Origin of the sequence: Brevibacillus humidisoli (assembly GCF_020923435.1) — a bacterium.
Taxonomy (GTDB): Bacteria; Bacillota; Bacilli; order Brevibacillales; family Brevibacillaceae; genus Brevibacillus_E; species Brevibacillus_E humidisoli.
Genome location: NZ_CP087263.1, coordinates 976,975 through 1,206,710, shown reverse-complemented (window position 1 = coordinate 1,206,710; position 229,736 = coordinate 976,975). Strand labels below are relative to the sequence as shown.

The window sequence follows — 229,736 nt, the reverse complement described above, 5'->3', positions numbered from 1 at the left end:
ACACCACTCCCCTTGGTGTAGTCTGGCTCCTCTCACACACAAAGGATTTTTTTGTGGAGAATCGTTTTGCTGTTTAAGGAGAACGTTAAGCAGCAGGAGGGATGGAGATGTTTTATCACGTAAAAGAACTACAGTATACGGCTAAACCAGACAAACCTGATCCCGTCTATGCGAAAAAACTACAAGAGATTCTTGGCGGGCAATTTGGCGAGATCACGGTTATGATGCAGTACCTGTTCCAAGGATGGAACTGTCGAGGAGAACAAAAATATCGCGATATGCTTCTGGACATAGGGACCGAAGAAATGGCACACGTGGAAATGCTGGCCACCATGATCGCACAACTGTTAGATGGTGCTCCTGCAAGAGATCAGGATGAGGCGGCGAAAAACCCTATTGTTGAAGCAGTATTGGGCGGGATAAATCCACAGCATGTCATCGTATCCGGTTTGGGAGCTACTCCAACAGACAGCGTCGGATACCCATGGAACTCACGCTACACGATTGCAAGCGGCAACCTGCTAGCCGATTTCAGGGCCAATCTAAACGCTGAGTCGCAGGGTCGGCTGCAGGTGGTTCGTTTGTATGAGTCAACTACCGACCCTGGTGTAAGAGATATGCTCTCCTTCTTGATCGCTCGCGATACCATGCATCAAAATCAGTGGATGGCTGCTATTGAGGAACTGGAGCAGAACCAAAAAGCAATCGTCCCCAGCACTTTCCCACAAGATTTGGAAAAGCAAGAGGTTTCGTATTCGTTTATGAACTTCTCACAAGGCGAAGAGAGCAAAGCAGGCCGCTGGGCAAGCGGGCCGTCGATGGATGGACAGGCTGCTTTCGAGTATGTGGAAATACCTAAACCCATGGGACAGAACCCGATGTTGACGCAAGCGCCCGCTTACATCCATAACTCTCCAGTTCCCGGCACAACAGCTCCTAGAAAAGAAGCAGCCACTTACACCGTTCAGTAAACAGTTGAGGGCCTTGTTGTAGAATAGAAAACTGAAACTTTTAGGCGACCGTCGGTCGCCTTACGCATTTCTGTTCCCCCTCATCAAACCGTACGTGAGGTTTTCCCTGATACGGCGAAAATCCAAATGGCATCCAAGATGTGCACTCCAAGTTCTACACACCCGGCTTGCTGGGCACGCGGGAAAGCAAAAACTGCCCCCTTTGGGAGGCAGTTTCTCATTAGGTGCTTTTCGTCACCTGAACGTTTTAGGACTTACAGCTTTACAACGTTTTCAGCTTGCGGTCCACGATTTCCTTGAACTACGTCAAACTGTACGCGCTGTCCTTCGTCCAACGACTTGAACCCTTCACCTTGAATAGCAGTATAGTGAACGAAAACGTCACTTCCGCCTTCTACTTCAATAAACCCAAAACCCTTTTCTGCATTGAACCATTTTACTGTACCATTTTGCATGTACGCAACCTCCTGATAAATATGCTTCATGCATATATTGACCAAACAAAAATTCACATATTCCAAAGAGTATCATTAAGCTAAAGTGATAACTCTTTGGAATATGTGAATCGCTTAGCTCAATATATACAATATGGTGATTATACCACCTTTTTATTAAGGATGCAACCTCTCATACGGCGACAACCGCAGAAAAGATTGGGGATGGCAGCTACACCCCATATTGTACAGGCTCAAGCGTTCCTCGGGAACGCTTTTTTACGTCGGAAACTGATGCCGTTCAGCTATTCCACTTTCTGGCGAAAATCGAGTGGAGTGAACATAAAAAACGGGGAACAATAACAGCGAGGTGATTAGAACATGGCTGACCTACTCCCAACGTTTCCGTACACCATCCAAGTACTAATGATTTTGACCGCTGGGGTCATTTTGCTGCGGCTCTCCGGCAAACGCTCCATCGCTCAGCTAACCGTACCTGAGGCAGTCCTGATGATTGCCATCGGTACCTTGATGATTCAACCAGTCGCATCAAAAAGTGTATGGGTCGCCATATACGGCGGCTTCATGTTAGTTGTGGGAATGGTTTCGCTATCTTATCTACAGATCGTATTTCCACGGCTTCGCAAATGGATCTACGGCGTGCCATCCGTGTTGGTAACGAACGGGCAAATTGATGTTGCTGAGATGAAGCGAGCCAAAATGACGATAGATCAGCTGGAAATGCGACTTCGACAACTTCAGATCGGCAATATTGCAGACGTAAAAATGGCCGTTTTGGAGCCAAGTGGATATCTTTCCGTCGTTCAAACAGAGGCGAAGAAGGCTGCCCAGAAAGAAGATATACAGAACGTCCTGAACAAACTGGAACAGTTGGAGCAAAACATTCGAACCCTGCAAAGAAAAAAATAGAGGGGTATACATTCCCGCTCAAAAATAGCGCGCTCCAGTCCAGTGAACAACTGACCAGCCCAAAGCAGGACGGATTGTTTCAGGAAGCACAACTGGAGGACCAACGCGATCAGAACATCACCACGCCGTAACCTGCTCCGGTTCGGTGATCGAGACTCGCTCTAAGCACAACGCGAGAACACATTCACCCGCAGTCTGGAAAGGAGAGAGCCTTGATGGAAAAGCGAAAAACCGTTAACAGATCAACGATTATATGGATCATTGTCGGCATGATTGCCCTGATCGCCTTGTCCACGATCATTACGGTTTGGCCCCAATGATCACGAAATCCTGAATGATCAGCGTAGGGCGGGCATGCTCACCCTGTCACAGACCTGACTATGCAACGTTCACATCGACTATCATCGCCAGGTCAATCCAGATAGACTGTTCATCGTTAACCAGCTTTATCACCTTGTATGCCGTATCTACATCCTTTACCCAGCCCCACATCTCACGGATCCGACCGCGTCCTTTTTCGACCGGCTCCCACCAGCGAACGGTTACGCCGTAGTCATATTGGACCGAGTCGTAAATCCGATAGTTGATTTCAGCGACCTTCTCTTCCGCTAGCATGGGTTGCGAAACCAACATCTCATCCTGCGATTGTTCCATGTATATGTCCCGGTTCGCTGTTAAAACCAAACGCGTCACTCCAAACAGGTTGTTTTTCTGGCTGACTGACTTCATCTAAATATCTCCTTTCATGATCAAGCAGTATCCATCTAGCGGGATATTCCTGCTGCCATATGTAAAACAGCCACCTTATTTGTAGAAAAGGTATCCAGACTCTCCACCCAACAAGAACTTATGTTCCCATTATACCCGATACTCCGATTGAATCCACCCTGTTTTTTTACTTGTACCACCAGTCCATTTCCTTCACAGACAAAAAAAATGACCCTTTTCAGGGTCCAAGTTAAGGAGATGGAGGGAATTCCCATGTCAATTATTCTAACACAATTAAATAAATTGTCAACACAAAATAAAAAAAACGAATTTATGTTACTTTATATTACACATATAAGTCATAGGTATCGAACGCGCTCCGTTTGTAATCCCACATTTTTCTGCTATTGCCCCACACCTGTGGTCCCCTTAGAATAGCATCGCTCTATCATCCTTGAACATACACTTGCCATTCAGGGCGCATCTACTTCTGTTATCAGTCTATTCATCCTCAAAAGCTGTCACATATAATACTCGTAAATATATTCTGAGAGGGCGGGAAGGTAATTGAACTTTAGCGTCATTGTGCCCGCATACAACCGTTCCTTGCCGTTGATGTTAACGTTAGCTTCGTTCGAAACTCAATGTTATCCAAGAGATAAGTTTGAAATAATCGTGGTTAACGATGGTTCAACGGATGATACACAGGAAAGGTTGATGCAGTATGAGGCACCTTATCGACTCGTCACGATTACAACGAACCAGAAGAACGGAAGAGCAGCAGCACGCAACATTGGAGTCGCGGCAGCCAGGTCACCTTACGTCATCTTTTGTGATTGTGACTTTTTGGTTACCCCCCAGTTTCTAACTGTACACTCTCAATACCATAAGAAATCCCCAAATAGTGTGATATCCGCTGCCCCCCAATGTTGGAAAAGTGTCTATACTCACCTCTACCCCGATTTCTCCGATCAGGAGAAAGATACGATCCGCCAGCTTCTCAATTCGTGCGGTTTATGGGACGATCCGTATTGGGATGCCAACACATCCGTAGAAATGGTGACACCTGATGACATCCGGCAGAACACGGACATCTTGGAGAAGATCGCGGCTCCTTGGGACGTGGCTGACCGCATCAAAAGGGAATATCTCAAAACAGATGTCGCTCCATGGCTGTTGTCGGCTACCCGCTGTTTGTCGATGCCTAAAAAATTGTTTCATAAAGCGAACGGTTTCGATCCGCATTTTGATCAGTACGATCTGGAAGATTGGGAACTTGGATACCGACTCCATAAGCACGGTTACCGCTTCGTCAGTATCGACAAGGTGATTGGCTACCGACAGGAGCATCCCGCATCGTCCGGAGTCGATGCAAATTTGGAGCATTTAAGGAAAGTTTATCGACTGCACGGTTTTCACGATCCAGAGCTTTCATTGTTTGCAGTCTGTCCCCCTTGGGAAAAGATAAACACCTATAAAAACATGTTGCGGATACTCAACAAGTTTAGCCGTTACAAACGCCCTTCCTATCAGAGGATGGCAAAATCAATGAAACAACTCTTCGCGCACACTGCCGCAGAATTCAACAGCAACCCTCATTCACCTTGGTATCATTATCTCTCGAGAACCCTTGGTTCCGCTTGTATAGAAGCAGAGAAGTTTTTGCTGCAGAAATCAACCAAATATCGCTATAGGGGAATCCTGGTTATCATGAGGAAAACATATCAAAACATCCAAAGTCTCGCCCCCAATCGTGATTAAATGCTGAAGAAGGGGTTATGAAGTATCCCCTTCTAAACCCTTCTAAAGAAGCCTCGAAGCGTGTCCCGCTCCGAGGCTGTTTCACTAGGATGCGATCACGTAAAAGGGCGTGGTTAGACGACCGTATTCCCCATCGTCGTATCACCCTGACTAAGTAATAAGCCACCGCCAACCGCCACATTCTGCAACACTTTTGAATGGTTCGATTCGTTGGTGCGAATGGCATTGGTGAGCGAAAACCCGGAATTGGAATAAACGGAATTTCTGGCTACAACAGCGTTTGACGTTGCCTGTAAATAGATGCCAATTCCTCCGTCGCTGTTCCTGTCAAAAGATATGTTATTGCCGATCACCTGCGGCCGCACTCCCTCTTTGATCAAGACTGCGGTAATTGACTTGGTTTCCGCTATGTCGTTGTCGGAAATCAGCACTCTTTTTCCACTGCGGCCTTCCCCGTAGATAGCGAATTTTTTCGCTCCCACGATTCGGTTTCCTTTGATCGCCACATTGCTGTTTTTGTCAAAGGAGATGTCGTATAAGGACGCCAATGGACCCTCGTATTCTCTCAAGTCGATCAGGTTCCCCATTACCGATACATCCGAATCCTCAACCTTGATCCCTCCTCTGCACTTGCTAATCAAGTTGGAGGCGACCAGATTGCAGGTAATCGCAGGTTCTTCATCGGGATCGCTGGGTTTCACAGGGGATTGGAACACTTCGATGGCGTACCCGTTGACAGCAAACGCTTTGTTGTTCACCAAACTCACATTTTTGGAATGTCCGATCCTATAGGCGCTAACTTCGCAATGATGGACGGCATTGCCGGAGACCAGGACGTTCTCCGCTAGATAGGCTTGAATCCCCAATCTTCCATCGGATATGGTATTGCCCGCCACGACAACATCTTTACCCGATGCTTGTATGCCTTTAACGAAGCCTTTGACCACATTTCCGGTGATCGTCACGTTATTTCCCACCAATCCATTGGATACCCCTTCACACCTGATCGCTTCAACCTTTGCGTCAGTGCAAATAATCACGTTGTTGGCGATTACCGTATCGGTTCCGAATCCGTAGGAAATCGTGTGATCAGAGAAGTTGCCTTCGATCACGACGCCGTATCCATTGTAATTGGACATCGAATGTTCTCGATTCCCGCGAAACGTGTTGTTTTTGATCACGACATTTACCGGCACTTCGAAGTCAATGTCGCCCTCTCCGTACCCTTCAATGTCAATGCCGAATCCGGGACCGATGGTGGTATCAACACCCGCGTTGCGAATCACGTTGTTCTCAATGACCACCCCGTCGCAAGCATTAATCGAAATGTTGTTCCGTCTCGCTCCATCCAACGTGCATCTTTGGATGGTTACTTTTTTCGGCGGGGTATACGGTTTGGTGCCAACACCGATCATCCCTTGCGCATTCACAAAAATGCAATCTCCGGTAAAATCTCTGATGCTGACGTTGTAGGTTGTGATATTCCGTCCACCGTGGACATTAATCCCGAGCCCCACTCATGAGTCGGTCTCGTCTGATCGCTGTAATCATGTTCGTATCGTTCACCCGTCAGCATGCCACCTCGAATCATCACATTTTCCACATCGTCCAGGTAGATGCAGGAATAGCCGAGCGCCGCATTGGGTTCGACCTTCAATTCCGTTTCCGGACTCATCAGAAGCTTCATGTTGGAAGGGACCTTCACTCCCCCTCCGTTTTCAGGCTTTGAAGACGTTTTGGAAACAGCGTCGATCAGGTATTTTCCTTTGGGAGTAAAAACTTCGCTGTAGCCCTCCGACTTGGCGTATTGGATTGCCGCATTCAGTCCGTCAGTGGTCGCTTTTGCATGGGTCCCATCCGTATAAATCCCCCATGCAGCAGGGTCAATCATGTAGCAGGTTGTCATATCCATTCCTATCTCCTCCATTTACCTTGCTTTGTCTCCCGTTTTGATCGCTTCTTTTCCCTAGTCATCGCTGCATCCCGACTAAATAGAAAGAGCATCTTGTCAACTGACAAGTCCTCCCAGCGTTTCAATTCCATCCACGAAGAATTTTTCTACCATCGCTTTGATTTCGTTGCTTATAGAAGGGTCTTGAAGCAGACGAAGCAATCCGCCGACGTCTTGCAGGATACCGTCCGCTTTCAGTGTGATTGGCATGTTGTGGACCGTTAGCGCTATTGGCTGCCGCTGCTTCTCTTGTACCCTGGTCGGGGAGACCACTGGGACACTGGCAGGTTTTACTCCTGGTTGCCCTGCCTGTCTGTTCTCCTCCATCTTCTTTTTCATTTCAGTCCAGATTCGTTGACCGATTGGCGCCAGCGCTGTACCGACCATACCAAGTCTCGTTTTCGATGCCATCTCTTGCAATGTGTTTCCGACATCCTTGAGAATCTCTGCTGGTGGTCTTGGTGGTTTAGGAGGTTTAGGAGGTTCAACACCGAACCAAGCCTTCACTTTCTCGTAAATCGCTTGGCTCTTCTCGTAGATCGCTTCGCCACCAAACGCGCCGATGGTTCCCCCGACGATCCCGCCAACTGCAGTGCCAATCACCGGTACGACAGAGCCAATCGCTGCACCGGCTGCCGCTCCCCCCCAGGCTCCAAGTGATCCGGCCCCTAGTTTTCCGACAGCGTCCAGTTTGTCTTCGGCTGTAAAAAGTCCCGCTGCTCCGAGCAAACTGCCGATACCAGGGATTCCCCGAAGCATCTTGCCGGCTGCCGGAAGTGCTTTTCGACCCATCCCTGTTATTCCATCCCAGGCCTGTTTCACAACGGATAGCAGTGTGTCCTTTCTTGGCAGCAGTCCGCCAAGCCCTCCCTTCAATCGTTCCAGCCATCCCTTTCTCTTCGGTTCTCTCGATTCCCCGCCGCCGCCTAATGTCCTGCGAATGGTTTGCGAGGATAAATTCCGTCGGACAGAGGCGTTTCCTTTCTTAGAGCTGCCATCTTTAGATCGGCCACCCTTAGACTCGTTGCGCTTCCGTCTTTTTTTCTTGCTGCCTGTTGAGTCTTCCCAACAGCAGCAAAATGACTGCAGTTTGTCGTTATCGGGGTTTCCCCCGCCGATCTTGCGTCTCACCCGTTCCTGCAGGGTTCCCTCCCAGCCAAACTTCCCGTTAACCCGATCCTTCATTCCCATCCATGCACCGATTACAACATCTTTGAGCATTCCCATCGCCATTTTCACCCCTGCGACAGCAGCTCCTAAGGCGAGCAGCGCAGGAACGGGCGGCAAATTATTGAGAAACTGATTGAAGTTGCGGACTGCATTAGCGGCTGCGCTGACGGCAGGAGAAAGATCCTTGGCGAGAACCATGCCTAGCCCGATAAACTGGTTATTGAGTTGTGTCTGTGCCTCCAAGATGCCGGACAGAGGATCTGCCTGTTTTACTGTCTGGAAGGATTGGTCCAATTGTCCTTCCACCATGGCACCACTGCCGGTCGGATTACCAGTGATCATTTCCTGGGCCTGCTTTTGTACGGAAGTGAGCATTTGACTGTGCGGACCCGCGGCGTAGGCTTGATTAGCCAGTGCGTCTCCAATGCCTTTCACACTCGCATTTGGCGAGGCATTCTTAATTGCGATTTGCGCATTCAGGTACTGAACGGCACTGCCCAAGTCGGGACGAATCCTATGCAGCTGTAGAGCCTGGCGAGCCATCGTGAGCCCATTCTCGGGATCGGCAAGCAAAGCTTTGTTTACGAGATCGTAAACCTGAGCCCGGTCAACCCTGGGATTCATTACTGTCAGCTCATCGACTGCCTGCTGGATCTGGCTCTGCTGTTCATCAGTAAACCCCTGAGCAGCTAACCTGGCCAGGGCCTGGCTCTCTGCGGACAATGGTCCGAACCACCCCTTGCTGCTGCCTGTTGGCAGTTGCGCCATCTGCAGACTAGACGGTGGTTGGCTAACAGTCGCTTGGACAGGCACCATCTGTGCCGATATCTTGGTACTGCCCAATTCCTGCAGTTCCTGGCGAATGGCTGCGATCTCCCGTCTTGCCTGAACGGCATCTACCGTGACGTCTGGTCGAGCATTTGCCGCGTGTAAGCGGTGCAGTGCCTGACCCAATCGGGTTACGTCTTGCTGCATCCGGCGCAGACTGCGGTGAAAAGACTGCTCTCCCTGATCGACCGCCTGCCGAATGGCATGGAATTGCTTGGTTAGTTCTCTTGTCCCATCAACGAGCAGGAGCACTTCTTTTGTGACTTGTTTCAAGCTCTTTACGACCTCCCGCAGCTCAGGTGCCAACTGGTTCTGTGCAATGATCCGAACCACCGCTCCAGCATCCATATCCATCGTCACCTCCCTTTCCTTTTTATAAAATTGGCTAGTCATCCATCCTAATGGCGAAAGCATTTGATCGCCTTAGCGAATACAAACGTTCCAAAAAAAGAGAAGGGAGAAGGCTATCCGCCAGCCTTCTCCATCTCTTCTTCCTCTATACTTTGACAAGCAATGATAAACAGTTTTTGCATATGGCGGTCTACCTCGTATTCCAGCAGGTCGCACGGCCGTCCGCGGCCATTGAGGAAAGCGCGACAGAGATGGGATGATTCTCCGTCGATACGAATCAGTTTTTTAGTTCTTCAACCACCTGATCTTCCGTCTGCACTTCGCTGTTGACGCGGTTTACCGCTTCCAGCAGCAGGTTGTAGCCCTGCGGATCGTCATTAAACAGACGGGCCGGCATCTCAAACTTGTCTTTCGCCTTGTATGCTTTCAGCAGTTCGCTGTGATGCCAGGGAAAAGCGTGTTCGGTCGCCTTTACGATACGCGCATCGTTGTAGCGGAAAAAATCGAACCGTCCATCTGCTTCTTCGGCCAGGCGGTAACACTGCCGATTCTGCAGAAACGTCAGTTCGCGTACTTCCCACTCCTCGTCATGGATGAGAACCGTTTCCGTCCTGCGCTGTCCCGTTTCATTTGACTTTGCCAAGTATTTTTCCAGTTTCCCCATACTCTCGCTCCTATTCTGCGTACTCCGGCAGTTTTTCCAGGAAATCAGGCACCTTGTTGCTGCGTCCCTTGATCTCGTAGGTTGCGTTGTCGCTGCCCTCCGCCTTCGCCTCCCACAGCGTGATCTCTTCCGGGCTGAGATAAATGTCGGAGAGGCGGACCAGTTCACTGTTGCCCGCTTCTTTGTCCACCGTCTCACCGATCAGCATCGGCAGTACCGGTGTTTTGCCTTTGCTCAATTGCTCAACACAGTAATATTTCAATTCTGCGTTGGCTGAGGTTATCCGCAGCGTCACCTCGACAAACCAGTCGTTTACTGTCTGGACCGCCCCTTTTTGCAGGCGGTGAACCTCGCCGTAATTGGTCTTAAACACAAAGCGTCCTTCCAGCGTGCCTTCAATCACGTCGCCGCTGTCATTGTAGATCTGGCAGTTTTTTAGTTTAATATCTCGCTGCATCGTCTACAGCACCTCCCATTCGATATCGAAGTACTCAATCGCATCAAGCGGTTTGGCCGACAAGAGAAATCCGCGCCGGTCACCGCTGCCGTTCTTCTTGTCCGCGAAGCTCCAGCCTGCGTCAATCGCTCCCTGCTGTTCCCGCACTTCCAGATACGCCTTTACCGCCCCGACAAAGGTGGCCGCTCCAATATCGTTGTTGTCCAGTTTTCCTTTGTACTTTTTCCCGACCGTTTGGATATCGTTGACGATCTGATCCAGCGTCATCGCAACGCGAATCTTGCCAAAGTCCTCGCGCTCACCAGGACCCAGCGTCGATAAGGTATTGACCGCACTTTCGATCAGGTAGACGTCCCCGTCGCGAACGGCAATCAGTGTCCCTGTCGAGAGAGCTTGCAGGATCTCAGTATGTCCCCAATCCTTTTTCGCCTTTTTTAACGGAACGACTACCGCCGTCAGCGATTGGTCGGCCGGGGCAGCCGCAATCATACCGGCAGTCCAGGCAGCCCACTCCAGACTGCTGTACTCTGTTCCATTTTGGTGGGTGCCGGAGATTGCGCAGTTGACGACGTAGCGGGCATTCATCGCCAGCGAGCGATCCGTATGAGCGGTCATCATCGTATCGGAAGCCGCGTCACCACCGATCACCAGCGTGCTCAATTTCTTGTTCTGCGTACGTCGATCCTGCATGAACTGCTTTGCCGCAAACTGCACAGCAGCATCGGCAAATGGGAGGTAAAAGGCATCGTAGTCTACTCCCGCCGTAGCCGTAAACAATACAGTCGCATCAGCAGCAGTAAGTGGCGCAGTACCCGTCGTGCCGCCGGCCAGTTGGGTCTCGGCAACGTCTGCAATTGCGGTCTCTCCCAGTTTTGTCACCCGGATGTAAATCGACAGAGCCGTCTTGCTGACCAGCTCATCCGCATCGGCAAAGGAGTATTTCTCCGTGCTGACCGGTCCTTTGACCACCAGTTCTTTTTTACCTGGTTCGGCCGTTGAATCTGCAATCGAGATCGAGATGTCGTTTCCACGCAATCCCGGGTAGCGAGCCTGGATGGTAATCGCTCCATCCTGCATATAGCTGGCGGCAGTCGCGTTGCCGTTTGTGATGCGGTATCCGAGGATCGTAGCACCGCTTTCTGCAGCCAGTTCAATCACATCCACCTCACCGTACGTTTCAGCAATTCGCTCTTCGTAGCCTGTCATGCGCACAACCGCGTCAGGCTCTCCCCACTCCGCCTGGTACGGAACCAGCACAACGCCGCTTTTGGGCAGCACACGTTCCTGTGCTTTCGCGATCATCTCAATGGTCACACCTGGTCTTTCACGTTGAATGGTCATTACTTGCCACCGCCTTTGTATTCTTTTAACTTTTGTCTGACCACTGTTTCACTCAGCAGTTTATCGTCACTTTCAGCAAAAAGGGCACCAGCAATCTCAAAGCGTTCTGCTTTCAGACTGGCGGCGCCCGTATCGATCCACTCTCGTTTGCTGCGTTCGATCTCCATCCGCTTTTTTACTGGTTGTTTCTTGCGCGTCAACGATGCCAAACCTCCTCTGTTTCAAAAACGTGAATTTTTTCTGTTGCTTCCTTCGGAATAGCGGCCGTATAGGTGAAGCGAAAGGTGATCTCAGTCCGGTCGCTGTCTTTGGAGCGCACGCGAAACGAATCCCTCTCAATCTCGATGTAGCGCCCGTCCGTCTGACCACGATAGGCGAACTGTTTGCTTTGCAGCAGGCTGCGGATCGGTTCAGCGGGGATCGCGGTGTAGACGCTGTTCACTTCTTCATGAAGCAGAATCACAGTGGTATCGACGAGCACGTTGTGAGATGTTAAGGTATGTCCTGTTTCACCCAGTTCCTTGATCTGCACAAAAGCATAGGGAGGAGAGATGCTTTCAGCCTCCCACTCCTGGAGATTGAGCAAGATGGGCAGGTTGGGGTAGGCTTCATGCACCAGATCGACGATCACCGATAGGTCTTGTTCCATCAGATGTCCCCCCGTTTCTTGCGGATTGCGGTCACTGCCAGAAAAAGTCGTGTGCGCTGCACATTCTTGACGAGAAACGACTCTCGAAAGCCGGGCAGTCTCAAACGGTCGTTTGGGCGTATGTCCTCTTCTGGTGCAAAACCGATAAAGGCCTTGTACTCCCATTCGACCGGATTGGTCCCGGTATGCTCCCAAACACTCTCCACCTCGCGAATCGATCCGTACACCTCTCGTGCCGACAGCGCAGAGAAGCCAATCACATTGCGATCACCCACCAGTTCCTCCCGCCGAAAGACCTCAATCGGAACGCTCATCCGCCACCTCATGACGACATCGCCTGCGTCGTACCGCCATCCGTCTGTTGATCCACATAGGTCATCCACTGACGAAGCAGAGAATCGATCAAGGGAAAACCAGTCGTTACCGCTTCCCTGTTGATCGTGTACGAGTACCCGAGGTCACCTTCTGATACAATGCCTCGTGCATCTAAACCTAGAGACTCGTCATTGTCGGTCAAGGCCATTGATTCTACAAGGCGGAAATGAATCATCGCCAGACGGCTGTCTCCTTCGACAAATGGCCGCGCGGCAAACAGCTCGATCCGCAGCTTCGCCTCGTCGATTAAGTACTGCAGCCGATCCGTCGTCTTCTCCGCTGCGACTCTCGTACTGCTCCACTGCTTCACCTGCTCTGGTGTCAGCATGGGACAACTCCTCCTTTCCCTCTCTTTTCAATTGTGCTGCTGATGGTAAACATCTCATGTCTACCGCACAGGGAGCGAGGAGCATAGCTTTTCCACCTCGCAAGATCAGTTCCCTGTACGCTGTACATGAAAAAAGCCACCCGGTGGCCGGATGGCTTTCTCTCTCATCTTGCTTGACCCCATTATAACCTGTTGGCTCGACTGTTCGCAAAAACCGTTCAAAGTGTCCAATCTGTCCAAAGTGTCAATCACCTGATTCGTTCTGCTCCCCGTACATCGACCACGCCATTTTCCCGATCAAGCTGCGTTTGATCTCGTAGTAGCGCTGCCGACTCACCCCCAGTTGACGGGCGATGTAATTGTTTTTCTCCCCATCCATCAATCCATCCAGCACGGTCCTTTCCCGCTCATCTGCGATTTCTTCAGCTGCCTGTTCGATACGGTCCACTGTTTCTTTCAGTTTCATCAATCGTTTCCACTTCCGCTCCCGATGGACCACTTCATTCTGGGTTTTGTTGGCCGTCAGTCCTTTCCCTTTCGGTTGGCAGCCATCAATGCCGTAGGCACTGACCAGACCTTGGCCGACATTTCCCAGATACTCCTCGATGCGGCCGATCTCCCGTACCATGAAGCGGTAATCCCGCAGCTCTTCTTCTGTTCGCTGCACCCATTCGAGAGCAGGCCGCAGCTGATCCGTCACAGATACAGATACGTCCTTCGCACGAGCCGAAGCGCGCTTCACGGGGTATCGTTTCCATTCCTCACACTCTTCGATATAGCCCACACTTTTCCCGAAGACACTACAGATGCTTCTCGATCCCCATTGGGTGCCCGGACAGTTGGCGCATACGCTTTCGATAAGATGCTGCTTTTCCATACCTTTCCCGCCCTTCTCTATTCCTTTACACACTGCGGTCTCATACACATCAGGCGAAGTCCCTCGCTTCGGCCCCAAACACAGCGGTGGCACTTCTTGGGAAGCTGCTGTTGAGCCGTCTTCTCGTACCGTGTGAAAAACTTCACTCGCTTGGCTGCCCGGTTATCATTCATCTTGCCTATACCACTCTCACAATCCACGCTATCTCCTCCCGTCACATATCTCCCTGCCACAACAAATGCTGCTGCAGCCGTAGCCGATCGCTTCCTTGTTGGCAGTCAAAGTTTTTTCCTTGCATCACCAGCGCGCGTCAGTCGATTTCGCGAATCCGAAAGGAAAAAAAGGGCGTCAGAACAACACCCCTATCGGGTGCTGGTTCCGACGCCCTCCGCTTTTCGGTCAGGCTATCTGGAGATTTTGTAACGCTTGCGCTTCGTCTCTTCCGTGTCCAACAGCTTGTGATCCTGGGTAATGATCGTATACCTGTGGAATGCTTCCAACTTGTAGTTTTCAACCAGTTGGCCATCTTCGAAGATGATCACTCTTACCCCTTTTTCTTGCGGGATTTCCAGGATCGCTTCTTTCTGTGTAATGATCTCCATCTGCGCCCCTCCTCTGGACCAATCAACGTTATCGGCACTGTCGATCACAATGTGTGACTAACACTCTTTTTATTATAGTCACATTTCGTGATCATGCAAGCAATAAAATCCCTCTCTATTCGACACGTTTAGACGACTCCACCTATTGCGTATTCTTTGCTATTCAATACAGCATGCTTGATGACCATAGGAAAATATATCTTCTTAGAAAAGCATTTACCAATCACATATTGTGAGGTATAATAAAGAAGCGAGGTGGTTTTGGTGAGCACATTTGGTGAACGAGTCGCCAAACTGAGAACGGAAAAGAAAATGTCTCAGGCAGAGCTGGCTTCCCACTTGCAGCTTGCCAAAAGTACACTTGCCATGTACGAAACAGATAAACGAGAGCCAGGCTTTGAAACAATCCAACGAATTGCTGATTTTTTCCAAGTCACCACTGATTACCTGCTGCTGGGCAGGGAATCGACACGCAGCGAGGAAATGTCACCCCGCAACCAATTGGAACACATCTTCTTTTACGAATTGGACAAGTTGAGCGATGAAGACAAGCATAAAGCTTTGGAGCATATCAAGTACTTGCGCTATTTAGCCGAAAAAGAACAAAACCAGAAATAACAACGAGACACGCGCCGATTTGCAACGAGATGCGTGTCTTTTTTCTCATCCAAATAACGAACATACATTCCTTTTTCCGAGGCAGGTGTTCCTATGCTTCTTTTCTATCGTCCTACTGCACTGGAAGCGTGGGTTGTCCAGTTTTACCGTCGACTGCGGATTGAACAGCCGGAAGATTTAGCCGAAACTGAGATCGCCCACAGCTTAAACATTTACCTCAGCTATAGAGATGTGCCTTCTCTCTCATATGAAATGGGCCGGTTTAAGAGCATTACCATTGACTCCCGGATGCCCTCGCAGGTGCAGCGTGAACACTTTTTCCACGAATTGTGCCATCTGCTGCGGCATGCCGGGCGACAGAGCATGATGCCGGCTGCTTTTCGCGAGCTGCAGGAGCGGGACGCGCACCATTTTACCCGCTACGCAGCGCTTCCGTTGCATATGCTGCTCTCATTCGACTTCCGCGATCCGGGCATCATTGAAAATCTGACGGAACGTTTCCGGGTGACACCTGAACTCTGCCAGAAGCGCCTGGAAAAGATTCGGCACAGCCTGCAGTGTGGAAACTGCGGCTCTATGTCCTGATCACACTTGTCGATGGCGGGAGCGGAGGGTCTCCATCTCTTGTACCAATTCTAATGAGCCACCCACCTTATATTTCCAATCAGAAACACTGGCTGCTCGCCCCGCCCAACGAAAAACCGACCTCCTGCATGGAGGCCGGTTTTTCTACTGGAAATCCTAGTTATCGCCTGCTTGTACGGTCGGGAAGCCGAAGCCGGCAGCAATATCGTCACCTGCTCCTGCGCTATCGCCGCCCTGAATGTCATTTGCCTGTGCCCGTTGTTGCAGTTCTGCCCGAACCTGATCATTGCTCCACGACGGATGGGTTGCCCAGATTTTAGCAGCCAGTCCGGAGATATGCGGAGTGGCCATCGAGGTGCCGCTAATCGATCTGTAACCTCCGTTGTTCCACGTCGATTCGATGGCAGCTCCCGGTGCCGCTACCTCCACATCTCGATCCTGAATCACGTAGTCACCAGCAGTATCCGGATTGCCGCGAGAAGAGAAGTAAACCACGCGGTAGTTGCCGTTTTCCTGTACATTTTCCAGAGCAGCGACGCCAACAGCCTCCTTCAGGCCGCCTGGATAACCGATCGTATCCGGGTCCGGACCGGAATTACCTGCTGCTGCTACCACCAGTGCTCCATTTTGCGTCGCGTATTCGACCGCATTGGAGATCAGCGAACTTTCGGTTGCAGAACCAAGCGACATGGAAATGACCACGTTTTCCCCTTGGCTGTTGGCTTGATCCGCCGCGTACCGAATGGCGTAGGCGATGTCATCCGCGTACCCGCTGCCGCTGTCGCTCAGCACTTTATACGCCCATAGCTTGGCTTCCGGAGCGACCCCGTAAATCCCGCTACCGTTGCCGCCGTTAGCCAAGACCGAACCAGCCACATGCGTACCATGTCCGTGACCGTCATTGCAACCATTGACTACCGGTGACCACCAGGAAGTAAAGTTGTAGCACTGCTCCACATTGGCGGAGAGGTCTGGATGGTTCGTATAGACGCCGGTATCGAGCACGGCGACACGGATGCCAGCCCCGCCGCTGGTAGCTTGAATCGACGGATCCTGGTAGATCGCTTCGATGCCCCACGGCGTAGAATCAGATGGAACAGCCAACACCTTGCTGCGTTTTCCTTTCTCGTATTCGGCGATTGACAGAGTTTCTACCAATGAGACGTTCAACGACGAAGCTTTTTGCAACTCTTTCAGTTGCTCTTTGGTCACATCCGTGGTAAAGCCCAGCTTCCCAAAGTCATGCCGCTGGCCAAACTTTTGGGCAAAAACCGATTTTGCGCTGAGTTCCTCCGCTTGAATCAAGACGCGAACCTTGTCCGAATTCTTATCCTTGTTAGCCTCTTCGCTCACAGCCCCTGCACTACCAGAAAAGACGGAGAGCACCAACGCCGCTGACAGAACGACACCACCGAACAGTTTTTTCCTTTTCAACTCATTCACTTCCTTTACTAGAAAATATTGGGTACCCTTACTACTATAATAGAATAGAAGGAAAGATCTTTCAATTTAAAAAATTCCATTTTATGTGGGAATTTAGAAAATAATCCCAAAGTCATACCATGCCGACATGTAGATAGGTGAAATTAGGAAACTTGTACTAACGAGGAGCAGCTCTCCACTTTCCGGCCAAGGTCACGCCTCAGCCGAGTCATGCGAAATAGAAAAGGGAGACCTTCACATGGTCCCCCTTGTCGGATCCAAGCTACCGTTAAAAAGCACCCATCGAAGATTTGCTCGTCAACGGGTTGTTCTTACCGAGCTTCTCGAATCTTATGAAACTCATTTCCTTACATATGGGCGTCCGGTGCCTTATCCGATACCAGATCAAGAACGACGTTATGTTCAAGCAGCGCCTTCAGTCCACAGAGCACGATCGTATATCCTCCCATAGCGTCAATGGCTTGTTTTACGATCTCATCTCCATTTCCCGCAAATCCTGTATTCGTAATTGTGACAAAGGTTTGGTTATCGGTGCGGGGAGTAAATGTCCACTCCACTATAGTGTTGTCTGATGATTTAATCCGAATCAGCTTGTTTGGCTGGATTTCTTCTACATAGACGTTATCCCAAACTCCGTACATCTCCCAATCCCAGCGGACATGCTTGCCTGCTTCCAACCTTCCGCTGCTTTTGGTGAACCAGAATTTTGTCGTTATAGCCGGATCGGTAAAAGCCTCAAACACCTCTTTTACCGGTTTTCGTATAAGCATTTCTGCTTGCACGACCGGTACCTGATTCAACATTGTCATCCACCATCACTCCTTTTGGTTCGATCATATCATGTGGTACAAGGTTACGGTATCTTACCGATTGCTCATCACTCTCTTGAAAGTCGTTTCACACGAAATTCTTGACAGATCACTACGATCCAAATACGGAGAAATCGTTGTGCTAAGGTCCGTCTCGACCACATTTTGTTCTTTATTCAACTGTGGGAACAAAAAAAGTCAGCACCTCTGTTCACAAGGTGCTGATTTGTTTTCTCGTCGTCCATGCATTTATGTTTTATTCAGGGATGTAAGGCAAATCCAACACGGTTGGGATGTTAATGACGTGTGTTTCCGTATAAGAGAGAATCCCTTCCACACCGTATTCCCGGCCAACCCCGGACTGTTTCACTCCACCAAACGGAAAGCGTACATCCAGCCCCTGCACTGCAGCTGTGTTGATCATTGTCGTCCCCGCTTCGATCCGACGAGCGATACGCACAGCATCTTCTTCGTTGCCCCAGACAGAGCTTGTCAGACCGTAGATGCTTTCATTATGCAGCGCAATGACCTGTTCCTCATCATCGAACGTCAAAATAGGAACTGTCGGACCAAACTGCTCTTCCACAACGATAGGGTCGTTATAATCACAGCCCAAGACCAGCGTCGGCTGCATGAAATTACCTTGATCGAAGATCTCTGGATCGATGATTGTGCCAAGCTTGATCACCTCGGCACCGCGACTTTCTGCATCGTCAACCAGACTCTGCACATACTTTACTTGACCCGCATTGTTTACAGGTCCTATGGTTACATTCGGATTAAACGGGTTGCCGACACGAATCCACTTATTAGCCGCTTCGATATATTTTTCTACAAACTGATCATAGATCGACCGGTGTACATATACGCGTTTGGCAATCATACAGATCTGGCCTGCGGTTAAAAAGTTTGAAATGACCAGACGCCGCATAGCCCGTTCGTCATTCACATCAAAACTCTTAAGAATAATCGCGGCATCATTTCCGCCTAATTCCAACGTCAACTTCTTGATCGTTTCCGAAGCGGCCTTCATAATACTTTTAGCAGTTTTGGTTCCGCCAGTGAATGCGATTTTGGCTACTTTTGGATTCGATGTTAGCTCTACACCTACCTCCGCTTCTCCATGTACAAGATTCAGCACCCCAGGAGGGAACTCAGAGGAGATCATTTCCGCGACCTTGCTGACCGTAAGAGGGGCAAAAGGACTTGGCTTGAGCACCATCGTATTGCCAGCCAGAAGTGCGGGAGCAATTTTTATCGTAGAAAGAGAGATAGGGTAATTCCAAGGAGTGATCGCAGAAACGACACCGATCGGGTCATAGGTAATGATGGTTTTCCCCTTCTCGTGCTCTTTTACTGTTTGTTGAAGCACCTCTTTCGCGTTATCACATGCGAACTCCATCCACATCAGTGATACGGCAAACTCTCCTTCTGAATCATAAAGCGGCTTGCCGTGCTCTCTCGATAGCAGACGAGATAATTCGGGAATGGCAGATTTTATCTTTTCAATCGCTCGGCGCATACGCTCGATTCTTTCTTCAACCGGTACCCATTTCCACTTGCCAAAAGCTTCATACGCCGCTTCAATTGCCGCAACTGTCTCTTCTTTTGTGTTAAAGGGCGCATAGCCGACGATTTCTTTTCCATTTGACGGATTTTCTCGAGGAATCCTTTTTTCTGTCAGTACCTTCTCACCATTAATGATGGAATGAACGATGATAGGTTCAGTTGTAGTTGTCACAGGTAACCGTCCTTTAGCAGAGATGATTTGGTAATTGTATGGTTTGTAAACAGTAGCAAATTCATGCATGCCAATCTCTGATGATGGGAGTTGGCATAATTTATTTCGCACAGGATACCATACTTGTGGAAGGAGGTGGGTCGCTGGTGGCAGAAAACCGTTTGGCCATTCATGAAGCGATGGATGTATCTGAATTGCTTAATTTCAAAAGTGTTTGTTTAACCAGATCAACCGTCTCTCAAACGCTGGTTTCTGACGAGACTCTCAAGCAACTTCTCCAACAGGACGTCCAAAATACTCAGCGGCATATCCAGGAGCTGCAAACACAACTATCCCAAGGAATGAATGTAGATTCGAGGTGAAACAGTTGAACACAGTGGTAGAAAACTTAACTGGTATGAATGTGATGACAGATCAGGTTATTGCTACGGATCTTTTGTTCGCTGCAAAGAGCGGCATTCGCAATTATGCAGTGGCCATCACTGAAACAGCTTCTCCGGAAGTGCGGGCAACGCTTCGCAAGCATTTGGAAGACGGGATCGCCTACCATGAAAAAGTGACAAATTACATGGTGGAAAAAGGATGGTACCACCCCTACAATCCGCAGCAACAGTTGGATTTGGTCTTAAAGAGCGCGGACACAGCACTCCATGTCTCTCGCCAATAGGTAACTCAACGGAAACAAAAAGCCCTCCAGCGTAACCTGTTAAAGGAGGGCCACTTTTTTTGTCATGAGAAGATATGGATTTGCGGCAAACTCCCCTATAGGGAGCCGCCAAGATTTGTTCTGGATGATATGACCGTTGCGTTTTCCCTACACCATTACTGCAGCAACATTTGGCTTCATTAAGAAATGTAGATATTCTTTTCAGGATCATGATCTGTTTGAAGCGGCTCTCCCGGCGCCTGAACTGGGATTTGTGAGCTATACGTTTGCTGTTCCAACTGGTGGCTCAATGCCATCAGGTCAGCGTTTAACTGATGCAAATGTTCACTTACCTGAGCTTGCTTCCGATACGCTTGCAGGGTTTGACTGGCGTAAGCGTTCATTGTTTGCTGTTGGACTGCAGGGGCGTTCTCGAATTGAGGCTTGGTATCCCCTAGAGAAGACCTGTACAAGCTGGCAAGCTGTCCAGATGATTCTTCCAGCCACTCGTCCAGATTTTCAAGCTCCTGCCTGATCTGGGTAATCTGCTTTCGAATCGTTTCAATCTGTTGATGATTCATACTTGTATTTGGGTTGGCAAGCTTTTGTGTAACAGCTTGTACAGACTGAGCGATGTTTTGTACTTGATTGGGATCTGCCATGTTGCCGGACAATTGGTTAAAAGCCTGAGCCGATTGATCCAATCGAACGAGCAATTCATTCACTTGTTGGTTTGACATATGCTCCTCCCTTCCCCACCGTTATAGTTTTTATTATGAACCTTTGCAAGCATTCCTATCCGATTGAGCTTGCAACCTATCTCATGCAACGCTATGGCCGCACTCATAGCTCAGTCCCCTTCTCCTCGTTGAACTCATCAATTCTGTTTCAGGTGGGGGCTTCCATTCTTTGCATGGAAAACACGGGCTTGTGGAAGAGTAAAACAGCAACCATCTGTAATGGAAGGAGCAATTTACCCATATGCAACAAGCAACCTTTCAAATCGGTCCCCACAAAATGTTTGCTCGTATCGCCGGGAACGGGAATGAAGACGTCGTTTTTTTACATGGCATTCCAACAAATTCGCTGCTTTGGATGCAAATCATTCCTTCCTTATCCGCAAAATACCGGGTTATTGCACCAGACCTGCTGGGCTATGGCCAATCTGGAAGAGCAGCAGCCAAAGAGTTAGACCTTCCCAAACAAGCAAAATATGTCATTGGAATACTTGATCAATTGGGTGTTCAATCTGCACACATCGTCGGACACGATCTGGGAGGGGGAATCGCGCAGATTTTGGCCGTTCGTTATCCTGAAAGAGTAAAGAGCATGGTTGTAGTAGACGGGGTCTGCTTTAGCAACTGGCCGCTGCCTCCCGTTGTCGCTTTGCGATATCCTACCGCACCAGAGTTTGAGCCGACACCCCAGTTTATTGAACGAATGCTGCGAGTGGGTACTTATCACCAGGATCTGGTAACACCCCAATGGGTTGAAGCTTTTGTTTTTCCTTTCTCCCATCCGGGGGGTGCTGATGAATTACAACAGGCATCTCTGGCTCTTGAGCATCATCAAACGGAAGAACTTGTCCCCTATTTGCCAAGCATTCGGGTCCCGGTAACCTTAATGTGGGGGCAGCATGACCGTTTCCTTCCCGCATACTGGGGAGCCCGTCTGCAGGAGGTGATCCCACATTCGCATTTTCGAGTACTCCCCCAATGTGGTCACTACTCCATGATCGACAATCCGCTTTTATTCTCCCAGGAGCTGTTGCAGCATCTGCAAAGAAGCGCACCTGTTGTGGGACAAAACGTTTACGTCGGACAGTAAGAAAGTGATGCATGTTTATCCATGCATCACTTTCTTACTGTCATCAAAAAAACGCAGGCTGATTGGTAGTTCTAACCGGCTTGGCTACCTCAATACTCCTTGCGCCCCGTTATCGTTTCACAATTCTTCCCCTCCAATACGTGCTCGCTCTACCCTTCCAGCAGTAGATTTTCAGGATCTTCCAGCAGTTCTTTTACCTTAACGAGAAAGCTCACCGCTTCCTTTCCGTCCACGATGCGGTGATCGTAGGAGAGGGCTACGTACATCATCGGACGATTCTCCATCCTGTCTTTGTCAACAGCTACCGGGCGTGTTTGAATCTTGTGCATGCCCAGGATGCCGACCTGTGGGGTGTTCAGGATGGGCGTGGACAGCAGTGAGCCGAAGATCCCCCCGTTCGTGATCGAAAACGTTCCGTCCTGCAGGTCGGACAGACTGAGGGTATTGTCTCTGGCCTTTTCCGCAAGGGTGAGAATCTCCCGTTCAATCTCGGCAAAAGAGAGGCTGTCGCCGTTGCGGACAACGGGTACTACCAGCCCCTTGTCGGTGGAAACGGCAATTCCGATGTCGTAATATCGCTTGAGCAGGATCTCGTCGCCTTGAATCTCAGCGTTTAGCATGGGAAACGCCTTTAAAGCGCCAATCACTGCTTTGGTAAAAAAGGACATAAACCCGAGCCGTACACCGTGTTGTTTTGTGAATGCATCCTGACGACGGCGGCGGAGATCGAGAATCGCAGTCATGTCCACTTCATTGAAGGTCGTAAGCATCGCTGCCGTCCGCTGTGCTTCGACCAACCTTTTTGCGATCGTCTGTCTGCGCCTTGACATGCGGAGACGCTCCACAGGTTTGTCGGGGGCAATAGCTGGCTCGGATGCCTCGACATGCGTACGATCGTTGTCTGGCCGTGCTGCATGTTCAAGGCGAACGGTCTCAGTGCCCGCTGGTACATCCTGTGGTGATGGTATTGTTTTGGCCGAAGAGTGAGCCATGATATCCTCTACGGCGACCCTGCCCAAAGGATCCCGTGTTTGCACTTGTCCCAAGTCTATCCCCAGCTGTCTGGCCAGCTTTCTCGCGGCAGGGGTAGCAGTCGGCCTGTTGCGGGAATCTCGCTCACCAGGCTCGTCGCGACCAGGTTTTTCTTCCGTCTCCCGTTCATCCGCTGGTACTGCAGCGGACGACACAGCGGGTTGATCGGCGGATTGGTCAGCCCCCTCAGGCTGCTGTGACTCGGCACTTTCCTTTAGTATTGCAATGACCTGTCCTACTTCAACGTTGTCTCCCGCTTGGCTCAGGATCTTCTCTGCCACCCCGTCGTGCTCCGCGTTGATCTCTACGTTTACCTTGTCCGTTTCCAACTCAACCAGGAGTTGCCCCTGACTTACGCGATCGCCTTCTGATATGAACCACTGGGAGATGGTTCCTTCCGTAATGGATTCTGCAAGCTCCGGTACTTTAATTTCGATCACGGGTGTCGCCTCCTTCGTTGGGCAGTTTTGAACCGATGGGATGCAGGGCTTCCTGGAGAATACGGTTTTGTTCTATCTTGTGCAGATCCGGTTGACCCTCGGCTGGACTGGACCGCCGAGGGCGGCCGATATAGCGAACAGCCACCTGCTCAGGGGCGATGTTTCTCAGCCTCGGTTCCAAATACGTCCAGGCACCCATGTTGCGCGGCTCTTCCTGTACCCAGACGATTTCCCTTAATCGTTTGCAGCGGCCCACCACTGTCTTTATTTCTTCCTCTGGAAAGGGGTACAGCTGTTCTACGCGCATCAGATGCAGCCCGTAGGGAAGCGCCCCGCGATTTCGTCTGGACTCTAGCTCCTCCTCAAGATCAATCGCGATTTTGCCGCTGCACAGAACCAGCCGCTCAGCCTGGTCTGCTTGCTCCTTCGGCTTCGACTGTTCGATTACGGCAGCAAATGTTCCTTCGCTCAAAGCTGAACCGGGGGAAGCGACACGCTGGTTGCGCAGCAAACTTTTCGGCGTCATGATGATGAGCGGGCGAGCCTCATGTTTCCCTACAATCGCCGCCTGCCTGCGCAAAATATGGAAGTATTGCGCTGCGCTCGACATGTTGGCCACTATCCAGTTGTTTTCCGCAGCCAACTGCAGGAACCGTTCCGGACGGGCGTTGGAATGCTCGGGTCCCTGTCCTTCATATCCGTGGGGCAGAAGCAGGACAAGATTCGATTTTTGCCCCCATTTGGCCCTGCCCGCGGCAAGGAAGGTGTCGATCATGACCTGCGCGGCATTGACGAAATCACCGTATTGTGCTTCCCATAGAACCAGTGTATTTTGCGCGAACACGTCATATCCATATTCAAAGCCCAAAACGGACGCTTCCGACAACGGACTGTTGTAAATGGCAAACGACGCCCGCGCCTGGGGAAGGACTTGCAAAGGGGCAAACCGTTCTCCGGTCTTGCTGTCATGCAGAATCAGATGGCGCTGGGCAAAAGTGCCTCGTTCCGTATCCTGGCCGGTGATGCGAATCGGTGTTCCGTCGGCCAGGATACTGGCAAAAGCAAGCGTCTCCGCCAAAGCCCAGTCCACTTTCCCCCCTTCCTCCAACGCTTCCGCCCGACGCTTTAAAACGCGCTCCAGTTTGGGATTGATCGTAAACCCCTCCGGCCATTTCAGCAAATGTTGATTGATCTCACGGAGAACATCAAGTGAAACGGCCGTGTGTACGTCAGGCAGCCCATAGACGACCTCATCCGGGGGCAACGGGCGTTCCGCTGCATGCACCATCCCGTCTTGATCAGACTCCCGTCCGGTCTCCAACTGCTTCTTCAGCTCTTCATACTCCCTATGCAGACGGTCTTGTACCATTTTTTCCATCTCTTCGACTTGTGCCGAAGTGATTAACCCTTCCGATTGCAATCTCTGGTCATACTGACGGCGGACTCCTGGGTGGGTGCCAACCTTGGCATATAGCTGAGGCTGTGTGACCGCCGGGTCATCCATCTCATTGTGTCCGAGCCGTCGGTAACCGATTAAGTCGATTAGAAAATCCTTGTGGAATCGCTTGCGGTATTCGATGGCAAGACGAGCGGCCTGCAGGCACGCCTCCGGATCATCGGCATTGACGTGAACAATCGGGATTTCGAAACCTTTTGCTAGATCGCTGGCGTAAATGGTGGAGCGGGAATCCCCGCTGTCCGTAGTGAATCCCAGCTGATTGTTGGCGATGATGTGAATGGTGCCCCCCGTATGATAGCCGCGAAGCCGGCTTAGATTAAAGGTCTCCGCCACTATCCCTTCGCCGGGAAATGCGGCATCGCCGTGGATTAACACGGCGAACGCCCGTGTCACGTCTTGTTTGGGCAGGCCGGCCGACTGTCGTTGCTCCTGAGCGGCGCGCGTAAATCCCACCACGACGGGGTTGACAAACTCCAGGTGGCTGGGATTATTCGCCAAGGTGATCCGCGCACGGATCGCATCCGTCTTTTCGATCTGCCGATCCGCCCCCGGGTGATATTTCACATCACCGGTCCAGCCGTAATTGATCCCCATTGACCCTTCGGATGGCACCAGTTCTTTATTCGGCGTTTGCAGAAATTCGGAGAAAATGGTTTTGTACGGTTTCCCCAGCACGTGGGCCAAAACGTTTAGCCGGCCGCGATGAGCCATCCCGATCAGGATGTTGGATGCCCCGCCATCTACCCCCTGGCGAATCAACTCATCAAGCATGGGTACCAACATATCCAGTCCCTCGATAGAAAACCGCTTTTGCCCTACAAAAGTGCGGTGGAGAAACCGTTCAAAGCCTTCCACCTCTGTGAGCCGTTTCAGCAGCGCCACACGTTGTTCCGTTGATGGCCTACGAATCACTTCTCCCGATTCCACCATCCTGTACAACCAGTTTCGCTCTTCGACGTTGTAGACGTGAGAGAATTGAAAAGCCAACGTATCGGTGTATACGCCCCGCAGGTAACGGACCGCATCCTTTGCCGTACGAACATGGCGCGGCGCGTCCGGCCAAATATACTCAGCTGAAATGGCCTCCAGATCATGTTCGCTGAGCTGGTATTCGTCCGGATCCAAGAGGGCGATGCGAACATCTTCTTTTTCCGAAAACGTATTGATCTTGGCGGCCAAATGGCCATATGTACGAATATTCTGCACCAGCTTTTCAGTCTCTACCGCTTTTTTTAGAAGAGAGATCTGATCTGTCAACCGAGGCGAGACGCTACTATACTCGGCAGACATGCCTTCGCCAAGAGATAGTGGCGGAGGCCCCCACTGATCAAACAGCTCCCTCAGCGACTCTTCAATGGAGTAGGGGTTATTGGCGTACTGCTCGTATTTTTCAACAATATAGCCAAGATTGGTACCGTAAAATTTCTGCCACGGTAATTCTCTCCCATTGTTTTGATCGTCCATTGAGCACACCCCCGGCCGTTTTCAGGTATAATGTGTCCCTTTTGGCAGTATATGAAACAGAAATCCTATAGTTAAAAATTCCCTGATCGCCGCTGGATGGCCCCTCGTTTTGGAACAAAAAACCAGCACCTCTTTTTCAAAGGTACTGGTCCTATTTCTCGCTCATCATATCGCTGCCTACCCTCAACAATCATACTCGTACGGATTCACATACGGATCGTACAGCCAGCGAAACAACGTTCCTGTCCTCAGCGCCTCCGGCAACGGAAACTGGTCGATATACGGGTCCGGCGGGTATGGCTTCACCGGCGGCAGATTGACCGGCGGGTAGCCGCGCCGCACCTCCGGCGGCCAATGGCGGCCTCTTCTGCCAAGCGCGCGATTCTCCTCCGGACTACCTCCCTTGTAGGAATTGCCCATCTCGCCACTCCTTCCTTAAAAGAACTTTAAAAGAACTTTCGCGTATTGTAATGCTCCTCCACAATGTAGAGAGCCTCACGGAAACGCTGGGAGTGCACCACTTCACGCTCGCGCAGGTATTTCAGCACGTCGATCACATCAGGATCATCCGTCAGGTTGATCAACCACTGGTAGGTGGCTCGCGCTTTCTCCTCGGCGGCAATATCTTCAGCGAGATCCGCAATCGGATCCCCCTTAGCCTGGATGTATGAAGCGGTCCAGGGGTTGCCGTTGGCATCTGTATAGAACAAGGCCTTGTCGTGATCGGCGTAATGAGCACCCAACCCGGCTGCTCGCATCTGCTCTGGTGTGGCGTCTTTCACCAGTTTATACACGAGTGTGGCAATCACCTCGAGGTGGCCCAGTTCTTCGGTACCAATATCGGTCAGGAGTGCCTTGGCCCGTTCGTTTGGCATCGTGTAACGCTGGTTGAGATAACGAAGGGCAGCCGATAATTCGCCGTCGGGCCCGCCGTACTGCGTAATTAGAAACTTAGCCATTTGCAGGTCTGGCTTGCTGACGCGGACGGGTATTTCCAGCTTTTTCTCATAAATCCACATACCGTTTCACCTCAGTATTCGATTTCCCATGGCCAGGGCGTACTCGTCCACACCCATCTGTTCGGTGATCCGGAAAAGCCGTACTGCATCAGCGGTCCGTACTGCATTTCAAACCGGTGCTTCAATCGGTGCAACTCTTCAGACAGAACATTGTATTGGTGGACAGCTCGCTGGTCAGCCGGGTTCATGTCCAGATAAAGCTGCAGTTCCACCAGGCCGAACTGCACTTCCTGCAATTTGCATAGGGTATCGTGATCCATCCATTTCCCCTCCTGGTCGTCATTACGCTATAGCCTATGCAAGTAGGCAGATGACCGTCCCTGATCTTGCTGCCCATTTTTTTCGCGTGCTTGCATCCACCAGATCGCCTTATGCCAGATTGGTTGTAGAGACAGGTGGTTTGACTGCACCAGCCTGCTTCTTCCTCATCTCATACAGCTTTCGTCCTCTGGCAAAGCAGAGCAGGCTAGCCAGGGAAATCAAGGCCAGGACGAGAAACATCGTCGTACCGCCAAACGCTGACAGCAACATGCCGCCCAACCAGGGGCCGAGGAAGTTGCCCAATTCGCTAAATCCTTGTGCACCATAGTATGTGCCGCGCATGCCGGGCGGTGTGATTTGATCGATTTGGGCGTATTCGGCTGGGACCAGCAAAATTTCTCCCAGCGTAAATACAAACATCGCCACAATAAAAGAGATCCACCCTTGTGCAAAGGCAAAAACCACTGCTCCAGCGGAAAGCAGCAGACTGCCCATCACCATTCTGCGAAATAACGAAAAACGTTCTGACCAGCGTGTCAGCCATACCTGGATCAGCAGGACGGTCAAACCGTTCACACTCATCAGCAAACCAAACAGTTTCACGCCATCGACAAAGTCTTTTTGCAAGTACTGGGAGAGCGGTACGGACACTTCACCATGCACCGTCATCAGCATCACTCCCCCTAAGACGAACATCAATAGGGCTCCGTCATTGCGGACAACGCTCCAGACATGTGCGACGGAAAGGGGTTCATCATCTGCTGTCGACTCTGCCGACTCTCTTCCCGACAGATAACGGCTAAACAGCAGCGGCAGCACCAGAGCATACAGCAAAAAAATAGCTGCCGTGAGGAAAAACGTCAAAGCGCTTCCGCTAATCCCAAGAAAAGCACCGACAACCGGGCCGATGGAATAGCCCAGGTTTATCGCCAGATAGCGATTGGAAAAGACGCGAAATCGCTTCTCCTCTGGTGTCAGATCGCCCATCAATGCTTTGGAAATGGTCGCAAAGAACGAAGCGGCCAACCCTCTGACGATGCTTAGCAGCAACAGCATAATCGTGCTTCGGGCGTACACAAAGCCGCCAAAAACGATGAACAGCACCAGGAGCGAGAGAATCATCAGTCGTTTACGGCCAAAAAAGTCAGACAGCGTGCCGCCGACAAAGCCGCCAATCGTTCCAGCGAGTGGTCCTGCCCCAATAATCAGACCGATCAGCGCATAGTCCAACTCTGTCTGTTCCGCGAGATAAATCGCTAAAAACGGCATACTCATCGAGCTGGTCAAGCTGATGAAAACCGTTCCCGCCAACAAAACCTGGACGATCGGATGATAAGCACTCAGATACTGCCGGATCTTACTCACCAGTACTCACCTGCCTGTTGACCAGTCGCCGAAGACCTGCGTATACCGTCTCCACAAATTGTTCACGCAAACTGTAGTAGGCGGGAGTGGTATCACCTACGTAGTGACTGCGGATCATCCCTGCCCGACGAAGCGATGTGATATGGTGGTGAACCGTGCTTTTGGCCAATCCAACCTGCTGATGGATCTCGATCAGGGTACGTGGCTTTTCAGCCAAAAAATGAAGAATCCGCAATCGTTTCTCATCGGCAAGGCACTGTGCCAGTGGCAGCAATTCGCCCACCGGGTCATGAAGCGGCTCTGGGCTGATCGGGTATAGGCAAGTCGCCATCCCGCGAAAGAAATCGAGAATGGTAGAAGGCGCACAGTGATATTGGGGAATCAGAATCACCTGACGAAGCTCAGCTACTGGTTCGATCCGCATGCCATCGGTTAGCTGCTCCACCAGGTCGATTGGCTGTTGCTCCTGTACCAATGCAGTGGTCCTGACAGCCTCCTGCTCCAAGCGGCTCAGCAGCTCGGCAGGCAGGTGGCGGAAGTAATGCTGGTTCCATTCTGACAGCAGATACAGACTGCGATCGCGAATGTCTCCCAGATCTAAAGGAATCGAACGGACCCACGGCACCAGCCTCTCGTAAATCTCCCCCGGCGGAAGCTGCTCCAGCCAGGCAAGGAATCCTTCCACACTCTGCTTGTGGGGACATTGGGAGATGAGCAGAACCATCCGGTGAAGAACCTCCCAGCGCTCATCCTCCAGTTGGCGAGCATATGCAGCGGGAAGTCTTCGCCTCGTCTCTTCCTTCCAGGCGGTTCCCAAATCGGTCCACTTGATGTTTCGGTGATAGCTGTACACGTAAAAGCTGACTAACAGTTCGTAAGCGGGTGAGCATTCGACCTTAATAGAATATTTCGTATTCATTCGATCACCATCGAATATAAATTTTGTTTGATCATATTCTAATGGTGAAGATCATAACTTGTCAACGTAAAATCTATTGTCATCTCGCACTGAGACCTTAGGGGAAACAGCAATCGCCGGAAATAAAAAAAGCTCTTCCCCACACGTGGCAGGAAGAAGAGCTCGCTTCGCTTCTGTATGATTATTTCTCTTTTGTCTTGCTTACGACATGATGACCAATGGACAACCCTTTGGCTTTTAACTCGTCAGCACTCATGATGCAGAACGTCTCGTCTTTGCACGGCATCGGCATCAATCCTCCCAACGGGCTCATCATCTTACCATTGGTTTCGGTTTCGATGACAACGTACAAACCTTTGTTCTCCAACTGCTCAAGAAACTCAGTCCATCGTTTGGGCGTCATCACTCCCGCGTGTTTGGTGAAGATTTTGCCCATTTCTTGTGCTAACATGTAGAGTCCCCTTTTCACACGATGCAATGTGGCTGCAAGATTTCTTCGTCTATCCTACGCGATGGCTCCCTTCCCACGCAAAAGTCATTTCGCGATGCATTTGGCTAAAATCAGCTGATTTTTTTGGTTTTGGAAGATCATATTCCATTTACCGCATCGCCCTTCCTTTTTTGACTTTATGCTTGCTCACTTGCCACTTGCATTTCAACTTCTCACGTCACTATCGGTAGGTAAGCGCCTGCTTTCCCAGCGCTTCCCAGCTCTTTATCATCGCTCCACGCTCTACCGGCTGATTCTTCCCTCCCCGAAGCGGGTCGTTGACGTATACATAGGTCGGGTCATAGCCGACGATCAAGACGGCATGTTCGTCAAACGGAGCGACGATCTTTTTCCCGTCCTTGTACCAACTTTCCCACTCTGTGGGCAGTCTGAAATCGCCAGTCGTCCAGACGACGACAGGTCTTCCTTTTCGCACGCTTTGCAACACGCGATCAAACGACTGCCCGGTCAAGTTGACCGTCCGTTCTCCCATATAGTGACGCAGCAGTTTCTCCAGCGGTTTGTGGTATACGGCAAAACCTTTCCGTTTTCCGGTCATATCACCGACAAACCCCTGATTAGGGTCGCCCCACTGGCGAATGTCTCCTTTCTGCTGCACGAGCGGTTCCTCGTCTTTGGACACCTGACTGGCAAGCGTCATCTTGTCAACATCATAGCCTGCGTATCTGAGGAGCATGGTCAAACTGGTTATCTCACACCCGTACTTCAATTCCGGGTTTTGTTTGATCAGCGGCACGTCAAGCATGCGACGATCAGGTACTTTCTCCTGCTGACTCACCTGTCGCTGTGGTGAAGCCGACTTGATCGGTTCTGCCACCTGCACCGGGCTCTCTGGGCTCTGCGTGAGCTGTGTGGTAATCGGCTGCCGTTCTGCTGCAGGAGGCTGCGAAGCAGAACATCCCACCACCGTCAAGATGCACAGAAACGTGACGGTGACGATCCCGCGTTTTGGCGAGAACACTCTTCTCACGATGCGTACTCCTTTTTACTCACATCCTCCCCTAATCTATCTGCCGCTATGTGTCTGGAACCTGGGAAGTTTTCACCCACCACCCCCAACATCAAGCAGGTGATCGACAGAAATCCACTCCGTTCCTTGATCTGTTCTCAGCTTGATCCGCCGTGTCACCTGTTCCATGTGGAGAATCACTCCCCGCACTTGCCGCGGCCCACGCCGATCGTAACAGGTGACCTCCACTTCCTGCTTCTCTTGAAATGCCTGCCACAGTCGACTGGCAAGTTCTGCCCGCTGGTGTTCATCTAGTTGCGGAGGAACGTAAAAGACCTGCTCCTGCTTCATCTGGAGATAGATCTCCCGGTGCTCCGGCAGAACAAACCGGCTGGCCGCAAACAAATTCTCCTTTTTGGACACCGCCTTACGCCCCATTCCGCTCTCCTCCTCGTTCCATCAGCCAGATGCGAATCCGCTCTTCGCATTCGGCTCTGATCCATTCGACCGAGTACACCGCTTCCTGTTGATAACCCCCGATGATCAATTGGATCCGGTAGACCTGATCAAGCCGCTCGCTGTTCAACAAGAAGCAGCCTTGCTCGCGCAAGCGGCGTCGCAGCTGATAATGGCGCCGTTCCGCCCAATGGGACAGTTCCTCAAGCGGTGCCTGGTACGACAGCTTGAGCGCCCTCGCCTGCAGCACCGTCAAATCGACCATGACCGCCTTGAATAAAACGCCAAAGATGACACACTCCTGCAGCGTCTCCCGCCAACCGTCCGGCTGCATCCGGGATACGCTGCCCTGTTGGCCGCCGTTCTCCTCTCGTCTGCCTTCTCCATCCAGTCCCAGCAGCCTGCGCTTGTTCATTTGTAGTGGCCTCCGATCTTGCGCGCCCGCTCGCGTGCCTGCCCGGAGTCAAGCAGTGAGATGGCCCGCAGCACGGCAGCATTTCCATAACGGGCGCGAATGCCGTCGATCGCAGCAGCCAGCGCCCGCTGCCGCTGTTTGTCTTCAAACAGGCTGAGCTGATACGTATCATCCTCGATGAGTTGACTGAGGTTGACCCCAATGCTTCGGACCGGTGTGTGCCGCCAGTGCCGCTCAAACAAATGGCCCACCGCCTGAAACAACGTCATTGCGTCATGCGTTGGCTCGAACAGCTTCATCTGCCGCCAAAAGCCGGTGGCTGTATCAAAGTCGGCCCCACGGCAGCCAACAGAGACGACCGATCCCATCAAGTTCTTGCTGCGCGCCCGCCGACACACTTCTTCGCACAGCTCCAGCAGGATCACTTTGATATCAGCCGCCGTGTGGTAATCACGCGGCAGCGTCATATGGTGGCCGATCCCTTTTTGCAGTTCGTGCGTTCGAGGAGAAACCGGCGAATCGTCAAGCCCGTGAGCGGTTCGCCACAGGATCTCTCCGTTGACGCCCCAACGGCGGGTCAGGACGGCAGGAGAAAGCTTAGCCACTTGTCCGATCGTATACACGCCAATCCGGTGGAAATGCCGCTTCATCCGGGAACCGACTCCAAACAACTTCTCCACCGGCAGCGGCCAAAGCGTCTCAGCCAGATCCGAGCGCTTCAGCCAGAACACTCCCTGTGACTGCTTCTTAGCGAAGTTGTCGCAGGCCATTTTCGCCAACACTTTGTTTTCGCCAATCCCAATCCGGCAGACAATCCCCGTCTCCAGCCGGACTCGCTCCCGAATCTGTTCGGCAATCGTCAGCGGATCGCCAAACAGTGCCGCACTGCCGGTCACATCGAGAAACTGCTCATCGATCGAATACGGCTCTACCAGGTCTGTGAAGGACTCAAAAATGCGGGTGATCTGCAGCGATACGCGAATGTACGTCTCCATTCGCGGCTTGACCACGACCAACTGACGACATTTCTGCTGTGCCTGCCAGAGGGCTTCTGCGGTGGTCACGCCATATGCCTTGGCAAGCGGGCAGGCGGCCAACACGACACCGCTGCGCCGTTCGGGATCACCAGCAACAACGATCGGTTTGTCGCGAATCGTCGGGTCAGCCGCCTTTTCCACACTGGCGAAAAAGCTTTGCATGTCGGCAAGAAAGATGATTCGGCTTTTCATGATGCCACCCCCTCATAATAGGAACACCTGTTCTTATTGTATGCTCATTATAAGGGGAATATACGTTCGATCTCAACTGGTAAAAAAATCATCTTGCAGACGCAGCGATCCCATCAGACACCTGCTGTGGATTACCCTTCCGGATCATAGCGGGCGATCATATGGCGGGCTTGCTCATAGATTTTATGCCGCAGGGAAGATGGCTCCAGCACCAGCGCCTGCCCTCCCCAACTGAGAATCCAGGAGAGTACTTCATCCTCATCGCGTACGCGCAGCGTCACCTCCAGTCCCTGCTCCGTCTCTTTCTCGGTTTCCCAAAAAAACGGGCGCGATTCCCGAACGTAAGCGGCCATCGCGGCAGGAAACTGTACGCGAACGATCAGATTGCGGTTTTGCTCCGGCTGATACTGCTGAATGGAAAACTCCTCCGGACGGCGGAACCTCTCCGGCAGTACATCCAGACGGCGAATGCGATCGAGCCGAAACTGTCTTACGCCTTTTCTCAGGTGGCAGTAGCCGATCAAGTACAAGGCCCCGTGTACGTTGACCATGCCGTAGGGGTCAACCCGACGCGGCTCGATAGGCGGAATGCGATCCAGCCGCTGCCGCTTCTGATAGTGAAGTTCCAGTCGGGAGCTCTCCAATACCGCCCTCCTGATCATTTGCAGCTGCTCCTCCTGCTGCTTGTTCTGCTGCTTGCGATGATAGCTCGGATCAAGCGCGAGAAAGCGCATACTGTCTCTCAGGTGCTGTACCCGCTGGCGCAGCGAATGCGGCAAAATGGCCTCAATCTTCTTACTGGCTGCCTGCGCGGTTTGCTATGGGGAGTGAGGCCAGAAGCAAACGAAAAGGTAGAAATCAGCTTTGAGGTAGAGGCAATCGAGTCTGTTTATGCCAGATGGCAGGAAAAAGGAGTTGCGCTGAGCACAGAACTGATCGATTTTCCATTGGGTCGAAAGTTTATGGCGCGAGACCCTGAAGGGCAAACGTTAGTTGTCTATGAGGTAAAGAAGTGAGGGAGGTTGGCGTGAAACAGTTTACAAAGCAAGGTACACTATACCCGGCAGCTCCCTATGATTTCAACAAATCGGCTGCATTCCTACAAGGCTTTTCTCCGACAAAAGGCGAGCAGGCGACCGGAAGCAGCGAGATCGTCAAAGCGATCAAGTGGCAGGGACAAGTATTCGCTTTTTCTCTGCGTTCGACAGGTACCCTCGAACACCCTCGGCTCGTCTACACACTGTTTTCCACAGAGGCCATCACAGATAGTCAGCAGCGGGAGCTTGAGGAAAAAATCCGTTTTGTGTTTAGTCTCGACGATGAACTGCGTCCGTTTTATCAGTTGGGGAGCAAAGATCCGGTGTTTCAGCCGATCGTGGAGCGGCTGTACGGCTATCACCAGGTAAAGTTTTTGACACCGTTTGAAAACGCCTGTTGGGCTGTTCTCTCCCAACGGGTGCCGATGCCCGCAGCGAAAAGCGTCAAACAGGAGCTGTCCAGACGTTATGGCGGCAACGTAACGATCCATAACCAGCCGTATCCGGCTTTTCCCGAACCGGCCGACCTGCTGGCGGCAGACAGAGAGGAGATGCTAACGATCGTCGGTCAGCAAAAAAAGCAGGAATATCTGCTGGCTATGAGCGAAGCCTTTCAGCATGTAGGCGACGATTTCCTGCAGAGGGGCGACTACCAGCAGGTACGCCGCTTCTTGCTGGGGATCAAAGGAATCGGCGAATGGTCGGCGTCGTTCATTCTAATCCGAGGTTTAGGCAGAATGGAAGAACTCCCCACTGGTGAAGGCGCGCTAGAGCGAGTATATTCTCGATTGTACCGCAGACCGGCAGGAACAGGATGGCCCGATTACGGTCTGTGGCGGGGGTATTGGGCTCACTATCTACGGGCGAGCGAACTGTTTCGGTAATCGTGTGTATAACAGACGAGCGGCTGAGGTGTGTTCAGCCGCTTGTTGTGGCAAAAGCTTTCTTTTTGGCAAAACGTTTCGTTTTCTTTTTACTGCTTGCCCCATCTATTTACCCAATCAGGGTCTAAATCCAACTGGTCCAACACCCTGCCCACTGTATGGTTGACGATATCGTCAATTGATTTCGGCTGGTTGTAAAAGGCGGGCACGGGCGGGAAAACCATGGCCCCGGCCAGTATGACCGTTTCCATGTTTCTGACGTGGACGAGATTGAGTGGTGACTCACGTGTGAGCAGGATCAACTTCTTACGCTCTTTGAGCATCACATCAGCCGCTCGCGCAATCAGATCGGAAGCGAGCCCGGTTGCTATCCCTGCCAGGGTTTTCATACTGCAAGGGGCGATGACCATCCCATCTACCCGAAACGACCCGGACGAGATGGCAGCGGCCTGATTTTTTACACTGTACGAAACCGCAGCCATCTTCTTTACTTCCGGCAGGGTATACGATGTTTCCATCTGGATCGTCTTCTCCCCCCACTCGCTGATGATCAGATGAGTCTCTACACCTGCTTCGTTAAGTGCTTCCAGTAGACGAACCCCATAAATCGCGCCGGAACCGCCCGTAATGCCAACGATGATTTTTTTGTCCATCTGGTCCACCTGTCAATCCTCAGAGAAGCTGCGATCGTCTGCGAGCCGACTCTCAATATGTTGGTCGAAGTGGTACCCCTCCATACTGGGGATCCGCGTCACTTCATAATCCTCTGGCTCGGCACCTAGCGGAACCGTACAATCAAATCCCAGTTTGGAGCTTACCCCGTCATCGGCCGAGGGATCCAGTTTGGAACCAAGCGCACCGTGGACCACGACCAGGTCTCGTTCCGCCTGAAAGCGAGTCGCCACACACCATTCCACCTGATCCATGTCAAAAATATCGATCTCTTCATCGACCACGATTACTTTTTTCACATCATAATGGCCGGCAAAAGCAGCGAAAATCACATTTTTCGCTTCCCCTTCATTTCTCTTTTTCATGGAGACCACCAGATGGAACCTGCATTTGCCGCCCATCGTCAGATGTACGTTGCGAACAGTAGGAACTGTGTTGCGCAGCGCACGAAGCAGGCTGGCCTCACGCGGAATGGCTCCCAGCAGCAAGTTTTCATCCGAGCCAGCCAGGCAAGCTTGATAGATCGGTTTCTCCCGATGGGTGACACAGTGAATCTCGATCACTTCTTTGTTGCTTTTCGGTCCGTAATAGGCGGGAAACTCGCCAAACGGGCCTTCCGGTTCGCGAACGTGGGGAAGGATCTTGCCTTCCAATACAATCTCGGCATAAGCCGGCACATCGATGTTGACCGTCTTGCAGCGCACGACGGGAACGGCTTCCCCTCGCAGCCCGCCCGCGATCTCCAATTCGTCCTGGCCGAGCGGCGCGATCGCCTGGGACGCCAGCATCAATATCGGGTCCACTCCCAACACAATGGCAATCTCGAGCGGCTCCCCTTTCTCCTCCATTTTTTTAAAGGCAGCAAATGTGTGACGAGGCAGAATCAGCGCACCCAACCGGTTTTTGCCGGACACCTGCAAACGATGAATGGACACGTTTTGTTTCCCTGTTTCCGGGTCCCGGACGATCGCTAATCCTGCAGTGATGTAGGGACCGGAATCCTTCTCCTGATGCAGACAGATGGGGAACATCTTCATCAAGTCGATATCCTCGGTTACCACGTGTTGCTGAACAGGCGCTGCTTCACTTTTCACCATCTCAGACGGGATCGGATGATCGATGGCATGCAAAAACTTGTCGATCATCTCATCCGTCCGACAGCCCAGCGCTTCCGCAAAATGTTGACGTGTACTGGCGATGCCGGAGACGACAGGTATGGTGTACCCATCTACATCAGGGAAATACACCGGTCTGCTGCCGTCAAGATGCTTGGTATACGCTGCGATCTCATATCGGGTGGAAACCGGTTTGGTCACAACAGCCAATTCCTCTTTGTTATGCAAATAACGCAGCCATGCGCGAAGAGATTGAAAAGGTGCCGACAAGAAAAACGCCTCCATTCCTATTCCTCTGTCTTTGAGAGAAAAGCTTTGACGCTAATCGAAAACTTCCCGTGACTATAAAGACTCAACGGCAATCCGCTCTCCCTTTTTCTTCTCTTTCCATAGGAAAGCAAGCAGGACGATAAAGAGCAGAATCCCGATGATATCGGTTATCTGGCCGCGCACGATCATGGCCAGCCCTGTCGCCGCCAACAGTACTCGCTGCAGCATCTCGACCTTAACCAATAAGAAGCCGATGATTGCGCCGGACATGGCGATAAGACCCAACAGTGTCTTGATTGTCATCCAGATGATCTCCAGTGGATCTCCCACCAGAACCAGGGCTGGATTGAACACAAAAGAGAGCGGAATCAAAAATCCGGGTATGCACAAGAAAAAGGCGAGGTAACCGGTGCGATTGGCATCACATTGGGCGATGCTTGCCGCGCTGTAGGCTGCCAACGCAACAGGAGGCGTCACCATCGACAAGCACGCGAGATACAGGATGAACAGGTGGCTTGCGATGGGCTCAAACCCGAGACTTTGCAGGGAAGGAGCGAGCAAGACCGCGCCCATGATATAGGCAGAGGTGGTTGGCATCCCCATGCCAAGTATGATGCATCCCAGACAAACCAGCAGAACGGAAAGCAGCGGTATGCCGAACGAGTAGTTCACAATCATGCTGCTGAACTTCAAGCCCAGTCCGGAATGAATGATCACACCCACGACGATGCCAGCCACGGCACACGGGATAGCTACCTGGATCGCCTGTTTAGCGCCATCGACCAGTGCGTCCAAAATGTCTGTCACACTCATCCGTGTCGCCTTTCTCAAAAAACTGACCGCCACGATCGTCACGATCGACCAGAAGGCTGACAACTGCAGGGTTTTTCCGGAGAAAATCAGGATGATCAGGATAGCCAACGGCAGCAGCAAATGAAGGCGGCCTAGCAGCTTTTCCTTTGTCTGCTCAGCCGCTTTATCGCTTGTGTTGTCCGGACTAGCTTGCAGATTTTTTTTGCCTGCTTCCAGATGTACCATCACGTAAAGCGACACAAAGTACAGGACGGCAGGGATAAGCGCCGCCAGAGCAACATCCACATACGGGATGCCAACCGTATCGGCCATGATGAAGGCGGCCGCCCCCATAATCGGCGGCAGGATTTGTCCCCCTGTGGAGGCAAGCGCTTCAATGGATGCCGCAAAGGTTGGTGTGTAGCCAGCCCGCTTCATCAGAGGAATCGTGAATACCCCTGTACTGACGACGTTGCCGATCGCACTGCCGCTGATCGTGCCCATACCGCCGCTGCCGAGAATCGCCGCTTTGGCAGGCCCTCCTTTCGACCGTTTCGTCATTTTGAAGGCAAGATCGATGAACAGTTTCCCCCCGCCCGATCGGTCCAGAAACGCGGCAAACAAGACGAAGTAAAAGACGTAATCAACCGACACACCGATCGGAACGCCCAGGATTCCTTCTAACGAGAAATACATGATCTCAACCATCCGCTTGAGGGAAATACCCGTATGCGCTAATGGTCCGGGGAAATACGCCCCTGCAAACGCGTAAAAGAGAAAAAATACCGCTAAAATGGTCATCGCTTTTCCCACTGTACGCCGGGATGCTTCTAGGATCAGCAGCGTGATCGAAATGCAGACGGCATAGTCCATCGCCGTTAGTTCGCTGACGAACTGAATGCGGGAGACAAGTCTGTCCGCTTCAAAGTAGATGTATAGGCCAGATGCTATAGAAACCAAGGCAAACAGATAGTCGAGTTGTCGAACCAACCCGTTTTTCGCATTCTCTCCTCGCCGCACTAGCAGAAATGTTAGAGCAAGTGCGAAGGCGACGTGAATGGAGCGTTGCAGCTGGGCTGTCAAGGGACCGACCGCTGCAAGGTACAATTGGAATAAAGCCCATATGATCGCAACCAGCGGTACCCATCGCAAGTATTTTCTAGCCATTATTTCGCCTCCCGGCCAAAACATGGGATGTCTTTCAGAGTGGAGCACATCATGTCGAACGTTTGCGTCCTGCCCGCCCGGACAGGACGCAAACGATTCGTTTGGTCATTCTTTCAGGATGCCTGCTTCACGGTAGTAACGCTCTGCGCCAGGGTGCAGCGGGACGCCGAGCAACTCCGGGTTGGCCGCTTCCTGCGGATCAAAATCGTTTACTGATTTATGCCCGTTCACCAGCGCCTCCTTGTTCTCGTTCACCGCTTTCGTGAGCTGATAGACCAGTTCTTCGTCCATATCTTTATGCGTGATGTAGCTTACGACAAAGCCGACCGTATCGACTTCCTGTTCCTGCCCTTTAAACTGCCCGCCGGGGAATCCGATGTTCTTATAGCCGTACTGTTTAAACCACTCGCGGACCTCATCCTCAATTCCCATCACCGCAATGTCTGTCTGCAAGGCGATCTCCGTAATCACCGGATGTGCCTTGCTCATCGCCAGCACGTGCAGGTCGGCCGTTCCGTTTTGGAATGCCGTTTTGATCACATCGTTGGAGGTGAGTTCGACAGAACCGCCAAAACTCTTGACGGTGTCGTAGTCCAATCCGTATGCATCCAGAACCATTCTGGTGTTGTACTCCGCCAGCGAACCGACTGGATTGGTGATGATACGCACAGGGATCTTCTTTTCTTTGATGTCTGCGATCGAGTCGATTCCATGTTCCTTTAAAAAGTCGGTCCTGGCGATAATGCCAACGTAATACTGGTTGATCCCACCAACCAATGCGCGGATGTCAGGATACTTCTTGTCGTATGCGACCACACCATCGCTTGCCCACTTGTTGGCAATGTTAAAGCTGACCGCAAAATCGGCTTCTTTTTGCGCCACCAATTCAATGTTCCCGATACCACCAGCAAATGGCAGAACTTCCAAGTTGATATTGGAACCATTGTTTTTCAGCACTTCAGCCAACGCTGCGGTAAACATGTACCAGGAGGTTTGTGTGTTATTGGACGCCACTTTTAGGTGGATCGGTCCACCATTGTCAGCGGGTTGTCCGGTCGAAGGCGAGCCCCCGGCATCGGAAGCTGGGCTGCCGCAACCAGCCGCTATCCATACAAAGCAAAGGAGAAGTGACGCCCATACCATCCAGCGGTAAGTGATGTTCTGTTTCATGTTGATTGCCCCCTTGTGACAAAAATGAAGAGTCGTTCTTCTTTCTCGGAACGGTTCGATGCCCGTTCATGGATCCAACCTGTAAAGATGCGCGACGTGCTATCCTGCACCGCCGACCTGGCTAATCTTGCTCCGCATCTTTTAAGTGTTTGATCTGATAAGAAAGCTGGATGGAGCGATTGTTCCGCTCGTCAAGCAGTTCAGCACGGAAGGATTCGCCGAACTGGAACTGTCCCTCTACCAGCGGCAGCGTACCACAGAATAGAGCGATGCCCGGAGCTGCATAACCTCGCTCCCGGACGATTGCGAGCAGCTCATCCGGGTTGAGGAAGGCCCCTAGCTTTCCGGATTGATACAACCGTTCCTCGCCGTCCACTGTTACCCAACTTCGCATCTCTATCTCGTCCCAACGATCACTGATCGAATCAAGCAGCCACACTTCTTTGGCAATCGGCTTGCCGCAGGCCTGCTTCGATTTTTGGATCGAGACCGCCTCTAGAACCCGATCGGTATGGTCACTGCCAAGACCTATGTACCATCTGCCATCAACGTCCAACAGAACAGCTTCTGCCTCGCCGCTGCTGTCGTTTCGAACAACCGTAATCTCCTCTGCGGTTTGCAGCAGTTCAGGCGATACGTCGTAGATCATCGGAACCCGCCTGGGAGCAGGCACGCCTAGTTCTCGCAACTCATCAATGTGCTGCTTCACCGCCGCTTGGTCTTTTGCCGTATAGCCAGCGATAACGAGCCTTTGTGGAGACCAGCGGATTGTCGCATCCCAAGTAAAAAGCTGCATAAAACACCTACTCTCTCATCTGATTGATCGACTCCAGAACGCGTATGACGTTGGGCCCACAAACATATCCTGCATGACACGAAGATCCTAACATGCCCGGTTTATGCGTGTTGCTACTCCCCCTTCCGACACCTACGGCGATATCTGCGGATCGGCTGTTTGATTCGCTCTTCTGACAGTGTCCTGACTGCAATGGTTTCAGCGCCGACTGAAAATGCTTGGCCGAAAACGGATTACACATTCAGAATAAAGAATATTGTGTTGTGTATACACAATACGATGTGAAAAAAAGAGAGTTGCGTAGGGCAGGGCCATGGGCAGCACCCTCCTGCAAACGGTCTCCATTTCCTTCTTCGGTGATCGCAGATTCTCTTGAAGCCCTTGCGGATCAGGAATGACCCCTCTCTTTATGTATACACAGTACTACATACATAATACTAAGGTCAAGGATAATTTCAGAACATTCATAATAAACGGCAGATTGGCAACTACCCTTCTATTGCGAATGTTTCATCGGCCGACTGCATACTGGGAGCACGACATAAAATACGCTGCCTGGACACCCGACAACCGTCCCTGCACGTGAAACGAAGCGCCGCACAACATCGTATAACGGATATGGAGCAAATACGACAAGAAGGAAGGGCGATGATGAGACAACGACTTTTATTCCTGATTCTGCCTGTTGTGGCATTACTGACGGCCTGCTCACTCTCAACATCTGATACTTCACCTCCACCATCCCAGACCGGACCTGATCCCAACTCAGCCCCATCCGCTGCATCAGGTGACCCAATCAACTTGTCGTCCTCGGGATCCGAACCATTGGCACAGATTCCGTTTGACTACGCCGCGATGAAAGAGCCCGTCCTGATCCAATGGGAAAAAGATCCCCGGATTCATTCACCGATTCAGAGCGTTGTGGCAGACACTCCGCAGCACTTTTTCCTTTTTTTCCGCGAACCGATGGATCGTTCGTCTGTGGAGGACGCACTCAAGCGGCAGGCGGCAGAACACTTCCATCCACTGATCCCGACATTTGCGTATCAGTGGGCCTCGGATCGTCAATTGCGGCTAACCGTAGAGATCCCCAAAGCAGCAGAACCTGACATTGGCTCTCGCTCCTATCTGCTCAGTGTAAATGGAGCGATTACGAAAAGCGGAACCGTACTGCAGGAACCGCCTTCTCTAGTGGCTGTTGTCTACACCCCTTCTCAACTGTGGAAGGTGTCAACAGACGGAGAGGAAAAGATCCAACTTCGTGCTTTTGATCTTTCTTATCCCACTGCTTCGTTTATCGGTCCCGATAAACGTTACCTGCTGCTGAGCCGATATAAAGAGTACTGCGAGTGTGACGCACGACTGGAGCGGTTGTATGCTCTGTACGACACGGAGCAGAACGAGCTGATTCCCTATCCGATTCCGCTGCAAACCCACTATCTGGGCGAAGGAACGTTCACAGCCGATACACGCGGCTTCTTTTACGCCAAGTCAACTGCTGATGTCACGGTACCAACCAGTGACACGACAGTGAATGTACAGGTAGACGGTTATGTGCACGGTGCCAACTTCAGCCGGGACCACTCCCACCTGATCATGGCTGTCGGAGCAAAAGAACAAAGAAAAGATTTCGATCTGCTGATTTACGATCTGAAGACGCAAAACGTCCTTCGGTTGCCGAATGCGATCAAAGGAGAAGAGCCACGCAGTGCACTGGACGATGCGGAGATCGGCATTGCTTTTTGGGACGACGGTGATTCCGTCCATTTTGCCGCCGTAGACGGGGAAACATATCAAGAACGACGTTACCAGTATTCCTGGCAGACGCAAAAGATCACTGACTGGAGTCCACCCGTACAGCCCCAGGACTGGTCCGGATTCTCCTCCTCCAGTGACGGCCTGTACCGGTTGTACCCCAACGCCGGGCTGTACAAAGGCAAACAGCTTGTGGAGGGAGAGCGGATATACGACGGCGTCTGGCTGGACGGAACGCACACCATCCTCTACAAACAATTCGTGCAGTCGACAGACAACCGGCCTCATACAGTCAGCATCCAATCGTTTGATGCGGATACGGGAGAACAGCGGACGCTCATCGAAGGACTGCACCACTATACGCAATTGGTTGGCACCAGTGCGGACGGCAAATGGTTCTATCTGATGACAGTGGAACCACTCGATGCAGCAGGCGATTCGAATACGGCAAAAAAATAGTGCAACACAAACAGGTTGTCAGGACATCCCGACAACCTGTCTTTTTATGAAATCATCGTAAGCCGATCTTGGACTCCCGCTCCCTATATTGATTTGTTAATCCAGCACCGTCCCCTCCAGAATCCCCTCTCGTCTCAACAGATTGCGCAGCGCCTCAAATTCTGGACCTCGCCAAAAGTGATCGCTTGCGACCAATGATGCCGCTTCCTGCCGGGCTACTTCCAACGCCTTGTAATCGGTGGTCAGGTCAGCTACTTTAAACTCCGGCAGGCCGCTCTGCTTGGTGCCAAAGAAGTCACCCGGTCCGCGCAGCTCCAGATCGCGCTGTGACAGCTCAAAACCGTCATTGGTCTCACACATCACCCGCATCCGTTCGCGACCTACTTCTGTTTTCGGATCGGCAATCAGTACGCAGTACGACTGGTCTGCCCCCCGCCCAACCCGTCCCCGCAGTTGGTGCAGTTGGGCCAGGCCGAACCGCTCGGCATCGTAGACGACCATATACGTAGCGTTGGGGACATTGACGCCTACCTCAACAACGGTTGTGGAAACCAGCACCTGAAGCTCCCCAGAAGCAAATCGCTGCATCACATCGTCCTTCTCTTTGGCAGGCAATCGCCCATGCATCAGTCCAACGCGGTACTGGCGGAAGTAGGTTGTCAGCTGTGCGTGGACGTCTATCGCGTTTTGTACGTCCAACTTGTCGGACTCTTCGATCAAGGGACAGATCACATAAGCCTGACGGCCTCTATCCAGTTCACGCCGCATCTGTTCCAAGACTAGGTGGAACTGCTCATGCTTGGCCCAGCTTGTCTCCACTGGTTTGCGTCCTGCAGGGAGTTCGTCAATCGTCGAGACATCCATGTCGCCAAAAGCGGTAATCGCTAGTGTGCGGGGAATCGGTGTCGCCGTCATAAACAGTACGTCGGGGGAAAACCCCTTGCTGCGTAAAATCCGCCGCTGCTCTACACCGAAGCGGTGCTGCTCATCGGTGATCACCAGCCCCAAGCGGCGAAAATAGACATCCTCTTGAATCAACGCATGGGTCCCGACTGCCACGTCAATCAGTCCCATTTGCAGCCCATCGATCACGTCACGCCGCTGCTTGGCTGTCAGCGAACCGCTCAGCAGGGCAACCTGTATGCCGCACGGTTCCAGCAGAGAACGGAGGGACTGCAGGTGCTGTTCGGCCAGTATCTCCGTCGGCACCATTAACGCACCTTGAAATCCTGCTTTAACACTTGCCAACAAGGCGATGGCCGCCACTACCGTTTTGCCGGACCCTACATCTCCCTGCAGCAGCCGGTTCATCGCATAGTTGGCTTGCATGTCGTCGAGAATCTCCTTGATGACCCGTTTTTGCGCCCCGGTCAGCGAAAACGGCAGAGAGCGGATAAAGCTGCGCACCTCTTCCATCGGAATCTGCTGAGCCACTCCCTCCGTCTGCTGGCGGGTGATCCGACGATACGCCTGGATTTTGAGCTGGAACAAAAAAAGTTCCTCAAACATGATCCGCCTTCTTGCCTGTCGCCCCTCCTCCAGATCGCCGGGCGCGTGGATGGCACGGATTGCCTGTGCACGCGGCATCAGCCGGTAGCGCTCCACCAGTTCTGACGGCAGGGTCTCGGTGACGTGATCACCATATTGAGTCAGTGCCTGGTCGATCAGCTTGCGCAGAAAAGCAAGCGAGACACTCCCAGACAGCGGGTATACAGCGGCCAGGTCGGATCGCTTGCGGGCACGTGGTGAATCGGCATCCATTAATTCTGATACGATGATCTGCAGTTTGTGCTTGTCCCATTTTCCGGTCACGACAACCTGCTTTCCAGGAGAGAGATGTTTTTTTACAAAAGGCTGGTTAAACCAGACACCTGTCACCGCGACCCGGTCGATCACCAGACGGACCGTCAACCGGGATTTTTTTTTGCCGTAGAAACGAACGGAGGGCTCACTGTAGACCGTCGCCACAAGCGTAACCCTCTCCCCGTCCTTCACTTCGCTTAGGTCGCGTATCCGGTAATCTTCGTAACGGACCGGAAAATACTCCAGCAAATCCTGGATCGTCTCGATACCTAATGCTTTCAGATCATTCGCCCGCTCCTCGCCCACCCCGTACAGGCAAGTTACGGACGACGCCAACACTTCGTTCATCGTTTACTGATTTAACGGCACTCCAAAGATTTTGGCCTCGATCTGGCGACCAGTCTGTGTCGCGGCCAGACCGCCTTGTGCCGTCTCTTTGAGTGCAGTCGGCATCGTACAGCCAATGCGATACATCGCCAGAATCACTTCGTCCGTCGGGATAACACTTTTAATCCCGGCCAGAGCCATATCGGCCGCAACGGTGGCAATCGCCGCCCCCATCGCATTCCGCTTGACACACGGCACTTCTACCAGTCCGGCAACGGGGTCGCACACCAGACCAAGCATATTTTTCAAAGCAATCGCCACAGCCTGCGCCGACTGCTCTGGGGTTCCTCCAGCCATCTCCACAATCGCTGCCGCCGCCATCGCTGTGGCTGACCCAACCTCCGCCTGACAGCCGCCCGCTGCCCCGGAGATAAATGCGTTGTTGGCAATACAGTAGCCGATCGCTCCCGCTGTGAACAGGAAGTTTACCATCTCTTCCCGGGTGGGATTCAGCTTTTTTGACACAGCAAACAGCGTACCTGGCACAATGCCGCATGCTCCAGCCGTTGGCGTAGCGACGATCGTGCCCATCGCCGCGTTTACCTCATTGACGGCAGTAGACATACTGACAGCGTTCAGCAGCGTCTCACCGGAGAGATAGGGCTTTTCCTGCATATAGGTTTGCAGCCGTTTGGCATCTCCGCCGGTCAGCCCGCTGTGTGAGCGGATATCTTCCGTCAAACCGCGCTGGACCGCTTTTTCCATCACATCCAGGTTGTTGTACATCTGATTCATGATCTCTTCTCGTGTGCGCTGGGACACTTTCATCTCGGCTTCTATCATCACGTGCGAAATCGGCTTTCCCTGTGACTCAGCCAGTTCGACCAGTTCTGCCACATTGCGAAACATGGAGCCCACTCCTTTGAGAGGTTGTGTTTGTTTGGTACTAGGTTGGCAGCAGTACGGATACACCCCGGATGTGGGGGATCTGCTCAATCTCTTCGACTGCCCCCTCACCAACCTCCGAATCCACTTCGATCACCATCAGCGCCTCGTCGCCGCGGTCACGGCGCGACACTTCCATGTGCCCGATGTTGATCTCGTACTTGGTCAGGATATTGGAGACGGCGGCAATCATCCCATAACGATCTTCGTGCAGCACCATCAAGGTATGGGCATTGCCCGACAACTTGAGTGGAAACCCATTGATCTCGGTTATCTCTATCTTACCCCCGCCGATGGAAACACCCGCAACTTCCAGGCTGCCCTGATCATCGCTTAGTTGAATCCGCGAGGTGTTGGGGTGATCCGTCATCTCGTCAGATGTGCGCAATATTACTTCAATCCCGCGTTCCTTGGCAATCTCAAAGGAATCCTTCATCCGCAGGTCGTACGTATCAAAGTCGAGAATACCGGCAACAGTTGCCACATCGGAACCATGCCCCTTGTACGTCTTGGCAAACGAACCGTAAAAGGTAATGACGGCCCTCTTCGGCTCCCTGCCAAATACGGTCCTGGCAACCCGGCCGATCCGCGCTGCCCCTGCTGTATGCGAACTGGACGGTCCAACCATGACCGGTCCGATAATGTCAAATACACTCTTGTACTTCATGTATACTCTCCTCCCGTCTCGATTCGGGAAACGATTAGATCAGAGATAATCAAGGTCATACTCTATTGTATCGCAATCCCCGTTGGAAGCGCTACACCCAATCACGAAGGCGGCAATCCCCCAAACGCAAAAACGCGCATGACTCACATGGAGTATGCGCGTACGCAATCAAGAAATCATATTTTCTTCCTACCCCTGCCTTCAGACTACCGGTCTTTCACGATCAGGCAGCCAATGGTGCCAGGTCCGGCGTGCGTCCCGATTACAGGGCCGATCTCCGCGACAAACGATTCCGTGACTGGAAGCTCACCTTTGATCTGCTCCAGCAAATCTTCTGCAACCGTCCGCGAATCGGCATGAACAACTGCTACTTTGACCGGTTGATCCTGCGCGTACGCCCTTAACTCCTCCTTGATGCGGGCGATGGCCTTTTTGCTTCCCCGAACACGTTCAAACGGCGTCACGACACCAGTCGGATCCAGCGTGAGGATCGGCTTGATATTCAACAAGGAGCCCAGCAGCGCCGAAGCTTTGCCAATCCGTCCCCCTTTTTGCAAGTATTCCAGGGTATCCACCATGAAGTACACCTGGATGTCATGCAGCAGCCGTTCGATCAGGTCAAGCACCTGCTGCTTGCTTTTCCCCTCCCGGACAGCCCGGGCCGCTTCCACCACAACAAGCCCGTGAACGAACGATGCCTTCTTGGAATCAATCAGCGTAATGTCAATCGGATCATCCAACATCGATTTGCCGATGACCGCTGATTGGTAGGTACCGGACAGCGCAGCAGATAAAAAGATGCCAATAATCTGCACTTCGGAACCGTGTTTCGCTGCAATCTTTTGGTATGTATCGGCGAATTCAGCCGGTGATGGCTGCGACGTGGTCGGCATCACCTCAGACTGCTTCAATCGCTTGTAAAAGTCCCCCGCCTGGATGGTTACACTGTCCAAAAAACTTTCGGAACCAAACAACACCTTGAGCGGCACCATTTCGATATCAAGCGACTGACGCATGGAGGCATCAATGTCGGCCGCACTGTCTGTCAAGATTACGATAGGCTTCATGCCTGCACCTCTTTCAACAACGTTTATTCGACTGAGATGATGAACGGATAGAGAGGTTGTCCGCCGGGCAGTACTTCCACTTCCACATCGGGGTGAGCATCTGCCAACGTCTGTTGCAGTGTGTTGGCCTGTTCTTCCGTAACATCCTCACCGAACAAGATCGTCACGATCTCTGTCACCTCGTCGACAAGCTGTTCCAGCAGCTGCTCGGCACTTCTCATCATATCAGACTCCGCGGTGACAATCGTTCCGTCAGCGATGCCGATGTAGTCGCCTTCCTTGATCTGTACATCGCCCATTTGGGTGTCGCGCACCGCATGTGTCACCAGACCTGTCTTCACTTGTTTGCCAGCTTCGGTCATCGCCTCTACGTTGCTCTCCAGATCGGCTCCACCGTTAAAGGCGACCAGTGCCGCCATCCCCTGCGGGACGCTTTTTGTCGGGACGACACCTGCGGGAACTTCTGAAAGCACCGCCGCTTGCTGAGCAGCCATCACAATGTTGCTGTTATTGGGCAAAAGGATTACTTGCTCGGCGTTGCATTCCGAAATCGCTTTCAACAAATCTTCCGTACTGGGGTTCATCGTTTGTCCGCCTTCCACCACGACGTGCACCCCAAGGCTCCGGAAAATCTCGGCAATCCCGCCCCCGGCGGCTACGGCGACAATGCCGTATGGCTGCAACTCCTGCGCCTCTTGTGACACTCCGGCAGTTGGCGCAGAAACGGCTTCATCTTCTACCTGGGTTGCCGTTTTTTGCTTTTCCGTCTGATTGGCATCGTCTTGAACGATGGCGGCATGCTGCTCGCGCATGTTGTCGATTTTGATCCGATGCAGACTGCCAAACTGCTGGGCGTAATTCAACACCTCACCTGGATTTTCGGCGTGGATGTGCACTTTGACCACTTCATCGTCCGTCACTACCAAGAGGGAGTCGCCCATTCCATCCAGTTTGGTGCGGAACAGCGACTCTACGAACGGTTTCTTGTTCGCTTCCGTGCTGCGGGTCAACCAAACCATAAACTCGGTGCAGTAGCCAAAGGTGATATCCTCCGTCTTCAGATGAGCCTGGGCACGATGCTGTTCAGCGACGATCTGCTCCATCTCGCCTGCGATGGCAGGCGGACTGGGCTGCTTTTCCCACGTCGGGGCTGTCTCTCCTTTTAATGTACGGAGAAATCCTTCATAAATAAAAACAAGGCCTTGGCCTCCGGAATCGACCACACCGACTTCTTTTAAAATAGGCAGCATGTCAGGTGTGCGTGCGAGGGTTTCCTGTGCCTGTTCATACGTCTGTTCCATCACCTTGGTCACGTCGTCCGTTATGCGAGCGGTGCGGACCGCCATCTCCGCCGCTTCCCGCGCAACCGTCAAAATGGTTCCCTCAACCGGTTTCATAACTGCTTGATACGCCGTGTCGACACCTGCTTTCAACGCATCGGCAAATTGTCGGGCGTTAATCTCACGCTTGCCGCTGACCGCTTTGTAGAAGCCGCGAAACAATTGGGAGAGAATCACCCCGGAATTGCCTCGCGCTCCCATCAGCAGCCCCCTGGCAAACGCAGAGGCGGCTTCGCCAATCTCCTCCCGCTCTTTGCGGGCAAGCTCGTCCACACCAGAACTAATGGTGAGATTCATGTTGGTGCCCGTGTCGCCATCCGGCACGGGGAATACGTTGAGCGAGTCAACGGTATGTACATGATGTTTCAGCTGGCCGGCGCCCTGGTAGACCATCTGGCTGAACAGTTCGCCACCGAGAAGCTTATGTATCACTCACGTTCCTCCTTACGTGTCCCTATCTGTACGGACTCCCTGCACAAAGATATTGATCGTGGTAGCCTCGATACCAACGGTTTGTTCCAATGTATAGCGAACGCGCCGCTGCACGTTGCCAGCCACTTCAGAGATCTTCGTTCCATAGCTGACAATGATATGCATGTCCAGGCTGACTTCGTCACCTTCACTGCGAACGACAATCCCCTTGCTCAGGTTTTCCAGCCGCAGCAATTCGGCGATGCCATCCTTGAACGCTTTGCGCGATGCCATACCAACTAGTCCAAACACTTCCATCGCCGCACCTCCGGCGATTCGTGCGATTACTTCTTCCGTGACATCAATCTTACCCAGAGGAGTACTGATTTCCACTGCCATGCAAGGACCCTCCTTTTGGAAGCCATTGGATATAAAAAGTGCAGATCTCTTGTACCACCTGTACGTACAAGAACGGAACATGGCACAATCTGCTGTTTACAGTGCCTTCCTACAATTTTACTACATGCTGTACTGGAATGTGAAGTGATTTCGCCATGTACGGCCAACGATACCTTATTGTGTCAAGTCTTGCAATTGACACAGCGATGTGCTACTATATTCAAGTGTTTGTACGGTACAGATCATACCATTCGTCTCACGATGCTTCAAGGGAGGTGGAAACTGATGGCACGCAGATGTTATGTTACTGGCAAGTCCGCGAAAGCTGGCAACGCACGCTCTCACTCCATGCGCGCTTCTCGCCGCAAATGGGGTGTTAATGTACAAAAAGTGCGCATTCTCGTTGACGGTAAACCGAAACGTGTATATGTAAGCACAAAAGCGCTGAAGTCCGGTTTGGTGACTCGCGTATAAATAAGTGGATCAAACCATTGTGATATTGTCGTAAAAAAAGCACCCGTGCAGGTGCTTTTTTATTTTTACCTTCTTCCGCCCGGAAGGCTGCCCCATTCTACTCACTTCTTTTTGTTGAACGCCTCAATCACCGCGCGGATCATGCCGCCCAGGAATTTTGGCAGCTTGATCGTATAAAATCGCATACGAACCCCTCCTTATGAGTTACTTGTGATGAAAGAGAAACCAACCAGCCGCTATCAGTGCAATTCCTGTGGCGGTATACCAGACCCACTGAGGCGCTGTGCTGAGGAGAATGGTTAGCCCTCCGACGGCAAGAATGATTCCAAGTACTCGTTTAAGGGCGAACCCTTGTCGCATTCGAAAGGAACGAAATCCCATGTCATACCGCACCTCCCTTAAGGGCAAACCGAAATCATTGTTATTACATCATATTCCGTACCATTACAAACATGAGCCCTGTTCAACGGAGAAATACGAAAAAGAGGGTATGACAACGACTACCATTACCTGATCAGTATATGCCCCCAGAAGCGAATCGTTCCTGCGACCAAGGTCACAACCGACATAAACTTACACCCGGTTCGGATATCTTTCTGCAGCGGACAATGAAGCGAAGGGCTCCCTGTTTTGGGAGCCCTTCGTCGGTTGGTATGGAATTCGTTCGGTTTGCACTAGCCGCGAATCGCTGCGATTGCTTGCGCTCGATCCGCCTGGTTAAATACTGCGGAACCTGCCACCAGTACGCTTGCTCCTGCTTGTTGGCACAGTCTTGCCGTATCCGGATTGACACCGCCATCAACCTCGATCTCGACGTGGGTCAGCCCACGCTCCTCAAGCAGTTGACGAAGGGAGCGGATCTTGGGCAGGACACTGTGAATAAAGCGTTGTCCACCAAATCCAGGGTTGACCGTCATGAACAGGACCATGTCAACATCTTCAAGAATCGATTCAATCGTTACCAGTGGTGTAGCCGGGTTGAGGACGACACCTGCCTTAGCCCCTTGGTCTTTGATCAGATGGACCGTCCGATGCAAGTGACGGCATGCTTCCTGGTGAACACTCAGGATATCGGCACCACTTTTGACGAACTGGGGGATGTAGCGGTCAGGCTCTTCGATCATCAAGTGTACATCGAGCGGAAGCGTCGTGACTGGTCGAATCGCTTCCACAATCAGTGGACCGATCGTGATGTTCGGCACAAAGTGGCCGTCCATCACATCAACATGAATCCAGTCTGCCCCGCCGCGTTCCACATCACGAATCTCATCTCCCAGCTTGGCAAAATCTGCTGACAGGATGGATGGCGCGATCTTTACCATGATTTGTTCCTCCGTTTTTGTTCTTTTTGCTCTTCCACAAACTGCTGATAGTGCTGATACCGTTCAGCGTCTATCTCACCTTTTTCCAAAGCGGCCAGCACCGCACATCCCGGTTCGCTGAGATGGAGGCAGCCGCGAAACTTGCAGTGGTCTGCATGTCGGCGGAAATCTCGAAAAGCCTGGGCCAGGTCAAGTTCGCTCAGTTCGTTGAAATCAAGCGAGCTGAATCCGGGAGTATCGGCAACATAGCCGCCCACGTCAAGAAGTGGAATCAACTCTACATGACGTGTGGTGTGTCGACCTCTGCCCAAGCGGTGACTCACCTCGCCCGTCTGCAGGCTGACTCCCGGAAACAGATGGTTGATCAACGAAGATTTGCCGACACCGGACTGACCTGCAAAGACAGTGATATGTCCGGCCAATTCGGAACGAACCTCAGCCAACCCCTGCTGTTCCACGGTAGAGGTGGGAATCACCCGATATCCGATCTGCTGGTACTTCGCGCGTATCAAGTCTACTTCCTCCGACGGTGCCAGATCTGCTTTGGACAAGAGAATTACTGCATCAATCCCAGCCTGCTCCGTATGAACCAAAAATTTGTCCAGCAACATGGAGGCAAATGCCGGCTCCCGCATGGAAAACACAAGCATGGCGAGATCCACATTGGCGATCGGCGGGCGAACCAGTTCTGTCTCCCTGTCCGTCACTTCCATCACGTATCCCTCGCTGTCACTGATCTCGTCGTAGCGGACCCAATCACCAACGAGCGGGGTCACTTTGGCATCTTTTTTCTTAAACAAGCCGCGTGCACGACACTGCAGCACCCGCTGGCCGTCCGCCACGTAGTAAAATCCGCTCAATGCTTTCACAATGCGCCCTTCCGGCATTTGCTTCCCTCCAACGTTACTCCAGGTTTTCGTACGAGATATGATGCGTCTGGTCTAGCACTCCATTTTTGAAGACTTCAATCTTCGCGTCTTTCTCCGGTGACAGCACAAGTGATAGCGTTAAATCCTGTGGCTGTCTGATCGTTTGCTCCACCACTCCTTCACCCCGTGCGTCTTGTCGCACGATGCGTATATCCATTTTCTCTCCATCCGGGTCGACATGTATCACATAGCTGCCAATCCGAGCATCGGCCGGATACTTGCCGTTGCTTACCCGCAAATTAATTTTCGTGCCAGTGGCCACTTCCATTCCCGGCTCATGCGGATAGGTAGACAGGACGACATTCGGATCTTGTTCTTCATAGGAAGGTTCTTCCGATACTTCTCCTACCTCCAAACCAGCCTGCAGCAGATCTACTCTCGCTTCAGCCAATTGCTTGCCGATCACCTCTGGCAGTTTCACATACTTTTTCCCTTTGCTGACATATAGGGTAACCGCCGTCTTTGTCGGTACGACCTGCGTGTCTGGAGCCGGTATCTGCTCAATCACGTGTCCTGCCGGAACCTCTGGGTCTTCCCGCTCTTTGATGATCACTTCTTTGTACTTATCCTGCTGCAACTGCTGCTGCACCATGCTTGCCTTCTCTCCGATCACTCGCGGCATGGCCACTTCCTCAGGCCCTTTGCTGACGTACAAGGTGACCTCACTGTTTCGCTTCAACCGCATGGGCGGCGCTGGCTCCTGTCTGTAGACTGTTCCTTCCTCTTCTTCGTGATAGTCTTCAATCACATTTGGGACAAGTTCGGCTTGTTCAATTTTGAGTTTAGCCGTCGCAACAGGTGTGCCGGTCACAGGCGGGACGGCTACTTCCGGCACCTCAATCGCATCCAGGAGATAGATCACCCCGGCAGCAGCCAACAGCAGAAAAAGTCCAATCGTACCGACCCAGATCAGTGTTCTCGTCCACCAGTTGCTCTTGACTTCCGCTGATTCTCCCTCTTCATCACCCGTTCGTCTGTCAAGCTGATGCTCCGGTTTGTACTGGGCCATCATCTCGGGCGTGATCGCCGGGAGCACCTTGGTCTCTTCGTCATCGATAGGAAAGCGGATCTTTTCTTCGTTGAGCCGCTCCGGCGCAAGGCAGGTTTCCAGATCAAGCATCATTTCCTTCGCCGATCTATATCGCAAAAACGGATCCTTCACCAGTGCTTTGAGCACGATATTCTCTACACTCTGCGGAATGTCAGGGTTGATTTGGCGCGGTTCAGGGAGCGGTTCCTGCAAATGCTTCAAGGCAATCGTAATCGGTGAATCGCCGGAAAACGGAAGCTGTCCGGTCACCATTTCGTATAAGACAATTCCTAATGAATAAATGTCCGATTTTTCAGCCGTTACCCCGCCGCGAGCCTGTTCCGGCGAAAAGTAGTGAACAGAACCGAGGACGGAACCAGTATGTGTGATGGTCGCTGAGGTGACCGCACGTGCGATGCCAAAGTCTGTTACTTTCACCCGGCCGTTTGTGCCGATCAGGATGTTTTGCGGTTTGATGTCACGGTGAATGATGTGATTCTGATGGGCGTGATCCAGAGCGTCGCAGATCTGCAGCGCAATTCGCACCGCTTCTGCAACCGGCAGGGCCCCTCGTTCGTTGATCACATCTTTTAGATTGGATCCTTCTATGTATTCCATGACCATAAAGTAGGTATCGTCTTCCTGACCAACATCGTATACACTCACAACATTTGGATGAGACAAGCTGGCGACAGCCTGCGCCTCCCGCCGGAACCGCTGGACAAAATCTTCATCGCTGCCAAACTGGGACCGCAGTACTTTGACGGCAACGATACGGTTTAGTACGAGATCTGTCGCTTTGTATACGACTGCCATGCCTCCGCCGCCAATGCGATTCTGCAGTTGATAGCGCCCGCCCAGACGTTGACCTTCCATTCTCCTCACCCCTCTCCCCCACTGACGTCAACCGACTTGTCCATGTTGCGTACCGCAATGACCGTGATGTTGTCTTCGCCGCCGGAATCCAGTGCGTATTGAACCAGCCCATCTATTTGTTCCTGCAGGCTGAGTGGCTTCTCCAGCCACGTCTCGATCACATCAGCCGGTACCTTGTTGCTTAAACCGTCTGAACATAGCAGTACGACATCACCTGCTGTCCAGGTGATCTGGCCCAGATCGATCCGCACGTTTTGCTCGGTCCCCAGCGCCCGCATCAGTACGTTGCGTTGAGGGTGGTGGGACGCCTCCTGAACCGTGATCTGTCCCGTTTTGAGCAACTCTTGTACCAGCGAATGATCTTCTGTATGCTGGGACAAACCGGCTGCACCGTACAGGTACAGCCGACTGTCGCCGATATGGGCCGTTGCGCCGCCTGACGGGGTGAGAATCGTCGCCACGACAGTTGTTCCCATTCCGTCACACTCAGGATGAGTCTCCGCATAGCGGTAGATTTCCTCATTTGCGCGAAGCAGCGCATTCATCAGCCCTTCTCGTTCATCCTCTAAGGTCTGACCGATCTTTGAATTCTGCAGTTCTTCCAGGATCATCTCTACAGCCATTCGGCTCGCGACATCGCCAGCGGCGTGACCGCCCATGCCGTCCGCCACGACCGCCAGCACTCGTCCTCGCTCGTCGATCGTACAGGCGTAGAAGTCCCCGTTCACCTGTCGGACGCATCCGACATGTGATTTCATCGCAATCTCCATCTCCATCACCCCACCGTCTCTTTGGCGTGCTGCGCCCGCAGCTGTCCACAGGCTGCGGCGATATCGCTGCCGTGTTCACGCCGGATTGTGACGTTGAGCCCCCTGTTCTCCAAAATTCGCTTAAACTGAAAGATGTCATCGCGGGACGTTCGCACGTAATCACGCTCAGGTACGTAGTTGACCGGGATCAGGTTGATATGGCACATCATATCTCCGATCAGGTCCGCCAACTCCTCGGCATGTTCCGGCTGGTCGTTTACGCCGCCGAACAAACCATACTCAAACGTAATCCGTCTATTTGTCTTCTCTGTATAGTTGCGGCAGGCTTCCAACAGTTTGGGCAGTGGAAAGCCCCGGTTGATCGGCATTAGCTTGGACCTCAATTCGCTGTTGGGTGCATGCAGGGAGATCGCCAGGTTCACCTGACCGCCCCGCTCGGCAAACTCGTAAATCTTGGGAACGATCCCGCTGGTTGATACCGTCATATGGCGTTGTCCGATGTTGAGACCACGGTTGTCGTTGATGATGGACAGGAACGAAAGCAGCGCCTCAAAGTTTTCAAACGGCTCGCCGATTCCCATCACCACCACGTGGCTAGCCCGCCCCCCTTCCTCGTCAAGGGCCCGCTGAGCTGCCAACACTTGGGCGACGATCTCCCCGGCTTCCAGATTGCGCTTCAGACCGCCAAGGGTAGAGGCGCAAAAGGTGCAGCCGATCCGGCAGCCCACCTGTGTCGTTACGCAAACACTGTTGCCGTAGTTGTGGCGCATGATTACCGTTTCAATCGCATGGCCGTCATGCAATTGGAACAAAAACTTGACCGTTCCGTCCGCAGACGTCTGGCGGGTAATCTCCGCAAGAGCGTTGAGGCGAAACTGCTCACTCAACTTTTCGCGCAGCGACTTTGACAGATTGCTCATCTCGTCGAATGACCTCACCCGCTTGACGTACAACCAGTCAAAAATCTGTTGCGCGCGAAACGGTTTTTCCCCCTGCTGGGTAAGCCACTCCTTCAATGCATCCAGTGTCAAACTGTAGAGGAGGGGGTGTTGCTCGTTTGCTGTATCGTTTTTCATTGATTTCACCTTTTTTATGATAAAAGTAGGTGCTCATTTGGGCTCAACATCAATCTACATTGTACCCTTTGGTCATCGAAAGGAAAAGGGAATTCACTCCCGTCTTTGGCAGACACGAAAAAAGGGTTGGACAGTTGCCCTCGCACCTCTCCACCCCTACACGCTAAAGATCTGCCCGCTTGATCCGGGAGATAAAAAACCCATCGCTTGAAAACTGGTGAGGCAAAATCTGCACGTAGCCACTGCTTGCATCACAGTGTTCGACTACTGACTCAGGAAGGTCCTCAACAAGTGAGTGATCCAGCTGAAAGTTTTCATGTTCGGCAACGAACCGCTCCACCAGTTCCTGGTTTTCCTCCGGTTCAATCGTACAGGTACTGTAGACCAGGAGGCCACCGGGAGCCAGCATAGGGGCTACCTGCGTCAAAAGGTGATACTGCAGGTGAGCAATATCGGCAATATCATCGGGCTTTTTGTTCCACTTCAGGTCTGGTTTGCGACGGATCACACCCAAACCAGTGCAGGGCGCGTCCAGCAAGATCCGGTCAAACAAGCCAATCCCCTGCTCAGGCAGGTCGGCTGCGTCGCAGACGAGCGTCTTGATGATCGTCACACCCAGCCGCTCTGCAGACTGCTCGATCAACTGACGCTTGTGCGGATGGATGTCACAGGCGACGATTTCTCCCTGGTTGTCCATCAATTCAGCGATATGCGTTGTTTTTCCACCCGGTGCGGCACAGGCATCCAACACCCGCATACCGGGGCGAGGAGTGAGAGCAGGGGCTACCAGCATCGAACTTTCGTCTTGAATCGTACAATAACCGGAAGCGAACCAATCCGTTTTGGCCACGTTTCCACTCTGCAGCACAACCCCTTGCTTACTCAGCCGAGAGCTGACGGCCTCTGGAAACTCACGTTGCAGCTCGGACAACAATTGATCCCGCTCCATCCTCAATCGATTGACGCGGAGAGATGGCAGCGGCGGCTGGTTGTTGCTCTCACAGATGGCACGGGTAGTCTCCTCGCCAAACTGTTTCAACCAGCGCTTCACCAGCCACTCTGGATGTGAGTGGAGCCAGGCAATCTCAGCTGCTGTACCACGGCGGGGCGGTTCGTCCCAGACCTCCGGGCGGCGGAGAACATTGCGCAGCACACCGTTCACCAGTGAAGCCACCCCTTTATGCCCCCTCCGTTTGGCGATCTCGACCGCCTCGTGAACGGCTGCCCGATCCGGCACGCGATCCAGGTAACGGATCTGATACAGGCTCATGCGCAGCAGGTTGCGTACCCACGGCTGCAGCCTGGCGATCCCCCCTTTGACCAAGCGGCCGATCACCCCGTCAATCGTCCCCCGTCGTTGTGTTGTCCCGTATACCAGTTCCGTAACCAAGCCGACATCAGGTGACGAGAGGGAAGCGTTCGTCAACGCGCTTTTCAACTCCAAATTGCTGTACGATTGGTGCTCGTCCACTTTGGTCAATACATCTAGAGCGACATCCCGAGCGGTCGCCGATCTTGGCTGTCTCATCGATCAGTCTCCCAACGTGCAGCCAGGTTGAAGCTTGGCACCAGCTCCCTGCAGGAAATCACGCATACTCATCCGCTTTTTTCCTTCCGGCTGAATCTCGATTAATTTGACGCTGCCTGTCCCACAGGCTACAACGACTCCATCACGGTCGCGCTCTACGATCGTTCCTGGCTGTCCGACATGACTGTCCGTCGATACCTTCTCCACCCACCATACTTTCCAGATTTTCCCTTGATACTTGGTAAAAGCGACCGGCCAAGGATTCAGGCCGCGGACCTGATTGTAGACGTTCTCTGCCGGCTTGCTCCAGTCAATCTGTTCGTCAGAACGCTTAATGGTCGGAGCGAACGTGGCAGCCTGGTGATCCTGGGGTACCGGTTGAATCCTGCCTTGGAGCAGTTGGGGGATGGTATCGACCAGCAGGGAGGCGCCGACAGCCGCCAATTTGTCATGCAGGGTGCCGACCGTATCACGCTCCTCGATTGGTACGGTTACGCTGCTCAGCATGTCGCCTGCATCCAGCTGTTCCACCATGTACATAATGGTAACGCCTGATTGCGTCTCCCCATCGATAATCGCTTGGTGGATCGGTGCGCCGCCACGATATTTGGGCAGCAGGGAAGCATGTACATTAATCGCACCGAATCGCGGTGCTTCCAGCAGCTCTTTGGGCAAAATTTGTCCATAAGCTGCGGTGACAATCAAGTCGGGATTCTGCGCCAGCACTTCGTCCAGCGCAGCCCGCTCTTTTATTTTTTCCGGCTGCAGCACCGGCAATCCATGCTGCAGCGCCAATTCTTTCACCGGCGAGGGCCTAAGCACCTGGTTTCGGCCAACTGGCCGATCCGGCTGGGTCACGACGCCGACCACCGATTGTCCGGCCGCAATCAGCGCCGCCAGGCTGGCAGCGGCAAAATCTGGAGTTCCCATGAACAAGATCCGCGCGTTGCTCAAACCTGCTACTCCCCTTCCTCATCCTTGCTGATCGGATAGACACGTTCCGCTCTGTCGAGGAACAAGATGCCGTCCAGATGGTCAATCTCGTGCTGGGCACACCGGGCGAGCAGTTCTTCTGCCTCCATCTCAAACGGCTGACCGTGTCGATCCTGTGCCCGCAACTTCACCCATTGGTATCGGCGTACGTCGCCGCGCAGGCCAGGTATGCTCAGGCAGCCCTCCGGGTAATCGAACTGTTCTCCTTCGCTAGCGATGATTTCAGGATTTACCATTTCTATCAGACCCTCACCACAGTCCATCACGATAACTCGCTTGAGGATGCTTACCTGGGGTGCAGCCAGTCCCACACCGTCGGCATCGTACATCGTCTCCGCCATATCATCCAGCAGCTTATGCAGGTTCGGTGTAAACTTGGTGACCGGCTTTGCTTTCTCCCGTAAAATCGGATCGGGATGCTTCACAATTGTTCGTATCGCCATTTCTTTTTGCCTCCTATAGTAACATCTGGGGGTCGACGTCAATCGTCACTGCCACCTGATGCTGTTTGATCCACTCAGAAAAGTGCTGATTTGCTTGGGCAAGCAGTTCCACCACTTTTGGTTCATCCCGATATTTTAGCATGAGTTGGAAGCGAAATCTATCCTTCAGACGGGCAATCGGCGATGCCACCGGACCCAGGAGCTGCGTGGTAGGAGAGAGACGGGGGCGGAGATAGCCAGCGTAGTTTTCTGCGGCGCGGATCACGACCGGCACATCCTGGTGAGAAAAGGTAAGCAGCACTAACCGATAAAAAGGCGGGTAGCCCGTCTTTTTGCGGTGCCCCATCTCGATCTGATAAAACCCTTCATAGTCGTAATGAGTGGCATGGCGGATACTGTAGTGCTCCGGCGTGTACGTCTGGATCACCACATCTCCAGCTAAGGAATGGCGCCCTGCCCGCCCCCCTACCTGGGTGAGCAGTTGAAAGGTCTTTTCCGCTGCCCGAAAATCAGGCAGGTGGAGTGATGTATCAGCAGCGATCACGCCGACCAGCGTAACACGCGGAAAATCAAGTCCTTTGGCAATCATCTGCGTACCGAGCAGCACGTCTCCCTGATGACTGCGAAACCGGCCAAGCAGCGTTTCATGGGCTCCTTTGCGCGATGTCGTATCCACGTCCATTCGTATCACCCGCACGCCCGGGAACAGACGGGCCAACTCTTGCTCCACCTTCTGCGTGCCAGTGCCGAAGAAGCGGATATGTGGACTTTGGCAGTCCGGACAGTGATTGGGCTGAGGTACCGCATAGCCGCAATAATGACAGCGTGCAGAATGATTTGTACGGTGATAGGTAAGCGAGATGTCACAGTGGGGACAACGCATCGTATAGCCGCAAGAACGACACATGACAAAGGTAGAAAAACCTCGTCGGTTCAAAAAGAGCACAATCTGTTCCTGCTTGGCCAGGCGATCCTCGATCATCTCGTGCAGCGTCCGACTGAACATCGAGCGGTTGTCGGAACGCAATTCTTCCCGCATGTCTACCAGATGGACAGACGGCATCGATCGACCGCCGCCCCTCTCTCTCATACTAAGCAGATGATAACGTCCGCGTGTGGCCAGCGCGTATGTTTCCAATGAAGGTGTAGCACTGCCCAATACGAGAACCGCCTGATTCTGCTTGGCCCGCCAGATCGCTACGTCACGTGCATGATAACGAGGAGTCTCTTCTTGTTTGTAAGAGGTTTCGTGTTCTTCGTCAATCACGATCAGGCCCAACCGCCGAAACGGAGCGAAGATCGCCGAACGCGCCCCGACCACTACTTGTACTTCCTGACGCTGAATCTTGCGCCACTCGTCGTAGCGCTCCCCTTGAGAGAGCGCGCTGTGCAAAACAGCCACTTTTTGGCCAAACCGTGCTTTAAACCGGTCCACCATCTGCGGGGTAAGTGAAATCTCAGGCACCAAAAAGATAGCCTCCCGCCCCGATGCGATCGTCTGCTCAATCGCTTCCATGTACACTTCCGTCTTGCCGCTTCCCGTCACGCCATGCAGTAAAAACGAAGCGTATTGCCTCGCTGCAAGCATACGTCCGATCTGTGCCAGACTCTCTGCTTGTTCATCTGTCAGTTCGTGCCGGGGCTGTGACTCAACTTGTTTATGCTCATATGGATCCCGGTACACTTCCCTGCGCTCGATCCGCACCCAGCCTTTTTTCTGCAAACTGTTTACGGTAGAACGGCTTGTCTGCAGCAGATCGAGGAGCTCGGTCATTGAGATTGGCTGCTCGAGGTCGGACAGGTAGCTGAGCACCTGCTTCATCCGTTCCGCACGGGTAGGCAGAGAGGCAATCAATTCTGCGACCTCTTCTTTTGTCACTGCCAGCGAAACCATTGTCACCTGCTTGCGGGTGACGCGATCACGCACGCGCTGGGTAAGGGTAACCCATCCAGCCTTCAACCACCCCTGTAGCAGCACAGCCTCCTCGGGAAACCGCTTCTCCACTTCCGAGAGAGGCAGCACACGTCCCTGCCTCAGTTCACTCAGCAGCGAGGAAGTGGAGGCAGCTGCCGCATCGAGGAGCTCGGTAGCGGCCAGCTGCTTCTCCGCTTTTCCCTTCAAAACAGCAGGGATCATCGCTTGCAGTGCGGTTACCCAGGGACAGAGATACTGTTTGCTCATCCATTCCGCCAGCTGGATCAACTCTGAAGTGAGCGGCGGCAGCTCGTCCATTACCTGCTCGATCGGTTTCAGTCTTTGCTCCATACCGCCAAGTTGCGGCAGATCCGCCTGTTCGCTCTGCTGTAGACCAACGATGTAGCCCTGCAGCTTGCGCGGTCCAAAGGGAACAATCACACGGCTGCCAACCGCCACCCGATCACTCAACGCCTCCGGGACAAGATAGTCAAATGGGCGATTGGTACGCGCGGTCGGGACATCGACAATCACTTGTGCCAGCATCATCCATCAACCCTGCGTTTTCGGGCAGCCCTTTTTTCCAACACCAGATCGAACAGCTTCTCCGCCACCTGGCGCTTGCTCATCAGCGGCTGTTCAAAAATCCCTCCATCGGCCGAAAAAAACGTGACAAGATTGGTATCTGTCCCCATACCGGCTCCTTCAGCAAGCACATTATTGCCGACAATCAGATCGGCGTTTTTCCGCCGCAGCTTGTCGGTCGCATGCCGCGCCAAATCCTGTGTTTCCGCAGCAAATCCGACCACGAACTGTCCTGGGTGTTTCCGCTCGCCGACCGCCTGTAAGATGTCGGGTGCCTTTTCCAACTGCAGGGTCAAGCCGTCTTCCCCTTTTTTCACTTTGTGGGTGTGGGTGACAGCAGGCCTGTAGTCGGAGACAGCAGCAGCTTTTACGACGATATCACTCTCCGGCAAATGAGCCATGACGGCGTCGTACATCTGCTGCACCGATTCGACAGCGATATATGTGATACCGGACGGACGGGGCAAAGCAACAGGTCCGCTGACCAAAGTCACTTCTGCACCTCGATCCCGTGCCGCTTCGGCGATGGCATAGCCCATCTTGCCAGAAGAATGGTTGGAGATATAGCGAACGGGATCAATCTTCTCCCGTGTCGGACCGGCGGTGACCAACACCCGTACACCGGCGAGATCGCGACTTTCTGTATGCTGATGGGATTGTTCATCGACGAAGCGTACAACGGCTTCTGCTATCTCTTCCGGTTCGGCCAGCCGCCCTTTGCCAATCCAGCCACAGGCGAGCAGTCCCTCACCTGGTTCGATGAAGCGGCAGCCGTATGCTGCCAACCGCTGCATGTTGGCTTGAACGGCAGGATGGTTGTACATATTGACATTCATCGCAGGAGCGATCAGGATGGGAGCTTTCGTTGCCAACAAGGTAGTCGTCAGCATATCGTCTGCAATGCCGTTTGCCATTTTACCGATCAAGTTGGCCGTAGCCGGCGCGATGACCACCAGATCGGCCCGGTCAGCCAGGTCGATGTGGGCGATCAATTCAGGATCTGGCTCGGTAAACGTATCGCTGTGGACAGGCAAGTGAGAAAGTGCCTGAAAGGTTAGCGGCTGTATGAACTTCTGGGCGTGATCGGTCAAGATCACGTGAACAGCTGCACCCATTTGCGTCAGTTTGCTGGTTAAGGCCGCCGCCTTATAGGCAGCAATCCCACCTGTTACCCCCAAGATAATGGTTTTTCCAGTTAACGGTTGCAAGATGCGTCTGCTCCTCTCCAGTAGGAATGAAGAAAAAAACAACCTGCCGTGAGGTTGTTTTACTGACGGGAATCGCTTTCTATATAGACCAGTTGATCCGTGATGATCTCTTCCAAAGCCTGCCCCACGTATTTTTTGGACTTTGGCTTCTCAATCTGTACGTTGCTGTTTTCACGCAGTTGACGGGCACGCTTGGCTGCGACAGATACCAGTACGTATTTGCTGTCCATTTTCTCGGTCAGCTTGTCAATCGATGGGTACAACATCAATGTTCAATCCTCCTTCATCCATTGGCGAAACTTGTGGATTTGCCTTTCTTTTCGCAGATGCTCTGCTGTGATAATCGCTTCGATTCGCTGACACGCCTGCTCGATCTCGTCGTTTACCACCACGTAATCATATTGGTTCATCAACTCGATTTCTGCCCTGGCGGCATCCATCCGTTTGCGTACCGATTCTTCGGTCTCGGTGCCGCGTCCGACAATCCGGTTCTGCAGTTCCTGCAAGTCTGGCGGGGCGAGGAACAGAAAGATACCTTGCGGAAATTTTTGTTTTACCTGCATGGCACCCTGTACCTCGATCTCAAGGATCACATCTCTCCCGCTAGCCAGTGTCTCCTCTACGAAGCGGCGGGGTGTCCCGTAATAGTTGCCTACGTATTCCGCCCATTCCAACAGCTCGTCCTGTTCAATCATGCGCTTGAACTCTTGCTTTGTCTTGAAAAAATAGTTAACCCCTTCCACCTCGCCAGCCCGCGGAGGCCGCGTGGTCGCTGAGACTGAGTACACAACGTCTGTAATACGCTGGCGCAGCGCTGTACAGACGGTTCCTTTGCCTACTCCGGAAGGGCCGGAGAGGACCAGCAGCAGACCGTTGTCATTGTCCATCCTTCGAATTCAACTCCTAGCTTATTCATCAGATACGTCGTCTTTGGTATGTAATCGTTGTGCCACCGTTTCAGGTTGTACGGCAGACAAAATGACATGATCACTATCGGTAATGATGACGGCACGGGTCCTGCGTCCATAAGTCGCGTCTACCAGCATGCTGCGGTCACGCGCTTCCTGGATGATCCGTTTGATCGGCGCTGATTCGGGACTGACAATGGAGATGATGCGATTCGCGTTGACAATGTTGCCAAATCCAATGTTAATCAGTTTGATTCCCACTGTACCAGCTCCTCCTTTCCTCGTCATTCAACGTTTTGTACTTGTTCTCTCATCTTTTCCAGTTCGGTCTTCATCTCTACGGCGAGGCGCTGGATCGGCAGATAATTGGCTTTTGCCGCAATCGTGTTGGCCTCACGGTTCATCTCCTGCAATAAAAAATCTAGTTTGCGTCCAACGACCTCATCTTTGTCAAGCAGTTCCGCAAATTGTTGACAATGGCTGGCGAGACGAGTTGCTTCTTCAGAAATGTCTGCCCGGTCAGCAAACAGCAGCACTTCCTGAGCAATCCGCTGTTCGTCAATCTGAATGTCAGCCGACCATTCAGCCAACCGTTCTTTCAACCGCTTGCGGTAATCGGCCACTGCCCCAGCCGCCTGCTCACCGATCTGCTGACTCCAGCTTTTGATGTTTTGCAGCCGCTGACGCAGATCACCAACCAAGGCGCTGCCTTCTGTTTTCCTCATCACGAGGAGGTCGTCCGCCGCCCCTTCCACCAGCGGCAGCAGCCATTCTGCTGCTTCCTCCAGTGTATGGGACGCCTCTTCACCCGTCTGTACGACACCTGGCAGTTGCAGCAGATCCTTCACCGCAAGTTCGTCGTTGAGCACATATTGCTCGCTCAAATCTTTGGCTGCCAGGATATACGCCGCAGCCACTTCCCGATTGATTGAGAATCCGCCGCCCTGCCCGGCTGACGCTTCAACCGAGACGAACACCTCGACTCGGCCGCGGCGCACCTTACGCAAGACCGCTTTTCTCACCTGATCTTCCAACGCTGTCCAACTTTTCGGTAGGCGAACCACAACCTCACAAAAGCGATGATTGACTGCCCGCATTTCCACTACAAGGCGCAGATGTGCATGCTCTGCTTCTCTGCGCCCGTAACCTGTCATACTTCGTATCATTCATACCACATCCACGATGGAGTGACAGCTGCCACGTTGTATCACCGAAAAAATCGTTAATTCATTATAGGAAACAATCCCGACAAGTGTCAACTCGAGCACGGCGCGATTCCTGATTCCGCTTGGGTTGTGCCCGGGGATATGGTAGACTGTGTGAGAAACAAGAAGCGTCAGAGGTGAATACAATGGCGTACGACGGAATGGTCACACGCGCGGTCGCTGCTGAATTGCAGCAGCTTGTAGGCGGCCGCATCTCACGAATATACCAGCCGCACCCGCACGATATCGTGCTAGCTATACGCGCGCAAGGCGGCAACCACAAACTGCTGCTCTCTGCGAACCCCACTTATCCCCGGCTGCACCTGACAAGCGAGGATTTTGTGAATCCTACAGAACCACCCATGTTCTGCATGTTGCTGAGAAAGCACTGTGAAGGCGGAACCATAGAAGCGATTCGTCAGGTAGATACAGAGCGAATCATTCACATGGACGTGAAGGCACGCAACGAGTTGGGCGATATGATTGTGAAGCGAATCATCGTGGAAATCATGGGTCGTCACAGCAACGTGATCCTGACCGACCCTGAGAGCAACCAGATCCTGGACAGTGCCCAGCACGTATCTCACTCGATCAGCCAGTACCGGCAAGTTCTACCGGGGCGCCATTACGTAGCGCCGCCCGATCAAGGGAAGAGCAACCCGCTTCAGTCCACTCAAGATCAGTTTTACAGGGCAATCAATTGGAACGCCGGTAAACTGGACAGGCAGATCGTCGACGTCTACAGCGGGATCAGCCCGCTTCTGGCCAAAGAGGTGCTGCACCGGGCGGGTGTGCCGACGCGGGAGAACCTATGGCATGCGTTCAACGAACTGATGTCCCGCATCAAAGCAAACCAGTATGAGCCAACGATCGTGCACTCCGCCACCAAAACTGTCTTTTCCATTACGACCCTAAACCACCTCGACGGTGAACAGCATCGTTTTGAATCGATCAGCGCCTGTCCGCAGAGCTACTATCAGGAAAAAGCGATGCGTGACGTCGTCAAACAAAAGGTGTCCGATCTGATCCGGATCGTCACGGGTGAAAAAAACAAAAATGAGAAAAAGATCGAAAAACTGGAACAGACACTGTCTGAGGCACAAGACGCTGACCGGTTCCGCCTGCATGGAGAACTGTTAGCCGCCAATCTGCATCTGATCCAACGTGGAGATCGTGAATGTACGGTCACCAACTGGTACGATGAAGACCAGCCAACCATCACGATCCCGCTTGATCCGTTAAAAACGCCTTCGGAAAACATGCAATCCTACTACAAACGATATAATAAGGCGAAAAACAGTGTGAAGGTCGTGAATGAGCAGATCGCTGCAGCACGGGAGGAGATCAGTTACCTGGAAGGGATACTCGTACAGCTGGAATACGCCTCGTTGCGCGAAGCAGAAGAGATACGGGAGGAACTGGGTGAACAAGGATATGTACGAAACCGCAGTCGACAAGGTACGAAACGGAAAAAACCAGACCAACTGGAGTTAACCGTCTACCACTCCAGTGACGGGATTCCCATTCTCGTTGGTCGCAACAACAAACAAAACGACTATCTGACGAACAAACTGGCCGCCTCCTCCGATACGTGGCTGCATACCAAGGATATTCCGGGTTCGCATGTGGTGGTTCGTTCCCGCAGCATCCCCGACCAGACACTGCGAGAAGCGGCTGTACTTGCCGCTTACTACAGCAAAGCACGTCAGGGAAGTCAAGTGCCCGTCGACTACACGCTTGTCAAACACGTAAAGAAACCGAGCGGGGCCAAACCAGGCTTTTGTATTTACGAAAACCAGCGTACGCTGTACGTGACCCCCGACGAAGCACTGGTACGACAACTGCAAAAAAACAAACCCGCTGCCAGCAGTCAGGCGAATAGCTGAGACCACGCGGTTCATACTAAGAGCAAAGGAGGCATCGCTGCCGTGAACATCCTTCTCAAGCTCTTGCTAACCGGAATGGTCGCTATCCCTGGTCTGCTCTGGTCCGGCACCTCCCTGGTCTTTGCCGTACTCGTCAGCCTGCTGTTTGGGCTGCTTTCATACGCCATAGGGGATCTGTTCATCTTGCCAAAAACCAACAATACGTTTGCCAGCACGGCTGATCTGCTGCTCAGTTTCAGCTTCTTATGGGCAGTGAGCACGGTGTTTCGCCAGCCTTACCAGTTGGTCGGTCTGTTCCTTACTTCGTTTGTGATCTCAGTTGTCGAATTCTTCTACCATGATTATCTGCAGCGCCGAGGGGCCCATCATTCCAAGCACCCAGGCTGAGCTGTTCCGTTGATCAAACACTGACGGAGGTTATGACATGAATGTAATCGGTATTGTGCAAACAGATCTCAACGAGTTCAACATTCTCTTCGAGGACCACAACAGACGGCGGCAGGACGGGGATGGCTCGCAAGGATTTTTCGGGTTCGGCGAACAGGACGATCGGGGCGGCGGTGAAGAAGAACAGCAAAACTTTCAGGAAATGACTGTGCGGATCAAAGGAGTCCCAGAAGGGCAAAAGGCAACCTTTCTCCAGATGTACCAGATTATTCAAGATGCCAGAGAAATGCACGACCTGGAACGCAATTTAACGATTGTCAACAACGGCGACGAACAAAACCAGCAGGGTCATGGAACAAGAGGTCGACAGTAAAAGACCCCGCCCGGAAGCAGCTGTGCTGCCTCACGGACGGGGTTTTGTTTATGTAAGTAAGCCCCGCTCTGCCGTCCAACCTCATGTTTCTTTAACCTGCTCTCAACAGGTGGGTGACCCGTCCACGCTTCTGTCTTCCCATGCGTCCCATACGGGAGGTGGGCCTGACATACCTCGCAGAGTTCTGTCTCCCTCGAAACACTCAAGGTTAAAAACATATACGGCCGAACGTACATCGCAGGATCGTTCTATGTACGTTTTTATCCTAGCACAGAGCGATCGCGAACGCAACGTGAATTGTTTCCACTGTATCCTGCTTCCGCCATTGACAGGAACCGCATCTCCGAGCTATCCTCGCTTCGTCTTCGCTGCTATCAACTCCTGAAACTCTGGAGAGGCGATAAGTCGCGGCTGCTGCTCTTTTTCCCACACCAGCATATCGGCCAGACTGGCAGTCAGCCCTTTGGCAAAGCCATCTTTGGTGACGGCATACGCCTTTCGCGGCAAGCGTCGCAGCACGCCAATAAGCTGTTCGAAAGCCTGCTGCAGGCCGGCCTCAGGGACGGCCTTGTAAATCAGCCCGATTCGCTCCGCTTCCGCCCCTGTCAACCGCTCACCGAGCAGTGCCAGTCGCTTGGCTTGGGGCATCCCGACGAGTCGTGGCAGCAGATAGGTTCCTCCAAAATCGGTAGTCAACCCAATCTGTACGAAAGGCTCCTGCAGCAGTGCATCTTCCCTGGCGATGACGAAGTCAGCATGTAAGGCCAAGTTCAGCCCGGCTCCTACCGCTGCACCTTCCAACACAGCAACGGTAGGCTTGTCTATCGCAGCAAGCTGGCTGAGGAATCCATTAATCATCACCAGCAGCGAATCAACTTCTCGCGGATCAGACATCTTTTTCAGTGCGTTGAGATCAGCGCCTGAGCAAAAATGGCCGCCCGCGCCACGTAGCACCACCACACGGATTGTCTGGTCATGTGCCGCCTGGCTGATCGCCTCGGACAATCCTGTAAACATCGACATGTCCATCGCATTCATCACATGCGGCCTGTTAAGGGTAATCGTATAAACATCGTCAGTGAGGTTAGTCAGTACGGTATCGATCATCGGTTGATTCATCATTCATGACTCCTTTCGGAATGATTCCCAACATGGCATAGCGCTGCAACTGCCCGTCATTTACGGACAACCGTGAACGGAGCACATCATAGGTATCGCCTCCAGTGGGCGGGACTGGCTCCGTCGCTTCCTGCAGCTTGGCGGGCGCCCCGTGTGTCTCCAGTGCATGTCGAACAACAAAGGGGGATAGGCGGCTTGTAACGTACGGGCTAGCAAGCCAGGTATCGATCTCCTCTACGGCTGTCAAACAACAGTCTACTTCCATCCCCAGATCATTCCACTCAGTTTGTGTCCGGGTGAGGAACAGTGCTTTCATCTCCTCGTACACGTCCGACTGGTCGAGCACACTCCGTCCGATATACGGCTCCCAATCCTCCCGTCCCACCGCGTGGCAGAAATTGTGCCAGAATTTTTCCTCCAGGGCAGCTAATGCTACAAAACGACCGTCCGAGGTCTCATATACATTGTAGTTGATGAGGCCGAATAAATACTGGCCGATCGTCGCCTCCTGTCGGGTGTGGCCAAGCAGCAGCATGTGCAGTGCCGTCCAGGAAGCCATCACATCGACGGAAGCGACATCCAGAAAGACTCCCCTTCCAGTCCTCTCCTTCTGGACCAATGCGGCACAAATCTGCTCAGCAGCGTACAATCCTCCTGCAAAATCAGCCAGTGGAACTTCCGGGATAACGGGGCGTCCTTCGCTGTCACGGTTTGCAGCAGAGAAGCCGCTGACCGCTTGATAATTAAGATCATGCCCTCCCAACTGATACATCGTGCCGGACTGGCCATAGCCTGTCAACGAACAGTAAATCAGGTCAGGTTTGGCTTCGACAAGTGCCTCGTAATCCAGCCCGAGGTGGCTCATCACTCCGGGGCGAAAGCTCTCAACTACCACGTCTGCCTGGGCAGCCAGCGCAAATGCCAACTCTCTGCCCGCAGCCGTGCGCAAATTAAGTGCCACACTGCGCTTGTTCCGATTGGTACTGGGATAACACAAACCAGTGTTATCTACTCTCGGCCCTCCTGTACGCCCGGCTTCTCCTGGCGGATACGCCTCGATCTTGATCACTTCTGCACCCATATCAGCCAGCCGCATCGTACAGTACAGTCCTGGAAGGTGACGGGTAAAATCGACGACCGTTGTTCCCGACAGCACTCCTATCCCCCCTGTGTTGAGGCTGCTTTTTGTTCTAGATTCTTTGCAAACTGCTCATATCCTCCATTTATTCAGAAAATTGCTGCTAAAAGTGTCCGTCTCTGACGAGTCAGTTGAGAGACTGACAACGGAATCGACAGGTTGCAAAAAGTTGTGATGAAGCGGAAAAAGCGCCTGGCAGGGGCGCTTTTTTCCATATCAATATCTGCTGTCGTACATATAGCCGGAATGGCTAGAGTCGTACATCGAAGAAGAGGAGTCATAGTAGTGGCGGCTTCCATGATGGCTTCCATGATGGCTTCCATGGTGATGATAGCAATGTTTCTTGTAGTAAGGTTTGTAGTAGCAATATTTTTTGTAATACTTTTTCTTGCAGCAGGTCTTGCAGTGCGACTTATGGCTGTAGTGTCTGCGTTTGCATTTGCATCCCATTCTCACTCACCCCCTCTATTCAGGTACAGTTACAGGGTATGATGTAGGAGGGTCTTTGGAACGGTACACTTGTCTATCCGTTGGGAAAATAGACCCCTGACCCGCTGAAGGTTGGCGTCCCGTGATCGATTCTCGGCTGATGGGGCATACTATGCAGTGTCTCAGGTCTGGTTGAAAGCGAGGTGAATCGTGTTGGGCGAACCCAGTCGCTTTAAACCCGGGGAAAAGTCGCCGAAAAACGCGGTCTACATGGAAATCGGCGAGACGGGTGCAGGAGTGGAAGATCCGATGATGGTGGAATTGAAAAAAGGGGAGCGGTTTCCTGCCACACGCAATCAAAACCGCGTCTGGACACAAAAGTGACCATCAGGAAGAAGCGCCAAGCGTCCACCGCTTGGCGCTCCCTATTTTCCAGTGGCCCATCCCTACTCAGCCTCGGCATCTCCTTCATCGTCGGTTACATAGATGATCGTCACTCCCAGATCTTGCAGCAGCCGCAGCACTTCCCGATTCAACGCTTCGTCTGCGAGCAGCCCTAGATGTTCCACCAGTTCCAATTCCTCCAGATCGCCTGCTTCGGCATCTTCGATCAATTCAATCACATCCGTTAGCTGTTTCTGTCGCAACAGCTCGAGAAGTTGATTTTTTTCCATCGTGTCGTCACCTCTCATTACTGCCTGGTTCCATTTTCTGCTGTCCACCCTTTATAATATAGAAAAGCGAACAGGGACGTCCATTCCCATGTCCGTAAAAACGAACAGGAGATTTAAAACATGTCAGATAATCTGTATCCCGAAGCATATGTACAGTACCTCTGCCACTTTCACGGAGACCGTGATTATTTTGAATGTCATGAAATCCTGGAGGAGTACTGGAAAAGCAAACCACAACCGCGAGAAGCGGTGTGGGTAGGGCTGATTCAAATCGCTGTCTCCTTGTACCATCAGCGGCGCGGCAACATGGCCGGTGCCGCCAAGATGATGGAGAGTGCGATCCGGATCGTTGTTAACCGGACAGAACAGGTACATGCATTGGGCTTAGACCACACCGCACTCGTAGACATGCTTCAGCAACGGCTTGCACAAATCAAAGAAGGAGCCGCCTATACCAGCCTCAATCTGCCAATCAGCGATCCTGGGCTGCAGAAGCAATGCGAGCAGTGCTGTGACATGCAGGGAGTTCGCTTTGGCCAACCTAGTCAGCTGGACAATCTGTTTTTGCTGCATAAGCATACCCTGCGTGATCGCAGTGATGTCATCCAGGAGCGGCTGGAGAGCTTGCGCAGAAAGAAGAACAGGTAAGAATTCCATCCTCTCTGCCTGTCTTCTGCAAAAACTGATCGTCCTCTTTCCATCACTGCTTAGTAAACCCAACTGATCAGTGCGACTGCCAACCCAAAGTCTGCCAGTAAGTGACTTAGCCAAGAAGCATAAAGCGTATCGTAGCGCAGTTTTAACAAACTCCACAACACACCGGCCAGAAAAACCAGCCCGGTAATCAGCCATCCTCACTGCTGACCAAACAAGGCAGTGGCTACCAGCAGATGATACAGCGAATAAAAAAAGCTGTTGATGAGAATCGCTTGGCGGCGTCCCCAAGCGACCAACCGATCGAGCACAAATCCCCGCCACAGCAGTTCCTCCAAAAACGAATTGACCACGCCAAGATAAAGCCCAAACAGAACTACCCACTCTGGGGCAAGCCCCCAACTGTCCAGCAAGAAACGGACAGCGGATAGGTCTGCACCGCTGTACATCATCAGCCAGATTCCAGCCAGAGCAGCCGCAAATAGCGGCACACCACTAGCGAGGCCAACAAACACAGCCTCCGGTCGCTTCAAATCGTCGCCCCGCCATAAAGCTCGCCAGCCTTTTCGAAGCCCGCCCTCCCACAGGGCGTGAGCGAGAGGGATACCGAAGCAGACGACCAGATGAAACCACAGGAAGGTGACCAGCAGGCTTTGCCTCCAGATCAAACCGTAGTAAACAGCCAGACTGGCTGAAAACCCGTAACAGATGAGGAGCAGCCTGATCTGCTCACCTGCAAGCCGCATTTCTTTCCCCCTCCTTTATCAAACCGGCTTTATTATTCCCCCATCACGATCGGCCGATGCGACCACTCGCCTCTGTCCGACTAAGAGCGATCCTGCTTGAAGTCATTCGTTCAAGGGATCTTTACCCCCTCACAGCTAGTCGATGCGACGCGAAAATATTATGTTGGCTTTATTGAAAACCTGCTATAATAGTAGCTGTTCTCGATAAAAAAGTATTGATCGATGAGGGAGGCTGAGTCCCATCCTGTTACGGAATCGTTCGTTTCTATTCCTAATGATCGGGGAAATCATTGCCGGAACGGGCATGTGGGTGGCGATCATAGCCAATCTGCAGTTCATGCAGCATCTGATTTCTTCTGATTTTCTCAAGAGCCTGGTGTTGATGGTTGGATTAACGGCCAGCGTGGTGCTGTCACCAACCGCCGGTGTAATGATCGACCGACATGATAGACGGACGATCCTCATCATCTCCAGCCTGGTCCGTTGTGCTGCACCGCTCTGCATGTTTCCCGCGCTCGCATCCGACTCTATCGCCTGGATGATCCTCTCCCTCGTCATCCTGCAGTCGGCCAACGCCTTTTACTTACCGACAATTCAAGCAGCGGTCCCTTCCGTTGTCTCCTCTGAGGAACTACTGCAAGCCAATGCCGTCTATCTCAATATCTCCACTTTGTCGCGGATTGGCGGAACCGCACTTGGCGGGATCATGGTCGCAACGATGGACCTCTGGACGCTGTATCTGTTGGCAATACTGTCGTTCGGTCTGCTTGTCGCGCTCTCCTGGTACAACCGTATTCCACAGACGGAGCGCGCTGGCGCCATGCTGCCGGAAAAACCTCGCTTCGTTGAAGTATTCTCGATGATTCGCGGGGAGCCGGGCGTGCTGGTCGGGATCATCAATATGGGGATCATCACCCTATTTCTCGGCGGCTTTAACCTGCTTGTTCTCTCGTATAGCGAGATACAGCAGGATCCCGGATTGATGGGCTGGATCTATACGGTAGAAGGCACGAGCATCCTGTTGGGCGGTCTGTTGGCGAAGCGGTGGACCGGTACACGCAATCTGTTGACCACCTCCACCCTGCTGATCTTTGTCTTTGCTTTTTCACAGCTTGGGATGTCGTTTGCCGAACACCGTATGGCGGTGCTCTTATCATTTGCTCTGTTCGGCTTTACCGTTGCCTTCTTCTTCCCCATGGTGACGACCATTTTCCAAAGGAGACTGCCCGATGAAGCTCACGGACGTTTCTTTTCGTTTAAGGGGATGCTGGATCGGGTGTTGTTCCAATTGGCGTTGTTGATCACTGGTGCTGGTCTGGACTTGTTTGGCCTCTCCTGGTACATGCTGTTGTTAGCCTCGCTGACTGCTTTTAGCGCCTTGCTGACCCTACTGTTCATCCGCAGACGAGCACAGCAAGGGAGCTCCTTGAGTGATCGGCGCTCTGCGGCAGGTTAAGGGTAAGCAGTGTGGTCATTGGCTATCCGCATAGACATAGCCGTTTTGCATTGAACACTGCAGCTATTGTGAGGTAAACTAAGATGGAAGCAACGATTGATCAACTATCGATATTGAGAGAAGGAGTAGTGCGATGAGTCAGCTTTTTACACCTGCCGTTGTGGGAACAATTGCTGCTCTGATCCTGGCTGCCGTCATTATTCTGATTCGCCTGAGGGCGGCAGAGCGACCTGTATCATCCAAAAAAATCCTGCTGCCTCCGTTGATGATGACGACGGGGTTCAGCATGTTTCACTTTCCGGAAGTACTTACACCCATCTCGTACGACTTGGTCGCGTTTCTAGCTGGTATGCTGTTCTCGATCCCGCTGATTCTCTCTTCCCGTTTTGAGGTTGTAGGGGAACATGTCTATTTAAAACGGTCAAAAGCATTTATCGGCGTCCTGCTCGCTCTTTTCGTCATCCGTTTGATCGTGAAAGTGGAAGTAGGCGATTTGTTTACCCCGATGCAGACGGCCGGCCTTTTCTTCGTCCTAGCCTACGGCATGATTCTGCCCTGGCGGATCGCAGTCTATATCATGTACCGTCAGATCGTGAAGAATCGCCCGGTGTAAGAAGCCACGCCGTGAGAGGAACACGCCTGAATGTGCACGTTGAGGCATTTTTACATCAGCTCAGTTTTGCAGCACCTTGAAGATGTCTGTCGAGGGAAATCATGATAAACCAGGGGAGGTAATCCTGGGATTCCCTGATTAGGTTGTCCCTGTTGATAAACTGCTGGACGTAGCAACACTGGGGATGTTTACGTGGCTGACCAAAGTCTCGCTATATGATTGACATTGTGCCCAGTCACTTTTATGGTTGAAAAAGGGTTGCTGCTTCTACGCTTGCTTGTTTCTGATTTGCCTATTTTTATATAGAGGTTATGGCATGCTGATTGCTTCGCTGTGGTTTGCACCTATCTCGCTTTACTTGAGTTTGACACGTATCGACTATTGGCATCTCCAGACGACAAGGAGATTGTTTTCTAAAAATCCCTCGGACTACCGAAACCGGTAGTCCGAGGGATTTCCATTTAGGAGAAAAACGTCTCGGGAGTTTCCCTCCAGGCGGCAAGCAGCCTCTCTTGTTCTGCCGTAATCACCTGCTGTTCCTTGGCTGCTTCAAGCAATGCGGTATATCCGGAGAGTGTCGTCATCTCAATCCCCGCGTCGCGAAACAAGGCCTCAGCCTTGGGGAATTGATAGGAAAAGATCGCCACCACTCCCAGCACAACCCCACCCTCAGCTTGAACGGCTTGGGCGGCCTTTAGCGAACTGCCGCCGGTGGAGATCAGATCCTCGATCACGACTACTTTTTTTCCAGGCGTCAGTTCCCCTTCGATCTGATTTTGCCGGCCGTGTCCTTTTGCCTTGTCACGTACATAAATCATCGGCAGTTCCATCCGATCCGCCACCCAGGCTGCATGCGGGATACCGGCAGTAGCAGTCCCGGCAACCAGGTCAGCCTGCGGGTAGCGAGAACGGATCACCCTGACGAACCCGTCTGTGATCTGGCGACGCACATCAGGATGGGACATCGTGATCCGATTATCACAGTAGATCGGTGATTTTAGCCCCGATGTCCAGACAAACGGCTGATCCGGACGCAAGTGAACCGCCCCAATCCGCAGCAGCTCAGCGGCAATCTGTTTGGCTAAAGATATCGTCTCTTTGTTCATCGTTTCCCTCCTGTTGGTGTCCCCTGCTCTGTGGTGCTGTTCTGCAGTGCGGTCAGCATGGCTTGCCAGGCGGCACGAGGCTCCTCTGCAGCCGTGACCGCTCGGCCGACGACGATGTAATCACTGCCCAGTCGAAACGCTTCCTCCGGCGTCGTTACCCGTGTCTGGTCGCCGCGTGCAGAGCCGGACGGTCGAATCCCCGGGGTTACCGTCTGAAATGCGGTGCCGGCTGCCTGCTTAACCAGCGGCACTTCCAACGGTGAGGCCACGACCCCGTCCATTCCTGCCTCTTTTGCCAGTTGGGCATATCCGACAACGACCTCTTCCACCTGTCCAGGAATCAACAGCTGCTCGTTCATCGTCTGCCTGCTGGTACTGGTCAGCATCGTCACCCCAATCAAGAGCGGGCGGGTGGAGCCTGCAGGCGCTCCCGCCTCCAGTCCTTCGCGTGCTGCTTCCATCATCGCCCGTCCTCCGGCGACGTGCACATTAACCATGTCAGCACCCAGGCGGGCCAAGCTGTTCATTGCTCCTCGCGCCGTGTTGGGGATGTCATGCACCTTCAAGTCGACAAACACTTTGAGCCCTCGTTCCTTTAACGCGTAGACAATGCTAGGGCCGGCTGCATAAAACAACTCCATGCCCACCTTTACGTATTCGAGCTCGCCCTGCAGAGCAGACAGGCAGCGGTTCATCTCATCTTCGGCAGGAAAGTCCAGAGCGAGGATGATGCGGCTTTTTACATTCTCCATCGGCTGACCACCTCTTCTTTCTATGTCTTGAAAACGGAACCCAGGTGCGGGCTGTGTCGAGCACCCCCACTATCCTGAGTGTTTTTCGCCCTATTTTAAGAACTGGTCACAACCAGCTTGCCAGTTCGCTGTTCAGGCATGGATTCCGTGGAAAAGGTAATCGTCTCCAGCACGTGCAGCAGCGCCTTGGCCGTATCCAGCGAGGTGAGACAGACAGCGCCGTTCTCTACTGCTTCCCGGCGTATGCGGAACCCGTCACGCGCTGGTGTCTTGCCCTTGGTCAGCGTGTTAAGCACGATATTTACCTTGCCGGTGCGGATCTCGTCCAACAGGTTTGGTGTACCCTCTGACAATTTCTGCACGCGGTCAACGCTAAATCCGGCCTTTTCCAAGTAATCGGCTGTACCGGATGTGGCGACCAGCTTGAATCCAAGGCTATGGAAGCGACTGACAATCTCCAGGGTCTCCGCCTTGTCCTTGTCCGCTACGGTGACCAGCAGCCTGCCGTGAGTTGGAATGTTCATTCCGGCGGCAACCAGTCCTTTGTACAATGCTTTGGCCAGCGTACGCTCGCGTCCCATCACCTCACCAGTCGATTTCATCTCCGGGCCTAAGGTAATGTCGAGGCGGCGCAGTTTGGTAAAGGAGAAGACAGGAACTTTTACCGAGACCATCGCTTCTTCCGGATGCAACCCGGGCTGGAAACCTTGTTCGGTGATGGTGTGTCCAAGAATGGCTTTGGTTGCAATGTTAGCCATTGGAATCCCGGTTACCTTGGATAAAAACGGAACGGTGCGTGAGGAGCGTGGATTGACCTCGATCACGTACGGTCGATTGTTGTAGATGACGAACTGGATGTTGAGAAGCCCGTTGATTTCCAGTGCAAGAGCCAGCTTGGTCGTCATCTCCACCAGTTCCCGCTTGATCGCTTCCGTCAGCGTCTGCGGCGGGTAGACGGCGATCGAGTCGCCAGAGTGGACCCCGGCCCGTTCGATGTGCTCCATAATGCCCGGGATCAGCACGTTTTCACCGTCACAGATCGCATCCACTTCCGCTTCAACGCCAAGCATATACCGATCGATCAGGACCGGATGCTCCGGATTTACCTTGACTGCCTGCTCCATATAGGCGAGCAGTTCCTCCTGATTGTAGACGATCTCCATCGCCCGGCCGCCCAGGACGTAAGAAGGCCGAACCAGGACAGGGAAACCGAGTTGCTCCGCTGCCCCCACCGCCTCTTTCACAGAGGTAACGGTTTTGCCAGGGGGCTGAGCCAGGTCGAGACTGCGCAGCAGCGCCTCAAACTTTTCACGATTCTCGGCAGCATCGATATTTTCCAGACTGGTGCCAAGGATACGCACACCGCGCTGAGCCAGTTTGTCGGCCAGATTGATCGCCGTTTGACCGCCAAACTGGACGATGACACCCTCTGGCTGCTCCTTGTCGATGATGTTCATCACATCTTCCAGGTAGAGCGGTTCGAAATAGAGTCGGTCAGAAGTGCTGAAGTCAGTAGAAACCGTCTCCGGGTTGTTGTTGATAATCACTGCCTCATATCCCGCTTCCTTGATCGCCCAGACGGCGTGAACGGTGGCGTAGTCAAACTCGATTCCCTGACCGATCCGAATCGGTCCTGAGCCTAGTACGATGATTCGTTTTTTACCCGTTTCCATCCGTTCATCTTCTTGCTCGTAGGTGGAGTAATAGTAGGGTGTCTGGGCCTCGAACTCGGCTGCGCAGGTATCCACCATTTTATAGACCGGCACCAAGCCGTTTTCTTTACGCAGACGGCGAATCTCCTCTTCTGTCCGTCCGCTCAACTCGGCCACTTTGCGATCTGTAAAGCCGATCCGTTTTGCTTCGTACAGGCGCTCCGGCGAAAACCCCTCCGACGCCAGCTCTTGCTCCAAATGGACGATTTTCTCCAGCTTGTGCAGGAAAAACAGGTCAATCCGGGTTAATTCGTGCAACTGCTCGATTGTGCGGCCTCGTCGAAGCGCTTCTGCGACCAAGAACAGTCGCTCGTCGTCCGGTACTTTCAGGCGGTGATCCAATGCCTCGTCAGGTAGCGCTGCCGCCGTATCCAACTCCAGATGGTAGGTTCCTACCTCCAATGAACGGACCGCTTTCATCAGCGACTCTTCAAACGTGCGGCCAATTGCCATCACTTCCCCTGTCGCCTTCATCTGTGTGCCCAGGCGGCGATTGGCAGCGTGGAACTTGTCAAACGGCCAGCGCGGGATTTTGCTGACCACATAATCAAGCGTCGGCTCAAAGCAAGCATACGTTTGTCCGGTCACCGGGTTTTTCAACTCATCCAGAGTATAACCGATCGCGATCTTGGCCGCCATCTTGGCGATCGGGTAGCCGGTTGCTTTGGAAGCCAGGGCGGAGGAACGGCTGACACGCGGGTTTACTTCGATCACGTAGTATTGGAAGCTGTGCGGGTCGAGTGCGTACTGCACGTTGCAGCCGCCCTCAATCTCAAGCGCACGGATGATGTTGAGCGCCGAAGAGCGAAGCATCTGGTACTCGCGGTCAGACAGCGTCTGACTGGGAGCTACGACGATGCTGTCCCCGGTGTGAACACCGACGGGGTCGATATTTTCCATATTGCAGACGACGATGCAGTTATCGTTGGCGTCGCGCATCACTTCGTATTCGACCTCTTTCATGCCGGCGATGCTTTTCTCGATCAGGCACTGGGTGATCGGCGAGTACTTTAATCCATTGGCCACAATCTCCCGCAGGCTCTCCTCGTCGTCACAGATCCCGCCGCCGGTCCCTCCTAGTGTGTAGGCAGGACGCACAATGACTGGATACCCTATCTCCTGGGCAAACTGAACCGCCTCATCTACCGTGGTGACAATGGTCGATTCAGGGGTCGGTTCTCCCAGCTCGTTCATCAGGGCACGGAACAGGTCACGGTCTTCCGCCTGTTTGATTGAATCGAGATTGGTCCCGAGCAGTCGGACGTTTTCCGCTTCCAGCACACCAGCTTCAGCCAATTGTACGGCCATGTTCAACCCAGTCTGCCCGCCAAGCGTCGGGAGCAGCCCATCCGGTTTCTCCTGACGGATCACCCGTGCTACAAACTCAGGCGTGATCGGTTCGATGTACACTTTGTCGGCCATGTTGGTATCGGTCATGATCGTCGCCGGATTAGAATTGATCAGCACGACTTCCAATCCCTCTTCTTTCAGCGCCTGGCAGGCCTGCGTCCCGGCGTAGTCGAACTCAGCCGCCTGCCCGATCACGATCGGCCCGGAGCCGATGACGAGAATTTTTTTCAGATCAGGTTGTTTTGGCATACGCGTTTGCCCCCTTTGTGCTTGCAATTAACTCTAAAAACTGGTCGAACAGGTATCCGGAATCGTACGGACCGGGTGCTGCTTCTGGATGATACTGGACGGAAAAGGCGCGTCTGTTCAGGTCACGCAGTCCTTCGATGGTTCCATCGTTCAGCGCGATGTGCGTGATCTCCAATCCGGTTCCGACGATCGATTCACTTGTGACTGCATAGCCATGGTTTTGCGATGTGATGTACGTCCGTCCGCTGGTCAGCTCTTTCACCGGATGATTGCCGCCGCGATGGCCGAACTTCATCTTCTCGGTGTTGGCTCCAGACGCCAGCGCAAACAGCTGATGCCCCAGGCAGATGCCAAACAGCGGGTATTCGCCAAGCAGGTCGCGTATCATATGGATCGCTTCCGGCACGTCTTTCGGGTCGCCGGGGCCATTGGAGAGCAGGACGCCATCTGGCCGAATCCGCCGTATCTCTTCTGCCGTCACATCGTAAGGGACAACGACGACGTCGCAGCCGCGTTTGGTCAACTCTCGCAAAATGCCGTGCTTCGACCCGAAGTCAACCAATACAACGCGTGGCCCGTTTCCCGGGCAGCTAAAGACGCTCTTGGTAGAGACACGTGATACCTGGTCGGTAAGCAGCGGCGTACGTCTGATCTGATGGATAAGTTCATCCGCTGGCGTGTCCGCCGTTGTAATCAGGCCGCGCAGCGTTCCATGATGCCGGATCTTGCGCGTCAGCATTCGAGTATCGACACCGGCGATGCCGGGAATCTCATATTCCCTCAGCAGTTCGTCCAGCGTGCTGGCACTGCGCCAGTTGCTCGGCAGGTCGCAATGCTCGCGCACGACAAATCCGTGGATGAACGGCCGCACTGCTTCAAAGTCATCGCGGTTGATCCCGTAGTTGCCGATCAATGGATAGGTCATGACCACGATTTGACCGCAGTAGGAGGGATCGGACAGCACTTCCTGGTAACCTGTGAGCCCGGTGTTGAAGACCACTTCGCCAAACTGTTCGCTAGCCGCCCCCAGGGCCGTTCCCACACATTCTGTCCCGTCTTCGAGTAGTAATCTAGCACGCATAGGGATTCCTCCTCTTTTCTATCGCTTATGATTGTCGCCAGACAACCTCACCGTCTACCATGGTCAGCATTGGCCAGCCCTTGCACTTCCAGCCGGCAAACGGGGTATTGCGCCCCTTGCTGGCAAATGAATCTGGATCAATGGCTCGTTCCTTTTCAAGATCAATCGCTACCAGATCAGCTACTTCCCCTTCGGCAAGCCGTCCATACGGCAGTCCAAACAATCGAGCCGGTTTGGCCGTCATCTTGTCAATCAGCTCCGCCAATGTCAACTCTCCACTCAACACTAGATAGGTATACAGCAGCGGAAAAGCCGTTTCCAAACCGACGATGCCAAACGGCGCCCGGTCGATGCTGTTCGCTTTCTCTGCTTCCGTGTGAGGGGCGTGGTCGGTCGCGATGATGTCAATCGTTCCGTCCTTCAATCCAGCCAGCAGGGCAGCCCGATCTGCCCGCGAACGAAGCGGTGGATTCATCTTCCACCGGGCATCCAGACTGTCCGGAATGTCTTCGTCACACAGCAGCAGGTGATGAGGCGTTACCTCTGCCGTCACGTTTACGCCTGCCCGTTTGCCGTCGCGGACCAAGCGAACCGATTCCTTGGCACTGATGTGACAGACGTGATAGTGGACACCGGTCTGTTCAGCCAGCAAGATGTCACGCCCGACGTGAATCGACTCCGACTCAGAGGGGATGCCTGGCAGCCCATGGCGGGCCGCTACCTCACCGTCGTGCAGCGCAGCACCACCGGGGAGCAGCGACTCGTCCTCACAGTGAGCAATCACCGGCAGCCCCCATTCTTTGGCTCGCAGCATCGCCTGTTTCATCATTCCGCTGGTCTGCACCCCGACTCCGTCATCTGTGACACCGGCGATCCCGGTCTCTTTTAGTGCAGCAAAGTCGGTCAACTCTCGGCCCAACTGACGCACGGTAATCGCGCCGTATGGCAGCACACGCGCTTTTTTCGCCGCTTTTGCCTGTTGCAGGATATACTGGACCGTTTCTACGTTGTCGATGACCGGTCGGGTATTGGGCATGCAGGCGACCGTGGTAAAACCACCGCGCACGGCAGCGTCGGCACCGGTTGCGATCGTCTCTTTCTCCTCAAACCCAGGTTCACGCAGGTGGACGTGCATATCGATCAAACCGGCAGACAGGAACAGACCGTCCAGATCGATTTGCTCATGTCCGTCCGGCTCTATCCGCTCGGCAATCCGTACGATCCGATTTGCTTCAACCAGGACATCCTTTTTTATCAGCTTGCCGAATTCATCTAAAAGTTGGCCGTTTGCAAGCAAGATTCCCATGATTTCTCTCCCCCATTCAGTACGTATTCCAGGACAGCCATGCGGACCGCCACTCCGTTGCTAACTTGCGCGGTGATCAGCGACTTTTCCGACTCTACTAGGTCACTGTGAATCTCGACGCCCCGATTGACCGGTGCGGGGTGCATGATTACTGCTTCTGGCTTCATCCGCGCTGCCCGTTCCAAGGTAAGACCATACGCTTGATGGTACGTATCAGCATTGGTGAACAGCGAATGGGTGTGCCTCTCCAGTTGCACCCGCAGCATCATCACCACATCGGCCTCCTCCACTGCTTGCTCCAGTTCAACCTGCCTGACTCCTGCTGGAAGGAGATCCTGACTTGGCATCATGGACGGTGGCCCTGCCAGCAGCAGTTCCGCTCCCAGTCTCGGCAGGGCATGCAGGTGGGATCCGGCGACACGACTATGTCGGATATCACCGATGATCGCCACACGCAGACCGTCGATGCGGTCAAATCGCTGCTTCATCGTCAAAAGATCAAGCAGGCACTGGGTGGGGTGTTCGTTCGTACCGTCACCCGCGTTGATCAGGCACATGCCTACCTGGTCGGAGAGATGCTGCACCAGCCCGTCGTGTCTGGTGCGGATAACGGCGGCCTCGACACCCATCGCTTCCAATGTGTGCAGGGTGTCGTAGATCGTCTCTCCTTTGGTTGTGGAAGAAGCCTCTGCAGCGAAGTTGAGCACATGGGCACCCAGGCGTTTTTCCGCTACTTCAAACGAGAAACGGGTACGGGTACTTGGTTCGAAAAACAGGTTGGCCACAAATCGTCCCCGCAACGCGCCAGACTGCTCTCCCGGTTTCCGGGCCCAGTGATCCGCGCGATGCAGGATGCTCTCGATTTTCTCTGCTGTCATTTCTTTGATCCCGGTCAAGTGAACGTGATTCCCCATTTTTTCCTCCGCCTTCCGTACTGTGATCGATCTGTCTAGAGCTGCCCGTCAGCTCGGCTGGCGGGTGAATGCCAGGATGGTCTTTTGGTTTGGGTGAAAAAAGCTTCTCATCCAGCCGCGGGGGCAAAGGATGAGAAGCTTGTTCCGTTGGGCGTGTCATTCGCCACCGACACGATGTTGGTGGCCATCAGCCTAACAGAGTAAACCCGCTCAAACCTTGCCATCCTCGCAGGGCTGTTTTAAAGGTTTGTATCAGATCAAGCCGTTTGCCGTTCCGATTGTGTCGCTTCGGCAGCCGGGATTTGCTTCCCTGGCAGCACGGCATGCAGCAGCATCCCGAGAAACGTGGAGAGGGCGATGTTGTCAATCGTTAGATTCGGCAGGAAAGACTGCCAGATCGTCGCTTCCTGGAAGCTGATCTTGTAGCCGCCAATCCCGGTTACGAGGATTACGGCGGCGATGATCATGTTTCGTTTGTCAGCGAAGTCGACGCCGTTTTCCACGTACATGCGCAGACCCTGTGCCGCAATAATCCCAAACAAGATGATCGAGACACCGCCAAGCACAGGGGTGGGAATCGTCATCAAGAAGGCGCTGATTTTCCCGACAAAGGCGAACAAGATGGCGAGCACTGCTGCCAGCGCGATGACCGCTCGGCTGTATACACGCGTAATCGCCAGCACACCGATGTTTTCTCCGTACGTGGTGTTGGGAGGTCCGCCAAGAAAAGCTGCCAACGAGGTAGCCAGTCCATCACCCAACAGGCTGCGGTGCAGACCAGGCTCTTTCAGCAGATCGCGGTCCATTACCCGACCGGTGACCAACAGGTGACCCAGGTGTTCGGCCAATGTCACAAACGCGACCGGTGCCAGAATCAACGCAGTCAGCCAGGCGCCGGGACTGCTCATCGCATGCAGCAGCTCCCCTGTCATGAGGTGTTGATTCCACATCTCCATCGGCGAGATGAACCAATCAGCCTTCACTACGCTAGCCCAGTCGATCAGTTCCGGATGTCGGATCAGTGCGTACAAGTAACCGCTGACGATCCCGATCAGGATCGGAATCAGGGAGAAAAAGCCACGCAGCACAACAGCGGCTAACACCGTCACCAGCATCGTAACCAGTGAGATTTCGACCGAAGTGAGTGAGATCACCGGGTTGCCGTCAACTTTGACGATGGTGGCCATTTCCACAGCCGTACCCGCCAGGCTGAGCCCGATCACCACGATTACAGAGGCGATGACAACTGGCGGCAGCAAGCGATTGAGCCAGTTGACGCCGCTTTTCATCACAATCGCCGCGACTAATACGTAGACTAGGCCGGCCAGCAGGCAGCCAAGCAGTGCCGTGCCCACTCCGTGACTGGCACTTACGGTCAGGATCGGACCGATAAAGGCAAACGAAGAGCCAACGTAATTGGGGATTTTCCCTTTGGTCAGAAAGAGGAACAGAAGCGTACCCAGCCCGCTGGAAAGAAGAGCGACAGCTACGTCCAGACCAGTCAGGATCGGCACCAGGACAGTCGCTCCAAACATTGCGAACAAGTGCTGGACACCAAGCGGCAGCAAGCGGTGAATCGGTGGCACTTCATGAACATCGATAAAGTTCTTTTGTTTCATATTACCCCTTCTTTCCATATCTCATGTTTTGGCAAGCTGCGTACAAAAAAGCCTCTTCGCGGGTCCGCAAAGAGGCACACTTCTTCCCGGCGGCAGTCCCCTGACCGTCAGAAAGAAGATTCCCCTTGCCGACCTCACGGGATCAGCGTTAAAGAGGATATATGGGTCATTTCATCATTTACTCTTCCCTGCTTGTCACCTGTCGGATCGTCACCCGATCGGTGCCGTCCACTTCCCTCATCTGTACCGCCACGATCTCACTGTGCGAGGTCGGTACGTTTTTGCCGACGAAATCTGGGCGAATGGGAAGTTCCCGGTGGCCTCTGTCCACCAGTACGGCCAATTGGATCATCTTTGGCCGTCCGTGATCAATCAAAGCGTCAAGCGCCGCCCTCACCGTGCGGCCGGTATAGAGCACATCGTCAACCAGAATTACGGTACGGCCGTTAATATCTTCCGGCAATGCCGCTCCCTGCAGGACAGCATCCTCGGCTTTATGTGTCAGGTCGTCGCGATACAGTGTAATATCCAGTTCGCCGACCGGCACGTTTACATGTTCGATCTGCTCGATTTTCTCTGCCAGCCGCTGCGCCAGGTAGACACCGCGCGTCTTGATTCCGACGATGAGGCAGCCGTTGACTCCCTTGTTTTTTTCCAGGATTTCATGGGCGATGCGGGTCATAGCCCGACGGATGGCAGCCTCGTCCATAATCACGCTTTTCTCTTTCACAGCGCTCCCCCCTTCCTCGATTACTCAATGCGGAACCAGGAGTCATTCTGCAGAGGTGAGTTCCCTATTCCGGTACAAAAAAAGCTTCCTGCCCACCGACAAGAAGCTTGTGACGTTTGGTTTGCAAAAAAAGAGAGAGGTCTCCCTTATCCTTACGTCATGTATCCGTACTCCTTGCCAGCCTCACGGGACTGGATTTAAAGGCACCTATTCACCTTCAGACATTATGACATGCTTCGACACCACTGTCAATTGTTTATTGATTGAGAACAGCGATCAATTTTTTCATATCATCGGGCAGCGGTGCCTCAAACTCGAGGTACTCACCGCTGCGTGGATGGCGAAAACCAAGTGTTGCCGCGTGCAGGGCCTGTCCCGGAAAGTCAAGATCGCTTTTCGGTCCATACTTGGGATCGCCCACCAGCGGATAGCCGATGTATTTCATATGTACGCGAATCTGGTGGGTACGGCCCGTTTCCAGCTTCAGCTCCACCAAGGTGTGCTGTTTGAAGCGGTGCTGTACGACAAAGTGAGTGACAGCCGATTTGCTGTTTTCAAAGACAACAGCCATCTGCTGCCGGTTCTTGGGATCACGGCCAATCGGGGCATCGATGGTTCCCATCTCGTGCGGAATCACTCCGTGAACAACAGCCACATACTTGCGGTTCACCGTATGTTCTTTTAACTGCTCAGCCAAACTGAGGTGAGCTTTGTCATTTTTGGCTGCCATCAACAATCCGGAGGTGTCTTTGTCGATGCGGTGGACAATACCCGGTCGGAGCACACCATTGATTCCCGACAAATCCTTGCAGTGGTACAATAGTCCGTTCACCAGCGTCCCGCTGTAGTGTCCTGGTGCCGGATGAACCACAAGCCCCCGCGGTTTGTTGACGACGATCACATCGCTGTCCTCGTAGGCGATATGCAGAGGGATGGCCTCCGGTTCAATCGCCAACTCCCGCGGTGGGGGGACGCGCAGCGTCACTTCATCGTCCTCTGCCACCTTGTAGTTGCTTTTCACGGTATCGCCGTTTACAGTTACCCGTCCTTCTTTGATCCAAGCCTGTACCTGGGAACGTGACCAATCCTCCTGCTGCCCGGTAATAAACTTGTCGATCCTCTCCCCCTGATTCGTCCGCTCCACGGTCCAGTCATGTCGTTCAAACAAGGCTTGTTCGCTCATGGTCATACTCCTGTCGTCTCACGTTTTTTAAGCTTCTCGCCGGGTACGCCGCGAATCGAGAAAGACGTCCAGCAACAGCAGAGCAACCCCGATCGTGATCGCTGCATCAGCGATGTTGAAGATCGGAAACTTAATCAAGGTAAAGTCCAGGAAGTCAACCACTTTTCCCGTAGTGACACGGTCGATGAAGTTGCCGACTGCTCCTCCGAGCACCAAGGCCAATGCCGTCGAGACGCGCGGCTGTTTACGGCCAATCCGGTAAAGGGCGACGACGATGCCGATCACCACCACTACTGTAATGACGATGAACAACGTTCGCTGATTCTGCAAGATGCCGAATGCGCCCCCCATATTGCGATGCGAGGTGAGGTGGAAGATGTCAGGGAGCAGCGGGATTGATTCTCCTAACTCCATTCTGCTGACTACCAGATACTTGGTCCATTGATCAAGAGCCACGATAACAAGAGCAATCAAGTAGTAGTACAAATTATTGGTCCTCCTCCACACACGGTTTGTAACGTATGTGCTGCCTAATCTCTACCAATCTAAGAACACCCGCCATTGTATCACAGCTCGTCTGACGCAGGCAACCAAGGCGGTTTTTCGCCGATTTCCTACTTTTTCAACCATCTCTTCAACTTGCTGTAGTAGCGGTACCCTTTTCGAACGGCTTCCAACAGCCAAGGGCGTATTTTCCACCCGCGGTCTTTTAAAAACGGCAGGTAGATCTTGTAGTACGCCCGCCGAAGATCACGCCACTTGGTATCCACCTGCTGTTTGTAGTAGTCAGAGACGTCTATTAAATAGCCTCGTCCCTGGTACATCAGCACGTTTTTACCGTGAACATCGTGGGGAAACAAGCCTTTTGAGCGTGCCTCATCCAGAGCATCCTCCACATCCTGAATCACCTGTGGCGGAATCGGAATTCCGTATAGAACACACTCGTAAAGGGAGATGCCCCTCATCCGTTTGATCACCAGGTAATCGTCACCTGTCTGATAGCAGACAGGAAAGTAGCGTGACTCACCCAGTTTTCGGTACACTTCGCGCTCCTGCTCAATCCCCGGGCGACCGGGAGCGTACAGTTTCACTACTACATCCGGGTAATCGGGGTGACCGAATACACCAGCGTAGTTGCCGGTACCAACCAGTTCCCATGGCTCCGGTGTGTGCCGAACAATCACCGGATCGTCTGGCGACGGGCTTTCCAGTTGAACCTCACGCAGGAATGCTTCCAATATTTGTGGATCGATTCTCATACAGCCTCTCACTTTCTCGCTTGGCTCGGCAAACGTTCGCTTGCCTCACCATTGTAACAAAGAGTGGGAGGCAACTAAACCAAAACCTGCGTAATCCCGAGCTGAAGCCAACATAACGGCATGATTTCACGCATACCATTCTCCTCTTCCCTGCAAGATAGGCAGGCAGTTGTAAAAAATCCGGCAATAGCACGAAAAAGGACGCCTAGAGTGCGTCCTTTTTCGGGGGGCTTAGGCTATGTGGTCTCTTTCCGTTGAACAGAAGCGATCGGCTTCACTTGTTCCGTGTACATCTCTTTGCCAGCCTCCACCGGTTGCGGCTGCTTGGCAAGATATTCCTGTGACAACCGCTGCTGATCGTTGGGACGTTTGTTGTTTGGTCTTGGCATGATTATTCCCTCCGGGTATCAGGTATCACTTTTACCATTAGCCATCCCGCTTGGTTTTATACGACACGAGCATGCTGCGTTACCCCCGCATGCGGAAATAGAGAATTAGCTCATCTCCACCGATGCCCTCTGATCGTTTTGCCGGGTCCCGACAACAATAGCGGCCAGCACAAGGATCATCCCGATTCCGTGGAACCAGTGGAACTGCTCCCCAAGAAACAGAATAGAGACTAGCGCAGCACTGATCGGCATCACTCCGGTAAACAGGCCGGCGACGGATGCAGGTACTTTTCCTACGCCAAAGTACCACAGGACAAACGAGAGCACACTGGCTGTAACGGCGTAAAAGGCAATCATTCCCCAGACAGCCGCCGAAATACTGCCGAGATCAAACCAAACAAACTCCCAGACAGCGAATGGCAAAAAGAAAAGCAGTCCAAACAGGTTCACCCCTGCCGCCAGTTGGAACGGCGTCACCTGTCCGGCTAACCGTTTGGCGAATATGGTAAACAGCGCCTCCGCTGCCACAGCGAGCAGCACGAGGAGATTACCCAGCATCTGAGCGGCATCCAGTACCACTCCACCTGCCTGAAACGTGATCAAGGCAATGCCGAGCACGGAAAACAAGATCGCAAACATCCGATTTCGGGTCAATTTCTCTCGCAGCAGCCACAACGAAAACAGGGCGATAAAGGCAGGTACCGTACTGGTGATAATCCCGGCTGCCGTTGCTGTGGTATACTGCACCCCGTACAGCATAAACAGGCTAAACAAAAACACTCCGAAAAAGGCCTGCAACCCCATCTCTTTCCATCCGGACAGCGGTAGTTTGAATCGCCCCTCTCCCCGGGCCATCAACAGCGGAAGCAAGATCGCTGATGCAATCAAAAACCTGATCTCTGAAAACAAGAAAACCGGCACTTCTTCCACAATCATCTTGCCGATCGCTATATTGCCGCCAACAAAGGCCATCGAAAGCGCCAGTTGCATGTACGCCCCAATCATCAGACTCTCCTCCTATCTCCCCTGCACCCTTCTCTTTACTACCTGTTGCGACAAGGATAATATTTCCATGATAATCGATCGAACAACTTCAAGCAAAAAAACACCCCTTTTAAAAAAGGGGCATCCGTAAAAAACTTCCGGCTCCTACCTTGCTCGTCCAATTGCCGTTTGACCGGTTGAGACAAGGTAGCACATTCGATCGTCCGATCATTTTCCACTTCGTTGTCCTTCCTCCTCAACTGCGGAAAGTGAAAGCAGGTATTGAACCAGTGCCTGCTGATCATCACTGGTGAAACCAGTCGTGGCGTCCACCCAAAACTCGTGTCCGATCCCCTGCGCATGTGTCTTTTGCAGCTGGGGAGAGCGTCGGTTGGCCTGGACGACTTGCTGGCGGAGCTGTTTGTCGACTAATGCGCGCAAGCTGTTGGCTGGATCAGGCTGAATCCCTTTTAGCATGGTGCCGGACAGGCCCAGATGCTGTTTTGCGTCGGGACCGACGGCTACCCCGCCATCGTGCAGATACGGTGCTGTCCAGTAGAGTCCTAACAAGCCCGGGACCTTGTAACCTCCCGGAGAATCACCATGGGCAAAGGAGAGCTTCGCCTGCTCTTGGTCAGCATGGGCAACAGGAACCCTCACTGCCCGCGCATTGTCCGGGACTGGTACGGGGGTATCAGTCGAATACAGCATGGGTTCTTTCGCAAAGATCAGACCGGTCTTTTTGAGAGCCTTGGCGCGTGACGGTTCTGTTTTGATCTCCGGTGCCGGGATCACCCGATTGTTGGTAAACGCTCCCCCGGCGTGACAGCGAATGCAGCCAGCGCGGATGAATACTTGTCTGCCGTGAGCAATCGCCTTCTCTTGTCCACTCCTTTTTGGTGCGGGTGGATCGAGCGTGTTCTGCCAAGCAGCCATTGCATTCACTTGCTCGCCGACGCGATAGCCAGGTGAACTGACGTATAAACCGTCTGGAGCAACTGCTGAAACTTTGGGGAATGTAGGTGGTTTGATCATCTCGTTTATTCCAGGTACACCTGGTGTAGGATCGACAGCAGCAAAAAACACGGATGGTTTCTGGCCACTGTTCGGATCGAACCGATACTTCGGATTGGCAGCTCTCTGCAGGATTGTCCCAAAATACACTTCTTTATCCAATCCGAATAAAGGACGACTTGCCTCTACCTGGGCTAATGGATCAGAGTTCTGGGCGTGGACATTGCTGGAAAACGAACTTAATCCCTTGAACGGTCCCGCTGCGGCAAAGCCGCTCCAGCCGTACGGGTGATCCCCGCGTGTAAAAGAATCCGGAATCTGAGAGGGATTGGCAACGAGATCGATCGTGGAATCGAAGTTTCCTGGCGCCCAACTAGCAAACGCGGAATCAACCGCCTGCTCCAGCAAGTCAGGGTCGGGAAGCGAGTCAGTTCTACCGTCAGCCGTTGCCACGTCCCGCTTCGAGCGACCCATGTACTTCTTCAGGTTGTCAATATCAGCATGCGTGAAGTAAGCGGCAGAATTGGTCGCCAGCGCCAGCAGCAAGCCTGCATTCAGATCGGTGTTTGGTGCCCCTTCTACAACCAGCTTAGTCGTGGGGTCGACGGTAGCGTGACAGGCAGCACAGCTAATCCCTACCTTTACTTTACCTTCGGCATATTTGACCGGCAACCCGAGTGGAACGTACGCTCCCTTTGGTACATCGATACCTGTGTCGATTTTCGTTCCCTTGTGGTACGTTTCCCCCCCCACTGTTACGGTTTCAGCCAACTCGACCTGTAAGTTGGTTGTCCCTTCACCCCTAAGCCCTGCAATCGCTTTCGCCACATTGGCAATGGTGAAGGGACCATCAACAAGTCCCATGACGTCTGTAAGAAACACTTCATTTCCAAATGTCTCCTGGTAAAACATTTGCCTTCCTAGCGCCACTTGTCCATCGTCTCTGCGATTGGCTGCCACTGCTTGTCCGGCAGGCTTATCTGCTTTCAGCACCTTTTCCGTAGGCGGCAGGTAGGCGTATTCCGGCTTCAGTAGGTTGGCCAGCACCGCCGCCAACACAAATAAGCCCAGCAGCGAAAAGGCGAACCATCTGCCAGCTTTCATCCCAGCAACTCCTTTATCTATTGATGATCGTCTATCACTGCTTAAGATTTGTTTTCACACTAGATTTTATGATCGAGCAGGAACGGCCCTTTACGGGTACGTAAAGGGCTTCACTGTTGGCTTGCTTTTGATTGTAATGTCTTTACCTCAGTCCTGGGCAGCAAATGGGTTGGTTCCCGGGCCGGTCCCGGGGCCGGTTCCGGGGCCTGTATTGGGAGCCGTTCCCGGACCTGTATTGGGAGCGGTCCCAAGCCCCGTCGGCTTGCTCTCCTCTTCCGGCGACTCAAAGAAAATACTATTTCTTTTTTCGCGTAATTCTGGTGGAAGTCCACGAACCAATCGTCTTCTCCGCTTCTTCATCTTATCCCTCCTTTGTCTTGATTGTTCATGTTTTATATGTGAAGGTGGATGGAAACAGAAGCCTTTCCACAGCCAGCGTCCATCACGGTAAAGCAGCTTGATGCAACTTCCATTGGTGATCGAAATGCTGGGTATGGGTGACGGTTCCAGATACGCCAGCAGCGCCCTGATCAAGGCGCCATGAGTCACGGCAGCTATACACTGTCCTTCATGTATGCTGCCCATCTGTTTTAGCCAGCGTAAAGCGCGTGATCGCAGCTCTGACAACGGTTCGACGCCCGGAAGCCGATTAAGTGCCCTAAAACGACCAGCCCGTTTGCGAATCTCTGCTCTGGTCAGGCCTTCCCATGGACCGAACCCGCGTTCCCGCAGCTTAGATGTACAGAACAGCGGGACACCATTCAATCGTTGACAGATTACGCTGGCTGTCTGCTGCGCCCGTTTCAGGTCTGAGCAGTAGATCGCATCCACCTGACACATCGCAAGATTACCCCCCACTCGCCATGCCTGTGCGCGCCCCTTTTTGTTCAACGGAACATCGGTTTGCCCCTGCAGGCGGTACTGCCGGTTCCAATCAGTCTCACCGTGTCTAATCAGGTAGATCGTAGTTTGCCGTTGCGGCTGGTCACAATTGGGCATGACAGAGAGTCACCTCGTTCTCCCTAATCACCAGGTCACAGGAATTCCAGTGTTCCCCAACGGAAGTGATGATTGCATACTTGCCGGAGGGAATCCCTGCAATCGCAAACCGCCCTTCCTGATCACATTGTGTGACGGATAGCGTCACCCAGGATATATCCATAAGATGGACGGCAGCATGCGGGAGTGGGCGGCCATCTGAGGAACGGACTGTACCGACAAGGGTTCCAGTCGCCTCACACAAGGACCGAGTCCCCAACTGATGGACAGGATCCAGCAACTGCTCGTCAATACTGGTGTAATCAGCAGGCTCAACCATCGTCGGGGGAGAATGAATGGCTTCCGTGTAGAGAGTATATGTTTGTTTCATCATATGTGCATCGCTATAGGTGGCCAGTGCTTCTTGCAAGGCGTTGCCAGCCAATCTCTCCCGCTCCCGTTTGTTCTCGATCAGATAGCGAAGCGACCGATAGAGGTAGCCCGGGTCGCGAGGGGGACCAATGAATCCAGTCCGATCGTGTTGAATCATCTCCGTTACTCCACCGATATGAGTTGATACCACAGGGACTCCGGCGATCTGCGCTTCCATAATCACCAGCGGCAGCGTATCATGCAGGGTCGGCAAAACCACGATATCGGAAAACGCCATAATCGCCGGCAGGTCACTCCTGCCGCCGATAAACTGCACCACATCGTCGATGCCCCGGTTGATTACCTCCCGCTTCAACTTCTGCTCCAGGACCCCGCTTCCGGCTACCCAGCAGACGAAACGGCATTCCACTTCCTTCAACCGCTGGAGTGCCTCGAACAAGAATGTATGTCCTTTGATCGGCACCAGCCGAGCCGGACAGAGGATCAGCGGAGAGTCGGGCCTCTTCACGTCTGTGGGCAGCCGCATTTTCTGCTGAAACTGCGGGATGTCCATTCCATATGGAATCACGGTAAACTTTTCCGCTGAAGCTCCCAGACGAACAAAGGCATCTTTTAGCCACCTGCTGGGAACAATCACCCGCTTCTGCCTCTCTACACTAAGCAATTCTTCTCGCGACACATAAGCCATCTCAATCGGCAGTTTCTTTCCTGCCTCCTCATTCACTTGCCATTCCTCCACCTTGCAATTGTGGAAGGAAGCAACAATCGGTTTGTCTCGAATCGCTCTCTGGCAGGCCAGCGATGAAAAAATATCTTGAGTATGAATCACGTCATAGCGGGATAGGTCAAACTGTCGAATCGCCTCTTCAAAAAAGCAGCGTTCTGTCTCTCGCCAGACGATCCAGCGAGGCAAGTTCGGGTATCGTTTGTTTAGCAGCGGCACGACCCATTCTGCCACCCTCTTCCGGAGGGGAGCCTTCTTCACCCGTCTTCCGCCCACGATATAGACGTCGTTTAGACCAGAAGCATGTGCCAGAATGTCCACTGTGTGCCCGTGCTGTTCAAGCAAATGTTTCAGGATGGAGATGTAGGTGCTGCGACCACCGATGCGAGGGTAGGCTGAGTAGGTTACAAGTAAGATATTCACTGTGAAGTTCACCTTCTCTCCCGGGCATATTGGATGGTTTCGTCCAATCCTTCTGCCAGTGTATACGCAGCCTCCCATCCAAGATGCATCTCAGCCCGGAACGGGTCCAGACAACTATGTCGGATATCACCTGGCCGGGCTGGCTTGTAGTCTGCCTTCAAGACGTGGTCTGTACGGCTGATTAGTTGGTCGCACAGCGTCTCAATCGATGTCTGCACCCCGGTGCTGATGTTCAAAACCTGCGTCGATGCCCATTTCACAGCCAACAGGTTGGCTCGAGCCACATCTTTTACGTAGACGAAATCCCTCGTCTGCTTTCCGTCACCATAAATAACCGGTGGCACTCCGGCAAGCAGGTTGTGAATAAAGGAGGAGACCACTCCCCCCTCTCCCTTCATACCTTGTCTCGGACCGTATACGTTGGAATAGCGAAGAATGGTATAGTCCAGCTGAAACAACCGATGGTACAGACGTACATAGGATTCACCAAGCCATTTGGAAGCACCGTACAGGGAGATAGGCTCTGGCGGATGAAACTCGGAGATTTTTGCCGATTGCGGCTCACCGTATACAGCGCAGGAAGAAGCGTAGACGACCTTGCGCACCCCGCTTCGCCTCGCCGCTTCCAGTACATTTAACGTCCCCATCACATTTGCCATGCCATCAGAGAGCGGATCGGCCAACGATTTGGGGACATCGACCTGCGCCGCTTGGTGGATCACAACCTCAGGCTTGAATTGCTGGAATACCTGCTCCAGGCTTTTGCTTACCACATCGAGTTCAACCACGCTTGCCTGCCGGTGCACATGATTGGGATCACCAGTGGAGAAGTTATCCACCACTTCCACATCGTCTCCTTGCTCAATCAGCATCTCGACGATGTGTGAGCCGATAAAGCCGGCTCCTCCGGTTACCGCAACTCTCATTGCTCTGTCCCTCCAGTTGTCAATTGCTGCCGATACCAGTCAATCGTCCTGGACAGACCGGTCGTGAAGTCGATTGTCGGCAGGTAATCGAGCAGCTGACGGGCACGCGTAAGGTCAGGCTGACGCTTCATCATGTCCTCATACCCACGACCGTATGCCTTTTCGTATGGCACCTTGACGATGGGAGAGTCGGATCCGGTCAACTGCTTCACCAGTTGAGCCGCCTTCATGATTGATTCCGGCTGGTTGTTGCCGATGTTGATCACAACCCCGTCAGCTTTTTCGTTCATCGCCCGATACGTACCCTCTACCGTATCCTCAATGTAAGTGAAGCATCTCGTCTGCTCCCCTGTGCCGTATACCTCGAGCGGTTCTCCTTTCAACGCAGCAGTAATAAACCGAGGAATCACACCACCATAAGCTGTCGCTGTGGCCCGAGGACCATATGCGTTAAAGTACCTTAGCACCGTTACCGGCAGCCCCTGCTTGGCATAGGCAAAACAGAGATGTTCATCCAATGCTTTCGCTGTTGCATAGCACCAGCGGTGGATGGCCGTGGAGCCGAGGATACGCTCGTCATCCTCGTGAAACGGCAAACGGCTGTTTTTTCCGTACACTTCTGACGTGGAAGCAAAGATCACTTTTTTCCGTTCCGGATAAGCCAGTTCCAGTACATTTCGAGTACCATCGATATTGCCTTCGATCACCTTAAGTGGGTGTTCCACACAGTTTTTGACACCGAGTACGGCTGCCAAGTGGTAGATGAGATCCACCTGCTGAATCGTCTCCTTGAGCAGAGCCCGGTCTAGTACTGTGCCCTTGAGAAAGCGGTGCCGCGGATGGGTAAGCGTCGCTTGGAGGAACTCTTTCTTTCCAGTTGACAGATCGTCTATCGTCCACACTTCGTGACCTTCCCGGAGTAGCCGCTCCACTAGGTGCGAACCGATGAATCCGGCCCCGCCTGTAACGAGAATCTTCATCATGTCACCTCCCTGTTACAACCGCACAACATGTGGATGCGATTGTTTTATCGCACCACGTGTATCAAAGAGAAGCGGCGAATGGGTTACGATCAGATCATAGGGAAGCTGTGTATGGTCAGTCAGCAAAACGACATAGTCACTGTTCTTCAGCGTATCAGCTGTCAAGTCGACACTGGCATACGTCTGTCCGTTCAGCTCGAATTGCGACACCAGTGGATCGTAGAACGAGACGTCTACGCCCATTGCCAGCAGTTTTTCAAAAATAGCAAGCGGTGTTGATTCACGTACGTCGTTGACGTCTCGCTTGTACGTGATGCCGATCAGCAGGAGACGAGTGTTGGCAAGCGTTTTGGTTGCAGGCAGGTGCTTGCTGATCCGTTCCACCACATAGTCCTGCATCTGATCGTTTATCAGTTTGGCCAGGTGGATAAACTTCGTCTCCAACTGATACTGCTTTGCCTTCCACTCTAGGTAGAGCGGATCTACCGGAATGCAGTGTCCGCCAACCCCCGGTCCGGGATAGTATGGGGTAAACCCGTACGGCTTGGTTTTGGCCGCTTCGATTACTTCCCATATGTCGATCCCCATCGCTTCGCAGACCATGGCAATCTCGTTGACAAACGAGATATTGACAAACCGTTGGCAGTTCTCCAGCAGTTTGGTCATTTCCGCTGCACGGGGCGAAGTGACCGGCACCAATCGGTCGAAAACCTGCCCGTAGAGGAATGTCAATTTTTGCAAGCATGCCTCCGTGATTCCGCTGACTACCTTGGGAATGGACTCCAATCTGACATCCTTGTTGCCGGGGTCGATTCTCTCCGGCGAATAACCGAGATAAAAATCGATGCCTGCTTGTTTCCCATGCTTCTCCAGGATCGGCTGGAGCACTTCCTCCGTCGTTCCCGGGAACGTGGAGCTTTCCAAGACGATCAATTGTCCTGGTTTCATATAAGAAGCAATCGAGGATGCAGCCGATTGGATGTAACTGAGATCGGGATAGGCATGATCTCGAAGCGGTGTGGGGACACATAGGATGACTGCATCAACGTCTCGTACTGCCGCATACTCCCAAGTCGGCTCGAAGCGTCCGGAAGCGACGAGCTGACGTACTTCTTCATCTGTTATATCTGTCAGATAGCTCATTCCCTTCCGAATGCTTTCTATTTTTTGTTTATCTATGTCTATGCCCCTGATATAAACGCCCTTTGAAACGAAGAGCATGGCAAGAGGCAAACCGACGTATCCCAGGCCGACAATACCGACCTTCGTCTCGGCTTTCTCTACCGGTGCTTTCAACATGGTTCCTCCTTTCCTGATCTCCCTGCTACAGTATGTGAAAGCCATAGTTCCCGGCATGGTCACATAAACTATCTTCAGGAAAAATAGATTAAGTGATCATGCACAAACAACACGGCACAGAAATAGTCTTTCATCCCCTTCCTCGTGATAGGTGAACCGCATAGGATAATGCAGTGATGATCAAATAACCCAAACAGAAGGAGAGGTTGCTCGTTGCGTATCCTAATGGCTACCTACTGGTACCTTCCGCACGTAGGAGGTGTGAATACCTATATCAACGTGCTGCGAAAAGAACTGATCCTGGCGGGACATCAAGTAGACGTGTTGGCCCACCATCCTGACATGGAGAAGATTTACATGGTCAACAACGGGCGCTATGTAGAGAAACAAAAGATTAAAAAAATCGTGTATGACAAGGTATTTGACTATTACGAAAAAAATCAGCCGTATGTCGAACCCTGGGTGCGCTGGCGGGAAATCGAGCGATACACGTTCGAACTGGTTGCCACTTCCTTCAACCTCAACCAATACGACTTGATCCATACCCAGGACATCGTCTCCACCCGTGCCCTGGCAAGGGTGAAGCCAGCACACGTGCCGCTCGTCTCTACGATCCATGGTCTATTGGCTACGGAACATATCATCGCCGGTGACGTGACTTCGAAGCAGTCGATTGCCTGGAAATACGTTTCTGCCGAAGAATATTACGGTTCTACATCAGCAGACCAAACGATCGTACCGACCAATTGGCTCAAAAGCAAACTGAACCAGAAATCGTTTGGCGTTCCCAAGCACTTGCTAAAGACGATTCCGTACGGTATGGATATCGATCACTTTTTGGGTCGTTACCATTCCCCAACCACAAATTACGTACCATTTACCGAACCAGACAAAACCGTCTTGATTTGCCCCGCTCGAATGGTACCGGTAAAAGGACACCGCTACCTGCTGGAAGCTCTCAGCAAATTAAAACAGAAACGAAACGATTTCGTCTGCTGGCTGGTTGGCAGCGGGAAACTGTTTCAGGAGTTGCTCTCGCTAAGCCATGCACTGCAGTTGGGGAACATCGTGCACTTCCTCGGCGACCGCAGCGACGTCCCCCAGCTGCTGAAAAAAAGTGATATCCTGGTCCTTCCATCGGTACAGGATAATCATCCGTTTTCGATCATGGAGGCACAGGTAGCCGGCAAACTGGTGGTCGCCTCCAATGCTGGCGGTATCCCGGAAATGGTGAGTGATCGCAAGACAGGTCTGCTGTTCGCCAACAGAAGCAGTGACGATTTGGCCGAAAAGCTGAACTACGCTTTATCCAATCCGATTCGTCGCAAAGAGATTGCGGCCCTGGGACAGAGATGGGGATTAAAACAGTGGTCGCCGCAAACGTTGTTTGCTAAGACGTATGCCGTATACGAAGCAGGCCAGCGTAAAATAACGACTTCATAAAGGAGGAAACCATGAAGAGGAGAGCACGCCGACGCCATCGCTCACGCTGGCGCAGTATCGATGCAACCAGAAGAAAAAGGAGTCGTGAGCGGGCCCGAGCACGCGCAGGTCGCCGCAGAAGGCGAGCAGCGTCACCCCGCAGAGCCAATCAAGCTCGACGCAGGAGACAGGTAACGCGAATCCGCAGTGGCGTTCAAGTCCGCCGCAGAAAGCAACGAGAACGAATCCTGATCGCAAGATACTATCGTCCGATTCAAAAGATGATGTTGCGAAAAGGGTATCAGGTAACGATCGGGCAGTTGAAACGAGTCCCGCTGAAGGAATCGTTATCGTATGTTCGAGATCATTTCTCTCCAGAAGTAATCGCCAGATACATGCCGCTTAAACGGGTTTTCCGCTCGAGCGAGGCACAGTCAGGAGCATTCACCCCGACGACAGAAGAAGGGTTGGCAAAGACAGGGCAACCATCTGTCACAACAGTACGAACTGTCGTCAAACGGCCTGCCCGATCAGCAAAGAGGTCCCGCCGATCTAGAATACGCCAACGGTTATGGGCAAAGAGAAGATGGAGTGAACCGGACGAACTCCTTGCATCGCCATCCACCCTGACACCTGTGGAGCCAAACGAGACTCCTCGGCCAGCAGCAGCCACACCTCTGATCCCCTATCTCGACATCAATCAGCCTGCGCCGCTTACCGAGGAAGTCAGTTCCTCAGCAGCGGAAACGCAAAAGGTAAACAACATTTTCACATTTTCCGACAGTCATCCATTTGATCCCGGTCTCTGGTCAATGGTGATGGGCAGCCTGCCGCAAGGATACATCATTCCCGATTCCAACTTTACCAGCCGTCTGGAACAAGCGCAGTCAGAAGTGGTAAACGCCCACCTCAGCGGACAAGTGGAACCGCTCAACCCCGATTCCGTATAACTGCCCAATAAGGATAATCACTTCTTGTATTTGTCTCCCACGGCGACCGCCGGGTCCTGCCAATCCTCCCCCGACACTCCTCGGACCCCAGGGTGCCCGGCGGTGCCACCGCTGCTACGTTTGCCAACTGCACAGGACCGGGAAGTTGGCAAAAAAGCCGCATCACACTCAAAAAACATGCTGCTTTGGGGATGCTATACAGGAGGTGATCAGATCGTGGACTGGTTTTCTCCTGCATTTTTTGCTTCGCTGGCAAGCATCATCATCGTTGACCTCGTATTGGCTGGTGACAATGCACTGGTTATCGGCATGGCCGCCCGCAGTCTGCCGGATCATTTGCAGAAAAGAGCCATACTCTTTGGTACACTTGCAGCGATCGTCGTCCGCGCTCTGCTGACGTTGGTCGTTTTCTGGCTGTTGAAGATTCCGTTTCTGCTGCTGATGGGCGGCTTGATCCTGATTTGGATTGCATATAACCTGCTCACCGAAAAGAACACAGAAAAGGAAGAAGCGTACCACACACGCTCGCTGATGGAAGCGATCCGCACGATCGTGGTTGCCGATGTGGTGATGGGTTTGGACAACGTACTGGCTATTGCGGGAGTTTCACACGGCTCTATGCTGCTGGTCGTGCTCGGTCTGCTAGTCAGCGTGCCGATCATGGTCTGGAGCAGTACGCTCATCGTCAAGCTATTGAGACGCTATCCGCAGATCAGCTATCTAGGGGCTGGGGTGTTGTCCTGGACCGCATCCGGCATGATCGCGGACGAGCCCAGGCTTCGTCCCTATCTGGCACCGTTTCCTTGGCTCATCTGGAGCTTCCAAATCGCCGTAGTCGTCGGGGTACTTCTGACCGGGTGGTGGCAGCGGACCCATTCTGCTATCCGCGAACAAGGTTGACTGGTTAACCGGGGCAGGAATATCGATGTTCACTATGGAATACCTTTACGATAAACGGAGACAGAAATGGGGAAACCAAGCGTGGAAAAGGTACAGGTGCTAATCGTCGGCGCTGGCCTGGCTGGGCTGACTGCCGCCATTTGGTGCAAACGACTGGGACTTCACGCTGTTGTTGTCGAACAGAACACACAGATTGGGGGGCAACTACTCCAGATCAAAAACGAGATCTGGGACTTCCCACCACATATCTACGATAACGGCAAGGCACTGCTCAATGCTCTTTTGCAGAACCCAAAGGTGGCAGATCTGGACTGTCGACTGAGCGAAAGGCTCCATTCCATCGAAGAAACAACCCACCGAATTGAAACCGATAAAAACAGCTACCAGGCCGATTATGTGATTTTGTGTACTGGTGTGAGGCCCAATTCACTCCCTTTTCTCCGTCACTCAGGAATGGTGCTTGCACCGTGGTTTTCTACTACATCGCAGGGCGACCTGCTGCATGATAAGCAGGTACTGATCATTGGAGGCGGAGACCGGGCGATGGAGAGCGGCTACAATCTGGCTGCCTATGCCCGCCATATCTGGGTTGTGGTACGATCAGACCGGCTGCGCGCCCGTCCGGAATGGGTGAAGCGTCTGTCCGCGTGTGACAACGTAACCGTTCGGATGAATACCGAAGTTGTGAGGACCAGTGAAGCACAGGAACCAAAAGGGGTTTACTTACGTCAGACAGGAGATTCGAGAGAACAATTTCTCGCTGTTGACTGGATTTTGCCACGGATTGGTGTACGGGGCAATAGTGATCCCGTCTCTTTCCTGAAACGGTGCAGTGAAAACTTCATCGAGGTAGATTCCTGTCAGCTGACCAGTACGGACTGGATCTACGCGATCGGGGACGTCACAAACGGCGCTGCTTACGCTAGCCTCGCACTTGCTGCCGGACAAGCGATGCGTGCTGCCAAGCACATTTCAATACGAAAGATGGAGGGATAAGCGAATGTACTTCTTTGAAGACGACTTCGGCAAGCCGGTGTCGCTTACCTTCGATGAAGAAATCTATCGTCAGCGCCCCGCTCAGCACGTGCTGATCTTCCCATTTCACAATGGCAAGCTGCTGTTTACCGTTCATACGCTGCGAGGAATCGAATTGCCTGGCGGGAAGGTTGAACCCGGTGAGACGAGCATGGCCGCTGCTGTCCGGGAGACTTACGAAGAAACGGGCTGCACGCTGACAGCGATTGAAAAGATCGGTCAATACGTGGTCGACCATACCTTGGTAAAAGACATTTTTGTGGCCAGGGTAGAAGAAAAAGTAGCGGAGATGAGGGAAGGCACGGTTGGCGGGACCGTCATGTTTGATGAGATTCCGGAAGATGTCAAAGGCGATCCCCGTTTCAGCCGCTTTCTCTACGATGATGTCTACCCGCTGACGCTCTCGTATCTGCGCTCCCACAACTTGATCCCTGCACATGCAGCCAGGCCCTGAATGTTTTCATGGCCTGGCTTACCCTTTTGCACGGCCACGCCGCAGAAAGGTGCTGATCGGCTTTTCCGGATCAAATCCCAGTATCTCTTTCATTTCTCGCTGCTTCTGCTTCTCCTCATCCTCTTCCTCAGCTGCGGGAGTCTCCTCTTCCTTCTCCTCTGATGCCTCCAGCATTTGCTGCAGCGCTTCGTTGTCTTCGACCTGCTTCTGCTTGTCGGCAGCTCCCGTTTGTTTCTGCTTGCTTTCTGGTCTAATCAGCAAAAACGCAATCACAGCAAACAGACCAGTGAGTCCCGCGATCGAGTAAAACATCACATCAGTGGAAAAGTCGAGCAGCCAGGTAAACACAGGGGGGCCGACTGCTACGCCAATGAACCGTACTCCGTTGTAAAGGGACGTGATCATACCGCGCTCTGATTTCTTGACCGCGCCGATAATCATGCTGTTCAGACAGGGCAGAATCAACCCCGTGCCTATGCTGCCAATCACCAGGATGGCGATTAGTACGTAGACATTGCCGCTGAAGCTGGCCAGCACATAGGACGTGGTCAATAGGAGCAGCCCGATGATGATGAAGATCCGCATCAGCAGCAGCCTTTTCTTGATGATCGCTCCCGTGATGTAGGCCGTAATGCTCATGGCAAGCAGTGGAATCGCCAGAAATCCACCCTTGAAGACACCATCGATCTTGTACGTTTCCTCAAGCAGGTCTGACAGGTAAAACAACACGCCAAACAAGGTAAATAAACAGATACTGCCGATGAAAAAGGCTGGAACCAGCCACCTGCCGTGCTTGCGAAACACGTTGGAAATCGATTTCACATACTGCTTCACCGGGAGCGGTTCCCTCTTCCGCTTTTTCTCCCTGACCAAAAACAGGAAAATCAGCAGGACGACGCCGCAGATGATTGGAAAGGCAAGAAACACGGCGTACCAGACGATCAAGCCGAGCAAGGAGCCGATAATCGGACTGAGCACTTTACCAAGACCGTTGGACGTCTCCAACAAGCCGAGCCCCCTGCTTTCCGATGCACCGCTAAACAAGTCGCCCACCAGGGCCATCGCAATCGGTGCTGTGCCAGCGGCCCCAATCCCTTGCAAGATCCTGCCAAACAAGATCATCATGTAGGCATCATCCCACCAGAGCGCCGCCAATCCAGCCACCAAGCCGCCGAATCCATACAGCGAGAGGGCGATCGAGATAACCAGTTTGCGACTGAAGCGGTCTGACAGGTAGCCGGCAAAAGGTATCACCAAACCGGCTGCAATGGAAAAAGCCGTTATGACAAAACTAGTTTGAAATGCCGTCAAATCAAGTTTTGCCTTCATCGTCGGCAGGACGGGAATCAACATGGAGTTCCCCAGCACCATGACCAATGGAACGCCAGTCAAACCGATCAGGTTTTTCGTGTTTTGAGCCATCGTCTCCTCGTCTCCTATTTATAAATGCGACCGTCCCAACGAAACGCTTTCAACATCTCTTGATCCACTTCAACTCCCAAACCAATCCCATCCGGCACCTGTACAGCCCCCTTGACAGGTCGCAGGGAGAACAGTCTGGTAAACGGATTTTCCATGACATCCCACTCAACCGGTTCGATCCCACTTTCCTCCATCTTGCTCCAGGGGGGCAGACAAGCCTGGGCGAAAATGGCGTACAGACGAGACAAAGCTCCATCAAATGCGTGAGACGATGCACGTACGCCGAACTGTCGGGCCAACTGGAGCGAGTCCCGGTAAGAATCCAGCCCGTCATGATGCATCGTGTCCGGTTGTATCATGTCCAATGCCCCTTCCATCAGCAGCGGAAGGAACTGCCGAGCGTTTTTCAGGTTTTCCCCGCCAGCAAGCGGGACAGAGAGGGTTGTCCGCAGCAGTTTGTAGTCCGCCCAGCGATCCATCGGCAGCGGTTCCTCCAACCACATCAGATTGGGCCATTCACGGAAGAGGCGTTCCCATTGAAAGGCAGCAGCCGCATCATAGCTCTGATTGGCATCCAGAGCCAGCTGTACGGTATCCTGATAAAACTTTTGCAACTCGATGATATGATCCTGATCTTCGCGGATCGTTCGACCGCCGATCTTTACCTTCAAGTGACGGAATCCGTCCGAGACGGCTTGTTCGATCCGCTGAAGCGAGATGTTTTTCCAGTCGGCGGCATCGGTATAGGACTGAAAGGATGCATAAACCGGGATGGTTTGGTGCTGACGTCCTCCCCACAATTCACTGATGGAGACCGCCGCTTTCTTGGCGAGGATTTCGGTCAGAGCCATACTGACACCTGCAGCAGCCCGCTGGTGCCATTTGTTTATTATTTTGACCAACTGCAGTCGATTTGTTGCCTGCTTGCCGATGAGAAAGGGGATGATCCGCTGCTCAAAACCGAGCATCAGCGTAGGCAGCCAATCGATACACTCCCCCCAGCCATCAAGGCCGGAGCGGGTGATGATGCGAAACAGAAAACAGGTTCGATACTTTTTGTACCCATTGGCATCCCCATACGGCCGCGCAAGTACGTGCAGCAGGGGGTAGAGCTCGATACGTTCAATCTCCAACACGGTTCCCTCCTACAGCAAATCATCCCTGCCTTCCCTCTCCGCCCGTTCATCCTCATACTCCTCATAATCGAGGAAATTGCCCACTCCTTCTCCCTTGCGCATGTACTCCTCGTAAGTACCACTGCGCATAAAGTGAATGCTGTCCGGTCCGGTTAGCCCATCTATATCGGTGTAGCCTATCTGTTCCACCGGTTCGACAAAGCCGTCCGGCTCGTCCGACTCGATGAACATCTCATTGTAGTCGGTTTTGTCATTGTCTACGTAGGAAAACGGTGTACTGGAGGTACCCCACGCTTCTACGATCTGCCAAGCGTCCTCTCCGTCAAAGGCGTTTTTGTCTTCCTGCTCGTCCATCGAGGTACGCCCGTATGGCGGTTGGAGAAAATCTTCTTCCACCGGCCGTTGTTGGTTGATGATGCGTGATGGTGCATGTTCCTTGCAGGTGAGGGCTTGTGGTCTGGCTTGCAGCCGCTCCATGGCGATCGGTTGACCGCAGACGGTACAGATCCCGTACGTCCCTTCGGCCATTCTCTGCAAGGCCTGATCGATCTCACGCAGTGTTTCCCGATCGAGGTTGTACAAGGACAAATCCTTTTCGCGTTCAAACATTTCACTGCCGACATCGGCCGGATGATTGTCGTACATGGAAAACTCAGCAAACGAATCACTCATCTGATCCATCAAGCTGTAGTGATCATTATCCTTGAGCCGTTGTTCAATGCTGTTTTTCTCCTCCAGCAACCGCTGCTTCAACTGGGCAAGCATCTGCTGATCCACGTAAATATGCACCTCCCCTTGCTGTCGCAGTAGCTAGTATGCCACAAGTGGATGACAAAAAAAGACCTTAACCGCTGGTTGTTACAGCCAACGGGCAAGGTCATAAGTCTCGTGCATATCACGCACGATCAGTCATTTCCAGTTGTTTTGATCAGGATTCCACTGCATCGGCGTAATGCTCACTCACAATCGACGCACAGCGTCCACAGATCTGCGGATAATGCTCGTTTACGCCAACGTCGGTCCTGACCACGCGGCATCGTTCACATTTTTGGCCGTCGGCAGGAGTGACCACAACGGCGATGCCCTCCAGCTCAACCGCTTCTGCCGGCTTGGTTTCCTCCGGTGCGTGCAGATCGACGTTGGCGACGATGAACAGGTCGGCCAGATCATCCATCTTCATCAATGCCTGGTAAGCTTGCTCACCTGGGTACAAGGAGAGCTTGGCATCAACCGAATTGCCAAATACCTTGTTCCGGCGCGCTTCTTCCATCGCCTTCAGCACTTCGTCACGCACTTCGAGAAATGCTTCCCACTTCGCCTTTGCCTCAGAGTCAAAGGCGACGTACTGCTCATTGGCTTCCGGCATATCGGTCAGCTGCACACTTTGTTCCACTACACCGGGGACAAACCGCCAGACCTCGTCAGCCGTATGCGGAATGATTGGCGCTACCAGACGAACCAGATCCAACAGGCAGGCGTACATCACGGTCTGTGCGGCGCGACGTTTTGCACTGTCCGCCGCTTCCACATACAGACGGTCTTTGCAAATATCGAGATAAAAAGCGGACAGATCAATGGTGCAGAAATTATGCACGGTATGGAAGACGGTGTGGAACTGATAGTCATCGTAAGCCTTCCGTACCCGTGATACGACCTGCGCCTCTTTAAACAAGATGTAGCGGTCCAACTCGCCCAACTGTTCGTAAGGCACCTGATCGCGAGCAGGGTCAAAGTTGTCCAGATTGCCCAGCAGAAAACGGAACGTATTGCGGATCTTGCGGTATACTTCGGCGATCTGATTGAGGATCGCATCAGAAATCCGTTGGTCTGCCTGGTAGTCGACCGAAGCTACCCAGAGGCGGAGGATGTCGGCACCCAGCTTATCCATCACCTTCTGCGGCTCGATCACATTGCCCAGTGACTTGGACATCTTCCGCCCTTCTCCGTCCAGCGTAAAGCCGTGGCTCAATACCGCTTTATACGGTGCTTTGCCATTCACTGCGACAGAAGTGGTGAGCGAGGAGTTAAACCAGCCACGGTATTGATCGGATCCTTCCAGATACATGTCGGCCGGCCAGCTCAGGTCATCCCGCTCCCGCAGCACAGCTGCATGACTGGAGCCGGAGTCAAACCAGACGTCCATCGTATCCGTCTCTTTGCGGAATTCGGTGTGGCTGCACTTTGGACAGGAGAGACCTGCCGGCATCAGTTCATCCGCTTCGCGGGAGAACCATACTTTGGAGCCCTCCTGGCGAACGAGCTCAGCGATATGTTGAATCGTGGTGTCGTTGATGATCGCTTCCCCGCAGGATTTACAGTAAAAGATCGGGATTGGCACACCCCATACGCGCTGACGGGATATGCACCAGTCGCCACGATCTGCCACCATGTTGGAGAGTCTCACTTCTCCCCAGTGGGGAATCCATTTCACCTCTTTAATCGCCTCCAGCAGCTTATCCCGGAAGCCGTCAATCGAAGCGAACCACTGTTCCGTCGCACGATAGATAACCGGCTTTTTGGTACGCCAGTCGTGCGGATACGAGTGAGTGATAAAAGTCAGCTTAAGCAACGCACCCGTCTCCTGCAGTCTCTCGGTAACCACTTTGTTGGCGTCGTCGTAAAACAATCCTTCAAATCCAGGGGCTTCACTGGTCATCTTCCCTTCTCCGTCCACCGGACAGAGAACACCGATGCCGTACTTCATGCCGATCTGGAAGTCGTCCTCCCCGTGTCCCGGTGCCGTGTGGACACAACCGGTACCGGCGTCCAGTGTGACGTGCTCTCCCAGCAGGATCGGCGATTCCCGGTCATAAAAAGGATGCTTGGTGACCACGCCTTCCAACTCTGCTCCCTGGAAAGTGGCAAGAACTTCCGTGTTTTCCCAACCGATCTCTTTGACAGCCGTCTCCAACAACCCGGAAGCCAGCAGGTACTTGGCACCATCGGCTCGTACTACGCTATACTCCAGTTCCGGATGCAGACAGATCGCCAGGTTGGCCGGAATCGTCCAGGGAGTGGTCGTCCAGATAACCACACCGGTATCGGTATCCAACTTCCCTTTCCCGTCCTGCACCTGAAAGGAGACGTAGATGGACGGGGAGCGTTTATCCTTGTATTCGATTTCGGCGTCAGCCAGAGCGGTTTCCGAGGAAGGCGACCAGTACACACTGCGCAGTCCTTTGTAGATGTACCCCTTTTTGGCCATTTCTCCAAACACCTGGATCTGACGCGCTTCGTACTCCGGCTTCAGTGTGACGTAGGGGTTTTCCCAGTCGCCACGTACCCCAAGTCGCTTGAATTGCGCTCGCTGCTTGTCGATGAAACTCCAGGCGTACTCCTCACAGCGAGCCCGGAAATCGTTCACTTCGATCGACCGACGATCAAGCTGCTGCGCATTAATGATCGCTTGCTCGATTGGCAGACCGTGCGTGTCCCATCCCGGTACATACGGGGCGTGAAAGCCGGCCATCGATTTGTAGCGAACGATCATATCCTTGAGAATCTTGTTCAGTGCGTGCCCGATGTGGATATCGCCGTTGGCGTACGGCGGACCGTCATGCAGGATAAAAGAAGGGCGTCCCTCTGTCCGCTCCTGTACCCGCTGATAAATCCCTACCTCATCCCACCACTTCTGGATTTCCGGTTCACGCTGCGGCAGATTGCCGCGCATCGGAAACTCCGTTTTTGGCAGGTTCAGCGTCTTGCTGTAATCCATCGTCATGTTTGATTCACCTCGACTATGATCTAAATCACAAAAAAGCTCCACTCATCCCTGTAGGGACGAGAGGAGCTCCCGCGGTACCACCCTATTGGAAAAACGCACGGCACATCCCGTGGCCGGGACATACACCTGCCATTTATCCGCCTTTGTCATTCGTAACGTGAATGAAACGCTCACTTACTGACAGTTGGGTCGCCAAACTGTGTTCAGCTATTGGACTCACGGGTGATTTTCCGTGACGGCACTCACCGGGCTTCCACCCTCCCCGGCTCGCTAGGCAGTTCACCTGTTCACGTACTCGTCCCGCTCATCGTCGTCATGTACAGTTGGGAAATAAAAAGATTGCTATTTATTATAAAGCCATCCGGACCCGTTCGTCAACAAACGCAAGAACGGCTTAACCATTCTCGTCCCCATCTCAATACCTTACTAAACCGTTTCCAACTCGGAGTCGGCAGGTTCCAAGTCATCCCAACCGCCGTTTTCCAACATTTCCATCTGCGCTTCCAGCAGGGTACGGAAACGCATGCGGTAAACAGAAGCCCTTTTCTTCAATTCCTCGATCTCAATGGCCACCTTGCGTGACTTGGCCAGCGCCTCGTTCACAATCCGGTCAGCGTTCTTCTCTGCTTCTTTCAGGATTAGCTGGGCTTCCTTGCGCGCATTTGACTTCACTTCTTCGGCCGTCTCCTGCGCCACAAGAATCGACTTACTCAGGTTTTCTTCCATGTTTTTATAATGGTCGACCCGTTCATTGAGCATGGCTACCCGCTCTTCGAGGTCTTTCTTTTCCTTGATCAGAAGCTCCATATCCTTGATGATCTGATCGAGAAACTCGTTTACTTCATCGACATTGTACCCTCTAAATCCCGTACTGAATTCCTTGTTGTGTATGTCTAACGGCGTTAACGGCACGAGAACACCCCACCTTATTCCAAGTCGTTTTTTTGAAAATTCGACAGGTTGACCGCTTTTCCTGCCATTTTCCGCAAAAAAAATCGTCTGTTCTACATGTATTCGCCAACTATGATTCTTATTCGTCCGCTTCGCGCGGTCGGCGCCATTTCATACACTTCAAACCGCCCAAAACCAGTCAGCGATACGACATCTCCTGGTGCCAGCATGTAGGCAGGATCGTCAACCACTTTCCAGTTTACCTTCGCCCTGCCGGCTCGGATTGGCAGCAGTGCTTTGGAACGTGAAAGACGGTACACTTCCCCCACGACTGCATCAAGACGTGGTGATGAAACGGTAAAGTTTTTTTCCGCCCGCTGCTCTGCGGGTATGCGCAGCTGATCCCAGCCCACGCTGACCAGCTCTACCGGTATGCGGTGGATCTGCGTTACCTGCATCCGAACATACTCAAAGACTTCTTGAGCCACAATGACCTGACAACCCTGTCCGTCCATCAAGATGTCGCCAAACTTTTCCCGCTTCAATCCGATATGCAGCAGCGCACCGAGGACGTCGCGGTGAGAGAGCTGGACGAAGCGCTGGTCTCCTTTGATCTGCACGAGGACAAGCTTGAAGTCATCCTGCTCAGGTACGATGTAGCCAGGATACAACAGAGCACGTACGCGTTCTGCACCGTCATACCCGCCCCGACCGTCGACCCGGACATCTGCCACTTGGGAAGTTAGGCTTTGAAAGATGGAAAACTGGCGAGGGTCCAGAAAATCAGTCAGGCGCATGGTTTGCCGCTGCTCTACTAGCAGCAGCATTTCCAGCGCCCGCTCAACAAAAGGATGCTCTTCTTTACGAAAGTGATCGAATAAACTCATCTCGCCTAAATCGCCTCAATCATGTAAAGATCATTCGAAGTAAGGACATCAGTCCCAGTTGAGCAAAGTAGAGCGCAAACAACGCGACGATCGGCGAAATGTCAATAAAGCCGAGCGGCGGGATAAACCGCCGAAATGGTGCCAGGTACGGTTCCACCAACCGCTCCAGCAATTGGCCGATCGAGGTTTCACGCATTTGCGGTACCCATGACATCAGTACATAGGCAATGATCATAAACTGATAAACTTTAAATACGTATCCGATGATCAACGTCAAGTAATAATACATGATTCACCTCAACAAAACGCAGGCGGCTATTCTTCCACCACGCTGGATATAGTTCCCTGAATGTCAACATGCTCGGGCGTGCAAACAAAAATATGTTCTCCCACCTTTTGAATGTCGCCGTTTAATGCATACACGGTGCCGCTCAAAAAGTCGACAATCCGCTTCGCCTGATCTTTTTCGACACGCTGCAGGTTGATCACAACCGGACGGCGGTGACACAGGTTGTCGGCGATATCCTGAGCATCGTTGTAACCACGAGGTTCAAACAGCATCAGTCGAATACCGGTCTGCTCACGTGCAGTGTGCAGACTGACGACATTGTTGGCCCTAGTTGCGTTGCGCCGTCTGGAATGATTCTCCTCTTCGTCGTCGTGTGTCTCCTCGACCATTTCCTCAATGATTTCTTCGTTGTCGAAGCCGAAAAAACCAGCTAGTTTATTCATTACACCCATTGTTTATCACCCTCCTTGGTTGCCAGCGGGTATCATCCAGTCCGGCTCTACGTCATCTCTGGTTTCACTAAAACGGATCCCAAGCGCACGAAGGTGGCTCCCTCTTCAATCGCCACATCAAAGTCGCCCGACATTCCCATCGACAGCTCTTCGGCAGTAACGTTGGGCAGGGAGAGTTCCTGCAGTCGTTTCTGCCATGCTCGTAGCTCGCGAAACACTGGACGTGCCTGCTCCGGATCTTCGACAACTGGTGCCATCGTCATCAATCCGGCTATCCTTATATGTTTCATATTACTTGTTTCATGGACAAAAGCCAAGACATCATCGGGATTTAGCCCAAATTTTGTCTCTTCACCGGAGATATTGACTTGCAAAAGGCAGGGCACGACGATCCCCAGAGCAGCCGCCCGCTTCTCGATCTCCTGTGCCAGCGACAGACGATCGAGGGAATGTATATAGTGAAAGCGACCGACCACCTCTTTTACTTTATTGGTCTGGAGATGGCCGATGAAGTGCCAGGTAGCCTGTCCTTGATAAGCCTCATACTTGGGCAGCGCATCTTGCACACGGTTCTCGCCGATATGGGTAAGGCCGCACGACAGAATCTGGCCAACTGTTTCCGTATCTACGTATTTTGTGACGGCGATGATGCGTACGTCGTCGCGCTGGCGCCCACTATGCTGACAAGCCGCTTGGATCCGTTGCTCCACTTTCTCCAACTGTTGGCGGATTTGTTCCTGTGATATGCTTGATTTCACCACTGTCACTCTACTCCTTTCGCTTTCCAGCCAATAAATGATGCCATCCGTCCCGTACGTCCCTTATCCCGGCGGTGGGAGAAAAAGAGTTTACCGTTGCAGGCTGTACAATAGTTGGACCGACTGATATGGCTGGAAGGTACACCTGATTCGATCAGAATTTGCTGATTAAGCTCTGCCAGATCCAGCATATAGCGACCATCGCCGCCCGGCTGCACGCTTTGTTTCCAGTTGGCCGTGGAACCTCGCACGTGCTCCATCACTTTTTCGTCCACTTCATAGCAGCACCCCCTGATCGAGGGGCCAATAGCCACTAACAGTTCATCCGGCTTGCAGCCGTAACTCTCCTCCAGCGCTCTCAACATAACCGCAGCGATCCGTCCTACCGTCCCTTTCCAGCCGGCATGCGCGAGGCCGATTACTCGCTTCTGCGGGTCCAGGACGTACAGCGGGATACAATCAGCATAATACGATGTCAGCAAAATCTCCGCTTTATCTGTATAGAGACCATCTACAGCCGGGATCGCTCTATCTGCCCGCTCGCGACCTGACCCCCGCTGCGCATCGGTCACCTGTTCTACAGCCGTGCCGTGTACCTGTTCGCCGCATGTCCAGGCCTCAAAATCAAACCCGACCTGTCGGCAGACGACTTGCCGGTTTTTTCTGACATGGTCAGGGTTGTCCCCTACATGCAGCCCCAGATTAAGAGAGTCGTACGGCACTTCGCTAAGCCCGCCGCTGCGCAGGGTAAATCCGGCGACAAGACCAGGGCAGCGCTGTTCCCATCCGTTGAGTCGGAGCGTATCTGTCTGTGCAACGATTTGAAACGGTTCCATCAGCTTCTCTCCCTCTCTGCTTTCCGCTACACCCATCTTACCGGGTTTTTCCCTTGCGGGGCAACTGCAAGAAAAAAAGACACGCCATGCGCATCTTATCTGTATCGCCCGCAAAGGAGCCATCAAGAGGTATAATCCTCTTCGTTCGTCTGTTTTCCTTCTATCCGCACCGGTTCCTCCAACCGGACCAGTACTACGTCTTTACCAATCTTCACAATGTTTCGCCAGGGAATTACATGATCGTTGCCTGAGCCGAATAATCCGAGAAACCGCCCCGACCCAGGAACGATAATGGCGTCTACCCGCCCTAGCCTCAGGTCAATCTCCAGATCACTGATTTGTCCCAGTCTGCGTCCATCCAGAATATTGACTACTTCCTTCGTCTGGAAGTCCGAGATTTTCACCACACCTGCTCACCCACTTTTTTTGGCCTCCCCTACTCTTATGTATATGTGGATAACCGGGTTTATGTCCATTCGACCATACAAAAAGCTTCCCCATCGGGAAGCTTATGGTCATGATTGCACGTGTTTCTGCATGTGGGCGATTGCCGCTTTTTCCAGACGCGACACCTGCGCCTGCGAGATCCCGATCTCCTCGGCTACCTCCATCTGTGTCTTGCCCTCGTAAAAACGCATCGACAAGATCATTTTTTCACGCTCGCCAAGGCGGTGCATTCCTTCACGCAGGGCGATCTCCTCTACCCACAGGGCATCTCTGTTTTTCTCGTCACTGATCTGATCCATCACATAGATCGGATCCCCGCCGTCCTGATAAATCGGCTCGAATAACGAGACCGGATCCTGGATTGCATCGAGGGCAAACACAACATCCTCTTTTGGGACGTTTAACTCGTCGGATATCTCGGTAATAGTTGGTTCGCGCGAATGCCGATTGGTCAGGTTGTCCCGTACCTGCAGCGCTTTGTACGCGATGTCACGCAGGGAGCGGGAGACCCTGATCGGGTTGTTGTCACGCAGATAACGCCGGATTTCTCCGATAATCATCGGAACGGCATACGTTGAGAATTTGACGTTCTGGCTGAGGTCAAAGTTGTCGATCGCCTTCATTAAACCGATACACCCAACTTGGAACAGATCATCAACATATTCGCCCCGGTTGTTGAACCGCTGGATCACACTCAAGACCAGCCGCAGGTTTCCGTTGACCAGTTTCTCTCGTGCCGAATGCTCGCCTCCTTGCAGTCGTTCGAAGAGTTCCCTCATCTCCTTGTTGGTCAATACAGGAAGCTTCGACGTATCTACTCCACAGATCTCCACCTTGTTGCGCGTCATGTCCTTCCCCTCCTCTGGAGTATGAAAAGCTTCCGTCTCCTTAAAACGCAGGAAGGGAGCCGGTAACGGCATCCACTTTCTGGTACGGTTTAGGAACAGTATCTCCTCGGATGGGGAAAATATGCGTCAGACCATTTTGTTGAATTCTTTGCGCAACCGTTTGATAATTCGCTTTTCCAATCGGGAAATATACGATTGAGAGATTCCCAACAGGTCGGCCACATCCTTTTGCGTTTTCTCTTCTTCACCTCGTAATCCGAACCGCAGCTCCATGATCGTCCGCTCACGATCAGACAGCTTATCCAGCGCTTTTTTCAGCAGCTTGCGATCCACCTGATCTTCGATGTTGCGGTAAATCGTATCGTTCTCGGTACCTAGTACATCAGAGAGCAGCAGCTCGTTGCCATCCCAATCGATATTCAAAGGCTCGTCAAACGAAACTTCAGAACGGATTTTGTTATTTCTCCTCAGGTACATCAGGATCTCGTTTTCGATACAGCGGGAAGCATACGTAGCCAGCTTGATGTTTTTTTGCGGATCAAACGTATTGACTGCTTTAATCAAGCCGATTGTTCCGATGCTGACCAAATCTTCGATGTTGATCCCGGTATTCTCAAACTTCCTGGCAATATAGACCACCAGACGCAGATTGCGTTCAATCAGCATACTGCGAACGGCAGCATCTCCGGACGGAAGGCGGGCGAGCAGGAGCTCTTCTTCTTCTCTTGTAAGGGGTGGCGGCAGTGCCTCGCTGCCCCCAATGTAGTAGATTTCCTCGGCACGTGCCCCGATAGCGATCAAGATACGATACCATAGCAGCTGCAGTTGGAGACGGAATTTAACGAACAATTGCTAACCCTCCTGTTTGATAGATTTGGCAGTCCCTTCCGGATCCTGCTGCACCAAGGCGGGATGGACAATCGCCTGATAGGTCTGGTCCGCTGACAATGGGTGTGGATTTAAACCCAGCAGAACACGTCGGCACTCAAACCGCTCTCCCTGCTGGACGATAACCACGACATCCGGTTTCACCGCTAAGAGAAAATCCATTCCTCGTGAGACACTGCGGTAGGGAATCACCCGCAAACGGGCTTGCCACTCATCCCGCATGGAATCAAACAGATCGTCTAATCCGTCCAGCATACCATTCAACTGAGCCAAGCGGTCGGATAGCCCCGCAGGCAATAGATGAGCCAACAACTTGCTCTCCATAATCATCACCGGTATACGGGTAATCGGCTCCTGCAGTTGGTTGCCGGTATCGACTAAACCACGGCAGATCACACTCTCACCGTTTACCTTCACGCATACTTCTACCAGAAACGATTCGATCTGTCGGGGACCTTGAATCGCTCGATAGCTATTGCGGCTGAGTATGTAGACCAGAGCAAAGCCGGCTGCCAGCACCAGAAGCGTCGGCTTGGAACCTACCCCAAATCCATCATTGTGGGTCACGAGAATCCCATTCATCACTTCACTTTGTGAAGCCAACAAGTAGTTCAAGCCAAATACGCCACCGCCAAATACAAATGCCACAAAGTAAAACACACAGAGATGGTGGGCAAATGCAAGCAGCCGAGGAAACCCAAAGGCGATCAACAGCATCAGGACAGAAAAGAGCAGCTTGACCATCCACTGATACATACCGGCAAATGACGGCAGAAAAAAGAAAGCGATATACGTAGACCCAAATGCTGCTGCTGCCAGCAGCCTCCACCAGACGATTCTTGCCTTGCGAAAGTAAGCTGTAAACCACAGCAACAAGGTATCAATTGCAAAGTTGAGGAGTATGATGATATCAAGGTAAACCACCATACTGTCTTCACCCCCCGCCTGGCAAAAACAGTATATCTTAATGTGTATGTAAAGTCTGTCGCTTCTTGACAGCTTTTTTCACTTTTTTTGTAGAACCGAACATGTCGAAAGAGGAGCTTGTTTTTGGCCTTTTTGCCGACTGCTATTCCCGATGCAGACTGTTTCATCGGACAAACCCGGTGCAAAGCAGAACTCAACAATTGCTGGTTCGTTAGATAAAAAAAACTGACCGTGTCGGTCAGTGCAGCCTGTAGACAAAGGGGCGGGGCGGGGGAGAGTAGCTCTTTTCCTCCAGTCGCTTCGTTGCCAACCAGCGAGGAAGTGGGACTGTCCGCTGCGCCAGTCCGAAGCGGGCGGTCGCAAAAAGTGGTCATCGCTACGAAGTACCTCAGGGTTGCGCCCGAAAGCCCCCGCTTCGGACTGGCTCCGCTGAGCTGGTTGGCAAGAGTCGCTCCTTCCGCAAAAGAGCTACTCTCCGCCTGTACCGAGGTTTTGTCTACACGCAAAACTGACCGTGTCGGTCGGTGGATGCTAGTTTAGAAGGTGGCCTTTTAACAGTGGAGAAAGAACATTGGTGTAGGATATTCTTCAGACGTAGTTGGAGATCTCAAGCAGATTTTGGTCTGGATCCCGTAGGTAGACAGAGAGAATCGGACCGACGGCGCCCGTTCGTTTGACTGGTCCCATTTCGATTTCCACTCCGCAAGCCTGCAGGTGGGATATTACTTGACTGATTGGAGTATCCGTCACGAAGCAGATGTCAGCCGATCCTGGTGTCGGACGTAGAGCTTTTGGTTCAAACTCTTTGCCTGCTTCGTGCAGGTTGATTTTTTGTTCACCAAATTGCAGTGCCCTCCTTCCGCCGCCAAATGTAACGATCTCCATACCGAGAACGGTCGTGTAGAACTGGCATGTGACATCCAGGTCTTTTACAGTTAAAACAAAGTGGTCCATTCGTATTATCATAGATCCTCCTCCCCCATAAAGAGCTTGGTCCATGTGCGCCAACCAGTCGATCCGTTATTATTTTCTCATCTGCTTCCATGTAAGAAAAAAATCCCTACCTGGAGCTTGGTCTCCAAATAAGGACTTTTGTTCGACTTAGTTTGTTTCCCCATCCTTATTGAGGAAATCTCAGCTTATTTTTTCCGCCGGCGATTCCGCAGAAATGCCGGGATATCCAGATTATCCAGATTGCTCATAGAGAGCATTGATTTTACATCTTCCTCATCCCGTGAGCGCGGCGTTTGGGCCGCCATTCCGGACTGCCCCGGACGGGTGTTCTGCTGTGCCGCACGTCCTGCATCCGCTTTTTGCTTCTGATGTTCTTCAAAGCCGGTAGCGATCACGGTGACTACGATCTCATCCTTGAGGTCCTCGTTAATCACGGCTCCGAAGATCATGTTTACATCGAGATCGGCTGCAGAAGCCACGATGTCAGCTGCTTCGTTTACTTCGTACAAACTGAGGTTGGTGCCGCCGGTAATGTTCATCAACACACCGCGCGCCCCGTCAATCGAACTCTCCAACAGCGGGCTGGAGATTGCCTTGCGGGCTGCCTCGGCGGCGCGACTCTCGCCGCTGGCAACACCGATCCCCATCAGTGCCGATCCGCGTTCGGTCATGATCGTCTTCACATCGGCAAAATCGAGGTTGATCAGCCCTGGTGTGGCAATCAGATCGGAGATCCCTTGTACACCTTGTCGGAGGACATTGTCAGCCTGGCGGAACGCTTCCAGCATTGGTGTATTTTTCTCGACGATTTCCAACAGCCTGTCGTTGGGGATCACAATCAGTGTGTCCACTTTATCCTTTAGATTGGCAATGCCCGCCTCTGCCTGCAGCGACCGCTTGCGACCCTCAAAAGAGAAAGGACGGGTGACCACTCCAACCGTCAAAGCACCTAGTTCCTTGGCGATCTCAGCGATCACCGGCGCAGCACCGGTACCGGTGCCGCCACCCATACCCGCCGTAACAAACACCATGTCGGCACCGCGTAATGCGTTTTCGATCATCTCGCGACTTTCTTCCGCTGCCTTTTTGCCGACTTCAGGATTGGCGCCAGCGCCCAGTCCACGAGTCAACTTTTCACCGATCTGCAGTTTTATATCGGCACTGGACAGTTGCAGCGCCTGTGCATCCGTATTGACCGTAATGAATTCGACACCTTGTACGCCGCCGGCGATCATGCGGTTAACAGCGTTGCTGCCGCCGCCGCCGCAGCCGATTACTTTAATCTGCGCAAATTGTTCAAGATCCAAGTCAAACTCCAACATCCTGCATGTTCCTCCTCACTCGAGCATACGAGAGCTCCCCAGGTATCCCTATCTAACGCGATCACTTAGCTTAGATAAACTCGCTAAACCAGTTTTTGACTCGTTCCAGCAGTGTACCGGACTCTTTTTGTCGGTTAGATGCTGTCGATTTATAGCCTGCCTTTACGGTTGCAGCTGCGCGCTCGCTTCGGTTGGCTGTACGGGCCGCCGCATACTGGATCAATCCGACACCAGTCATGTAAGCTGGGTCACGTACGCCGATGTAGTCCGGTATGGCGATCCGCACCGGAGCGCTTAGCTCTTCCTTGGCCAACTCCACCATGCCTGGCATCGATACCGTACCACCAGTGAGGACGTACCCGCCGGCAATCTCATCAAACCCGAGCCTATGTAGTTCTTCTTCGATCAGTTGAAAAATCTCCGCAGCTCTCGGTTCAATAATCGTCGCCAAGTCAACCTGGGTAAACTGTTTCTCCACCTCGCTGCCAATCCGACTCACTTTAAACTTCTCTTCTTCCGAAGCTTCATCGACCAATGCACAGCCGTGCTTTACCTTTACCTTTTCTGCGGCTTCCGTGTGAGTCCGCAATCCTAGGGCGATGTCGTTGGTGATATGATCTCCACCGATCCCGATTACCGAGGTGGCAACCATATGCCCCTGCTCAAATATCGCTACGGTAGTGGAGCCAGCACCGATGTCGACGAGGGCCACTCCCATGTTTTTATCATCCTTGGTCAGAGCCCCACGACTTGCGGCAAGCGGCTGCAGAAAAATGCCGCCAATACGCAGGTTGGCCCGCTCCACACACCGCACAATGTTGTGAATCACGGTCTTGGAGCCAGTGACGATCATCCCTTCCATCTCCAGCCTGACACCGATCATGCCCCGGGGATCCTTGATGCCAGCCAAACCATCGACAATAAATTCTTTGGGAACAACTTCGATGATTTCCCGGTCAGGAGGGATGGCCACCACTTTGGCCGCCTGAATCACCCGTTCGATATCCTCTTCTTTGATTTCCCGGTCATCACTGGAGACGGCGACAACGCCTTGTGTATCGAATAACTCTATGTGATTGCCGGTAACGCCGACAAACACCTCATTTACTGAGACGTCCACCATGCGCTCGGCATGGTCAACAGCTTCACGGATGGCATGCACGGTTTGGTCGATATCGACGATAGCCCCTTTTTTTATCCCTTCGGAATGAGCTTGTCCCACGCCGATAATGTTCATCGTCCCGCCGTCTATTTCGCCAATCATGATGCGCACCTTGGACGTTCCGATATCTAAGCTGACGATCAGCTCATTATGGTTGTTTACCAAACCGTTGACACCTCCTCTGCTACGACTTGTTGTTGATCACAAACACACCTGCATACTCTATTCCACACAGGTCAACCATTCCCTTTTTTCTGTTATGATTTTTTTAAAAAAAGTACGATTCGACTAAAACCTTACTGCCGCTGGCTAAGCCATTTGGACAAGATGATCCGGCGAATCACGGCAAGGTTGTTAAACAGCCTGACACCAAATGCTACAATCGCGGCCATGTACAGGTCGATGCCGAGAAACGCCCCTAAAAAGGCTAATCCTGCGGCGAACAACGTGTTAAAGAAAAAACCTGACATGAAGATACGGACGTTAAACATCCGTTCCAAATAGGCGCGAATGCCGCCAAAAATCGTATCTAATCCGGCCAGAAGTGCAATGGAAACGTAACTGCTGTATTCCTGTGGAACTCGCAGGTCCAACACAAACCCGAGAACAATGCCGGCTATCAGCCCAATGAGTGGAAGCCACATATGCTACGAATCTCCTTTTGCTTTCACAGGTCTCATATATCGTACACTTTGCTCATCCTGATACGCAGGAATATAGAGCTGCTCATGTTTTTCCGTCAGCACTGTCTTGTTCACCAATTGAAAATATCCCTCGATATTGGCCAATTTCAATCCTGAAATCAGGGTCTCAGGATCACCCAAAGCCTTGATCACATAGGGAGGTTGGATGAACTTCGTGTTAACCTGTATGCTGTTCCCGACATTTCGGATCGCGCTGGTAGCAATGAGCCGATGTCCATTGATGGAAACAGCTTTCGCCCCATTCACCAGCAGTTCGTTTACCAACAAGTGCAAATCTTCACCCATCAAGAGCGGCGGCGGATTTCCTACGGGATTTTCGGCATCTCCTGACGCTTCATCATCGCCCCTGATCTCAGTTGCCGCAATCCCTCCATTATCTGTAAAGTCTGAACCATTATTCGGTGCAGATGGTGTCTGGTCCTGGGAGACGGAAAACGGAGAGTCCTCCGCCACTTCATCTAACTCCTGTTTCGAGTCACCGTCCAGGTCCGTCTCTCCTGTACCAGTATCAGTGCCATGCTCCGGCAGCAGCATCGTTTGGGGATGTACCCCATCAACAATCCGTACGGTAATTCCCGGACCGGTCAGACTAACCATCCCGGCGAGCTTTCGGGCCCTCGCCAGCTCTTCCTTCATTACCTCAACGCTCTCCCCTTCATCCAGAGCGGTCTCGTACTGGTAAAACAACAGCTCGTACTTGGAAATGTCAGCTAGCAAACTTTTATGCTTTTCCAGCTCTTTTTGCAGCGTGCTGCGCAGTTCCGTAATGCTGCGAGACTCCGTGGTTTGCGGACTGAGGTTGCTGCGCAGTTGGGTTGCCAGCATAACACCAATGATAGCACTAATAGCAGCCAGAATAAACATGATTTTACGGTCGTTTCCTGTCATATAAACGCATCCTTCTTTTTGACTAAAGAAAGTGGGGGAGGTAGGTCTATTGGACGAGTACCGGATTAGGAAGAAATTTGATCAAATGAGATGTCTCCGACAAAAGCGGGTACTTGCAGCAGATCTTTCTGTTCGACGGATATCTGGACAAAGTCTTTCAACCTGTCCACGACGCCGCCAGGCAGTTGCAATCCCTGACTCAGGGTTGCAGAGTCTCCGATCGCCGTAATCACAAACGGAGTGGCGGACTTCACTCCGTTGACAATAATCGTCGGACCGACACAGCGAATGGCGGAATTGCTCACCAATCTCTGACCATTGATGCTGATCGCTTCCGCTCCGGCGGCTCGCAGCTCATTGACAACGAGCGTTACATCCTGCTCGTGGACAATGTTCTTCATCACATCCCCCGTCTGCGAGGCATTCGGATTGTCCTGCAAGGTGACCACTACTCCGGGACCTTCAACAGGAATGACACCTGCCATCATCCGTGCCGCCTCCAATTCTGCCAGTACCGCTGCCGCTTCCGATTGATGCTCGGCCACTTCTTCCTCTACCTTGGCTACCTGCCGTTGCAAGGCAAGCAACTGTACTTCCAAAATGCGGTTTTGCTCTTTTTCTTTCACAATCTGTTCGTTTAACTTGGTTTCTTGCTGCCACTGCCGATCTCCCTCCCGTTCAAGGGCACGCAGTTTTGTCAGCTCAATCGAATGGGAGATTAAAAAGCCGGTGGTCAGTGTCACGATAGAGAGGTAAATATAGTCTTTACGCACTTTCATCCTCTGCTGACTCCTTTTTTTCTTCGGATGGTGCTACGTCCTCCGTTTCAGAATTACTGTACTTGCTAAACCATGCACTTTCCAACAGGTAAATGATTCCTTTCTCTCCCTTCGGAATCTCGTTGACAATGGACGGATACCATGCCAGTTTCCTTCCCACTTGGTGAATTACACTGCGCACTTCATTCCCATCTCTCATGTAAAGTGTGATTCGTTGATTGTCGTAAGGTGTCGGAGTGAGAGAGATATCGGAAATCTGTGCGAGGACGGCCGGTGATAGTTGAGCCAGCGCTTTGGCCAAAGCTGGAAGCAGATCGGGGTCCTTCCACGAACGAATCAAAGGCCTGTCCACAGCCAGTTGCTTCATAGCGGTGTCATTAAGCACATACCCGTTTTCCAGCAGAGGGAAAACCTTTGTTCCATCTTCTAATGAGAGGAAGTAGGCAACTCGATCGTATTCCTGAACCTCCAGCTTGATCAATCCAGGAAAGTCCCTGGTTACTAAAACGCTTTCCACTCCTTTTAATCGGCGCATGTTTTCATGTACGCGGCTTTCCCACACGTTTAAAAACTGCATACCGACGCTAAGACCCGATGCCGCCACGATTTGCTCCTTGGTGTAGAGAGTGTTCCCGTATACGACAATCTCTTCCACTTTGCTGTACGGAGAGCGAAAAAAGAGGACAGCCAGCAGCGCAAGAAAGAACAACGTAAGCAGTGTAATCAATTTGCGGTTCCCTTTTCTTTTTGGCTTCGGCTGTTTCAACTGTGGTATACGTTGATCGTACGCGTCCATCTCTATTCCTCCGTAGCCCCTCTGTTCACGGGCGCCCAACAGGGCGTAACGATTGAAAAGCGGCATACATCCATATGCCGCTTTCTATCTTCGTGCTTCTTTATAGCGATAGAGGTGTACGAAACGGCAAGGAAGTCCCTGAATCGAACACGCACTATCATGTTTTGCGAACGATGTTAGCTCCCAACTGCTGCAGTTGCCAATCCAGTCGTTCGTAGCCGCGGTCGATATGGCAAACCTCTTCCACAACAGTTGTACCTTCCGCACCCAATCCAGCAAGTACGAGTGCTGCTCCAGCTCGCAGATCGGTCGCTTCCACGGCAGCACCGCTTAGTCTGTCAACACCTCGGATAAAGGCTGTGCCTAGATCGACGTAAATAGATGCTCCCATTCGGGCCAATTCATTGACGTGTTTGAATCTTCCTTCAAAGACGGTCTCTTTAATCACACTTGTTCCCCTGGCCTGTGCCAGGAAAACCATCATCTGCGCCTGCAAATCTGTCGGAAACCCCGGAAAGGGCGACGTGATGATTCTGTCAATGGCGTTGGGGCGCGCAGTACTTTTTATTTCCATTATATCATGGTGGGTCTTGATTTCAACACCGCAGCTTCGCACCACTTCAATCAGTGCCGTAAGATGTTCGGGGATGGTGTTGGTTAATTCGATATGTCCCTGAGCGATCCCTGCGGCTAGCATATGAGTACCGGTTACGATCCGGTCGGGAATCACCCGGTAACTGACGGCACGCAGGGATGACACACCGTCGATCTCAATCGTATCGGTTCCGGCTCCACGGATCCGCGCTCCCATTGCATTGAGAAAGTTCTGCAGATCGACGATTTCCGGCTCCCTCGCTGCATTGCAAATCCGTGTCGTTCCTTTAGCATATACGGCCGCCATCATGATGTTTTCTGTAGCGCCCACACTGGGAAAGGAGAGGAAGATGTTGGTGCCACGCAGTTGTGTGGCGCGGAACGTGATGTATCCTTCCACTTCTTCAATCTTTGCCCCCAGCGCGGAGAGTCCGCTGAGGTGTAGATCGATCCGCCGTTCGCCAATGGCACAGCCACCGGGACGGGAAATGGTTACTTCACCGAAACGTGCGAGTAAGGGGCCCATCAAAAAAATGGAAGATCGCATTTGGCCCATCAAGTCGTCTGGCACATGGGTTACCGAGATGGAGGTGGTATCCAGGCTTACACACCCATCTGCATGAACCGCCTTTGCACCTAACGCCGACAAGATTTCAATCATCACTTCGATGTCCTTCAGGTGAGGTGCGTCATAGATATGGAATTGCCCTTCTGCCAACACGGCAGCAGCCAGAATGGGCAGGGCAGCGTTCTTAGCTCCTTGTATTCGAAGAGTTCCGGACAAAGGTCTTCCACCTTCGATAGTAAAAGTCTCCAAACTTTCACCTCCGTGTTACCCCTCGCCCACCACCAATACTTCAGGATGCAAGTCGACTCCAAATGTTTCTTTGACTACGGTCCGTACATGCTCCATCAAGGTGAGGACGTCGGTAGCCAAGGCACCTCCACGATTGACGATGAAGTTGGCGTGTATCTCCGAGATTTGTGCGCCCCCGTAGGTATATCCCTTCAAACCGGCCGCCTCGATCAATCTCCCGGCGTGGTCACCTGGTGGATTACGGAACACACTGCCAGCACAGGGCAGCTGCAGAGGTTGCGTCTGACGGCGTCGATCTTTGTTGGAAGCCAAGGCTGCCGAGATTGCTTTGCGATCACCCTTGCGCAATTGAAGCACCGCTTCCAACACAATCCCCTTTTTTTCCTGCAGCAGCGACGTGCGGTAACGGAACTTCAATTCCTCGTTGGTTAACACCTTTGTCTCACCATCTTCGAAGAGGACTTCAGCTTCTTTAATAATACGTGACAGATCCGATCCGTGCGCCCCTGCATTCATGTAGACGGCACCACCAACCGAGCCAGGTATGCCCCCAGCGAACTCCAAACCTGTTAATCCATGTTTTCCCGCTTCCACCGTCAGACGGATCATCGAGTACCCGGCACCAACACACACCTCTTCGCCCTTAAACTCACAGTGACTTAAGCCCTCAGCCACCTTGAACACAGCTCCTCGAATCCCTCCATCCCTCACTAGAAGGTTGGAACCGCGCCCAATTACACTCCAAGGAATATTGTGACGATGAATCAACTGGACAGCGTAAAGCAGCGATGCTTTATCTTTTGGCTGGATTAACAGGTCGGCAGGTCCCCCGATTCGCCAAGTCGTATGATTGGCCAGAGGTTCATCCAACCACACTTTTCCGATACCTGCTGCTGTTAGCTTTTCTGCGATATGCCTCATGGTTAACCTCCTGACACGAATGCTAGGTCGGAACTTGCTCTGATCACGTGTTTGCTTCATCCTATGCGAAGGAAGATGGCAGCGTGACAAACGCCCAACGGGCATTAGTCAGTGTGTCCCCCTGAGCAGGTGGACAATCTGTCGGGCTGCATCCGGTTTCCCTATCTTACGTGACTGGTCATGCATCTGTGACCACTTGTCTTGGTCGCCGAGGATAGACGCAAGTGCCTGCTTCAGCGTCGCCCCGCTTAGTTCTTTTTCTAGCAGCACGACCGCAGCTCCTGCCCGTTCCAAACCGCGGGCATTTTTTTCCTGATGATTGTTGGTCACATAAGGAGACGGGATGAGAATGGACGGGATCCCAAGCGCAGTCAGCTCAGCCAAAGTAGATGCTCCAGCACGGTTGACGCTCACATAGGTGGCAGCCAACAGATCGGGCATATTGTGAACGTATGGCAGCAGCGTCAGATTGTCCGGGCTGCCTGATCGTTCATGCAGCGTGGCTTTGATCGTTTCGTAATGTACTTCACCTGTTACGTAGACAAAGTGGCAATCAGTGAACTCACTCATTGCTTCGGACAAGACCAGGGTGGCTTCGTTTATCGCTCTCGCCCCGCGGCTTCCTCCGACCAGCAGGATAATTTTTTTGTCGGTTGGGATCGAGAGCGATCGCCTTGCCGCTTCGGCATCTCCATGGATCACCTCAGTGGCTCGCGGATTGCCGGTGAACACGGTTTTCTGCTTCGGGAAGTAAGCAAGCGATTCCTCAAATGAAACGGCGATTTTGCTGGCAAAGCGAGCCAGAAATCGGTTGGTCAGACCCGGTACGACGTTTTGTTCGTGAATCAACGTGGGAATGCCAAGTCGGCTGGCGGCATAGACAACCGGACCGCATACGTAACCACCGGTCCCGACAACCAGATCGGGCCGGTACTCGCGCAAAATCTGTTTGGAACGGGAGACCGCCCGCAAGAACCTCCAGATCGTGCGCGCATTTTCAAATGTCAACTTGCGTTTGAATCCGGAAATGTCAATGGCCTCGAAGGGAATTCCCTGTCGAGGCACGAGAGATGATTCCAGTCCTTTGTTTGTTCCTACGTACAGAAAAGAGGCCTCCGGCTCCAGACGCTTCAGCTCACCAGCAATCGCCAGCGCCGGATAGATATGTCCTCCTGTTCCTCCTCCAGTCAAAACGACACGCATAAATGGATCACCTTGCTTTCTTTATCGAACGCTTGCCCTCTGCACTTCCGTAGTCAGCGGGCAAATCGAGAGATGTTCAGGAGGATCCCTACAGCTGTCAGCATCAGGGTCAGGGACGATCCCCCGTAACTTAAAAACGGCAGCGTAATCCCCGTTACGGGAAACATGCCGGTGACGACTCCAACATTAATCACAACTTGGATGGCGATCATGCCGATAATGCCAACCGCAAGCAGACTGCCAAACAGATCTGGGGCAGTGATGGCAACCCGCATTCCACGCCACAAGAGCAGCAGGAAGAGGAGCAAAACCAATGTGCCTCCGATGAAGCCCAATTCCTCGGCAATGATCGAAAAGATGAAGTCGTTATACGGTTCAGGTAAGTATAAGTGCTTTTGTCTGCTCTGTCCAAGCCCTAATCCGAGCAGGCCACCCGGTCCAATCGCGTACAACGACTGGATAATCTGATAGCCGGAGTTGAGTGGGTCCTGCCAAGGATCGATAAACGCGGTGATCCGCTTGATCCGATAAGGCGCTGACAGGACGAGGCCAACAAAACTGGCGATGCCGAGAATGCCAAAGGCAATGTAATGGCTGATGCGCGCTCCGGCCACGAAGATCATCAGAATCGCCGTCCCCATCAGCACTGTGCCTGTCCCTAAATCAGGCTGCAGCATAATCAGCGCAAAGCAAACAACGGGTATAGCCAATGCCGGAAGCAGTCCTTTTTGAAACAGGACGATTTGTTTTTGATGATCGGCCAGCCATTTCGCCAGATAAATGGCGACGCCAATTTTGGCGAACTCACCAGGCTGTATGCCAAACGCGCCCAATCCGAGCCAACTCTTGGAGCCGTTCACCTCAACACCGATCACCAGGACCAGAATCAGCAGGCCGATACTTGTGTAGAATGCTGCCTTGGCCCACCGTTTCCACACCCAATAGTCGATGTTCATCACCGTATACATCGAGGCTATCCCCAGTATGGCAAAAATCAACTGCCGCTTGGTAAAGAAGTAGGCATCGCCATGTTTCAATGCGACTACCGCACTGGCACTGTAGACCATGACAATTCCTAATCCCAATAGGAAGAGGGTGGAGAAAATGATCACAAAGTCAGGAGCAGAGCGTACTTTACTCATGCAAGCCATCCTTTCTTGCCGCCGTCCTCCTGACATCCTACCCATTTGGTTCCTATCGAACGATTGGCGACTGTCACACAGTCCAGCCGTTGTTCCCTTTATGTCGCCGTAGAGGACGGCCCGTTATACTAGGCTTGTTTTCAGTCTATGCACGCCATCCTTAAACATGCTCCCCCGTACTTCATAGGATGGGAACATGTCCCAACTGGCACAGGCTGGGCTGAGCAGAACCACATCACCTGTCTGCGCCAGTTTGGCTGCAGCAAAGACGGCCTCCTCCACAGTATCGACGCGAATACAATTGTCAATCCCCGCCTCCCGGGCGCGAGCGAGCAGAATCTCGGCAGTCTGTCCATAAGCGACCAGACCCTTTACATGCTCCTTCATGACAGGAACCAGATCACGAAAGTCGATTCCCCGGTCCAGTCCTCCCGCAATGAGCACGATTGGTTCTTCGAAGGCGCCAATCGAGCGTATCGCCGCAACAGGATTAGTCGCTTTGGAATCGTTGTAATACTTGACACCATGAATCTCGGCCACGAATTCCAGACGGTGGGCCAGCCCCGTAAAAGTGGAGAGTACGCTGGCGATCGCCGCAAGATCGGCTCCCGCCAACCGACTGATCAGCGCTGCTGCCAGCGCATTTTCCAGGTTGTGTTCGCCACGCAGCGCCACCTCGTCAACGGCCATCACCACTTCTTCCCGTCCTGCTTCGTCAGCCCAGACGATCTTTCCTTCCCGGATGAATACACCAGGTCTCACCGCTGACCTGCGGCTGAAGTAGTAGACCTGACTCGGCAGCCTCTCGGCAAGCGCCCGTACTTCGGGTTGGTCATATGGAAGCACAGCGTAATCATCTGCTGTCTGATTGGCAAACAGCTTTTGTTTGGCTGCAAAGTATTTCTCCAGGGTCTTGTGATAATCCAGGTGGGCGGGGTAGAGATTAAGGATTGTGCCAATACGGGGGCGGAAGTGTTCCGTTCCCATCAATTGAAAGCTGCTCAGCTCTGCAACCAGCCATTGATCACTGTGAGCGGTCTCGGCCAGCTCACACAGGACCGTGCCGATATTTCCTCCCACCCGTACGCTGATTCCCGCCGCCTTCAGCATCTGACCCACTAGCGTTGTCGTCGTTGTTTTGCCATTGGAGCCGGTGATACCAACAATCGGTGCTTTAGACAAATGGTAGGCAAGTTCTACTTCTGTGATCACCGGTATGCCAAGTGCAACTGCTTTGGCCACTGGCGGCGCCTCGTAGGGGATGCCAGGGTTCTTCACGACCAGACTGACACCGGGATGGATCAGATCGTCGGGGTGGCCGCCAGTGAGCACGGTGATGCCGAGCGCCTCCAGTTCCTCCACACCGCTCGCTTCTTCGCGCGGCTTCTTATCATTGACGATCACGTTAGCACCAAAGCGGTGCAGCAGTTTTGCAACCGCTACACCGCTTTTTGCCATACCGAGCACGATCACTTGTTCGTCTTTCCAGCGATTCATATCAGCGTAGCACCTCCAGATAAACCCCCACACCGGCAAAAACCATGCCCACCAACCAGAACGTAACGACTACCCGCCACTCCGACCATCCCGTCAGCTCAAAGTGATGATGCAGAGGACTCATCCGAAAGATACGCTTTCCTCTGGTCTTGAACGATATCACCTGCATGATCACTGACAGTGTCTCCACTACAAAGACACCGCCAATAATCGCGAGCAGCAGTTCCGTCTTGGTCATAATCGCAATTCCGGCCAAAGCACCGCCCAAGGCTAGCGAGCCGGTGTCTCCCATGAACACGCGGGCTGGATGGGCGTTGAAAACGAGAAAACCAAGCACTGCTCCCACCACAGCCGCACTGAAGATGGCAGTATCGGGCATGCTCGACAGCCAGGCAATGATCGCATACGCACCAAAGGCAATCGCCCCGGTACCGGCGAGCAGTCCGTCAAGTCCGTCCGTAATATTGACAGCATTAGTCGTTCCCACCAGCAGAAAGAGCAAAAACGGGAAATAAAACCAGCCCAGTTCAATGTCCCAAGGTGTGCCGGGGAACTGCAGCGTTGTGTCGTGTCCCATGTACAACAGCAGGTAATAAGCAAGGACTGCCAAGATTCCTTGGCCCAAAAACTTTTGCCTCGCCGTCAGGCCAAGATTACGCTTTTTGCTGATTTTAATAAAATCATCCAAGAAACCAATAAGTCCGTAACCAAGCGTCACCAACAGCAAAAACAGCACTTCCACCGTCGTATTGGCGAACTTGAGCACCGTAAAAACCAATGCCAGGATAATGATGGTACCACCCATTGTCGGAGTGCCGGCTTTTTTGTGGTGGGATTCAGGCCCTTCTTGGCGGATGCTCTGCCCGAACTTAAGCCGGCGAAGAGCAGGAATGAATAACGGACCAATCAGTACGGCGATTAAAAATGAGGCGATGATCGTAATAAATAGTACATTGTCAAACGGCATGCTCCCACCCTCCTTTCCTCGACGTCGTACTCCGTGAATCCTGCCTTTCTATCAAGCCTAGGCTGGGCTGCCAGACTAACAGGTACGCTCACGAATTGCTTCCCGCGCAACGATGCGATCATCGAACGGATGATTGACGCCTTTAATCGTCTGATATGTCTCGTGGCCTTTGCCGGCGATCAGGATCACATCATGTTCCCGGGCCTCGCGGACGGCGTGGCGAATCGCTTCGCGCCGGTCTGCTTCCAAAACGTAACGGCTCTCAGCAATATCGGTCAGCCCTGCCGCCATGTCGGCGAGAATCGCATGGGGATCCTCGGAACGAGGGTTATCTGAAGTTAAGACGCTGATGTCAGCATATTTTGTTGCAATCCGGGCCATAATTGGGCGTTTGCTCCTATCCCGGTCACCGCCGCACCCGATGATGCAGAAAACTCTGCCACGGGCAAACTCGCGAACCGTTTGCAGGGCATTTTCCAAGCTGTCCGGCGTATGGGAATAATCCACAATGACAGTAAAAGGCTGCCCATCGTCTACGGGTTCAAAGCGGCCGTCCACGCCTCGGACGTCTTCCAAGCTTTTTTTGATTGCGCTGAGAGGTACTCCTTCGGGAAGCGTAGCAGCAATCGCGGCCAGTGCATTGTACACATTAAACTTGCCGATCAGACGGAGATTCAGTTCCTCCGCACCAGCATACGTGTCAACCGTAAACGAGGTCCCCCGGCTGGTGATGCGAATATCTTTGGCCCGTACCGCAGCCTGCTGCTCAATACCGTAGGTAAGAACCCGCGCCGCCGTGACCCGGGCCAAAAAAGTGGAAGCAGGATCGTCCACATTCAATACCGCTGTTTTCATCCGCTGCGGGTCATAACTGTTGCCCAACTGCGCAAAAAGCAGCGACTTTGCAAGCCGATAGTTTTCCATCGTCTGATGGTAGTCGAGATGATCCTGGGTCAAGTTGGTAAATACGGCGGTGTGAAAGTTGCATCCGTGCACACGACCGATGTCAAGTGCATGCGAGGAGACTTCCATGATCCCGTACTCGGTATCCACATCGCGCATCCTGCGAAAACTGCGCTGCAGTTCAAGGATGTCAGGCGTGGTGTTCTTTATCTCCTCGTATTCTTCTCCAATTCGCATGTGTATGGTTCCGATCAATCCGGTATGCTTCTTCTGGTCTCGCAAAATCTTGTCGATCAAATGGGTGGTTGTCGTTTTCCCGTTGGTTCCGGTCACCCCAATCAACTTCAACTCATGCGTAGGCGAACCGTAAAAACGGTCGGCGAGGATAGCCATTGCCCGGCGTGTGTCGGGGACGATGGCGACTGTTCCTGCCTCGACCCCAGCCACTTCCCGCTCTGCCAGGACCGCGACTGCACCACGCTCCACCGCTTCGGCTGCGTATGTATGTCCATCAACAGTGAATCCGCTCAGACAGATGAACAGGTCACCTGGCTTTACGCGTCGTGAATCCGCAGTCAGTCCGGTGATCTCCAACTGTTGCTTCCCATGCAGGGAGACGACTAGCAGTGGAGCGAGCAAATCCTTGAGCAGCATGACAATGGCACCCCATCTTTCTCAAGTCTAGTATAGACGAATCACGCCTGTTTTTAAAACTGGCAGAAGAGAGCGTGCAGCAGATCGGCAACGCTTCTCTCCGAAACACCATTGTATAGCTAATTAACCATTTTGTCACCAAGGTATACGCGAATTTTTGATCCCTCTTCCACTTTGCTGCCCGGCTCGGGAGACTGTTTGATCACGTGAGTGCCGTATCCCGCCACCTCTAGCGGCATCGTATAGTAAGATGCTGTAATCTCGCGCATGGTCATCCCGGTCAGATCGGGCACTTCCACATATTTTTTGTCCCCGTATTTGTATTCCCGCTCAATCTGGTTGCTCCGCTTCGGCACTTCCAGATACGGCAGGGACGATTCCAGTATGTTGCGTACTATCGGTGCGGCAATCAGCCCTCCAAACGCGGTTGCTTTCGGATTGTCTATGGCGACATAGACGAGGATCTTGGGATCGTCGGCAGGGGCAAAGCCGATGAAGGAGACAATGTATTCTCCTTGTGAATATTTCCCATCTTTTACCTTTTGCGCTGTGCCCGTTTTGCCGCCGACCCGGTAGCCGTCGATAAAGGCGTTCCGTCCTGTTCCCCTGGCCACCACGCTTTCCAGAGCATACCGCACTTTTTCTGAGGTCTCCGGCTTGATCACCTGTCGTACCAGTGTAGGTTCAACACGACCGACAACATCCTGGGTAATGCTGCTCCGCCACTCTTTGGCAATATACGGTTTGTAGAGCTTGCCGCCATTGATCGCTGCGGCAACTGCTGCCATCTGCTGAATCGGGGTAACCGATACCCCCTGTCCGAATGAGGTGGTTCCAAGTTCTACCGGACCAACCCGATCCAACTTAAACAGCAGTCCGGTCGACTCCCCGAGCAAATCAATGCCCGTCTTTTTGCCGAACCCAAATTTATGAATATAGTCAAATAAGGTTTCTTTGCCCAAACGCTGGCCCATGGTGACAAATCCCGGGTTGCAGGAATTCTCCACTACCTCAAGCATGGTCTCCTGGCCGTGCCCTGACCGTTTCCAGCAGCGCAGGCGTGCGCCAGCTACGGTTATGTAACCCGGATCGTGAAATGTCTCGTTTAGGCTAACCACTCCTTCGTTGAGGGCAGCGGCAAGGGTGACAATCTTGAAGGTGGAGCCCGGCTCGTACGTTTTCCAGATCGGCAAATTCCGATTGTAGATCTCGCTCGGATACTCCTGGTATCTGCTGGGATCAAAAGTGGGGCGGCTACTCATCCCCAAAATCTCTCCTGTGTTCGGATCCATCGCAATAGCCAGCGCATCAGCTGGCTGATAGCTGATCATCGCCTGATCCAACTCCCGCTCGAGGAAGGTCTGGATCGTACTGTCGATCGTCAGGTACATGTCCATACCGTCAATTGGCGGGACGTATTTTTCCGGTTCACCCGGCATCGTTCTGCCCCCGGCATCAGCGGGAAACGAGACGTAGCCTGGCGTCCCCTGTAAAAACTCATGGTAGACCCGCTCTAAGCCAATCAACCCTTGGTTGTCAATTCCTGTAAAACCGAGAATATGGGCGGCAAGCGAACCATGGGGGTAAAACCGCTTCGTATCCTCGGCGACCTCAATGCCGGGAAGGCCCAACTTTTGAACCTCCCGCGCTTTCTCTGCCGATATCTTTCGTCCACCGGGGACGCGGTTAATCATCTGCCGTTTGGTAATCGCCTCATAAATCTCTTGCTCCGATCTGCCGAGAACGACTGCCAGTTTTTTGGCCGTCTCACGCGGGTCCGTGATCTGGGCTGGGATGGCCAATACGGACGGCACGCTGATGTTTTCCACCAGCACATTGCCATTCCTGTCCAGGATCTGGCCTCGCTTGGCTTCAAAAGGGATATCGCGTTTCCAAAGATCGTTTGCCTTGTCAAGCAGCCATTGTCCCTGGACAATCTGGATATAACCCAAACGGGTGATCAGAGACGCATAGAGAATGATGCCGACCACCAGTGCGAGAAAGATGCGGCGCCGCACGGTGACACTGGAAACCCGCACTAGCACACCCTCCCTTGTGAGAACATGAACAAGTATCTCAAATAGTTTGTCTCTTTTACCCTATTCGGGGTCGGGATGGGTTAGAACTACCGATGCTGACGGGTTTCGACGCTGTCCTATGAGATGATCGCGCTTCTATTGGGACGGGATGAGACGGTCATCACCGCCCGCTATCGTTTTCCGCGCTCTGCCCTGGGTCATTGCCAGTCTCTTTTTTCCCCGGAATCGACTGACGCCGTCTCACTGTCGGAAGCCCCCGCAGATGTCTGGGCAATCTCGGTTTCTTCGCCATCATTCGCGTCATTCTCTTCTCCCGTTGCGGGTCCTGGCGGGCCAGAAGCAGGGACCAGCGTGACAAATAATTCCTGCTGGCCTGACAGTACGGTACCTGGCTTGATGCTCTGTTCGGTGACAAATCCGCTCCCCGCAACGGATACCTGCAATCCGGTGTGGGCAGCAAACTCCATCACCTCACGCAGCGACTCGCCCGTAAAGTCGGGCATCCGCACACCTTCTACGCGATCCGTCACCAACGTCACTTTGCTGTTGGGCAGCACCTTTTCAAAAGCACCTGGTGACTGACTGACAATCTTGGTACCCGTCCCGATCGTCTCTGCCTGAAATCCCGCTTCCTGCGCTTTCTGTTTGGCCACGGAGGCAGCCATCCCGACAAAGTTGGGCAGTACCTCCTCTTTTACGATCGGTGCTGCCTTTGATTCGGTCAGTTCAGGCTGCTGCTGCAAGTAGAGAAGGCTGCTTTCCATTACCGATTTGAATACGGGTGCGACGACGTAACGCCCCAACTCCTCGTATTTTGCTTCCGGTTCGTCAATCACAACGTAAACCAGAAGGCGCGGATCATCCTTTGGAGCAAATCCGATAAACGAGGCGATATAGCTGCCCGGTAAGATCTCACCCGTTTTGGGATCGTATTTCTGGGCTGTCCCCGTCTTCCCGGCCACCCGGTAGCCTTCAACCTTGAACTCCTTTCCGGTGCCATGCTCCCCGGTGACGACGGTTTCCAGAATATCACGCACCTGCTTGCTGGTCTCCTCTGACACGACGCGGCGCACTACTTCTCGTTGATTGCGCTGCACCACCTGCCCCGTATGAGGATCGCGCAGCTCTTTGACGATCTGCGGCTTTAACAACTCGCCACCATTGGCAATTGCCCCAACGGCCGCTACCTGTTGAATCGCAGTGACCGCCACCCCTTGTCCAAAGGTGGTCACCGCTACGTCGCGCGGCGAGTTGGGATGCAGCAGGTCGCGCATAATCCCTTCTTCTTCGCCTGGGAGTTCAATCCCCGTCTCTTGCCCGATCCCGAATCGCTTGAAATACTCATACAGCCGCTTCTGCTGCAGTCGTTCATACCCAAGAATGACGAAGGCCACGTTACTGGAACGCTGGACGCCCTCCAGAAAGCTGATTCTGCCCCAACCTTGCCCGTTGTTGTGGTCGTTGATCGGTTTGCCGGGCACTTTGGTGTAGGAACCTGACTGGTAATCCTCTTCAGGATGAAACAGCCCCTCTTCGATCGCCGCCGCCAGCGTAATGATCTTAAACGTGGAACCAGGTTCAAAGTTCATACTGATGCTGTAGTTGAGATGGTTCTGAATCTTTCCGTAATCATTGGGATCAAACTGCGGCCGAGTGGCCATCGCCAGGATTTCGCCACTTTGGGGATCAGACACAATCACCGTCGCGCGCTTCGGGTTATACTGCTCGACGGTCTTATCAAGAGCCTGCTCGACATAATCCTGGATCTGCTGATCAAGGGTGAGAACGACATTTTTACCGTCCTTGGCCGGTTTGTACTTCCGCTCACCCTGCGGCAGCGGATAGCCGGCCGCATCCTGGATCACCTGAAGTTCGCCCTTCTCCCCGCGCAGCACAGGGTCAAACTGCAGTTCAATCCCCATCATCGCTGTATCGTCATAGTTCAAATAGCCCAACACATGGGCTGCAAAGTCATTGTTGGGATAGTAGCGGCGGGTCGTCTCGTGCAGCACGATACCAGGCAGTTGGTTCACTTCAGAACGCTTGCCGTCGGGCCCGATCGGGTACTGTAGATTGTAGATCTCCTCTTTCTGTTCTTCGGTTATTTTTTTGGAGTTGGCGCCTAGCTCGGTTACGTTCACATCATCGGCGGTCAGGTATTTAACCAGTTTTTCTACCGGCACGTCGAGAATTGGCGCCAGCTTTAAGGCCGTGTCGTAGGGATCTTTAACGTAATTATCGTTCATCCACCATGGGGGCTCTTCCCCTTTTTGCTTTAACTGAGCCTCCACCTTATACGCTTTCCCCTCATAGGCCAGCACATGACCGTTGCGATCAAGGATGGACCCGCGCCGCGGCTGCAAGATTCGCTCTCTTTCCCACTGTTTTTTTCCCTTCTCCATAATCCACGCGGCGTCGACGGACTGGATCCACCAGAGACGTCCGATCAAGCCGGAAAACAGCAAAAGGAGACTAATCCCCAGACATAGGGTTCGTATGTTAAGCCGCTGTTTCGTCTCCATCCGCCTTCACCTCTTTGATCCAGATTCTGTTTACGCGAAAAGAAAAACGTTACCCCGACAACCAGGCGTAACGCGGTTATTCCTTTTGGGCGAGCTGATCTTTCTGTCCCGGCTCTGCTGCGCCGATGACGTGAACCGATTCGGCCGGAGACATTCCCATCGCTTTTGCCTCCTGTTCGATCCGTTCCCGATTGCTCATCTGCTCGATTTTCAACAACAGGTCAGCGTTCTCTCCCTGGAGTCTGGCCATCTCGTTCTTGGTCGCCTGAATCTGGTAGTTGTACTCGGAGATCTGGATGTATCTGAGACCGACAAATCCAACGCCCGCAACCAGCACCATAATCAAGAACAAGTACAGCAGTTTTTCCCCAGTGGGAATTGCCGAGCGGATCACGATCGTCTTTTTCTTCTTCACCACAGATGATCGAGACTTGTCAACGTCAACAGCCAGATTTCCTCGGTAATAATAGGCCATGATACTCCTCCTTTCCACACCGCTTTAGCGCAGGCGGACATTCTTCACACGGAAGGCAACGATTCCTGAAAGGTTACAATTTCTCTGCAACGCGCAGTTTGGCCGATCTTGCCCGCGGATTTTCGCTCAACTCCGCTTCCGATGGCGTGATCGGCTTGCGTGTGACGATCTGTAGCGTCGGCTGATGACCGCATGCACACTGCGGAAACGAAGGGGGGCAGATGCACCCTTTGGCGTGCTCCTGAAACATCTGCTTGCAGATCCGATCTTCCAGCGAGTGAAAGGTAATCACACTGATCCGTCCGCTGGGACGAAGCAATTCAATCGCTTGCTGCAAACTTTCTTTAAACGCTCCTAGTTCGTCGTTGACGGCGATCCGCAGCGCCTGAAACGTGCGTTTGGCCGGGTGCGGACCAGTGCGTCGGGCAGGAGACGGGATCGCCTCTTTGATAATCTCGACTAACTGTCCGGTGGTTTCGATCGGTGCCTGCTTGCGGTGGATCTCGATTTGCCGGGCAATCCGGCGAGAGAACTTCTCCTCGCCATACTCCCAGATCAATCTGGCAATCTCCGCTTCCTCCCACTGATTGACAATATCATAAGCCGAAAGCGGCGCCTCCCGGTCCATCCGCATGTCCAGTTCGGCATCGGCGTTATAGCTGAAGCCTCTTTCCGCTTCATCCAACTGGGGGGATGAGACACCGAGATCGTACAGGACACCGTCCACCTGTTGGAGCCCTTGTTCGCTCACAACTTCCCGCAACTGACGAAAGTTGCTTTTGACCAGTGTGACGTTTTCCCCGTAGGCTGACAGACGCTGCCGGGCATTTTCCAGCGCAGCGTCATCCTGATCAATCGCGATCAGCCGACCATCAGGGCCCAATCGCGAGGCGATCAGACTGCTGTGTCCTGCCCCACCCAGTGTACAGTCGACGTATACGCCATCCGGTCGTACGGCTAGTCCGTCAACCGCTTCTTGTTTTAATACTGTGATATGATGAAACAATTCGCTGGAACCTCCCGCTCTACAGGTCGAAATCGACCAGCTTTTCGGCGATCTCGCCAAACGAACTCTCAGATTCGGCAAAGTACTGCTCCCACAGCTCTTTGCTCCAGACCTCAACCCGGCTGGATACGCCGATCACCACACAGTCCTTGGCCAATTGGGCGTGCTCCCGCAGATTGGCAGGTATATTTACCCTTCCCTGCTTGTCCCACTCGCATTCAGTGGCACCGGAAAAGAAGAAACGGGTAAACGCACGCGCATCCGCCTTGGTGAAGGGGAGGCTTTTTAGCTTCTCTTCGATGACTTTCCATTCATTCATGGGATAGATGAACAAACACTTGTCCAAACCGCGGGTCATCACAAAGGAGGTGCCGAGTCCATCGCGGAACTTGGCGGGAATGGTTAAGCGGCCTTTGTCGTCGATGCTGTGCTGATATTCACCCATGAACATGCCGCTTCCCCCACTTTCCTCCCGTTATCCTCCACTTTCCCCCACTTTTCCCCACTCAAACTTCTATTTGCTATTATAAAAAAAATCCTGCTTTTTGTAAGCAGGATTTTTTCCGCATCTTTCCTTGCGATCTGGCAGCAGTTTCGCTGATTATTCGACCCAGCTTTCCAGATACTCTTTTTGTTCGGCGGTCAGGCTGTCGATTTTGATCCCGAGCGCTTCCAGTTTGTAGCGGGCAACCGACTCGTCCAGTTCGTACGGCACGTTCAGTACTTTTTTCCCGATCTGTTGGTAGTTTTTGTTCACATATTCCAATGCCACTGCCTGCAGGGCAAAGGTCATGTCCATGATCTCTGCCGGGTGCCCGTCCCCTGCGGCAAGATTGACCAGACGTCCCTCAGCCAGCAGGTAGATTTTGCGTCCGTCCTCCATCTGGAACTCTTCAATATCTTTGCGAACGACGCGTTTTGCTGTCGAGAGAGCTTCCAACTCTACTTTGTTCACTTCGACATCGAAGTGACCAGCATTTGACAGGATTGCGCCATCTTTCATCACCGCGAAGTGCTCTTTGCGAATCACGTCACGATTTCCTGTCACCGTGACGAAGTAGTCACCGTGTTTGGCCGCTTCGCTCATCGGCATCACTTCAAAACCGTCCATGTACGCCTCTACTGCTTTGATCGCGTCCACTTCGGTGACGATTACCTTGGCGCCGAGACCTTTGGCGCGCATCGCCACACCTTTTCCGCACCAACCGTAACCGGTGACAACGACGGTTTTACCCGCCACTACCAGGTTGGTCGTACGATTGATCCCATCCCAGACAGATTGGCCGGTGCCGTAACGATTGTCGAACAAATATTTGCAGAAAGCGTCATTGACAGCTACCATCGGGAACTCCAGCTTACCCTCGTTTTCCAGTGCTTTCAAACGGAGGATACCAGTCGTTGTCTCTTCCGCGCCGCCGCGAACCTGCGGGAGCAGATCACGTTTTTCACTATGTAAAATCGTGACCAAATCGCCGCCATCGTCGATGATCAGATCCGGACGTGTCTCCAGCGTTTTCAGCAGGTGACTCTTGTACTCCTCAGGCGCAGGGTTGTATTTCGCATAGACGCGAATCCCGTCTTCCACCAGTGCCGCACAGACGTCGTCTTGGGTAGACAGCGGGTTGGAGCCGGTAATCGTTACTTCCGCTCCTCCTGCCTGAATCACCTTGGCCAGGTAGGCCGTTTTTGCTTCCAAATGCAGAGAGATGGCCACTTTCAGGCCAGCAAACGGCTGTTCTTTCTCGAACCGTTCGCGGATCCGGTTGAGCACGGGCATGTGCTCTTTTACCCAATCGATTTTCAGGTGTCCATTGTGGGCCAGACCGATATCCTTAATGATGCTTTCTGCTACTGCATTCATCCGTTTTCCTCCTTCATATACATGCTCATCCCATATCTTAACACATGGTTGTTTATGCTTCACCTATTTTGTGGCACTTTGACGCTTCTATACCGCAGCCGCTCCGTTCTGGTCGGCATCTGCCAAGAGTAGTTGAAAAAAGTGATGGACTGCCCGCGGTATCCACTTCTTTTTGTGATAGACCAGTTGCCGGAACACACGGATATCGGGGTGTTCAAACGGCAGGACGCTCAACGCCCCCTTGTCCACTTCCTCCTGCACCGCTATGCGAGGCAAGTGAGCGATGCCCAGCCCGTAAGCCACACACTGTTTGATCGCTTCCAGGCTCCCGAATTCCAGTGATGTCTCCAGTACGGTATCAGTATCCCGCAGCACATTTTCCATCATCGTCCGGTAACTGCAGCCCGATTCAGTTACAATCAGGGTCTCCCCTGCCAAATCTTGCGGCAGTACACGCTCGGCACAAGCAAGACGGTGGTCAGGAGGAGCAATCAGCACCAGTTCCTCCTCCTGCAGCGGGATGATCTCCAGATCAGGATGGGTTTGCAACTCGTCGAGGATGATCGCAAAGTCGTAACTCCCCTCTTTCACGCCCTGACGCAAATCGCTGCAGATGCCAGGCCGAAGCAGCAGTTTGGTCTCCGGATACTGGCGGCGAAAGGTCTGCACATAGGGTGGCAGGTAAAAGGCAGCCAGCGACTCCACTGTACCAATCGTCGTCGTTGCCGGTATATGCGCGCTCTCAGCCAGACAGGCTTTTGCCTCCTCAAGCAGCGCTAATACTTGATCAGCATAGCGCAGCAATTGTTCTCCTGCCGGAGTAAGCCTGATTTTACGGCCCCGTCGTTCAAACAATTCGACTTGAAACTTGTTCTCCAGATTCTGGATATGGGCTGTTACACTGGACTGGGCATATCCCAACGCCTCGGCCGCTCGGCTGAAGTTCTGCCATTTGGCTACTTCACGGAAGGTTAAAAAGAGCTGCGTGTCCATTCCTCTTCCCTCTTTTCTATCGAAAATACCGATTGTTGTTATTCAAAATTATAGCTGTAACCGATCGTTCTGTCTATGTTACACTTGGCTCACCAACGAGGGAAAAGAGGAAAGGCTATGACAACGACTTCAAAACCAACTGCCTGGAAAGAAACGCTATCACTGCCGCAAATCGTCACCCTGTACATCGGTGCCGTCCTTGGATCAGGCATCTTGTTAATTCCAGGGCTCGCTGCTGATATCGCCGGTCCCGCTTCGATCATCGCCTGGTCGGCCATGTCTCTGCTCGTCCTGCCGATGGCGATCACAATGGGACTGCTGGCCGCCCATCACCCTCATGCCGGGGGGTATCTCACTTTGTCCGGCTGGCCTACGGCGATGGGCCGGCCAATGCGGTGGGCTGGTTCTTTTTGCTCTCTGTGCCGGTCGGCGCTCCGATCGTGGCCGTAACCGGCGCCAACTATCTCACCGTCCCGCTTGGCTATGATCCATCGCAGACCTACGTCATCGCTTCACTGATCCTGCTTGCGGTACTGGTGATGAACGTATTCGGCATGCAGGTGGCAGGTAAAGTGCAGACACTGGTCGTCTCACTGATCTTGGCGATTCTGCTGGTGGCTGTCGCTGCTTCGCTTCCCCATTTCTCAGTGAACAATCTGACTCCGTTTGCACCGCACGGCTGGCTCAGTGTAGGGAAAGCAGCCGGACTGCTGTTTTGGTGTTTTATCGGATGGGAAGCAGTGACTCATCTCTCGCAGGAGTTTGTCGACCCCAAGCGAAACGCGATTCGCGGTGTCATCTGGAGTGCCGGCATCATCGCCCTGCTGTACTTCGCCGTGGCGGTTATGACCGTCGGTACCGGCAGTTACGGAAGTGGTATATCAGAGGCTTCGCTCAGTGCGATGGTCCAATTGTCGCTTGGTCCGATCGGCAGTTGGCTTGTCGGTGTTGCCGCACTGTTTATCTGCATCGCTACAGCCAATGCCTATATTAGTGCCGCAGCCCGCACCGCATACGCACTGGCGCAGGCCAACTTTGCTCCAAAGTGGTTTGGGATCCTTCATTCCAGGTATGGCACGCCCATCGGCGGCCTTGGCTTCCTTGCCCTGTGTTTCGCAGTCGTCTTGCTCGTCCTGGTAACAGAGACGCTTACTCTCGCTCAATTGATCGAACTTCCCAATGCGACGTTCTTTGCTACTTATCTCGGTGGATGTTTTGCAGGGGTACGCCTGTTGTCAGGCCACAGACAGGGGAAAGCAGCGGCTTGGATATCGCTTGTCGTCACGCTGTTGCTGTATCCCTTTCTCGGCTGGTCGGCTCTTTACCCGGTGGTCGTCATTGTCATGCTTACTTTCTGGCAGAGACGCGTTCATCGGAGGAGTCGGAGATAGGGATTATAATAGCGTTGCGTGCCTTGTCGCTGATCTTGGTTGAATAGGGACATCGACAGTTCTTGCATCCGAATGAAGGAGATCGTACGCCGCATTGGCCAATCTCCTCTACCGTATGTACTCCGCTGCGGATTCCTTCACATACGTGTGGAAGATACGGTGAAAATGATACATCAAGAACCCAACCAGTTTTGCAATACTGTTCCTTTCACAAGAACAAGGGCCACCTATCGTCAGCAAGATAGACGATGAGGTGGCCCTTGTTCTTCATCCTTGGAGGTAGATCAGCTTGTGCGTCGCATCAAATGGCAGGTCAGCATCCACCAGCCGATCAAGCAGATCAAGTCCGTATTTGTTGAGATAGCTGAATACATTGTACGTCCGCTCTTGCAAGGTGCCAAACGGCTGGAGTTCAGCTTCAATCCGCTCTATTCGTTTTACCGATGTCTCATGTTTGGCGAGAATACTGCTCTCTGTCCGCCGCTGCAGGAAACGAACCTGGTCCAACAGGATATTCAGATTTTTGTCAGCCAGCTTGCTAAGCCCTGGATCGATTTGACTCACTTCGTCAACCAGTGGTTGGTACAACTGGGAAATAGAACGCCGGGCTTGCTCAAAGCGTTCGCCAACGCCTATCGGCGGCAACCCGTCTATCCACCGCTGCTTCCATCCCTTTAGGTCACGTAGCGCCTCTTCCGGACTGAGGCCGAACCCTTCAAGGATACGGCTCACAGCTCCATCCAGAAATGTGATCGAGGTCCGGGGCTGCACGACAGGCATCTCGCAGCCAAACTGGCTGAAGTATTCCCGGTAAAACGCCCAGTATGCAACCTCACTGGACCCTCCGATAAAGGCAAGTGTGGGAAACAAACGCTCTTGCATCAAAGGACGAGTGACTACGTTTGCGCTAAACTGATCGGGATATTCCTCAAGCCGTGCCAACAGCTCCTCCCGGCTAAACAGAAGTCGCCCATCCTTGAGAGAAAACTGGTCCCCGCTGCGGTGAAGGGCTTGCCGCTCTCCATTTTCGTAGAGGAAGAGGTGTGCTTGGGTCTCATCCAGTTCCAACTGTGGTGGATAGCCAAGACCTCGAATCTGGGTTTCGGCCGCTCGCAGCACGGCAGCGATCCGTTCATTATTGAGCAGTACGTCCCGGAAAACCGGCTGTTCCAATTCCCGTACAAATGGCAGCGAGGATTCCACCAGAATTAAGCCATGTTTGCCGAACAAGTGCGCCATCAGACGAGCGAACCAGTCGGATAGCGTGTCTGATTGCTCTGCCGCATGCCGTACCAGTTGCCGCAAATCATCCGTGTAGGGAGTTTCTGCGTGCTCGGCAAAAAAAGACTCGGCAAAGCGAATCATCGACTGTCGCTCTACCGGGAGCATACTGGCTGATACCCGGCCGCGTACGGATAACGGCAGTTTCCTTTTCTCCAGACGATCTCCTGCAACAGGAAGGTAGACGTGATTCATCTCGTCCAAATCATGATCTTCTCCCGCGATCCAGAATACAGGAACCACCTCTGTCCCCAGCTTGGCTGTCAAACGACGAGCCGTATGCATCAGGCTGATCGCTTTGTGGACGGTATAGAGCGGCCCCGTCAGCACGCCCGGCTGCTGCCCGCCAATGATCACGTATGTATGAGGTTGTTGCAGTTTTTCTATCGCAGCCATCGCGGCAGAGTGATTGCCGATCCGGCGGTTGTACTCCATAAGCCCGGCGGCAAGTCTGTCACGATGCGGGTACTCCCGCTGCTCAAGCCACGACAAACGCTCCCGGTATGACGAGAGTTGAAATGGCTGGTACGTGAACAAACGCCCTACCTGCGGGTTGCCCGCAAGAAAATCTTCGGTCAGCCGATTGGCGACTGGTAGTGAAATGCTTTCAAATAACATAAGTCTGTTCCTTCCTTCTCCGTCACCTTATAGCATTATAGCACGCTGTCTTTAAACGAAAAACAGAACAACCGGCTGAAATCGGCTGTTCTGCACATTGATAATCAGTGAAAGGATGTTAAAACTGCGGGGGCGTCAGTGCCCACAGGATAACCGCTTCCTCTTCTCCTTCGTTGGCTACCACATGTGGTTGAGAACTGTCGAAGTACAAACTGTCTTCCGGTTCCAGTTGAAATACGTCATCGCCCACATAGACAGATATCTTCCCCTTCATCACGAACAGGCACTCTTCTCCTTCCGCCTGCACAAACTGATCCCGGGTCTGTTCTCCCGGCATCAGCCTTACTTGCATCATCCCCAGCTTTGCTTTGCCACCAGTCGCCAGCAGTGAGTACATGCCGCTGGAGTGAGGAAACAGCAGTTGACGTCGATCTTTCCTGCGGATCAGATGCACGTGCTTCTGGTCGACATCTTCGAAGAAGTGGACCAGCGAGGCTTCCAATGCTCTGGTAATCTTCCACAGCGAATCGAGAGACGGTTGGGAAATCCCCCGCTCCACTTGACTGAGAAGTCCCTTGCTGAGGCCGGTTTTCACTGCAAGAATTTCCAGTGTATACCCCTTTTCCTTGCGGATCGTGCGAATTTTTTGACCAATCGCTTCAATCGGCAGCCGCATCACTTCACCTTCTTTCAACTTTGTTTTGTCAGAGGTGTTGAAGGGATTCCCCCGTTTCGATCAAAACGGATCATCCCACCTGCATCTGTTTCCAGATTCCTGTTGTAAACAACAAGAAGTACGCAAAACACAAAATGACAAATGAAAGTCTCCAAGTGGAGAACCCGATTTTGACAAGGGAAAGCTTTCCGCGCAGGCGGAGCTGCAACCAGCCCAGCAACGAGGCCAATGATAGAAAAAGCAGTACGATCCACCACCATGCCGACACGGCTTGAGGCCATATCTCAGCATAGAAGACAACGACCGCTTCGATCAAAAATATATTGGTTACATTTAACGACCAGTACAGGGACTTCCGTCGGTCTTTGGTCCAAAGACGCAGTACGACATACACCAGTATAAAGCCGAAAAACGGCAAAACAATCATTAGTCCCCACAGATTAGCTAGAATGGTCATCGAAAGCCTCTCTCCTCGCCTGCCGAAGACTCGTTTTCAAGAGGATTGACCGATAAAGCGCCTCATGCGCGGGTACGGCAATCCCGTACCGCTTGCTCGTTCGCATGATATAACCGTTGATTGACTCAATCTCGGTCTGCCTACCGCTCAACAAATCCTGCAGCATCGATGATTGGTTTCGGGAAGTATTTCGGCAAATTGTCAAAATATCCTGCCAATCGACATCTGTGATTTTCAGAGCGACTGCTCGGGCCACTTCAGATGCTTCGTAAAACAACACTCGCATCAGTTCTAGCAGGAACCTGTGCTCTACTAATGCGCCATTTGGCACTTCATAAAGTGCTGTTAGCGGATTGATCAGCGCATTGGCAAGCAGCTTGCGCCACATCACCGGTCGCATCGCCTGCTCATACAAACAGTCAATCCCCGCCACCTGCATCATCCGCATCAACCGACTGATCTGTCGATCCGGTTCACCCGGCCTGTCCATGGGCCCCATCCGCAGCGACCCTTGTCCAGTATGCTCGACGAACGTTGGCGAATGACGCCGCACCCCCTCCGTATTTACAGCAAACAAGAGCTGATCCGGTTTCAACACAGTGGCCAGCAGTTCATCATGCCCCATGCCGTTCTGCAGAGCAACCACGCATGCGGAACGGGGAATCGTTGAGAGGGCGGACAGCAGCTGCGGCAGTGCCGGTTGCTTGACTGCCAGGAAGTAGATATCAGCGGCAGGCAAGCTGCCGGCAAAGGATATCGTCTCAACGCTGATCTCCGCCACTTTACCTGTCAGCATCTGCAGTCTGAACGGTTCCGTGGCCAGCTTGTTCGCCTGCTCTTCCCCGCGTGTCACCAGCTGTACGCGGAGACCCGCAATCGCGAGTCGGCCAGCCAGCAATAATCCCACGGCCCCACCGCCAACGACAACAATCCGCATGGCTGTCCCTCCCTATTGTTTTCGATCGGTGTATCCCATCTTCAGCCCAATAACCGTACAGTTGTTCCCGTTATGTCCAGCATAACAAATCATGGCGCAATTTTGAAGAAAAAGGATGGAAAAGCCCGATGAATGGCAGAGATAAAAAAAGGACGGGATCTACCCGTCCTTTCAGCGTGTAGACAAAGTACCGCAAGGTACAAGGTCTACACGTTTTTTTGTAGAATAATGTATGTGGAAAATAATTGCCAAGAGGTGTCATGTATGCTTTCGAAACAACAGGGCGAAGGCCGTTATCAAGTATCGGTTGTTTCACTGGATGAATTGGTTCCTCGTGATCATTTAGTTCGGAAAATCGAAAAAGCCATTGATTTTTCCTTCATCTACGATTTGGTGAAAGATCGGTATTCTCCGGACAACGGCAGACCCAGTATCGACCCCGTTGTACTCATCAAAATGGTATTTATTCAGTATCTGTTCGGCATTCGCTCCATGCGCCAAACGATTAAAGAAATCGAAACCAATGTCGCTTATCGTTGGTTTTTGGGATACGATTTTACCCAACCAATCCCTCACTTCACCACATTCGGAAAAAACTATGTCCGCCGTTTTCAAGGTACGGACTTGTTTGAACAAATTTTTACTCGCATTCTCGAAGAAGCATGTCGTCATGGCTTTGTTGATCCTTCTGCCCTCTACATCGATTCCACCCACGTCAAGGCCCATGCCAACAAAAGAAAGTACAGCAAGCAGCGGGTTCAGGAAGAGCAAAAGAAGTACCAGCAGCAGCTGCACGATGAACTGAATCAAGACCGCATCGAACATGGAAAAAAGCCGTTGCCAAAAAAGTCGGATACAAAGTGGAAGGAGGTGAAGCAGAGCACGACTGACCCCGACAGCGGATGGTTTGTCAAAAACGAGAAAGAGCAGACATTTGCTTACTCGTTCCATGCCGCAAGTGACGAACATGGCTTTGTCGTGAGCGCGGTCGTTACAGCCGCCAACATCCATGACAGCCAAGTGTTTACCAATGTGTTTGAACAAGCGATTGAAAACGTGGGGAAGCCGAATGCCGTAGCGGTAGATGCCGGATATAAAACCCCATACATAAGCAAATATCTCTTGGACGAAGGCGTTCGTCCTGTTATGCCCTATACCCGCTCTCACACGAAGAAAGGTTTTTTCCGCAAACACGACTATGTGTATGATGAATATTTCGATTGTTCTATCTGTCCTGCCGGACAGGTTTTGTCCTACGAAACGACTACCCGAGAAGGGTACCGCATGTACCGTTCTGATTCTGAGATATGTAGCCATTGTCCCCTTCGCTTCCAATGTACGGAAAGCCGTGAGGCTGTAAAACGTATCAGTCGCCATATATGGGCAGACTATCTGGAAGAAGTGGAACATCTGAGACATACAGAAGTGAATAAACGGCTGTATACACGCCGAAAGGAAACCATTGAGCGTGTATTTGCTAATTTAAAGGAAAAGCATGGTTTGCGTTGGACCACTTTGCGTGGATTGAAAAAAGTGACAATGCAGGCGATGCTCGCTTTTGCTGCTATGAATCTAAAAAAGCTGGCCAATTGGCTCTGGAATAAAGGGAATGGAGGGCGATTTGCCCTTACGGGCACCTTAGTTTTTTGCATATTTCACGACAAACCCCCACTTCTGCTCTGGCAGAGAGGGGGTTTGTCAGCAATCTGAAAGGACGGGATCTACCCGTCCTTTTTGCTTTGCTTCTGGTTTGCTCTTTGCTTATTCTGCTTTCAGATCCTCGATCGAATCGATCTCCATGTAGGCAGGAACGACCAGACCGATTTTTGTGCCGTCCAAGTTGGGACCGAGATCCTCAAACTTGCCTTCGTATTCTTTGTAGTAGTCGGCATGCGTGGTCGGCAGCCATGCAGCCACGATAGCATCCAGATCGCCTTCTGCCACACCAACCCACATCGGTCCAGCTTCCACCTGACTCATCTCTACTTTGTAACCCAGCTTGTCTTCCAACACTGCCTTCACCACGTTGGTGCTGGCAATCTCGGAATCCCACGCCACATAACCAAGGGTAATGGTAGCGCCGTCGACTGGCTCCACGCCTTCAATCCATTTGTTCACTTTCTCTTCATTGTTGGCAATCCAGTCTTTGGCTGCCTGTTGGGGCTCTTTTCCTTCCATGACTTCCACCATCACCGTTTCCATATCGGACGGCTCCCAGGAGAAGTTGTCCAGGAAGGCATGCGCGCTCGGCTGCTCCTCTTTCAAGCCTTTTTTCACGATAGTATGGATTTGCTCGGCTGCACCATAAATCCCTTTCGGGTCTTCCAAGTACTTCAGATCAAACTTGGAAAATTTCCAGTGCGGTGTCCAACCGGTCACGATGATCGGTTTTTTGTCTTCATATGCATCTTTCAGAGCAGCGGTCATGGCCGCACCAGAACCTTCAACCAACTCCCATTTTTCCAAGCCGTATTCTTCAATCACCTTGGCGGTCGATTTCATGAGACCGGCTCCTGGGTCAATCCCGACAATCTTGTAGTCAACCAGCTCGCCAACCGGCTTGGCCTCCGATTGCTGTTCAGCCGCTTCCCCCTGCGAGTTGTTTTCTGACGTCGTGTTGTTGGCGGATGTGTTGGTGGTTTCGGTTCCGTTTCCACAACCAGCCACCAGCAGTACAGCACTTAACAGTGCAAACAGAGAATGTTTCATCGTTTTTTTCAAGATACTCTCCCCCTCGATTCTTTTTGATTTCCTATATATTGGGTAAGCCGATCCAGCATGATTGCCAGGATGACAATGGCCAGTCCGGCTTCGAACCCCTCCCCTATTTTCAGCTGGGTGACAGCTCGATACACGTCTGCTCCAAGTCCTTTTGCCCCGATCATCGAGGCGATGACCACCATCGACAGACTGAGCATGATGCTCTGGTTGATCCCGGCCATGATCGTCGCCTTGGCCATCGGAAGCTGTACCTTCACCAGCTTCTGTCCGCCTGTCGAACCGAATGAATCGGCCGCCTCTACCAGGTCTTTCGGCACCTGGCGAATCCCCAGGTTAGTCAGGCGTATCGTCGGCGGCATGGCAAAGATTACCGACGCGATGACACCTGGTACGGCACCAAGACTAAAAAAGGTGACCGCCGGTATCAGATAGACGAATGCAGGCATCGTCTGCATGAAGTCGAGAACAGGTGTGACGATTTGCTGTGTTCTGTCACTTTTACCGCAGAGAATGCCAAGCGGAATGCCGACAATGATGGATATAAGGGCAGAAGTTAGCACCAGTGCCAGTGTGAACATCGTGTTTTCCCAGTATCCGAGGTTATCGATCAGAAATAGACCGATCAAGGTAAACAGTGCGATGGAACGGGTACTGATCAGCCATGCAATGGCAGTGAAGAGAATTATGTAGACCCAAGACGGAAAGTAGGTTAACCCGAATTCCAGGCCATCAACTGTCGTACCGATGATGGCGCCAATCAGGTCAAACAGCCCTTCCAGCGAGTCCTGCATGCCGTCTACCAATGCGTCAATCCACACATCCAACGGCAGCTTCGGCAATAGACTACCCACTGCGCTTCACCTCCTGAGGCGAAGCAGAGACATCGCTGTCAACCTGTGTTTCGGTATCGCTGTCTTGATTGACTGCCTGAACCTCCATGTTGAATTCTTCTTCGGTCTTCCCCGCGAGACTGCCGAGCACCGCTCCTTTGACCACAACCCCCAGCAGACGGCGGTTTTCTCCCACTACTGCCACCGGGAACTGCGAAAACGCAACGAGGTCAAACATCTCATGCAGTATCCGATTTGGTTCCACAACCAGGACATCCGTTTCCATCACTGTCTCCAAAGAGACCTCTTCTGAATGTGCTTTTTTCACCGCATCAGCCGTTAGTACACCCAGAAGAGATTTCTTCTTGTCTACCACAAACAGGCTGGACACCCCGCGATCCCGCATCATCTGCATGGCCACCCGCGGCCCCTTGTCCAGTGTGATGGTCTCGGCACGCTTCATCACACGCTCAGCGGTAAGTACCTTGGATAGATCGACATCTACGACAAACCGTTCCACGTATTCGTTTGCCGGGTTGGTCAAAATCTCTTCCGGTGTGCCGATTTGTTGGATGGAACCGTCTTTCATCAAAGCGATTCGATCACCTAGTTTCAACGCTTCATCCAAATCGTGCGTAATAAAAACGATCGTTTTCTGCATCGTTTCTTGAAGTTCCAACAATTCATCCTGCATGTCTTTGCGGATCAGCGGGTCGAGTGCGCTGAACGCCTCGTCCATCAGCAGCACGTCAGGGTCGTTGGCCAGTGCTCGCGCCAATCCTACCCGCTGCTGCATACCGCCGCTCAACTGGTCCGGATAGCTGCTTTCCCAGCCTTTCAGACCGACGAGGGCGAGTGCCTCTTTGGCCTTGGTCTGACGGGCTTGTTTCTCAATCCCCTGAACCTCCAGTCCGTACTCCACGTTTTCCAGTACGGTCCGGTGGGGAAACAGGGCAAATCGCTGAAATACCATGCTCAGCTTCTTCCGCCGTACGTTGCGGAGCTGCTCCGGGTTCATCTTGACGATATCTTCCCCATCGATCAAGATACGGCCCGCGGTAGGCTCGATCAGTCGGTTAAACAAGCGTACCAAGGTAGATTTCCCGCTGCCGGACAGACCCATGATCACAAAGATCTCACCGGCCTTTACCTCAAAGCTCGCCTGGTTCACGCCAACCGTCATCCCGGTCTCCTCGACGATTTTTTGTTTGCCCCACCCTTTTTCCAACAACTCAATCGCCTTTTCCGGATGGCGGCCAAAGATTTTGGTCACTGATTCCACTTTTATCTTCGACATGCTTTCACCTCCCATTGGTCGCACCTGATTGATCTGACTATTTGATTGTATCGTGGGCGTTTTTTTTCCTCAAAGCTGGAAATCCGCAATATTTGAACGTATAATACGTTACGAAAAAACTTTACAAACTTTTCATTCCAAATTCTCAGGATTCCTCGTATATGGTTCCCTATCGCTCCATTTACTTCCCGCCTGGGAACGAGTAGAATGTGAAACAGCAATAATGTCAGGAGGGTTGTACCCCCATGAGCACTCATAATGAAACAGCCGTCAGTCAGTATGAACTGATCATCAAGAAGGCTCGTGAACGTGTGATTGAAGCACTTGCAAAAAATATGGATCTTTATGGTATTACGTTATCAATCGGACATTTATACGGTACGATGCTGTTTCAGGACAAGCCCATGACGCTCGATGAGATGGGCGAAGCGATGGGAATGAGTAAAACGAGTATGAGCACTGGCGTCCGCCAGTTGATGGAACAAAAAATGGTCAACAAGGTGTGGATGAAAGGAGCGCGCAAGGATCACTACGAAGTGGACCAGGACTGGTACCAGAACTTCATTGATTACTTTTCAACCAAGTGGCGAAAGGCGATCGATCTGAATGTGCACGCCCTGCGTCGATCCTTAAACGACCTCAGCTCGCTGAAGGAAAAAGAAGACCTCAGTGAAGAGCTGCACCAGTTGGTAGAGACGGATCTGGAAAAGCTGCAAAATGCGCTTGCCTATTACGACTGGCTCTCCCGCCTGATCGATCTGATGGAATCACACGAGATCTTCCAATACGTTCCCAAAAAACAGTAAAGCTGCTGCCTCACCGGGCAGCAGCTTTTTTCATGTCCGTTTATCTACTCCACGCAAACAACGAATCTAGACGGGATATACCGGGTGTTTCCGATCGGAAAAATGCTGCCGTTTGTTTGCATAGGCAGCAAAACGGTTGATCAGTTCACGGCGCAGTTGACTAGGCGGCACAATTCCGTCCACGATCAGCTCGGAAGCGAGCAGGTAAATATCGATATCTTTCTGATACTCACGACGCTTCTCCATGATAAACGCCTGCCGCTCCTGCGAGTCTTCAATCGCCTGGATCTTGTTGCTGTACACGGCATTTACGGCGGCCTCCGGACCCATTACAGCGATCTGAGCAGAGGGCAGTGCCAGACATGCGTCCGGTTCAAATGCGGAACTGGCCATCGCATAGAGACCCGCTCCATATGCTTTTCGCACAATCACCGAAATCTTGGGCACGGTGGCTTCCGCCATCGCGGAGATCATCTTGGCTCCGTGGCGGATAATCCCTGCCCGCTCTACAGCGGTACCGATCATAAATCCGGGTACGTCAGCCAAAAAGAGCAGCGGGATGCGAAAAGCATCACACAGCGTGACAAACCGCGCCGCTTTGTCGGCAGAATCGACAAACAGAACCCCGCCTTTGACCCGCGGCTGGTTGGCCACGATGCCGACCGGCTTTCCGTCGAGGCGAGCAAGCCCGGTGATCAACTCCTGCGCAAACAGTTTTTTCACTTCAAAAAAGGAACCTTCGTCCACCAGCGCTTCGATCAGTTCGTACATGTTGAACGGCGCGTTTTGATTCTCCGGCACGATCTCAGCAATCTCCCTGGCGTTTGCAGCCGACTCTCTTCCTGCTGCAGCAGGTGGCGACTCCTCGTAGTTGCCCGGGAAGTAAGAGAGATAGCTGCGAGCGGCCTCTATAGCCTCCCGTTCGTCAGCAGCCAACACATCACCACAGCCGCTGACCGAACAATGCATCCGCGCACCGCCCAACTCTTCCAATGTCACCTTTTCCCCTATCACCATCTCTGCCATTCGCGGCGAACCGAGGTACATGCTGGCGTTGTGTTCGACCATGATGACGATATCACAAAACGCGGGTATATACGCTCCGCCCGCCGCTGAAGGACCGAACAGGATGCATACTTGTGGAATTTTTCCCGATAGCTTGACCTGATTGTAAAAGATCCGTCCAGCCCCCCGCCGTCCCGGAAACATCTCCAACTGATCGGTTATCCGTGCACCTGCGGAGTCGACCAGGTAAATCAGCGGCACACGCATCTTCTCTGCTGTCTCCTGGATACGGATGATCTTCTCTACGGTTCGCGCACCCCAGGAACCTGCTTTTACCGTAGAATCGTTGGCCATGACACAGACGGTCTGGCCACCTACCCGTCCAATCGCTGTGACTACTCCGTCAGCAGGCAGATCTTCAGCGGTGAAGTTGGCAAACAATCCATCTTCCAACACAAACTCTTCATCATCAAACAAAAGGGCCAACCGGTCACGAACAAACAGCTTGTTCTGCTCCTTGGCTTTCTGATGGTACTTTTCGTCTCCGCCCTTTTTGACCTGGGCGATTCTCTCCTGCAACGTCTGCTCTAGCTGACTCATGTCTGCAACCTCCTCATTCTCCTCGATAGATCGGCTTGCGTTTCTCTCTAAACGCAGCCAGGCCTTCCAGCCGGTCTTTAGTCGGGATCAGAATCTGATAGGCGCTGCTCTCAATCGACAGACCCGTTGTAAGATCCACTTCCATGCCGCAGTCAATCGCGTACTTGGCCTGTGCAAGTGCGATCGGAGCGTTCGCCGCAATCTCATCCGCCAACTCCATTGCCGCGCTCAACAGTTGCTCAGATGGTACCACACGGTTGACGAGCCCGATTTCCAACGCTTCTGCGGCAGTGATGCGACGGGAAGTAAAAATCAGTTCTTTCGCTTTGGCCCTGCCGATCAGACGAGGCAGCCGCTGTGTGCCCCCTGCCCCCGGAATAATCCCAAGAGACGTCTCCGTCAATCCCATCCGTACCGTCTCACTGGCTACACGCAGGTCGCAGGCGAGAGCCAGTTCCGTCCCACCGCCATAGGCGGCACCGTTAAGTGCTGCGATCACCGGCTTTGGCAGTCGCTCCAAGTCGGAAAAGGTGTCGCGAATGGTGCGGATGAACTGCTGCACCTGCTCATCCGTCATCGTGCTTCGCTCTTTCAGATCAGCCCCGGCGCAAAATGACTTTTCTCCCTCTCCAGTAACGATGACAACGCGAATCTCCCGGTCAGCAGCAATCTTTACGATCTGCTCCCGCATCATGAGGAGTGTTTCAAGGTTTAAACAGTTGTGAACCTCTGGACGCTGGATGGTAAGAACGGCAACCTGACCTTCCTTGCGCAGCCCAACTGTCATGACTGGTTTCCCTCCTTTTGCAACGTGCCATCGGCGGCAGCACGGCAGGCTTTCAACATTTTCGAAGGGAGTTCCCGTCCCAACGCCTGCTGAATATAGCTGCCCGCTCCCGCCAGCTTTTCTTGGTCGATCCCTGTCTGATACCCCATACCGGTCAGCATGTAGACCAGGTCTTCGGTGGAGATATTGCCGGCAGCTCCAGGTGCATAAGGACATCCTCCCAATCCGCCAATCGAGCTGTCAAACGTGCGAATTCCTTCGGCGAGGGCAGCCGCTACGTTGGCCAGACCGGTTCCACGGGTATCGTGAAAATGGGCGGCCAAGCGCTCAGTCGTAAATTCTTTCACAAGTACTGAAAAGATCTCATGCACCTGCTTGGGAGTGGCTACACCGATGGTATCCCCTATTGACACTTCGTAGACACCCATCGCCAGCAGCGATTCGGTTACCTTTAGTGTGCTGGTGATGCTGACCTCTCCTTCGTACGGGCAGCCGAAAACAGTGGAAACATAACCGCGGACGCGGATGCCGCTGGCCGAGGCTCGACTGACTACTTCCGCCAGCACAGGTAGCGTTTCCGCGATCGATTTGTTGATGTTCTTTTGGTTGTGCGTCTCGCTTGCCGACATAAATACTGCGATCTCACGCATCCCTGCCTGCGTCGCTCTCTCTAGCCCGCGCAGATTGGGAACCAGTGCGCTGTAGGTGACATCGGACTGCTGCCGGATGCCAGCCAATACCTCCGCTGCGTCAGCCAGTTGGGGAATCCACTTGGGATTGACAAATGAACTTGCCTCGATCCAGCGCAACCCCGCATCTGCCAGTCGCTCAATCAGTCCGATCTTCACCCTGGTGGGTACAATCTGTGATTCGTTTTGCAAACCATCCCGCGGCCCTACTTCATAGATGCGAACCTCCATCTCCGTTCCTCCTCTCCAGCCAAACCTAGCGGGCGCTCAGAATCTGGTCACAACGATCATTCCAGAACCAATAAGACATCTCCATCGTTGACAAAGTCTCCTGTGTTCACCTTCACTTCAGCGACTGTGCCGCCTGCTTCCGCCTGAACCGGAACTTCCATTTTCATCGACTCCAGCACGACCACATCCTGTCCGGACTGCACCGAGTCACCTGCCTTGACCAAAACGTTGATTACGGTTCCAGCCATGTTTGCCGTTACTTGTTTCATCGCTACCTACTCTCCTTTACCAGTTCGTTTGGTTACTTTTTCCTGTTCTGCACAAAATGAGTGGTGTACATACCAGCGCGGAAGGAATCATCGTCCAGAATCTCCCGGAGGAATGGCAGGTTAGTCTTGATACCGCCAATATAAAACGCTTTCAAAGCTTCTGACAGACGTTGAATCGCTTCCTCACGTGTCACACCCGAAGCGATCACCTTGGCAATCATCGGGTCGTAAAACGGCGTTACCTGTGTTCCTGCCTCTACTCCGTCGTCGATGCGCACATGCTCTATCTCCGGTACTCGGTACTCTTCTATTTTACCCGGGCAAGGAAGAAATGTCTCCGGATCTTCGGCATAGACGCGCACTTCGATCGCATGCCTATGCGCTTTGATCTCTTCCTGCCGCACGCTGAGCGGTCGGTTGCAGGCAATGTCGAACTGCAGGGCAACCAGATCAAGGCCCGTCATTTCCTCGGTCACGGGGTGCTCCACCTGCAGGCGGGTGTTCATCTCCAGGAAGTAGAAATCCTTCCTCTCATCCATAATGAACTCGACCGTTCCAACACCCGTATACCCTACGGCTCGAGCGGCATCGACAGCTGACTGACAGATCTTCTGTCTCGTCTCTTCATCGAGAAATGGCGATGGACTTTCCTCCAGCACTTTCTGATGCCTCCGCTGAATCGAGCACTCTCGCTCCAGTACGTGCAGGATCTGCCCATGCTGATCGGCTGCGATCTGCACTTCGATGTGATGCGGATTTTGCACGTACTTTTCAAGAAACATCGCATCATTGCCAAAATACGCCTTCGCCCTGCCTTTTGCGGATTGGTATGCCTGACGAAGTTCTTCATCGCTGTGGACGACCTGCATGCCGATCCCGCCCCCGCCAGCCGTGGCCTTGAGCATCACCGGATAGCCGATCTGGCGGGCACGATCCACCGCTTCATCGGCGTCCACCAACATCCCTCCGCTGCCGGGTACAACCGGCACTCCGGCCTGGCGCATGATCTCTCGTGCCGTCAGTTTATCCCCCATCTTGGCAATCACGTCCGGTGCTGGCCCAATAAAGACGAGTCCCGCTTCCTGACATCGTTGGGCAAAAGATGCGTTCTCCGACAGCAGGCCATAACCAGGATGGACGGCATCTGCCCTAACAGAACGAGCTGCTTCCAAAATCGCCTCTACGTTCAGGTAACTCTGGGGGACGGGTGGCGGTCCGATCCATACCGCTTCATCCGCTTCACGCACGTAAGGCATCTGTTTATCAGCTTCCGAGTAGACGGCTACTGTAGCCATCCCCATCGCTTTACAGGTACGAATAATCCGTCTCGCAATTTCGCCTCGATTGGCGATGAGCACTTTTTGCATGGCTACTCTCCCTTCTGTCCTTGATACCACTTATTTTGCCATGCTTTCTGTCAATGTTCTAGCAGGAATTTTCAAAATCCTTGCAGGGAAACGAAATCATTTCCTGTTATGCTTAGGTCGAGTCAAACAAAGTGGAGAATTTGTTACCTGGTTGTGTATAATAGAATGGAGAATTTCTGAGGCACTGCTTGGAAAGGAGCGGCACACATATGTACGAAGTGAAACGTCTGCAGATCAACTACAAGACTCTGGAACAGTTTCAAAAATTCCGTGAATACGGCTTGGAAGAGCTGTCGATGAAGGAAGATTTGGAAGCAAACTTTATCGAAAACGATTCGGAATCCCCTTTTTACGGGATATACGAAGATAACCGTCTAATCGCCAGGATGAGCTTGTACAAGATTGACGGAAAGTATGATCGATATTTTGATCCACCGCAGGATTATTTTGAGCTGTGGAAGTTGGAGGTGCTGCCGGACTACCGCAACAAGGATTACGGTACCGCTCTGGTTAATCATGCCAAGAGCTTCGGGCTGCCGATCAAAACCAACTCCCGCTGCCGGGCTGATGATTTTTGGCTGAAAATGGACTTTAAACCGGTAAAGTACAACCCCATGCGCGATCGCGGGGAAAATCCATACGTTTGGCTCCCGGAAAACGTGGGAATGCAGGAGTAGCGGCAAACAAAAAAAGAGAGGCGGGGTTTCCCCGCCTACTCCACCCGCTCCAGATTTCCGTTTGCGTCCATTTTGAAAACAGGTTTTGCAGCTTCCTCTTCTTGTAAAAAAGCTAGTTTTCGAGCACGCTCCATAATTTGGATAAGAGCTTTGTAATCTTCGTTCACACCGTGGATTTCGCTCAGTTCCTTTTTCAGCTTGCTGTTCTCCTCTTTCAACTCCTTTACTTCCTGGTGTTTGCTGCCGAGTTCCCGTTCCAACTGCTTCATCCTGCGCAGCAGTTCCCGCTGGTTGCTCAGCACACGAATCGCCGTCTCCAACTGCTGTTCTTCATCTAGTTTTCCGGTATCCATGCGTTTGCTTATGTGGCCATCATAATCCTGCAGTGTAAGTTCTTTGGAGAACTCCACGGCTGGCTCCCCCTGGGGCAGCTTGCCTGTCTTTTTCAACTGCTGACGCTGGCTTTTGGCGATCGCGATCGCCTGCTCATATCGTTTGCGCACCGTGCTGTTCCAGCGAAAGCCGCAGGCAGCAGCCGTGCGTCCCAAGCGCTGTCCCACCTCTTCAAACGCGGCCAGTTGTGTACCGCCTTCCCGTATATGACGAAGCGTTACCTCGGCCAATACCAAGTCGTCATCTTCGGTCCATGCATCCTGTCTTGAAGCTACCATATGGAGTCCCTCCCGTCGGCTATTGAGGTTGTTGTACTTCATTCTATGCTTTTGCCTACTCTCGTAGAATCGCTGTCTACTAGAAAAGTATCTCCAAGCACCTCGTGATTTAAACGAGAAGGACTCTATTTTGTCGCGGTAGAACAGGCTAGCTTTTATGCAAAAAACGATTGACGGCGGCGGTGTGCTGTTCGGATCCCCACAATCCCGCACACTGCTCAATCTCCCTCTGGATGCGCTGCGACTGCCTCGCTCCTGAACGCTTCCAGGCCAAGAGCCGCAGGTACGCTTCGATTCCTGTCAGCGGTTGCGCGGCAATCTTGCTGGCAAAGCTGAGCACGTCATCTCGCAGCCTGTCGGGGGAGCTTACAGCGTCGATAAACCCGAGCCGCTCTGCTTCCCTGGCACTGAACCGCTCTCCGGTCAACAGCATCGACAGCGCTTGAGATTCGCCAAGCTTGTCCAACAAGCGACTGCCGCCGCCCCAACCGGTCGTGATGTGCAAACCGATTTGGACGAATCCAACCTTCGCCGTCTCACTGGCGAAGCGAAAATGGCAGGAAATCGCGAATTCACAGCCTCCTCCTACGGCCGTACCGTTGATCATGGCAATGGTCGGCTTGGGATAGCGATCGATTTTTTCCAGCAAATCTGCTGCTTTCTGCAGCAGCGGAAGTACGCTCGTGCGATTGCGGGCAGCCCCAAACTGCTCCAAGTCTCCGCCGGAGATGAACGTGTCGCCTGCCCCCGTAAAGATCACCACTTTTACTGCGGGATCGTCGTGAAAAACATCCAGTACCTCACCCAACTGCTCGATCATCTGCAGATTGATCGCGTTGCGAACCTCTGGCCGATTGAGCGTGACAATGGCCACACCCTCTGTCACTTCCGTTACAATCGCGTCCATCTTCTCCACCCTTCCCCGTACCACAATGTGAAACGTATGAAATGCCTCTACTGTGGTTTATCGTACCGTTTTTGGGTTGAACAAGAAAGAGGGAGACGCCCAAAAGCGTCTCCCGTGGTTAGGCCAGCAGTTCTTTCATCGCTGTCTGGTTGTACCCGATAATCAAGTTTTCTCCATTGGTCAGAATCGGACGTTTCAGCAGGCGCGGCTCCTCACTTAACAACTCCAGCAGTTCAGAAACCGTCAACTCGTTTATGTCGATCTCCAACTGCTTAAACCGTTGACTGCGCGTCGACAAGATTTCATCCATTCCATTGTTCGTCTTCTTCACGATATCCAGAAGCTCTTCCACAGAAGGCGGGTTTCTGAACAAGTGTCGTTCTTCGTACTCTACTCCATTTGCATTTAGCCACGCCTTCGCCTTACGACAGGATGTACAGCTCGGGTATGTGAAAAAGGTCAACTTTTGTGTTTGCACAGCGGTCGCTGTCGCCATCTTCATTCCCTCCACACCGGTAAGTTGGTTTCCTTACTCCCTTACTTTTTTCAAGTAAATTATAGATCTCATATTAACACTATGTCAATAGTATTAAATATAATATCTTTATTGAGAATAACTTTCATGTAACTGTAGATTCCGCTTAACAAAGGCCAGAAAATCAGCTAAACTAAAAAACGAAATGCATGTCGAAAGGGGGACCACATGGATACTGGAGCCCACAAACTGACAACTGCGCTGGCCGACCCCACACGTTTTTCGATATACCAGTATGTTGCCAATCAGAAAAAACAGGTTACTGTTCAGGAAATCGCAAACCGTTTTTCCATACACCCCAATGTTGCACGACTTCATCTGTGCAAGCTGGAAGATGTCAACTTGCTGCAATCTGCCTCCGACAAAAGCGGAAAGGGAGGGCGTCCAAGCCGCTTGTACTCGCTTTCCGACCAGGTTGTTAGCCTGCAGTTCCCCCCACGCGATTATCAGTTGATCGCCGACATCGCAGTGGAGAGTCTGCTTTCATTTGGGGAAGCAGGAGAAAAAGCCCTTGTTCGGATGGGGCACCGCATCGGAGTAGAAGCGGCCAAAAGGGCATTGCAGGAGAGCGGCTCAGCCCTGGAGCAATTGACCACCGAAGAGATGATCGAAAGTATACAGCGGTTGATCGTAGCCCAGGGACTTAATCCGGAGATCGAACTGCTGGGCAAAGAAAACATTCGCTTTCGCGTGTACAACTGTACGTTTTCGGAAATCGCCAAACGATATCCGAACAGCATCTGCAAAATGCATAACGCGTTGCTGGCGGGAATATTCGAGGTGTACTTTGGAGAAATTGAGTTACAGGAGCAAGAGTCGATGCAGGATGGCTGCCGCTGCTGCAGTTACACCGTCATTCGGCTCGATCGAGGTGGTTCCTGACGACAATGTCAAATCCCCTTTTTCGCCCGGGTTTGCACAGCGTCATAAAACCGCCATACCTAACCCGTTTACACGTCGGGTTGTGTCCATTATAATTGGAAAAGGAAAACAGGCTCGATCAGCTTCAAAGGGGGGATACGAATGGATCGCATGTATCGCGTGCTTGGCTTCTGGACCCTGATGATCGCCATCATGGCCTACTGGGGTTCCCTGATGAATATGGCTCTGTTGTTCTTCGGGCTCACCGCCATCTTTGTGGCGCTGAGTTACATGGGGCTGTCCGAGAAGACGTACATTCAGCTCTTCTTTGGTTTTATGTTTATTTCTTTCGTCGGCTTCACATACTACACGTTCTTCCTGATGCCGGCTCCCGGCTCTGCTGAACACTCGCTTGTATTTCAAACGCTTCTGTAAAGAAAAAAGATGCTCCGCTTGACACGGGCATCTTTTTTTATTTTTAGCAGGTTTCTTTTCACGAATTCGGTTCGAAGGGCAGCGAACCCCGTTGTGCAAGAAAACGAAGGGGAATCGACTCCGATAAATCCTTTCGCTGCACCAGCACACGAAAGACTCCCCCCATTCCTCCCGGTGATACCAACTGCTGAATAGCCCTGTTCCGGCGCATCGCCGGACTTGTAAACGGATCACGGTCCATATGGTCCATCAGCTTCTCCAATATCCCGCTCCCCAACAAGAACTGCTCTTGACTGGTCAGCGTGACTGGCAAAAGACCTGCCGCTTCCCCCCATCTGATCAGATCGGAGTAGTTCACGTGTGCAGTAATGTCCTGCTCTCCGACATGGATCAGGGGATTGTCATGAGCCCGATGCCGATAGTAACACATAACGGTTCCGTCCCGTCGGCTCGGGTGATACAATCCCTCGTCGGTGTCCCCATAATCAATGGTGATCACGTACCCCTTCACCAACATCCGCGAGAGGGCCTCCACTACCTCACGCGCCAGCGGATTCGCCTCTATCCGGGCACCGTTTGGCAGATCCGGCTGCTTTTCCGACAGGTACACCTCAGCCATAGAGGTTAGCTCCGGTAGGTATCGCTCCACAAAACGGCCGCCAATCGGATCCCAGGCAACCCCCACCTCCCGCCAACCGTGCTGCTGCTTGTCCAGCAAGTGTACAGGTAATGCGTCAAACCACTCATTAGAGAGGATCACTCCTGTTACCGCCTCGTGTTTGGCTGCCGCTTCAACGGATGGATACCACCGCTTTTCACCGTCAAACGAGGCGAGCGCGCTACGCTGCAAATCTCGATGGTACTCCGATGTCTCTATCAGCACGACCTGCAGCAGCTCAAACCATTGGGGTGCTTTCTGCCTGATCTCCTCCAGCATGGCTGCCAGCAAGCTGCCTGGCCCTGCACCAGCTTCCACCAGCACAGGACGCTCGAACGAGCAATGGTCCAGCATGTCAACAACTGCGTCAGCGACGGTCTCGGCAAATACCGGATGAACCGACGGGCTGGTGTAAAAATCCCCTTGCTTGCCTACTTTTGGCTTATCGGTCATATAATAGCCGTAACCAGGATGATACAGTGCCAACTCCATGAAGCGGACGAACGGGATCACCCCGCCTGCATCCGCGATTTCGTCGCGTATGATTGCTTGCAATTCTTGCCCCATTGTTCCCGTCTCCTGTCCTAATCGTATCATCCGCCCTGGAAATTTTGGGCCACAAACAGTAAAACTACCGCTATAATGAAACTGTAGCAAATGGTTGGCGGTTCTGTCACGCTTCCATACTAAAAAGAACAGTTTAGGTGAACCTTATGCGTAGATGGCTGTACTTCATCGGGATCACCCTCTTGTTGGTGATCCAGTTTATCCCTGCCTCGGCAGAAAAAGATCTGCCGCTGGAGCAGTTGATTCTGCAACAACACTTTACCCAAAAAGAGTTAGAGCGCAACCTGGCGTTGCTGAAACAGGAAGAAAAAGATTTGTTGTCGGAGATGGCCCAGCTTGAGCTGGAATTGAATCGACAGGCACTCGTGATCGATGCGATGAAACGGCATGCAGGAGATGTGGCGCGAGCCTATTACACCGGTGAGCGGGCATCCCTGCTGGTGCTGTTGCTGGAGGCGCGCAATTTTAATAACTTCTTGATGGCCGCAGAATTCTTGCAATTACTATTCGAACGGGATATGGAAAAATTAGAAACATTTCAGCAAGCACGAGCCAAAGCAGAAGCGCTCCGTTCCGAGACGCGCGACCGACTACAGCAAGTGAAGCGAATCCGTCAGCACTATGAAGAGCGATTGAAAGAAATGATTGCGATCAAGATGGAAAAAGAAAAAAATTTAGAGCAGGTGGACGACCCAACATCGGTTCAGGCTCTAATGGATCACCTTGTGGCTGATTGGCGTGAACGGGGACTCCCCACCTTCCGCAAGTTTTTCGGTGTCTTGGCTGGTGTGATGGGACAGATTCCAGAGTTGGCCACTCCCGACCATATTCAGTCAAATGGCTTATTCTCCCATACATTAACCATTGGAGAGAAAGAATTTAACAAGTTTCTCATTTCCAAGAATGAGCTGTTTGAGCAATCGTACTTTCAGTTTGCCGATGATCAACTGATCGTCGAGGGCTCCTACGACCAGATCAACCTGCGAATTGTGGGAGAGTACGAGTTGGTCTCACCCACAGAGTTGAAGTTCCATATCAACCAACTGATGTTTGACGGCTTCGAACTGCCGGAGTCGACCGTTGACGAACTGGAACAGGAGTACGATCTCGGCTTTTATCCCAGCCTGATCAATCCCAATATACGGGTGGAGAGCTTGTCGTTAGGCGATCAACAGTTGAAATTGAACCTGTCACTTGATCTGCCGTTTCAACTGGGCGGCAACAACCCTTCCTCCCCTCCATCCTCTTCGTAAGCAAAAGCCCGGAACCATCCGCAGGTTCCGGGCCTTCTACTGTTGGCAGCATTGATCTGTTTGCTTGTTCACCAAGCTCTCTCTGAAAGCTGCTCAACCGGGTTTCTTTTCCGAAAGATACTGAGTAGTGTGAATCGTGATCTCTTTGTACAGTCGTTCCATCTTTTTGTATACTTCCGTACTAATCTGCGGATCCTGCCCGGAAGCTGGATCAAGTGTCTCCGCCAGCGGATAGATCACATACTGGCGCTTTCCTTTGCTCCGATTGTAGTGGACATAGGTCGGGATCAACGATGCCTCCTCCAGTACCGCCGGCTCATCTCCCCGCTTCAGCAAAGTGACGGACAAGATGCCGCCGACATCTTTGTAATCGCCACGTTGCGCAGAGATAAAGTTGCCAAGCGAATAGATGACCAGCCCTTTTCTCGTCCTGCCCGCTTCGTCAGTCAATGTTCGCCATTCGTACGGCTGCAGGACATGTGGATGGTGTCCCAGGATGAGATCGGCACCGTAGCTGAAACACTGATCGACTAACGTCCGTTGCGCCTGGTTGGGGAGACGCTGGTATTCTGCCCCAAAGTGGAGCGACACCGCCACCAAATCTACCCCCATTGCCCGCGCCGTGGCGATATCCTGTTGAATCGTTTCAGGTTGGATCAGATTGACCAGATACGGTTTTCCTTTGGGCAATGGAATGCCGTTGGTCCCGTACGTGTAGGCGATTAATCCCAGACGTATCCCGTTCTTCTCCAGTATGAGCGGAAGATTGCGTTCCTCCGGGGTGCGAAATGTGCCAGTATGGGCAAGACCCGACTGATCGAGGTGTTGGAGGGTGCGCAGCACTCCTGCTTCCCGGCGGTCAAGCGAATGATTGTTGGCCGTGGTCAGAGCGGTAAAGCCCGCTGCTTTCAGCGCAGAGGCCAGCGATTCCGGCGAGTTGAACTGTGGATATCCAGTGAAGCGGAGATCTTTCCCTGCCAGCGTCGTTTCCAGATTGCCTACCACCAAGTCGGCTGATTGCAGGATTGGCTTGACTCGGGCAAAAAAAGGGTCAAACTGGTACGTCTGACTGGTTGGATCCCAAGCAGCTTCCAACTGTGCCTGATGCACCATGATATCCCCTACGGCCATTAGCGTTACCCGCTGTTCAGGCGGTGGTGCTTCTTGCGGAAGCGACTCGTCCCCGGCAGATGTGTTCTCTGCTGCCGTGTCGGTCTCAGGGGCAGTCGAAACGGCAAGCGGTACAGCATCTGCTGCTGCAGGCGCATCATCGGGATGAACATAGGTGGGCAGTGAGCAGCCAGCCATGACCACTCCTGCCAAGAGAATGATGAGTAAACAAACAAGTACTTTTTTCACAGCAATAATACTCCTTTATGAACAGTCAAATGAGTTGCTCCTTTCTACATCATACGACATATTTCCTTCTTTTCCTATGTCAGCTTTTGCACGGAACCCAGGAGGCAAAAAGGCTTTCCATATAAACAAACAACCTTAGTCCAACAGAATGTGGGCCTAAGGTTGCTCAAGGATGAGAGATGATTGGTCAATGGGTCAGCCGGATCACACTCAACGGAGCAGTCCGGTGACAAAAGGATTGTACATCTTCTCCGCTTCAATGGTCGTCTTGGGACCGTGACCTGGATAGATGATCGTGTCGTCATCCAATTCAAACAGCTTGTCTTGAATGCTGATCATCAGCGTCTCAAAGTTTCCACCTGGCAGATCGGTGCGACCGATCGACTGGGCAAACAACACATCGCCGCCAAAGCAGTGCTGCCCGATTACAAATGAACAGCTTCCTGGAGAGTGGCCAGGAGTATGCAGAACCCGGATCTGTAATCCTGCAATTGACAACAGCTGATGATCCGCCAGCTCGTGTTCTGCAGGCTCACAGATGATCGGATCCAGACCAAAATACCCGGAACCGTTCAGGTTGGGATCGGTCAGCCACGACTGTTCTTGTGGGTGAATATAGACGGGTGCCTTTGTCCGATTGCGCAGTTCGTTTAAACCACCGATGTGATCAAGATGGGCATGTGTCAGTAAAATGGCCGATACATGTTCGTCGCTGACCGCTTCCAGCAGCGGTTGGGGGTCCATGCCGGGATCAATCACGATCGATTCTCCTGTCTGTTCGTTTGTCAGCAAATAGGCGTTGGTCTGAAAAGATCCCAAGCTGAAGGCACGTATCTTCATCAAATTCAGCTCCTTTCCTTGTTTGTCAAAGGATGCTTGCGGTAAAATAATACCATTCCTTTTATGGTACCAGAGTTTTAGGGGGTGAAACAATGTTGAAGCGTATGTACGGTGTGGAGGTGGATGTCTCAGGTGGAAAATTACCCGGATTTTACGCACAAATCGTGCACAAAATTGGAGATTCGGTGCAGGTGTTTGATCGAGACCAACAGTTGTTCATCGTTCAATCAGAAGAAGAGCGGCAAAAACTGTTCAACATCCTGCAGGATCGACAGATGGCTGGAGAATTATTTGATTTGTGGCTGCTTCCTGACAGTGAAGCGGAAATCGATGATTACGGCTTCGTCAGCCTTTCCGGGCGCGCTTATCTCTACGACACACTTGTTGCTTTTTTCCGCTTCCTGCCTCAGGTCGGTACCGCTGAAGATCGGTGGGCCGCTCTGCAACAAATGGAAGAGCACCTCATCACACCCGTCAAGGCGGAAAGCGGAGAGGTGGTCTATATAGTCGACCGTGCCCAGACCGATTTGATCGAGGGAATTGCCCGTGCGTTCCAAGTAAAACTGGAGTGGCTGACCGATTTCCCTTCCCTTCATTCCGAACCTTAGGTAACAACTCAAACCATGAACAGCCTCTCTATATAAAACCACTGCCTTACCATCCCCGCAATGGCCATGCAGGAGAAGCCATACCACCGGAAAAGGCCGTCTCCGTTACCGGAGACGACCCGTTGTTATCGAGCCCGTTGGTCTGGGGAATTACCGATGCTGCTCTTTGGCGATCTACCTCCTAACCGAGTTAGATGCTTAAAGAGATCCGGTTCCCATGCTGATCTGTCAGCGAGTGATCAATGGTATCCACGGCTATCGCCTCCTACGAGTTAGGTCGGGCTGCCATCGGGACGTTCGACTCACTACCTCGCCTATGGCTTGTTCGTGAATCAGTGTTTGATCACCGGGCTCGATGTGCTTAGTATGAACGGACTGCCTAGGTTTATGCACCGCTGCTGGTCAGCGTCACAACAGGTCTGCGGCCAGTTGTGCCAGCACACTTCGCTCCCCTTTTTCCAGCTTGATATGGCCAGCCAGCTTCTCGTTCTTGAACAATTCCACTACATAGGTTAACCCGTTGTTGCTCTGATCGAGATAAGGGTGATCGATCTGGTCCGGATCGCCCATCAGGACGATCTTCGAGCCCTCCCCTACACGTGTCAGGATCGTTTTTACTTCATGCTTGGTCAAATTTTGCGCCTCATCTACGATGATAAACTGGTCGGGCAGGGAACGACCACGGATATAGGTGAGAGCTTCTACCTGAATACTGCCCATACCGGCCAAAATCTTGTCGAGATCACCTGCTTTTTTTGTATTAAACAAATATTCCAGATTGTCATAGATGGGCTGCATCCACGGGCGTAATTTCTCTTCTTTTTCCCCCGGCAGAAAACCGATATCTTTTCCTAGCGGAACGATTGGCCTGGCCACAAGCAGCTTCTTGTAGATCTGCAGATCTTCAATCTGCAAAAGGCCAGCTGCCAAGGCTAACAAGGTCTTGCCCGTGCCCGCTTTGCCGGTCATCGTAACAAGAGGTATGTCTTCGCGCAGCAGCAGTTCCAAGGCCATCCGCTGCTGGGCATTTCGTGCTTTGATCCCCCAGACCAGATCGTCATCTATCACCAACATCTCTAACATGTCGGCCTCTGCATCCATTTTTCCGATTGCCGAAACAGATGGGTTCAGCTCATCTTTTAAAATGATAAATTGATGGGGAAAGAACGAACGTTGCGGATAAAGTTGTCTCATCATCAATTTGCGGCCAGCGTAGTACGATTGGATCACTTCGGAGGCAACGGACAGTTTCTCGTACCCGGGATAAATGCCTGAATCCTCTCTCACTACCCGGTCTGACAGAAAATCTTCCGCTTTCAATCCCAGGGCCTCTGCCTTGATGCGCATCAAGGCATCCTTGCTGACCAAGATCACCGGTCTTTGTAAGGGAGACTGGATTTCTTCATCCTGGAGGTTGAGGGCAACAGCCAGGATTCGGTTATCATTGGTCATCTCGTGAAACTGTTTCTGCAACCGGCTGATCGATGAGTGGTTCAGTTCGACCCGAATCACTCCACCAGTTTTTAGCACGACTCCCTGATGAAGCTGCCCCAATTCGCGGAAACTGTCCAACAATCGCGCAACATGCCTGGCGTTACGTCCAATCTCATCCATGTAGCGCTTTTTTGAATCGATCTCTTCCAAAACAACCGCCGGAATCACAATTTCGTTGTCGCGAAACGTAAATAAAGCCAGCGGATCCTGCAAAAGTACGTTGGTATCCAGCACGTAGATCTTCTTCAAAGTTTCGCCTCCTATTCACCCATCTTAATATAGTTTATGCAGAGGCAGCAGCGTTGACTGGTCTGCCTTTGGGTGATGGCATTGAAAGTGTATGAAGCCATCGGAAGAGATAGAAGGATCTGTTTTGGAATGAAATCTGGCATAGAGGCAAACAATACGACTACTATACTTTTTACTTTTCCAGTACCCGTTTTATGATCGGCCGAAACAAAGAACGACGGCCATGTTGATTAACCAGAAAGGATGGGTTATACGTGAAGCGGATTGCAGTGGTCATCAGTTTAAGTCTACTCCTCACGGCTTGCAATACCGAAAACAATCCACCAGCGAACGAGGCGGCCCCTCAGCCAAATCAAGAAGCACCGCAGACACAGCGAGTCAAGCAGACTGCTCCTTCACCCAAGCACGATCAATCTCCACAGGCAAAAGCGGATCGTCTGGTGCAGTTGGCCAGCAAAGTGCGCAACGTAAAGGATGCAACGGCAGTTGTCATCGGCCGCTGGGCAGTAGTCGGGATCGATGTAAACGCACACTTGGATCGTCCGGAAGTAGGCGTAGTCAAATACTCGGTAGCTGAAGCACTGAAGGAAGACCCACAGGGTGCGACCGCAGTCGTCACAGCTGATCCAGATATTGTGCAGCGGCTGCAGGAAATGGCCACCGATATTCGACAAGGTCGTCCCGTGGCGGGATTCGCTGAAGAACTGGCCGATATTGTCGGCCGCATCATGCCACAAGCCCCGCGTAATGTAGAGCGTCGGGAACGCCCCGATACACGGGAGAACGAACAGCGGATCAATCAGGACACCAATGCCAAACCTGAAGGAAACAAAAAAATCCCCGTAAACCGCTAGTCCTGCTACAAGACCTTTTGCCCCAAGAGCACAAAGGTCTTTTCTTTTTGCCCCTCCGTCACAAAGCTGTAAGAAACACTTTTGTTTCCGATTTTTCTCTCCGTTCAGAACGTGTTAAGATAAGGACGAGGTTACCAAAACAATCGAAGGAGAGAGTCGGGATGAAGTACAGAACCCTCGCAGGAACCGATTTGAACGTGTCAGAGATTGGCTTCGGCGTATGGTCGGTTGCGACAAAATGGTGGGGCGTCACTGATGTGGAAGTCGGGAAGCGTCTGCTACGTTCGGCCTATGAAGAGTACGGCATTACCTTTTTCGATACCGCCGACGTATACGGGAATGGACTGGGTGAGACGATACTGGCCGATACGCTGAAAGACATCCGCGACAAAGTGGTGATTGCTACCAAGTTTGGTTACGACATATACAATCTTCCCGGTGAGCGCAAGGGCCACTCCGAGCTGCCGCAGAACTGGAGCAAGGAACACATTCGCTATGCATGCGAACAGAGCCTCAAGCGTCTGGGCACCGATTACATCGATTTTTATCAACTGCACAACCCGCGAATGGAGGCAGTGCTCAGCGACGAAATATGCGACGTGCTGGAACAGCTCAAGACAGAAGGAAAAATCCGCTACTACGGTGCTGCCATGGGGCCTGATATCGGCTGGCGGGACGAGTCGATCGCGGCATTAAAACGCCCGGGCTATGCTGCCATTCAAATCATTAACAATATTGTCGAACAGGATCCCGCTCGTGACTTGTTTCCGGTAGCGGAAGCGGAACAGCGCAGTCTCATCGTTCGTGTCCCGCACGCATCTGGACTGTTGGACGGCAGCTATGATCCTGACAAGCATTTTGACAAGAGCGACCACCGCAGCCATCGTCCGGTAGAATGGATGCAAGCAGGAGTGGATGTGGTGAGAGAGATGAAAGCGAAAGGGCTGTTCGACGGGGAGGGACGCACAATCGGGCAACTGGCTATTCAGTTCTCTTTGTATCGTCCCAGTGTCGCCACCGTACTGCCTAACTTCACCAATGACCACAACTTGCGGGAATTTGCACTCGCATCCGACGTGACCCCGCTGACAAATGAAGAGTTTTCCACACTGGAAGAACTGTGGGTGAATGGATACAACGAGCGTCTGAAGCAGCCCATGTCCGATACCAAGACAAAGCCGACCCCCGTTCTTCACCAATAAGCAAGCCCCCTTCAAGACCAGCTCTGTGCTGGTCTTCTTTTATTCCTTCTTTTCGTTTCCCACTTGCCAACCATTCCTTATTTCCGTCTCTCTTTGGCAGGAAATCATACAGGCTAATCGAACTATTACCTATATCATTGACAAATCGGTCCAAAAGTCCCAAGGTTCCGACAAGAATAGATGGAAGCAGCAGGCAGATGGATAGAAACAGAAATAGAAACAAAGGGTGGAACGCATGTTGGTGGGAAAGCGATTGCGGGAACAGCGAAAACGTTTGCGGATGACACAGGAGGAATTGGCAGCCGGCATTTGCAACCGGAGTTACGTTAGCCAGATAGAAAAAGGACAAGTGATCCCCTCACCTGAAATCCTTGATCAACTGGCAAAACGCCTGGGCATCAACTTGCAGGAATTGTGGAACGAATCGCCCAATCCTACATTTACGCAAATTGAGATCAAAAACGCACTTCGCCACATCCAGAATCGGATCGAGGAACAGGATTGGGAGAGCGTCAAAAAATGGCTGCAGAAACTGGACGGCGCCCCTCTCGCCCCTATGGACGAAGGGATTTACTGCTGGGCCCGTGGGCGGCTGGCGCAAGCCGCAACATCTCTTCGGGAAGCAGAGTCGCTTTACGAAAGAAGTGTTCAACTGGTGCGGGAGTTTGACGACCCATTTCCGTTGATCCGTGCGCTGTTGTCCCTCGGTTCCTGCTGCTTGCAAGCCGCACAGCCGGAAAAGGCATGCCCATGCTTGCGGGAGGCGTACCACTTGATCACTCTCCATCAGGTGAACGGCCTGCTGCGGATCGAAATCCTGTACTATACGGGTGTGATGCACAGCCAATTAAGAGAGTGGTACTCGGCTGCTGAGCAGTTTAAACAGGCGATACAGTTGAACCAGTTGTACAACACCTATTACCGCAGTGGCGAGCTCAGCTTAGAACTAGGAAGATGCTATCTGCATTTGAGGTATGATCGCGATGCGGAAGAAGAACTGAAACGATCACTAGCAGCCTTTTCCCTCTTACCGACCCATAAGCGGCTGCCCGAGTCTCACTATATGTTGGGCTGGCTCTATAGAAAACAGAACCGGTACCGACTCGCTGAGAAGCATTTGTCTAAAGCAACCGACTTGAACCGCCCGGCAAAAGAGGCTGTTTTCGAGAGTGCCTCACTGGAACTGGCCAAGTTGTATGTTGAGACGGATCGCGTTGAACAGGCGACCGAACTGTGCCACAGAATGCTTCGGTCTTCCAGTAAGCGAGTTCGGATTGAAGCGGAACTGCTGCTGGCCAACGCTACCAACGACCCTTTGCGTGCTGAAGCAGTGGCCTATTCTCTAAAAAAGAGCCTCACAGAATCGCCATCTCCTGAACAGCGACATCTCCACTTGCGCGCCTTCCAAACAACAGGAACCATATATGCACGTCTTGAACAATATCGCCCGGCTGTGACCTGGTTTACAACGTCTTTTGAAGAATGGTCGGAAGAAATAAAAAAATCGGGGCCGCTCCCCGATTCAATGATCTGAACATTTCTGCGAGCCTGCACACATCACGTTCTTCTCATCCCCGCAGTGCTGTCATGACCTGGTGATCCAACTTTGCAGCCGCTTGCTTGTCGTACGTCTTTTCGTACTGTGGATCGACTGAAATCCGTGATCCGTAGAACATGACATCACGAACGGACTCTATCGCAACTTCGATCTTGCACAACTTCAGGGGAACCGTCTCCATCCGCTCCTCAGCAATGATTGCCTTTCCACTGATCGCATAGGACGAGCCGGCTCCAATCAACGTCAGAACCACTCTCGGCTCCTTGCGTATATTGGCAACAATTCGTGATCGGCTGTCTACGGCAAAGCAAATACGTGCTGCCGAGGGGGCATACACCCAGGAAATCGCGTTGGTTGACGGCGCTCCCGACTCGTGGTCAACCGTACCGAGCAAGATGAACCGCTCCTGTTGGAGGAGGTTGTATAACTCATCCGACAGTGACTGGGCCACTGTTTCAGCCATGCCAATTCCTCCCTTAAGAAATCATCGTACGTCTATTGTACCGTCGGCCAACCAAATAGGCAAACACGTCTTCCTGATTCAGGTGGTTGGCTGCCGCCCATTTTGCATATAACAGTAGGGAGGTTAATCAGAAAGCGAGGGTGGCCAATGTCGCGAAGTTCAACGCCGACCGAAGAGTTGATTGATAAGGTTGACCAACTGCTGAAACATCTGGAAGAAGTCCGCGGCTTAAACAAAAGGCTGGACAAGATCGCCATCTTTTTGCAGGAAATCCAACTCGTCGATGTGCTGCAAAACTATACGACCCCCCGCAGACTGCTGTTCACCAACTTCTTGGCAGGTCTTGCGAGGGGTCTCGGATTAACGATTGGTACTGCTATCATCCTGGGCGTGTTTGGCTGGTTTCTCAAGCCGTTTCTGTCCGTGCCGATTATTGGTGAATACGTGAGGCAGTTGATTGATTATGTCAACGCCTATCGCCAATAACGTTCGCCGAACTGTTACTTGTCACCGCTCTTATCTTCCTACTTCAGTTCAATGGCAAGGCCGCCTTCTGACTTCACTTGCCATTTCCCATTCTTTTTCTCGGCTTTCTTTTTCGATTTTCCATTTACCTCCACTTTCACTTCGCTTTTTCCTTCAACCTTGCCTTTCCCTTTACCGGGAATCAGCTTGCCCGGCCCAGGCGGGTTGAGCGGTTCACCATGAGGGACGTATTTCTCGGCGACGAGTGTGGTTCCGCTGTAGAGTTGGAGATGAACCGCTTTTGCGCTGAACGAGCGATTGCGGTAGGAAAGATCCGCTTTAAACGTCCCATCTTCGGTCAGCGTGATCTGATGGCGCTGACCGTCTGGAGCGGTCGCATACAGCTCCAACTCTCCCTCCAGATCACCCAGCTCTTCCTCTTCTGACTCTGTGATACTCCCTTCTACATGAACTTGCTTGTAGCGGGGGGTAATCGAAGCGCTAGCCTCAATCTCAAACTGGCCTTCCAGTTGATCATCGTCGTCGCCATCCGGCTGGTTGACTGTGAGCAAGGCAACTGTCTGCGCATCGATTTTATCGCCGTCTTTATATGCTTCGACAGTAGCCTCATCGATGTCTCCATCCTCATCGGCTTCAAAAGCGGCAGAGAAAGATGCCACGCCTTCCCAGACGCTGTTCAGCGTCGCCTCTTTTTCCTTATCCCCGTAACGCACGTATACCTGATCGGCCTCAGCTGAGACGATACCCTTTACTTTTACTTCTTGTTTGGTCTGGTCATACAGCCCCATGGTGTAGATGATGGTATCTTCTTCAACCTGGTCATCATTGTTTACCTTGAGCTTCTCTGTCTCGACCAGCTGGTCATATACGTATGCCTGCAACGTGACGTACTCATCGTCTTCGCTGTCCGAAGCTGGGAAGCTTACGCTAAATTGCTGATCTTCAAAATTTACGATCTCAATCTTGTCACCGGACGGTTTGGTGATTACAACTTTGTTTACATCAGCGGCCACTTTCCCTTTTATGTAGACATTGTCATCTTTGATTTCCTGCTCCAGTTTGATGAAGCCTTCTTCTTCATCAAATCGAACTTCCACATAGATGTCTCCGTCGTACTCAGCGAGAAGTTCTTCCCAGTTGTCCTCGTACTCCTCCATAAACGTCGTCAGCTTCATCTCGAAGTTGATCTCATCAATGATCAGATACAGATCGTCTGCATGAGTGCTGAGCAGCAAATTGAACAGTGCTTCATTCTCCAGCAGATCCTTTAACTCGTAACGAGTATAACCGTCGCCATCGGCCCCCAGTACGATTTTGTGCTCTTGATCCACTTTCACATCCGCTGCGTCTTTCGCCTTGCTCCCCTTATCCGCATTTGCCCATACAGGGGTGATACCACCGGCGATCGTCGCAACTGCCAGGACGGCCACAACCGGTTTATTCCATGACTTCTTTAACTGTTTCATTACCTGAACACTCCCTTCTTGCTTGTAACGGCCGTTCAACCCTCAAGACGGGACCTGATGACGGAAGGTTGCAAAAACAAAAAAATAGGCCACTTTTCCTAGATGGAAAAGCAACCTGTCGTTTTTAGCGATTCTCTGGATATACCGGAGTCAGCCAATGCTGGTAAGCTGGATTATACCCGCGTACCGCATCAAAATATAGTTTTTGCAGGGTTAGCGTCTTGTCACCTGGGCGGCCGTCACCGACCGGACGGTGATCTACTTTGGTCACGGGAGCTACTTGGACGCCCGTTCCACACAAAAACAGTTCATCAGCCACATAGAGCTCCGTCCGATCAATCGGACGAATTTCTACTTGGAAACCAGCATCCTGAGCGATATCAAGCAGTAAGGCGCGGGTGATCCCCTCCAGGATCGCATCAGACACAGGGGAAGTGATCAGCTTTCCGCCGCGAATCATAAACAGGTTGGCCGCCGTGCCCTCGGCCACATGTCCGTCAGGGGTGAGCATGACCCCGTCGTCAAATCCACTGTCCATCAAATCGTCGACAGCGAGTGCCGTATTGATGTAGCTTCCAGTCGCCTTGGCTCGTGTCGGGATCGCATTATCGTCTAGTCTGCGCCATGGAGAAACCCCAATATGAAGCCCTTTGTTCACATCAAGATACTCGCCGAGAGGAACGGTGAAGATGGCCAGTTCGTCGCGCATTCCGCTCAGCTTCACCTTAATCAGCGGATCCGCTTTATAAGCCAATGGTCTGATGTACACATCTTCCTGATAGCCTGTCTGACGCAAAATTTGCAGGGTAACGTTCATCATCTGATCAATGTTCTGATCGAGGTGAATCTTGAGAATCCGGCAGGACTGCAGCATTCGCTCGTAGTGCTCTGGCCCTTTCAGCACATAGAGCTGATTGTGCTCTTGATTCCAGTACGCGCGAATTCCCTCGAACACACCCGTTCCATAGTTGAGAGCATGAGTCATGATGCTCACTTTTGCCTCTTCGATCGGTACGATCTTGCCCTCAAAATAGGCGTATGACGTGCGATCCGACAAGCTCCTCATCCTTTCTGTATTTAGGTAAATGGTGCCGGGCAGAATTTCAGGACCCGATGGCTGATACAACCCGAACGCCTATAGGTTGTACTTTGGCTCGTTTTGAATCGACTCCAGCAATTGTTCGACTGCCTCAATAGGAAACATCTGCATGTTTGATTTGCCGTTTGCACGGTAGCGGATCGTATACATCGTATCGTCTTTTCTGTAGTCCAATTGCTCCACTTGATGATCCTCCGTCAGGATCTCCTGGAAGAAGCGAACGGTCTCATCAGCCGAACGATCATCCGGTCGCGCGTCAGCAACCACTTTGATCTGCAGCCAGTTAAACAACGCATCAGCCAGTTTCATCGCGCCACTTCCCTTCTTAATACAGAAGTACGGTGCAGACTACTTTTGAGCATTCGGTTTTATCCGCAGGCGGATGATGACCAAGATAATCACCGCTGCAAGCAGCGCACCTTTTACCGGCAAGGTTGTATCGAGGAAGGTAAAGACAATCGCTCCCACAGCCAACAGGACGTAAAGCAGCAGCGTTTTCAGAATCGGCATGCGAAAGCGGGTGGCAAAACCAAGGTAGTACACCAGTACTAGATAAACAAAAATAACCCAGAAACGATAGTCATCTGCCCACATTCGAAATCGATCATATGCTGAGAGCAGGTCAGGGTTGGGAGGCTGATAGGTGGAGGCCAGTTCAAACCATTCCATGACGCATCCCCCTTGAATCAGGAGAGCTGTCCGGCCTGCCGCAGTTGGTGCAGGTAGACAATCTCTTCGGCGTATTCCTGTTCATCGTCAACCGGCGTCTCCAACACTACCGGCAGGTGCTCGAAAGAATCTGCCGTGAGGAACTTGGCCAATGCTTCACTGCCGATCTCGCCTTTGCCGATCTTCTCGTGACGATCCTTTTGGCTGGCGAACGGAGCCTTGCTGTCGTTGAAGTGGATCGCAACGAGATGTTCCAGATAACCGCTTGATTTCATCTGCTCTACCAACTGTTCAAACGTCTCCAAACTCCATTGACCCGCTGCAAAGGAGTGGCAGGTGTCAAAGCAAAAGCCTATCTTCTCCGGATAGCGAGTGGCTCCGCGAATCTCCATTAACGAAGGGATCGTCAGACCAAGCTCAGATCCTTGACCAGCCGTGTTTTCCAATAGCAACTTCACCGGTCCATCGTATTGCTCTAGAATCAAGTCCAGTGTCTCCACCATCCGCCGGGTACCATACTCTTCTCCCTCGCCGACGTGTTTGCCGCAATGCACTACAGCGCCTACCGCTCCATATGCTTCTGCAATGTTCAGATCTTCCAGGATCGACCGTATCGTTACTTCCTGCAGATCCGGCTTTGGTGTAGAGAGATTGGTGATATAAGGGGTGTGACATACTAATGTTATCTCGTGTTCCTGCATCACTGCTACGCCTTTTGCAGCATCTTCCCGGTCTAGTTTTTTCGGTTTTAATCCGCGCGGGTTTTTGGTAAACACTTGAAACGATTCCGCCCCCAGCTCTACTGCACGTCGGGCAGCGTGCTCCAGACCCTTGCCCACACTGATATGACATCCTATTTTCACAATTTCACCTCTATGTAGATAATTCGTTGCAAGCATAACCAGTACATGTTACTCATACTGTACCAATTGCCATACAGGCTGTCAAAAGGAAAAGCCGCTTTTGGTCCTACGGACAAAAGCGGCTGCCAACACTCTTTGCCGTCCAACTATTTACGATTGAGGCTGCGCCTCCCACCGTTTCTGTTTGGCATAGCGCTCCCGCTCTGACTTGCTCAGATACTTTTTGCGCAGTCGGATTGACTGTGGTGTAACCTCGCACAACTCGTCGTCATTCAGGTATTCCAGAGCCTCTTCCAGCGTGAGCAAGCGCGGCGTCTTCATTTTTACCGTCTCTTCCTTGGTTGCCGAGCGGACATTGGTAGCATGCTTCTCTTTGCAGACGTTTACGGTCAGATCGTTGTCACGGTTATGTTCGCCCACAATCATGCCTTCGTACACTTCTGTTCCCGGATTGATAAACATGACGCCCCGGTCCTCGACAGACATCAGACCATACGTGGTAGCTGTACCGCTTTCACTGGAGATGAGTACGCCCGCATGTCGTCCGCCGACTTCTCCTGGCACCAGCGGCCGGTAGCTGTCAAAGGAATGGTTCATGATTCCGTAACCACGCGTGATCGTCAGAAACTCTGTACGATAGCCGATCAGCCCGCGCGAGGGAATCAGGAACTCGAGACGAACCTGTCCGTATCCGTTGTTAATCATGTTGACCATTTCTGCCTTCCGCATCCCGAGGGTCTCCATCACGGAGCCGGTGTACTCCTCCGGCACGTCGATAATCAGCCGTTCAGTCGGCTCCATTTTCTGTCCGTCTATCTCGCGAATGATTACTTCCGGCTTGGAGACAGCCAGTTCATAGCCTTCCCGGCGCATGTTCTCAACGAGGATGGACAGGTGGAGTTCGCCGCGTCCGGAGACAATAAACGCATCGGCCGAATCCGTCTCCTCTACCCGGAGGGATACATCCGTCTCCAACTCGCTTAACAGTCGATCGCGCAGTTTGCGGGATGTGACGTGTTTGCCTTCCCGTCCGGCGAAGGGACTGTTGTTGACAAGGAAGGTCATTTGCAGCGTAGGCTCATCGATTTTTAACAGCGGCAAAGGATTAGGGTGTTCAGTGTCGCAGACGGTTTCTCCGACATTGATCTCCTCCAGCCCGGCAACCGCTACAATGTCCCCTGCACGTGCCGCCTTCCACTCTACGCGCTGTAAGCCGGAGAATCCGAATAGCTTCTGTATGCGCATCCGTTTGACAGAACCATCTCGCTTCACCACAGCCACCTGATCGTTCACCTGCATCGTACCGCGATAAATGCGGCCGATCCCGATGCGGCCAAGGAAATCATTGTAATCAAGCATCGTCACCTGCATCTGAAGCGGAGCATCCTCGTCCGCGTCCGGTGCCGGAATGGTCGAGATAATCGTCTCGAACAGCGGACGAAGGTCGCTCTGCAGTTGATCCGGCTCCATCCCTGCAATCCCCTGGAGGCCCGATGCGTAGACGATCGGAAACTCAAGTTGCTCTTCAGAGGCATCAAGGTCGATGAACAAATCATATACTTCATTAATCACTTCTTGTGGACGAGCATTGTCCCGGTCGATTTTATTGACCACGACAATGGGAGTCACATCAGCTTCCAGCGCCTTTTTCAGAACAAAACGGGTTTGCGGCATACAACCTTCAAAGGCATCAACGATCAACAGCACGCCATCGACCATCCGCATGATCCGCTCTACTTCTCCACCAAAATCGGCGTGGCCGGGCGTATCAAGAATGTTGATCGTGTACTCTTCGTACTTGACGGAAGTAGTCTTGGCCAGGATCGTAATGCCGCGTTCCCGCTCCAGATCGTTCGAGTCCATCATCCGTTCTTCCACATGCTGGTTGCTGCGAAATGTGCCCGATTGAATCAGCAACTTGTCGACCAGGGTTGTTTTTCCATGATCGACGTGAGCAATAATGGCAATATTGCGTATATCTTGACGTTTCATTTTGTCCTCCTCTGTTTGTGCATACCTTCCATGATAACAGGTAGTTCCCCGCACGACAACGTCATACATGTAAAATCTCGCTGCTACTTCCTTCCGCCACCATAAAAAGGGCGGTGAGGAGGGCCTGATCGGATTTGAGAGGTGGAATCATGAGCCTGATAGTGGACCCAACCGCAAAACAACTGATTGATGCTGTCCTGCAGTTGGCTGACACATTTGGTGTTTTCGCATCTGTGTACACAACAGTCCGTGATTCCCGGATTGTTTGTTGGAAGAAAAGCGGATTTGACTATCGAAAGTCGGCATTAGAGCGGTATATCTCAGTAATCGTATTGACTCCATCCGGCGAAGTAGGACGAATGTGCACCGATGATTGGTCGCTGACCGCGGTTGAACGTGCCTTTCACCTGGCTAAAGATACAGCCGTACAGAATCCCGCTCTGTTGGAGCAGTTGGAGCGGCTGGGCAAGCTGGAAGAGCGTTCTCTCCCCCTACTTGCGGATGAAGAGAAGCAGGACAAGCTGCCGCCCAACTTTTTCCGAGAAGTGGAACAGCACCATCGACAATGTCAGAACTTGCTCGCTCCCCAACCTGTCACCACGATCTGTACGGTTAACTGCGATCAGTTTGCGGCAGGTCGCAGCGACGGCACTTATCACCAGGTATCGGTCTGGCGGGCTGATTTCCTCAACGAGTGGCAGGACCAGAAGAGCCAAACGCTCCAAAAGCTGCGTTCCAGTACATCTGCTCCGTCAGCACGGCTGCTTAACGCCGAACAACTGGCTGCACCCTCCGTCAGCAAGTTGCGCCGTCTGGTTTCGCGTGCGGCTATCCCCGAAGCCGATCCGGTTCGCGTCACAACAGAGCCAAGCACAATGATTCTCGATGCAGAAGCAACGACCGCAATCTTGTTTGCAGCGTTTCTGACAGGGACATTGAATGATCCGCCGCCAACTGCTGCATCCGTAACGATAGAACCAAACGAGGGGATTCCAGGGTACTATCCGCTGCATCCGTACGGATATCTGCTAACACCTGAGGTCATCTGTTCGCCAAAAAAACACGACCGCCCCTATGTCCAGGCACTGCACCAAAATATCCAATTGTTCGCTTCTCACTTAACCTTTCGTCTACCTTCCTTGGGGAGTGACGAAAATGAACATGATCCTGCCGAGATTTGTGCACAACTCAGCGCCCGCGGTCTTATCAATGAACTGCAGGTACTGCGCGGCGTTGCTCGTTTCCACTGGGATCCGGACTCTGATCTGTTTGTGCTGCTTCCTGCATCCTCCTATCGTTGGCAGCAAGGACGGTTGATCCCGCGACCTCCGTCTTGGCTATACTGTTCGTTTTCCGGCTGGTTGTCCGGCTGCCTGGGGGGAGTCGGGCCGGTCATGCTGGAATGGCCGGATTATCGCTTGCACTGGACAGTCTCCGCGCAGCAGTATACGCTGCTGCAAATCGACTGACGAAAGAGGAGGACCTTGCATGCCTGATCTCAAAAACATGGCCGACCTACTGCGCGAACGTTTGACAAACATCGCCCACACCCATGGTATTTGCGACTTCCATTTGTTTTATGAAGAAACGGATTCGTTATCCAGCAACAGCGGGCGACAAGAAAGCAGTAGTGGCTTGCTTAGAATCGCCTGGCGGGATGGAAGCAGCTCGATCCATCAGATCGACCGTCATGTCTTCAGCGGGGCAGAGCTGCCGATCGCAGCGTGGCGCTCGGTCCGCTGCTTTCCACAAGATCCCCCGCACGTATACTTGGCAGATCAGGAAACAACCTATCCCCATCTCAGTCTGTTCGATGAACAGGCGGCATACTGGGTCAAAAACAACAACCTTCCACCTCTGCCGGAGCACTTCCGCATGCACCTCTCTCTCAGACGGCAGTGGACAGTCCATTCTCGCGGCCCGCAACTGATGGCCGTTTTGACTGAAGTGGAGTTGCTTCACAGTCGCTTTGGAGCAGCCCTATCTTATCGCAGCCGCAAGTATCCGACAGAGGAGGAACTGACTTACCTGCAGATGGAGTCGGAGTGGTACCGTTCGTGTCCGCCAATGGACACACCGCTGCTTCAACTGCAACTAGATGATGACGATTCCCTTGATACCTTACTGTTGTTTTCCCCTGAAGCATTCCGTACGCTGATTCATCATGGGTTAGGTGTTCATCTGTACTCCGATGCGCCGGATGAGACGGATCGGCTGATCCAATCTGTGATCAGGTGGCGCCAATCTCCTCATGTGCTGTCAATTCAGTTAGACCCGCTACAGCCTTGGTCGCTAGGGAGTTATCGTTTTACACCTGCCGGTACTCCTGCTGCGTCTGTCGCGATGACCGGGCCTGCAGCCGAGGGGACTGCACTCAAGGCGAGCTACAACCGGCAATCTCTGCACTGGCTGCACCACCGCAGTGAGTCTTTTCGCCAACTGATGCAAAGCGCCGATGATCTTTGTCTAATCACCGAGCTTCAACTGCCAGAACAGTTCTCTCCATTTGCTCCAGTGATGGCCTGGGCTCCACAAGCGATCCGTTATCGCTGCGGCCGTCCCGTATTGAGAGGGCTGATGCCGCTTCAGCTAACACTGGCACAGCTGCTTACCTGCAGGGATTTACTGCTTGTGCATCGGGTAGGTTGGGACGGGGCGGGTGTTGCGGTCCCAGTCCATGTTATGGGGGATCATTCCTGAGTATTTAAGGCCACTCCGTCGTACAATACCTAACGGAGGTGGCGATTCCAATGAAAAAGTGGCTCTATCCGCTGTCTTGTTTAGCGCTTGTCTCCATGTTGGCTGCCTGTGGAACGAATAACGCTGCTGGTCCCAATGCCGACGGTCAAAATCCAACCATTAACCAAACACGACCATTTGGCAACAACACCTTTGGTTATAACACCTATGGCAACAACACCTTTGGTTACAACACCTTCAATGACGGAATGGATGGTCTGAATGCCACGCCAGGTGTCTACGATCGCAATTTGCGCGGCGGCACCGCCTTTAACCGCAACAACTTTGGCGCGAACGGCATGGCAGCCAGAAACGATTTTGCCTTTAACCGCCAAAAGGCAGATCAACTGGCCCGCGTTGCCGACGACGTGGCGGGTGTGGATGGAGCTACAGCAATCGTTCGCGGCAACGACGCCGTGATCGGGGTAAACAGTCGCTTGACTGCCAATAACCCGAGACAGCGGCAGTCACTTGAGCGGCGTGTCCAAGCAGCTGTCCGATCTGTTGATCCGACGTTGAACGTCCGGGTAACATCTGACAGGAACATGCTGTCACGCATCCGCAACATGGATCAAAACATGCGCAACAACAACAATATCAACGGCAGTGTAACCACCGGACCGACCACGGTAGGTGGAAATTTGGCTAATGCAGGCGAAGATTTTAACGCCTTGCTGCGCGATTTGGGCCGCACGGTAACCGCCCCCTTCCGCTAAGCGGGGAACCGCACAAAAAAGTGGCCCGGGTGCAGTGAGACTGCACCCGGGCCGACCGATTAAAAAAAGAGGTGTAGAAAGCACCTCTTTTTTGTATCCGTTACTTTTTCACTTCTTGCAGCACTTTGCACTCTGGCTCCACCACTTCGAGCTCACCGAGGCCGCGAATCAGTTTTTTCGCGTACACTTTCTCGGGTTTTAGAACGGAAATCAGGTAATCGATCGCGATTTGAGGATCAACCGTGTCTCCGCAAGTGTAGCAGTCCAGAGCGGCAAAACCGCGCTCAGGATAGGTGTGGATGGACAAGTGGCTTTCTGAGAGAAGAACCAGAACAGTGGCTCCTTGAGGAGAGAACTGCTTCGATTGTACACCCAGCACTGTCGCTCCACAAGCTTCAGCTGCCTCAACCATCTCTCGCTTCAGAAACTCCGCATCGTTCAGCAGATCAAACTGTACTCCCCAAGTGTCAATGGCAACATGTCTTCCGAAAGTCGAGTATTCCATCTTTCGGTTTCCCCCTTCCTAGCAAGTGTAGTGCTGAAACATCGCTAGGACCTGCGTCATTCACTAACGGGGGCGGTTTCTTCTCGCGCTTTCCACCCTTTAAAGTGAATCCTGGTTCCTAATCCTGTTTATCCAACGACAATAAAAGTAACATGCTTCGAGCAAAATGACAATACCTTTTCCAAAAATAAATCTTGGTAAAGAAGAAAATGGGCGCATCATGCGCCCATCGTCAAATACCTATGCCAATTCTATGCTTCTAAGACAAACAACCGATGTGAGAGAACAGTCAATTTTTCGTCAATCGAGGTAACTCTCTCCGGCGTGGCTTTCTTAGCCCAATTGCGAAGGTCGAGCAAACGATCCGCCTGTTCCCGGATCAACTCGATCTCCTGCTCCGAACCGTTCATGCGAAACAACGCATCTAACTCTTGCGCCTGCTCCTGCACCTGCGTATCCGCTTGGAAAATCGCGGCTTCTCCATTGTCAGACAGTTCATGGATCCGAACAACAGCACCCTCATCGTAATGATAGACCACTGTAAAGCTTTCGTAAATCCGATGGACGATGCCGTGCCCTCTAAATGTCTTCATTGCTTTCCTCATCGCATTTGCAAGAGTCAGGTCCTTGATGACATAAGAACTCTCACACGAATAGCGATTGCCTACGCGACGAAAGGTGAGCTGTATGTCACCGTTTCGGTCTTCTATAATGACATCCCGATCTCCGTTGTCAGTGATTTTAACTTTTACGTCAATCTTTTCGTTGGCAAAGAGCTTGACGAACTGCTCAAGCTCCCGTTCGTTCATTGTGAAATAGGCGCTCGCGTAATTGGTTGCCAAACGCTGTGCCATACTTATCTCCTCAATTCTCCATGATTTCCAACCCGTCCGGTGTTGGATCCGATCCGTTGATATATGTCCCAACGTGACAATCAATCATGGAAAGAAGCTAAGTATCGGCAAATGATCGCTGTACAGCCTGACCTTGCCCCGTGAGTCGAAACTCATATTGGGTATAGAAGGCGTATCACCTACTTTAAGATTGTAGACATTTTGCCTCATACACGATTATACACGAAAAAAGAGCAAAAATCATGCTTTCGAGATAGAGGATTTCGTGAAAAATCGCGATTATTTCGGTTGACGTCCGTTTTGACTACATTATGATCCTAAATGGTTGCTTTATCTCCGCTTTTTGTCTGCTGTCGCTTTGTATCATGCTTTTGGGTTCGTTGCCTGTTTGATTGCCGCTTTCTCTTCTTCGGACAAGTTATAAGATGACGTTCCCGCTGCGATCGGTTTGGCATAGACACGCGATTCTTCACGGCCGTAGATGCTGGTGATCACAATCCCATTTTGCTGTTCATCAAGCAATGCGAGTGAAAAACTCAAGTCGTTTCCGAGGTCACCAAACGCATTGTAACGGATCAAGGCCAGATTGCCGCTTTGACTAGCCAGCTTTTTTGTGAGACGGTGCAACTGGAACTGTTGGTCACTTTGCACCTGTTTCAACTGATCATTTTCATCCAGCAATCGGTGCAGGCTCGATTCCAAGCTCTCTCCACTGCCCCCGCTCATAAATCTGCGCAATTGCTTGCGAAGACGTCCCACTTGTATGGTAACCATAATGAACAAAAGAAATAATAACGTAAAGAGCAGCAGCAAAATCAGTGAAATGATGGGAGCATCCAGTGCAGCCAATAGTTGTTCCATGGGTTTGTCTTCCTTTCAGGTAACATGATTCGACTCAGAGATAACATGATTCGGCGTTTAGTGGGTACCCTTTCCTATTGTACAAAGATTTCAGCGACTCGTCATTACTTCTCTGTCGTAACTAACCATGTCGCAAATCGCAAGTGATTAACCCAAGCAAATCATGGCTCTTTTGTACTGGCATACAGACAGCGCTGCTTCAACGGACATTGGCTGCACATCGGTTCCCTTTTGCGGCAGATGGTTTTCCCATGCTCCACAATCAATCCGTGCAGTCGCGCTAGTTGGTCCCGTTCTGTCAACTGATCCATGATCAAACGCCGAATATCGCCGTAACGAAGCGACTGACCGCTGATCCGCTCATACAACCGCCTGGTATAGGCATCACCGGAGATCGTCGGTCGCTCGAAGCAGTAAGCGAGGATCGTGTCAGCCGTCTCTTCTCCCACGCCTTTGATGGAGAGCAGTTGATTACGCAGCTGTTCTGTAGCCGTCTGCCGGAGATTGCCTTCAAAACCGTCATGCCGCTGCAACCAGTGGGTGAGGGAGAGGATGGTACGACTTTTCGCCTGCTGGAAACCGGCTGAATGGATGACTGGCACCACTTGATCAAACGTGAGCTTCCCCAAGACATCCGGATCAAGCAAGCCCTGCTCTCGCAACGAGGCCAGTGCCTTAGCAGCGTTGGTCCAGGTGGTGTTCTGCACCAGCACCGAACCGATCATTCTCTCGTATCGGTTGGTTATCCCCCACCAGCGATCTACAGTAAAATCAGGGAACTGCTCGTCCAGCCGTTTCAAGATCCACTTCCACACGCTTAAAACCTCCCGTTCGCATCCAGACTCCTGCCATCATCATAACAGAAACAACGAAAAAAGCGGCTGTACTCTCCACTTTGGGGTACGCCGCTTTTCTAACCCGTATGCCATTCAATCTGTTCCATCTTCACCCTGCCAATCTTTTCGTAATATCCTCACTTTACACCTCGAGGAGAAGCATTTCGCGCCGCAGTTTTTTGAGGCGCTGTTTGGAGCGTTTGATCTGCTCCGTGTCACACTCTTGCATCGCATCGTACAACGTAGCCAACTCATAATCCAACTCCAGCCGGAGAACAGGGATTCGTTCTTCTGCGTCCCTTCGCTTCAACGCTGCCATCACCTGATCAATGGTTACATTACACGCTTTTTCGTATATCACTTTTCTCAACTCCTTTTTCTTAAAAACAATTCTCACGGCCTCCCATTACACTTGTTTGTGTGACGTTTTGCTGTGCAGGAACGTCTTTTCGGCGACTTGCCAACTGATTCACAGAATACTCAGACAGATCCAGGGCCCAGTTGGAACTGCGCTCCTCCGTTCTACAGGAAGCATCTCAGCTCCCCACGCTCTTCCGATGACAAAGCAGCGGATCCAGTCTGCTTTTAGACAAGTCTGCCTTATCCTTATTATCTAACTTTTCTTGCGTTTTTTCCAGTGGGTTTGTTGCCCAAGTTGCACTTATCATTTTGCCAGCGGTTATGTTATCATATGGAAAGTTACGGCGACAGTGCCTCATACTGCTTGCCCATTTTTTGCTGACGGTATGTGCACGGCCCGCCAAGAGATAGGAAAGGAGCGGCTTCATTGAACAACTTCAGCGGATTTCAGCAGGAAGATTTCAATGTGTTCACAATCGATGGACTGGATGAGCGGATGGAGGCCATCAAGACCATTGTCCGCCCCAAACTTGAATGGTTGGGACAGCATTTCGCTCCATCATTGTCAGCAGCGACAGGAGACGAGATGTTTTATCATGTTGCGAAGCACGCCCGTCGCACGGTAAATCCTCCAGATGACACCTGGGTAGCCTGGGCGGGTGACAGACGCGGTTACAAAAAACACCCCCATTTCCAAGTCGGGATATGGAACACCCATTTATTCGTCTGGTTCGCTTTGATATACGAATCACCGTACAAAAAGGAAATCGGACAGGTACTGAAAGGGCAGCTTGATCAGCTCCTGACCATTGTACCCGACGACTACCGCTGGTCCCCCGATCACACTCAGCCGGAAAGTACCCCGCAGGCGGAGTTGGGGCCAGAAGGGGTGCTCCGGTTGATCGAACGGCTGCAAAATGTAAAGAAAGCAGAACTATTGTGCGGCATCACGATTGATCGGCATGATCCGGTACTCGCCGATGGCAAGCAGCTGCTCGAACGCTTGCAGCACACCTTTTCTGTCTTGACGAAACTGTATAATCTGAGCAAACCGGCTGTTTCGTCACCCACTTCCTGATACGCCAGGTAATCCTAAATATATGCGAAAGAACAGGTCCGCTTTCATCTGAAATCAGCGGAACCTGTTCTTTTTTTGCAATTCACAGGTTATGGGCTGATCAGCGTCGTCTGCAGGCGGCGATAAACGCTTTCTGCTTCCCCCATCATCCTCTCGAACAGCTGATGTACAGTTGGCACGTCGTCGATCAACCCGATCACCTGGCCTGCCCATCCGAACCCTTCCTGCGCGTCTCCCTCGTAAATAAAACGACGGTTGCGTTCTCCACTTATGTATGGCTTCAGCCGTTCGTAATCGGCTCCTTCCCGCTCCATGGCCAAGATCTGCTCCGAACCGGGGGTTCGTACCACTCGTGCAGGTGTTCCCAATGACTGCTTTATAACGGACGTGTCGCTCTCCGTCCCTTTCAGCAGTGAATCTTTATACGCTTGATGGGCATGAATGCACTCTTGTGTGGCAATAAAACGGGTTCCCATCTCTATGCCATCCGCTCCCAGCGATAGTGCCGCCATCAACCCCCGTCCGTCACCGATACCACCGCTGGCCAGTACGGGAATCTTGACGGAATCGACCACTCGAGGAATCAATACCATTGTGCCGACGTCATCGCGCCCAAGGTGGCCTCCTCCTTCCTGCCCCACCGCCATCACCGCATCAGCCCCAACCGCTTCCGCCTTTTGTGCCTGACGCACGGCAGCCACCAGCACCAGCTTCTTGATGTTATGGGGCTCCAATCGACGAATCAACGGCTCCGGATTGCCGCCGGTAATGCTGACTACCTCTACCCGCTCCTCAATCGCCACATCCAACATATGCTCATAAGGACGGTTATGCTGGCCGATCGCAAAGTTGACGCCAAACGGTTTGTCAGTGAGACTCCGGACACGATGAATCTCCTCGCGCAGCGCTTCTGGCGACGGGAGGGACATCGCGGTAATTTGACCCAGACCACCTGCATTGGAGACGGCCGCAGCCAATTCCGCATAGGCCAGATAGGCCAGTCCCCCTTGCACAATCGGATAGCGGATCTGCAGTAATTCCGTCACTCTCGTCTTCATCGGTTCGCTCTCCCCTTTCTCCTGCTAGGTTCTTTTACAGTAAATTATACCAAACCCTCCAGCGGCTGTCGGCAAAACATCCCCCCGTTCTCGCACATACTAGGAGAAACCCGTCCGACAGATGGCTGGCCTGACATAAAAAACGCTTGCTTTCCCCCCTTTTTTTGCTATACTCAATTTGTTTGTTTTTGATTTACTCACAGGCAAAGCGAGGCGAAGCGCGATGAACCAAATGAAAACCCCACTGTTCAGCGGTCTCCTTGACCACGTGAAGCGCAATCCGATCCAGTTTCACATCCCAGGACATAAAAAAGGGACTGGCATGAACCCTGCTTTTCGTCAGTTTATCGGGGAGAATGCGCTTTCCATCGATCTGATCAACATATCTCCGCTTGATGACTTGCACCATCCCAAGGGGATGATAAAAGAAGCTCAAGAACTCGCCGCCGACGCGTTCGGGGCTGACCATACCTTTTTTTCCGTACAGGGGACAAGCGGTGCGATTATGGCCATGATCATGGCTACCTGTTCCCCAGGGGACAAGATTATCGTCCCTCGCAACGTGCATAAGTCGGTCATGTCGGCGATCATCTTCGCCGGAGCGATCCCGGTCTTCATCCATCCGGTCATGGATGAGCAGTACGGGATCTCTCACGGCATTACGGTGAAAGCAGCGGAGCGTGCTTTGACCGCCCATCCCGACGCAGCCGCCCTGCTGGTGATCAACCCGACCTACTTTGGGATAGCCGGCGACTTGAAGCAGATTGTACATACCGCCCACCGCTATGGAGTGCCTGTACTGGTTGACGAAGCACATGGTGTGCACATTCACTTTCATGACGATCTTCCGCTGTCCGCGATGCAGGCAGGGGCTGATATGGCCGCGACCAGCATGCACAAATTGGGAGGATCACTCACACAAAGCTCCATCCTTAACGTGCGCGAAGGACTGGTCGACGTGAACCGGGTGAAGACGGTGCTGAGCATGATGACGACGACTTCTACTTCCTACATTCTGCTCTCCTCTCTCGACATGGCACGGCAGCAGTTGGCCCTGCACGGACGGGAAATGGCCGAGCGATCGATCCAGTTGGCCGAGTCGGCACGGAAACGGATTAATGAGATCCCGCGTCTGCACTGTCTGGGCAGAGAGATTCTCGGCAAACCAGCCACGTACGCGATGGACCCGACGAAGCTCCTGATTCATGTGCGTGAACTGGGCATCACCGGCTGGGAAGTAGAAAACTGGCTGCGCGAGAAGTACAATATCGAGGTGGAGTTAAGCGACTTGTACAATGTGCTCTGCTTTATCACCTCCGGCGACACAGAAGAGACAGTGAACATTCTCGTCGAAGCCTTGCAGGACTTGGCCGTAGAATTCTCCCACATGCCGGTGGCAGAACTGGTAAAAGTGAAGCTGCCAAAAATCCCGGTCATCTCTCTCTCGCCGCGCGATGCCTTTTACGCCGAAACGGAGGTAGTCCCTCTGCGTGAAGCCTCCGGGCGGATCATTACGGAGTTTATCATGGTATACCCACCCGGCATTCCCATCTTTCTGCCTGGTGAAGTGATTACCGACGAAAACATCAGCTATATCGAAGAAAACTTGCGCGTCGGTCTGCCTGTACAAGGGCCGGAAGATGAAACGATTCAGACGATCAAGGTCGTCAAAAGACAAGCAGCCATATCCGATTAACAGAGAGTGCCGACCCGCCCCGGGGAGGCACTCTTTTTCTGCTATTTTCCGAAAAGAAGACTGTTGTCCCTGTTTCCATCAATGGTATAGTGAAGGCGAGCAAAGGAATCAACTCCCGATCCGCTGGTCTGCTGGGACGCTTGGAGGGTTGGAAATGAAGCCATCATTATTTGAGTTGGCATTGCAGCACCAAACTGAACATTTGCCGGAAGGCGTCAAATTACATGTTTTGCTGCCGCCCGACGCTCCGTATCAGATCGTCATGGACGGCAACATGGAGCAGATCTGGCACCGCCCCCGCTGGATCAAGCCTTTGCTCTGGCTGCTCAGTAAAATGGATACCTTTTTTCCGGAGACGGGGAAAGAGGTTCCGCTCCTTCTGGAAAACAGCTCGTACTGTGATCGAGAGGGCGTCATCTGCATGGAATGGCGGCGCACCTTTACGTTTCCCGGGAAGATACGCCGTTTCAACGCCCTGATGAGATACAATCCGGACCGTCAGATCATCGTCGACTACTTCGGCAAAGGCGGCTGGTTGGAAGCCGACCTACTGGTGAAATCGTTCGGTGGGCGGGACGCAGGGGGGCTCGAAATCTCCTCCTCCGGCTACCGCTTGCGGTTAGGGAGATTTTTGATGAGAGTGCCAGGCTTGCTTAGCCCTCGCGCCTTGATTCGGGAATGGACCGAAGATGGCATGCAGCCAGACGAAATCAAAGTGGATGTCCGGCTGCATCATCCATGGATCGGCGACTTCTTTGGGTACAGTGGCCGTTTTACGGTTAGGAGGCGAGTGAAATGAACAGAAAGCCCATCTTCGTGGAGATTCCAATCCGTGCCCCACTGGAACTGGTATGGCAGCGGACTCAGGATCCGGCAGAGCATGTGCGTTGGGATCTCCGCTTTACCAACATTTCCTATCTGCCGCAGCAGAATCCGGCAGATCCTGTTCACTTCCACTATGAGACCAGATTGGGTTTTGGAATCAAAATTGTCGGTACGGGTGTCACGGTCGGACAGAAAGACGGCCGAACCTCCGCTCTGCAATTTTTTACTGATGACTGGAAATCATTAATCGTCGAGGGAAGCGGTTCCTGGGTATACCTGCCCCAGCAGAATGGGATCCTGTTTCGGACGGTCTACGATTATCAACCGCGTTATGGAGCTCCCGGGCGCATCGTCGATCGCCTGCTGTTCCGGCCCTTGATGCGCTGGGCGACAGCGTGGAGTTTTGACCGCCTCCGCCTCTGGCTGGAGAGGGGGATGACACCAGAACATTCTCTGCGACTCTGGCTGATCTACTCCTTCGCCAAGATTGCTCTGGGGTTTGTCTGGCTGTGGGAAGGACTGGTGCCCAAGCTGCTGTTCCCTTCAGCAGAGGAATTGGCACTGGTGGCGAATACGGGACTTGCGTGGTGGGACGCAACGCATTTTGTCCCGTTTCTCGGAGTGTGCGAAATCTTGTTGGGATTGATCCTGTTGATCGGTTGGCTGCCTCGCTTATGCGCGACAGCGTCGCTTCTGCTGTTGCTTTTTTTTACCGCCGTCCTGCCTTGGTTTGCACCAGAACTGCTCTACCATCCATATGGCGCGCTTAGCAAAAACCTCGGCTTACTCGTCTGTTCTCTGATTGTGCTGTTTGTAAGTCAGGAGGTACCGACAGCGAGTCGGTGCCGAACCAAACCGATTGGCTCCACACTGACTAACGATCGCGGGGGAGGTGCTGTTGGTGCGGAAAAATCTCGTCACGATGGTAGGCACGCTTAAACGCTGCCTGCTGTTTATGTACCGCTGTCCAGCTGCCAAGATCCGTCCTCATGTGCCGAACTGTTTTCAACTGGTTACGGTGGATGGGCAGGCGATCATCGGCGTGGTTGTCTCCGAGCTAACTGAGATGCGGCCGCGGATGACTCCTGATTGGCTCGGTGTCTCGTACTGCCATATCGCCTACCGTGTCTATGTCCGTTTTACAACGCCACAAGGCAGCTCGATCGAGGGCCTCTATTTTTTGCGAAGCGATGCCGATAGCAGACTGATGACACTCGCGGGCAACGTACTGTCAACGTTTCGCTTTCACCTCGCCCATGTGAACTGGCAGGAGTCAGCTAACAGCATCTGCCTAAGCATTTCCCGTACGCAGCAGGGTATCGCGGACGCCTCAGCCAGACTGGATCCCGCGACGCCGGCTCAGTTGAGCGAACACTCTTGTTTTGCCTCAGTTGCGGAGGCGATGGAAGTGCTTCGGTACGAACCATACGGGATGGCCTACGATCCACGCAGCAATACGGTGAACGTGGTGAAAGTTACGCGGGACGAACGTCGTTGGCACGAACGACCGCTGACCCAGGTAAGTGCGAGCTGGAGCTATCTGGACAGGCTGACGGACTCTACTCATCTCCATGAACTGACCATTGCCGTCGATTCGATCCCGTATCGTTGGGAACGGGGTGTGGTCTTTTTCCTTTGAGACGGCATAAAAAAAGCAGGTGGAGAATGGATGCTTCCACCTGCTTTTTTATCCTTAGTCGTATACCCGGACAAGAAACTTGTCTCTCGGTGTTGCATTGATATGGTCGAGGAACGCCTTGCTGTTCTCCACGAATGTAAAGAATTGCACCTCAAACTCATCGTCCGTATTCGCGTAGAAAACGAGATATACCTTGTCCCAAGGATGATCATTAAAGATGTCGACAAAGCTGCCGTCATGAATAATGTCCCAGAATACGTATTCCCCGTCTTCATTCCCCGGCTCTTCTGGTTCTTCCGGCATCTCGTCCCGCGGTTGAGCAAATGACATCATGTACAAGGCTTCCTCTTCTTCACGCTCGTCGATCCAGACAATCCGATTTCCGCCCATCCGCAGTTCTGTCGGTACCGCTTCGGCTGAGAGTGACTCTACGTAGTCAAAATCCTCCAAATCGTACAACTGGTAGAGGTAGTCGTTCTCATCATTCGTGTAGCGGTTATCTTCGTAGATGATGAAGTTGCGCGAGGCTTGCGGCCTGATCTGATCACCATCGTTGTTGCGGAACAAGGAATAGATCCGATCCCGATCGGTTTGGTAATAAAACAGATCCCAGTTGTCATCACCCATTTCCGACCAGATCACGAACTCCTCTCCCAAGGCAGCATGTCCAATTTCCCCACGGCGGATTCGCTCTCCTTTTTGCTCGTCCAAATCATAGAGATACAAATCAGAGGTGTTGCGGCCTTCGTCTGTGAGCCACAAAATGTACTCGTCGTTGATATCAATCCTTTTCGGTTCCCGATACAGTTCGTCGATCTTCCGAGTATCTCCAGTGGAGAGATTGGTCAGATAGATGGTATCATCCTCGACCCATACCAGCTGATTGTTGTTCAACTCGTACAGCTCGTCCGATGCCACATCTTCATCCGTCACCTGCTTCCTCTTGCCGCTTTTGATTGAGTAGGAAAACAGGGCGTCCTCCTCCTGATCGTAATAGATGACCCAGTTTCCACTGACAAGCGGACGCGACGGATCCTGATCTTCATCAGAAATCACCATCGAGCTCTCAGTCTCCACATTATATAGGACAACACCATCAGTGCCACTATCACTTATGTACACGATATGCCAGTCGTCTGCATCCGGTTGCCCTGGTTTGCTAGCCAATCCAATCGACGCTTCTTCATCCTCATCGATATCGTACAAGTACAGTTTCATCACATCTGAATCTTCTTTTGCATACAGAACGTAATCGCCATAGATCGCGTATCCGATCTTCGTCTCTATCTTCCGCTCAATCAGTTCTTCATCGTCATCGTCCATGTTGTAGTACTCCAGATCGCCGTCGTTTTCGTAAACGACAATATCACCGTATACCTTCGGATTCTCCCTATCGTCCCGGCCATCCGTTACCTGATCTTCATCGTCGCGGTCCAAGTCGTATTGATATAATTCGGTATTGCCGTTCCGATCATCCTCATAGATGATTATGTCCTTGTAAAGAGAAGGCTTGGTTTGATCATAGGAATTGGTAGTCGCCCGGATCTCCTCGTCAGTCGATAAATCGTAGGCATAGATGTCAGCATGCCCGTTTCGGTCATCTTCCCAAGCTACGTAAGAGCCGTGAACAGTTGGATGACTGGCCGCCCCACTGTAGGATACCTGCTTTGATTCATCCGCTTCGATACTGTAGGCGTATACGTCCGTCTTATCGCCGTGCTCACTGACCCATACAACCGTGTCGCCTTCGAAATCAAGTTCTACCACATTGGCACTGCTATCCGTCACCCGTATTTCCCGCTCGCGATCCAAATCGTACAGGTATACAGCCCCATCGCCGTGGCGGAAATCAATCCACGCCACGTAATCGCCGCTCACTTTGGGAGATGTTTTGCGAGTACCATCTCCAACAATCTCCTTAGCCACTTCTTCTTCATCCACATCATAGAGCACAATTGCGTCATCGTCATCGTTTTCATTTATCCATACCGCATATTCACGCGACAGATCGATCCCTTTGTCGGAAGGTACTGCAAGGGAAGGCTTGATCTCCACTTCCCGCCCGATCGACTCCGCATGGGCAGGAGAAGCGACCCAGAAGGATGAAGCCAGCAATGCAGCCGCCATCCATCCATGGACGCGTTTCTTCTTCATGTTCCGATTCCTCCTCCTATTGTTTACTGCTATGGTACTATGACAAACTCTAGCAGATCCCTTACTATTATCCCGGATACACAATAGATTTGTAAACAGGGAAAGGGAAAAGCCAACTCACCGGATACCAGAGTGAGGTCCGTTCAGCCTTGCTTGAATGGACTAAAATAGGGGGCCGCTCAACATCAACAAAAAAACGCGCCTCAGCGCGTCTCAGCCTGTAGACAAAGTTCCGTAAGGAACAGGGTCTGCAGGCTTTTTTGTTGAATATAGAACATGTTACGTTTTCAATAGTTATTTTTGGAGGTGGCATTATGCTTAATAAGCAACAGGCCGAAGGCCGTTATCAGATATCTGCATTCTCGTTAGATGAGTTGGTGCCAAAAGATCATCTCGTACGAAAAATCGAAAATGCAATCGACTTTTCATTCATCTATGACTTAGTGGAAAGCCTCTACTGTCATGACAACGGCAGACCCAGTGTTGACCCTGTAGTCTTAGTCAAAATTGCTCTCATCCAATATCTTTTTGGTATTCGTTCCATGCGGCAAACGATTAAAGAGATCGAAACCAATGTTGCCTATCGGTGGTTCATTGGCTATGACTTCAGTCAGCCCATTCCCCATTTCACGACCCTAGGCAAGAACTATGTTCGCCGTTTTCGGAATACTCAACTCTTCGAGTCGATCTTCCTTCGAATATTGGAAGAGGCGGTACATCATGGATTCGTGAAGCCTGACGTGCTTTTCATCGATGCTACGCATGTAAAAGCCAGTGCGAATAAGCATAAATACGTGAAAGAAATCGTTGAAGAACAAGCCAAGAAATATCAAGAGCTACTGGACGAAGAAATCAATCAGGATCGTATTGCACATGGAAAGAAGCCCCTTGAAAAAAAGACAGAAACTTCGAAGAAGGAGGTGAAGGTCAGCACAACTGACCCGGATTGCGGATTGTTTGTAAAGGGGGAAAAGGAACGTGTATTTGCCTATAGTTTTCATACGGCATGTGATCGAAATGGATTTGTGCTTGGCGCAAAGGTAACGCCAGGCAATGTGCATGACAGTCAGGTTTTTGAGGATGTTTTGAATCAAGTGCGACAGACGTTCGAACAACCTCAGGCTGTGGCGGTGGACTCCGGATACAAGACGCCTTACATCAGTAAAACACTGATTGATGACCAGATTCGCCCCGTTATGCCCTACACAAGACCACGCACCAAAGAAGGTTTTTTTAAAAAGTACGAATATGTGTATGATGAATATTTCGACTGCTACATCTGCCCGAACGAGCAAATCTTAACATATGAGACAACAAACAAGGATGGGTACCGTATCTATCGATCAAATTCTCAAGTTTGCCGAAGTTGTCCGTTTTTGAAACAATGCACGGAAAGTAAAGACTACACAAAGAGAGTGAGTCGCCACATCTGGGCTGATTACCTCGAAGAGGTAGACCACCTCCGGCATACCGAGGAAAACAAACAGATCTATAGCCAACGGAAAGAAACGATTGAACGTGTATTCGCTGATATGAAGGAAAAGCATGGCATGCGTTGGACGACCTTACGAGGACTGGAGAAGGTCACGATGCAGGCGATGCTTGTTTTCGCTGCCATGAACTTAAAAAAAATGGCGACCTGGCTATGGAAATCAGGTCGCCAAAAGGTGAAGGATCAAAACACCTTCGGTATTTTCATCAAATTATTAAACAAACGCCCTCTGCTGTTCGTTCAGCGAGGGAGTTTGTCTGCAATCTGAAACGCGCCTCAGCGCGTCTGTTACAATACGTCTATTCTTCATCCTCTTGTTCTGTTTTGCTGCATCTGCAGCCAGCCACACTGTAAAGCGTTTTCACCTGGTTCGATTCAAAATGTGTGATGATCGAACCGCAGCTTTGGCATACGATCGTCCCCATGAAGATCCCTCCATCTGACATGAATCCATACGCCTCGTTTCCTTGCGAATGTGTTACACTCATCATAATATGACATACTATTTTCGTCAATAGGGAAAAAGTAACCGCTCAATGCACTTTAATTGTATGTCACATTTGTCGAATGGAGTTTTCATGTCCCTGAAGCCATTCTCCGATGGCAGTCAATACCTGGTCACGTTCCGGTTCGTTGAGCACCTCATGATACAGCCCGGAATAGAGTTGAAACGTCTTGTCTGTCGCCTTTGCTTGCTTGACGAAAAGCGCCACAGCTTCCGGATCGACCAGTTGATCGTCGCCAGCCTGCAGGACCAATAGAGGTACAGTCACTTTGTCTGCTTCGGCCATCGCCGCTTTCATCGCTTCCTGCAGTTCGCAATACCAGCGTACACTAACTTTATTGTATACCATGGGATCTACACGATACTGTCGGCGAACGGTCTCATCCCTGGTTACCTGCCAGGGGGCGATCTGGTTCGACATCCGCAGCTTGGGCCAGAGTTGGTTGAGTCCACCGGCTATTCGCGCCTTCCATGCTGGAACAGCCAAACGCAGCTTTAGACAGGGAGAAGAGAGGATGAGACCATTCACCTTCAGCTGATCCTGCCTCTGAAGCTGCTGAAGCAAACGGACCGCGATCAGCCCCCCCAGACTGTGGCCCATCAAGTAAAGAGGAATATCCGCAGCATCCGCTTCTGCACGGGCTGTATCCAGCCAGTCACGCACCGTCTCCAGGTAGTCTTGAAATGTATCCACATGTCCCTTCAGGCCCGGCGATCTCCCCCACCCTGGCAGATCCCCTGCGTATACCGCGTAGCCGCATCGGTTGATATAGGCTGCAACATGTTCATAGCGCCCGGAATGTTCCGCTGTTCCGTGGACCAGGACAACGCTGCCTTTTGCTTCGGAAATCGGCCAGTTGCGTCGAAATAACTTCATCTGCTGCTCCCTCCTGTACTTCTATTCCTCACAGATTATCGATCCTACGCGTAGTATGATACTACAAAGCGAAAGAGCAGAAGGGCAACACCCCCTGCTCCTCTCGCATCACGTTGTCAGTATTGGTTTTCTTCAAAAGGCATAGGTGGCAAATGGTCCTGCAAATATTCAGACAGCTGTTGGGCTTCCTCCAGACAGGGCAACCGGAAAGCTTTTTGCAAGAACGACGGATTTCCCACATCCTCTGAGCTGAGAAGGGTAGACTGACCCGTTTGCATGCAAATGACAAGCGGCTTTCCATAAAACCGGTGTGTAAAAACGATCCCAAAATCGTATCGCGTCATTTCCGATACGAAGCCCATGAAACGAACATTTGCCGTTTCACTTAAATCGTACAAATTGTCAAAACGGTCCATGTAATACCCCTCCCATCTGAATCAAGAATATTTTGTTTATTTTAAGTTTACCATAACAAGTGCCTTCCTGTCATTGGGCCTGATGCCTAATAAATGGATTAACGCTGAGCCGTCTGTTTGTTTGGATGGACAAGCTCTGTATCCATCGCTAGACGACTCTCACTCTCTTTGATCCAGCGAACTTTTTCTGTTCCATGGAGCGATTCGGCAAGAAACGTCAGACACTCAAAGAAGATCGTCACGACACCTTCGCTGTACCGTTGCCTCAACTGTTCCATAGCCTGTGACAGACGAAAGATGGAAGTGGTGCTGCTTCGACTTGTCTCGATCACCTGTCGGCCTGCATCTGTTGGATAGACGTTCACCACCCGGCCGTCGAAATCGGATTTGCCAATCGTGACCAATCCTTTATCCATCAGTTTTTTGATGTGAATGACAATAGACGAAGGATGCCAGAACGTCCACTCTGCAATCTGTGTAACGCGGACACCCTCATAGCAGCAGACAATCCAGAGAATGTTCAGTTGGACGGATGAATCGAGATCGACCAGCTTGGCGGCACGCTCCCAGTCTTCCTTGTTGACAACATTAATCGACCGCAACGTGTACAATGCTTCCTGTACTTGCTGTACTTCTGAACCTAGCATGTTAGGACACTCCCTCTCCCCACATCGTCATTCTCTCTCTACATATGACAGATAAAATATTGTATTACATTGTACACTTTTCTGAAAACACAAGCAAATGCTTTGCCGATGCCCCATCGCCCGCTGCTGCTGTCCGTAGTCAAAGCAGGCAAGAGTTGTCAAAGTGCACTGGGAGTGCTACACTTCATACTGAGAAGAAATGATGTATCACACGTCAGATTAGGAGTGACCTTATAGTGAACCTGCAATCGGCCTACATCTACTTCGCAGAAGGCTCCACCATCCCCAAGGCGACAGTCGACGACGTGAAAGCAAAACTTCAGCGCTACATAGAGATGACCAAAAAAACGGGTGAACAGTTGGGCTGGGATTATGGAGATGCTGCCTTTCCCTACAATATCGAAGAGCCAGCAGACGGGAAGGATTCCTGGTTTTTGCTGAGAGGGAAGGATCCAAAATCCTACAAATACATCATCATGGGAGTCGGCAGTGAAACAGCAGCGGACAGCGAAAAAAACTATATCCAGATCTCGCTGCCGGAGACGGCAACCCACGGCGACAAAAGCAAAGCGAACGAGTTCTGCCGATATCTGGCCAAGGAATTTAAGGCAGAGCTTCACCTGTTTAATGGACGTATCCAGTATTTTCAACCCCGTAAACCGTAGCTTACTGTCAGGATTTGCACTCATTATGAACATGAACGGCCTGCCACGTCGGACGGGCCGCTTTTTTTGCACTTTTCCACGGTTACAGACTCGGCATCACTCAGTAAGCTCTGTGCCGATAAGATGATCCGGGCAAACAGCTACTCAAGCAATCACAAAAAAACAGACCCTGTCTGCTCAGGGCCTGTGAATCATTCATCTGTGGACGTACTACGATATGGCTTCAGAACGTGTCAGCGAATAAAATCGTCCGTTTAGCATGCGAATCCCCAGATCGACGCGATAGGTAAGGCCAGCTGTAACGCCATACAGAATCCATTCCGAGGAGAGATGGTTGATATCAAAGTCGGTATAGAGATCGGTACCATCTTCCTTGATATCCTCACGGTCGGTCACATCATACAACCGCAACACCAGCGGTAATTCCGAAAATGGGATGGAGAAATCCTGCTCCACTTCCTGCCGAAAACTGTCCGTCATCTCCCAATTGGCCATGATTGACTGATCGTCTCTCCAGGCAATCCGTATACTCGGGCCCTCATCTGTCGATGATCGCGCGGGATTTTTCTTCATTCGCCTTCATCTTTCCTTTCCAAGATATGTCTTGCCGAGGTTACGCAATCATTATACCACGAATGCGCAGTAGATGAAACCGTTCCCAGCCGATTACCTTCCGACGGTAAAACGATTCTCCCCGACCACAACAAAAGGAGAGACTTCGTCACGCTTCATCAGTACCTGTACCTTGTAGGTGCCATATTGCTCCAGCTTGGTGGAGAGAAAGACATCGGACAAGAAAAAACTGGTTACTTTGCTGGTATCAAACTTGCGCGGCTTTTCTTTGGCATCGACCACTTCACCGTCCGGCCCAACCAGAACCAACTTCAGAGTAAGCTCTTCTGTAGCGGGAGCATTGTCAACCTCGACGAACACGCCAAAGTTGCGCGGGATGTCCTTGTCCAGCCAACCTTCGATTGGGTTGCTGAACACAATATCCCCCTTTGCTGTCCTCTGTATCGCTTCAACCAGCAAAATATTCACATCCGGTTTCACTACCGAAAGTTTGCCTGACTTCTCGTCATAGGTAGAAAAACCGCCCATTTTGCTCACAACTTCCTGCACAGAACGAGCGCTTGAGGCCGGCAGTTCCACGCCAAGCTGTTCGCTGCCGATCGAAACTTTGACGATGCCATCTCCATTTGCTGTCGTTGCCAATCCAACCATCATCAAGGTAGTGAGGGCAACTAACATTTGCTTTCTCATGGCGAGATCCTCCATTGCATATTTCCGTTCCAAGGGAGTTTCAACTCATAGAAACTCTCCAACTCTTTTCCTCTAGTTTATACGCCTGATCTGGGGAAAAGTTGTGGTGACTTCGAAAATTCCCAACATTACCCATACTGTGGGTAACGGCCTATCGTATTCACTACACAAAACGAAAGCAGCAGACACCCAGGGGTGCCTGCATACATGAGTCATCTACTGTTGATGCAGAAGATCATTCAGCTTGGTCCGACTTCCAGGCAAAGTAATCGGTGACCAATCGGACAGCCACGTCGATCGTCTGCTCGCTTGGTTCAATCTTGGCATGGTGTAGGCCATAGGGGGTTTCGGCCCCCATCCAGAACAGGAAGCCCGGGATTTCAGCCAGAAAATAGCCAAAGTCCTCACCGGTCATGGCAGCACTGCACTCAATCAGCTGGATGTCCTCGCGCTCACCAGCCCACTCCATGAACTCACCAGTCAGTGCCGGATCGTTGTATACTTGAGAGTACGTACAACCGTAATCGATCGAGGCGCGGCATGCAAAGCCAACTTCCACTCCTTGAACAAGCGCTTCAATCCGCTCTTTTACTCTCTGCATCGAATCCATCGACATGGTACGTATGGTTCCTTCTATTCGCGCTTTTTCGGCGATGATGTTCTGCCTGCTCCCGCCCTCGATCTTGCCGATGGTGATCACCGCTGAGTCGAGCGGATCAACGTTGCGGGAGACGATCGTCTGCAGTTGTGTAACCAAATGACTGGCTGCTACCACCATGTCGTTGGCCCTGTGCGGATAAGCGGCGTGGCCTCCTTTTCCGGTTAGTTCGATAAACAATTCGGACGTATTGGCAAACAAGATGCCTTGTCGTAGCGCGATTGTCCCGACCGGATACTCAGGGGCAATGTGCAGGGCAAAAATCGCGTCTGGACGCCACGCTGCCAATTCTTCGCTGGCAAGCATCGGCTGTGCACCGCCCGGCCCTTCTTCGGCCGGTTGAAAGATAAACAGCAGATCATCTTTGATCGGATGATGCACAAAATGGGTGAGGATGCCCAGAGCAATCGTCATGTGCATGTCGTGACCGCAGGCGTGCATGTAGCCCGGGTGAACAGAGCGAAAAGGATAGCTCGTCTCCTCCTCAATCGGCAGTCCGTCCATGTCGGCGCGCCAGGCCAACATCCGGGACGGATTTGTCCCATGCACTTTCACCAAGATACCGGTCCGCCACGTCTTGATCGAGAACCGTGCAGCAGGCAGAGCGGACAAGTAGTCCAGCAAGTAACGCTGTGTTTTTACTTCCTGAAAACCCGGTTCGGGAATCTGGTGCAAGTCTCGTCTGATCTGTACCAGCGTCGGCAATGTCATCGTCTCATATTCCTTTCTTTTCACCCAGATTGGTCAGCGAACGACGGAATGTCTCGACGAAGCGGTCAATCTCCTGCTGTGTGATCGTCAGCGGCGGCAGCAGGCGAATAATCGTCTTTTGTGTGATATCAACGAGGATGCCCTCGTCGAGCAAACCTTGCTGCAGTTCACGCACTGCCTCGGGGGAAGCATGGATGACGATGCCAGCCATCATGCCTTTGCCGCGTATCTCCTGACACAGATTCGGTTCCAGTTCGACCAGTTGCTGCAGAGATTTCTGCAGATAGGCAGCGGTGTCTCGGACGTGCTGCAAAAACTCTGCGTCCAGCAGTACGTCAAGGACCGCATTGCCCAGTGCCGCGCTTAACGGAGAAGGGGCAAACGTGCTGCCGTGGTCACCCGGCTCAAACAGATTCATCAGCTTCTCTCCGCCTATGATACCACCGAGCGGCAATCCACCGCCTACCCCTTTGGCAAACAGGATCAGATCAGGGGTGATTCCCGCATGCTGATAGGCGAACAACTCTCCCGTTCGGCCGATGCCTGTCTGGATTTCATCCATGCATAACAGGATGCCTTCCTGACGGCAAATCTCTTCAGCCTGACGCAAATACTCCTCTGAAAGCGGGATAATTCCACCTGAACCGAGTACCGGCTCCATCAGCAGTGCCGCTGGCCGGTTTTCCCTGCACAGCTGCCGCAGCTGGTCCAGATCGTTGGCTTCCAGCTCATAGACAGGGATGTCAGGGCTAGGAAAATCTTGATAAACGTGAGCTTGGCGGGTGAGCCGCAGGGCCCCCAGCGTTCGTCCGTGAAAACTGTTTTTCAACACGGCAATGCCCGCTCTCCGCCCACCATCCCGGACCGTCCACTTGTGGATCAGTTTGATCGCTGCTTCAGTAGCCTCTGCACCTGAGTTGGTGAAAAACACTTTGCCTGGTATGGAATGCTCCACTAAACGGCGGGCCAGTTGAATAGCCGGCGTGTTTAAAAAGATGTTAGAGATGTGCAGAAAAGCCGCACCCTGCTGCTGCAGGGCGCGGACGATTGCCGGATGCGAGTGGCCTAATACGCTGACTGCCAGGCCGGTAAACAAGTCAAGATATGATTTTCCTTCCGTATCGTACAGATAGTTGCCTTCTCCTCTGACAATGGCAATCGGCAATCGTTTATAGGTGGACATCAGGTAGGTCTGATCGAGTGAACGCCAGTCCTCCAAAGCGGCTCCTCCTTCAACGCCGTTACAGTTGGCGCAGTTCCTGTTTGATTTCTGTCTTCGACTTCGTCTTTTCATCGATCTGTTTGATCACACGGGCGGGAGTGCCTGCCACCACAACATAAGGCGGCACGTCCTCGATCACCACTGCTCCGGCAGCGACGACGGCTCCTTTGCCTACACGTACTCCCTCAAGCACGACAGCATTGGCACCAATTACTACATCGTCTTCGATGATCACTGGCGTTGCCGACGGCGGCTCGATCACGCCGGCGATCACGGATCCGGCACCAATATGGCAGTTGTTACCGATCGTCCCACGCCCACCGACTACCACGTTCATGTCGATCATCGTTCCTTCGCCGATAACGGCACCGATGTTGATCATCGCGCCCATCATGATCACTGCGTTTTTGCCGATGGAGACCTGATCGCGAATAACGGCACCCGGCTCGATTCGTGCTTGGATCTCCTTGGTATCGAGCAACGGAATAGCAGAGTTGCGCCGGTCACTCTCGACGACATAATCTTCGATCTGCTCCTTATTCGCCTCCAGCACCGGTTGGATCTCTTTCCACTCCCCGAACAGTATCCCCACGTTGCCTGTGATAAAAGCCTTTGTTGTGGAACCGAAGTCGATGCCTTCCAGATCCCCTTTCACATGAACCTTCACCGGGGTTTTCTTTTCGCTGGTTTGAATAAACTTGATGATTTCATTGGCATCCATCATGTTCATCTTTTCATCCTCCTCTATCTCTTTCTGTTTTTGATTACTCGTCATGAACGGGTAGGCCATCGCAACATGTAAAAAAGCAATGAGCGGCACGCCTCTCATTGCGATATTTTCCCGTAAGAACTCGGTTCACCAACGGAAATAGCGCTCCACGAAAGGGTATCCTTCCATGACAGGACGTACGCTGTTCACGCACACCCCAGCTTGTGCGGTCTGGGGAGAACCGCTCAAACTTCGGCGCATTGGCCTTTCTTCCTTTTTCACAGGATCCCCATCCCCATATAAAAAAGAAATACTGATCCGCTGCGCACCTCTATTTTCATGACGATATGTAATTGTTTTTACTCTACCAGATTCCACTCCCGGACACAACAACGTTCGACATGTTCCTTACAGTACCAATTGATCTCTTTCCATCAACCGTTCCATGTAAGTGGAGTGTATAATAATAGAAAAAACGGAGGGGATCATCGCATGAGTCAGAGCGAACTTCCCGCATGGGCCTATCGATATCTCGAACGGTTGGGGCTTACTCCTGAACCACCCTCGTATTCCTTTCTGGGCGCGATCTGTCGAGCCCATTTGGTGACGGTTCCATTTGAAAATATCAGCAAACTGCTCTACTACCAGAGCCGAAAACAAATGGCTGCTCCTATCCCGCCCGTCGAGTTGTTTGTAGACAATATGTCGCGGTATCATTTTGGCGGTACCTGTTATACGCTGAACTCCCGCCTCTATCTGCTGCTCAAGGCACTCGGCTTTGACTGTTACTACGTGCTGCTCGGCAGTGACCACATGTCGGTATTGGTCAGACTGCCCGATTTGCCTGGAGAACGGGTCTTTGTGGACTGCGGGTCTGCCGCTCCACTGTTTTCTCCCGTCCGTTTTGAACGGGATCAGCAAAAATTTTCGTCATTTGCAGGCGAACAGATCCGCTTGGTTCCCGATCAAAAGCAACAGGGATGGTACCGTTATCTCCGCTATCGGCGAAATGAACTGATCAGCAACGAATGGTTGTTTCACCCAGACGATGCGAAAACGTTTGGCCAGTTTATCCCGATAATCGAACGCTCCAATCAGCCCGGTACTCCCTTTATGACTCTGCTGCGCTGTCAGTTGTTCCAGTTGGATAAACGGCGCAATCTCTCCTTGCGAAACAACGTATTCACGATTCGCTACGAAGACGGAAGTGATTCCAAACTCCTGCTCGGCAGTGCTGAGGAAATCCGGCAAGTGCTTGCAGACGAGTTCCGCCTGCCCCGTCTGCCGGTGGAAGAAGCCGTGAAGGTACTGCAATCGCTTGGCGTGGACGTATTTGCTCCCATGACACAAGGAGAAAGCCGATAACAAGAAAAATTGTCAGGGCGGTTTTCTGGCGAGAAATTGGACCTTCTTCAGAGGATATGTGGCTCTTTTTAGGTCGCACGTTCCTTGGCTATACTGAAGAAAGTAAGGAGTGTGTATGACATGGAAAAACAGATTTACTTTCCTGTCCCCTGGAAAGAGGCCAAACGGTACGCCGACATGCTCGATTCCTTGCACATCCCATACCGAATTGAATCGGCTGGCGGAAAAGTGCCCTTGGTGGAAGGGGACTTGGCCATTGTATTCCCTAACATGTCCATTCACCTATACATCAAGATTCGCGTTCTGTTTTTTGGAGATGGCTTGCGCTATCCGCAATGATCCGATGGTATCGCCTAATAGGGCTGCATAATATTTTTGCACAGTGTTCAAGATATAGAAGTGCCAGTGCATTACGATCCCAATCTCAAGGAGGACCGAACGATGCCACAACAGGTAGATACCGATTCGTTAAAAAAGGCGGAAGCCTCGACTTCATTGGCTAAAAACATGATTACCCAAGCGATTGAGCAGTCATCTGCAAACCCCACAATGGCAGAGGAAGCCCTCAAACAGGCGGCAACAGAAATTGCTCAGGCACAAACGATGGTCAGTCAGGTTCAGTCTATGATGCAGGCACAGGCCAGCCAGAATGCAAAAAAATAAACCCGGTTTTACGTCCAAGAGTCCTGCACTATGCCGCAGGACTCTTGTATGTGAAGTGTGCTTCGCACGGTATCCGAGCTTTTGCTTATCAAAGCTTATGCCAATACCTGTCTAATCCGTTCGAGAGCCCAGTCCAGTTCCTCTTTGCTGATCACTAATGGAGGAGCAAAGCGAATCGTCGTTTCGTGGGTTTCTTTGCAGAGCAGGCCTCTCTCTTTCAGCTGTTCACAATACGGCCGCGCTTGCGTCGAAAGCTCTACGCCGATAAACAAGCCTCGCCCCCGAACCTCGCGAATCAGCGGGTTTTTCATCTGCCGAAGCTGATCCATAAAGTAGTTCCCTAGTTCAAGCGATCGCGTCGCCAACTCTTCTTCTTCCAGGACGTCCAGTGCTGCAATCGCCACGGCGCAGCCCAATGGGTTGCCGCCAAATGTGGAACCGTGCGATCCTGGTTCAAACAAGCCCAGTACATCCCGATCGGCGGCTACGGCAGAGATCGGAAAGACCCCTCCGCCCAACGCCTTGCCCATGATGTAAACATCAGGTGTGATGCCTTCCCAATCGCAGGCAAAACGCTTGCCGGTCCGACCAAATCCGGTCTGGATCTCGTCAGCGACAAACAGGACGTTATGCGCCCTGCACAGTTTGTAAGCTGCCTTCAAATATCCTTCTGGCGGGATGATGATCCCTGCTTCTCCCTGTATCGGCTCGACCAAAAATGCGGCCGTATGTGGAGTGATCGCCTGCTCCAGGGCTTCCAGATCACCATAGGGGATAACCTTGAACCCGGGTGTAAACGGTCCAAATCCACGCTTGTATTCAGGCGACGAGGAAAACGAAGTAACGGTTAACGTTCTACCGTGAAAATTTCCTTCGCATACGATAATCTCTGCCTGGTTGTCGGGAACTTGTTTCACCTCATACGCCCAGCGCCTGACAGCCTTGAGCGCTGTCTCCACTGCCTCTGCACCGGTATTCATCGGCAGAATCATCTGCTTGCCGGTATACTGAGCCAGTCGCTCATAGAACAATCCCAACTGATCGTTGTGAAACGCTCTCGACGTCAGGGTTACTTTGTCAGCCTGTTCTTTCAATGCCTGGATGATCCGGGGATGGCGATGCCCCTGGTTGAGCGCAGAGTAAGCACTCAGCATATCCAAATAGCGGTTTCCTTCCGGGTCTTCCACCCATACGCCCTCGGCACGACTAATCACGATCGGCAGCGGATGATAGTTATGCGCGCCATACCGCTCCGTTTGTTCGATGATCTGCTTGGTTTGCACCATACACTTTTCCTCCCATCCGTACAAAAAGGAATCCCGACCTACGGAAACATGACCCAGATGCCTACTGCGTCAGTCTCTTCCGGATTGTAAAACTTGTGCTCCAATGTACTGTCAAAATAAATGCTGTCACCCTTTTCCAACTGGTACACCTTATCTTCGATCAGTACTTCCAGTCTTCCCTCAATCAGGTACCCGCACTCCTCACCCTGGTGAGCCAACTGAGGCAGATGCTTCACCTCGCCCGGTTTCACAATCAATTCGAACATTTCGCATTTTCCGTCCAGTGCAGGAGAGATTAACCGGTAGAGTACATTCGGGTGCAGCATGGTCATCACTTTTTGTTCCTCCCGCCTGGTGATATGCACCTTGGAGGGGGAGATGTCCTTGAAAAAGGAAAATACGGGTATTTCGAGATAGTAACTTAGTTTCCACAGTGTATCGAGAGAAGGATTCACCAATCCCCTCTCAATCTGTGAAAGGGCACTTTGACTCAAACCGATCCGTGCCGCCAACTCCACAACCGTCAAACCCATTTTTCGCCGATACTGGCGAATCTTGCTGCCGATTAATTCCTTTGGGAACGCCAACTCGTCTTTTGAACCCATATCCTCAACCTTTCCTACGAAAAAACGTAATCAATCGCCCGTCGCAACAGATGGGGCACCACCCGAGTCGTATAGTGCAGCTCCAGCCGCTCTGAACGCTTATGAGCGTCCTTCCCATACGGACCGAGATTAATGGTTGGCAGGTTTAGCGCAATGATGTCATCGATCGGAATATTGTACTGGTTGCCCCACAGCGGCATATTGCTCTGTAAAGTTGGTACCACTTGCTCCGGATTGTAGATCCGGCAGTAGCTCACATCTGACAGACCGGTAAAGAAATGCTGCACCTGGATCTCTTCGCCATATTGTTCAGCGGCATCTTTTCTGACCTGTTCGATGACCTCTGTGATTTTTTGTTCCTCCGCTGACTGCTGATCGAGATGGACGTGCGGATAGTACGGCGGCGCAAACATGATCAGATAGAACGGCGCTTCTTCGATAAAGAACGTACTCATCTTCGCTGCGATTTGTACGGACAGTTCCTGACTGTCCCAGTTTGCTTTTCTGCCTTCCTGCAGTACACCGTCTAGCGATTCGGCAAACGGTCGCCCAAACTGCTCGATTCCTCGTTGGTACAGCTCACTGTAATCGTACACGGCTGGCCGAGACACCTGGTTGGAGCGGGTAGGTACATCCTTGTTGTACATTTCGTATTTCTGCAACCGTTCCCGGTAGACACACTCCGCAGCCTCGCCCGCAATCTGCTTCACTTTGTGCAGCACGTCCAGCGGTGTCTGTGAAAGGGTCAGAACGTTGTAGAGAATATAGGCCAGATTGGGGGTCTGCACATCGTATTGCGTCTTTAGGTCACTCATCTTAAGACAAGTCGGGGGCGGATTCTGTTCCCCGTTGACACGATCGACAAACTGTTCGGACAGCTCCATCCGTTTCACCATCTCTGCTGCCATCCAAGCCGCATTCAATCCTTCCAGCGGTTCACCGGCATGGGTTTCCCTCCCGACGCAGAGTATCAGGGGAAGCAGCTTCCCAACCGAACCGGTGTAGATGTAATTGGATCGATCCCCGGGAAAAGCGGCAAAGTTCGGTTCAGAGCAGATGCAGAGCTGATATTCCAAGCCGTGCTGCTGCTTGAGTTGATTGAGAAACGGCACGGCCGCAAACATGCCCTTTGAGCTTTTTTCTTCATCTGGCGTGGCCAGCAGCAAGATATTGCCCGGAAATGTTTCCTGCTGGGCAATCTCACTAAGCACGGCTAATTGTACAGCCAAGCCCGCCTTCATATCCATCACGCCCCGGCCAAACAAGTAACTGCCGCTGTCCAGATCGTTCCTCGCTTCCTCATCCAGGGCATCGCGGAACTGCTGGTGAAGCTTCTCCGTCAGCAGCTCCGGCTGAAAGGCATACTCTCGCATGTAGCCGAAATCGTCTACCCCGACCACATCAAAATGGCTTAACAGCACGATGGTCTTAGAACTGACGGGGTTGCCCCGATAAAGAGCAGCCACTGTCGTACGGTTTAGTGGGTCGTCGGGTACGGGAACACTCATCACCAACTCGGGATGCTTCTGATAGTAAGGGATCTCCCGCAGGATCTCGACAATCTTCTCCGCCATCAGCGTCTCTCCTGCTGTGCCAGAGATGCTGGGCACCTCCACCAAACGATTGATTAATGTTCTGATTGCCTCCGGTTCGTTCCAATGCTGATATTGCTGCATGATTGGCCTCCGTCTGTCATGTGTGATCAGGTACTCTCTCCGTTGCGCAATCAAACAGGATCCGGGCTGCCATGCTGGCCGTTATCTCCTGCGGATCGTACAGCGGATTCACTTCAGCGATGTCCATGGCGTCTATGTGACGGTACAAACCGTCCAACAGGTCAAAGCACTGCACCGGTGTCAGCCCGCCGGGTTCGTTGGCGCCGGAACCAGGAGCAAAGGCCGGATCGAGGACGTCGATATCAAAGGTAAGGTAAATTTTTTCTACATCCTGACATGCACGGAGCGTCCGCTCAATCACCTCAGCGGTACTCATCCGGTGCACTTCCCTGGCTGTGATCTGTACGATCCCTGTCTCTCGCAGATATTCGTCGTACCAAGGGTAGTTATAGCTTCTTACGCCGATTTGCACGATATGGTGCGGTTTGACCCGCGGCAGTTCCAGTGCGCGCCGCATCTGGCTGCTCTGCGAAAACCTGCCTTGAACCGGCGAGTCATCCACTAAGTCGAGGTGAGCATCAAACTGGATGATCCCAATGTTGCCCGTACTGCTGTCATGCAAGGCTTTGATCCCGGGATACGAGATGGAATGATCTCCGCCCAAGATAAAGGGAAACACGTTATCATCCAACAGTTCTCTGATTTTTGCTTCCGCGCTCTGGAAGGTCGTCTCCGTACTGTAAGCGGCGATCTCGATGTCACCGTAATCGATGATTTCCTGCTCGTGAAAGTGAATCAGCTTACGCTTCTCCACGTTGTACACTTTCCCGCCATCGATCCGGTTGCGCAGCCATCCTGCCGCTTCGCGGATCGCTTTCGGGGCGTAACGCGCCCCCGGTCTGCCCAGGGAAGCGCCGCCATCCCAGGGAAAACCGACAATCCCAACATGTTGTTTTTTCATCTGATAAACAGCCTCCTGATAGTCAGAGCTTACATTTCCAAGTACTTATGAATCTTAAAGCGTTTTTCCAACAGGACAATCAGGACAAACGAGACAATGACGGTCACACTGGCCAACGCCGTTACAACCGGATTGATATCCATCGCCACATACTGATAGATGCGAATCGGAATGGTGACCGTATCCGCCTGGGCGAGAAAAATGGTCACCGTGTACTCGTCAAGCGAGACGAGAAAAGCAAGGATCGCACCAGAGATGAGTGCCGGCAGCAGCTGGGGCAGAACAACCGTACGAAAGGCGTACCACGAATCGGCTCCGTGCACGATGGCTGCTTCCTCTTGCACGTGGTCAAAGTGACGCAGTGTTGCGATCAAGATGCGCACCACATACGGACTGATGATGATCGAGTGAGCCAATACAATCCCCAGCGGCGAACCCACCAGTCCAAGCGGCACGAAAATAATTAAAAAACCGATCCCAGTCGTGACCAATGGTACGATCAGCGGTCCGAGAAACAAGGATTCCAGCAGGTTTTTCCCCGGCAGATTGCCCTTGACGATGCCGAGTGCAGCACATAACCCGATCAGCCCGGCCAGGCAGGTGGAAGCAGCACCGATGGAGAGGCTGAGCCACAACGAGGAGTGGATTCGCTCATCTTCCGCCAACGCCTCATACTGTTTCCATGTAAAGTCGTCCGGCGGAAAGCTGAACATATCGCCGCCGCTGAACGACTGCGGTATGATGATCAATACCGGCCCGAGGATAAACAGGACCACAGCCAGGATGTACAGGTACACCAATCCCCTCCATTTAGGACGCAATGTGACCCCTCCTCTCCAGCCGTCCCATCACCAGTAGTACGGCTACGATGATTACCAGCAGCACAAAGGACAAAGCAGCCCCCATTCCCATGTTGCCGATCGTGACAATCGAGTTGTACGCCATGTTGGCCAGCAGATTGTCAGACGGTCCGCCCATCATGATCGGTACCAAAAACGTACTGGCCGCCAGAGCGAATGCGATCGAGCTGCCGGCAAACACCCCCGGCAGGGACAGCGGGAACGTTACCTTCCAAAAGGTGCGCAGGCGAGAAGCTCCAAGCATGGTAGAAGCCTCGATCAGGGACGATTCCAGTCTGTTCAGCGAGGTGTAGATATTGAGCACAATAAAGGGTAGCACAAAATGGACGATGCCGATCACGACAGCGGTCTGGGAAAACAATAGAGACGTCTCAGAGCCGCCGAACAACCCGCTCAGTCCCTTTGCTATCGGCCCCTCTTTGCTCAACAGGATCATCCAGCCAAACAGACGGATAGTCAGACTCATAAACATCGGTGAAATGATCAGCATCAACCAAAACCCCTGCTTGCTCGCAGGTCTCGTCGTAATAAAATAGGCCAACGTGTAGCCGATAAACAAGGCGATCAGCGTGCTGATGACAGAAACCCACAGTGTTTTCAACAGTACCTTGGAGTAGAGATCAGCAGAAAAAAGGTTGACGTAGTTGGCCAGCGAAAAACTGCCGTTCACCCAAACGCTGGTGTAGACCACTTTGCATACAGGGTAGAGGAACAGCGCCGTCATATACGCAACGGCGATCCAACCCAGTACGGTATAAAACCGCATCATGTTCCTCATCTTAGCTCTCCCCTTTGAAGAAGCAGACGGAATCAGCGCTGAACCAGACACGAACCTGCTCGCCGCGCTTTGGTAGTGGTGTAACCATCTGGGGGTAGATCGCGTCAATTTCCAGACCGTCAGCCTGCAAAAGTCGCAGCTTCAATTCCGTCTCTCCCCCTAGATAACGGCTGTCCAGGACTTCTGCTTCTGTCACCTGAACCCGCCCGGCAATCTGCTCCAGAGAGAAGAGTTCCTGTTGGTAGTCGGCGATCTGTATCGCATTGGCTCTCATCAAGAGCACACCCCTGTCCCCCGGGGCGGCGTCGGCTCCCACATGGCCAACCGGGATCTCACAGTTCCCCAGCCTAGCCTTGCCCTCCTCCAAGAGGACAGCTCCTTCTCCACGGTTGGTGTACCCGAAGAAATCGGCCACAAATGCGGAGGCCGGTTGTTTCAAGATCGCTTCCGGTGCCGCAAACTGCTCGATCTTCCCTTTGTTCAGGACAGCGATTTTGTCCGAAAGATATAGTGCTTCATTCTGATCATGGGTGACGTAAATCGCCGAGAAGCCGATCGTTTGATGCAGATTGCGGATTTCTTGCAGCATCTGTTCTTTCAACCGTACATCCAGATTGGACAAAGGCTCATCGAACAGCATCACTACCGGCTCCACGGTCAGTGCCCGGGCGAGACTAACCCGCTGCTGCTGTCCGCCTGACAACTCCCGAGGCTTCCGCTTGGCCAGATGGCTTAGCCCGACCAGCTCCAAGTACTTCTCCACTTTTTGTTTGATCACGTCCGCTTTTTCCTTGCGGGCCCGCAGACCGTATGCCACATTGTCCCAAACCGTCATGTGCGGAAACAACGCGTACTGTTGAAACACCATGCCAAGGTTGCGTTTATTAGGTGGGATGGCGCTTACATCCTGCCCTTTTAAAATCACCTTACCCTCGCTCGGCGAAGCCAACCCAGCCACCATCCGGAGAATCGTCGTCTTCCCGGAACCGCTCGGGCCCAGCAGAGAGAGAAATTCTCCCTCTGCCAGGTCGAGACTGATGTTGTCAATGACTGTGGTATCAGCAAAAAACTTCGAGATTGACTGAAGCGAGATAGCCGGATCTACTGCGTTGTTGCTTCTGTCCATTTGGTCAGCCATTCCTCCCGTTTTGGTAAGATCTCGTTCCAGTCAGGCGTGATCAGTGCTTCTACCTTCTCTTTTCCATAGACGACGATCTCCTGCAGCGATTGATCCAGTTCAACTGTAGTATTGGTTGGGCCGTAATAGAGTTCTTTCGCAAAGCCCGCTTGAACCTCCGGCGTCATGCAGAAGTCGATCAGTTTCTTAGCCAGTTCCTTGTTTTCACTATCCTTCAATACGCCCATCCCGCTGCGAATCAGTACGCCACCCTCTTTGGGGATGGTGAAGTCAACCGGTTTCGCCGCGTTTTTCAGCGCGTAGGCTCTTCCGTCAAACCAGGCGGCCATCGCCACTTCCCCTGTTCCAAACAACGATTCCGGTGCGGAGAAAGAAGAGTAGTACTGTGCTACTGAGGGCGTTACCTCTTTGAATGCTTCCCATACCGGCTCCATGTTCTCATACGAAGCACCGGTTGCTTTCGCCGTGAGCAAAATGTCCGGGATCCATTGACTCATCAGGGCCACTTTTCCTTTTGCCTCCGGACTCCAAAGATCGTTCCACGATTCCGGCTTGTCCACTACTTCAGGGTTGTAGGCAATCCCCCAAGCTCCAAATACGTTGACGAGCCCGTAGGTTTCTCCGTCCTGGCTGTTGAGGAAGGCCTGCGGATAGAGGTTGTCCCATGTGGAAAACTCCTCTTTTTTCAACGGTTCCAGCATGCCTTTGTTGGCAGCGTCGATGAGATCGAAGTCATCAAGTGAAACCACATCGATTGAAGAACCGCCGCCCTGCGCCAGCTTGGCGATTCCCGTATAAGGAGCCAGTTTTACGGTGACTCCAGGGTTTGCTTTCTCAAACGGCTCCTTTACGTATAACGTAAACACCTCATCGTACTTGCCACCAAACGATGTAACGACAATCTCGCTGCTTTCGGTCTGGTTGTCTCCGCCGCCTTGTGTTTGCTCACCTGACGAAGAACAGCCGGCCAGCACCGTAAGAACAGATGCGAGCAATAGTGATAGCAGAGAAACACCTTTCTTCTTGAAGCTGTAGTTGCTGTTGGACTTTTTCATGTTTTACCCCCTACGATCTGGTTGATTTTTTCCTACTCTCTGCAAGCATTCTCTTGAGTCGAAAAACCCTGATAGCTGGTGCCAGTACGTGGAGCCCTCCTTTAACAGGTAAAATATTAGTCATATTGCGAATAATAAAAGTATAAATTATATTCAGCCTGCTGTCGATGGGGTTATTGGACAAGCTGCAGATAAAAAAATATTTTCCGATAACGGCTTCCGCTGACAAATCGATTGATTGGAACCAGGAAGATGTACGCCTCATTCTGTATAAAACCGGAAACAAATCAGGTTTTTTCCTGTATCATATGATAAAATAAAAGAGGATACAGATCGTATCAGAGAGGGGGAAGTCGCTTGCTCTACTTTTTCGGCTTTCTTGCTTGTCTTGCCGCAGCCGCCTGGTTTCTGCGCGGCTCAAGAAGCCTGCGCGGCAGAGACGAATACGTGAAGCATCACTACATCGATGAAGCACGCTTTCAACAAATGCACAACATGAGCCACCACGATCCTGGTGGCCACCATTAGTCAGACTTGAGGAAAACCCGGGGCGAAACGAGATGATCACCATCATGCTCCGGGTCTTTCCATGAGCCAACGACAACGGCTCTTGACAGCCCTTCTCTTCATTCCACCTCCTGTCTGCTTCTCTTCTCGATCAAATAATCGATATAACGTCCAACGGCATACCAAAAAACAATTGTCGTAATATAGATCAAGCTCATCTTGGTCGGTACAGACATCCTGTCGTAAAATATTTCGATCACCCAGCTGGTAGGACTGGTCAAATAGAGAATGGCATGGCCCAACTCGATCTGCAGCAGGCTCATCAGGCTGACAACAACGGCAAACAACGTAAAGTAGAGGCTGTATCGTTTGAACACGCAGTGCTCCTCCTCGTCGCGTAAAGTACGTTTGCAGAACTTCTTTTTATTCTTCGACATGGCGGAGCAACTATACACCCCATCTCACCTTCTTGGCGCAGGACCAAATATTGGCGCAGGCATCCCTCCTCCCTGACATAGAAACCATCTCCTTTTGGGCAAAATAAGCAGAAACGTAAGGAGGGATTCAGCATGAATGCACTTCACCTAGCTGACAGATTGAAGGAAGCGGAAAACAAGATCGGTCATCTGCGCAGAGCAATCGACTACATAAGTGAAAGACAGGAGTTAGCCGAGTCGATTGACGTATTGGGACGGGTCATCAAGGATTACCAGGTAGAATGCGAAAAAATGAAGAAGATGCTAAGCCAGATCAACGTGTCCAATCACGACAATCGTCCGGAACGAGAAGAACCCACTTTTACCCAGTAAAAGTGGAGCATCATCACCGGATGGAACTGTCTCACTAGTCGCATTCCGCTTTTGACCGTTCCACTTTTCAGGACGAAACACGCCAACATCCCGTCCCACTTTTCATCGTGAGACGGGATGTTTTTCGTTCGCACAGGGATATTGGTTACTATGCGGGACACCCCTTGGCTACAATCGATCGTCCTCCCACAACTTCATGTAATCCTCCTCTGTTGCTCTCATACCATCGCCTGTCCGCATACTGATTGAAGAATAGGCGTGCCCCCCCTCTTTTGCGATGAACGCAAGATCCTGTTGATCGAGGGAGACGTAGCTGCCGATCTCTCCGTCACCATCGGTGTCGATCCTGGTGATCAGATACGTGTCTGGGTACCCGTTGCTGCGCAACAGATGATAATGCCCCTTGGCGAACGGTTCCACGGTATACTCTCCCAACAATTGATGAAATGAATCGTCTCCGCTGGGGAGTTTTGCCACGGACCAACCGCGCCCCTGTCGGTGAAGAAAAGTGGTAAGCACCATACCATCCTCCATCATGTGTAGTATGCTGTAAGTAGATTTACAGGTATTGTTAGGTTGCACAGCTTCCTTGTCTTCCGATACAATTTTATTGAGGAGGGGATTGGTCCATGGAAGAGTTATTGTTATCGTTCCAATATGATGAACTGATGACATGGGTCTGGCTCGTCCTTGGCTTTTCGGCGGGGCTTCTCTACCTGCGTTCCAGGATCGTTCCCATCCCGGTGGTCGTCTATGTGCAACCGATCAGCAATACCTATACGGCAAACGTCGATCCGCAGTATATCGAGAGGTACCCCGAAGCGAGGATATCGATCCTGACTCTCTTTCTCTGTTTCTGCAGATCCAAGGTTCATTCCGACAGAGTACCGAACATTCCTCCCTTTTCCTGTTTGACAATCTGAAAAGGGGGAGATCTGCTTGTGGTCGAAACTGATTGGGGAAGCGTTGATTGGGCTCGTAAGTCTGCCGCTGATCGCTTTGCAAACCGCGGAAGGTTTGAAAGCGCTCGTTGAAATATTCGCAGAGATTGCTCAATACGGAAAATGGAAATGAATACGACATAACACTGGTTGTCCGGCAGCAGATGTTCTGCTGCTGGGCAGCTTTTTTTGTATGTGCCAGGCCGGAGCAACCCTTCTTCTCCAAGGCGAGAGGAAAGATCTGAAGGAAAAAGGGGAACATTATTCGCACGGGCATGACGCCGCTGTGATGAAAGTGGGACTTGCTGCCCTTCGCACGCATTGTAACGAAAGGGGATGCCAGTATGGATCTGGTCGAGAAAGTGTGGTCAGGACTGGAGGAAGTGATCGACCCTGAACTTGAGGTGAACATTGTCGATTTGGGACTGGTCTATGACATTCAGGCAGATGCTAATCATAATGTGAAGGTCACGATGACAATGACGATTCCTGAATGCCCCCTTCAGGACGTGATCGTAAGCGACGTCGAAAAAGCGATCAAACGTGTCCCAGGTGTCAAGAACGTTGAGGTTAATCTCGTATGGGAACCTGCCTGGACACCAGCTCGTATGACCGACTGGGCCATAGAAGAGATCAAACGTCGCCGAGCTCTCGTTTGAGAAACTGAGTTGATGATGCTGCCCACAATGTCGTCAACACTAGCTCTGCACCAGTCATCATCAGCGGGATGTCCCTTTGCGCTTGTAGGGACATCCCCTGCTTTTACTGCATTCTGTTTATCTCGGATATTTTCGGAAACAGCGGAAAGGCTAAGGAACAAAAGATGTACTGGAAGGGAGGCTAACCTGTGATACCGGCAGACGTCAAGCAGCTGCTTCATGATATCAGGTTGATCGGCGGTGGCGAAGATCGATATGATTCACCGGATGATTGGGACGTGATCTACAACATCCTGGATCGGCAGAACGCAGCGGTAGATCCCGACTCACCCGATTGGCAAATCATCCGGGAGGCACTTGCCAGAGAAAAGGATGAAATCCAGCAAGAAATGGACAGATTTTACTGGGATGGGTTCTGGTAGAGATCGCGCCTACAACTCGAAATGATTAGGCAAGTCAATGTTCTGATTCGTACGTCTTTAAGCGTTCGCCAACGTCCGTTCATTCTGTTACGGCGGCGACCAACTGCCGCGTATATTCATGCCGCTCCTCGCTCATCAGCTGTTCACTGGAGAACTGATCGACGACTTGCCCTTCTTTCATCACGATGATCCGCTGGCTCATCATTCGTACTGCTGCAATATCGTGAGAAATAAACAAGCAGGCCATGTTCAGTTTGGTTTGCATCCTTTTGAGCAGCTGCAGGATGTGCAACTGTACGGATACGTCCAAACTGGAGGTTGGTTCGTCGCAGATCAGCAGTTGGGGCATCAGGCTGATTCCCCTGGCGATAGCCACACGTTGCCGTTGTCCACCGCTTAACTGGTGAGGAAAACGATCCATGTGAGCTATCTGCAGCCCGACCATCTCCAGCAGTTTTGCTGCCGTATCCCTGCGGGAGTGGCGTACGTCCATCAGAAACGGCGGTGTAACATCTGGGAAGTTGTCCAGGGGCTCCATGACAGAGCGCCATATCGGCAAGCGCTGATTGAGGGAGGAGGTCGGATCCTGAAAGACCGCTTGGACATACCGCCTCATTTGACGCATGTCCCGCCCTCTCAGGGCAAAAAGGGAGGCGCCGTGCAAGCGGACTTCTCCGCTATCCGGCCGATCCAGCGCCAGCAGCAGCCGGGCCAACGTACTCTTGCCGCTGCCACTCTCTCCAACCAGCCCTAAGCACTCCCCTTCTCCGATCGAAAACGACACATTCTTGACGGCTGCAACTTGGCGCCCTGATTCGCTGTACGTCTTGCAAAGCCGATCAACTGTCAATATTCTGTTCATTCAGTCCCTCCCCGGCCAACATCAAGCTGTTCTGCTTCATCTGTTTCCTGATCCCAAGCACGTTCCCAGTCCCAAACATGCGCCGAGCCTGCTCCTGACAGATACGGCCTGGCCTTTAGCAGCATGTGCGTATACGGATGACTCGGTCGGCGTCGGATCGACTCGGTCGGGCCTGTCTCCACAATCCGTCCCTCTTTCATCACCGCAATCGTGTCCGCCCGCTTCATCACATGCCGCAAGTCGTGCGAGATCATCAGTACGGCACATCCAGACTGCTGCTGCAGTGTGGTAAGCAGATTCAGCACCCGCTCGCCGCTCAACACATCCAATGCTGACGTCGGCTCGTCGGCAATGAGCAGGGAAGGCTTCAGCATCATAGCGGCGGCCAGAGCAGCCCGCTGCCGCTGCCCGCCGCTCAGCTGAAACGAGTAGCTGTGGAAGGCGCGTTCCGCCGGCAATCCCACCCGATCCAGCCACTCCAATGCAACCCGTTTTGCTTCACGTACAGATACTTTTCGATGAGCCCGAATCGTCTCGACCAATTGCTTGCCCAGTTTGATAAAGGGAGTAAAACTGCCTTGATAATCCTGAAATACCGAACCGATCTGTTTGCCGCGCAGTTCCCGTTTCCGTTTTTCCGACCAGGGAAGGATATCTTCTCCCTGGAACACGATTTCTCCACCGTCCACGCGCAACGAGTTAGGCAGCAACCCCAAAATAGCGCTGGCTGTCACACTTTTGCCGCTTCCGCTCTCGCCGACTAAGGCCAGCATCTCTCCACTGCGTATGGAGAAGTTGAGCTCATGCACCAGCCTGTGCTGTTTTTTCCCTTGATGTTCACTGATGGTTAGCTGACGAACCTGAAGCACCGCCTGTCTCATCTCGCACCCCCCATAAGCACCACAATGATCTGCAAGCACAGCTCTTATCTGCTGCGAACATCTAAAATATCGCGAAGCCCGTCTCCGATCAGATTGCAGGAAACAACGACCAGTATAATAGCCAATCCCGGATAGATCATCAACTCTGGAACAGTTTGGAAATAGGGACGACCGTCATTGAGCATCGCACCCCATTCTGCAGATGGCAGTTGTACACCAAGACCCAGATAGGAGAGGGAAGAAATAATCAGAATCACTTTACCAATGTCCAGCGCAACCAAGACCAGTACAGGAGGGACGATCTGCGGCAGCAAATGCCGCCAGAGAATCGTCCAAGTGCGACAGCCAGCAACACGAGCAGCCAATATGTATTCCTTCTCCCGCTCCGACAGTACGATGCTTCTGACGACGCGGGCATAGCCAATCCATTTGACCAATACGATCGATAGCATCAAGTTTGTCACACTAGGTCCTAAAAATCCGGAAAAGGCGATCGCCAGAATAAACTCAGGCAGAGCCCCCACACTGTCGACAAGCCTCATCAACAAGCTGTCGAGGCGTCCCCCGATATAGCCGGACAACAAGCCTAAGGGGATTCCGATCAGCGTTACCGAGACGATGGCAAGCGCCGAGATACCCAGAGTCGTCTGTGCACCAGCAGCCAATCTGGAAAAAATACACCTGCCCATATGATCCGTACCGAGTGGATACTGCCAACTCGGTGACTGTAGACGCTCCGACATTTGTACAGTAAGCGGATCGTTGGGTACAATCAGAGGTCCAAACAGCGTGAGTAGGACGATCACGGTCATGATGCCCATTCCCAGGATCGTCAGCGGATTGTGCAGCATCCTCCGCCAGATGCTCTGCCGTACCACAGGACGAACGGGACTGGCGGCGGCACCAACACTCATGACCAGTCCCCCTTCCCATAGCGGATCCGGGGATCAAGCAGTCCATAGCAGAGATCGACGAGCAGATTGACCAGCACGACAAAGATGCCCGTCAGCAAGACGTATCCTTGAATGATCGGATAATCTCGCTGAAAGATGGCCTCTACAGCCATACTTCCCAGCCCCGGCCAGGAGAACAAGGTCTCCACCACAACGGAGCCAGTAAGCAAGCTGCCGATACTCATCCCAAAGATCGTCACTACCGGCAGAAGCGCCGCCCGGAGAGCATGCCGCAAGAGAATCCGCCATTCCGCAATCCCTCTGGCCCGCGCGGCCCGAATGTACTCCTGAGACAAACTTTCGAGCAGCCCGGCCCGGAGCAAGCGGGCATACACCGCAGCCATTGCAAAGCCAAGCGTGACGGAAGGAAGAATCATGTGGCTAAAACTTCCTTTTCCATTCGTCGGCACCCACTGCAGCTTAAACGCAAACGCGTAAATCAGCAGCAGTCCCAGCCAGAAACTAGGGATGGAAGCGCCGATCAGGGCGAGCAATCGGCTCATCTGATCCGGCCAACGCCCGGGATACTTGGCAGCCAACAACCCGAGCGGCGCCGCTATCAAGACCATCACCAGAAGGCCACCTGCCGTAAGCTGAACGGTGGTAGGCAGCCTGTCAATCATTTCGTCCCATACCGGCTTCCCTTTTATGTACGAATGCCCAAAATCGAACTGCAGCAGTTTTTGCAGCCACTGACCGTACTGGAGCAACAACGGTTGGTCAAAGCCCAGTTCCTTGCGCAGTTTAGCTTCGTCAGCTTGTGTAACAGACATTTCGTCCGCTTCCAAGATCAGGAGCACAGGATCGCCCGGTGCCAGTTTCATCAGCGTAAACGTCAGCAAAGAGAGGAGAAACAATACAAGGACGAGCTGCAGCAAACGCTTCCTGACTAGCTTCAGCACCTTATTTCACATCCATTTGGTTCGTGATGATGTAATACTCTTCCGCACCTGGTTTCCAATTGATCACGCGGTTATTCACACCGACGATCAGATTGGGGTAAACCGCATAGGAATGGGGAACTTCTTGGTTGATGACATCTACGGCATCCCGAGTCAATTGGATTCGCTGGGCAATCTCGCTAGTGGCATTTAACCGGATCACCAACTGGCTCAACTTGTCGCTGCTCAGATTGATCGGATTGAGCGAACCGCCAGGCATCAAGGCCGAATTGAGGAAGTATCCCCCATCGCCGCGCGGTGCAGATAAGTTGCTGTACGTCACCAAGTCCCAATCTTTGTTCTCCCGTAAATAGGTGTCCACATTTTCAACCGTTTGAATCTTGATGTCCACCCCTATTTTGGCTGCGTCCGACTGCAGCAGTTGTGCGATCAGTGGTAGCTCCGGTCGCCCTTTGTAGGTGATCAACTGCAACGTGAGCGGCTGCCCGTCCTTTTCCAGCTTCCCACTCTCGCCAGGCACATACCCCGCTTCCATCAGCAGCTTTTTGGCTTCGCCCGGATCCAACTGCTGAACCGCCTCCTTGCTGCCAAACGGAAGCCTTGCGTTAAACGGGCCATTGGCAGGAGTCGCATGTCCGAGCATAATGTCACTTGCGATGCTTTCCCGGTTAAGAAGCAGATCAATCGCCTTTCTCACCCTGATGTCCTGGAGCAGCGGCTTCTGTTGGTTATACAGCAGGTAATGGACACGAAGACCAGCGACCGATTCCACTCTAAGCTGGCTGTCCTGCTGGACGGCCTCCACTGTTTCGGCTGGAATCTGATAAACAATATCTGCCTCTTTTGCTTGCAGGGCCAGCGCTCTAACATTTCCGTCCTCGTTGAATTGGTACAAGACCTCATTCACCTTCGCCTTACCGTCCCAGTACCCATCATAACGCTCCAACTGGATCTCGATATTGGGGGTAAACTGCTTCACTTTAAACGGCCCTGTGCCGACTGGGGCATGGTTAAAAGCAGTTGTGCCCATTTTTTGCTCCGCTTCGACACTGATAACGGCAGCGTAAGGATTGACCAACTCCGAAGGCAAGGCCGGATGCGGTTCTGTCGTGACGATCGTCAGTTGTTGACCGCTTGCTTCCATCGATTCAATCTTTAAAGCGCGGGCCAATACATCACTGGCTGCCAGTCCGCGTTCAAAAGAAGCTTTTACAGCGGCAGCATCCAACTTGGTCCCGTCTTGGAACGTCACACCTTCGCGAATCGTAAACACCCATGTCTGATCATCGCTCGTTTCCCAGTTGGTGGCAAGCCACGGTACAAGCTCCAAGTCCTCGTTCAAGCGAACAAGCGTCTCGACGACACCCGCCCGCAGCGGTTCCCAGCTGTTGTGGGGATCGAGGCTGCCGCTTTTAAAATTACGAATCACGGTAACTTTTTTCAGCCCATCTTTTGTATTTATGTTCGACTGCCCAGCGGCATCTGATCTACTCACGGGAGAAGCCTGTTTGTTTTGACTGCATCCCGACAATGCCACTAACGTGCATAACAGAAGTGTGATCACAAATGGCATGCTACGTCTTTTTTTATAGAATAATGGACACACCACAAAGCCACCCTTTCCAACGGTAAACATCATTCAAACTCTTCGATCCATATGTACGGTCTGCATGCTGTCTCCTTGCTCAACTCTCAGCAAAAAACCATGTTGCTGCCAGAAGGAAACAGCGCCGGGTAAAAATCGGTGTGTATGCAGATAGACCGTCTTGTACCCCGCATCCCGACAAAAACGTAGTGCTTGCTGCACCAGGGCCGTCCCGATGCCCTGCCTGCGTATGTTTGCATCCACGTAGCATTTCACAATTTCTGCCGTAGCGCGCAGATCATACCTCCCCCCTACCTCGGCGATCCGATCGTCGTATCGGTGAACGGCAATCGAGCCGACGATTTGCCCTTCCATTCTGGCCAAGAAAAAAGCGGCGTCCTTTGGCTCCAAATAGTGACGCTGGATATGGAGCAGATCTTCAGGCAGCTGCTCGTGGTTTAACATAGGGAATACCTCTTTGCGTACGGTCATCACGAATCCCAGCAGTTCAGTCACGCTCTCATTCCCTACGGGTTCGATCCCGTACACGGTCCTCCTATCCATACTCTCTCTCCTTCTTCTCTTGTATCAAGTGTAAAAGCAGCAAATCGTAATAATTCTTTTTTACGCGATAACACTACTCCAGATTTTCGCTCTCGTCAACAAAAATCATAATCGTGCAGCGATTTGCCCCCGTAGGCACGGTATCCGTTTGGTTTAATCTGCTCCACCTCGTCAATATGGGTGGCAAAATGATTAAAACCACACATTACTGACAAAGTCAATCTCTCGCAGGGAGCGAATGGACGGTATGGAAAAGGGATATCGTTGGGTAGCAGATATCTCTTCCCAAAGCAAAGCAGCCTTTCGCAAGTAAACCATAAGAGCTTCTCCCATAGTCAAACTCTTATACAAGGATAGCACGAAACTTGAGCGGCTTCTGTAGCAACTCTGTAGCAACATAGAAAAACTCCACGCGAAGATGCGTGGAGTCTACGTACAGATAAATCCTACCCGATAGCCTACAATACCTGACGTAAAAATCGCTGCGTCCTTTCATGACGGGGATCGGCGAAGAGCTGCTGGGGGCTTCCTTCCTCGATGATGCTCCCCTGGTCCATGACAACGACTCGATCCGCCACTTCCCTGGCGAAACCCATCTCGTGAGTCACGACAATCATCGTCATCCCTTCTTGCGCCAAGTCCCGCATCACAGCCAGCACCTCGCCGACCAGTTCCGGATCGAGCGCAGAAGTGGGCTCGTCAAAGAGCATCACTTTTGGTTTCATCGCCAGTGCCCGGGCGATCGCGACTCTCTGTTTTTGACCACCGGACAGTTGATTGGGATAAGCGGCCGCCTTGTCCGCCAGCCCCACCTTTTCCAACAGCTGCAGCGCTTCTCTAACCGCTTCCTGTCGCGCCACTTTGCGCACGTAGATAGGGGCTTCGCTGACGTTTTCCAGTACAGTGCGGTGCGGAAACAGGTGAAAGTGCTGAAACACCATCCCCACGTTCTGCCTGATCTGATTCAGATTATCTGAGCGCGGATCAATCACTTTTCCATCAAGCAAAATCTGACCGCTGTCAGCCAGCTCCAAAAAGTTGATGCACCGCAACAGCGTGCTTTTTCCAGATCCGCTGGCGCCGATCAGCACGACCACTTCACTTTGTTCCACATGCAGACCACAGTTCTTTAGCACGGGCAGGTCGCCAAATGATTTGGTAAGCCCGCTTACTTCAACCATCAACCGCTTCATACGCTTGCACCTGCCTTGTCCACATCAAGACGTTTTTCCAGCTTGTTGACGAGAAACGTGAAGAATAACACCAGGACCAGGTAATACAGGCCGGCAATGGCGTATGATTCAAACTGTAAAAAAGTACGGGCAGCCGTCGATTGAGACAGCAAGTACAGTTCCTGATAGCCGAGCAAGCCGACAAGCGAAGAATCTTTCAGACCGATGATAAACTGATTGCCAAGCGGTGGAATGGCCCGTCTAAACGCCTGAGGCAAGACCACGCGCCGCATGGCCAGCGGGTAGGACATCCCTAGCGATCGAGCTGCCTCCATCTGTCCCCGCTCAATCGATTGAATGGTCCCTCGGAAAATTTCGGCGATATATGCCCCGTTATGAATCGCCAATGCCAGTGCCCCGGCCCAGAAATCGCTTAGCAGGATCAGTTTGGCAATCCCAAAGTAGAGCACCATGATCTGCAAGATGAGCGGCGTACCCCTGATCAGGGTAATGTAGAGATGAGCCATTCCTCTCAACAGTTTCCACTCGGAGATCCGCAAAAAGGCGAACACCAGGCCGATCACAATCGCTATCCCGAGAGAGACCGCAGTTAGCTGTACCGTCAGTCCCGCCGCTTTGAGAAATCCGAACCACGTCTCCGCCAACAATGGTAAAAAAGTAGCCATGGCGCTCCTCCTGTAACAGAATGGGCTGCATGATAAAAGCGCACATTCCGGATCTGATTTGCTTATTCGTTGCCCGGCGACAACATGTTTTTGTTAAACCACTTCTTGCTGATCGCTTCATACGTGCCGTCCTGTTTCATCTCATCCAACGCTTTGTTCACCGCATCCAGCAGCTCCTGATTGCCTTTTTGCACGGGGATGCCGCACTCATCGAGGAATAGCGGCTCGCCTACAGGCATCGCCGGGATGTTGCCGTTTTTAATCGCATCCATACCGACGCCAAGATCGGTGATCACGACGTCCACTCTCCCCTCCTGCTTCAACTCCTGCATCGCAAAGAGATCGGTTTCGTACTCCTTCACGCGACCTTCGGGCCCGACCAGTTCCAGTGCAAAATCCTTATAGGTCGAAGCCGTCACAACCCCAACCACTTTTCCTTTTAAATCTTCTTTCCCCTTGATCCCCTTGGAATTGTTCTCGTTGACGAACATGACGGCTTGCATGATCAGATACGGCTGGGAGAAGTCCACCTGCTGCTGCCGCTCTTCCGTAATCGACATCCCGCCGATGATCGCATCGTACTTGCCCGCTTTCAATCCCTGCAGGATGGATCCCCAGGGAGTCTGTACCGGGACAGGTTCAAGCCCTAGTCGTTTAGAGATTTCTGTGGCGATCTCGACGTCAAAACCGACCAGGTTGTTCTCTCCATCCGTATAGTTGTATGGCTTGGCCATCCCGCTCATCGCGAACTGGAAGGTTCCCGGCTGGACGGTCATATTCGCTCCAGTCCCGGCTGCTTCCCCTGCTTGTCCGCCTGCCCCATCGGTGGAATTACCCTGCTGCGTACCGCCACAGCCTGTCACTAGCAAACACACAACACCGAGCAGCAACAGCATCTGCACACACCTTTTCGTCATCATCGTTCCCCCTCAAAAAATATTAGTGGATAAAATAAATCTTAACATTCTGAAAAATATTAGGATGCCCAGCACTATGTCTGAGCGTAGCGATAGACGGCTTGGCCGATACGAGCGAGTGTATCCAGCGCCACAGGCGGGTCCAGATCACGGGATAAAGCGGTCACACTGATCGTTCGCCCGCCGATGAAAAAGATTCCTACGTCATGCTGACGGCCTGTGTCCCAACCTGTTTTGTTGGCCAACTGCCAAAGAGGGGAGCGGCCTACAAACGGTTCCGCTTCGACAGGCAGATAGGCCGGCAGACCGTTTCGAAACTGCTGTCTTTTCATAATCTCCATCATCTGCAGACAGGCGTGACGGGAGAGGTAGGTACCTTTTGCCAGATGGGCCAGCAGCCGTGAGATATCATGCGCGGTAATCGTATTGGGTTCATCGATTGCAGCCGGATAGATCATCAGTTTGCGGAGATAACGGCTGTCCAGCATCCCCAACTCTTTCATCGTCTGTTCGATCTGCTCTTTGCCAACTAAATCGATCAAGATGTTGGTCGCCGTGTTGTCGCTCTGGATGATCATCAACGTAACCAGATCGTACACCGACAACTGCAGGCCAGGAGTCAGGTGCTGCAGCACCCCTGATCCACCGACGAGCTGCTCCCGCTGCAGTATCAGCTTGTCACTCAATCGGATTTGACCGCTTTCTGCCGCTGCAAAAACGGCTGCCATAATGGGCAGTTTGATAATACTTTCTGCGGCAAACCGTTCATTTTCATTGTGGCTCCATTGCTGCTCACGGTCCAGATCCTCGATGACGATTCCCCAACTGCCGCCTGTTTGTTCCAGTAAAGGCAGCAGCACTTGTTCCATTTGCTTCATCGTCTCTTCTCCTATCAAAGGTTGATGTTCTCTACACGTCCCGGCTATGAACATTTTAGATGATGCACCTGCGGATGACCTGTCCGGCAGTCACTCCGGTATACTCTCCATCGCGGACGGCAATTGAACCGTTTACCAGCACATGACGTATCCCTAAGGGCAGCTGGTGAGGATCGTCGAACGTCGCCCTGTCGATCACTTTCAACGGGTCAAAGACGACAATATCTGCCTGGTATCCGGTACGAAGATACCCGCGGTCGGATAAGCGCAGCAATTGAGCAGGCGCACCCGTCATCTTGCGGACCGCTTCCCAGAGAGGGAACACGTTCTTGTCCCGGGCATATCGTCCCAGAACACGCGGGAACGAACCGTACAGCCTGGGATGTGGTTTCCCGCCAAATACTCCGTCGGAGCCAACCATCTGCAACGGGTGCTGCATGACCCGAATCACATCTTCTTCGACACCCCAATGGATGATCATCGTCACCGCTGCCTGTTCTTCGATTAAAAGGTCGAACGCCGCATCAGCCGGATCCTTCCCCTGCATGCTGCCGATCTCCCGAATCGTTTTTCCTTCCAGTTCCCGGTTTTTTTCCGAAGTGACAGAAGCAATCACGATCTTGTCCCAACCGTTGTTGCGGACGGTATTGTCGTACTGCTCGTTGTGAAGCATCTCCTGTTTTACTTGCTCTCGTATGGCCGGGTCCTGCAAACGTCTCAACATCTCGGCTGTACCCCCGTCCTGCATCCATGGGGGCAGGATTGCCTGAAACACGGTGGAAGCAGCAGAATACGGATACTGGTCAAAGGTGATCTCGATCCCTTCCGCTCGCCCTGCCTCCAACTTTTCCAGAGCAGCCTGCAGTTTGGGCCTGTTGATACTGCCGCACACTTTGAAGTGAGAGATGTGCAGGCGGACACCAGAGCGCCGTGCCGCTTCGATCACTTCGTCCAATGCTTCCAGTGAAAGGTTGCTTTCGTTGCGGATATGAACGACAAAACAACCGTCGTACTTGGCGGCACTGCTGCAGATCGCCACTAGTTCATCAAGGGTGGTATACGCACACGGGGGATACTGAATACCAGAAGATATTCCGAACGCTCCTTGTCGCATGCCCTCTTCTACCAGTTGACTCATCTGCTCGATCTCTCTCTGGCTCGCTTCACGGGCAGCAAAGCCTACCACCATGGTCCGCACCGCGCCGTGGGGGACGAGGTAAGCGGCATTTCCAGCTAGACTGGCGCGCTCTAGGAACTGCAGATACTCATCAACCGAATGCCACGGCCACTCCCCGATATCTCCATTCAACCCTTTCAACTGCTGTTGCCAGAGGGGCTTGGTCTCGGCTGAAACGGGAGCGACTGATATTCCGTCCTGACCGAACAGCTCGGTCGTGACCCCTTGCAGCACCTTGATTTTGTGAATCTCTGGTCTCGTGCACAGCAAATCGGAATGAACGTGCGGATCGATAAAACCAGGAGCAACTACTTGTCCCGAAGCATCAATCTCCACCTTGCCGCCCGAACTTGATAGGTCGGCAATCGCGGCGATTTTGCCGTCGCTCACCCCAATGTCCCGCTTCGTCCACGGGTTGCCAGTCCCATCGCAAAGCATACCGCCACGAATCAAAACGTCGTACACTGTGACATCTCCTTCCTTGATCAGTTGCAGGAGCTCGTTTCCACATCAATCCGACCTGTCGGTCAGCTTTTTGGAAGTTGCTCTAGAGCCTCAGAATCAACTCATACAGCTGCCTTGGCCTTCCCCTGCTGAGGGGCTGCTCTTCTCCGACTACCCTCGCTATGCCCCCCTGCTCCAGCTTGCTCAGAATCCGTCGGGCACTCCGAATCGTGATGCCAAATCCGCTGGCCAGTTCGCTCGCGGTCAACTTGCTGGAACCGCGGTTCTCGCAAAACGAGACCAACTTGTTGATCGTTCCGATGCTCAACCCACTGTCACGGGCCAGTTGCAGTCGCTTGGGATCATCACTGCGGACCGAATAGCGAAACGGCACCTCACTGCCCGATAGATTAAGTGCTTCGCCTCCTTGAATCGCCATACAACAGTTTTCCTGGGGATGGGTTCTAGCCTTGGACAACGCTTCCCGCGCTTTGGTTTCCGCTTCGTGCGCAGTGTGCCCGAGACCAATTCCGATGCTTACCTCGCTATTTAATTGATGTACCAGTTTGTCAAGCAGAGGAAACCGACGGAATTGCTGGGTGGTTCTCTCGATCACGCTGCGCGTCGTGACAAAGGTGACTTCATCACGGTCGGTCCAGTTCATCAATGCCTGAATCTCCTCGCCATAATCAATCAAGACCTGCTGGATGGCCACTCTCTTTCGCTGCTGTTCGTACTCAGATCCTCCCCGCTTCTTGGCCAGTCCATCCATGCTGATCAACACAATCGCCAGTTGTGTACCGCGCAGCCGGGCACTTCTGCCCTCCAAGCGTGCACGATGCAGACAATCATGGATGACTGACTTGGTCGGGATCACACGGTAACACGGTACGTTGAGCGCGCACAATCGCTGATGGACAGAACTGACGCAGGTGAGAACCACGTCAATCTTCCCTTGTTCCCACAAGGTAAGGTGAAACTGCAGTATCTCTTCTGCACTGTCTCCGACCTGATATTCCCGTACGTACAGCTCTTGGATCTCGATCCCCAGTTCATCCAGCCGTTCTTCAATCTCTGTCCTGTGCAATATATCAATACTGAGTTGAAGATGCTCCTGCCAGGTCTTTTCCTTGAGCAATCGAAAAAAGATCCGGTACAAACTGGTCCCGTTGTGCGGCAGGTACAGCATCGGCTTCTGTACACCAACCGTCTCGCAGGCGATCTGATAAGGTATCGGACCGGCGAACAGCAATACGTCCACTTGGTCCATCACTGCCTCAACAAGCGATGGAGTCTCTGCAACCGATCGGTAGCCAAGCGGCAGCAGGTCCAGGTCACCAAACGCATCTACGAGAGGAAGTACTTGCTGCAGGAAGTCCTCCGGGCCTACAAAGGCAACCTTGATTTCCATGAACGTTATCGGTCCCCTTTTATGTGCGGATTGCAGCCAGCTCTCCCTTTAGCATCAGAAGCAGCTGACCGAATTGCAAAAATCTTTTTAATTATTATGATAGAAAAGAAAGAATACGGTCAACGTCCCTAAGTGGACCGAAAGTAGCAAAACAGCTGCCATGCCTTCCTTTCCGTTTTGCCCTGCATAAAAAAGTGCAAATGACCAAAAAATGATGATAGATCTGCTACTGAAAGGAAGTGGAATAACGTGAACAGATTCTGGATCAAGCTTATTGTCAATGCGATTGTCGTCGTTCCCCTATTGATATGGTTTTCGGAAGCAACACTGTGGGGAAGCCTGCTGGCTGCCGTTGTCCTCTGTGTTGCCGCTTATCTGATCGGGGACCAATGGATTCTGAGAGCAACCAACAACTTGGTGGCTACTCTGGCAGATGCAGGACTAACCTTTCTCTTTCTCTGGTTGGTAGCCTTTGGAACAGGCTGGGATCTGTCACTGATGGAGATCCTGATCATTTCCGCTGTTTTAGGCGTAGTGGAATGGTTTTATCACAGCTACCTCGGCAGAGCAGATGAGCCGGCACGAGCCGAGTAATACGGCTGCTCCCGCTTTCCCCACAAAGGTTACATAAAAATCCCCCGCACATGCGGGGGAACAGTAAGGGGGATAGTACATTACCCCAGTTTTGGCTATTTTGACCGCTTTTATTCACGTTGAGAGCAAGAGCCGTACGGAGGAAACGTGTTACGTGTTATCCTCCTTCTTATTGGCTCTGCGTAGGGTCAGTATCGCCAGCAGAAGAAAACAGATTCCACCTGCAAGGGAAAAGCCCACCTCTATCCAGATCCCGTTTAGTTGGGGGCCTTCGCCAACTGGCCCTGCCTGTGGCGTGTAGGCATATAGCAGCCTTCCGATGGAAAGGGCGATCCAAGCAATCGATGTGACAAGCAGGATGTATGCACGCAAGCCAGTCTCCCCTTTCTTGTTTGCAGCTTTGCAATCAGTGCTGCATTGCAATCATTCGGCTTCCCGTTTCATTATACTACAGGCGGCTGGGCAGGGATGGCATGATTTTTTTTAAAAA

Annotated in this window: 236 protein-coding genes, 1 other RNA gene, 2 pseudogenes and 1 riboswitch; of the genes and pseudogenes, 57 read left to right on the top strand and 182 right to left on the bottom strand. The window is 52.3% G+C overall.

Annotation, left to right across the window (positions count from 1 at the left end; genetic code table 11):
* The first annotated feature begins 107 nt into the window (after positions 1-107).
* Positions 108-971, top strand: coding sequence for a manganese catalase (locus tag LOK74_RS05965; RefSeq protein WP_230045666.1), 864 nt, complete (start codon positions 108-110; stop codon positions 969-971).
* Between the two features lie 254 nt (positions 972-1,225).
* Here LOK74_RS05965 and LOK74_RS05960 read toward each other — a convergent pair whose 3' ends face one another.
* The gene (locus LOK74_RS05960) at positions 1,226-1,426 is read right to left on the bottom strand and encodes a cold-shock protein (protein ID WP_230045665.1); all 201 of its coding nucleotides are present in this window, start codon (positions 1,424-1,426) and stop codon (positions 1,226-1,228) included.
* A gap of 360 nt (positions 1,427-1,786) precedes the next feature.
* Here LOK74_RS05960 and LOK74_RS05955 point away from each other — a divergent pair, with 360 nt between their 5' ends.
* A complete protein-coding gene (locus LOK74_RS05955; RefSeq protein WP_230045664.1) occupies positions 1,787-2,335 on the top strand; it encodes a DUF421 domain-containing protein in 549 nt (182 codons plus the stop codon).
* 378 nt (positions 2,336-2,713) lie between these two features.
* On the opposite strand, the gene LOK74_RS05950 is transcribed toward LOK74_RS05955, so the two are convergent.
* Positions 2,714-3,064, bottom strand: a complete 351-nt coding sequence (locus LOK74_RS05950) for a YolD-like family protein (RefSeq protein WP_230045663.1) — start codon at positions 3,062-3,064, stop codon at positions 2,714-2,716.
* A 594-nt stretch (positions 3,065-3,658) separates the two neighbouring features.
* On the opposite strand from LOK74_RS05950, the gene LOK74_RS05945 reads away from it, so the two are divergent.
* Positions 3,659-4,804 carry a glycosyltransferase family 2 protein gene (locus LOK74_RS05945; RefSeq protein WP_230046921.1) on the top strand — a complete coding sequence of 382 codons (1,146 nt, stop codon included), beginning with the start codon at positions 3,659-3,661 and terminating at the stop codon, positions 4,802-4,804.
* A gap of 113 nt (positions 4,805-4,917) precedes the next feature.
* Here LOK74_RS05945 and LOK74_RS05940 read toward each other — a convergent pair whose 3' ends face one another.
* The 12 genes from LOK74_RS05940 to LOK74_RS05885 form a co-directional block, all read right to left on the bottom strand.
* A complete protein-coding gene (locus tag LOK74_RS05940; protein WP_230045662.1) occupies positions 4,918-6,234 on the bottom strand; it encodes a right-handed parallel beta-helix repeat-containing protein in 1,317 nt (438 codons plus the stop codon).
* The gene (locus LOK74_RS05935; RefSeq protein WP_230045661.1) at positions 6,231-6,716 is read right to left on the bottom strand and encodes a glycoside hydrolase family protein; all 486 of its coding nucleotides are present in this window, start codon (positions 6,714-6,716) and stop codon (positions 6,231-6,233) included. The genes LOK74_RS05940 and LOK74_RS05935 overlap by 4 nt, the downstream gene beginning before the upstream one ends.
* A gap of 96 nt (positions 6,717-6,812) precedes the next feature.
* Positions 6,813-9,107: a glycine zipper domain-containing protein gene (locus LOK74_RS05930; RefSeq protein ID WP_230045660.1), complete on the bottom strand. Its 2,295-nt coding sequence runs from the start codon at positions 9,105-9,107 to the stop codon at positions 6,813-6,815.
* A 274-nt stretch (positions 9,108-9,381) separates the two neighbouring features.
* Positions 9,382-9,768 (bottom strand): hypothetical protein, encoded by a 387-nt coding sequence (locus tag LOK74_RS05925; RefSeq protein WP_230045659.1) that lies wholly within the window; start codon positions 9,766-9,768, stop codon positions 9,382-9,384.
* Between the two features lie 10 nt (positions 9,769-9,778).
* Positions 9,779-10,225: a hypothetical protein gene (locus LOK74_RS05920; protein WP_230045658.1), complete on the bottom strand. Its 447-nt coding sequence runs from the start codon at positions 10,223-10,225 to the stop codon at positions 9,779-9,781.
* 3 nt (positions 10,226-10,228) lie between these two features.
* The gene (locus LOK74_RS05915) at positions 10,229-11,566 is read right to left on the bottom strand and encodes a phage tail sheath subtilisin-like domain-containing protein (protein WP_230045657.1); all 1,338 of its coding nucleotides are present in this window, start codon (positions 11,564-11,566) and stop codon (positions 10,229-10,231) included.
* Entirely contained in the window at positions 11,566-11,766 is a 201-nt protein-coding gene (locus LOK74_RS05910; RefSeq protein ID WP_230045656.1) for a hypothetical protein, read from the bottom strand. The genes LOK74_RS05915 and LOK74_RS05910 overlap by 1 nt, the downstream gene beginning before the upstream one ends.
* Positions 11,763-12,215: a hypothetical protein gene (locus tag LOK74_RS05905; RefSeq protein ID WP_230045655.1), complete on the bottom strand. Its 453-nt coding sequence runs from the start codon at positions 12,213-12,215 to the stop codon at positions 11,763-11,765. Before LOK74_RS05905 ends, LOK74_RS05910 begins: the two co-directional genes overlap by 4 nt.
* Positions 12,215-12,529: a hypothetical protein gene (locus LOK74_RS05900; RefSeq protein WP_230045654.1), complete on the bottom strand. Its 315-nt coding sequence runs from the start codon at positions 12,527-12,529 to the stop codon at positions 12,215-12,217. Before LOK74_RS05900 ends, LOK74_RS05905 begins: the two co-directional genes overlap by 1 nt.
* Positions 12,530-12,537: 8 nt before the next feature.
* Positions 12,538-12,918: a hypothetical protein gene (locus LOK74_RS05895; RefSeq protein WP_230045653.1), complete on the bottom strand. Its 381-nt coding sequence runs from the start codon at positions 12,916-12,918 to the stop codon at positions 12,538-12,540.
* A gap of 244 nt (positions 12,919-13,162) precedes the next feature.
* The gene (locus LOK74_RS05890) at positions 13,163-13,795 is read right to left on the bottom strand and encodes a LuxR C-terminal-related transcriptional regulator (RefSeq protein WP_230045652.1); all 633 of its coding nucleotides are present in this window, start codon (positions 13,793-13,795) and stop codon (positions 13,163-13,165) included.
* A 404-nt stretch (positions 13,796-14,199) separates the two neighbouring features.
* A complete protein-coding gene (locus LOK74_RS05885; protein ID WP_230045651.1) occupies positions 14,200-14,397 on the bottom strand; it encodes a hypothetical protein in 198 nt (65 codons plus the stop codon).
* Positions 14,398-14,661: 264 nt separating this feature from the next.
* Here LOK74_RS05885 and LOK74_RS05880 point away from each other — a divergent pair, with 264 nt between their 5' ends.
* Positions 14,662-15,015 (top strand): helix-turn-helix domain-containing protein, encoded by a 354-nt coding sequence (locus tag LOK74_RS05880; protein ID WP_230045650.1) that lies wholly within the window; start codon positions 14,662-14,664, stop codon positions 15,013-15,015.
* Positions 15,016-15,108: 93 nt separating this feature from the next.
* Positions 15,109-15,600, top strand: a complete 492-nt coding sequence (locus LOK74_RS05875; RefSeq protein WP_230045649.1) for an ImmA/IrrE family metallo-endopeptidase — start codon at positions 15,109-15,111, stop codon at positions 15,598-15,600.
* A 156-nt stretch (positions 15,601-15,756) separates the two neighbouring features.
* On the opposite strand, the gene LOK74_RS05870 is transcribed toward LOK74_RS05875, so the two are convergent.
* From LOK74_RS05870 to LOK74_RS05860, 3 genes are all read right to left on the bottom strand, one after another.
* Positions 15,757-17,034, bottom strand: a complete 1,278-nt coding sequence (locus LOK74_RS05870; RefSeq protein WP_230045648.1) for a S8 family peptidase — start codon at positions 17,032-17,034, stop codon at positions 15,757-15,759.
* A 356-nt stretch (positions 17,035-17,390) separates the two neighbouring features.
* Entirely contained in the window at positions 17,391-17,852 is a 462-nt protein-coding gene (locus LOK74_RS05865) for an SRPBCC family protein (RefSeq protein WP_230045647.1), read from the bottom strand.
* A 256-nt stretch (positions 17,853-18,108) separates the two neighbouring features.
* Positions 18,109-19,662 (bottom strand): aldehyde dehydrogenase family protein, encoded by a 1,554-nt coding sequence (locus tag LOK74_RS05860; RefSeq protein ID WP_230045646.1) that lies wholly within the window; start codon positions 19,660-19,662, stop codon positions 18,109-18,111.
* Between the two features lie 77 nt (positions 19,663-19,739).
* Between LOK74_RS05860 and LOK74_RS05855 the strand changes: the two genes are divergently transcribed.
* Both LOK74_RS05855 and LOK74_RS05850 read left to right on the top strand, forming a co-directional pair.
* Positions 19,740-19,955 carry a hypothetical protein gene (locus tag LOK74_RS05855; RefSeq protein WP_230045645.1) on the top strand — a complete coding sequence of 72 codons (216 nt, stop codon included), beginning with the start codon at positions 19,740-19,742 and terminating at the stop codon, positions 19,953-19,955.
* Positions 19,956-19,960: 5 nt separating this feature from the next.
* Positions 19,961-20,260, top strand: a complete 300-nt coding sequence (locus tag LOK74_RS05850; RefSeq protein WP_230045644.1) for a spore coat protein — start codon at positions 19,961-19,963, stop codon at positions 20,258-20,260.
* A gap of 179 nt (positions 20,261-20,439) precedes the next feature.
* On the opposite strand, the gene LOK74_RS05845 is transcribed toward LOK74_RS05850, so the two are convergent.
* Positions 20,440-20,979 carry a hypothetical protein gene (locus LOK74_RS05845; RefSeq protein WP_230045643.1) on the bottom strand — a complete coding sequence of 180 codons (540 nt, stop codon included), beginning with the start codon at positions 20,977-20,979 and terminating at the stop codon, positions 20,440-20,442.
* Between the two features lie 241 nt (positions 20,980-21,220).
* Between LOK74_RS05845 and LOK74_RS05840 the strand changes: the two genes are divergently transcribed.
* Positions 21,221-22,066, top strand: coding sequence for an alpha/beta hydrolase (locus LOK74_RS05840; RefSeq protein ID WP_230045642.1), 846 nt, complete (start codon positions 21,221-21,223; stop codon positions 22,064-22,066).
* A 149-nt stretch (positions 22,067-22,215) separates the two neighbouring features.
* Here LOK74_RS05840 and odhB read toward each other — a convergent pair whose 3' ends face one another.
* From odhB to LOK74_RS05775, 13 genes are all read right to left on the bottom strand, one after another.
* Positions 22,216-23,538 (bottom strand): 2-oxoglutarate dehydrogenase complex dihydrolipoyllysine-residue succinyltransferase, encoded by a 1,323-nt coding sequence (gene odhB, locus LOK74_RS05835; protein ID WP_230045641.1) that lies wholly within the window; start codon positions 23,536-23,538, stop codon positions 22,216-22,218.
* Positions 23,525-26,461, bottom strand: coding sequence for a 2-oxoglutarate dehydrogenase E1 component (locus tag LOK74_RS05830; RefSeq protein ID WP_230045640.1), 2,937 nt, complete (start codon positions 26,459-26,461; stop codon positions 23,525-23,527). Before LOK74_RS05830 ends, odhB begins: the two co-directional genes overlap by 14 nt.
* Before the next feature lie 183 nt (positions 26,462-26,644).
* Positions 26,645-26,881 carry a spore coat associated protein CotJA gene (locus LOK74_RS05825; protein ID WP_230045639.1) on the bottom strand — a complete coding sequence of 79 codons (237 nt, stop codon included), beginning with the start codon at positions 26,879-26,881 and terminating at the stop codon, positions 26,645-26,647.
* A gap of 26 nt (positions 26,882-26,907) precedes the next feature.
* Positions 26,908-27,480, bottom strand: coding sequence for a manganese catalase family protein (locus tag LOK74_RS05820; protein ID WP_230045638.1), 573 nt, complete (start codon positions 27,478-27,480; stop codon positions 26,908-26,910).
* A gap of 11 nt (positions 27,481-27,491) precedes the next feature.
* On the bottom strand, positions 27,492-27,740 hold the full coding sequence (locus tag LOK74_RS05815) for a spore coat protein CotJB (RefSeq protein ID WP_230045637.1): 249 nt from the start codon (positions 27,738-27,740) through the stop codon (positions 27,492-27,494).
* Positions 27,741-27,849: 109 nt separating this feature from the next.
* Positions 27,850-29,106: an MDR family MFS transporter gene (locus LOK74_RS05810; RefSeq protein WP_230045636.1), complete on the bottom strand. Its 1,257-nt coding sequence runs from the start codon at positions 29,104-29,106 to the stop codon at positions 27,850-27,852.
* Positions 29,099-30,025 (bottom strand): ArsR/SmtB family transcription factor, encoded by a 927-nt coding sequence (locus LOK74_RS05805; RefSeq protein ID WP_230045635.1) that lies wholly within the window; start codon positions 30,023-30,025, stop codon positions 29,099-29,101. Before LOK74_RS05805 ends, LOK74_RS05810 begins: the two co-directional genes overlap by 8 nt.
* A 181-nt stretch (positions 30,026-30,206) precedes the next feature.
* The gene (locus LOK74_RS05800; protein ID WP_230045634.1) at positions 30,207-30,476 is read right to left on the bottom strand and encodes a hypothetical protein; all 270 of its coding nucleotides are present in this window, start codon (positions 30,474-30,476) and stop codon (positions 30,207-30,209) included.
* A gap of 220 nt (positions 30,477-30,696) precedes the next feature.
* Complete coding sequence (locus tag LOK74_RS05795; RefSeq protein ID WP_230045633.1) at positions 30,697-31,506, bottom strand: C39 family peptidase; 810 nt, start codon at positions 31,504-31,506, stop codon at positions 30,697-30,699.
* A 72-nt stretch (positions 31,507-31,578) separates the two neighbouring features.
* Positions 31,579-31,923: a YolD-like family protein gene (locus LOK74_RS05790; RefSeq protein ID WP_230045632.1), complete on the bottom strand. Its 345-nt coding sequence runs from the start codon at positions 31,921-31,923 to the stop codon at positions 31,579-31,581.
* A complete protein-coding gene (locus LOK74_RS05785) occupies positions 31,913-32,356 on the bottom strand; it encodes a YhjD family protein (protein ID WP_230045631.1) in 444 nt (147 codons plus the stop codon). Before LOK74_RS05785 ends, LOK74_RS05790 begins: the two co-directional genes overlap by 11 nt.
* A complete protein-coding gene (locus LOK74_RS05780; RefSeq protein ID WP_230045630.1) occupies positions 32,353-33,585 on the bottom strand; it encodes a DNA polymerase IV in 1,233 nt (410 codons plus the stop codon). The genes LOK74_RS05785 and LOK74_RS05780 overlap by 4 nt, the downstream gene beginning before the upstream one ends.
* Before the next feature lie 131 nt (positions 33,586-33,716).
* Positions 33,717-34,364, bottom strand: a complete 648-nt coding sequence (locus LOK74_RS05775; RefSeq protein WP_230045629.1) for a helix-turn-helix transcriptional regulator — start codon at positions 34,362-34,364, stop codon at positions 33,717-33,719.
* Here LOK74_RS05775 and LOK74_RS05770 point away from each other — a divergent pair.
* Positions 34,356-34,601, top strand: a complete 246-nt coding sequence (locus LOK74_RS05770; protein ID WP_230045628.1) for a VOC family protein — start codon at positions 34,356-34,358, stop codon at positions 34,599-34,601. The genes LOK74_RS05775 and LOK74_RS05770 overlap by 9 nt on opposite strands.
* Before the next feature lie 11 nt (positions 34,602-34,612).
* Positions 34,613-35,506: a DNA-3-methyladenine glycosylase family protein gene (locus LOK74_RS05765; protein WP_230045627.1), complete on the top strand. Its 894-nt coding sequence runs from the start codon at positions 34,613-34,615 to the stop codon at positions 35,504-35,506.
* An 89-nt stretch (positions 35,507-35,595) separates the two neighbouring features.
* Here LOK74_RS05765 and LOK74_RS05760 read toward each other — a convergent pair whose 3' ends face one another.
* From LOK74_RS05760 to LOK74_RS05740, 5 genes are all read right to left on the bottom strand, one after another.
* Complete coding sequence (locus LOK74_RS05760) at positions 35,596-36,159, bottom strand: UbiX family flavin prenyltransferase (RefSeq protein WP_230045626.1); 564 nt, start codon at positions 36,157-36,159, stop codon at positions 35,596-35,598.
* Between the two features lie 12 nt (positions 36,160-36,171).
* Positions 36,172-37,563, bottom strand: coding sequence for a UbiD family decarboxylase (locus LOK74_RS05755; RefSeq protein ID WP_230045625.1), 1,392 nt, complete (start codon positions 37,561-37,563; stop codon positions 36,172-36,174).
* Between the two features lie 72 nt (positions 37,564-37,635).
* A complete protein-coding gene (locus LOK74_RS05750) occupies positions 37,636-39,522 on the bottom strand; it encodes a TRAP transporter permease (RefSeq protein WP_230045624.1) in 1,887 nt (628 codons plus the stop codon).
* 105 nt (positions 39,523-39,627) lie between these two features.
* Entirely contained in the window at positions 39,628-40,692 is a 1,065-nt protein-coding gene (locus tag LOK74_RS05745) for a TAXI family TRAP transporter solute-binding subunit (protein WP_230045623.1), read from the bottom strand.
* Between the two features lie 121 nt (positions 40,693-40,813).
* A complete protein-coding gene (locus LOK74_RS05740; protein WP_230045622.1) occupies positions 40,814-41,488 on the bottom strand; it encodes a DUF2848 domain-containing protein in 675 nt (224 codons plus the stop codon).
* 651 nt (positions 41,489-42,139) lie between these two features.
* Here LOK74_RS05740 and LOK74_RS05735 point away from each other — a divergent pair.
* Positions 42,140-43,702 carry a hypothetical protein gene (locus LOK74_RS05735; RefSeq protein ID WP_230045621.1) on the top strand — a complete coding sequence of 521 codons (1,563 nt, stop codon included), beginning with the start codon at positions 42,140-42,142 and terminating at the stop codon, positions 43,700-43,702.
* 96 nt (positions 43,703-43,798) lie between these two features.
* Here the strand turns inward: LOK74_RS05735 and recG are convergent, their stop codons facing one another.
* From recG to LOK74_RS05705, 6 genes are all read right to left on the bottom strand, one after another.
* A complete protein-coding gene (gene recG, locus LOK74_RS05730) occupies positions 43,799-45,853 on the bottom strand; it encodes an ATP-dependent DNA helicase RecG (protein ID WP_230045620.1) in 2,055 nt (684 codons plus the stop codon).
* Between the two features lie 3 nt (positions 45,854-45,856).
* Entirely contained in the window at positions 45,857-46,741 is an 885-nt protein-coding gene (sdaAA, locus tag LOK74_RS05725) for an L-serine ammonia-lyase, iron-sulfur-dependent, subunit alpha (protein WP_230045619.1), read from the bottom strand.
* Positions 46,742-46,778: 37 nt separating this feature from the next.
* On the bottom strand, positions 46,779-47,444 hold the full coding sequence (sdaAB, locus tag LOK74_RS05720) for an L-serine ammonia-lyase, iron-sulfur-dependent subunit beta (RefSeq protein WP_230045618.1): 666 nt from the start codon (positions 47,442-47,444) through the stop codon (positions 46,779-46,781).
* A 206-nt stretch (positions 47,445-47,650) separates the two neighbouring features.
* Complete coding sequence (locus tag LOK74_RS05715) at positions 47,651-48,511, bottom strand: DegV family protein (RefSeq protein ID WP_230045617.1); 861 nt, start codon at positions 48,509-48,511, stop codon at positions 47,651-47,653.
* 23 nt (positions 48,512-48,534) lie between these two features.
* A complete protein-coding gene (locus LOK74_RS05710) occupies positions 48,535-50,244 on the bottom strand; it encodes a DAK2 domain-containing protein (RefSeq protein WP_420908777.1) in 1,710 nt (569 codons plus the stop codon).
* 51 nt (positions 50,245-50,295) lie between these two features.
* Positions 50,296-50,661, bottom strand: a complete 366-nt coding sequence (locus LOK74_RS05705; RefSeq protein WP_230045615.1) for an Asp23/Gls24 family envelope stress response protein — start codon at positions 50,659-50,661, stop codon at positions 50,296-50,298.
* Positions 50,662-50,946: 285 nt separating this feature from the next.
* On the opposite strand from LOK74_RS05705, the gene rpmB reads away from it, so the two are divergent.
* Positions 50,947-51,135: a 50S ribosomal protein L28 gene (rpmB, locus tag LOK74_RS05700; protein WP_230045614.1), complete on the top strand. Its 189-nt coding sequence runs from the start codon at positions 50,947-50,949 to the stop codon at positions 51,133-51,135.
* Between the two features lie 101 nt (positions 51,136-51,236).
* On the opposite strand, the gene spoVM is transcribed toward rpmB, so the two are convergent.
* From spoVM to LOK74_RS05625, 15 genes are all read right to left on the bottom strand, one after another.
* Positions 51,237-51,320: a stage V sporulation protein SpoVM gene (gene spoVM, locus LOK74_RS05695; RefSeq protein ID WP_023557299.1), complete on the bottom strand. Its 84-nt coding sequence runs from the start codon at positions 51,318-51,320 to the stop codon at positions 51,237-51,239.
* 489 nt (positions 51,321-51,809) lie between these two features.
* Positions 51,810-52,457: a ribulose-phosphate 3-epimerase gene (rpe, locus tag LOK74_RS05690; RefSeq protein WP_230045613.1), complete on the bottom strand. Its 648-nt coding sequence runs from the start codon at positions 52,455-52,457 to the stop codon at positions 51,810-51,812.
* A complete protein-coding gene (gene rsgA / locus LOK74_RS05685; protein WP_230045612.1) occupies positions 52,451-53,344 on the bottom strand; it encodes a ribosome small subunit-dependent GTPase A in 894 nt (297 codons plus the stop codon). Before rsgA ends, rpe begins: the two co-directional genes overlap by 7 nt.
* 16 nt (positions 53,345-53,360) lie before the next feature.
* Positions 53,361-55,292: a Stk1 family PASTA domain-containing Ser/Thr kinase gene (gene pknB / locus LOK74_RS05680; RefSeq protein WP_230045611.1), complete on the bottom strand. Its 1,932-nt coding sequence runs from the start codon at positions 55,290-55,292 to the stop codon at positions 53,361-53,363.
* A 5-nt stretch (positions 55,293-55,297) separates the two neighbouring features.
* Complete coding sequence (locus tag LOK74_RS05675) at positions 55,298-56,062, bottom strand: Stp1/IreP family PP2C-type Ser/Thr phosphatase (protein ID WP_230046920.1); 765 nt, start codon at positions 56,060-56,062, stop codon at positions 55,298-55,300.
* A gap of 5 nt (positions 56,063-56,067) precedes the next feature.
* Positions 56,068-57,138, bottom strand: a complete 1,071-nt coding sequence (gene rlmN / locus LOK74_RS05670) for a dual-specificity RNA methyltransferase RlmN (RefSeq protein ID WP_230045610.1) — start codon at positions 57,136-57,138, stop codon at positions 56,068-56,070.
* A 163-nt stretch (positions 57,139-57,301) separates the two neighbouring features.
* Positions 57,302-58,666, bottom strand: a complete 1,365-nt coding sequence (rsmB, locus tag LOK74_RS05665; RefSeq protein WP_230045609.1) for a 16S rRNA (cytosine(967)-C(5))-methyltransferase RsmB — start codon at positions 58,664-58,666, stop codon at positions 57,302-57,304.
* A 3-nt stretch (positions 58,667-58,669) separates the two neighbouring features.
* Positions 58,670-59,620, bottom strand: a complete 951-nt coding sequence (gene fmt, locus LOK74_RS05660; RefSeq protein WP_230045608.1) for a methionyl-tRNA formyltransferase — start codon at positions 59,618-59,620, stop codon at positions 58,670-58,672.
* Between the two features lie 5 nt (positions 59,621-59,625).
* Positions 59,626-60,102: a peptide deformylase gene (gene def / locus LOK74_RS05655; protein WP_230045607.1), complete on the bottom strand. Its 477-nt coding sequence runs from the start codon at positions 60,100-60,102 to the stop codon at positions 59,626-59,628.
* Between the two features lie 13 nt (positions 60,103-60,115).
* Complete coding sequence (gene priA / locus LOK74_RS05650) at positions 60,116-62,563, bottom strand: primosomal protein N' (protein WP_230046919.1); 2,448 nt, start codon at positions 62,561-62,563, stop codon at positions 60,116-60,118.
* Positions 62,563-63,810, bottom strand: coding sequence for a bifunctional phosphopantothenoylcysteine decarboxylase/phosphopantothenate--cysteine ligase CoaBC (gene coaBC, locus LOK74_RS05645; RefSeq protein WP_230045606.1), 1,248 nt, complete (start codon positions 63,808-63,810; stop codon positions 62,563-62,565). Before coaBC ends, priA begins: the two co-directional genes overlap by 1 nt.
* Before the next feature lie 59 nt (positions 63,811-63,869).
* Entirely contained in the window at positions 63,870-64,076 is a 207-nt protein-coding gene (gene rpoZ, locus LOK74_RS05640; RefSeq protein WP_230046918.1) for a DNA-directed RNA polymerase subunit omega, read from the bottom strand.
* A gap of 6 nt (positions 64,077-64,082) precedes the next feature.
* Complete coding sequence (gmk, locus tag LOK74_RS05635) at positions 64,083-64,697, bottom strand: guanylate kinase (protein ID WP_230045605.1); 615 nt, start codon at positions 64,695-64,697, stop codon at positions 64,083-64,085.
* A 21-nt stretch (positions 64,698-64,718) separates the two neighbouring features.
* Positions 64,719-64,979, bottom strand: a complete 261-nt coding sequence (gene remA / locus LOK74_RS05630; RefSeq protein WP_126426113.1) for an extracellular matrix/biofilm regulator RemA — start codon at positions 64,977-64,979, stop codon at positions 64,719-64,721.
* 23 nt (positions 64,980-65,002) lie between these two features.
* Positions 65,003-65,884 carry a YicC/YloC family endoribonuclease gene (locus LOK74_RS05625; RefSeq protein ID WP_230045604.1) on the bottom strand — a complete coding sequence of 294 codons (882 nt, stop codon included), beginning with the start codon at positions 65,882-65,884 and terminating at the stop codon, positions 65,003-65,005.
* A gap of 185 nt (positions 65,885-66,069) precedes the next feature.
* Here LOK74_RS05625 and LOK74_RS05620 point away from each other — a divergent pair, with 185 nt between their 5' ends.
* Genes LOK74_RS05620 through LOK74_RS05610 form a run of 3 tightly spaced genes read left to right on the top strand, consistent with a single transcriptional unit; the run spans position 66,070 to position 68,569 of the window.
* A complete protein-coding gene (locus tag LOK74_RS05620) occupies positions 66,070-67,809 on the top strand; it encodes an Rqc2 family fibronectin-binding protein (RefSeq protein WP_230046917.1) in 1,740 nt (579 codons plus the stop codon).
* Between the two features lie 42 nt (positions 67,810-67,851).
* Positions 67,852-68,196 carry a DUF2512 family protein gene (locus LOK74_RS05615; RefSeq protein ID WP_230045603.1) on the top strand — a complete coding sequence of 115 codons (345 nt, stop codon included), beginning with the start codon at positions 67,852-67,854 and terminating at the stop codon, positions 68,194-68,196.
* A gap of 37 nt (positions 68,197-68,233) precedes the next feature.
* Positions 68,234-68,569, top strand: a complete 336-nt coding sequence (locus LOK74_RS05610; RefSeq protein WP_230045602.1) for a hypothetical protein — start codon at positions 68,234-68,236, stop codon at positions 68,567-68,569.
* A 56-nt stretch (positions 68,570-68,625) separates the two neighbouring features.
* On the opposite strand, the gene ssrS is transcribed toward LOK74_RS05610, so the two are convergent.
* From ssrS to LOK74_RS05595, 3 genes are all read right to left on the bottom strand, one after another.
* Positions 68,626-68,816: non-coding RNA, 6S RNA (ssrS, locus tag LOK74_RS05605), on the bottom strand.
* Positions 68,817-68,917: 101 nt separating this feature from the next.
* Positions 68,918-69,688, bottom strand: a complete 771-nt coding sequence (locus LOK74_RS05600) for an enoyl-CoA hydratase/isomerase family protein (RefSeq protein WP_230045601.1) — start codon at positions 69,686-69,688, stop codon at positions 68,918-68,920.
* Entirely contained in the window at positions 69,654-70,844 is a 1,191-nt protein-coding gene (locus LOK74_RS05595; RefSeq protein ID WP_230045600.1) for a CaiB/BaiF CoA transferase family protein, read from the bottom strand. Before LOK74_RS05595 ends, LOK74_RS05600 begins: the two co-directional genes overlap by 35 nt.
* Positions 70,845-70,997: 153 nt before the next feature.
* Between LOK74_RS05595 and LOK74_RS05590 the strand changes: the two genes are divergently transcribed.
* The gene (locus LOK74_RS05590; RefSeq protein ID WP_230045599.1) at positions 70,998-71,318 is read left to right on the top strand and encodes a hypothetical protein; all 321 of its coding nucleotides are present in this window, start codon (positions 70,998-71,000) and stop codon (positions 71,316-71,318) included.
* Positions 71,319-71,468: 150 nt separating this feature from the next.
* The gene (locus LOK74_RS05585; RefSeq protein ID WP_230045598.1) at positions 71,469-71,639 is read left to right on the top strand and encodes a YjzC family protein; all 171 of its coding nucleotides are present in this window, start codon (positions 71,469-71,471) and stop codon (positions 71,637-71,639) included.
* Between the two features lie 62 nt (positions 71,640-71,701).
* Here LOK74_RS05585 and LOK74_RS05580 read toward each other — a convergent pair whose 3' ends face one another.
* Positions 71,702-71,929, bottom strand: coding sequence for a hypothetical protein (locus LOK74_RS05580; protein ID WP_230045597.1), 228 nt, complete (start codon positions 71,927-71,929; stop codon positions 71,702-71,704).
* A gap of 132 nt (positions 71,930-72,061) precedes the next feature.
* On the opposite strand from LOK74_RS05580, the gene LOK74_RS05575 reads away from it, so the two are divergent.
* Complete coding sequence (locus tag LOK74_RS05575; RefSeq protein WP_230046916.1) at positions 72,062-72,577, top strand: DUF309 domain-containing protein; 516 nt, start codon at positions 72,062-72,064, stop codon at positions 72,575-72,577.
* 206 nt (positions 72,578-72,783) lie between these two features.
* Here the strand turns inward: LOK74_RS05575 and LOK74_RS05570 are convergent, their stop codons facing one another.
* Positions 72,784-73,329 carry a CPBP family intramembrane glutamic endopeptidase gene (locus LOK74_RS05570; RefSeq protein ID WP_230045596.1) on the bottom strand — a complete coding sequence of 182 codons (546 nt, stop codon included), beginning with the start codon at positions 73,327-73,329 and terminating at the stop codon, positions 72,784-72,786.
* 274 nt (positions 73,330-73,603) lie between these two features.
* Between LOK74_RS05570 and LOK74_RS05565 the strand changes: the two genes are divergently transcribed.
* Together LOK74_RS05565 and LOK74_RS05560 are read left to right on the top strand one after the other, a co-directional pair.
* Positions 73,604-74,785 (top strand): MFS transporter, encoded by a 1,182-nt coding sequence (locus LOK74_RS05565; protein ID WP_230045595.1) that lies wholly within the window; start codon positions 73,604-73,606, stop codon positions 74,783-74,785.
* 133 nt (positions 74,786-74,918) lie between these two features.
* Entirely contained in the window at positions 74,919-75,398 is a 480-nt protein-coding gene (locus LOK74_RS05560; protein ID WP_230045594.1) for a CcdC family protein, read from the top strand.
* A 461-nt stretch (positions 75,399-75,859) separates the two neighbouring features.
* On the opposite strand, the gene pyrE is transcribed toward LOK74_RS05560, so the two are convergent.
* The 19 genes from pyrE to LOK74_RS05465 form a co-directional block, all read right to left on the bottom strand.
* On the bottom strand, positions 75,860-76,504 hold the full coding sequence (gene pyrE, locus LOK74_RS05555; RefSeq protein WP_230045593.1) for an orotate phosphoribosyltransferase: 645 nt from the start codon (positions 76,502-76,504) through the stop codon (positions 75,860-75,862).
* On the bottom strand, positions 76,501-77,256 hold the full coding sequence (pyrF, locus tag LOK74_RS05550) for an orotidine-5'-phosphate decarboxylase (protein ID WP_230045592.1): 756 nt from the start codon (positions 77,254-77,256) through the stop codon (positions 76,501-76,503). Before pyrF ends, pyrE begins: the two co-directional genes overlap by 4 nt.
* A gap of 95 nt (positions 77,257-77,351) precedes the next feature.
* A complete protein-coding gene (carB, locus tag LOK74_RS05545) occupies positions 77,352-80,567 on the bottom strand; it encodes a carbamoyl-phosphate synthase large subunit (protein ID WP_230045591.1) in 3,216 nt (1,071 codons plus the stop codon).
* Entirely contained in the window at positions 80,551-81,648 is a 1,098-nt protein-coding gene (gene carA / locus LOK74_RS05540) for a glutamine-hydrolyzing carbamoyl-phosphate synthase small subunit (protein ID WP_230045590.1), read from the bottom strand. Before carA ends, carB begins: the two co-directional genes overlap by 17 nt.
* Before the next feature lie 25 nt (positions 81,649-81,673).
* A complete protein-coding gene (locus LOK74_RS05535; RefSeq protein ID WP_230045589.1) occupies positions 81,674-82,954 on the bottom strand; it encodes a dihydroorotase in 1,281 nt (426 codons plus the stop codon).
* Positions 82,921-83,868 (bottom strand): aspartate carbamoyltransferase catalytic subunit, encoded by a 948-nt coding sequence (locus tag LOK74_RS05530; RefSeq protein WP_230045588.1) that lies wholly within the window; start codon positions 83,866-83,868, stop codon positions 82,921-82,923. Before LOK74_RS05530 ends, LOK74_RS05535 begins: the two co-directional genes overlap by 34 nt.
* A 257-nt stretch (positions 83,869-84,125) precedes the next feature.
* Positions 84,126-85,487, bottom strand: a complete 1,362-nt coding sequence (locus LOK74_RS05525) for a solute carrier family 23 protein (RefSeq protein ID WP_230045587.1) — start codon at positions 85,485-85,487, stop codon at positions 84,126-84,128.
* A gap of 178 nt (positions 85,488-85,665) precedes the next feature.
* On the bottom strand, positions 85,666-86,217 hold the full coding sequence (pyrR, locus tag LOK74_RS05520; RefSeq protein WP_230045586.1) for a bifunctional pyr operon transcriptional regulator/uracil phosphoribosyltransferase PyrR: 552 nt from the start codon (positions 86,215-86,217) through the stop codon (positions 85,666-85,668).
* Between the two features lie 256 nt (positions 86,218-86,473).
* Positions 86,474-87,400 carry an RluA family pseudouridine synthase gene (locus LOK74_RS05515; protein ID WP_230045585.1) on the bottom strand — a complete coding sequence of 309 codons (927 nt, stop codon included), beginning with the start codon at positions 87,398-87,400 and terminating at the stop codon, positions 86,474-86,476.
* A 27-nt stretch (positions 87,401-87,427) separates the two neighbouring features.
* Positions 87,428-87,886, bottom strand: a complete 459-nt coding sequence (gene lspA, locus LOK74_RS05510; protein ID WP_230045584.1) for a signal peptidase II — start codon at positions 87,884-87,886, stop codon at positions 87,428-87,430.
* A 128-nt stretch (positions 87,887-88,014) separates the two neighbouring features.
* Positions 88,015-88,659, bottom strand: a complete 645-nt coding sequence (locus tag LOK74_RS05505; protein ID WP_230045583.1) for a serine/threonine protein kinase — start codon at positions 88,657-88,659, stop codon at positions 88,015-88,017.
* Positions 88,660-88,895: 236 nt separating this feature from the next.
* Entirely contained in the window at positions 88,896-89,048 is a 153-nt protein-coding gene (locus tag LOK74_RS05500; protein ID WP_230045582.1) for a hypothetical protein, read from the bottom strand.
* Positions 89,049-89,153: 105 nt separating this feature from the next.
* Positions 89,154-90,053 carry a DMT family transporter gene (locus LOK74_RS05495; RefSeq protein WP_230045581.1) on the bottom strand — a complete coding sequence of 300 codons (900 nt, stop codon included), beginning with the start codon at positions 90,051-90,053 and terminating at the stop codon, positions 89,154-89,156.
* A gap of 207 nt (positions 90,054-90,260) precedes the next feature.
* A complete protein-coding gene (locus tag LOK74_RS05490; RefSeq protein ID WP_230045580.1) occupies positions 90,261-92,150 on the bottom strand; it encodes an electron transport protein in 1,890 nt (629 codons plus the stop codon).
* Positions 92,151-92,297: 147 nt separating this feature from the next.
* On the bottom strand, positions 92,298-93,149 hold the full coding sequence (locus tag LOK74_RS05485) for a histidine phosphatase family protein (protein WP_230045579.1): 852 nt from the start codon (positions 93,147-93,149) through the stop codon (positions 92,298-92,300).
* The gene (locus tag LOK74_RS05480; RefSeq protein ID WP_230045578.1) at positions 93,136-94,668 is read right to left on the bottom strand and encodes a glycosyltransferase; all 1,533 of its coding nucleotides are present in this window, start codon (positions 94,666-94,668) and stop codon (positions 93,136-93,138) included. Before LOK74_RS05480 ends, LOK74_RS05485 begins: the two co-directional genes overlap by 14 nt.
* A gap of 8 nt (positions 94,669-94,676) precedes the next feature.
* The gene (locus LOK74_RS05475; protein ID WP_230045577.1) at positions 94,677-95,594 is read right to left on the bottom strand and encodes an NAD-dependent epimerase/dehydratase family protein; all 918 of its coding nucleotides are present in this window, start codon (positions 95,592-95,594) and stop codon (positions 94,677-94,679) included.
* Positions 95,591-96,574, bottom strand: coding sequence for an NAD-dependent epimerase/dehydratase family protein (locus tag LOK74_RS05470; RefSeq protein WP_230045576.1), 984 nt, complete (start codon positions 96,572-96,574; stop codon positions 95,591-95,593). Before LOK74_RS05470 ends, LOK74_RS05475 begins: the two co-directional genes overlap by 4 nt.
* Before the next feature lie 15 nt (positions 96,575-96,589).
* Positions 96,590-97,873 carry a nucleotide sugar dehydrogenase gene (locus LOK74_RS05465; protein ID WP_255679504.1) on the bottom strand — a complete coding sequence of 428 codons (1,284 nt, stop codon included), beginning with the start codon at positions 97,871-97,873 and terminating at the stop codon, positions 96,590-96,592.
* Between the two features lie 216 nt (positions 97,874-98,089).
* On the opposite strand from LOK74_RS05465, the gene LOK74_RS05460 reads away from it, so the two are divergent.
* The 5 genes from LOK74_RS05460 (at position 98,090) to LOK74_RS05440 (ending at position 102,637) form a co-directional block, all read left to right on the top strand.
* Complete coding sequence (locus LOK74_RS05460) at positions 98,090-99,319, top strand: glycosyltransferase family 4 protein (protein WP_230045575.1); 1,230 nt, start codon at positions 98,090-98,092, stop codon at positions 99,317-99,319.
* An 11-nt stretch (positions 99,320-99,330) separates the two neighbouring features.
* Positions 99,331-100,248 (top strand): hypothetical protein, encoded by a 918-nt coding sequence (locus tag LOK74_RS05455; protein WP_230045574.1) that lies wholly within the window; start codon positions 99,331-99,333, stop codon positions 100,246-100,248.
* Positions 100,249-100,464: 216 nt separating this feature from the next.
* The gene (locus LOK74_RS05450) at positions 100,465-101,148 is read left to right on the top strand and encodes a TerC family protein (RefSeq protein ID WP_230045573.1); all 684 of its coding nucleotides are present in this window, start codon (positions 100,465-100,467) and stop codon (positions 101,146-101,148) included.
* A gap of 66 nt (positions 101,149-101,214) precedes the next feature.
* Positions 101,215-102,144: an NAD(P)/FAD-dependent oxidoreductase gene (locus LOK74_RS05445; RefSeq protein WP_230045572.1), complete on the top strand. Its 930-nt coding sequence runs from the start codon at positions 101,215-101,217 to the stop codon at positions 102,142-102,144.
* A gap of 4 nt (positions 102,145-102,148) precedes the next feature.
* On the top strand, positions 102,149-102,637 hold the full coding sequence (locus LOK74_RS05440; RefSeq protein ID WP_230045571.1) for an NUDIX domain-containing protein: 489 nt from the start codon (positions 102,149-102,151) through the stop codon (positions 102,635-102,637).
* 18 nt (positions 102,638-102,655) lie between these two features.
* On the opposite strand, the gene LOK74_RS05435 is transcribed toward LOK74_RS05440, so the two are convergent.
* The 35 genes from LOK74_RS05435 to LOK74_RS05265 form a co-directional block, all read right to left on the bottom strand.
* Positions 102,656-104,059, bottom strand: coding sequence for an MFS transporter (locus LOK74_RS05435; RefSeq protein ID WP_230045570.1), 1,404 nt, complete (start codon positions 104,057-104,059; stop codon positions 102,656-102,658).
* A 14-nt stretch (positions 104,060-104,073) separates the two neighbouring features.
* Entirely contained in the window at positions 104,074-105,192 is a 1,119-nt protein-coding gene (locus LOK74_RS05430; protein ID WP_230045569.1) for a mandelate racemase/muconate lactonizing enzyme family protein, read from the bottom strand.
* 12 nt (positions 105,193-105,204) lie between these two features.
* A complete protein-coding gene (locus LOK74_RS05425; protein WP_230045568.1) occupies positions 105,205-105,972 on the bottom strand; it encodes a TraR/DksA C4-type zinc finger protein in 768 nt (255 codons plus the stop codon).
* Between the two features lie 151 nt (positions 105,973-106,123).
* The gene (ileS, locus tag LOK74_RS05420) at positions 106,124-108,910 is read right to left on the bottom strand and encodes an isoleucine--tRNA ligase (RefSeq protein ID WP_230046914.1); all 2,787 of its coding nucleotides are present in this window, start codon (positions 108,908-108,910) and stop codon (positions 106,124-106,126) included.
* Between the two features lie 435 nt (positions 108,911-109,345).
* Positions 109,346-109,831, bottom strand: a complete 486-nt coding sequence (locus LOK74_RS05415; RefSeq protein WP_230045567.1) for a DivIVA domain-containing protein — start codon at positions 109,829-109,831, stop codon at positions 109,346-109,348.
* A 92-nt stretch (positions 109,832-109,923) separates the two neighbouring features.
* A complete protein-coding gene (locus LOK74_RS05410) occupies positions 109,924-110,697 on the bottom strand; it encodes a YlmH family RNA-binding protein (RefSeq protein WP_230045566.1) in 774 nt (257 codons plus the stop codon).
* 19 nt (positions 110,698-110,716) lie between these two features.
* Positions 110,717-110,986, bottom strand: a complete 270-nt coding sequence (locus LOK74_RS05405) for a YggT family protein (protein ID WP_230045565.1) — start codon at positions 110,984-110,986, stop codon at positions 110,717-110,719.
* Positions 110,987-111,012: 26 nt separating this feature from the next.
* Positions 111,013-111,438: a cell division protein SepF gene (locus LOK74_RS05400; RefSeq protein ID WP_230045564.1), complete on the bottom strand. Its 426-nt coding sequence runs from the start codon at positions 111,436-111,438 to the stop codon at positions 111,013-111,015.
* Positions 111,439-111,485: 47 nt separating this feature from the next.
* A complete protein-coding gene (locus LOK74_RS05395; protein WP_230045563.1) occupies positions 111,486-112,196 on the bottom strand; it encodes a YggS family pyridoxal phosphate-dependent enzyme in 711 nt (236 codons plus the stop codon).
* Between the two features lie 5 nt (positions 112,197-112,201).
* Positions 112,202-113,032 carry a peptidoglycan editing factor PgeF gene (pgeF, locus tag LOK74_RS05390; protein WP_230045562.1) on the bottom strand — a complete coding sequence of 277 codons (831 nt, stop codon included), beginning with the start codon at positions 113,030-113,032 and terminating at the stop codon, positions 112,202-112,204.
* A 122-nt stretch (positions 113,033-113,154) separates the two neighbouring features.
* Positions 113,155-113,439, bottom strand: coding sequence for a YlmC/YmxH family sporulation protein (locus LOK74_RS05385; protein WP_230045561.1), 285 nt, complete (start codon positions 113,437-113,439; stop codon positions 113,155-113,157).
* A 108-nt stretch (positions 113,440-113,547) separates the two neighbouring features.
* Positions 113,548-114,327, bottom strand: coding sequence for an RNA polymerase sporulation sigma factor SigG (gene sigG / locus LOK74_RS05380; protein ID WP_230045560.1), 780 nt, complete (start codon positions 114,325-114,327; stop codon positions 113,548-113,550).
* A gap of 126 nt (positions 114,328-114,453) precedes the next feature.
* Complete coding sequence (gene sigE, locus LOK74_RS05375) at positions 114,454-115,176, bottom strand: RNA polymerase sporulation sigma factor SigE (protein ID WP_230045559.1); 723 nt, start codon at positions 115,174-115,176, stop codon at positions 114,454-114,456.
* A gap of 3 nt (positions 115,177-115,179) precedes the next feature.
* Positions 115,180-116,142, bottom strand: a complete 963-nt coding sequence (gene spoIIGA, locus LOK74_RS05370) for a sigma-E processing peptidase SpoIIGA (protein WP_230045558.1) — start codon at positions 116,140-116,142, stop codon at positions 115,180-115,182.
* Positions 116,143-116,730: 588 nt separating this feature from the next.
* On the bottom strand, positions 116,731-117,108 hold the full coding sequence (locus LOK74_RS05365) for a VOC family protein (RefSeq protein WP_230045557.1): 378 nt from the start codon (positions 117,106-117,108) through the stop codon (positions 116,731-116,733).
* A gap of 173 nt (positions 117,109-117,281) precedes the next feature.
* A complete protein-coding gene (gene ftsZ, locus LOK74_RS05360; RefSeq protein WP_230045556.1) occupies positions 117,282-118,418 on the bottom strand; it encodes a cell division protein FtsZ in 1,137 nt (378 codons plus the stop codon).
* A gap of 70 nt (positions 118,419-118,488) precedes the next feature.
* Positions 118,489-119,745, bottom strand: a complete 1,257-nt coding sequence (gene ftsA / locus LOK74_RS05355) for a cell division protein FtsA (RefSeq protein WP_230045555.1) — start codon at positions 119,743-119,745, stop codon at positions 118,489-118,491.
* A 131-nt stretch (positions 119,746-119,876) separates the two neighbouring features.
* Positions 119,877-120,224: a small basic family protein gene (locus LOK74_RS05350; RefSeq protein WP_230045554.1), complete on the bottom strand. Its 348-nt coding sequence runs from the start codon at positions 120,222-120,224 to the stop codon at positions 119,877-119,879.
* A 3-nt stretch (positions 120,225-120,227) separates the two neighbouring features.
* Entirely contained in the window at positions 120,228-121,172 is a 945-nt protein-coding gene (locus LOK74_RS05345) for a DUF881 domain-containing protein (protein ID WP_230045553.1), read from the bottom strand.
* A 65-nt stretch (positions 121,173-121,237) separates the two neighbouring features.
* Positions 121,238-121,951, bottom strand: coding sequence for a DUF881 domain-containing protein (locus LOK74_RS05340; protein WP_230045552.1), 714 nt, complete (start codon positions 121,949-121,951; stop codon positions 121,238-121,240).
* The gene (locus LOK74_RS05335) at positions 121,938-122,747 is read right to left on the bottom strand and encodes a cell division protein FtsQ/DivIB (protein ID WP_230045551.1); all 810 of its coding nucleotides are present in this window, start codon (positions 122,745-122,747) and stop codon (positions 121,938-121,940) included. The genes LOK74_RS05340 and LOK74_RS05335 overlap by 14 nt, the downstream gene beginning before the upstream one ends.
* 157 nt (positions 122,748-122,904) lie before the next feature.
* Complete coding sequence (gene murA / locus LOK74_RS05330; RefSeq protein WP_230045550.1) at positions 122,905-124,158, bottom strand: UDP-N-acetylglucosamine 1-carboxyvinyltransferase; 1,254 nt, start codon at positions 124,156-124,158, stop codon at positions 122,905-122,907.
* Positions 124,159-124,173: 15 nt separating this feature from the next.
* Positions 124,174-125,079: a UDP-N-acetylmuramate dehydrogenase gene (gene murB / locus LOK74_RS05325; RefSeq protein WP_230045549.1), complete on the bottom strand. Its 906-nt coding sequence runs from the start codon at positions 125,077-125,079 to the stop codon at positions 124,174-124,176.
* Between the two features lie 108 nt (positions 125,080-125,187).
* A complete protein-coding gene (gene murG, locus LOK74_RS05320; RefSeq protein WP_230045548.1) occupies positions 125,188-126,282 on the bottom strand; it encodes an undecaprenyldiphospho-muramoylpentapeptide beta-N-acetylglucosaminyltransferase in 1,095 nt (364 codons plus the stop codon).
* Positions 126,283-126,335: 53 nt separating this feature from the next.
* The gene (gene spoVE, locus LOK74_RS05315) at positions 126,336-127,424 is read right to left on the bottom strand and encodes a stage V sporulation protein E (RefSeq protein ID WP_230045547.1); all 1,089 of its coding nucleotides are present in this window, start codon (positions 127,422-127,424) and stop codon (positions 126,336-126,338) included.
* A 123-nt stretch (positions 127,425-127,547) separates the two neighbouring features.
* A complete protein-coding gene (murD, locus tag LOK74_RS05310; protein WP_230045546.1) occupies positions 127,548-128,921 on the bottom strand; it encodes a UDP-N-acetylmuramoyl-L-alanine--D-glutamate ligase in 1,374 nt (457 codons plus the stop codon).
* A gap of 1 nt (position 128,922) precedes the next feature.
* On the bottom strand, positions 128,923-129,888 hold the full coding sequence (mraY, locus tag LOK74_RS05305) for a phospho-N-acetylmuramoyl-pentapeptide-transferase (RefSeq protein WP_230045545.1): 966 nt from the start codon (positions 129,886-129,888) through the stop codon (positions 128,923-128,925).
* Between the two features lie 75 nt (positions 129,889-129,963).
* Entirely contained in the window at positions 129,964-131,445 is a 1,482-nt protein-coding gene (locus tag LOK74_RS05300) for a UDP-N-acetylmuramoyl-L-alanyl-D-glutamate--2,6-diaminopimelate ligase (protein WP_230045544.1), read from the bottom strand.
* A 119-nt stretch (positions 131,446-131,564) separates the two neighbouring features.
* On the bottom strand, positions 131,565-133,484 hold the full coding sequence (locus tag LOK74_RS05295; protein WP_230045543.1) for a stage V sporulation protein D: 1,920 nt from the start codon (positions 133,482-133,484) through the stop codon (positions 131,565-131,567).
* A 197-nt stretch (positions 133,485-133,681) separates the two neighbouring features.
* On the bottom strand, positions 133,682-136,006 hold the full coding sequence (locus tag LOK74_RS05290; RefSeq protein WP_230045542.1) for a penicillin-binding protein: 2,325 nt from the start codon (positions 136,004-136,006) through the stop codon (positions 133,682-133,684).
* Positions 136,007-136,082: 76 nt separating this feature from the next.
* Positions 136,083-136,481, bottom strand: coding sequence for a septum formation initiator family protein (locus LOK74_RS05285; RefSeq protein ID WP_230045541.1), 399 nt, complete (start codon positions 136,479-136,481; stop codon positions 136,083-136,085).
* A gap of 73 nt (positions 136,482-136,554) precedes the next feature.
* Complete coding sequence (gene rsmH / locus LOK74_RS05280) at positions 136,555-137,487, bottom strand: 16S rRNA (cytosine(1402)-N(4))-methyltransferase RsmH (protein ID WP_230045540.1); 933 nt, start codon at positions 137,485-137,487, stop codon at positions 136,555-136,557.
* Between the two features lie 19 nt (positions 137,488-137,506).
* Positions 137,507-137,938 (bottom strand): division/cell wall cluster transcriptional repressor MraZ, encoded by a 432-nt coding sequence (gene mraZ, locus LOK74_RS05275; protein WP_230045539.1) that lies wholly within the window; start codon positions 137,936-137,938, stop codon positions 137,507-137,509.
* Positions 137,939-138,088: 150 nt separating this feature from the next.
* Entirely contained in the window at positions 138,089-139,348 is a 1,260-nt protein-coding gene (locus LOK74_RS05270; protein ID WP_230045538.1) for an adenosylhomocysteinase, read from the bottom strand.
* Between the two features lie 87 nt (positions 139,349-139,435).
* Positions 139,436-140,341 carry a LysR family transcriptional regulator gene (locus tag LOK74_RS05265; RefSeq protein ID WP_230045537.1) on the bottom strand — a complete coding sequence of 302 codons (906 nt, stop codon included), beginning with the start codon at positions 140,339-140,341 and terminating at the stop codon, positions 139,436-139,438.
* Positions 140,342-140,458: 117 nt separating this feature from the next.
* On the opposite strand from LOK74_RS05265, the pseudogene LOK74_RS05260 reads away from it, so the two are divergent.
* Positions 140,459-141,732: pseudogene (locus LOK74_RS05260) on the top strand (APC family permease).
* 267 nt (positions 141,733-141,999) lie between these two features.
* Here the strand turns inward: LOK74_RS05260 and bshC are convergent.
* From bshC to LOK74_RS05240, 4 genes are all read right to left on the bottom strand, one after another.
* On the bottom strand, positions 142,000-143,631 hold the full coding sequence (bshC, locus tag LOK74_RS05255) for a bacillithiol biosynthesis cysteine-adding enzyme BshC (RefSeq protein ID WP_230045536.1): 1,632 nt from the start codon (positions 143,629-143,631) through the stop codon (positions 142,000-142,002).
* A 118-nt stretch (positions 143,632-143,749) separates the two neighbouring features.
* A complete protein-coding gene (locus LOK74_RS05250; RefSeq protein WP_230045535.1) occupies positions 143,750-144,307 on the bottom strand; it encodes a helix-turn-helix domain-containing protein in 558 nt (185 codons plus the stop codon).
* Between the two features lie 70 nt (positions 144,308-144,377).
* The gene (locus LOK74_RS05245; RefSeq protein WP_230045534.1) at positions 144,378-144,764 is read right to left on the bottom strand and encodes a DUF3397 domain-containing protein; all 387 of its coding nucleotides are present in this window, start codon (positions 144,762-144,764) and stop codon (positions 144,378-144,380) included.
* The gene (locus tag LOK74_RS05240) at positions 144,748-145,701 is read right to left on the bottom strand and encodes a ketopantoate reductase family protein (RefSeq protein ID WP_230045533.1); all 954 of its coding nucleotides are present in this window, start codon (positions 145,699-145,701) and stop codon (positions 144,748-144,750) included. The genes LOK74_RS05245 and LOK74_RS05240 overlap by 17 nt, the downstream gene beginning before the upstream one ends.
* Positions 145,702-145,965: 264 nt before the next feature.
* Here LOK74_RS05240 and LOK74_RS05235 point away from each other — a divergent pair, with 264 nt between their 5' ends.
* A complete protein-coding gene (locus LOK74_RS05235) occupies positions 145,966-147,411 on the top strand; it encodes an IS1182 family transposase (RefSeq protein WP_230045532.1) in 1,446 nt (481 codons plus the stop codon).
* A 51-nt stretch (positions 147,412-147,462) separates the two neighbouring features.
* On the opposite strand, the gene LOK74_RS05230 is transcribed toward LOK74_RS05235, so the two are convergent.
* Genes LOK74_RS05230 through LOK74_RS05220 form a run of 3 tightly spaced genes read right to left on the bottom strand, consistent with a single transcriptional unit; the run spans position 147,463 to position 150,549 of the window.
* A complete protein-coding gene (locus LOK74_RS05230; protein WP_277613423.1) occupies positions 147,463-148,422 on the bottom strand; it encodes a glycine betaine ABC transporter substrate-binding protein in 960 nt (319 codons plus the stop codon).
* Positions 148,419-149,213, bottom strand: a complete 795-nt coding sequence (locus LOK74_RS05225; RefSeq protein ID WP_230046912.1) for an ABC transporter permease — start codon at positions 149,211-149,213, stop codon at positions 148,419-148,421. Before LOK74_RS05225 ends, LOK74_RS05230 begins: the two co-directional genes overlap by 4 nt.
* Positions 149,214-149,265: 52 nt before the next feature.
* Positions 149,266-150,549, bottom strand: coding sequence for a quaternary amine ABC transporter ATP-binding protein (locus LOK74_RS05220; protein WP_230045531.1), 1,284 nt, complete (start codon positions 150,547-150,549; stop codon positions 149,266-149,268).
* A 245-nt stretch (positions 150,550-150,794) separates the two neighbouring features.
* On the opposite strand from LOK74_RS05220, the gene LOK74_RS05215 reads away from it, so the two are divergent.
* Positions 150,795-151,355, top strand: a complete 561-nt coding sequence (locus LOK74_RS05215) for a GbsR/MarR family transcriptional regulator (protein ID WP_230045530.1) — start codon at positions 150,795-150,797, stop codon at positions 151,353-151,355.
* A gap of 66 nt (positions 151,356-151,421) precedes the next feature.
* Here the strand turns inward: LOK74_RS05215 and LOK74_RS05210 are convergent, their stop codons facing one another.
* Genes LOK74_RS05210 through LOK74_RS05190 form a run of 5 tightly spaced genes read right to left on the bottom strand, consistent with a single transcriptional unit; the run spans position 151,422 to position 156,303 of the window.
* The gene (locus LOK74_RS05210) at positions 151,422-152,960 is read right to left on the bottom strand and encodes an acyl-CoA carboxylase subunit beta (protein ID WP_230045529.1); all 1,539 of its coding nucleotides are present in this window, start codon (positions 152,958-152,960) and stop codon (positions 151,422-151,424) included.
* Positions 152,961-152,973: 13 nt separating this feature from the next.
* Positions 152,974-153,747, bottom strand: coding sequence for an enoyl-CoA hydratase (locus LOK74_RS05205; RefSeq protein WP_230045528.1), 774 nt, complete (start codon positions 153,745-153,747; stop codon positions 152,974-152,976).
* Positions 153,744-154,667, bottom strand: coding sequence for a hydroxymethylglutaryl-CoA lyase (locus tag LOK74_RS05200; RefSeq protein ID WP_230045527.1), 924 nt, complete (start codon positions 154,665-154,667; stop codon positions 153,744-153,746). The genes LOK74_RS05205 and LOK74_RS05200 overlap by 4 nt, the downstream gene beginning before the upstream one ends.
* Before the next feature lie 56 nt (positions 154,668-154,723).
* Positions 154,724-154,936: an acetyl-CoA carboxylase biotin carboxyl carrier protein subunit gene (locus tag LOK74_RS05195; protein WP_230045526.1), complete on the bottom strand. Its 213-nt coding sequence runs from the start codon at positions 154,934-154,936 to the stop codon at positions 154,724-154,726.
* A 32-nt stretch (positions 154,937-154,968) separates the two neighbouring features.
* Positions 154,969-156,303: an acetyl-CoA carboxylase biotin carboxylase subunit gene (locus LOK74_RS05190; protein ID WP_230045525.1), complete on the bottom strand. Its 1,335-nt coding sequence runs from the start codon at positions 156,301-156,303 to the stop codon at positions 154,969-154,971.
* 209 nt (positions 156,304-156,512) lie between these two features.
* Between LOK74_RS05190 and LOK74_RS05185 the strand changes: the two genes are divergently transcribed.
* Positions 156,513-156,980 (top strand): N-acetyltransferase, encoded by a 468-nt coding sequence (locus LOK74_RS05185; RefSeq protein WP_230045524.1) that lies wholly within the window; start codon positions 156,513-156,515, stop codon positions 156,978-156,980.
* Positions 156,981-157,015: 35 nt separating this feature from the next.
* Here LOK74_RS05185 and LOK74_RS05180 read toward each other — a convergent pair whose 3' ends face one another.
* From LOK74_RS05180 to LOK74_RS05170, 3 genes are all read right to left on the bottom strand, one after another.
* The gene (locus LOK74_RS05180; RefSeq protein ID WP_230045523.1) at positions 157,016-157,651 is read right to left on the bottom strand and encodes an RsfA family transcriptional regulator; all 636 of its coding nucleotides are present in this window, start codon (positions 157,649-157,651) and stop codon (positions 157,016-157,018) included.
* A 148-nt stretch (positions 157,652-157,799) separates the two neighbouring features.
* Positions 157,800-158,558, bottom strand: coding sequence for an enoyl-CoA hydratase/isomerase family protein (locus tag LOK74_RS05175; RefSeq protein WP_230045522.1), 759 nt, complete (start codon positions 158,556-158,558; stop codon positions 157,800-157,802).
* A 118-nt stretch (positions 158,559-158,676) separates the two neighbouring features.
* On the bottom strand, positions 158,677-159,054 hold the full coding sequence (locus LOK74_RS05170; RefSeq protein ID WP_230045521.1) for a Spx/MgsR family RNA polymerase-binding regulatory protein: 378 nt from the start codon (positions 159,052-159,054) through the stop codon (positions 158,677-158,679).
* A 207-nt stretch (positions 159,055-159,261) separates the two neighbouring features.
* Between LOK74_RS05170 and LOK74_RS05165 the strand changes: the two genes are divergently transcribed.
* Complete coding sequence (locus LOK74_RS05165; protein ID WP_230045520.1) at positions 159,262-159,975, top strand: helix-turn-helix transcriptional regulator; 714 nt, start codon at positions 159,262-159,264, stop codon at positions 159,973-159,975.
* A 141-nt stretch (positions 159,976-160,116) separates the two neighbouring features.
* Positions 160,117-160,389 (top strand): DUF2626 domain-containing protein, encoded by a 273-nt coding sequence (locus LOK74_RS05160; protein WP_230045519.1) that lies wholly within the window; start codon positions 160,117-160,119, stop codon positions 160,387-160,389.
* 58 nt (positions 160,390-160,447) lie between these two features.
* On the opposite strand, the gene LOK74_RS05155 is transcribed toward LOK74_RS05160, so the two are convergent.
* Positions 160,448-161,614: a class I SAM-dependent methyltransferase gene (locus tag LOK74_RS05155; protein WP_230045518.1), complete on the bottom strand. Its 1,167-nt coding sequence runs from the start codon at positions 161,612-161,614 to the stop codon at positions 160,448-160,450.
* 146 nt (positions 161,615-161,760) lie between these two features.
* Here LOK74_RS05155 and LOK74_RS05150 point away from each other — a divergent pair, with 146 nt between their 5' ends.
* Complete coding sequence (locus LOK74_RS05150) at positions 161,761-162,867, top strand: coiled-coil domain-containing protein (RefSeq protein WP_230045517.1); 1,107 nt, start codon at positions 161,761-161,763, stop codon at positions 162,865-162,867.
* Positions 162,868-162,960: 93 nt separating this feature from the next.
* Here the strand turns inward: LOK74_RS05150 and LOK74_RS05145 are convergent, their stop codons facing one another.
* Positions 162,961-164,226 carry a CapA family protein gene (locus LOK74_RS05145; RefSeq protein WP_230045516.1) on the bottom strand — a complete coding sequence of 422 codons (1,266 nt, stop codon included), beginning with the start codon at positions 164,224-164,226 and terminating at the stop codon, positions 162,961-162,963.
* Between the two features lie 210 nt (positions 164,227-164,436).
* Positions 164,437-165,066 carry an MBL fold metallo-hydrolase gene (locus LOK74_RS05140; protein ID WP_230045515.1) on the bottom strand — a complete coding sequence of 210 codons (630 nt, stop codon included), beginning with the start codon at positions 165,064-165,066 and terminating at the stop codon, positions 164,437-164,439.
* A gap of 92 nt (positions 165,067-165,158) precedes the next feature.
* Here LOK74_RS05140 and LOK74_RS05135 point away from each other — a divergent pair, with 92 nt between their 5' ends.
* Positions 165,159-165,674 carry a hypothetical protein gene (locus LOK74_RS05135; protein ID WP_230045514.1) on the top strand — a complete coding sequence of 172 codons (516 nt, stop codon included), beginning with the start codon at positions 165,159-165,161 and terminating at the stop codon, positions 165,672-165,674.
* A 408-nt stretch (positions 165,675-166,082) separates the two neighbouring features.
* On the opposite strand, the gene LOK74_RS05130 is transcribed toward LOK74_RS05135, so the two are convergent.
* Positions 166,083-167,417: a PhoH family protein gene (locus LOK74_RS05130; RefSeq protein WP_230045513.1), complete on the bottom strand. Its 1,335-nt coding sequence runs from the start codon at positions 167,415-167,417 to the stop codon at positions 166,083-166,085.
* A 254-nt stretch (positions 167,418-167,671) separates the two neighbouring features.
* Here LOK74_RS05130 and LOK74_RS05125 point away from each other — a divergent pair, with 254 nt between their 5' ends.
* From LOK74_RS05125 to LOK74_RS05115, 3 genes are all read left to right on the top strand, one after another.
* Complete coding sequence (locus LOK74_RS05125; protein ID WP_230045512.1) at positions 167,672-168,271, top strand: YhcN/YlaJ family sporulation lipoprotein; 600 nt, start codon at positions 167,672-167,674, stop codon at positions 168,269-168,271.
* Between the two features lie 161 nt (positions 168,272-168,432).
* Positions 168,433-169,473, top strand: a complete 1,041-nt coding sequence (locus tag LOK74_RS05120) for an aldo/keto reductase (protein WP_230045511.1) — start codon at positions 168,433-168,435, stop codon at positions 169,471-169,473.
* 235 nt (positions 169,474-169,708) lie between these two features.
* On the top strand, positions 169,709-171,007 hold the full coding sequence (locus LOK74_RS05115; RefSeq protein WP_230045510.1) for a helix-turn-helix domain-containing protein: 1,299 nt from the start codon (positions 169,709-169,711) through the stop codon (positions 171,005-171,007).
* A gap of 34 nt (positions 171,008-171,041) precedes the next feature.
* Here the strand turns inward: LOK74_RS05115 and LOK74_RS05110 are convergent, their stop codons facing one another.
* Entirely contained in the window at positions 171,042-171,494 is a 453-nt protein-coding gene (locus LOK74_RS05110) for a pyridoxamine 5'-phosphate oxidase family protein (RefSeq protein ID WP_230045509.1), read from the bottom strand.
* 147 nt (positions 171,495-171,641) lie between these two features.
* Here LOK74_RS05110 and LOK74_RS05105 point away from each other — a divergent pair, with 147 nt between their 5' ends.
* Positions 171,642-171,980, top strand: a complete 339-nt coding sequence (locus tag LOK74_RS05105) for a DUF5665 domain-containing protein (protein WP_230045508.1) — start codon at positions 171,642-171,644, stop codon at positions 171,978-171,980.
* Positions 171,981-172,018: 38 nt separating this feature from the next.
* Here LOK74_RS05105 and LOK74_RS05100 read toward each other — a convergent pair whose 3' ends face one another.
* From LOK74_RS05100 to typA, 6 genes are all read right to left on the bottom strand, one after another.
* Complete coding sequence (locus LOK74_RS05100) at positions 172,019-173,446, bottom strand: hypothetical protein (protein ID WP_230045507.1); 1,428 nt, start codon at positions 173,444-173,446, stop codon at positions 172,019-172,021.
* 124 nt (positions 173,447-173,570) lie between these two features.
* Positions 173,571-174,503: a branched-chain amino acid transaminase gene (locus LOK74_RS05095; protein ID WP_230045506.1), complete on the bottom strand. Its 933-nt coding sequence runs from the start codon at positions 174,501-174,503 to the stop codon at positions 173,571-173,573.
* A gap of 78 nt (positions 174,504-174,581) precedes the next feature.
* A complete protein-coding gene (locus tag LOK74_RS05090; protein ID WP_230045505.1) occupies positions 174,582-174,854 on the bottom strand; it encodes a hypothetical protein in 273 nt (90 codons plus the stop codon).
* 39 nt (positions 174,855-174,893) lie between these two features.
* Positions 174,894-175,214 carry a YlaH-like family protein gene (locus LOK74_RS05085; protein WP_230045504.1) on the bottom strand — a complete coding sequence of 107 codons (321 nt, stop codon included), beginning with the start codon at positions 175,212-175,214 and terminating at the stop codon, positions 174,894-174,896.
* 17 nt (positions 175,215-175,231) lie between these two features.
* Positions 175,232-176,077 carry a deoxyribonuclease IV gene (locus LOK74_RS05080; RefSeq protein WP_230045503.1) on the bottom strand — a complete coding sequence of 282 codons (846 nt, stop codon included), beginning with the start codon at positions 176,075-176,077 and terminating at the stop codon, positions 175,232-175,234.
* 150 nt (positions 176,078-176,227) lie between these two features.
* Positions 176,228-178,069, bottom strand: a complete 1,842-nt coding sequence (gene typA, locus LOK74_RS05075; RefSeq protein ID WP_230045502.1) for a translational GTPase TypA — start codon at positions 178,067-178,069, stop codon at positions 176,228-176,230.
* Between the two features lie 149 nt (positions 178,070-178,218).
* On the opposite strand from typA, the gene LOK74_RS05070 reads away from it, so the two are divergent.
* Genes LOK74_RS05070 through LOK74_RS05060 form a run of 3 tightly spaced genes read left to right on the top strand, consistent with a single transcriptional unit; the run spans position 178,219 to position 181,524 of the window.
* Positions 178,219-179,538 carry a hypothetical protein gene (locus LOK74_RS05070; RefSeq protein WP_230045501.1) on the top strand — a complete coding sequence of 440 codons (1,320 nt, stop codon included), beginning with the start codon at positions 178,219-178,221 and terminating at the stop codon, positions 179,536-179,538.
* 19 nt (positions 179,539-179,557) lie between these two features.
* Positions 179,558-180,769: a hypothetical protein gene (locus LOK74_RS05065; RefSeq protein WP_230045500.1), complete on the top strand. Its 1,212-nt coding sequence runs from the start codon at positions 179,558-179,560 to the stop codon at positions 180,767-180,769.
* Between the two features lie 50 nt (positions 180,770-180,819).
* Positions 180,820-181,524 (top strand): YhcN/YlaJ family sporulation lipoprotein, encoded by a 705-nt coding sequence (locus tag LOK74_RS05060; protein ID WP_230045499.1) that lies wholly within the window; start codon positions 180,820-180,822, stop codon positions 181,522-181,524.
* Between the two features lie 100 nt (positions 181,525-181,624).
* Here the strand turns inward: LOK74_RS05060 and speD are convergent, their stop codons facing one another.
* The 5 genes and pseudogenes from speD to LOK74_RS05035 form a co-directional block, all read right to left on the bottom strand.
* A complete protein-coding gene (gene speD / locus LOK74_RS05055; protein ID WP_230045498.1) occupies positions 181,625-182,029 on the bottom strand; it encodes an adenosylmethionine decarboxylase in 405 nt (134 codons plus the stop codon).
* A gap of 251 nt (positions 182,030-182,280) precedes the next feature.
* Positions 182,281-182,883 carry a hypothetical protein gene (locus LOK74_RS05050; protein ID WP_230045497.1) on the bottom strand — a complete coding sequence of 201 codons (603 nt, stop codon included), beginning with the start codon at positions 182,881-182,883 and terminating at the stop codon, positions 182,281-182,283.
* A 363-nt stretch (positions 182,884-183,246) separates the two neighbouring features.
* Positions 183,247-183,744 carry a DUF4446 family protein gene (locus LOK74_RS05045; protein ID WP_230045496.1) on the bottom strand — a complete coding sequence of 166 codons (498 nt, stop codon included), beginning with the start codon at positions 183,742-183,744 and terminating at the stop codon, positions 183,247-183,249.
* Positions 183,745-183,905: 161 nt separating this feature from the next.
* Positions 183,906-184,559, bottom strand: coding sequence for an endonuclease III domain-containing protein (locus tag LOK74_RS05040; protein ID WP_230045495.1), 654 nt, complete (start codon positions 184,557-184,559; stop codon positions 183,906-183,908).
* Positions 184,560-184,722: 163 nt separating this feature from the next.
* Positions 184,723-184,983 (bottom strand): annotated as a pseudogene (locus LOK74_RS05035) (hypothetical protein); the annotation flags it as partial.
* A 384-nt stretch (positions 184,984-185,367) separates the two neighbouring features.
* On the opposite strand from LOK74_RS05035, the gene LOK74_RS05030 reads away from it, so the two are divergent.
* Positions 185,368-186,018, top strand: a complete 651-nt coding sequence (locus LOK74_RS05030) for a YktB family protein (RefSeq protein ID WP_230045493.1) — start codon at positions 185,368-185,370, stop codon at positions 186,016-186,018.
* Positions 186,019-186,107: 89 nt separating this feature from the next.
* Here LOK74_RS05030 and LOK74_RS05025 read toward each other — a convergent pair whose 3' ends face one another.
* A complete protein-coding gene (locus LOK74_RS05025) occupies positions 186,108-187,076 on the bottom strand; it encodes an NAD(P)H-dependent flavin oxidoreductase (RefSeq protein ID WP_230045492.1) in 969 nt (322 codons plus the stop codon).
* A 223-nt stretch (positions 187,077-187,299) separates the two neighbouring features.
* Between LOK74_RS05025 and LOK74_RS05020 the strand changes: the two genes are divergently transcribed.
* The 4 genes from LOK74_RS05020 to LOK74_RS05005 all read left to right on the top strand — a co-directional run bounded on the left by LOK74_RS05020 (position 187,300) and on the right by LOK74_RS05005 (position 191,236).
* Entirely contained in the window at positions 187,300-188,772 is a 1,473-nt protein-coding gene (locus LOK74_RS05020; RefSeq protein ID WP_230045491.1) for an aminotransferase class I/II-fold pyridoxal phosphate-dependent enzyme, read from the top strand.
* A gap of 154 nt (positions 188,773-188,926) precedes the next feature.
* Positions 188,927-189,571 (top strand): DUF4166 domain-containing protein, encoded by a 645-nt coding sequence (locus LOK74_RS05015; protein ID WP_230045490.1) that lies wholly within the window; start codon positions 188,927-188,929, stop codon positions 189,569-189,571.
* The gene (locus LOK74_RS05010; RefSeq protein WP_230045489.1) at positions 189,568-190,536 is read left to right on the top strand and encodes a DoxX-like family protein; all 969 of its coding nucleotides are present in this window, start codon (positions 189,568-189,570) and stop codon (positions 190,534-190,536) included. The genes LOK74_RS05015 and LOK74_RS05010 overlap by 4 nt, the downstream gene beginning before the upstream one ends.
* On the top strand, positions 190,499-191,236 hold the full coding sequence (locus LOK74_RS05005) for a DUF2071 domain-containing protein (protein ID WP_230045488.1): 738 nt from the start codon (positions 190,499-190,501) through the stop codon (positions 191,234-191,236). Before LOK74_RS05010 ends, LOK74_RS05005 begins: the two co-directional genes overlap by 38 nt.
* A 54-nt stretch (positions 191,237-191,290) precedes the next feature.
* On the opposite strand, the gene LOK74_RS05000 is transcribed toward LOK74_RS05005, so the two are convergent.
* Positions 191,291-193,390: a TolB family protein gene (locus LOK74_RS05000; protein ID WP_230045487.1), complete on the bottom strand. Its 2,100-nt coding sequence runs from the start codon at positions 193,388-193,390 to the stop codon at positions 191,291-191,293.
* A gap of 314 nt (positions 193,391-193,704) precedes the next feature.
* On the opposite strand from LOK74_RS05000, the gene LOK74_RS04995 reads away from it, so the two are divergent.
* A complete protein-coding gene (locus LOK74_RS04995; protein WP_230046894.1) occupies positions 193,705-195,150 on the top strand; it encodes an IS1182 family transposase in 1,446 nt (481 codons plus the stop codon).
* 31 nt (positions 195,151-195,181) lie between these two features.
* Here the strand turns inward: LOK74_RS04995 and LOK74_RS04990 are convergent, their stop codons facing one another.
* The 4 genes from LOK74_RS04990 to LOK74_RS04975 all read right to left on the bottom strand — a co-directional run bounded on the left by LOK74_RS04990 (position 195,182) and on the right by LOK74_RS04975 (position 197,327).
* On the bottom strand, positions 195,182-195,307 hold the full coding sequence (locus tag LOK74_RS04990) for a GapA-binding peptide SR1P (protein ID WP_230045486.1): 126 nt from the start codon (positions 195,305-195,307) through the stop codon (positions 195,182-195,184).
* A 129-nt stretch (positions 195,308-195,436) separates the two neighbouring features.
* Entirely contained in the window at positions 195,437-196,264 is an 828-nt protein-coding gene (locus tag LOK74_RS04985) for an alpha/beta hydrolase (RefSeq protein ID WP_230045485.1), read from the bottom strand.
* Between the two features lie 116 nt (positions 196,265-196,380).
* Positions 196,381-196,680 carry a DUF3055 domain-containing protein gene (locus LOK74_RS04980; protein WP_230045484.1) on the bottom strand — a complete coding sequence of 100 codons (300 nt, stop codon included), beginning with the start codon at positions 196,678-196,680 and terminating at the stop codon, positions 196,381-196,383.
* A gap of 98 nt (positions 196,681-196,778) precedes the next feature.
* Entirely contained in the window at positions 196,779-197,327 is a 549-nt protein-coding gene (locus tag LOK74_RS04975) for a MarR family winged helix-turn-helix transcriptional regulator (RefSeq protein WP_230045483.1), read from the bottom strand.
* A 236-nt stretch (positions 197,328-197,563) separates the two neighbouring features.
* Here LOK74_RS04975 and LOK74_RS04970 point away from each other — a divergent pair, with 236 nt between their 5' ends.
* Positions 197,564-197,992 carry a DUF1885 family protein gene (locus LOK74_RS04970; protein WP_230045482.1) on the top strand — a complete coding sequence of 143 codons (429 nt, stop codon included), beginning with the start codon at positions 197,564-197,566 and terminating at the stop codon, positions 197,990-197,992.
* Between the two features lie 210 nt (positions 197,993-198,202).
* Here LOK74_RS04970 and LOK74_RS04965 read toward each other — a convergent pair whose 3' ends face one another.
* From LOK74_RS04965 to dapD, 5 genes are all read right to left on the bottom strand, one after another.
* A complete protein-coding gene (locus LOK74_RS04965; protein ID WP_230045481.1) occupies positions 198,203-198,565 on the bottom strand; it encodes a DUF4912 domain-containing protein in 363 nt (120 codons plus the stop codon).
* Between the two features lie 93 nt (positions 198,566-198,658).
* Entirely contained in the window at positions 198,659-199,255 is a 597-nt protein-coding gene (locus LOK74_RS04960) for a hypothetical protein (RefSeq protein WP_230045480.1), read from the bottom strand.
* A 235-nt stretch (positions 199,256-199,490) separates the two neighbouring features.
* Positions 199,491-200,624, bottom strand: coding sequence for an N-acetyldiaminopimelate deacetylase (locus tag LOK74_RS04955; protein ID WP_230045479.1), 1,134 nt, complete (start codon positions 200,622-200,624; stop codon positions 199,491-199,493).
* Between the two features lie 4 nt (positions 200,625-200,628).
* Positions 200,629-201,807 (bottom strand): aspartate aminotransferase family protein, encoded by a 1,179-nt coding sequence (locus tag LOK74_RS04950; protein ID WP_230046911.1) that lies wholly within the window; start codon positions 201,805-201,807, stop codon positions 200,629-200,631.
* 58 nt (positions 201,808-201,865) lie between these two features.
* Positions 201,866-202,576 (bottom strand): 2,3,4,5-tetrahydropyridine-2,6-dicarboxylate N-acetyltransferase, encoded by a 711-nt coding sequence (gene dapD / locus LOK74_RS04945; protein ID WP_230045478.1) that lies wholly within the window; start codon positions 202,574-202,576, stop codon positions 201,866-201,868.
* A 131-nt stretch (positions 202,577-202,707) separates the two neighbouring features.
* A riboswitch (Lysine riboswitch) is annotated at positions 202,708-202,897 on the bottom strand.
* A gap of 150 nt (positions 202,898-203,047) precedes the next feature.
* Between dapD and LOK74_RS04940 the strand changes: the two genes are divergently transcribed.
* The 3 genes from LOK74_RS04940 to LOK74_RS04930 all read left to right on the top strand — a co-directional run bounded on the left by LOK74_RS04940 (position 203,048) and on the right by LOK74_RS04930 (position 204,583).
* Positions 203,048-203,920: an arylamine N-acetyltransferase gene (locus LOK74_RS04940; protein WP_230045477.1), complete on the top strand. Its 873-nt coding sequence runs from the start codon at positions 203,048-203,050 to the stop codon at positions 203,918-203,920.
* Between the two features lie 120 nt (positions 203,921-204,040).
* Entirely contained in the window at positions 204,041-204,259 is a 219-nt protein-coding gene (locus tag LOK74_RS04935) for a hypothetical protein (protein WP_230045476.1), read from the top strand.
* A gap of 102 nt (positions 204,260-204,361) precedes the next feature.
* The gene (locus LOK74_RS04930) at positions 204,362-204,583 is read left to right on the top strand and encodes a hypothetical protein (protein ID WP_230045475.1); all 222 of its coding nucleotides are present in this window, start codon (positions 204,362-204,364) and stop codon (positions 204,581-204,583) included.
* A 95-nt stretch (positions 204,584-204,678) separates the two neighbouring features.
* Here LOK74_RS04930 and LOK74_RS04925 read toward each other — a convergent pair whose 3' ends face one another.
* From LOK74_RS04925 to LOK74_RS04890, 8 genes are read right to left on the bottom strand one after another with little or no spacing between them, the layout of a single operon-like run.
* On the bottom strand, positions 204,679-205,869 hold the full coding sequence (locus LOK74_RS04925) for an ornithine--oxo-acid transaminase (protein WP_230045474.1): 1,191 nt from the start codon (positions 205,867-205,869) through the stop codon (positions 204,679-204,681).
* Positions 205,870-205,907: 38 nt separating this feature from the next.
* Positions 205,908-206,474 (bottom strand): helix-turn-helix domain-containing protein, encoded by a 567-nt coding sequence (locus LOK74_RS04920; RefSeq protein ID WP_230045473.1) that lies wholly within the window; start codon positions 206,472-206,474, stop codon positions 205,908-205,910.
* A gap of 14 nt (positions 206,475-206,488) precedes the next feature.
* The gene (locus LOK74_RS04915) at positions 206,489-208,150 is read right to left on the bottom strand and encodes a M20/M25/M40 family metallo-hydrolase (protein ID WP_230045472.1); all 1,662 of its coding nucleotides are present in this window, start codon (positions 208,148-208,150) and stop codon (positions 206,489-206,491) included.
* Between the two features lie 16 nt (positions 208,151-208,166).
* Positions 208,167-209,051, bottom strand: a complete 885-nt coding sequence (locus LOK74_RS04910; RefSeq protein WP_230045471.1) for an agmatinase family protein — start codon at positions 209,049-209,051, stop codon at positions 208,167-208,169.
* A gap of 29 nt (positions 209,052-209,080) precedes the next feature.
* The gene (locus tag LOK74_RS04905) at positions 209,081-209,872 is read right to left on the bottom strand and encodes an ABC transporter permease (protein WP_230045470.1); all 792 of its coding nucleotides are present in this window, start codon (positions 209,870-209,872) and stop codon (positions 209,081-209,083) included.
* Complete coding sequence (locus tag LOK74_RS04900; RefSeq protein ID WP_230045469.1) at positions 209,862-210,689, bottom strand: ABC transporter permease; 828 nt, start codon at positions 210,687-210,689, stop codon at positions 209,862-209,864. The genes LOK74_RS04905 and LOK74_RS04900 overlap by 11 nt, the downstream gene beginning before the upstream one ends.
* A 1-nt stretch (position 210,690) precedes the next feature.
* Positions 210,691-211,815: an ABC transporter ATP-binding protein gene (locus tag LOK74_RS04895; RefSeq protein WP_230045468.1), complete on the bottom strand. Its 1,125-nt coding sequence runs from the start codon at positions 211,813-211,815 to the stop codon at positions 210,691-210,693.
* Positions 211,791-212,882 (bottom strand): ABC transporter substrate-binding protein, encoded by a 1,092-nt coding sequence (locus tag LOK74_RS04890; protein WP_230045467.1) that lies wholly within the window; start codon positions 212,880-212,882, stop codon positions 211,791-211,793. The genes LOK74_RS04895 and LOK74_RS04890 overlap by 25 nt, the downstream gene beginning before the upstream one ends.
* A 357-nt stretch (positions 212,883-213,239) precedes the next feature.
* On the opposite strand from LOK74_RS04890, the gene LOK74_RS04885 reads away from it, so the two are divergent.
* Positions 213,240-213,410, top strand: coding sequence for a hypothetical protein (locus tag LOK74_RS04885; RefSeq protein ID WP_230045466.1), 171 nt, complete (start codon positions 213,240-213,242; stop codon positions 213,408-213,410).
* A 98-nt stretch (positions 213,411-213,508) separates the two neighbouring features.
* Here LOK74_RS04885 and LOK74_RS04880 read toward each other — a convergent pair whose 3' ends face one another.
* The gene (locus tag LOK74_RS04880; RefSeq protein ID WP_230045465.1) at positions 213,509-213,766 is read right to left on the bottom strand and encodes a hypothetical protein; all 258 of its coding nucleotides are present in this window, start codon (positions 213,764-213,766) and stop codon (positions 213,509-213,511) included.
* Positions 213,767-213,958: 192 nt separating this feature from the next.
* On the opposite strand from LOK74_RS04880, the gene LOK74_RS04875 reads away from it, so the two are divergent.
* Positions 213,959-214,198, top strand: a complete 240-nt coding sequence (locus LOK74_RS04875) for a hypothetical protein (RefSeq protein WP_230045464.1) — start codon at positions 213,959-213,961, stop codon at positions 214,196-214,198.
* Between the two features lie 168 nt (positions 214,199-214,366).
* On the opposite strand, the gene LOK74_RS04870 is transcribed toward LOK74_RS04875, so the two are convergent.
* Positions 214,367-214,717 (bottom strand): Get4 family protein, encoded by a 351-nt coding sequence (locus LOK74_RS04870; protein WP_230045463.1) that lies wholly within the window; start codon positions 214,715-214,717, stop codon positions 214,367-214,369.
* A gap of 110 nt (positions 214,718-214,827) precedes the next feature.
* On the opposite strand from LOK74_RS04870, the gene LOK74_RS04865 reads away from it, so the two are divergent.
* The 4 genes from LOK74_RS04865 to LOK74_RS04855 all read left to right on the top strand — a co-directional run bounded on the left by LOK74_RS04865 (position 214,828) and on the right by LOK74_RS04855 (position 216,220).
* Complete coding sequence (locus LOK74_RS04865; protein WP_230045462.1) at positions 214,828-215,121, top strand: hypothetical protein; 294 nt, start codon at positions 214,828-214,830, stop codon at positions 215,119-215,121.
* Positions 215,122-215,137: 16 nt separating this feature from the next.
* Complete coding sequence (locus tag LOK74_RS24040; RefSeq protein WP_255679497.1) at positions 215,138-215,272, top strand: hypothetical protein; 135 nt, start codon at positions 215,138-215,140, stop codon at positions 215,270-215,272.
* A 211-nt stretch (positions 215,273-215,483) separates the two neighbouring features.
* The gene (locus LOK74_RS04860) at positions 215,484-215,798 is read left to right on the top strand and encodes a metal-sulfur cluster assembly factor (protein ID WP_230045461.1); all 315 of its coding nucleotides are present in this window, start codon (positions 215,484-215,486) and stop codon (positions 215,796-215,798) included.
* 188 nt (positions 215,799-215,986) lie between these two features.
* On the top strand, positions 215,987-216,220 hold the full coding sequence (locus tag LOK74_RS04855) for a hypothetical protein (RefSeq protein ID WP_230045460.1): 234 nt from the start codon (positions 215,987-215,989) through the stop codon (positions 216,218-216,220).
* Positions 216,221-216,299: 79 nt separating this feature from the next.
* Here the strand turns inward: LOK74_RS04855 and LOK74_RS04850 are convergent, their stop codons facing one another.
* The 13 genes from LOK74_RS04850 to LOK74_RS04795 form a co-directional block, all read right to left on the bottom strand.
* Positions 216,300-217,082: an ABC transporter ATP-binding protein gene (locus LOK74_RS04850; protein ID WP_230045459.1), complete on the bottom strand. Its 783-nt coding sequence runs from the start codon at positions 217,080-217,082 to the stop codon at positions 216,300-216,302.
* The gene (locus tag LOK74_RS04845; RefSeq protein WP_230045458.1) at positions 217,079-217,963 is read right to left on the bottom strand and encodes an ATP-binding cassette domain-containing protein; all 885 of its coding nucleotides are present in this window, start codon (positions 217,961-217,963) and stop codon (positions 217,079-217,081) included. The genes LOK74_RS04850 and LOK74_RS04845 overlap by 4 nt, the downstream gene beginning before the upstream one ends.
* Before the next feature lie 44 nt (positions 217,964-218,007).
* Positions 218,008-218,877, bottom strand: a complete 870-nt coding sequence (gene nikC, locus LOK74_RS04840; protein ID WP_230045457.1) for a nickel transporter permease — start codon at positions 218,875-218,877, stop codon at positions 218,008-218,010.
* Complete coding sequence (nikB, locus tag LOK74_RS04835; protein ID WP_230046910.1) at positions 218,874-219,815, bottom strand: nickel ABC transporter permease; 942 nt, start codon at positions 219,813-219,815, stop codon at positions 218,874-218,876. The genes nikC and nikB overlap by 4 nt, the downstream gene beginning before the upstream one ends.
* A 4-nt stretch (positions 219,816-219,819) precedes the next feature.
* Positions 219,820-221,313, bottom strand: a complete 1,494-nt coding sequence (nikA, locus tag LOK74_RS04830) for a nickel ABC transporter substrate-binding protein (protein ID WP_230045456.1) — start codon at positions 221,311-221,313, stop codon at positions 219,820-219,822.
* Positions 221,314-221,457: 144 nt separating this feature from the next.
* Positions 221,458-221,967, bottom strand: a complete 510-nt coding sequence (locus LOK74_RS04825; RefSeq protein ID WP_230045455.1) for a GNAT family N-acetyltransferase — start codon at positions 221,965-221,967, stop codon at positions 221,458-221,460.
* A 192-nt stretch (positions 221,968-222,159) separates the two neighbouring features.
* Positions 222,160-222,285, bottom strand: a complete 126-nt coding sequence (locus LOK74_RS24035; RefSeq protein ID WP_255679496.1) for a hypothetical protein — start codon at positions 222,283-222,285, stop codon at positions 222,160-222,162.
* Between the two features lie 140 nt (positions 222,286-222,425).
* Positions 222,426-223,148 (bottom strand): amino acid ABC transporter ATP-binding protein, encoded by a 723-nt coding sequence (locus LOK74_RS04820; protein ID WP_230046909.1) that lies wholly within the window; start codon positions 223,146-223,148, stop codon positions 222,426-222,428.
* Between the two features lie 8 nt (positions 223,149-223,156).
* Positions 223,157-223,825 carry an amino acid ABC transporter permease gene (locus LOK74_RS04815; RefSeq protein ID WP_230045454.1) on the bottom strand — a complete coding sequence of 223 codons (669 nt, stop codon included), beginning with the start codon at positions 223,823-223,825 and terminating at the stop codon, positions 223,157-223,159.
* Between the two features lie 62 nt (positions 223,826-223,887).
* A complete protein-coding gene (locus LOK74_RS04810; protein WP_230045453.1) occupies positions 223,888-224,742 on the bottom strand; it encodes a transporter substrate-binding domain-containing protein in 855 nt (284 codons plus the stop codon).
* A gap of 74 nt (positions 224,743-224,816) precedes the next feature.
* Entirely contained in the window at positions 224,817-225,620 is an 804-nt protein-coding gene (locus tag LOK74_RS04805) for a serine hydrolase (protein WP_230045452.1), read from the bottom strand.
* A gap of 55 nt (positions 225,621-225,675) precedes the next feature.
* The gene (locus LOK74_RS04800; protein WP_230045451.1) at positions 225,676-227,262 is read right to left on the bottom strand and encodes an N-acyl-D-amino-acid deacylase family protein; all 1,587 of its coding nucleotides are present in this window, start codon (positions 227,260-227,262) and stop codon (positions 225,676-225,678) included.
* Positions 227,263-227,344: 82 nt separating this feature from the next.
* Positions 227,345-228,652, bottom strand: coding sequence for a helix-turn-helix domain-containing protein (locus tag LOK74_RS04795; RefSeq protein WP_230045450.1), 1,308 nt, complete (start codon positions 228,650-228,652; stop codon positions 227,345-227,347).
* 249 nt (positions 228,653-228,901) lie between these two features.
* Between LOK74_RS04795 and LOK74_RS04790 the strand changes: the two genes are divergently transcribed.
* Positions 228,902-229,246, top strand: coding sequence for a DUF2512 family protein (locus LOK74_RS04790; protein WP_230045449.1), 345 nt, complete (start codon positions 228,902-228,904; stop codon positions 229,244-229,246).
* Between the two features lie 150 nt (positions 229,247-229,396).
* Here LOK74_RS04790 and LOK74_RS04785 read toward each other — a convergent pair whose 3' ends face one another.
* The gene (locus tag LOK74_RS04785; protein WP_230045448.1) at positions 229,397-229,618 is read right to left on the bottom strand and encodes a hypothetical protein; all 222 of its coding nucleotides are present in this window, start codon (positions 229,616-229,618) and stop codon (positions 229,397-229,399) included.
* Positions 229,619-229,736 lie beyond the last annotated feature (118 nt).

What these genes read in the sequence shown, in the direction of transcription:
- LOK74_RS05965 (WP_230045666.1), top strand. Translation starts at nt 108, where the DNA reads ATGTTTTATCACGTAAAAGAACTACAGTATACGGCTAAACCAGACAAA.
- LOK74_RS05960 (WP_230045665.1), bottom strand. Translation starts at nt 1,426, where the DNA reads ATGCAAAATGGTACAGTAAAATGGTTCAATGCAGAAAAGGGTTTTGGG.
- LOK74_RS05955 (WP_230045664.1), top strand. Translation starts at nt 1,787, where the DNA reads ATGGCTGACCTACTCCCAACGTTTCCGTACACCATCCAAGTACTAATG.
- LOK74_RS05950 (WP_230045663.1), bottom strand. Translation starts at nt 3,064, where the DNA reads ATGAAGTCAGTCAGCCAGAAAAACAACCTGTTTGGAGTGACGCGTTTG.
- LOK74_RS05945 (WP_230046921.1), top strand. Translation starts at nt 3,659, where the DNA reads ATGTTAACGTTAGCTTCGTTCGAAACTCAATGTTATCCAAGAGATAAG.
- LOK74_RS05935 (WP_230045661.1), bottom strand. Translation starts at nt 6,716, where the DNA reads ATGGATATGACAACCTGCTACATGATTGACCCTGCTGCATGGGGGATT.
- LOK74_RS05930 (WP_230045660.1), bottom strand. Translation starts at nt 9,107, where the DNA reads ATGGATATGGATGCTGGAGCGGTGGTTCGGATCATTGCACAGAACCAG.
- LOK74_RS05925 (WP_230045659.1), bottom strand. Translation starts at nt 9,768, where the DNA reads ATGGGGAAACTGGAAAAATACTTGGCAAAGTCAAATGAAACGGGACAG.
- LOK74_RS05920 (WP_230045658.1), bottom strand. Translation starts at nt 10,225, where the DNA reads ATGCAGCGAGATATTAAACTAAAAAACTGCCAGATCTACAATGACAGC.
- LOK74_RS05915 (WP_230045657.1), bottom strand. Translation starts at nt 11,566, where the DNA reads ATGACCATTCAACGTGAAAGACCAGGTGTGACCATTGAGATGATCGCG.
- LOK74_RS05905 (WP_230045655.1), bottom strand. Translation starts at nt 12,215, where the DNA reads ATGGAACAAGACCTATCGGTGATCGTCGATCTGGTGCATGAAGCCTAC.
- LOK74_RS05900 (WP_230045654.1), bottom strand. Translation starts at nt 12,529, where the DNA reads ATGAGCGTTCCGATTGAGGTCTTTCGGCGGGAGGAACTGGTGGGTGAT.
- LOK74_RS05895 (WP_230045653.1), bottom strand. Translation starts at nt 12,918, where the DNA reads ATGCTGACACCAGAGCAGGTGAAGCAGTGGAGCAGTACGAGAGTCGCA.
- LOK74_RS05890 (WP_230045652.1), bottom strand. Translation starts at nt 13,795, where the DNA reads ATGGAAAAGCAGCATCTTATCGAAAGCGTATGCGCCAACTGTCCGGGC.
- LOK74_RS05885 (WP_230045651.1), bottom strand. Translation starts at nt 14,397, where the DNA reads ATGGAGATCATTACACAGAAAGAAGCGATCCTGGAAATCCCGCAAGAA.
- LOK74_RS05875 (WP_230045649.1), top strand. Translation starts at nt 15,109, where the DNA reads ATGCTTCTTTTCTATCGTCCTACTGCACTGGAAGCGTGGGTTGTCCAG.
- LOK74_RS05865 (WP_230045647.1), bottom strand. Translation starts at nt 17,852, where the DNA reads ATGACAATGTTGAATCAGGTACCGGTCGTGCAAGCAGAAATGCTTATA.
- LOK74_RS05860 (WP_230045646.1), bottom strand. Translation starts at nt 19,662, where the DNA reads ATGCATGAATTTGCTACTGTTTACAAACCATACAATTACCAAATCATC.
- LOK74_RS05845 (WP_230045643.1), bottom strand. Translation starts at nt 20,979, where the DNA reads ATGTCAAACCAACAAGTGAATGAATTGCTCGTTCGATTGGATCAATCG.
- LOK74_RS05840 (WP_230045642.1), top strand. Translation starts at nt 21,221, where the DNA reads ATGCAACAAGCAACCTTTCAAATCGGTCCCCACAAAATGTTTGCTCGT.
- LOK74_RS05830 (WP_230045640.1), bottom strand. Translation starts at nt 26,461, where the DNA reads ATGGACGATCAAAACAATGGGAGAGAATTACCGTGGCAGAAATTTTAC.
- LOK74_RS05825 (WP_230045639.1), bottom strand. Translation starts at nt 26,881, where the DNA reads ATGGGCAATTCCTACAAGGGAGGTAGTCCGGAGGAGAATCGCGCGCTT.
- LOK74_RS05820 (WP_230045638.1), bottom strand. Translation starts at nt 27,480, where the DNA reads ATGTGGATTTATGAGAAAAAGCTGGAAATACCCGTCCGCGTCAGCAAG.
- LOK74_RS05815 (WP_230045637.1), bottom strand. Translation starts at nt 27,740, where the DNA reads ATGGATCACGATACCCTATGCAAATTGCAGGAAGTGCAGTTCGGCCTG.
- LOK74_RS05805 (WP_230045635.1), bottom strand. Translation starts at nt 30,025, where the DNA reads ATGAATACGAAATATTCTATTAAGGTCGAATGCTCACCCGCTTACGAA.
- LOK74_RS05800 (WP_230045634.1), bottom strand. Translation starts at nt 30,476, where the DNA reads ATGTTAGCACAAGAAATGGGCAAAATCTTCACCAAACACGCGGGAGTG.
- LOK74_RS05790 (WP_230045632.1), bottom strand. Translation starts at nt 31,923, where the DNA reads ATGGGGCGTAAGGCGGTGTCCAAAAAGGAGAATTTGTTTGCGGCCAGC.
- LOK74_RS05785 (WP_230045631.1), bottom strand. Translation starts at nt 32,356, where the DNA reads ATGAACAAGCGCAGGCTGCTGGGACTGGATGGAGAAGGCAGACGAGAG.
- LOK74_RS05780 (WP_230045630.1), bottom strand. Translation starts at nt 33,585, where the DNA reads ATGAAAAGCCGAATCATCTTTCTTGCCGACATGCAAAGCTTTTTCGCC.
- LOK74_RS05770 (WP_230045628.1), top strand. Translation starts at nt 34,356, where the DNA reads ATGCGGCAAAATGGCCTCAATCTTCTTACTGGCTGCCTGCGCGGTTTG.
- LOK74_RS05760 (WP_230045626.1), bottom strand. Translation starts at nt 36,159, where the DNA reads ATGGACAAAAAAATCATCGTTGGCATTACGGGCGGTTCCGGCGCGATT.
- LOK74_RS05750 (WP_230045624.1), bottom strand. Translation starts at nt 39,522, where the DNA reads ATGGCTAGAAAATACTTGCGATGGGTACCGCTGGTTGCGATCATATGG.
- LOK74_RS05745 (WP_230045623.1), bottom strand. Translation starts at nt 40,692, where the DNA reads ATGAAACAGAACATCACTTACCGCTGGATGGTATGGGCGTCACTTCTC.
- LOK74_RS05740 (WP_230045622.1), bottom strand. Translation starts at nt 41,488, where the DNA reads ATGCAGCTTTTTACTTGGGATGCGACAATCCGCTGGTCTCCACAAAGG.
- LOK74_RS05735 (WP_230045621.1), top strand. Translation starts at nt 42,140, where the DNA reads ATGAGACAACGACTTTTATTCCTGATTCTGCCTGTTGTGGCATTACTG.
- recG (WP_230045620.1), bottom strand. Translation starts at nt 45,853, where the DNA reads ATGAACGAAGTGTTGGCGTCGTCCGTAACTTGCCTGTACGGGGTGGGC.
- sdaAA (WP_230045619.1), bottom strand. Translation starts at nt 46,741, where the DNA reads ATGTTTCGCAATGTGGCAGAACTGGTCGAACTGGCTGAGTCACAGGGA.
- sdaAB (WP_230045618.1), bottom strand. Translation starts at nt 47,444, where the DNA reads ATGAAGTACAAGAGTGTATTTGACATTATCGGACCGGTCATGGTTGGA.
- LOK74_RS05715 (WP_230045617.1), bottom strand. Translation starts at nt 48,511, where the DNA reads ATGAAGCCTATCGTAATCTTGACAGACAGTGCGGCCGACATTGATGCC.
- LOK74_RS05710 (WP_420908777.1), bottom strand. Translation starts at nt 50,244, where the DNA reads ATGGTCTACCAGGGCGCCGGCCAGCTGAAACATCATGTACATACCGTT.
- LOK74_RS05705 (WP_230045615.1), bottom strand. Translation starts at nt 50,661, where the DNA reads ATGGCAGTGGAAATCAGTACTCCTCTGGGTAAGATTGATGTCACGGAA.
- rpmB (WP_230045614.1), top strand. Translation starts at nt 50,947, where the DNA reads ATGGCACGCAGATGTTATGTTACTGGCAAGTCCGCGAAAGCTGGCAAC.
- spoVM (WP_023557299.1), bottom strand. Translation starts at nt 51,320, where the DNA reads ATGCGATTTTATACGATCAAGCTGCCAAAATTCCTGGGCGGCATGATC.
- rpe (WP_230045613.1), bottom strand. Translation starts at nt 52,457, where the DNA reads ATGGTAAAGATCGCGCCATCCATCCTGTCAGCAGATTTTGCCAAGCTG.
- rsgA (WP_230045612.1), bottom strand. Translation starts at nt 53,344, where the DNA reads ATGCCGGAAGGGCGCATTGTGAAAGCATTGAGCGGATTTTACTACGTG.
- pknB (WP_230045611.1), bottom strand. Translation starts at nt 55,292, where the DNA reads ATGGAAGGTCAACGTCTGGGCGGGCGCTATCAACTGCAGAATCGCATT.
- LOK74_RS05675 (WP_230046920.1), bottom strand. Translation starts at nt 56,062, where the DNA reads ATGGAGATTGCGATGAAATCACATGTCGGATGCGTCCGACAGGTGAAC.
- rlmN (WP_230045610.1), bottom strand. Translation starts at nt 57,138, where the DNA reads ATGAAAAACGATACAGCAAACGAGCAACACCCCCTCCTCTACAGTTTG.
- rsmB (WP_230045609.1), bottom strand. Translation starts at nt 58,666, where the DNA reads ATGAGACAGCCAAGATCGGCGACCGCTCGGGATGTCGCTCTAGATGTA.
- def (WP_230045607.1), bottom strand. Translation starts at nt 60,102, where the DNA reads ATGGCGATACGAACAATTGTGAAGCATCCCGATCCGATTTTACGGGAG.
- priA (WP_230046919.1), bottom strand. Translation starts at nt 62,563, where the DNA reads ATGCTGGCACAAGTGATTGTCGATGTCCCGACCGCGCGTACCAATCGC.
- rpoZ (WP_230046918.1), bottom strand. Translation starts at nt 64,076, where the DNA reads ATGTTGTACCCATCGATTGACAAGCTGACCGAGAAAATGGACAGCAAA.
- gmk (WP_230045605.1), bottom strand. Translation starts at nt 64,697, where the DNA reads ATGGACAATGACAACGGTCTGCTGCTGGTCCTCTCCGGCCCTTCCGGA.
- LOK74_RS05625 (WP_230045604.1), bottom strand. Translation starts at nt 65,884, where the DNA reads ATGATACGAAGTATGACAGGTTACGGGCGCAGAGAAGCAGAGCATGCA.
- LOK74_RS05620 (WP_230046917.1), top strand. Translation starts at nt 66,070, where the DNA reads ATGGCGTACGACGGAATGGTCACACGCGCGGTCGCTGCTGAATTGCAG.
- LOK74_RS05610 (WP_230045602.1), top strand. Translation starts at nt 68,234, where the DNA reads ATGAATGTAATCGGTATTGTGCAAACAGATCTCAACGAGTTCAACATT.
- LOK74_RS05600 (WP_230045601.1), bottom strand. Translation starts at nt 69,688, where the DNA reads ATGAATCAACCGATGATCGATACCGTACTGACTAACCTCACTGACGAT.
- LOK74_RS05580 (WP_230045597.1), bottom strand. Translation starts at nt 71,929, where the DNA reads ATGGAAAAAAATCAACTTCTCGAGCTGTTGCGACAGAAACAGCTAACG.
- LOK74_RS05570 (WP_230045596.1), bottom strand. Translation starts at nt 73,329, where the DNA reads ATGCGGCTTGCAGGTGAGCAGATCAGGCTGCTCCTCATCTGTTACGGG.
- LOK74_RS05565 (WP_230045595.1), top strand. Translation starts at nt 73,604, where the DNA reads ATGATCGGGGAAATCATTGCCGGAACGGGCATGTGGGTGGCGATCATA.
- LOK74_RS05560 (WP_230045594.1), top strand. Translation starts at nt 74,919, where the DNA reads ATGAGTCAGCTTTTTACACCTGCCGTTGTGGGAACAATTGCTGCTCTG.
- pyrE (WP_230045593.1), bottom strand. Translation starts at nt 76,504, where the DNA reads ATGAACAAAGAGACGATATCTTTAGCCAAACAGATTGCCGCTGAGCTG.
- pyrF (WP_230045592.1), bottom strand. Translation starts at nt 77,256, where the DNA reads ATGGAGAATGTAAAAAGCCGCATCATCCTCGCTCTGGACTTTCCTGCC.
- carB (WP_230045591.1), bottom strand. Translation starts at nt 80,567, where the DNA reads ATGCCAAAACAACCTGATCTGAAAAAAATTCTCGTCATCGGCTCCGGG.
- carA (WP_230045590.1), bottom strand. Translation starts at nt 81,648, where the DNA reads ATGCGTGCTAGATTACTACTCGAAGACGGGACAGAATGTGTGGGAACG.
- LOK74_RS05535 (WP_230045589.1), bottom strand. Translation starts at nt 82,954, where the DNA reads ATGGGAATCTTGCTTGCAAACGGCCAACTTTTAGATGAATTCGGCAAG.
- LOK74_RS05530 (WP_230045588.1), bottom strand. Translation starts at nt 83,868, where the DNA reads ATGGGGAATCACGTTCACTTGACCGGGATCAAAGAAATGACAGCAGAG.
- LOK74_RS05525 (WP_230045587.1), bottom strand. Translation starts at nt 85,487, where the DNA reads ATGAAACAAAAGAACTTTATCGATGTTCATGAAGTGCCACCGATTCAC.
- LOK74_RS05515 (WP_230045585.1), bottom strand. Translation starts at nt 87,400, where the DNA reads ATGAGCGAACAAGCCTTGTTTGAACGACATGACTGGACCGTGGAGCGG.
- LOK74_RS05505 (WP_230045583.1), bottom strand. Translation starts at nt 88,659, where the DNA reads ATGAGAATCGATCCACAAATATTGGAAGCATTCCTGCGTGAGGTTCAA.
- LOK74_RS05500 (WP_230045582.1), bottom strand. Translation starts at nt 89,048, where the DNA reads ATGCCAAGACCAAACAACAAACGTCCCAACGATCAGCAGCGGTTGTCA.
- LOK74_RS05495 (WP_230045581.1), bottom strand. Translation starts at nt 90,053, where the DNA reads ATGATTGGGGCGTACATGCAACTGGCGCTTTCGATGGCCTTTGTTGGC.
- LOK74_RS05490 (WP_230045580.1), bottom strand. Translation starts at nt 92,150, where the DNA reads ATGAAAGCTGGCAGATGGTTCGCCTTTTCGCTGCTGGGCTTATTTGTG.
- LOK74_RS05485 (WP_230045579.1), bottom strand. Translation starts at nt 93,149, where the DNA reads ATGCCCAATTGTGACCAGCCGCAACGGCAAACTACGATCTACCTGATT.
- LOK74_RS05475 (WP_230045577.1), bottom strand. Translation starts at nt 95,594, where the DNA reads ATGAGAGTTGCGGTAACCGGAGGAGCCGGCTTTATCGGCTCACACATC.
- LOK74_RS05470 (WP_230045576.1), bottom strand. Translation starts at nt 96,574, where the DNA reads ATGAAGATTCTCGTTACAGGCGGGGCCGGATTCATCGGTTCGCACCTA.
- LOK74_RS05455 (WP_230045574.1), top strand. Translation starts at nt 99,331, where the DNA reads ATGAAGAGGAGAGCACGCCGACGCCATCGCTCACGCTGGCGCAGTATC.
- LOK74_RS05445 (WP_230045572.1), top strand. Translation starts at nt 101,215, where the DNA reads ATGGGGAAACCAAGCGTGGAAAAGGTACAGGTGCTAATCGTCGGCGCT.
- LOK74_RS05440 (WP_230045571.1), top strand. Translation starts at nt 102,149, where the DNA reads ATGTACTTCTTTGAAGACGACTTCGGCAAGCCGGTGTCGCTTACCTTC.
- LOK74_RS05435 (WP_230045570.1), bottom strand. Translation starts at nt 104,059, where the DNA reads ATGGCTCAAAACACGAAAAACCTGATCGGTTTGACTGGCGTTCCATTG.
- ileS (WP_230046914.1), bottom strand. Translation starts at nt 108,910, where the DNA reads ATGGATTACAGCAAGACGCTGAACCTGCCAAAAACGGAGTTTCCGATG.
- LOK74_RS05410 (WP_230045566.1), bottom strand. Translation starts at nt 110,697, where the DNA reads ATGAGTTTATTCGATCACTTTCGTAAAGAAGAGCATCCTTTTGTTGAG.
- LOK74_RS05405 (WP_230045565.1), bottom strand. Translation starts at nt 110,986, where the DNA reads ATGTATTATTACTTGACGTTGATCATCGGATACGTATTTAAAGTTTAT.
- LOK74_RS05400 (WP_230045564.1), bottom strand. Translation starts at nt 111,438, where the DNA reads ATGGGTGTAATGAATAAACTAGCTGGTTTTTTCGGCTTCGACAACGAA.
- pgeF (WP_230045562.1), bottom strand. Translation starts at nt 113,032, where the DNA reads ATGGAACCGTTTCAAATCGTTGCACAGACAGATACGCTCCGACTCAAC.
- sigG (WP_230045560.1), bottom strand. Translation starts at nt 114,327, where the DNA reads ATGACGCGCAACAAGGTGGAGATCTGTGGAGTAGATACGTCGAAGCTT.
- spoIIGA (WP_230045558.1), bottom strand. Translation starts at nt 116,142, where the DNA reads ATGGTGGTTTACCTTGATATCATCATACTCCTCAACTTTGCAATTGAT.
- LOK74_RS05365 (WP_230045557.1), bottom strand. Translation starts at nt 117,108, where the DNA reads ATGATAATACGAATGGACCACTTTGTTTTAACTGTAAAAGACCTGGAT.
- ftsZ (WP_230045556.1), bottom strand. Translation starts at nt 118,418, where the DNA reads ATGTTGGAGTTTGACTTGGATCTTGAACAATTTGCGCAGATTAAAGTA.
- LOK74_RS05350 (WP_230045554.1), bottom strand. Translation starts at nt 120,224, where the DNA reads ATGTGGCTTCCACTCATTGGGCTGATAGCCGGCATTGTTCTCGGGTTT.
- LOK74_RS05345 (WP_230045553.1), bottom strand. Translation starts at nt 121,172, where the DNA reads ATGACAGGAAACGACCGTAAAATCATGTTTATTCTGGCTGCTATTAGT.
- LOK74_RS05340 (WP_230045552.1), bottom strand. Translation starts at nt 121,951, where the DNA reads ATGAAAGTGCGTAAAGACTATATTTACCTCTCTATCGTGACACTGACC.
- LOK74_RS05335 (WP_230045551.1), bottom strand. Translation starts at nt 122,747, where the DNA reads ATGGACGCGTACGATCAACGTATACCACAGTTGAAACAGCCGAAGCCA.
- murB (WP_230045549.1), bottom strand. Translation starts at nt 125,079, where the DNA reads ATGAGGCATATCGCAGAAAAGCTAACAGCAGCAGGTATCGGAAAAGTG.
- murG (WP_230045548.1), bottom strand. Translation starts at nt 126,282, where the DNA reads ATGCGTGTCGTTTTGACTGGAGGAGGAACAGGAGGACATATCTATCCG.
- spoVE (WP_230045547.1), bottom strand. Translation starts at nt 127,424, where the DNA reads ATGAGTAAAGTACGCTCTGCTCCTGACTTTGTGATCATTTTCTCCACC.
- murD (WP_230045546.1), bottom strand. Translation starts at nt 128,921, where the DNA reads ATGAATCGCTGGAAAGACGAACAAGTGATCGTGCTCGGTATGGCAAAA.
- mraY (WP_230045545.1), bottom strand. Translation starts at nt 129,888, where the DNA reads ATGCCGTTTGACAATGTACTATTTATTACGATCATCGCCTCATTTTTA.
- LOK74_RS05300 (WP_230045544.1), bottom strand. Translation starts at nt 131,445, where the DNA reads ATGCTGCTCAAGGATTTGCTCGCTCCACTGCTAGTCGTCTCCCTGCAT.
- LOK74_RS05290 (WP_230045542.1), bottom strand. Translation starts at nt 136,006, where the DNA reads ATGGAGACGAAACAGCGGCTTAACATACGAACCCTATGTCTGGGGATT.
- LOK74_RS05285 (WP_230045541.1), bottom strand. Translation starts at nt 136,481, where the DNA reads ATGGCCTATTATTACCGAGGAAATCTGGCTGTTGACGTTGACAAGTCT.
- mraZ (WP_230045539.1), bottom strand. Translation starts at nt 137,938, where the DNA reads ATGTTCATGGGTGAATATCAGCACAGCATCGACGACAAAGGCCGCTTA.
- LOK74_RS05270 (WP_230045538.1), bottom strand. Translation starts at nt 139,348, where the DNA reads ATGAATGCAGTAGCAGAAAGCATCATTAAGGATATCGGTCTGGCCCAC.
- LOK74_RS05265 (WP_230045537.1), bottom strand. Translation starts at nt 140,341, where the DNA reads ATGGACACGCAGCTCTTTTTAACCTTCCGTGAAGTAGCCAAATGGCAG.
- bshC (WP_230045536.1), bottom strand. Translation starts at nt 143,631, where the DNA reads ATGTTATTTGAAAGCATTTCACTACCAGTCGCCAATCGGCTGACCGAA.
- LOK74_RS05250 (WP_230045535.1), bottom strand. Translation starts at nt 144,307, where the DNA reads ATGCGGCTGCCGATTGAAGCGATTGGTCAAAAAATTCGCACGATCCGC.
- LOK74_RS05245 (WP_230045534.1), bottom strand. Translation starts at nt 144,764, where the DNA reads ATGACCATTCTAGCTAATCTGTGGGGACTAATGATTGTTTTGCCGTTT.
- LOK74_RS05240 (WP_230045533.1), bottom strand. Translation starts at nt 145,701, where the DNA reads ATGCGGATTGTTGTCGTTGGCGGTGGGGCCGTGGGATTATTGCTGGCT.
- LOK74_RS05235 (WP_230045532.1), top strand. Translation starts at nt 145,966, where the DNA reads ATGCTTTCGAAACAACAGGGCGAAGGCCGTTATCAAGTATCGGTTGTT.
- LOK74_RS05225 (WP_230046912.1), bottom strand. Translation starts at nt 149,213, where the DNA reads ATGCAGGACTCGCTGGAAGGGCTGTTTGACCTGATTGGCGCCATCATC.
- LOK74_RS05220 (WP_230045531.1), bottom strand. Translation starts at nt 150,549, where the DNA reads ATGTCGAAGATAAAAGTGGAATCAGTGACCAAAATCTTTGGCCGCCAT.
- LOK74_RS05215 (WP_230045530.1), top strand. Translation starts at nt 150,795, where the DNA reads ATGAGCACTCATAATGAAACAGCCGTCAGTCAGTATGAACTGATCATC.
- LOK74_RS05210 (WP_230045529.1), bottom strand. Translation starts at nt 152,960, where the DNA reads ATGAGTCAGCTAGAGCAGACGTTGCAGGAGAGAATCGCCCAGGTCAAA.
- LOK74_RS05205 (WP_230045528.1), bottom strand. Translation starts at nt 153,747, where the DNA reads ATGACAGTTGGGCTGCGCAAGGAAGGTCAGGTTGCCGTTCTTACCATC.
- LOK74_RS05200 (WP_230045527.1), bottom strand. Translation starts at nt 154,667, where the DNA reads ATGGAGGTTCGCATCTATGAAGTAGGGCCGCGGGATGGTTTGCAAAAC.
- LOK74_RS05195 (WP_230045526.1), bottom strand. Translation starts at nt 154,936, where the DNA reads ATGAAACAAGTAACGGCAAACATGGCTGGAACCGTAATCAACGTTTTG.
- LOK74_RS05190 (WP_230045525.1), bottom strand. Translation starts at nt 156,303, where the DNA reads ATGCAAAAAGTGCTCATCGCCAATCGAGGCGAAATTGCGAGACGGATT.
- LOK74_RS05185 (WP_230045524.1), top strand. Translation starts at nt 156,513, where the DNA reads ATGTACGAAGTGAAACGTCTGCAGATCAACTACAAGACTCTGGAACAG.
- LOK74_RS05180 (WP_230045523.1), bottom strand. Translation starts at nt 157,651, where the DNA reads ATGGTAGCTTCAAGACAGGATGCATGGACCGAAGATGACGACTTGGTA.
- LOK74_RS05175 (WP_230045522.1), bottom strand. Translation starts at nt 158,558, where the DNA reads ATGGACGCGATTGTAACGGAAGTGACAGAGGGTGTGGCCATTGTCACG.
- LOK74_RS05170 (WP_230045521.1), bottom strand. Translation starts at nt 159,054, where the DNA reads ATGGCGACAGCGACCGCTGTGCAAACACAAAAGTTGACCTTTTTCACA.
- LOK74_RS05165 (WP_230045520.1), top strand. Translation starts at nt 159,262, where the DNA reads ATGGATACTGGAGCCCACAAACTGACAACTGCGCTGGCCGACCCCACA.
- LOK74_RS05160 (WP_230045519.1), top strand. Translation starts at nt 160,117, where the DNA reads ATGGATCGCATGTATCGCGTGCTTGGCTTCTGGACCCTGATGATCGCC.
- LOK74_RS05155 (WP_230045518.1), bottom strand. Translation starts at nt 161,614, where the DNA reads ATGGGGCAAGAATTGCAAGCAATCATACGCGACGAAATCGCGGATGCA.
- LOK74_RS05150 (WP_230045517.1), top strand. Translation starts at nt 161,761, where the DNA reads ATGCGTAGATGGCTGTACTTCATCGGGATCACCCTCTTGTTGGTGATC.
- LOK74_RS05140 (WP_230045515.1), bottom strand. Translation starts at nt 165,066, where the DNA reads ATGAAGATACGTGCCTTCAGCTTGGGATCTTTTCAGACCAACGCCTAT.
- LOK74_RS05135 (WP_230045514.1), top strand. Translation starts at nt 165,159, where the DNA reads ATGTTGAAGCGTATGTACGGTGTGGAGGTGGATGTCTCAGGTGGAAAA.
- LOK74_RS05120 (WP_230045511.1), top strand. Translation starts at nt 168,433, where the DNA reads ATGAAGTACAGAACCCTCGCAGGAACCGATTTGAACGTGTCAGAGATT.
- LOK74_RS05115 (WP_230045510.1), top strand. Translation starts at nt 169,709, where the DNA reads ATGTTGGTGGGAAAGCGATTGCGGGAACAGCGAAAACGTTTGCGGATG.
- LOK74_RS05110 (WP_230045509.1), bottom strand. Translation starts at nt 171,494, where the DNA reads ATGGCTGAAACAGTGGCCCAGTCACTGTCGGATGAGTTATACAACCTC.
- LOK74_RS05105 (WP_230045508.1), top strand. Translation starts at nt 171,642, where the DNA reads ATGTCGCGAAGTTCAACGCCGACCGAAGAGTTGATTGATAAGGTTGAC.
- LOK74_RS05100 (WP_230045507.1), bottom strand. Translation starts at nt 173,446, where the DNA reads ATGAAACAGTTAAAGAAGTCATGGAATAAACCGGTTGTGGCCGTCCTG.
- LOK74_RS05090 (WP_230045505.1), bottom strand. Translation starts at nt 174,854, where the DNA reads ATGAAACTGGCTGATGCGTTGTTTAACTGGCTGCAGATCAAAGTGGTT.
- LOK74_RS05085 (WP_230045504.1), bottom strand. Translation starts at nt 175,214, where the DNA reads ATGGAATGGTTTGAACTGGCCTCCACCTATCAGCCTCCCAACCCTGAC.
- typA (WP_230045502.1), bottom strand. Translation starts at nt 178,069, where the DNA reads ATGAAACGTCAAGATATACGCAATATTGCCATTATTGCTCACGTCGAT.
- LOK74_RS05070 (WP_230045501.1), top strand. Translation starts at nt 178,219, where the DNA reads ATGAGCCTGATAGTGGACCCAACCGCAAAACAACTGATTGATGCTGTC.
- LOK74_RS05065 (WP_230045500.1), top strand. Translation starts at nt 179,558, where the DNA reads ATGCCTGATCTCAAAAACATGGCCGACCTACTGCGCGAACGTTTGACA.
- LOK74_RS05060 (WP_230045499.1), top strand. Translation starts at nt 180,820, where the DNA reads ATGAAAAAGTGGCTCTATCCGCTGTCTTGTTTAGCGCTTGTCTCCATG.
- speD (WP_230045498.1), bottom strand. Translation starts at nt 182,029, where the DNA reads ATGGAATACTCGACTTTCGGAAGACATGTTGCCATTGACACTTGGGGA.
- LOK74_RS05050 (WP_230045497.1), bottom strand. Translation starts at nt 182,883, where the DNA reads ATGGCACAGCGTTTGGCAACCAATTACGCGAGCGCCTATTTCACAATG.
- LOK74_RS05045 (WP_230045496.1), bottom strand. Translation starts at nt 183,744, where the DNA reads ATGGAACAACTATTGGCTGCACTGGATGCTCCCATCATTTCACTGATT.
- LOK74_RS05025 (WP_230045492.1), bottom strand. Translation starts at nt 187,076, where the DNA reads ATGAAGACGAGAGTGACGGAATTACTGCAGATCCGCTATCCGATTGTG.
- LOK74_RS05020 (WP_230045491.1), top strand. Translation starts at nt 187,300, where the DNA reads ATGAACCAAATGAAAACCCCACTGTTCAGCGGTCTCCTTGACCACGTG.
- LOK74_RS05015 (WP_230045490.1), top strand. Translation starts at nt 188,927, where the DNA reads ATGAAGCCATCATTATTTGAGTTGGCATTGCAGCACCAAACTGAACAT.
- LOK74_RS05010 (WP_230045489.1), top strand. Translation starts at nt 189,568, where the DNA reads ATGAACAGAAAGCCCATCTTCGTGGAGATTCCAATCCGTGCCCCACTG.
- LOK74_RS05000 (WP_230045487.1), bottom strand. Translation starts at nt 193,390, where the DNA reads ATGAAGAAGAAACGCGTCCATGGATGGATGGCGGCTGCATTGCTGGCT.
- LOK74_RS04995 (WP_230046894.1), top strand. Translation starts at nt 193,705, where the DNA reads ATGCTTAATAAGCAACAGGCCGAAGGCCGTTATCAGATATCTGCATTC.
- LOK74_RS04990 (WP_230045486.1), bottom strand. Translation starts at nt 195,307, where the DNA reads ATGGGGACGATCGTATGCCAAAGCTGCGGTTCGATCATCACACATTTT.
- LOK74_RS04985 (WP_230045485.1), bottom strand. Translation starts at nt 196,264, where the DNA reads ATGAAGTTATTTCGACGCAACTGGCCGATTTCCGAAGCAAAAGGCAGC.
- LOK74_RS04980 (WP_230045484.1), bottom strand. Translation starts at nt 196,680, where the DNA reads ATGGACCGTTTTGACAATTTGTACGATTTAAGTGAAACGGCAAATGTT.
- LOK74_RS04975 (WP_230045483.1), bottom strand. Translation starts at nt 197,327, where the DNA reads ATGCTAGGTTCAGAAGTACAGCAAGTACAGGAAGCATTGTACACGTTG.
- LOK74_RS04965 (WP_230045481.1), bottom strand. Translation starts at nt 198,565, where the DNA reads ATGAAGAAAAATCCCGCGCGATCATCGACAGATGAGGGCCCGAGTATA.
- LOK74_RS04960 (WP_230045480.1), bottom strand. Translation starts at nt 199,255, where the DNA reads ATGAGAAAGCAAATGTTAGTTGCCCTCACTACCTTGATGATGGTTGGA.
- LOK74_RS04955 (WP_230045479.1), bottom strand. Translation starts at nt 200,624, where the DNA reads ATGACATTGCCGACGCTGGTACAGATCAGACGAGACTTGCACCAGATT.
- LOK74_RS04950 (WP_230046911.1), bottom strand. Translation starts at nt 201,807, where the DNA reads ATGTCCACCTATAAACGATTGCCGATTGCCATTGTCAGAGGAGAAGGC.
- dapD (WP_230045478.1), bottom strand. Translation starts at nt 202,576, where the DNA reads ATGAACATGATGGATGCCAATGAAATCATCAAGTTTATTCAAACCAGC.
- LOK74_RS04940 (WP_230045477.1), top strand. Translation starts at nt 203,048, where the DNA reads ATGAGTCAGAGCGAACTTCCCGCATGGGCCTATCGATATCTCGAACGG.
- LOK74_RS04935 (WP_230045476.1), top strand. Translation starts at nt 204,041, where the DNA reads ATGGAAAAACAGATTTACTTTCCTGTCCCCTGGAAAGAGGCCAAACGG.
- LOK74_RS04930 (WP_230045475.1), top strand. Translation starts at nt 204,362, where the DNA reads ATGCCACAACAGGTAGATACCGATTCGTTAAAAAAGGCGGAAGCCTCG.
- LOK74_RS04925 (WP_230045474.1), bottom strand. Translation starts at nt 205,869, where the DNA reads ATGGTGCAAACCAAGCAGATCATCGAACAAACGGAGCGGTATGGCGCG.
- LOK74_RS04920 (WP_230045473.1), bottom strand. Translation starts at nt 206,474, where the DNA reads ATGGGTTCAAAAGACGAGTTGGCGTTCCCAAAGGAATTAATCGGCAGC.
- LOK74_RS04915 (WP_230045472.1), bottom strand. Translation starts at nt 208,150, where the DNA reads ATGCAGCAATATCAGCATTGGAACGAACCGGAGGCAATCAGAACATTA.
- LOK74_RS04910 (WP_230045471.1), bottom strand. Translation starts at nt 209,051, where the DNA reads ATGAAAAAACAACATGTTGGGATTGTCGGTTTTCCCTGGGATGGCGGC.
- LOK74_RS04900 (WP_230045469.1), bottom strand. Translation starts at nt 210,689, where the DNA reads ATGAGGAACATGATGCGGTTTTATACCGTACTGGGTTGGATCGCCGTT.
- LOK74_RS04895 (WP_230045468.1), bottom strand. Translation starts at nt 211,815, where the DNA reads ATGGACAGAAGCAACAACGCAGTAGATCCGGCTATCTCGCTTCAGTCA.
- LOK74_RS04890 (WP_230045467.1), bottom strand. Translation starts at nt 212,882, where the DNA reads ATGAAAAAGTCCAACAGCAACTACAGCTTCAAGAAGAAAGGTGTTTCT.
- LOK74_RS04875 (WP_230045464.1), top strand. Translation starts at nt 213,959, where the DNA reads ATGAATGCACTTCACCTAGCTGACAGATTGAAGGAAGCGGAAAACAAG.
- LOK74_RS04865 (WP_230045462.1), top strand. Translation starts at nt 214,828, where the DNA reads ATGGAAGAGTTATTGTTATCGTTCCAATATGATGAACTGATGACATGG.
- LOK74_RS04860 (WP_230045461.1), top strand. Translation starts at nt 215,484, where the DNA reads ATGGATCTGGTCGAGAAAGTGTGGTCAGGACTGGAGGAAGTGATCGAC.
- LOK74_RS04850 (WP_230045459.1), bottom strand. Translation starts at nt 217,082, where the DNA reads ATGAACAGAATATTGACAGTTGATCGGCTTTGCAAGACGTACAGCGAA.
- LOK74_RS04845 (WP_230045458.1), bottom strand. Translation starts at nt 217,963, where the DNA reads ATGAGACAGGCGGTGCTTCAGGTTCGTCAGCTAACCATCAGTGAACAT.
- nikC (WP_230045457.1), bottom strand. Translation starts at nt 218,877, where the DNA reads ATGAGTGTTGGTGCCGCCGCCAGTCCCGTTCGTCCTGTGGTACGGCAG.
- LOK74_RS04825 (WP_230045455.1), bottom strand. Translation starts at nt 221,967, where the DNA reads ATGGATAGGAGGACCGTGTACGGGATCGAACCCGTAGGGAATGAGAGC.
- LOK74_RS24035 (WP_255679496.1), bottom strand. Translation starts at nt 222,285, where the DNA reads ATGGTTTACTTGCGAAAGGCTGCTTTGCTTTGGGAAGAGATATCTGCT.
- LOK74_RS04820 (WP_230046909.1), bottom strand. Translation starts at nt 223,148, where the DNA reads ATGGTTGAAGTAAGCGGGCTTACCAAATCATTTGGCGACCTGCCCGTG.
- LOK74_RS04815 (WP_230045454.1), bottom strand. Translation starts at nt 223,825, where the DNA reads ATGGCTACTTTTTTACCATTGTTGGCGGAGACGTGGTTCGGATTTCTC.
- LOK74_RS04810 (WP_230045453.1), bottom strand. Translation starts at nt 224,742, where the DNA reads ATGACGAAAAGGTGTGTGCAGATGCTGTTGCTGCTCGGTGTTGTGTGT.
- LOK74_RS04805 (WP_230045452.1), bottom strand. Translation starts at nt 225,620, where the DNA reads ATGAAGCAAATGGAACAAGTGCTGCTGCCTTTACTGGAACAAACAGGC.
- LOK74_RS04795 (WP_230045450.1), bottom strand. Translation starts at nt 228,652, where the DNA reads ATGGAAATCAAGGTTGCCTTTGTAGGCCCGGAGGACTTCCTGCAGCAA.